Origin of the sequence: Pseudomonas sp. B6(2017) (genome assembly GCF_002112765.1) — a bacterium.
In the GTDB taxonomy this organism is placed as follows: domain Bacteria; phylum Pseudomonadota; class Gammaproteobacteria; order Pseudomonadales; family Pseudomonadaceae; genus Aquipseudomonas; species Aquipseudomonas piscis.
Genome location: NZ_NEIQ01000010.1, coordinates 109,956 through 299,208, shown reverse-complemented (window position 1 = coordinate 299,208; position 189,253 = coordinate 109,956). Strand labels below are relative to the sequence as shown.

General features: G+C 60.3%; 176 protein-coding genes and 5 pseudogenes (1 of these 181 running past the window's edge). 70 read left to right on the top strand and 111 right to left on the bottom strand.

The genetic code is table 11. The features are described 5' to 3' along the window. The 3 genes from CAG11_RS19235 to CAG11_RS19225 form a co-directional block, all read right to left on the bottom strand. On the bottom strand, positions 1–384 hold a 384-nt coding region (locus tag CAG11_RS19235), incomplete at its 3' end, for a biotin/lipoyl-binding protein (protein WP_143494640.1). 219 nt (positions 385–603) lie between these two features. Next, entirely contained in the window at positions 604–1,242 is a 639-nt protein-coding gene (locus CAG11_RS19230) for a paraquat-inducible protein A (RefSeq protein WP_085597458.1), read from the bottom strand. 25 nt (positions 1,243–1,267) lie between these two features. After that, positions 1,268–1,873: a TetR/AcrR family transcriptional regulator gene (locus CAG11_RS19225; RefSeq protein ID WP_085597457.1), complete on the bottom strand. Its 606-nt coding sequence runs from the start codon at positions 1,871–1,873 to the stop codon at positions 1,268–1,270. A gap of 151 nt (positions 1,874–2,024) precedes the next feature. Here CAG11_RS19225 and CAG11_RS19220 point away from each other — a divergent pair. From CAG11_RS19220 to CAG11_RS19205, 4 genes and pseudogenes are all read left to right on the top strand, one after another. Beyond that, a pseudogene (locus CAG11_RS19220) lies at positions 2,025–2,348 on the top strand (TolC family protein); the annotation flags it as partial. Between the two features lie 57 nt (positions 2,349–2,405). Then, the gene (locus CAG11_RS19215) at positions 2,406–3,026 is read left to right on the top strand and encodes a paraquat-inducible protein A (protein WP_085597456.1); all 621 of its coding nucleotides are present in this window, start codon (positions 2,406–2,408) and stop codon (positions 3,024–3,026) included. Beyond that, positions 3,019–5,331 (top strand): PqiB family protein, encoded by a 2,313-nt coding sequence (locus tag CAG11_RS19210; RefSeq protein WP_085597455.1) that lies wholly within the window; start codon positions 3,019–3,021, stop codon positions 5,329–5,331. Before CAG11_RS19215 ends, CAG11_RS19210 begins: the two co-directional genes overlap by 8 nt. 40 nt (positions 5,332–5,371) lie before the next feature. After that, the gene (locus tag CAG11_RS19205) at positions 5,372–5,893 is read left to right on the top strand and encodes a transcriptional regulator (RefSeq protein WP_085597454.1); all 522 of its coding nucleotides are present in this window, start codon (positions 5,372–5,374) and stop codon (positions 5,891–5,893) included. A 677-nt stretch (positions 5,894–6,570) separates the two neighbouring features. Here the strand turns inward: CAG11_RS19205 and CAG11_RS19200 are convergent. The 26 genes from CAG11_RS19200 to CAG11_RS19090 all read right to left on the bottom strand — a co-directional run bounded on the left by CAG11_RS19200 (position 6,571) and on the right by CAG11_RS19090 (position 29,408). Next, entirely contained in the window at positions 6,571–8,814 is a 2,244-nt protein-coding gene (locus CAG11_RS19200) for an SNF2-related protein (RefSeq protein WP_085597453.1), read from the bottom strand. 91 nt (positions 8,815–8,905) lie between these two features. Then, the gene (locus CAG11_RS19195) at positions 8,906–10,345 is read right to left on the bottom strand and encodes a DUF6094 domain-containing protein (protein WP_085597452.1); all 1,440 of its coding nucleotides are present in this window, start codon (positions 10,343–10,345) and stop codon (positions 8,906–8,908) included. 23 nt (positions 10,346–10,368) lie between these two features. Then, a complete protein-coding gene (locus tag CAG11_RS19190; RefSeq protein ID WP_085597451.1) occupies positions 10,369–10,971 on the bottom strand; it encodes a hypothetical protein in 603 nt (200 codons plus the stop codon). Between the two features lie 70 nt (positions 10,972–11,041). After that, on the bottom strand, positions 11,042–11,296 hold the full coding sequence (locus CAG11_RS19185; RefSeq protein WP_085597450.1) for a hypothetical protein: 255 nt from the start codon (positions 11,294–11,296) through the stop codon (positions 11,042–11,044). 66 nt (positions 11,297–11,362) lie between these two features. Further along, the gene (locus CAG11_RS19180) at positions 11,363–11,650 is read right to left on the bottom strand and encodes a hypothetical protein (protein ID WP_085597449.1); all 288 of its coding nucleotides are present in this window, start codon (positions 11,648–11,650) and stop codon (positions 11,363–11,365) included. Then, a complete protein-coding gene (locus CAG11_RS19175) occupies positions 11,647–12,252 on the bottom strand; it encodes a DUF3275 family protein (protein WP_085597448.1) in 606 nt (201 codons plus the stop codon). The genes CAG11_RS19180 and CAG11_RS19175 overlap by 4 nt, the downstream gene beginning before the upstream one ends. Positions 12,253–12,319: 67 nt before the next feature. Continuing rightward, positions 12,320–13,033, bottom strand: coding sequence for a hypothetical protein (locus CAG11_RS19170; protein ID WP_085597447.1), 714 nt, complete (start codon positions 13,031–13,033; stop codon positions 12,320–12,322). Positions 13,034–13,109: 76 nt separating this feature from the next. Then, the gene (locus tag CAG11_RS19165; protein WP_085597446.1) at positions 13,110–13,418 is read right to left on the bottom strand and encodes a hypothetical protein; all 309 of its coding nucleotides are present in this window, start codon (positions 13,416–13,418) and stop codon (positions 13,110–13,112) included. Between the two features lie 255 nt (positions 13,419–13,673). Then, on the bottom strand, positions 13,674–13,967 hold the full coding sequence (locus CAG11_RS33255) for a hypothetical protein (RefSeq protein ID WP_143494638.1): 294 nt from the start codon (positions 13,965–13,967) through the stop codon (positions 13,674–13,676). A gap of 127 nt (positions 13,968–14,094) precedes the next feature. Continuing rightward, positions 14,095–14,439, bottom strand: a complete 345-nt coding sequence (locus tag CAG11_RS19160; protein ID WP_085597445.1) for a hypothetical protein — start codon at positions 14,437–14,439, stop codon at positions 14,095–14,097. Positions 14,440–14,552: 113 nt separating this feature from the next. Continuing rightward, positions 14,553–14,771, bottom strand: a complete 219-nt coding sequence (locus tag CAG11_RS19155; protein WP_085597444.1) for a hypothetical protein — start codon at positions 14,769–14,771, stop codon at positions 14,553–14,555. Positions 14,772–14,827: 56 nt separating this feature from the next. Beyond that, on the bottom strand, positions 14,828–14,977 hold the full coding sequence (locus CAG11_RS33635; protein WP_158091432.1) for a hypothetical protein: 150 nt from the start codon (positions 14,975–14,977) through the stop codon (positions 14,828–14,830). A gap of 64 nt (positions 14,978–15,041) precedes the next feature. Next, on the bottom strand, positions 15,042–15,518 hold the full coding sequence (locus tag CAG11_RS19150) for an STY4534 family ICE replication protein (protein WP_085597443.1): 477 nt from the start codon (positions 15,516–15,518) through the stop codon (positions 15,042–15,044). Positions 15,519–15,983: 465 nt separating this feature from the next. Further along, positions 15,984–16,160 carry a hypothetical protein gene (locus CAG11_RS33820; RefSeq protein ID WP_177409145.1) on the bottom strand — a complete coding sequence of 59 codons (177 nt, stop codon included), beginning with the start codon at positions 16,158–16,160 and terminating at the stop codon, positions 15,984–15,986. Between the two features lie 66 nt (positions 16,161–16,226). After that, positions 16,227–16,571 carry a hypothetical protein gene (locus CAG11_RS33815; protein ID WP_177409144.1) on the bottom strand — a complete coding sequence of 115 codons (345 nt, stop codon included), beginning with the start codon at positions 16,569–16,571 and terminating at the stop codon, positions 16,227–16,229. A 904-nt stretch (positions 16,572–17,475) separates the two neighbouring features. Then, positions 17,476–17,916 carry a type IV pilus biogenesis protein PilM gene (pilM, locus tag CAG11_RS19140; RefSeq protein WP_085597442.1) on the bottom strand — a complete coding sequence of 147 codons (441 nt, stop codon included), beginning with the start codon at positions 17,914–17,916 and terminating at the stop codon, positions 17,476–17,478. Positions 17,917–18,335: 419 nt separating this feature from the next. Beyond that, the gene (locus CAG11_RS19135) at positions 18,336–18,752 is read right to left on the bottom strand and encodes a hypothetical protein (RefSeq protein WP_085597441.1); all 417 of its coding nucleotides are present in this window, start codon (positions 18,750–18,752) and stop codon (positions 18,336–18,338) included. 440 nt (positions 18,753–19,192) lie between these two features. Then, positions 19,193–20,383 carry a shufflon system plasmid conjugative transfer pilus tip adhesin PilV gene (pilV, locus tag CAG11_RS19130; RefSeq protein WP_256578628.1) on the bottom strand — a complete coding sequence of 397 codons (1,191 nt, stop codon included), beginning with the start codon at positions 20,381–20,383 and terminating at the stop codon, positions 19,193–19,195. Continuing rightward, positions 20,373–21,314 (bottom strand): ATPase, T2SS/T4P/T4SS family, encoded by a 942-nt coding sequence (locus tag CAG11_RS19125; protein WP_085597440.1) that lies wholly within the window; start codon positions 21,312–21,314, stop codon positions 20,373–20,375. Before CAG11_RS19125 ends, pilV begins: the two co-directional genes overlap by 11 nt. A gap of 20 nt (positions 21,315–21,334) precedes the next feature. Next, positions 21,335–21,850, bottom strand: a complete 516-nt coding sequence (locus CAG11_RS19120) for a type 4 pilus major pilin (RefSeq protein ID WP_085597439.1) — start codon at positions 21,848–21,850, stop codon at positions 21,335–21,337. 21 nt (positions 21,851–21,871) lie between these two features. After that, the gene (locus tag CAG11_RS19115; RefSeq protein WP_085597438.1) at positions 21,872–23,038 is read right to left on the bottom strand and encodes a type II secretion system F family protein; all 1,167 of its coding nucleotides are present in this window, start codon (positions 23,036–23,038) and stop codon (positions 21,872–21,874) included. Then, on the bottom strand, positions 23,031–24,563 hold the full coding sequence (locus CAG11_RS19110; protein ID WP_085597437.1) for a GspE/PulE family protein: 1,533 nt from the start codon (positions 24,561–24,563) through the stop codon (positions 23,031–23,033). Before CAG11_RS19110 ends, CAG11_RS19115 begins: the two co-directional genes overlap by 8 nt. Continuing rightward, positions 24,560–25,090, bottom strand: a complete 531-nt coding sequence (gene pilP, locus CAG11_RS34540) for a type IV pilus biogenesis protein PilP (protein WP_158091431.1) — start codon at positions 25,088–25,090, stop codon at positions 24,560–24,562. The genes CAG11_RS19110 and pilP overlap by 4 nt, the downstream gene beginning before the upstream one ends. Beyond that, on the bottom strand, positions 25,080–26,414 hold the full coding sequence (pilO2, locus tag CAG11_RS19100; protein WP_085597435.1) for a type 4b pilus protein PilO2: 1,335 nt from the start codon (positions 26,412–26,414) through the stop codon (positions 25,080–25,082). Before pilO2 ends, pilP begins: the two co-directional genes overlap by 11 nt. A gap of 10 nt (positions 26,415–26,424) precedes the next feature. Further along, the gene (locus CAG11_RS19095) at positions 26,425–28,266 is read right to left on the bottom strand and encodes a PilN family type IVB pilus formation outer membrane protein (RefSeq protein WP_085597434.1); all 1,842 of its coding nucleotides are present in this window, start codon (positions 28,264–28,266) and stop codon (positions 26,425–26,427) included. Next, on the bottom strand, positions 28,263–29,408 hold the full coding sequence (locus CAG11_RS19090) for a TcpQ domain-containing protein (RefSeq protein WP_085597433.1): 1,146 nt from the start codon (positions 29,406–29,408) through the stop codon (positions 28,263–28,265). The genes CAG11_RS19095 and CAG11_RS19090 overlap by 4 nt, the downstream gene beginning before the upstream one ends. A 194-nt stretch (positions 29,409–29,602) precedes the next feature. On the opposite strand from CAG11_RS19090, the gene CAG11_RS33245 reads away from it, so the two are divergent. The 4 genes from CAG11_RS33245 (at position 29,603) to CAG11_RS19085 (ending at position 33,476) form a co-directional block, all read left to right on the top strand. Beyond that, on the top strand, positions 29,603–30,187 hold the full coding sequence (locus tag CAG11_RS33245) for a hypothetical protein (RefSeq protein ID WP_143494636.1): 585 nt from the start codon (positions 29,603–29,605) through the stop codon (positions 30,185–30,187). Positions 30,188–30,190: 3 nt separating this feature from the next. After that, the gene (locus CAG11_RS33240; protein ID WP_143494634.1) at positions 30,191–30,391 is read left to right on the top strand and encodes a hypothetical protein; all 201 of its coding nucleotides are present in this window, start codon (positions 30,191–30,193) and stop codon (positions 30,389–30,391) included. Positions 30,392–30,957: 566 nt separating this feature from the next. Then, positions 30,958–31,362, top strand: a complete 405-nt coding sequence (locus CAG11_RS33235; RefSeq protein WP_143494632.1) for a hypothetical protein — start codon at positions 30,958–30,960, stop codon at positions 31,360–31,362. 239 nt (positions 31,363–31,601) lie between these two features. Further along, positions 31,602–33,476, top strand: a complete 1,875-nt coding sequence (locus CAG11_RS19085) for an ATP-binding protein (RefSeq protein WP_085597432.1) — start codon at positions 31,602–31,604, stop codon at positions 33,474–33,476. A 19-nt stretch (positions 33,477–33,495) separates the two neighbouring features. Here the strand turns inward: CAG11_RS19085 and CAG11_RS19080 are convergent, their stop codons facing one another. From CAG11_RS19080 to CAG11_RS19035, 11 genes and pseudogenes are all read right to left on the bottom strand, one after another. Beyond that, positions 33,496–34,197 (bottom strand): cyclase family protein, encoded by a 702-nt coding sequence (locus CAG11_RS19080; RefSeq protein ID WP_177409143.1) that lies wholly within the window; start codon positions 34,195–34,197, stop codon positions 33,496–33,498. Positions 34,198–34,586: 389 nt separating this feature from the next. Beyond that, positions 34,587–35,701 (bottom strand): annotated as a pseudogene (locus CAG11_RS19075) (TcpQ domain-containing protein). A gap of 215 nt (positions 35,702–35,916) precedes the next feature. Further along, complete coding sequence (locus CAG11_RS19070; protein ID WP_085597430.1) at positions 35,917–37,137, bottom strand: MFS transporter; 1,221 nt, start codon at positions 37,135–37,137, stop codon at positions 35,917–35,919. A 2-nt stretch (positions 37,138–37,139) separates the two neighbouring features. Next, positions 37,140–38,774: a carbamoyltransferase C-terminal domain-containing protein gene (locus CAG11_RS19065; RefSeq protein WP_218191782.1), complete on the bottom strand. Its 1,635-nt coding sequence runs from the start codon at positions 38,772–38,774 to the stop codon at positions 37,140–37,142. Beyond that, positions 38,734–39,819 carry a SagB/ThcOx family dehydrogenase gene (locus tag CAG11_RS19060; protein ID WP_085597428.1) on the bottom strand — a complete coding sequence of 362 codons (1,086 nt, stop codon included), beginning with the start codon at positions 39,817–39,819 and terminating at the stop codon, positions 38,734–38,736. Before CAG11_RS19060 ends, CAG11_RS19065 begins: the two co-directional genes overlap by 41 nt. An 862-nt stretch (positions 39,820–40,681) precedes the next feature. Next, the gene (locus CAG11_RS19055) at positions 40,682–42,649 is read right to left on the bottom strand and encodes a DEAD/DEAH box helicase (protein ID WP_085597427.1); all 1,968 of its coding nucleotides are present in this window, start codon (positions 42,647–42,649) and stop codon (positions 40,682–40,684) included. Next, positions 42,646–44,526 (bottom strand): PcfJ domain-containing protein, encoded by a 1,881-nt coding sequence (locus CAG11_RS33230; RefSeq protein WP_143494630.1) that lies wholly within the window; start codon positions 44,524–44,526, stop codon positions 42,646–42,648. Before CAG11_RS33230 ends, CAG11_RS19055 begins: the two co-directional genes overlap by 4 nt. Before the next feature lie 89 nt (positions 44,527–44,615). Continuing rightward, positions 44,616–46,532 (bottom strand): DNA topoisomerase, encoded by a 1,917-nt coding sequence (locus tag CAG11_RS19050; protein ID WP_085597426.1) that lies wholly within the window; start codon positions 46,530–46,532, stop codon positions 44,616–44,618. 95 nt (positions 46,533–46,627) lie between these two features. Then, positions 46,628–46,825 carry a CrpP family ICE-associated protein gene (locus CAG11_RS19045; RefSeq protein ID WP_041774418.1) on the bottom strand — a complete coding sequence of 66 codons (198 nt, stop codon included), beginning with the start codon at positions 46,823–46,825 and terminating at the stop codon, positions 46,628–46,630. Positions 46,826–47,450: 625 nt separating this feature from the next. Next, a complete protein-coding gene (locus CAG11_RS19040; protein WP_085597425.1) occupies positions 47,451–48,548 on the bottom strand; it encodes a polyamine ABC transporter substrate-binding protein in 1,098 nt (365 codons plus the stop codon). Positions 48,549–48,587: 39 nt separating this feature from the next. Beyond that, positions 48,588–49,412, bottom strand: coding sequence for a carbon-nitrogen hydrolase family protein (locus CAG11_RS19035; protein WP_085597424.1), 825 nt, complete (start codon positions 49,410–49,412; stop codon positions 48,588–48,590). Positions 49,413–49,545: 133 nt separating this feature from the next. Here CAG11_RS19035 and CAG11_RS19030 point away from each other — a divergent pair, with 133 nt between their 5' ends. Further along, a complete protein-coding gene (locus CAG11_RS19030) occupies positions 49,546–50,349 on the top strand; it encodes a LuxR C-terminal-related transcriptional regulator (RefSeq protein WP_085597423.1) in 804 nt (267 codons plus the stop codon). Between the two features lie 743 nt (positions 50,350–51,092). On the opposite strand, the gene CAG11_RS19020 is transcribed toward CAG11_RS19030, so the two are convergent. From CAG11_RS19020 to CAG11_RS18920, 19 genes are all read right to left on the bottom strand, one after another. Further along, positions 51,093–51,599 (bottom strand): single-stranded DNA-binding protein, encoded by a 507-nt coding sequence (locus tag CAG11_RS19020; RefSeq protein WP_085597421.1) that lies wholly within the window; start codon positions 51,597–51,599, stop codon positions 51,093–51,095. A gap of 14 nt (positions 51,600–51,613) precedes the next feature. Continuing rightward, on the bottom strand, positions 51,614–52,159 hold the full coding sequence (locus CAG11_RS19015; RefSeq protein WP_085597420.1) for a DUF3158 family protein: 546 nt from the start codon (positions 52,157–52,159) through the stop codon (positions 51,614–51,616). Next, on the bottom strand, positions 52,156–52,887 hold the full coding sequence (locus tag CAG11_RS19010) for a PFL_4669 family integrating conjugative element protein (RefSeq protein WP_085597419.1): 732 nt from the start codon (positions 52,885–52,887) through the stop codon (positions 52,156–52,158). The genes CAG11_RS19015 and CAG11_RS19010 overlap by 4 nt, the downstream gene beginning before the upstream one ends. 840 nt (positions 52,888–53,727) lie before the next feature. After that, positions 53,728–55,008: an STY4528 family pathogenicity island replication protein gene (locus CAG11_RS19005; protein ID WP_085597418.1), complete on the bottom strand. Its 1,281-nt coding sequence runs from the start codon at positions 55,006–55,008 to the stop codon at positions 53,728–53,730. Further along, on the bottom strand, positions 55,005–55,631 hold the full coding sequence (locus CAG11_RS19000) for a DUF2857 domain-containing protein (RefSeq protein WP_085597417.1): 627 nt from the start codon (positions 55,629–55,631) through the stop codon (positions 55,005–55,007). The genes CAG11_RS19005 and CAG11_RS19000 overlap by 4 nt, the downstream gene beginning before the upstream one ends. A gap of 43 nt (positions 55,632–55,674) precedes the next feature. Continuing rightward, positions 55,675–57,348, bottom strand: a complete 1,674-nt coding sequence (locus CAG11_RS18995) for a ParB family protein (RefSeq protein ID WP_085597416.1) — start codon at positions 57,346–57,348, stop codon at positions 55,675–55,677. A gap of 1 nt (position 57,349) precedes the next feature. Next, positions 57,350–57,676: an Arc family DNA-binding protein gene (locus CAG11_RS18990; protein ID WP_085597415.1), complete on the bottom strand. Its 327-nt coding sequence runs from the start codon at positions 57,674–57,676 to the stop codon at positions 57,350–57,352. A gap of 25 nt (positions 57,677–57,701) precedes the next feature. Continuing rightward, positions 57,702–58,592, bottom strand: coding sequence for a DNA adenine methylase (locus CAG11_RS18985; protein ID WP_085597414.1), 891 nt, complete (start codon positions 58,590–58,592; stop codon positions 57,702–57,704). Then, a complete protein-coding gene (gene yejK / locus CAG11_RS18980) occupies positions 58,589–59,614 on the bottom strand; it encodes a nucleoid-associated protein YejK (RefSeq protein WP_085597413.1) in 1,026 nt (341 codons plus the stop codon). Before yejK ends, CAG11_RS18985 begins: the two co-directional genes overlap by 4 nt. Continuing rightward, complete coding sequence (locus CAG11_RS34110) at positions 59,614–59,844, bottom strand: hypothetical protein (RefSeq protein WP_085597412.1); 231 nt, start codon at positions 59,842–59,844, stop codon at positions 59,614–59,616. Before CAG11_RS34110 ends, yejK begins: the two co-directional genes overlap by 1 nt. Continuing rightward, a complete protein-coding gene (locus CAG11_RS18970) occupies positions 59,837–60,355 on the bottom strand; it encodes a hypothetical protein (RefSeq protein ID WP_085597411.1) in 519 nt (172 codons plus the stop codon). Before CAG11_RS18970 ends, CAG11_RS34110 begins: the two co-directional genes overlap by 8 nt. 174 nt (positions 60,356–60,529) lie before the next feature. Beyond that, on the bottom strand, positions 60,530–61,879 hold the full coding sequence (gene dnaB / locus CAG11_RS18965; RefSeq protein WP_085597410.1) for a replicative DNA helicase: 1,350 nt from the start codon (positions 61,877–61,879) through the stop codon (positions 60,530–60,532). Beyond that, entirely contained in the window at positions 61,876–62,475 is a 600-nt protein-coding gene (locus CAG11_RS34535) for a hypothetical protein (protein ID WP_085597409.1), read from the bottom strand. Before CAG11_RS34535 ends, dnaB begins: the two co-directional genes overlap by 4 nt. A 62-nt stretch (positions 62,476–62,537) precedes the next feature. Next, positions 62,538–63,227 carry a DUF2786 domain-containing protein gene (locus CAG11_RS18955; RefSeq protein WP_085597408.1) on the bottom strand — a complete coding sequence of 230 codons (690 nt, stop codon included), beginning with the start codon at positions 63,225–63,227 and terminating at the stop codon, positions 62,538–62,540. Next, a complete protein-coding gene (locus tag CAG11_RS18950) occupies positions 63,227–63,508 on the bottom strand; it encodes a hypothetical protein (RefSeq protein WP_085597407.1) in 282 nt (93 codons plus the stop codon). Before CAG11_RS18950 ends, CAG11_RS18955 begins: the two co-directional genes overlap by 1 nt. Before the next feature lie 277 nt (positions 63,509–63,785). After that, positions 63,786–64,160 (bottom strand): hypothetical protein, encoded by a 375-nt coding sequence (locus tag CAG11_RS18940; RefSeq protein WP_085597406.1) that lies wholly within the window; start codon positions 64,158–64,160, stop codon positions 63,786–63,788. Further along, complete coding sequence (locus CAG11_RS18935; protein WP_085597405.1) at positions 64,157–64,903, bottom strand: hypothetical protein; 747 nt, start codon at positions 64,901–64,903, stop codon at positions 64,157–64,159. The genes CAG11_RS18940 and CAG11_RS18935 overlap by 4 nt, the downstream gene beginning before the upstream one ends. Before the next feature lies 1 nt (position 64,904). Next, positions 64,905–65,777 (bottom strand): ParA family protein, encoded by an 873-nt coding sequence (locus CAG11_RS18930; protein WP_085597404.1) that lies wholly within the window; start codon positions 65,775–65,777, stop codon positions 64,905–64,907. A gap of 838 nt (positions 65,778–66,615) precedes the next feature. Beyond that, positions 66,616–66,903, bottom strand: a complete 288-nt coding sequence (locus CAG11_RS18920; protein ID WP_143494628.1) for a hypothetical protein — start codon at positions 66,901–66,903, stop codon at positions 66,616–66,618. Positions 66,904–67,123: 220 nt separating this feature from the next. Here CAG11_RS18920 and CAG11_RS33630 point away from each other — a divergent pair, with 220 nt between their 5' ends. From CAG11_RS33630 to CAG11_RS18885, 8 genes are all read left to right on the top strand, one after another. Beyond that, the gene (locus CAG11_RS33630; protein ID WP_146043254.1) at positions 67,124–67,429 is read left to right on the top strand and encodes a hypothetical protein; all 306 of its coding nucleotides are present in this window, start codon (positions 67,124–67,126) and stop codon (positions 67,427–67,429) included. Beyond that, entirely contained in the window at positions 67,398–68,720 is a 1,323-nt protein-coding gene (locus CAG11_RS18915; RefSeq protein ID WP_085597402.1) for a 3-dehydroquinate synthase II, read from the top strand. The genes CAG11_RS33630 and CAG11_RS18915 overlap by 32 nt, the downstream gene beginning before the upstream one ends. Positions 68,721–68,728: 8 nt before the next feature. Continuing rightward, complete coding sequence (locus tag CAG11_RS18910; RefSeq protein WP_085597401.1) at positions 68,729–69,535, top strand: class I fructose-bisphosphate aldolase; 807 nt, start codon at positions 68,729–68,731, stop codon at positions 69,533–69,535. Positions 69,536–69,686: 151 nt separating this feature from the next. Next, positions 69,687–72,038, top strand: a complete 2,352-nt coding sequence (locus CAG11_RS18905; RefSeq protein WP_256578631.1) for an AMP-binding protein — start codon at positions 69,687–69,689, stop codon at positions 72,036–72,038. An 18-nt stretch (positions 72,039–72,056) separates the two neighbouring features. Next, positions 72,057–72,788, top strand: a complete 732-nt coding sequence (locus tag CAG11_RS18900; protein ID WP_158091429.1) for a class I SAM-dependent methyltransferase — start codon at positions 72,057–72,059, stop codon at positions 72,786–72,788. Then, positions 72,788–74,491: an FAD-dependent monooxygenase gene (locus CAG11_RS18895; RefSeq protein WP_085597398.1), complete on the top strand. Its 1,704-nt coding sequence runs from the start codon at positions 72,788–72,790 to the stop codon at positions 74,489–74,491. The genes CAG11_RS18900 and CAG11_RS18895 overlap by 1 nt, the downstream gene beginning before the upstream one ends. A gap of 44 nt (positions 74,492–74,535) precedes the next feature. Then, a complete protein-coding gene (locus CAG11_RS18890) occupies positions 74,536–76,314 on the top strand; it encodes an FAD-dependent monooxygenase (protein ID WP_085597397.1) in 1,779 nt (592 codons plus the stop codon). Positions 76,315–76,601: 287 nt separating this feature from the next. Further along, positions 76,602–77,348: an SDR family oxidoreductase gene (locus CAG11_RS18885; protein WP_085597396.1), complete on the top strand. Its 747-nt coding sequence runs from the start codon at positions 76,602–76,604 to the stop codon at positions 77,346–77,348. Here CAG11_RS18885 and CAG11_RS18880 read toward each other — a convergent pair. Continuing rightward, positions 77,283–78,248, bottom strand: coding sequence for a LysR family transcriptional regulator (locus tag CAG11_RS18880; RefSeq protein ID WP_085597395.1), 966 nt, complete (start codon positions 78,246–78,248; stop codon positions 77,283–77,285). The two genes, CAG11_RS18885 and CAG11_RS18880, sit on opposite strands and share 66 nt — an antisense overlap. Before the next feature lie 200 nt (positions 78,249–78,448). On the opposite strand from CAG11_RS18880, the gene CAG11_RS18875 reads away from it, so the two are divergent. Together CAG11_RS18875 and CAG11_RS18870 are read left to right on the top strand one after the other, a co-directional pair. After that, complete coding sequence (locus CAG11_RS18875) at positions 78,449–80,011, top strand: MFS transporter (RefSeq protein ID WP_085597394.1); 1,563 nt, start codon at positions 78,449–78,451, stop codon at positions 80,009–80,011. A 109-nt stretch (positions 80,012–80,120) separates the two neighbouring features. Beyond that, positions 80,121–81,242 carry an AraC family transcriptional regulator gene (locus CAG11_RS18870; protein WP_085597393.1) on the top strand — a complete coding sequence of 374 codons (1,122 nt, stop codon included), beginning with the start codon at positions 80,121–80,123 and terminating at the stop codon, positions 81,240–81,242. A 419-nt stretch (positions 81,243–81,661) separates the two neighbouring features. On the opposite strand, the gene CAG11_RS18865 is transcribed toward CAG11_RS18870, so the two are convergent. After that, a complete protein-coding gene (locus tag CAG11_RS18865; protein WP_085597392.1) occupies positions 81,662–82,192 on the bottom strand; it encodes a TonB-dependent receptor domain-containing protein in 531 nt (176 codons plus the stop codon). 17 nt (positions 82,193–82,209) lie between these two features. Continuing rightward, a pseudogene (locus CAG11_RS34100) lies at positions 82,210–82,443 on the bottom strand (sigma factor); the annotation flags it as partial. A 228-nt stretch (positions 82,444–82,671) separates the two neighbouring features. Here CAG11_RS34100 and CAG11_RS18855 point away from each other — a divergent pair. Next, positions 82,672–82,968: a hypothetical protein gene (locus CAG11_RS18855; RefSeq protein ID WP_085597391.1), complete on the top strand. Its 297-nt coding sequence runs from the start codon at positions 82,672–82,674 to the stop codon at positions 82,966–82,968. Positions 82,969–83,064: 96 nt separating this feature from the next. Here the strand turns inward: CAG11_RS18855 and CAG11_RS18850 are convergent, their stop codons facing one another. From CAG11_RS18850 to CAG11_RS18840, 3 genes are all read right to left on the bottom strand, one after another. Continuing rightward, positions 83,065–85,575: a TonB-dependent receptor gene (locus tag CAG11_RS18850; protein ID WP_085597390.1), complete on the bottom strand. Its 2,511-nt coding sequence runs from the start codon at positions 85,573–85,575 to the stop codon at positions 83,065–83,067. A 155-nt stretch (positions 85,576–85,730) separates the two neighbouring features. Then, positions 85,731–86,687, bottom strand: a complete 957-nt coding sequence (locus CAG11_RS18845) for a FecR domain-containing protein (protein WP_085597389.1) — start codon at positions 86,685–86,687, stop codon at positions 85,731–85,733. Next, positions 86,684–87,190 (bottom strand): sigma-70 family RNA polymerase sigma factor, encoded by a 507-nt coding sequence (locus CAG11_RS18840; protein WP_053131522.1) that lies wholly within the window; start codon positions 87,188–87,190, stop codon positions 86,684–86,686. Before CAG11_RS18840 ends, CAG11_RS18845 begins: the two co-directional genes overlap by 4 nt. A 374-nt stretch (positions 87,191–87,564) precedes the next feature. Here CAG11_RS18840 and CAG11_RS18835 point away from each other — a divergent pair, with 374 nt between their 5' ends. Next, a complete protein-coding gene (locus CAG11_RS18835) occupies positions 87,565–88,608 on the top strand; it encodes a hypothetical protein (protein WP_085597388.1) in 1,044 nt (347 codons plus the stop codon). 214 nt (positions 88,609–88,822) lie between these two features. Here CAG11_RS18835 and hpaI read toward each other — a convergent pair whose 3' ends face one another. The 4 genes from hpaI to CAG11_RS18815 are packed head-to-tail and all read right to left on the bottom strand — an operon-like array spanning position 88,823 to position 91,591. Then, entirely contained in the window at positions 88,823–89,587 is a 765-nt protein-coding gene (gene hpaI / locus CAG11_RS18830; RefSeq protein ID WP_085597387.1) for a 4-hydroxy-2-oxoheptanedioate aldolase, read from the bottom strand. A 24-nt stretch (positions 89,588–89,611) separates the two neighbouring features. Then, positions 89,612–90,415: a 2-oxo-hept-4-ene-1,7-dioate hydratase gene (gene hpaH, locus CAG11_RS18825; RefSeq protein WP_085597386.1), complete on the bottom strand. Its 804-nt coding sequence runs from the start codon at positions 90,413–90,415 to the stop codon at positions 89,612–89,614. Beyond that, positions 90,409–91,113, bottom strand: a complete 705-nt coding sequence (locus CAG11_RS18820) for a flavin reductase family protein (RefSeq protein ID WP_022640491.1) — start codon at positions 91,111–91,113, stop codon at positions 90,409–90,411. The genes hpaH and CAG11_RS18820 overlap by 7 nt, the downstream gene beginning before the upstream one ends. A gap of 19 nt (positions 91,114–91,132) precedes the next feature. Then, positions 91,133–91,591: a VOC family protein gene (locus CAG11_RS18815; RefSeq protein WP_022640490.1), complete on the bottom strand. Its 459-nt coding sequence runs from the start codon at positions 91,589–91,591 to the stop codon at positions 91,133–91,135. Positions 91,592–91,738: 147 nt separating this feature from the next. On the opposite strand from CAG11_RS18815, the gene CAG11_RS18810 reads away from it, so the two are divergent. The 3 genes from CAG11_RS18810 (at position 91,739) to CAG11_RS34095 (ending at position 93,956) form a co-directional block, all read left to right on the top strand. Next, positions 91,739–92,317: a MarR family winged helix-turn-helix transcriptional regulator gene (locus CAG11_RS18810; RefSeq protein ID WP_201770009.1), complete on the top strand. Its 579-nt coding sequence runs from the start codon at positions 91,739–91,741 to the stop codon at positions 92,315–92,317. A gap of 111 nt (positions 92,318–92,428) precedes the next feature. Further along, positions 92,429–93,142 carry a DKNYY domain-containing protein gene (locus CAG11_RS18805; RefSeq protein ID WP_085597385.1) on the top strand — a complete coding sequence of 238 codons (714 nt, stop codon included), beginning with the start codon at positions 92,429–92,431 and terminating at the stop codon, positions 93,140–93,142. 52 nt (positions 93,143–93,194) lie between these two features. Next, the gene (locus tag CAG11_RS34095) at positions 93,195–93,956 is read left to right on the top strand and encodes a hypothetical protein (RefSeq protein ID WP_085597384.1); all 762 of its coding nucleotides are present in this window, start codon (positions 93,195–93,197) and stop codon (positions 93,954–93,956) included. Positions 93,957–93,980: 24 nt separating this feature from the next. On the opposite strand, the gene CAG11_RS18795 is transcribed toward CAG11_RS34095, so the two are convergent. Continuing rightward, on the bottom strand, positions 93,981–95,015 hold the full coding sequence (locus CAG11_RS18795; protein ID WP_085597383.1) for a hypothetical protein: 1,035 nt from the start codon (positions 95,013–95,015) through the stop codon (positions 93,981–93,983). A 381-nt stretch (positions 95,016–95,396) separates the two neighbouring features. Between CAG11_RS18795 and proP the strand changes: the two genes are divergently transcribed. Continuing rightward, entirely contained in the window at positions 95,397–96,899 is a 1,503-nt protein-coding gene (proP, locus tag CAG11_RS18790) for a glycine betaine/L-proline transporter ProP (protein ID WP_085597382.1), read from the top strand. A gap of 71 nt (positions 96,900–96,970) precedes the next feature. On the opposite strand, the gene CAG11_RS18785 is transcribed toward proP, so the two are convergent. From CAG11_RS18785 to CAG11_RS18770, 4 genes are read right to left on the bottom strand one after another with little or no spacing between them, the layout of a single operon-like run. Next, positions 96,971–97,687 carry a siderophore-interacting protein gene (locus tag CAG11_RS18785; protein ID WP_085597381.1) on the bottom strand — a complete coding sequence of 239 codons (717 nt, stop codon included), beginning with the start codon at positions 97,685–97,687 and terminating at the stop codon, positions 96,971–96,973. 13 nt (positions 97,688–97,700) lie between these two features. Beyond that, on the bottom strand, positions 97,701–99,227 hold the full coding sequence (locus CAG11_RS18780) for a DHA2 family efflux MFS transporter permease subunit (protein WP_085597380.1): 1,527 nt from the start codon (positions 99,225–99,227) through the stop codon (positions 97,701–97,703). Next, a complete protein-coding gene (locus CAG11_RS18775; RefSeq protein WP_085597379.1) occupies positions 99,224–100,402 on the bottom strand; it encodes an HlyD family efflux transporter periplasmic adaptor subunit in 1,179 nt (392 codons plus the stop codon). The genes CAG11_RS18780 and CAG11_RS18775 overlap by 4 nt, the downstream gene beginning before the upstream one ends. Beyond that, a complete protein-coding gene (locus CAG11_RS18770) occupies positions 100,395–101,861 on the bottom strand; it encodes an efflux transporter outer membrane subunit (protein WP_085597378.1) in 1,467 nt (488 codons plus the stop codon). Before CAG11_RS18770 ends, CAG11_RS18775 begins: the two co-directional genes overlap by 8 nt. A 112-nt stretch (positions 101,862–101,973) precedes the next feature. Here CAG11_RS18770 and CAG11_RS18765 point away from each other — a divergent pair, with 112 nt between their 5' ends. The 5 genes from CAG11_RS18765 to CAG11_RS18745 all read left to right on the top strand — a co-directional run bounded on the left by CAG11_RS18765 (position 101,974) and on the right by CAG11_RS18745 (position 106,488). Beyond that, positions 101,974–102,870, top strand: a complete 897-nt coding sequence (locus CAG11_RS18765; RefSeq protein ID WP_085597377.1) for a LysR family transcriptional regulator — start codon at positions 101,974–101,976, stop codon at positions 102,868–102,870. Between the two features lie 215 nt (positions 102,871–103,085). Then, positions 103,086–103,592 carry a hypothetical protein gene (locus tag CAG11_RS18760; protein WP_143494626.1) on the top strand — a complete coding sequence of 169 codons (507 nt, stop codon included), beginning with the start codon at positions 103,086–103,088 and terminating at the stop codon, positions 103,590–103,592. A gap of 56 nt (positions 103,593–103,648) precedes the next feature. Beyond that, positions 103,649–104,026, top strand: a complete 378-nt coding sequence (locus CAG11_RS18755) for a DUF2750 domain-containing protein (RefSeq protein ID WP_158091427.1) — start codon at positions 103,649–103,651, stop codon at positions 104,024–104,026. Between the two features lie 21 nt (positions 104,027–104,047). Then, on the top strand, positions 104,048–104,557 hold the full coding sequence (locus CAG11_RS18750; protein WP_085597374.1) for a hypothetical protein: 510 nt from the start codon (positions 104,048–104,050) through the stop codon (positions 104,555–104,557). Positions 104,558–105,102: 545 nt separating this feature from the next. After that, on the top strand, positions 105,103–106,488 hold the full coding sequence (locus CAG11_RS18745) for an NAD(P)/FAD-dependent oxidoreductase (RefSeq protein WP_085597373.1): 1,386 nt from the start codon (positions 105,103–105,105) through the stop codon (positions 106,486–106,488). A gap of 179 nt (positions 106,489–106,667) precedes the next feature. Here CAG11_RS18745 and CAG11_RS18740 read toward each other — a convergent pair whose 3' ends face one another. Further along, a complete protein-coding gene (locus CAG11_RS18740; RefSeq protein WP_158091426.1) occupies positions 106,668–107,630 on the bottom strand; it encodes a LysR family transcriptional regulator in 963 nt (320 codons plus the stop codon). Positions 107,631–107,823: 193 nt separating this feature from the next. Between CAG11_RS18740 and CAG11_RS18735 the strand changes: the two genes are divergently transcribed. The 3 genes from CAG11_RS18735 to add are packed head-to-tail and all read left to right on the top strand — an operon-like array spanning position 107,824 to position 111,286. Then, the gene (locus tag CAG11_RS18735) at positions 107,824–108,909 is read left to right on the top strand and encodes a hypothetical protein (RefSeq protein WP_085597371.1); all 1,086 of its coding nucleotides are present in this window, start codon (positions 107,824–107,826) and stop codon (positions 108,907–108,909) included. A gap of 33 nt (positions 108,910–108,942) precedes the next feature. Beyond that, on the top strand, positions 108,943–110,265 hold the full coding sequence (locus tag CAG11_RS18730; protein ID WP_085597370.1) for an MFS transporter: 1,323 nt from the start codon (positions 108,943–108,945) through the stop codon (positions 110,263–110,265). A 4-nt stretch (positions 110,266–110,269) separates the two neighbouring features. Further along, positions 110,270–111,286, top strand: coding sequence for an adenosine deaminase (gene add, locus CAG11_RS18725; RefSeq protein ID WP_085597369.1), 1,017 nt, complete (start codon positions 110,270–110,272; stop codon positions 111,284–111,286). A 62-nt stretch (positions 111,287–111,348) separates the two neighbouring features. On the opposite strand, the gene CAG11_RS18720 is transcribed toward add, so the two are convergent. After that, entirely contained in the window at positions 111,349–112,374 is a 1,026-nt protein-coding gene (locus CAG11_RS18720; protein ID WP_085597368.1) for an AraC family transcriptional regulator, read from the bottom strand. An 80-nt stretch (positions 112,375–112,454) separates the two neighbouring features. On the opposite strand from CAG11_RS18720, the gene CAG11_RS18715 reads away from it, so the two are divergent. Both CAG11_RS18715 and nadA read left to right on the top strand, forming a co-directional pair. Further along, positions 112,455–113,333, top strand: coding sequence for a phytanoyl-CoA dioxygenase family protein (locus CAG11_RS18715; protein WP_085597367.1), 879 nt, complete (start codon positions 112,455–112,457; stop codon positions 113,331–113,333). A 261-nt stretch (positions 113,334–113,594) separates the two neighbouring features. Beyond that, entirely contained in the window at positions 113,595–114,653 is a 1,059-nt protein-coding gene (nadA, locus tag CAG11_RS18710; protein WP_085597366.1) for a quinolinate synthase NadA, read from the top strand. Positions 114,654–114,711: 58 nt separating this feature from the next. Here nadA and CAG11_RS18705 read toward each other — a convergent pair whose 3' ends face one another. The 12 genes from CAG11_RS18705 to arcD (CAG11_RS18650) form a co-directional block, all read right to left on the bottom strand. Next, positions 114,712–115,200: an RDD family protein gene (locus CAG11_RS18705; RefSeq protein ID WP_022640467.1), complete on the bottom strand. Its 489-nt coding sequence runs from the start codon at positions 115,198–115,200 to the stop codon at positions 114,712–114,714. 97 nt (positions 115,201–115,297) lie between these two features. Next, positions 115,298–115,510, bottom strand: coding sequence for a cold-shock protein (locus tag CAG11_RS18700; protein ID WP_007977299.1), 213 nt, complete (start codon positions 115,508–115,510; stop codon positions 115,298–115,300). Positions 115,511–115,901: 391 nt separating this feature from the next. Beyond that, positions 115,902–117,026, bottom strand: coding sequence for a glycine cleavage system aminomethyltransferase GcvT (gcvT, locus tag CAG11_RS18695; protein WP_085597365.1), 1,125 nt, complete (start codon positions 117,024–117,026; stop codon positions 115,902–115,904). A 39-nt stretch (positions 117,027–117,065) separates the two neighbouring features. Beyond that, complete coding sequence (locus CAG11_RS18690; protein WP_022640465.1) at positions 117,066–118,442, bottom strand: L-serine ammonia-lyase; 1,377 nt, start codon at positions 118,440–118,442, stop codon at positions 117,066–117,068. Between the two features lie 107 nt (positions 118,443–118,549). Next, complete coding sequence (gcvP, locus tag CAG11_RS18685) at positions 118,550–121,399, bottom strand: aminomethyl-transferring glycine dehydrogenase (RefSeq protein WP_085597364.1); 2,850 nt, start codon at positions 121,397–121,399, stop codon at positions 118,550–118,552. 10 nt (positions 121,400–121,409) lie between these two features. Further along, the gene (gcvH, locus tag CAG11_RS18680) at positions 121,410–121,793 is read right to left on the bottom strand and encodes a glycine cleavage system protein GcvH (RefSeq protein ID WP_085597363.1); all 384 of its coding nucleotides are present in this window, start codon (positions 121,791–121,793) and stop codon (positions 121,410–121,412) included. A gap of 429 nt (positions 121,794–122,222) precedes the next feature. Next, positions 122,223–123,731: a sigma-54-dependent transcriptional regulator gene (locus tag CAG11_RS18675; protein WP_085597362.1), complete on the bottom strand. Its 1,509-nt coding sequence runs from the start codon at positions 123,729–123,731 to the stop codon at positions 122,223–122,225. A 164-nt stretch (positions 123,732–123,895) separates the two neighbouring features. After that, positions 123,896–124,255, bottom strand: a complete 360-nt coding sequence (locus tag CAG11_RS18670; protein WP_085597361.1) for a DUF5064 family protein — start codon at positions 124,253–124,255, stop codon at positions 123,896–123,898. A gap of 68 nt (positions 124,256–124,323) precedes the next feature. Then, positions 124,324–125,253 (bottom strand): carbamate kinase, encoded by a 930-nt coding sequence (gene arcC / locus CAG11_RS18665; RefSeq protein WP_085597360.1) that lies wholly within the window; start codon positions 125,251–125,253, stop codon positions 124,324–124,326. A gap of 62 nt (positions 125,254–125,315) precedes the next feature. Then, entirely contained in the window at positions 125,316–126,326 is a 1,011-nt protein-coding gene (locus CAG11_RS18660) for an ornithine carbamoyltransferase (RefSeq protein WP_022640460.1), read from the bottom strand. Between the two features lie 77 nt (positions 126,327–126,403). After that, positions 126,404–127,660, bottom strand: coding sequence for an arginine deiminase (gene arcA / locus CAG11_RS18655; RefSeq protein WP_053131448.1), 1,257 nt, complete (start codon positions 127,658–127,660; stop codon positions 126,404–126,406). 49 nt (positions 127,661–127,709) lie between these two features. Further along, entirely contained in the window at positions 127,710–129,137 is a 1,428-nt protein-coding gene (gene arcD, locus CAG11_RS18650; protein ID WP_085597359.1) for an arginine-ornithine antiporter, read from the bottom strand. 452 nt (positions 129,138–129,589) lie between these two features. On the opposite strand from arcD (CAG11_RS18650), the gene arcD (CAG11_RS18645) reads away from it, so the two are divergent. Together arcD (CAG11_RS18645) and CAG11_RS18640 are read left to right on the top strand one after the other, a co-directional pair. After that, positions 129,590–131,017: an arginine-ornithine antiporter gene (arcD, locus tag CAG11_RS18645; RefSeq protein WP_022640457.1), complete on the top strand. Its 1,428-nt coding sequence runs from the start codon at positions 129,590–129,592 to the stop codon at positions 131,015–131,017. Further along, positions 131,014–131,906: pseudogene (locus CAG11_RS18640) on the top strand (DNA-3-methyladenine glycosylase). The gene arcD (CAG11_RS18645) and the pseudogene CAG11_RS18640 overlap by 4 nt, the downstream one beginning before the upstream one ends. A gap of 12 nt (positions 131,907–131,918) precedes the next feature. On the opposite strand, the gene CAG11_RS18635 reads toward CAG11_RS18640, so the two are convergent. The 8 genes from CAG11_RS18635 to gap form a co-directional block, all read right to left on the bottom strand. Next, a complete protein-coding gene (locus CAG11_RS18635) occupies positions 131,919–133,268 on the bottom strand; it encodes a CoA transferase (RefSeq protein ID WP_085597358.1) in 1,350 nt (449 codons plus the stop codon). 109 nt (positions 133,269–133,377) lie between these two features. Beyond that, on the bottom strand, positions 133,378–135,522 hold the full coding sequence (locus tag CAG11_RS18630) for a methyl-accepting chemotaxis protein (RefSeq protein WP_085597357.1): 2,145 nt from the start codon (positions 135,520–135,522) through the stop codon (positions 133,378–133,380). A gap of 185 nt (positions 135,523–135,707) precedes the next feature. Further along, positions 135,708–136,109 carry a YbaN family protein gene (locus CAG11_RS18625; protein WP_085597356.1) on the bottom strand — a complete coding sequence of 134 codons (402 nt, stop codon included), beginning with the start codon at positions 136,107–136,109 and terminating at the stop codon, positions 135,708–135,710. A 112-nt stretch (positions 136,110–136,221) separates the two neighbouring features. Continuing rightward, the gene (locus CAG11_RS18620) at positions 136,222–136,830 is read right to left on the bottom strand and encodes a biliverdin-producing heme oxygenase (RefSeq protein ID WP_085597355.1); all 609 of its coding nucleotides are present in this window, start codon (positions 136,828–136,830) and stop codon (positions 136,222–136,224) included. Between the two features lie 111 nt (positions 136,831–136,941). Continuing rightward, positions 136,942–139,557, bottom strand: a complete 2,616-nt coding sequence (locus tag CAG11_RS18615) for a TonB-dependent receptor (RefSeq protein ID WP_085597354.1) — start codon at positions 139,555–139,557, stop codon at positions 136,942–136,944. Positions 139,558–139,681: 124 nt separating this feature from the next. Next, the gene (locus tag CAG11_RS18610; RefSeq protein WP_085597353.1) at positions 139,682–140,650 is read right to left on the bottom strand and encodes a FecR domain-containing protein; all 969 of its coding nucleotides are present in this window, start codon (positions 140,648–140,650) and stop codon (positions 139,682–139,684) included. A gap of 114 nt (positions 140,651–140,764) precedes the next feature. Beyond that, positions 140,765–141,283 (bottom strand): RNA polymerase sigma factor, encoded by a 519-nt coding sequence (locus tag CAG11_RS18605; protein ID WP_031320365.1) that lies wholly within the window; start codon positions 141,281–141,283, stop codon positions 140,765–140,767. Between the two features lie 137 nt (positions 141,284–141,420). Next, positions 141,421–142,425, bottom strand: coding sequence for a type I glyceraldehyde-3-phosphate dehydrogenase (gene gap / locus CAG11_RS18600; RefSeq protein ID WP_085597352.1), 1,005 nt, complete (start codon positions 142,423–142,425; stop codon positions 141,421–141,423). 223 nt (positions 142,426–142,648) lie between these two features. Between gap and edd the strand changes: the two genes are divergently transcribed. From edd to CAG11_RS18545, 11 genes are all read left to right on the top strand, one after another. Further along, positions 142,649–144,475 (top strand): phosphogluconate dehydratase, encoded by a 1,827-nt coding sequence (gene edd, locus CAG11_RS18595; protein ID WP_022640445.1) that lies wholly within the window; start codon positions 142,649–142,651, stop codon positions 144,473–144,475. Continuing rightward, positions 144,472–145,422, top strand: coding sequence for a glucokinase (locus tag CAG11_RS18590; protein WP_085597351.1), 951 nt, complete (start codon positions 144,472–144,474; stop codon positions 145,420–145,422). Before edd ends, CAG11_RS18590 begins: the two co-directional genes overlap by 4 nt. A gap of 38 nt (positions 145,423–145,460) precedes the next feature. After that, on the top strand, positions 145,461–146,192 hold the full coding sequence (locus CAG11_RS18585) for a response regulator (RefSeq protein ID WP_085597350.1): 732 nt from the start codon (positions 145,461–145,463) through the stop codon (positions 146,190–146,192). A 31-nt stretch (positions 146,193–146,223) separates the two neighbouring features. Further along, a complete protein-coding gene (locus CAG11_RS18580; protein ID WP_103324753.1) occupies positions 146,224–147,651 on the top strand; it encodes an ATP-binding protein in 1,428 nt (475 codons plus the stop codon). Positions 147,652–147,861: 210 nt separating this feature from the next. Next, the gene (locus CAG11_RS18575) at positions 147,862–149,121 is read left to right on the top strand and encodes an AGE family epimerase/isomerase (RefSeq protein ID WP_085597349.1); all 1,260 of its coding nucleotides are present in this window, start codon (positions 147,862–147,864) and stop codon (positions 149,119–149,121) included. Between the two features lie 116 nt (positions 149,122–149,237). Further along, positions 149,238–150,530 (top strand): ABC transporter substrate-binding protein, encoded by a 1,293-nt coding sequence (locus tag CAG11_RS18570; protein WP_085597348.1) that lies wholly within the window; start codon positions 149,238–149,240, stop codon positions 150,528–150,530. A gap of 170 nt (positions 150,531–150,700) precedes the next feature. Continuing rightward, the gene (locus CAG11_RS18565; protein ID WP_022640439.1) at positions 150,701–151,609 is read left to right on the top strand and encodes a carbohydrate ABC transporter permease; all 909 of its coding nucleotides are present in this window, start codon (positions 150,701–150,703) and stop codon (positions 151,607–151,609) included. Continuing rightward, a complete protein-coding gene (locus CAG11_RS18560) occupies positions 151,602–152,447 on the top strand; it encodes a carbohydrate ABC transporter permease (RefSeq protein WP_085597347.1) in 846 nt (281 codons plus the stop codon). Before CAG11_RS18565 ends, CAG11_RS18560 begins: the two co-directional genes overlap by 8 nt. A 3-nt stretch (positions 152,448–152,450) precedes the next feature. Continuing rightward, complete coding sequence (locus CAG11_RS18555) at positions 152,451–153,611, top strand: ABC transporter ATP-binding protein (protein WP_085597346.1); 1,161 nt, start codon at positions 152,451–152,453, stop codon at positions 153,609–153,611. 88 nt (positions 153,612–153,699) lie between these two features. Beyond that, the gene (locus CAG11_RS18550) at positions 153,700–155,049 is read left to right on the top strand and encodes a carbohydrate porin (protein WP_085597345.1); all 1,350 of its coding nucleotides are present in this window, start codon (positions 153,700–153,702) and stop codon (positions 155,047–155,049) included. Between the two features lie 133 nt (positions 155,050–155,182). Further along, positions 155,183–156,037 carry a D-hexose-6-phosphate mutarotase gene (locus CAG11_RS18545; RefSeq protein WP_085597344.1) on the top strand — a complete coding sequence of 285 codons (855 nt, stop codon included), beginning with the start codon at positions 155,183–155,185 and terminating at the stop codon, positions 156,035–156,037. A gap of 38 nt (positions 156,038–156,075) precedes the next feature. On the opposite strand, the gene hexR is transcribed toward CAG11_RS18545, so the two are convergent. After that, positions 156,076–156,936: a DNA-binding transcriptional regulator HexR gene (hexR, locus tag CAG11_RS18540; protein ID WP_172681684.1), complete on the bottom strand. Its 861-nt coding sequence runs from the start codon at positions 156,934–156,936 to the stop codon at positions 156,076–156,078. A 300-nt stretch (positions 156,937–157,236) separates the two neighbouring features. Between hexR and zwf the strand changes: the two genes are divergently transcribed. The 3 genes from zwf to CAG11_RS18525 are packed head-to-tail and all read left to right on the top strand — an operon-like array spanning position 157,237 to position 160,089. After that, complete coding sequence (gene zwf, locus CAG11_RS18535; RefSeq protein ID WP_022640433.1) at positions 157,237–158,706, top strand: glucose-6-phosphate dehydrogenase; 1,470 nt, start codon at positions 157,237–157,239, stop codon at positions 158,704–158,706. After that, positions 158,693–159,406: a 6-phosphogluconolactonase gene (pgl, locus tag CAG11_RS18530; RefSeq protein WP_085597343.1), complete on the top strand. Its 714-nt coding sequence runs from the start codon at positions 158,693–158,695 to the stop codon at positions 159,404–159,406. The genes zwf and pgl overlap by 14 nt, the downstream gene beginning before the upstream one ends. Before the next feature lie 17 nt (positions 159,407–159,423). Then, positions 159,424–160,089, top strand: coding sequence for a bifunctional 4-hydroxy-2-oxoglutarate aldolase/2-dehydro-3-deoxy-phosphogluconate aldolase (locus tag CAG11_RS18525; protein ID WP_022640431.1), 666 nt, complete (start codon positions 159,424–159,426; stop codon positions 160,087–160,089). 153 nt (positions 160,090–160,242) lie between these two features. On the opposite strand, the gene CAG11_RS18520 is transcribed toward CAG11_RS18525, so the two are convergent. After that, a complete protein-coding gene (locus CAG11_RS18520; RefSeq protein WP_085597342.1) occupies positions 160,243–161,433 on the bottom strand; it encodes an aminotransferase class V-fold PLP-dependent enzyme in 1,191 nt (396 codons plus the stop codon). Positions 161,434–161,478: 45 nt separating this feature from the next. Then, positions 161,479–161,715, bottom strand: a complete 237-nt coding sequence (locus CAG11_RS18515) for a DUF3820 family protein (protein ID WP_068579239.1) — start codon at positions 161,713–161,715, stop codon at positions 161,479–161,481. Positions 161,716–161,946: 231 nt separating this feature from the next. Here CAG11_RS18515 and CAG11_RS18510 point away from each other — a divergent pair, with 231 nt between their 5' ends. From CAG11_RS18510 to CAG11_RS18495, 4 genes are all read left to right on the top strand, one after another. Beyond that, the gene (locus CAG11_RS18510; protein ID WP_022640429.1) at positions 161,947–162,414 is read left to right on the top strand and encodes a PA2169 family four-helix-bundle protein; all 468 of its coding nucleotides are present in this window, start codon (positions 161,947–161,949) and stop codon (positions 162,412–162,414) included. A 155-nt stretch (positions 162,415–162,569) separates the two neighbouring features. Next, complete coding sequence (locus CAG11_RS18505; protein ID WP_085597341.1) at positions 162,570–164,558, top strand: FUSC family protein; 1,989 nt, start codon at positions 162,570–162,572, stop codon at positions 164,556–164,558. Beyond that, entirely contained in the window at positions 164,545–164,751 is a 207-nt protein-coding gene (locus CAG11_RS18500) for a DUF1656 domain-containing protein (protein ID WP_022640427.1), read from the top strand. The genes CAG11_RS18505 and CAG11_RS18500 overlap by 14 nt, the downstream gene beginning before the upstream one ends. A 10-nt stretch (positions 164,752–164,761) precedes the next feature. Continuing rightward, complete coding sequence (locus CAG11_RS18495; RefSeq protein WP_085597340.1) at positions 164,762–165,625, top strand: HlyD family secretion protein; 864 nt, start codon at positions 164,762–164,764, stop codon at positions 165,623–165,625. A gap of 24 nt (positions 165,626–165,649) precedes the next feature. Here CAG11_RS18495 and CAG11_RS18490 read toward each other — a convergent pair whose 3' ends face one another. Then, on the bottom strand, positions 165,650–166,120 hold the full coding sequence (locus CAG11_RS18490) for a MaoC family dehydratase (protein ID WP_085597339.1): 471 nt from the start codon (positions 166,118–166,120) through the stop codon (positions 165,650–165,652). 44 nt (positions 166,121–166,164) lie between these two features. Next, complete coding sequence (locus tag CAG11_RS18485) at positions 166,165–167,109, bottom strand: alpha/beta hydrolase (RefSeq protein ID WP_085597338.1); 945 nt, start codon at positions 167,107–167,109, stop codon at positions 166,165–166,167. Between the two features lie 214 nt (positions 167,110–167,323). On the opposite strand from CAG11_RS18485, the gene fadD2 reads away from it, so the two are divergent. Continuing rightward, complete coding sequence (fadD2, locus tag CAG11_RS18480) at positions 167,324–169,012, top strand: long-chain-fatty-acid--CoA ligase FadD2 (RefSeq protein WP_085597337.1); 1,689 nt, start codon at positions 167,324–167,326, stop codon at positions 169,010–169,012. Positions 169,013–169,355: 343 nt separating this feature from the next. Continuing rightward, entirely contained in the window at positions 169,356–171,047 is a 1,692-nt protein-coding gene (gene fadD1, locus CAG11_RS18475) for a long-chain-fatty-acid--CoA ligase FadD1 (protein WP_085597336.1), read from the top strand. Between the two features lie 55 nt (positions 171,048–171,102). Here the strand turns inward: fadD1 and CAG11_RS18470 are convergent, their stop codons facing one another. Continuing rightward, positions 171,103–171,480: a hypothetical protein gene (locus tag CAG11_RS18470; protein ID WP_053137205.1), complete on the bottom strand. Its 378-nt coding sequence runs from the start codon at positions 171,478–171,480 to the stop codon at positions 171,103–171,105. Between the two features lie 211 nt (positions 171,481–171,691). Here CAG11_RS18470 and CAG11_RS18465 point away from each other — a divergent pair, with 211 nt between their 5' ends. The 3 genes from CAG11_RS18465 (at position 171,692) to def (ending at position 173,547) form a co-directional block, all read left to right on the top strand. Further along, the gene (locus CAG11_RS18465) at positions 171,692–171,883 is read left to right on the top strand and encodes a CsbD family protein (RefSeq protein WP_085597335.1); all 192 of its coding nucleotides are present in this window, start codon (positions 171,692–171,694) and stop codon (positions 171,881–171,883) included. 177 nt (positions 171,884–172,060) lie between these two features. Beyond that, on the top strand, positions 172,061–173,005 hold the full coding sequence (locus CAG11_RS18460) for a YihY/virulence factor BrkB family protein (RefSeq protein ID WP_085597334.1): 945 nt from the start codon (positions 172,061–172,063) through the stop codon (positions 173,003–173,005). Between the two features lie 2 nt (positions 173,006–173,007). Next, complete coding sequence (gene def, locus CAG11_RS18455) at positions 173,008–173,547, top strand: peptide deformylase (RefSeq protein ID WP_022640418.1); 540 nt, start codon at positions 173,008–173,010, stop codon at positions 173,545–173,547. A 9-nt stretch (positions 173,548–173,556) separates the two neighbouring features. Here def and CAG11_RS18450 read toward each other — a convergent pair whose 3' ends face one another. Both CAG11_RS18450 and gstA read right to left on the bottom strand, forming a co-directional pair. Next, positions 173,557–173,964 (bottom strand): GNAT family N-acetyltransferase, encoded by a 408-nt coding sequence (locus CAG11_RS18450; RefSeq protein ID WP_085597333.1) that lies wholly within the window; start codon positions 173,962–173,964, stop codon positions 173,557–173,559. Positions 173,965–174,091: 127 nt separating this feature from the next. Next, positions 174,092–174,694 carry a glutathione transferase GstA gene (gene gstA, locus CAG11_RS18445; RefSeq protein ID WP_085597332.1) on the bottom strand — a complete coding sequence of 201 codons (603 nt, stop codon included), beginning with the start codon at positions 174,692–174,694 and terminating at the stop codon, positions 174,092–174,094. A 101-nt stretch (positions 174,695–174,795) separates the two neighbouring features. Here gstA and CAG11_RS18440 point away from each other — a divergent pair, with 101 nt between their 5' ends. The 3 genes and pseudogenes from CAG11_RS18440 (at position 174,796) to CAG11_RS34525 (ending at position 177,511) form a co-directional block, all read left to right on the top strand. Further along, on the top strand, positions 174,796–175,656 hold the full coding sequence (locus tag CAG11_RS18440) for a LysR family transcriptional regulator (protein WP_085597331.1): 861 nt from the start codon (positions 174,796–174,798) through the stop codon (positions 175,654–175,656). A gap of 535 nt (positions 175,657–176,191) precedes the next feature. Further along, a pseudogene (locus CAG11_RS34530) lies at positions 176,192–176,965 on the top strand (PAS domain-containing protein); the annotation flags it as partial. Positions 176,966–176,971: 6 nt separating this feature from the next. After that, on the top strand, positions 176,972–177,511 hold the full coding sequence (locus CAG11_RS34525; RefSeq protein WP_235777309.1) for a methyl-accepting chemotaxis protein: 540 nt from the start codon (positions 176,972–176,974) through the stop codon (positions 177,509–177,511). A 69-nt stretch (positions 177,512–177,580) separates the two neighbouring features. On the opposite strand, the gene CAG11_RS18430 is transcribed toward CAG11_RS34525, so the two are convergent. The 4 genes from CAG11_RS18430 to CAG11_RS18415 form a co-directional block, all read right to left on the bottom strand. Then, positions 177,581–178,096, bottom strand: a complete 516-nt coding sequence (locus tag CAG11_RS18430) for a hypothetical protein (protein WP_085597330.1) — start codon at positions 178,094–178,096, stop codon at positions 177,581–177,583. 180 nt (positions 178,097–178,276) lie between these two features. After that, entirely contained in the window at positions 178,277–179,017 is a 741-nt protein-coding gene (locus CAG11_RS18425) for an NAD(P)-dependent oxidoreductase (protein ID WP_085597329.1), read from the bottom strand. Positions 179,018–179,048: 31 nt separating this feature from the next. Continuing rightward, positions 179,049–179,681, bottom strand: a complete 633-nt coding sequence (locus tag CAG11_RS18420; protein WP_085597328.1) for a glutathione S-transferase family protein — start codon at positions 179,679–179,681, stop codon at positions 179,049–179,051. A gap of 98 nt (positions 179,682–179,779) precedes the next feature. Continuing rightward, positions 179,780–180,211, bottom strand: a complete 432-nt coding sequence (locus CAG11_RS18415; RefSeq protein ID WP_085597327.1) for a PACE efflux transporter — start codon at positions 180,209–180,211, stop codon at positions 179,780–179,782. A gap of 121 nt (positions 180,212–180,332) precedes the next feature. On the opposite strand from CAG11_RS18415, the gene CAG11_RS18410 reads away from it, so the two are divergent. Continuing rightward, on the top strand, positions 180,333–181,250 hold the full coding sequence (locus CAG11_RS18410; protein WP_085597326.1) for a LysR family transcriptional regulator: 918 nt from the start codon (positions 180,333–180,335) through the stop codon (positions 181,248–181,250). 3 nt (positions 181,251–181,253) lie between these two features. Here the strand turns inward: CAG11_RS18410 and CAG11_RS18405 are convergent, their stop codons facing one another. Then, on the bottom strand, positions 181,254–182,183 hold the full coding sequence (locus tag CAG11_RS18405) for a LysR family transcriptional regulator (RefSeq protein WP_085597325.1): 930 nt from the start codon (positions 182,181–182,183) through the stop codon (positions 181,254–181,256). Positions 182,184–182,249: 66 nt separating this feature from the next. Between CAG11_RS18405 and CAG11_RS18400 the strand changes: the two genes are divergently transcribed. Then, positions 182,250–182,870 carry a LysE family transporter gene (locus CAG11_RS18400; protein ID WP_085597324.1) on the top strand — a complete coding sequence of 207 codons (621 nt, stop codon included), beginning with the start codon at positions 182,250–182,252 and terminating at the stop codon, positions 182,868–182,870. A gap of 6 nt (positions 182,871–182,876) precedes the next feature. Here the strand turns inward: CAG11_RS18400 and CAG11_RS18395 are convergent, their stop codons facing one another. After that, entirely contained in the window at positions 182,877–183,908 is a 1,032-nt protein-coding gene (locus CAG11_RS18395) for a LacI family DNA-binding transcriptional regulator (protein WP_085597323.1), read from the bottom strand. A 217-nt stretch (positions 183,909–184,125) separates the two neighbouring features. On the opposite strand from CAG11_RS18395, the gene CAG11_RS18390 reads away from it, so the two are divergent. After that, entirely contained in the window at positions 184,126–184,659 is a 534-nt protein-coding gene (locus CAG11_RS18390) for a gluconokinase (protein ID WP_085597322.1), read from the top strand. 83 nt (positions 184,660–184,742) lie between these two features. Continuing rightward, complete coding sequence (locus tag CAG11_RS18385) at positions 184,743–186,095, top strand: GntP family permease (RefSeq protein WP_053137179.1); 1,353 nt, start codon at positions 184,743–184,745, stop codon at positions 186,093–186,095. Positions 186,096–186,251: 156 nt separating this feature from the next. Here CAG11_RS18385 and alaC read toward each other — a convergent pair whose 3' ends face one another. Then, the gene (alaC, locus tag CAG11_RS18380) at positions 186,252–187,466 is read right to left on the bottom strand and encodes an alanine transaminase (RefSeq protein WP_085597321.1); all 1,215 of its coding nucleotides are present in this window, start codon (positions 187,464–187,466) and stop codon (positions 186,252–186,254) included. 280 nt (positions 187,467–187,746) lie between these two features. Here alaC and CAG11_RS18375 point away from each other — a divergent pair, with 280 nt between their 5' ends. The 3 genes from CAG11_RS18375 to kdpF all read left to right on the top strand — a co-directional run. Further along, complete coding sequence (locus CAG11_RS18375) at positions 187,747–188,409, top strand: LysE family translocator (RefSeq protein WP_085597320.1); 663 nt, start codon at positions 187,747–187,749, stop codon at positions 188,407–188,409. Positions 188,410–188,477: 68 nt separating this feature from the next. After that, a complete protein-coding gene (locus CAG11_RS18370) occupies positions 188,478–188,966 on the top strand; it encodes a GyrI-like domain-containing protein (protein ID WP_085597319.1) in 489 nt (162 codons plus the stop codon). Positions 188,967–189,219: 253 nt separating this feature from the next. Continuing rightward, positions 189,220–189,253, top strand: partial view of a K(+)-transporting ATPase subunit F gene (gene kdpF, locus CAG11_RS18365; RefSeq protein ID WP_022640401.1) — the 5' end (the start) only. 65 nt of this gene lie beyond the right edge of the window; 34 of the gene's 99 nt are visible here — the first part of the coding sequence; its start codon is at positions 189,220–189,222; the stop codon falls past the right edge of the window.

Sequence of the window (189,253 nt, the reverse complement as noted above, 5' to 3'; positions counted from 1 at the left end):
GAGCATGCGCTGGCGATCAAGCCCCGAGCGGGCAAATTCTTCTGCCGCTTCCGCGCTGCGCACTTCGGCCTCGGCCACCCGTACCTCATTCTGCACATCGTTTGGATCGAGGACTGCTAGAACTTGGCCCTTGGCAACATTGGCTCCTACATCTACGCTACGAGTCGCAATGCGACCCGGGATACGAAAAGCGAGATCGGTCTCGATGTGCGCGCGAATCTCCCCTGTTTGCGCAACTTCTTCGCCAATAACAGCAGGCTCTGCGATGACTACTCGAACGGGGCGCGGTGCCTCTTCCGATCGCTTCTCCTCCTGGCAGCCAGTAAGGAATAGGCTGAGGCCAAAAATATAGCCGCATATCCGTAATGCCATAAGCACTTTCATTTTATCTTTCCCTCGATCAAATAGCACACGCAAGTCAATGTGTTCGCCTTTCAGTAGAAAAACTTATTATTACAGAGTTAAAATTTTTAGCGGCGAAGCAAGCAATAAAAATTCTAGGCAATGATCGAAACATTGCGGAGAGTCTTTATAAAATTGAAATGCTCCGCCTGAGTTTCAAATAGCTCATTGCAAACCTAATAGAAAAACTGAGGGATGAGACTACTCATCTGACAGTGCTTCCCAAACTTGGTGCGCTGGCATACTTATTTCCAGCCAAATCTGGGTCAGCAGCAGAGCGACGAAGCAGGCCAAGCCGACGCCCAGGTTCAGCTCGGCGATGTCGATCAGCTTGACGATGGACACCAGGATTCCGAACAGATAGACCTCGAGCATGCCCCATTCGCGCAGATGGTGATAACTGCGGTAGAGCAGCATGCCGGCGCGGCGCGCCACCTTGAACCTCACGCTCAGCAATACCAGCAACTGGCACAGGAGCTTGAGCAGCGGAATTGCCATGCTGCTGAGCAGCACCACCACGGCCACTCCCTGCATGCCGCTGTCGAACAGCCCGAGCACACCACTCCAGACTGTTTCGCTGCGGGTTTGGCCGAGCAGGGTGAGGTGCATGATCGGCAAGAAATTGGCCGGGATGTAGAGCAGCAAGGCAGTTAGCACCAATGCGAAGCGGCGGCGTTGCCATTGGTGGTGATGCACGGCCAGTTCAAAGCCGCAACGCGGGCAGCAGCTTTTTTCGCCGGCTTCCAGCTGCTCACGGCGCATCAAAAGATCGCATTCATGGCAAGCGACCAATGCCTCCAAGGGAAGGGCCGCCAGATTGTTGAGGTTGGTATTAGGCATTTAATAGGGCCTGAGGGAGCCTAGTCTAGGTTTCCATCCGAATATGAGAGCCTGCGCCGTAAAGGAACATCTGCGGCAGGATATGGGCGGTGTTAGCGCTGGCTGCGCGACCACGTTGCTCAGCATCGACCATGCCATACACCAGACTGATGAACATTTCGGTAAGAATCGACGCGGTGATATCAATACGTAGTACGCCTTGCTGCTGGCCACGGAGAAAGAAAGTATCCAAAGCATACAAGTAGGAATACCAAGGCGCGGCGTTAGGGCTTTCATCGAGGAAATCGGGCCGATATTGAACTACTAAAAATGCTAGCAGTTCGCGGTGTGCCAGGTGCTCGTTGATTAAGCGCTCAAGGGCAGAGAGAAATTCATCTTGCTGCAAACGAGCATTGTCGATGATCTTCGTAAGTACCTCCTTAGCACGGCTTTCTAGTTTTTTCAGAAGGTTGTCCCTAGTGCCACAGAAGCGATGCAGAGTGGCTCTGCTCACCCCAACTACCTGTGCCAGTTCGAACATGGAAGCTCTTGGGTGATGAACTATCGCGGTGGTTAGCAGGCGTAACAGGCGCTCCTCCTGTGGGGACAGGGGAGTTGCCCTTTCTTGAGTGAACTTTCCAGATGCTTGCATAGGGCCGATTGGTTTCCGGAAGGATGAAGGGTGGATCTTATTTTGATCATATGAATCAATGTTGACTCAAAGTGGATTGAAAAGTACCATTCCGGCCGTTTTCAATCAAGCCTTAGGTGAGTCATGGGCAATTTTCGTGCAGTAAGAACGGCAGGGGCATTGGCAGGGTGTGGTTCGGCGAGCGAGCAGAACCCTGGCGGCCACCGATACCCTGCGCCGCGAGGAGCAGGCACGCCGGGCCCTGGCCAACACCAGCAACGAATCGCTGAAGCTGGCCAAGGCCCGTTATGAAGGCGGTATCGATAGCCATCTGCGTTACCTGGACGCCCAGCGCAACAACTTCGCCAACGAGACGGCGTTCATCGAAGTCAGCACTCAACGGCAGATCGCCCTGGTAGACCTGTTCCGCTCCCTGGGTGGTGGCTGGAAGGACAATCAGGACCAGCAACTGGCGCAACGCCAGGACCGGCTCTGAATAAGAGGTTGATGCTGCCGAGGTAAATTCAGCGAGCGTCACTTGAGGAAGGTAACGATGCGGGCAATTGATGCAGGTATTTGGGTCTGCGGTGAATGTCATCAACTCAACCCGGCCAGCCAGGAGCAATCACCGCGCTGCAGCCGATGCAGTGCGGTATTACATGCGCGCCGTCCGAACAGTATCAGGCGCACTTGGGCCTTACTGATCACGGCGATGATTTTGTACATCCCCGCCAACCTGCTGCCGATCATGACCGTCAGCATTTTCGGCAAGGGCGCGCCGGCCACCATCATGAGCGGGGTGATCAGCCTGCTGCAGCTGGGGATGATCCCCATCGCCCTGGTGGTGTTCGTGGCCAGCATCGTGGTGCCGACCTTCAAGCTGGTGGGCATCGCGCTGCTGCTTTATTCGGTGCAGCGCCACCAACCGATGTCCGCCCGCCAGCGGATCATCATGTACCGCTTCATCGAATGGGTGGGGCGCTGGTCGATGCTCGACATCTTCGTCATCGCCATCCTGGTGGCGTTGGTGAACTTCGGCAACCTGGCGCGCATCGAGGCCAACCTCGGCGCCGCCGCCTTCGCCAGCGTGGTGGTGCTGACCATGCTGGCCGCTGTGACTTTCGATCCTCGGCTGATCTGGGACAACACTAACTTGGATAATGAAAATGAGTGACTTGCCTGCCCCGAAAAAACGCCAGACCAGTAACTGGTCGGCGATCTGGATCCTGCCATTGCTGGCCCTGGTGATCGGTGCCTGGTTGGCCTGGCGCGCCTACGACGAGGCTGGCCCGATCATCCAGGTGCGCTTCGAGAGCGGCGACGGTATCCAGGCCAAGAAGACCGAAGTGCTGTACAAGGGCATCTCGGTCGGCAAGGTGGTCGACCTGAATGTCAGCGAGGACATCAAGGGGGTGATTGCTTCCATCGAGCTGACCAAGGAGTCCCGGGATTACCTGAACCACGACACGCGTTTCTGGCTGGTCAAGCCGCGGGTCTCCCTGGCCGGGGTGACTGGCCTGGAGACCCTGGTCTCGGGGGTCTACATCGCGGTGGATCCGGCCAAGGGCGACAAGGGTGACCAAGGGGTGAGGGCGTATACCGCCCTGACGGAGCCTCCATCGATGTCCGAGAAGGTGCCAGGCCTGCACATCACCCTCAAGGCCGACCGCCTGGGTTCCCTGGAGCAGGGCAGCCCGGTGTTCTACAAGCAGATCCTGGTGGGCCAGGTGAAAAGCTTCCAGCTCGGCGAGGACCAGCGCACCATCGAGATCAAGGTGCACATCGAGCCGGCCTATGCCGACCTGGTGCGCAAGAAAACGCGTTTTTGGAACGCTAGCGGCATCTCGATCTCCGGCGGTCTGTCTGGCTTCAAGGTGCGCAGCGAGTCGTTGCTGACCCTGGCCGCTGGCGGTATTGCTTTCGCCACTCCAGATAACTATAGCGACAGCCCGCCCACCGACCCGACCAAGCCGTTCCGCCTGTACGAGGACTACGACGCGGCTCAGGTCGGCTTGCGGGTGAAGCTGAAGATGAAGGACCTGAGCGACATTCAGCCCGGGCAGACGCCGGTGATATACAACGGAGTGCAGGTCGGTCTGGTCAAAACCGTCGACATGAACCAGGACTTCAGTGGCGCCACCGCCGAGCTGGCGATGGACCCACGAGTCGAGGCCCTGCTACTGGAAGGTACCGAGTTCTGGACCGTGAAGCCGAGTATCTCCCTGGCCGGGATCACCGGCCTGGATGCCCTGGTCAAGGGCAACTACATCGCCGTGCGCTTCGCCAAGAGCGGGGCGCCCCGGCGCGAGTTCAGCGCACGGGCCAAGGCGCCGCCGATGGATCTGAATGTGCCGGGCATGCACCTGGTGCTGACCAGCGACCGCCGAGGTTCGGTGGAGGTCGGCGCACCGGTGCTCTACCGGCAGATCCGCGTCGGTAGCGTGCAGAGCTACCAACTGTCGGCGGACAACCGCCAGGTGCTGATCGGCGTGCATGTCGAGCCCGAGTATGCGCGCCTGGTGAACAGTTCGACGCGTTTCTGGAACGCCAGTGGCGTGACCCTGAGCGGTGACTTCACCGGGCTCAAGGTCAAGAGCGAGTCGCTGCAGACCTTGATCAATGGCGGTATCTCCTTTGACACCCTGGACCCCAAGGCGTCGTCCTCGGGCAAGGATCGCCGCTTCGCTCTCTATGACAGCGAAGAGGCGGCCATGGCCCGGGGCGTGGAGATCCAGCTGAGCGTCGAAGACGCCGAGGGCCTGCGCGAAGGGACGCCGATTCGTTTCAAGGGGCTGGTGATCGGCAAGGTCGAGGGCATCGACTTGCAGGCCGACCTGTCCGGTGTGCTGCTCAAGGCACGCCTGGGGGCCAACGGCGAGCAGTTCGCCCGCAGCGGTACGCGCTTCTGGGTGGTGCGCCCGGCGCTTGGCCTGCTGCGTACGGAAAACCTCGGCACCCTGGTCAGCGGACCCTACATCGAGGCCCTGGCCAGCAGTCGCCCGGGCGAGCGCCAGATGCGCTTCCAGACCCTGACCGAGGCGCCGAACCTGCTCGGGAGCGGCAACGGCCTGCGGCTGACCCTGAGCGCTCCGGACAAGGGCTCGATCAAGCTCGGCAGCCCGGTGACCTATCGCAAGATGCCGGTGGGCAAGGTCATCGACCTGAACCTGGGCCAGCAGGCGGACCGGGTGCTGATCAGTATTCTCATCGAGCCGCGCTACATGCCGCTGGTGCGTACCGGTAGCCGCTTCTGGAATGCCAGCGGCGTCGGTATCGAGGCCGGTTTGTTCAAGGGCGTTTCGGTACGCACCGAGTCCCTGGAAGCCATGGTCGCCGGCGGTATTGCGTTCGCCACGCCAGACAACGGGCAAATGGGCGAAGCGGCCAAGCCGGGGCAGACCTTCGCCCTGTTCGATGCGGTCGACGAACAGTGGCTGCAATGGGCGCCGAAGATTTCGCTCAGGGAAAGCCTGCAGTGATTGCGCTGTGTTTTTTAGTCAATGCAAAAGGAGTCAACTGATGCCTAAGCATCTAATTTGTGTCGCGTTACTGGCTGTTGGCTGCGCTTTTGCCGCTCAGGCCGAGGAACCACTGCCCTCAGTGGAACAGGTAATGAGCGATCACAAGGAGAAAATCAACAACCAGATCGAGACTATTAATTACAACCGCAAACGTGTGGTGGGAGCCAACATGGAACTCGATAGTCAGCAGGCCGAAACCTTCTGGCCAATCTATGCCCTCTATCGCAATGAAATGGATGGTTTAAATAGAGAGACGTTCCAGTTGTTGTTTGAGTATGGGCGAGCCTATGGCTCCGGAGTGGTCACCAATGAGGATGCCTCTAAGATAATCAAGATGTACAAGGCTCTGCAGATAAAACGGCAAGTGCTCTTGAATCGTTATATTGATGAGGTTTCTGAAAAAATGTCCTCGATGGTTGCTATGCGTTTTCTACAAATTGAAGAGCAACTCGATGCCGTAGAGATACTGGAGACTGGGAAGCGTATTCCTCTGGTTGGAAACTCTCTGAATCGCTTGTAAGCCTCTAGGGCCGTAGGTTAATTTTAGCTTGCGGCCTGCCTTCCTCTTGAAGCCAGTCGTCTTATTATTTTTCCCGAGAAGCATCGTATGTTGTCTGTAGCCCAAACAGATGAGCGTCGATTATCCAATCAATGAAGTGTTGCTGATCAGGGGAAGGCTTTTGAGGCTGCTCATGGTTTCTATGAGCCAAGCATCCTGAGGTGAAATTATGTTTTCGAGTAAGACTGTCAGTACTGTGAAAATCTCAATGTCCTCTGCTGTCGATTTGGCAAAGAAGAGAGGAGTCATCGAGCTAGTTACCCGCCTTAGGGCATTACCAAGTTGTACTTCTCTTAGCTTTACTAGTAGTAAAGATGATTTTGGGGTTTGGGTGTTAAATAGCCATTGGGTAAACAATGAATCTATATTAAAACTTATTTAGAGTTTGTGATAAGATATGATTAGATTGATTTTTTGGCTAGGGTTTTGTTTCTCTGTAATCTTTTGGTGCTGGTACCTGGTAATAAGATTTAATTTGATTTGAGCTGGGTTTTTGCGGGGTTTTAGTGTTAGGTCTTTAGCTTTATAATTTTTTGGTAGCATGAGAAAAGTCTGATTGATAGGTTTAACATAAAGTCGAAATGACGATTTTTAAGTGGTTTGTCGCTTGTTAAAAAGCCACCCGAAAGTGGCTTGTATTATGCAGCAATGAGTTGTCTGGCTAGAGCCATTTCAACCGAGTCTCCATCTTGATTTAAAGAGTCCAATCCTGATTCCGGCACATCCCCTGACGTGCTTTGAGCTACTGCGATCTTCTTGGCCATAAGTCGCAGGCAGGTAATCTGCGAGCTGCCGGCATAGCCCAAAAAAATTACGCGCACTGGATGTTTCTGCCCGATACGCCAGGACCTTCGTGCTGCTTGCTGCAGGGTGTAAACGTTGTACCCCGTCTGCAGAAACACGATGGTTGGAAAGTCAAGCAGGTCCAGCCCTGTCTTGACCAGCTCCGGGTTGGTGATCAGCACATCGATGCCATGGTCGACCTGATCGAGGATCCAGTCTTCACGGCGAGAGGTGTCAACGCTGGCCCGCAGTACCGCCACCTTGAGACCGACCTGCTCGAGGACCTTCTTCAGCCTGGACGTTGTGTCGCGTGTCCCGCTGTATACGGTGTAGGCGAGGACCTTGCGGCCTTTCGCTTTTTCCTCGATGCAAAGGCTTAACAAAGCCTGCTCCTTGGGCATCAGCTGCTCGTCGTTGAAAATCGCCGGCACGAAGGCCAGGGTATCGCGAGTGCGTGGGTGCTTGACCATCTCCGATCGGAAGCAGCAGTCTGGCCAGGCCAGCAGCACATTGGGGACAACGCCCAGAAGGGTGGTGTCTCGCCGTGCAAGGGCTTGTCTAAGCTCCGCTGTCAGCTTGGAGGCCAGGCTCTGGTAGGCGGATGCCTGACCAGGTGCCATTGGTACGTCGATAAAGTCTTCGTTGTAGGTAGGTAGGATGTTCCCGCCGATGTCTTTCAGCTTGAGGAACACGGTGAAGGGCAGTACGAAGCGGTGGATGCCTTTCGGGCCGAAGCCCGGGGCTTTCACTGTTCGAACTGAGAGCTTCTTGCCTTTGGCTGTCTTGTGCGAATCTCCGTCGCGCTCGGTATAGATGTCTTTCAGGACCCCATGATCGCGCATGAACGCCATAGCCGCGGGCGCCATACTGCCACGGGCGTTAGGCCGATAGCCGTCCTCGATCATTCGGCGGGTCAGAATACGGAACAGAAGGTAGAACAGGTCGTCGGCGTAGCCGCCCATGAGCGTCCCGGTCAACAGCACGGTTTTGCGTGCTTTTGCCGCGAGAACACCCATAGCTTGGCCCTGGGCCGAACCGCTGTTCTTGTACTCATGCCCCTCATCGACAACCAGTAGGTCGAAGAACCCATCTGGTAGGTAGCGCTTGATGAACTCTGTTGGTTGATAGCCGCCTTCGCCGAATCCGAATTCGATGTTGGCCATCGCTCGCTCCATGCGCTTGGCCTGGCGATCGTTGAAGATGAAGTTGCCCTTGGTGTCCATTAGGTTGATGAACTCGGAAACGTTGTCCACCAGCATCGAGGCCAGAAAGTCTTCGCCAAAGTCGTTGAGTAGGCGCTCTGCCCGGACTGGGCCGATCGTGGGTATACGGCACATCGATTTCAAAATCGTTGAGCGCCGGTCGCCGCCATTTGCTTTACCCGGGCGCATGAGTGTCCAGAGAGCCGCATTGCAGGCGTTGCAGTTGCGGCGGCGATCACCACGTTCGAACTCGTCCACGGTAACCAGGTTGCCCTCCAGGTCCTCGAGGACCTGGACGCAATCTGGGCAAGCAGCGAGTCGCTGTCCGCCGGCAGCGCGCCTTTTATAGCAGGCGAGCCGCCAGTGAAACCCCATGCGCATCCGCACGCGACCGAGGATGAAGAACTCCTGGCGACCGTCATAGGTTTGCCCCAACTGATCACGCAGCTTGAGCAGCTTGATCAGCGTATCGGGGCCATTCAATACCCACACACGGGCATCTGGGATGGTCTCTAGGATCTCACGGCGCCATTTGTAGACCAGGTGAGGTGGGGAAATGACGAGAGTTCGACGATAGCCTGCTGAGTGCATAACGGCAGCAACAGCGATGGCCATCATCGTTTTCCCGGTACCCATCTCGGCGTTGATGATCGCGGCCTGCTCATTGCGATCGAGTAGTAGTGCTGCAATGGCTTGGACGACATCAGCCTGGGCCGCAAACGGCTTGCGCTTGAGGTTGTCCATTACTGCCTGGCGCAGTTCGTGAGCAATCCCGGTGTAAACAGGAGGGTTGGAGCGGTTCAACGACTCAAGGAGTTCATCACCAAATTCATCGATGAAATCGGTGAGGTTGATGTTCAGGGGGGAAGTAGCCAGTGGCTGAGTTAAAGCGTTCATGTGCATCTCCTGCAGGTGGAAAGCAGGGCATGGACGACCCCTACGGGTATTGGCATACCCTACGGGTTGGTTTGGGAGTTATGGACGGGGTTTAGTAATCGCTGGGGAGCAGCAAAGTTGTGTAACTGCGATCCGCTTCGGTGATGATCCAGAGCTTGGTTTCACCGCCGGCATCGATGTCATAGCTGGAGAACAGCCTGTCACCGTGTATCAGCGCGTTCTTGTTCGAAGCCCGGTCCTCATCGCATTGTTCCCCCCAGTCGCCGGACAGATGACGCCTGAGGAATTGGGTAGGATCGAGGTGTTTAGTTTCAACCAGGTGGCTGAGAGTGGAGGTCATTACGATCCTGCCCGGATTGAAGAGCGGTCCTGCTGCTCGTTCCTCAGGCACAGATGCTTCGTCATTGGTCCCTGCCGAAGAGCTGATGGTCAGCACTCGGCCAAGATTCACTGACGAAGGCGTCATGTCCCACGCTCGGATGATTGGGATAAATCGATCGGTGAGGATCCTGACCTCTGTGACGTTGCCTTTCTCATCCTCGGTGAATTCGGTCTTGCGCACCTTGTCCTTGTAGGTGTCACCCTTCACGACCAAGGTACGCCCAGACTTCGAGCGTACAACGCCTGAGATTGCGCCGGCCGCTAGGGCTAGTGCCAGGTGCCAGCGCGAGAGTTCACGGACTGGCGGCCTGAGTTGTAGGCCGATTTGCCCGAAGTGCAGGTTGAAATCAGGCCAAAGGCCTCGTAGTCGCTGTATCTCGGATGCGAACTGCGTAGGCTCCAAGGTGACACGGTAGAAGTGTTCCAGCTCGTTTGTAGCTGATGGGATCAGGTACGGTTCCCATGGCCATGAGGCCGGTATTAGTTCCGCCTGTTCCTGACCTGCGCCAATTGCCTGCAGTTGAGACTTCACCTGGTTAACGTGAGTTCTGGCCAGGTCCTGCCGGCGCACTCGGATGCCGAAGATCACTACCTGCTTGAATGTGGGGTCCGCAGCGCTGTAAACGCGCAGGCTGGCAAAGTGGTTGCTGAGCCATCCTGATAGTTCGTCGTCAAGCACATAGTGCGGAACGATCAACACCATCACCCCACCGTACTGCAGGAGGGGAAGGCAGCGCTGGTAGAACGCTTTTTCCAGACGCCGCCGGCCGCTGCCCTGGTACTGCGAGGCACCGGAGTGATCCGCGACCAGGTCGCCGTAGGGTGGGTTGAGCCAGAGCAAGCCGAACGACTGCCGGCTGATCAGGGTGTCGAAGAGATCGCTGTGCAGCACTAGATCGAGAAGGCCCCGAGCATGGTCTGCGCGCTCGGCATCGTATTCGACGGCGAATGCGTGGACCTGGTCGCGACCGAGCAGATGAGCTGCTTCAGCCAGCGCAACACCTTCACCGCCACAGGGGTCGAAGATCCTCATTTTTCCGGATTGAGTTTGAACGAGCGCCTGCAGAGAGCGCTCGAGGGTGACTTCGTCGGTTGGATAGTAGCCATTGCGAGCAAAGTTTCGTGCAAGGCGGGGAAACATTAGGGCCATGATGGTTCCTTGAGTGAGAGAGCTCAGGCCTGCGCCTGAGCTTCGGTTGTTAAGTGACCTTGGCGAATGAGGTCGCCAAGTTGCGGCCCGAGGACGTCGAGCTGGAGAGCAAGCCGCCAGGCGCTGACGTTGCCGATCGAGCCAGGTAGAGCCGTCAGCATCTGCTGCTGGGTGAGGACGTCCATCACCGGCTCACGCCAGTGTGGGAGTAGGGGAAGCGGGCATGTCTCCATGACCAGCGGCCACAGCCGAATCAGGGGATCCTGGTCACGCTCCAGGAGCGCAAAGGCAAAGTGATTGGCCTGGTCGGGCGCCGAGGCGCGTCGATCGAAAAGCCAGAGGTGCAACATGCTGCCGAATAAGGTCCCGCGGAACTGCCGCGTTGTGCGCTTTTCAAGCATGTCCTGGTTGGGAAATACGGGAATGCTTCGACCGTCCATGAGGATGTGAAACTGGTCGAGACCATTTTCATCCCGTCCGAGCGTGAGCCTGGCCAGGAACTCCTGCAGTGCGGTGTCGCGGCCCCAGGCCGACATGAAGACTAGATTGCGCTGCTCATCGCAGACGCAAGCATCGACATACAGGTCAGGGCATTCCTCAATCTGATACAGCGGAGTGGAACGCATGTTTGCCTCCAGAGAGGAGGCGCACTCCCAAGGGGCGTGAACGCCCCCTGGGGTGAGTGGTGGTAGAGGTTTACCGGAATGTTCCGGTGCTTGGGTCGAACGCGGTTGCAGTTGTCTGTCGAAGCGGTCCTTGACCCTGATGAAAAATCTGAATCAGGTATTGGCTACGCAGCTCTACAGCAGCTTCGGCCTGTTCTAAGGACAAGCCGAGTTCTTCGATGAAAAAGTCGACCAATTCCTCGTTTGTTGCCGAGTCGTTGTTGGACAACTCTTCTTCAACATTTGAAAGGGCTTGTTCGCTCAGATTGCTGAACAGTGGATTCATTGGGTTGCTCCTGGTTGAAATGAGGAGCCCCCTGAGGTGGCCCCTCAGGGTGTGGTTGAACAGCGATTAAAGGCAGATTCGGTTGAGCTGGATGCTGCGATCGAGCCGCTGCAGTAGCCGAAGTGTTGTTTCTTGAGCAAAAACTGAGTCTTGGTATTCCTGCCTCACAGCCCTCTCAGGAGAAGATCTGTGTACACGCTGGCGAACTGCTTCAATGGCTGGTTCGACCAACGAGCGGTCAAGCAATGAAGCTTTGAAGAGATCAGCAATATCGTCGATCTCGACCTCTCGAAGAGCACAGGTAATGGTCAAAAGGAGACCACTGAACTCGGGGTGGTTGAAGATTGGATTCATGCTGCTTTCCTGTTCCAGGTTTGGGTTTTGAAATCCATGGAGTAACCGAGCTGTTCCATCCGGGAGCATTGGGCTCGTAGACGCTTTCGGTCGACAGTGGTGTCGAGCTTCACTGTTTCTGTCAGAGGCCAAACAGTGCCGAACAACTCCGCATCGGCTGCTGTATCGATTGTTGCCGCTGGAGTTTTGGGCTCCATTCCGAATGGTTCATCCGACGCGAGAGCGCTGTTGGACGTTTTTTGAGTCGCGGGCTCAGAAACCGGTGGGGACGCAAGGGGTGTCGCCGTTTCCTCCTCCAACGGATCGGGAACGTTCGTCGACAGTTGCTCCTCATCTTCTTCGCTGAGTGTCGTTACGTCATCGAGGGTCATCCCTTCGAGTTCGGCCCTGATCTCCACGACCAGCCGTCCACCATGTGAGTAGTACGAAGGGCGGATCTGCTTGATAGCAAAATCGCCCTGGTACTTACCCTCCTGGTATTGATCAAGCAGGGCATCCTTGATGGTGAACTCACCGATTGACGTAGCAAGACGCCCAACGTTGAAGAGGCCAAGCCGGCCGGAGACAGTACGAATGGCCAGTTGGCCTTTGATAGTGATCATAGGGGCTCCCCGAAATGCCAGAGGAGCACCTGCGGGTGCTCCCGCGAGGGTGGTTTGAGAAAAGAACCTAGAAGACCGGCAATCCTTCTAATCGGCAGCCGTTGGGGTCGATGATCAGGACTCGAACATCAGCTTGCCCTGCCAAAGTGAGTACACGAATGAACTCCTCGGGAAAACCTTCTTCTGCCTGTTGGGCCTGCAGTGTTGAAAGACCGAAACCCTCAATTGCATTCAGGTGTTTGTCCGTCCAGGGAGTGCCGATTAGTTTGAAGCCAACAGCATCGCTATCTGGAAGGGCAAAGCACTCGAACATGAGTTGAGTCGTATCTGCGTGTTCTACCAGGTGTTGAAGTTCGTCCCAGTCCTCATCAGGCAAATGGGCAGATGTAACCTCGAAAACGCGACTGTAAAAGCCGGTTTCGAAGGACAACTGGTTGATCAGTACCTGTGCAACTTCAGCAGATCCCAAATCACAGATCTGCTGTGAGGTGCCATTGTTTTCTCCGTGCAATGAGTAAACCACGGTATGGATAAAGCCCTGGTTCGTCAGGGCTTCGGTTTCGGGTGAGGACGGGCCGTTAATGGCAGCAGCATGAGTATCGTTGTACACGCACTCTTTACCGATAAGTTGCCAGTCTTGGAGCGATTCCTGATGGCTGATGAGTGATCGATAACAAGGCTCATAGACCTCGCCAGCTACGTCAGGGGTGATCATCAGTTCACGGGTAAGGAGGAAGTTTTGGTAACCACGGAAGAAGGGGTTTGATCGGGAGTGGGTCATGAGACGTCCTCTAAGGGAGGAGTCGCCCAGAGGGCGGCCCCTCTGGGTGGTGTGAAGTGAAAGTCAAGCTGTTGGTTCAGACTTGCTGGAGCTCGATTGAGATGTATGGCGACTCCCCTGCTGGGAAGTTGACTTGCAGCGAAAGCGGGATCCAGTCGCGTGTGCGTCCAGAACTCCGTTTTACATAAACCCCGAATGAGATCGGAGAGGTGTGCTGGTGCAGCTTTAGCTCTTGCCACGCAGCTTGAACAACGCTTGCTAGGCGCTGGCTCATTTCAGCAACCCGTAATGGGTTTTTTAGGTAAACCGCACGCATCCAAGCGGCGTTGTCCAGTAATACAGGGTAGGTGTGATAGGCGACTTGTGATGCAGAGGAAGGTGACATGCGAGGTCTCCATGGAGCGAGGCCTCGTCCGCGAGGATGAGATCCTCGCAGGTAGGTAAAGTTGAAACACTCCATCGACCAACTGGCAGATGCGATCGCGCTACCGAGTGCTATGCGATCTTTGGTTTGGGTTAACGCAGTGCGCCGGAGCCTTAAACCCTGGCTCCTTTGGAGGCGCTGTCGACGACAGCGAACCAATCCGGAATGGGTGGCGCGACGAGATCGTCGTGCCAGGTGACGCGGTGATGCAGAGGATCAGTCATGGATGGGGCAAGGATCGCCAAGGGAATTTGCGCAAAGAGAGCAGCGAGCTATTTCTGCGCCATAAGTGGCAGACTCCCAGCCTAGTACCCAAGCGTTCTTGAGGTCAGGCACCGACGTTAGTAAAACGGGGGGCAGGTGACTGCCGATCCGGCACGAGCTATGGTCTAGGGCTTCCGCATCAATCAGCGCTTGCCGGAGATCCTCTTCGGATCCGACAATGACAGCTTTTTCGTAATCGGTACGGGCATTCAGCGCAAGAGTAAAAGCCTGAGTGTTTTGATGCATGGTGATTCTCCTGAGAAAGAAGGTCACCAGCCCGAAGGTTGATGATCCCGTCGGGTGATGCAGTGAATGTGAGCTAGCTCTTGAGAATTACACCTAAGAGCTGATGTTGGAACAGTGAGCGTTAGCGTCAGAACGGCATGCCTTCGTAAATATTGCCCATCAAGGCAAGAGCGGCCTTTTTTGCAAGGAGGTGGTGCTGGTTGTCCAGCTTGATACCTTGCTGTGCAGCTACTCGCTTGAACAACTCGTCATGAGGGAACTGATAGGACGCCACTTGCTTATACAATGAGTTGAGCAGGTGAGCCTCGTATATTTCGAAGTACAGGCCACAAGCATGCATTGCCTCTTCTTGAAATTCCTCAATCTGCTCGGCAAATCGCTGCTCGAGGATGTCGAGACGCAGGAAGGAACTCGAGACAAATGGGTTAGTGACGAAAACTTGACCGGCGAAGATCTGAGTGGCTTGAGGCATGGTGATTCTCCTGAGAAAGAGGGTCACCAGCCCGACGGGCGATGAGCCCGTAGAGGGTATTGATAAGTTAAGCGGCCAGCGTATAACCGACCTTGGGAGGTACCGAGGTTGTCCTACCGCGTTGGAAGCACATAGTTCAGACCATCGCGCAAGCAGAGAGCCAGGTCCTCGTAACGGTTGGAGCGTTGCAGAACTTGTCCGCAAGCATTGGTGAGCTGCCAATAGCAGTCGCCCGATTCAAGTTCGTCCACTAAAAGCTCAAGCAGTTGGGTGTCAACTTGCACGCTGTAAGACAGCTCAAAGCCATCTACCTCGTTCTCTTCGATATGCATGGGTTATTACTTGGTTAAGAAAGAATGCTTCGATGATGGAAAATAGAAGCGAGGAGTTAGGCGATAAACGAATGCTCTTGTGCCTCGTTTTTATTGTGAAAGTAATGACCTGCAAGGCCAATCATGGAGAAGCTCATCAGCACCAGGTCTCCGAGAACTACGCTGGCGGCGAATGCGATGAGGTTTAACTTGAGCATTGTGTTCATGGACAATTCCTTTTGTAAGAACAAAGGCGCCTGAGGCGGCGCCTTGATTTGAAGTTGCCGAAAGTTATGCGGCGTTTTGTTGAGCATCTCCAGAGACATCGGAATCAGCAGCGTCTTTAGGTTCGGCTTCGTGGACGGTTTCACTATCGTCTTTGGGTTTGGCTTCGTAAACGGTTTCACCGTCGACTTTGATCCAACCCAAAAAGAGCAACCGGCCTTTGAGGCTTGCACCAGACTGACCCTTTTTTTCACCTTTATCGTAAGTGAACGAGTCTGCCCAGATATCACCGATGCGGAAAGACACAAGGACTTTCTTACCAGCCTCGACCGCTTCTATGCAGCGGCGGACGAGTTTGGTTGCTTCGGTACCAACGACATTGCAGTCGATGTAAGAATACTCGACAGCATCGCTGGCTCCATGAAGAGCGGCGATGGTTGTAGCGATGAAGGGGTTGCCTTTGCGTGGCGTTACTTCGCGGATACGGTTCAGGTAGCCGATGCCTGTGGTGTGCAGGTCAAAGTATTTAGTGTCATTGCTCATGGTGAATCTCCAATTTCGGTTGAAAGCGGAGAAACACTTCGCCCATGGGGGAAAGTATTCCCCGCGAGGGTTAAAGCTCGGGATGATGGGTTTGCTGATGTAGCTTAGTTTGGCTGCTTCCATCAATCATTGCTGACTGATTGATCGCGCTTCCGGAAGCTTGGCGATCTTGGGTTAATCAACACCTGTGAAAGTGGGCAGTCTTTCAGATCATGACTGCTCGGGCTTGGGTTACTGACGACGTCAGCAGCACACGCCTACAAGAATGGAAACGGACTATTCGCTTGTCAAGCCCCCAGAAAGAAAAAGCCCTCCGGGGGGAGGGCTTGGTCTGAGAATTAATGGGCACGAAGTAATTTTTGGCACTTACGTTTTACGTTCGGCCAGTCGGCCCACACAGCCATGCTTACGCAAACAAGCAGCAGGCCAGTCAACATGATGAGGCCAAAAGTTGTCTGGCTCATGTCAGTCCTCCGGAGTGAGGCAAATGCCTGTGATCCAGATTACAACACCTACAACAAGCGCGAAAGCCGTTAGCAGGCGATGATCACTGAGGAAGACACCTACGATGCCAGCGGCGACGGAGGTGGTGCCGATCTTGCGAAGGTCATCTGCAATCACAGCTCTTTTTTTGTTGACCATAGCTTTCCTTAGATCGCCAGGCCTTCACCCTGCCAGGTGAGGTGCCTGGCATGAGGGGGAGTGGATTTACAGCGGTGCTACTGGGGCTATGAGTTCATCCAGGGAGCCAAGGAGCGGCTTTTTAGGATTCGCCGGTTTACGTGGACGACGTTTCGCCGGAGCAGCAGGCTTGGTATTGCTATCAAACCACTGATTTAGGTCCACGCCGCGGCGAGCGAGCGTAGGCACACGACTGAGCTCCTCCCAGTCATTGCGAGTATCAACTGCAGCTGCCACGACGGTAGCTGTGGGTATGGAGTGGACAACTTCAGTTTGTGAGGGACGTTTCAGCGCACTAAGGAACACTCTGGTGAGAGTGCCGAGCGCATAGCCAATACGGAAGTAAGACGACGGTGAAGGCATATCATTCATAGTGCTTCTCCTGCGGTTGAAATGCGGAGAAACACTGACCCTGATGGGAAGTGAATTCCCCGCTGGGTGTGTTTTGAATGGGCTGTAAGAAAAGGCAGAGAAACACTACGCCCGGCAGGGACGTGGTTCCCTGCAGGATTTGCGGAAGGGGCTTCTATCGACTGCGGTCGATTGATCGTACTACCAGAAGCTGAACGACCTTTGGGCATGTTGCTGACGACGTCAGCAGATCACGGCCTAATAATCGGAGTGGGAGCAGGTTGTGTCAAGCGCGGGGAGATATGGAGGGCTGATGGGGAGAAGGGGAAGGCCGGCTGGAGCCGCCGTTGGAGGCAGGTCCAGCCGTGTCTAGAAAAAAGGTTGAAGGAGCCACCTGTGTTGGAATCGTCGATCCCTGGGCATTGATCGCCTCGATTCTCTCCACCTGACCATTTTCGTGGCTTTGGCCAGCAAACGTGGGGCACGCATCCGCGCACAAAAGGAGCCCAGCTTTTCGCCGGCGGGCCACCGGCAGTGAAGAACTACACCCAATTGGGTAGCCTCATCACCCTGAAGCAAGGCAATGAGGCTACCCAAATAGGGGAAAAAAGGATGGGCCACTTTACCAAAGTGGCCCTTCGATTAGATATGCACCGAACCCTTTCAAACTCTATGTGCCTGTGAACTCGATCACGAGTTAGACGGCTGCGCGACTAGGAGAGCAGGGAGACACAGGGAGAGTTACAGGATCCACACGTCCTTCCCGGAGCTAAACGTGCTTAGGTTTGGTGTTGAAGCGAGCCGCAACACCTGGGCGCTACTGATGACCGTCAGTAGCCAGCGGGGTTAAACCAACATTGATGTCATTATGTTGTCGGACTTACGCATATGCAAGCCAGGGGCCACCTGTTTCACACGATTGTAGTCAATTGACCGCCACTACTGCTCCCTCGGGAACTGCTGAGGGAATGGTAATCGAGGTTTGTCCGGACGATGGTGAAATCAGGAGGCCGGCACGGTTCACCCCTACGGCTGTCGACTGGGTGCGTTCAAAAAGTGCTGCAGGAAGCCCAACTGGTGCAGAAACTGCAATGAACGTGTAACTCTGGCCCATGGCCAGATAGGCACTGACACCTGAAAGCTTCACAAACCATGATGGCAGGTTCAGCACCCCATCTTGAGGGACGCCGGAGTATCCGGGGTTATTTTTGGCATACTCGGCTGCAGCGGACCGATAAACGAGCATATTCCGGCTCAAAGAGTCCAAGTCCGCCTGATCTGAAAGCGCTGTTGAGTCATTTTTGTACTGTACAGACAGACTGGTGACCAGCAGAAGCACAGTGAAAACCGCCCAGTAGAACCACACAATTTGATCCTCAGTTAGTTAGCAATCCCAGAAGCGTGTTCGACCCAGGCTTGATTGTTTTTTGAAGACTGAAACCCAGCAGATTTGTGAATTTTTCTTCGCTCAGATTGAGGGCACGACATACCCCACTGCATGGATACTCTTATTGCTCATGATTAACGTGGGCATAGGATTTTTCTTAATTTCGAGTGGGACAGACCAACCGACGGTGTCCCTATCTCAGCGAAAGTGCAGGCTTTAGATATAGATGGCTCCGGCGAAGTAGCAGGAGCGTCAAGGGCCGCGGAAGACCTATCACGTTGCACCAGAGGGCGCAATCTTGGCTGCAGAGCTCCGGATCAATAATCAGATGCCATAGGTGTATTACTGAGAGGAGTGGAGGATCGACTGGTGAGCGTCTGTTCGGACTTGGATATCGCTCACCCGTGATTGACTGTAGCTCTATGTCCCGAATTGCTGGGTAAGATGAGTGCCTTGGGAGCGCTTCGGATTCCAGCGAAGGTGCCCGATTTTTTTTCCGCGGATTGATTTTTGGACCAGATTTTTAGCAAGACACGAAACATATCTGACAGGATGGTTGCTAGTTTAATCGCTATGCTCTCTTCAAGGTTTTTGGCTGTTCCGGTAACGCATCCAAATCGGTGAATGCTTTGCGTCGGGATTTCTAAAGCAGCCAAAGCCCCGTCAATGAAACCGTCCATAAAGCCGTCAAGCCGCTCACATTGCAGACGCAGAGTAAGTGCGTCTGGCGCATTCTGATAGTTCCAGTGCACTTCATAGAACGCACCTTTCTTTCTAATCAGTACTTCTTCCTGATGGTCAAGCGGGCTTTGCATGCGTCCTCCAGCATACCGATGCGTGGTCTTCTGTTTTGCACACGGCAAAAAAGTCGAAAATGTCTTCTAACGGAGTGAAAATCCGCGAAAAACACTGTTGAATTGTTACCAGCGTCTATAACGACCGATTCGAGCATGCGGTCAACCGTCCACTCTGATCAGATACTTAGCAGGGTTAAGCATCACTCGTCCTTGGTTTCTATTGCTCACGGAGTAGTATTGTAGTGGATCTAATTTGTCTCAATCGATACTTTTTGGATTCATTTTTGTGACCGTTCGTCAGGTCACCGCAATCGAATGTGCAGGTGAGCGGCTGCAGGAGCCCGTCAGGGGGCACTGAGCCGCCGTTGCGTTTTATCATGGTCCCTTATGTACAATTCGCCATGACCCAATCCCTCCAATCTTTTTCCGCACCCCTGAGTGGCAAGGTTTGGTCTCAGTTATTGAACCAGTACGCAGTTACGGACGGTTTGCGGTCTGTCGTAAACGATGTTGAGGCAGTAGCTATAGCTTGAATACTGACCCACGCACCCGATAGAGCTCCAAGCACCTCCTCCGAAGTCTATCGAACCGTCATACGGGCATCTATACATAGGCGGTGTGCTGCCTGCTTTCCATATACCGGATTGGCAAGATAGTGTGAGGCCAGCTGAGTTCTTAGCTATGAGCTTGTTGTCGCTGCAGGCATCACCCTCATTAGCAAGTCCCCCGATCGACAGGTATTCGTTCGTTGCGAGCCGGCCGCTCGCTGTAATCGTGCTCAAGGAGGTGACCTTGCCAGCGGCTACTTCACCTCCAGTGGCGAGTCCCTTGTCGTTGAAAATGCGCACATAGTCAGCGTCAGATTGGTAGATACCACCTCCCCATTTTTCGCTGTACCAGCCGGTATCCCCGCGGGTCCTGAACCAACCGCCTGTGTAGGTTTCTCCGGACACGTTGGCCGTTGTAGCATTGAGAGTGCTCGTGTTGTTGATGTCGTTGCCGCCCATGTCGATGTGGGTATTCATCCTGTTGAGCTCAGGCCGGTTGGGTACTGCGTTTCGGTACAAGTAATCGTTGGCCAGGTCACCGTCCATTAAAAATAGCGCGCTGGCTGTATGGCCTGGACCAGGGTTGATGGCGTAGTTGCTCAGTGCGAGCTGCCAGCCACCCCTAACCCCTTGGATGACATTCGGAGAGATCGAGGAGATAAAACCGCCAGGGCCGCCCAGATGCTCAGCTATGCTCCGGATCCCGAGCTCTGGAATTGCCTGGCCACCGATTGATAGTGCGATGACTTCCAGCTGGTTGGGGTTTGGCTTGCGAGCCAGCCCGACAATGGTCTGGCCGAAGCTATTCGAATCAGTGAACCCCGCAGGCAAGTATTTTGTATTGATGAGCATCGGGACGGTGATTTGCACCGGAGCTGTCGCCGTCGCGTTGGCCAGGACGGTGCTGTAGTTGTCTTTGACGTATTTGCTGAGGGCTTCGGCGATGGTCTTCTGCTTATTTGCAGCAATTTCATAATCTTGCGAATCCTGCTGCCTGATGATCAAACCTGTCGCAAGTGTCGTCATCAGCGCTAGCACCACCAGCGCCATCACTGCATCAATGGTCAACATCCCTGCTTGTTTGCGTTTACTACTGGTCATTCCAGAGGCTCCTCGCAGCCTGGCTCGCTATGTCTTGCTCGAGCATCTGCATCTTGTCTGATCGGATCTTTTCTCTAATCCCGTTACTTTCGCTGGAGGCCAAGGAGAGACACTGCAGCTTGAGACGTTTGAATCCACTGCCGTCTTTCAGCAGCGTTTGATGAATGACGGCGATGAGCCCTTGAGCAAGTATCTGGAGTGCGTTCGGCAGCACTGGTTGGGCCAGCACGGCGAGACGCTCTATCCCTTGAATCACAGAGCCTGAATGCCCTGTGCAGATGATGAAGTGCCCGTTGATCGATGCCTGCACAACCTGTGCAGCTGTAGGGGTGTCTCGAACCTCACCGACAAGGATCATCTCGGCCCTGGTGCGAAGAGCCCGGATGAGTGCCTCCTCATAACCACCCTGGCGGCGCGAAACCGGAACCTGCACACACCTGCCTTCTCCATGCACGCCGTGCAACAGAGGCTCTGGAGGATCCTCGATCGTGAGAGCCATACCTCCCCATTTTTCGAGACGTGCTTTGACCAGAGAAGCGGCACTTGAGGTCTTGCCCGATCCCATCTCTCCGCAGATGAAAATGAGCCCCCTAAGCGCTTGGCTTAGGAGCGTGTCGTGGAGCTCATCGGACAGCCCCAGATCATCCAGTGGAAGAATTTTTACGGCTGATTTACTCAACACAAAGAGGGACTTGTTGTTGAGGTCCGATAGCTGGGTAACGCGGAAAACAACACCCTCATGAATCAGCGAAAATTCTGGTTCCTGGGTTGCGGTGTAGTGTTTATGGCAGCGTTCACGTAGCACCTGGATCTCCTCTAGCCACTCTCCTGGAGCAGGTGCCCGAGGAGGGTGGTCAGGAAGTCCCTTCACGTCAGCGAAGCCGTCTCCGAGATAGAGGTCGACGAAGGTGGCTTCAGAGATCGTGCTCATACGGTGGTCCTTCACCTTGATTAGAAGAAGGTCCAGGCAATGGTATTGGTGTCGCTCGAGCAGCTCGTTGAAGCTGTCATCCCGAGGATCTCACCGGTAGTGGCAGAGCCTCCGTTGATTGCCGTCGTGGTCTTCTGGTCTTTTGCGACCTTTGTGGCAAGCACGATGCAAGCGCTCTTCGGCAGGTTGGATTCGGTGATGGTGAAGGTCATGCCATTGCTCACGACGGTCACAGATCCGTTCCACTGGTTGACCAGGGTATTGCCATTCTTGCCCATGGTACCGGTGCCCTCGAGGTTGATGAGGGATGGAACCATATTGGCTCCGGACGTCCCGTAGCCGGCTGAGCCTTTGAGTTTTTTAGTGTTCGCGACCATGGTGCTGATGTTGCTCTGCTCGATCGCTGTGTCTGAGTTGCCGAGCATTGCCCAGGCGATTACGAGAATGAAGCCGAGTGCAACGGCGATCAGCATGAGCCAGAAAACGCCGTCAATCGAAAGAAAACCGCCTTGTTTTTTCGGGGAACGAATAGCCATGTCATTTACCTTTTTGACTGCTTAGAAATTTGCTGAGTCCATTACGCCACGGGCCATCTGGAAGATTCCGACTACGACCAGGATCATCAAAACGCCCATGCACACCGATGAAAATGCGATAAGGAACTTGGAGGTTGCCTCAACCTTTCGAAGGGTCTGCTCAAGCCAGCGGGATGCGAAATGCTCCATGGATTCGGCAAAGCCTTTGCGCACGGCCAGCACTTCCAGGTAATGAATGGCCATAGCGTCAGGAAATTTATGACCAGCAAGTTTCAGCGCTTGACCGAAGTTCTTGCCGGAGCGAACACCGTAGTGAATGGCGTCTAAGCGCTCTCGTAGCCATGGGGGAGCCCCCCGCTTGAGGATGGTCAGAGCGTCCAGCTGGTTGATGCCGCTGCGCAGCATCACTGACATGTTCATCAGAAAGATCGACCCATGAAGGACTTTGTAGATGCTCCATGGCGGTGCTGACTCCAGTTTCAGCCGCGCTTTCTGCAAGATCCTGCTCAACTGAATCTTCCAAGTAGGACTGGTTGGCTTAAGCGCAAGGCCGCAAAAGACAGGCAGTGTCAGGGTCGCGGTGAGAATGACGATCACCACCGAACCCAGGATGAAGAAGCCGTAATGGCTCACCAGATTTGAAAGGTGGTAGAGAAGCGCTGGTACTCCGGTCCAGGCATCTGGGTCTGAGCGTTTCGTCATCGACGGCACCATCCATAGTGCAATCACGTAAAGCAGTGCCCACATCAGACTCCAGGTCAAAGAAGGCATAGCAACCACCGACTGTATGAGTCGGGCAATTCGCTGACGTATCTCGATGATCCGCACACAGTCCCGGAATGCCTGAACCAGCTTGCCGGTCTCCTCACCGGTCTCAATGAGCGAGACTTCCTCGTAAGGCAGTCGGCGCCGGCAGGATTGGGCCAGGGACTTCCCTCCACGAACGGACATCGCGATCTCGGAGCAAACGATTGAAACTGGATGCAGTTCTTTACCGTCATTGCTGAAGGCCTTTTGCACTGTTTCAAGTGCTACCTCGATCGAAATACCGTCCTCGAGTACGCCCATCAGGCTCTCGTAGAACTGAATACGCTCCTTTTTTCCAAACTGGGCAGCGTAGAACCTGGCCACCCAGTCGCGTGTGGCCTCTTTGAGACCAGCGCTTAGATCCTGAAGTTGATCAAGCATGGCTGAGCTCCACCAACTGCCGGTCAAAGTCCAGTGGGCCAATCAGTGTTTCAGCATGTCGCGGATCCACTGTGCCGGCTTTGATCTTTCTAATGGCGTGATCGATCTTGGTGATGCCGCCCATCTCCTTGACCCAGTGCCGGCGAGCAGCACTCGCTCCCTTCTCGGAGAAAATCTTCATGAAAAGCAGGTCTGTCATAAGGATCTCGGCCACTACGGTGCGGCCTGCCACCCCTAGATTTTTGCAATCAGGACACCCTGGGCCGACCAGGTTCACCTGGTCGATGATCTGGAGTTGCTCCAGTCGTTCAAGTAGGCCTTGGCTTACGCTATCGAGATGATTTCGCAGGGGCACGCAGCAGGACTGGCACAGCATAGGGAGAAGCGACTGATTGATGAGCCCCGTTGTCAGCGCTGGATCGGTCACCAGGTAATCTGGTACACCCATGTCGATAAGGCGCTGGAGTGACGCAACGGCGTTGTTGGTATGCAGCGTGCTCCAGACCAGGTGGCCAGTCATTCCGCCACTGTAAGCGGCTTGTGCGGACTCGAGATCACGAATCTCACCGTACATGAGCACGTCTGGATCAAGCCGTACCGAGTTTTTGATCCCTGCTTGCCAGCTTTCACTAGGTCCCAGCGGGGACTGGTTGGCTTTGAGTGGGTACTCGGGAGGATCTTCGATCGTGAGGATGTGGCGCGTGCCCTCGGTTTCTTCGGAGAGGAGATTCAGGTTGATCTGCAGCGACTTCGATTTACCGGATCCGGTAGGGCCGGTGATCAGATTGACGCCGTAGGGGAGGCTGCGCAGGCGTGCATATTGAGCAATCTGTTCAGGAAGAAAACCGAGATCCTCAAGCGATGCCTTCGACTCATCGTCGTAGAGCAGACGCATCACCATCAGCGGTCCATCGACTAACGGCCGGGTCGAAAGGCGAGCACCAAATAAACCGAGGGTTTCTACAAAGCTGCGGGCAACACGAGCATCTTGTGGGATGGTCGGCTGAAAGTGATCTTTGGTGACGTCGCACATGCTGTTGTACAGCGCAGAACACAGCTCCAGCCCCACGCCGCTTTTTTCCTGGGCTGCCTCCCACAGCAAGCCGTGGATACGATAAAAGATCTTGGTGATCTCATATCCGACCACGATGTGGATGTCGCTTGCTCCACGCTTGTGTGCGTCCGCCAAGATCCTTAGTGCATGCGCTTGGCGGACAGTATCGACTTGATCTGAACCGATGGTCTGGCTTGATGCTTGATAGATCGACTTGATATCGGTCATCGAGCAGGGCTTGATCACGTACTCGAACTGCTCATGCTCGAGCTTATCCATGAAGGCCATGACATGCGGGTCGGCCTGGTGCTGCGCTGAAATATGCAGTGTGCCGTCTTCGGTCAGGGCGCAGATCTGTCGATGGTCGGGTTTGAGCTCGAAGCGTTCTCCCTGCGCGGTTAGCACAAGGCCAGAGAACTCGGAGGAGGTCGATATCGAACTCGCCAGTGGTGGGCTTTCTAAGATCGTCATGGACGCTGCTCCCACTGAGGTATGGCCTGGCCAGGTAGTGCTGTCGGGACCGCGGACACACCTGTTGGAGCTTGGTTTGAGAAGCCCAACTGGTAGCGCTTTCCTTTGCGCTCTACGGTTACTCCATCCAGGGAGACTTGGACCACCCGGTACCCACCAGGAATCTCCCTGCCGGCCGTAGTATCGAGCTCAATGCCTCCAGCAAATAGCAACGTTGCCTGCAGCTTCTTGGACGATCCGGAAATGGTCCGAACGACTGGTAGAGCTGGCTCGCCGGGCTCGCGAAGTATTGGCGTTGGCTGCGATGTCAGCCCTTCAAGTCCACCTACTGCAGTAGACGAGGCGGTCACAGCTGCGCCGATATCTCTTTCAGCTTTGGCACGCTCGGCCTGGGCTCTGTACAGAATCGTTTCGCTTTGTACCTTGCCGAGTTCACCCACGTTGATCCCAGAGAGATCGGGTGGAGATGCGGTCGCGTAAGAGCTGGCCAGGGCAAGCAAGCCAAGTAGCCATGAGTCATTTCGCATAGAGATCTCCTTTGACAGACCACATGAGGTGGCCAGCTTTGTATTCGGTCTTGATTTCGCGCAGCCGAAGGCCCTGGCTGGGCGCATCTCCGAGTGCGTCGTATGGAAGAACGCCGCTCACAACATCAAGCTGAAATTGCTTCCACTGCGGAGGTGGTGGAGGAGGGGGAGCAGGCTGCCCTGGAAGCGCCGGTTGTTGAGGCACGACGACAGGCACTTCTTTCAGCTTGGGTTCTTGTGAGAAGCGATGCAGCCAGGTTGAGAGGTCTGCAAGCGCGTCTATGGCGTCGATCAGAGGCTCATCGCCTGCAGCCGGCAGTGAAAGGCTGAACTGAAGGGTGGCTGAGTTACCTTCATCAAAGAACGCGGGGCGATCAGAGAAATATCCTTTGCTCGCATTGATGAGTTCTGCAGCGGTGCTGTTACCCGTCCGTTTGTAAGATGCTAGGACTTGATTCCCATCGCACTGGGCATCAGCGAAGGACCAGCCGGAGATGTTCAACGGCAGTTGGTACAGCACTTCGCTGCAACCCTGGATGAACGTTGTGACGGACGGCAGTGTTGCCCAAGGGTGATCGAGGGCCTGAGCTGGCTGTTGCGTCCCAGTTTCGGCTTGGAGTTTCTCCAGATCTGCCAGACGACGCTTCTCTGCTTCGATCAGTGCTTCTTGAGCGATCCTTTGCTTGTGAGCATTCCACTGCAACCAGCCGATGAAGGCCCCGCCGATCAGTAGGCCGATAATGCTCAGTTGCACTATCTCTGCTTTGGAGAGGCCGAACACCAGTGGCCTGAGGCGATACTCGCGCTTGAGCTTTGAGGGGTGTAGTAACTCCTCGACGTCTAGAGGAGTACCACCCATGCCGAACTCTGTTGGCAGATACCAGGCTTTGAACTCAATGCCACGACTGCGTTGCTGAGAGACTCGCTTGCGAACTTCCGCCTCAGTACCCATGACGTCGCAACCCGGGATGACGCCTCCGTCATGCACCGCGACGACAGCGAAGCGATCATCCTCATCTGACACACGCCAGGCTGCTACCCATGACTCGCCCAACTGGCCTGCCAAGGTTGAGGCCAGCGAGTACATTCCTTTCGTCACACCATCGTTTCGGGAGACGAAACCCGCTTGGATAGTCCGCGTAGATCGTCTAATGGTGACAATGTCGAGCTGGTTTTCCTTGCCGAATTGCCGGGCTTCCTTCATGTAGCCGGTGACACTATCTAGCGGCTGCCAACGGAGCCCGGTCACGAATGTGTAGCCGCCGTGTGACAGCAGCTGTACTCGAGATCGGATTGTCTTCGGCGCAGGGGCTTCTGAACTCATGATCAGGCCCTTACAACGTATGGCAGGCACGCATAGGAGGCCTGCAGAAGGTTGAGGGGACGGTATTGATAGCCTGAGCTGTGACAGGAACCGGTGAAGGCTGGCTTTGGGTACTGGCGCCTAAGTCGTCAGGCAGCACCACAGGTGTTACCAGGACAACGACAGCCGAATGATCGCTACTGCGTGTACGGCTGCCACCCAGACCGAAGAAGCTGGCATCACCAACGCCTGTTTTGTTCGCGTTCTCGGTGTTCTCTTCGAAGCCAGTGAGAACCAGCGTCTGACCTGAGCGCAGTAGGACCTTGGGCGCTGCGTTCTTGGTGTCGAAGTCAGCAGTTTGGACACTGGAACCATTGCTGGTGAACGTCGTGAACGTTGGCTTGCTGCTCATGCTGATGCTGATCATCAGCAACATGTTGTCTCGGTCGATGATCTTCGGCAGCAGCATCATGTTGAAGCCACTGGTGATTGTTGCAGGCGTGAGAGAGGTGCTGGATCCGACCGATGCCGTGGTGGTGGTAGAGCTGGAGGCCACGTAACTTTTTACGTTGCCAATTTGGATAGGCGCCGGCTGTAGATTCAGGGTGGTGATGGAAGGCGAGCGAACGTCCGAGATTCGACCCTGTTCTGAAAGGGCTTGGATTACGGCGCTGGAACCGGCCCAGGGCGAACTGGACGTGTCGAGGATACTGACAGAGCCGGAGATGGCATCGGTACTGATACCGGCGACCTTATTGGCGAGAGAGAGCCCCCACTTTCCTGAGACCGACTTGTAGACGGCTTTCCAGTTGACAGCGGTCTGGTCGCGATCGGTGAAGTTGACTTCGAAGATCTTGACGTTGAACAGCACCTGCCTGGTGATGTTTCGGTTTGTACTCTGCAGGTAGCTTGCGATGCGGTTGAGGACCTCAGGACGGTCACTTACGGTCAGCGTACCAGTCGAGCGCGAGAGGAAAATCCGCCCAGCAGGCTGGGTGCTGAGCATGGCTTTGACGTTATTCTCGATGTCGCTGAGCAGCGATGTTTTGATCTGAACCGTTGTGCTTTGGTTACTGCCGGAGTCTCCCGATGCTCCAGTGCCAGACGAAGTGCCACTGGATCCGTTAGACCCACTCCCTGTCGAGGTGATCAACCCGGACTTGACGACACTTTCGATGACCTGGTCGTCACCAAAGGCCCAGACGTCGAAGGTCCTGGTGTCGAAGTAGGTGATTCGAGCACCCTGCAGCTGGGGATCGTAGTGCCAGGAAAGGCCCAAGCGAGACGTGACCTGGTTCAACAGTGCTGAGACTGGGCCGGAGAACTTGATTCCACTGATCAGGCCAGGTGTACCCGACAGCAATTCGCTCTCCAAGCTTCTTGCGCCGCTAGGAAGGCTGCCTGCCAGCCCGGTTGGCATCAGCGCAGCCAAGTTATCCGGATTGCTCATGTTGACGGCAGGAGGAGCCGCAGCGGCGCTGCTGTTGCCGGGGCGGGAGGACAAGATGGATGGGTTTAGCGCATCGGGTGCGACAACCACCGGCAGACCGGTTTCTCGCGTGATGAACTGAGCGACTTCAGAGAGAGAAACCGTCGATGCCGGTCGATAGGCAATGTCCCTGTCGAGATTCAGAGGGAGACCACGCTTGGTCACCAGTGGTTGGGTCGACACCCAGGGTTTTTCACTGAAAATGACGGTATCTCGAGCGGGCTCGGGCTGTTGGTTTTGGAGGTAGCCGTTGTACTGGCGAGCGGTTGACGCCTCGTTCTCTGCGCGACTCGCGGAGTCGTTCACGCGCTGCACGGCGCAGCTGCTGATCAGGGGTAAGGTCACAAGGACCGCGGCCCAGCGAAACCGGAACAATGGAGTCATTTTTTCTTTCTCTCAGCGATATGTATGAGCCGCTGTGCAGCGCTGCCATCGACTACGAATGAGCGCGGCGCTTTGTCGTAGAGAGGGAACACCTGCTTGATTGCTTCTTCGAACGAGCCTTCAAAGTGCAATGGAGCAGCAATTGGGTAGTCCAGGTCCTCCTGCTCCCACAGCAACGTCCAGTTGGCCTTCTGTGCCCAGGCTTCAACGCTCTGGCGAAGAGTTGATCCGGTACTGGCCGTCCAGATCTCCGACAGAGGCTTTGCAGGCACGGGCGCCGGGTTTGAGATGGGGGACTGTTGAGGCGCAGTGGTAACTGCAGGTACGGCCTTCATCGAAGCCACTGCAGATGAACTGGCGAGTGACGTAACTGGTACAGCACTGGAGTTCGGAGCCACGTTGGGCACCGCTTTATGGATAGAAGGGCCGTCCTTGGCGGGTACCACTGGGGAAAGCGTTTGGGTGGTGGCGGATGATCCCTGCACACTCGTTGGCGTTACTGCTGTGATTGCCGAGGCGGAAGGCACGGCGGTTACAACAACAGAGCTGGCCTTGTCAGCAGATGGGGGCGCCGGGGGCAGTGTGGTCGGCGATTTAGCGGCATAGAGCTGCGCAGATGAGGCGACCGGATCTGGTAGCTGGTATCCCGGGCGCAGCACAAAGCAGACCTGCCGATTCACCTCATCAACTTTAACCTGCCAGGCAGGGCCGGCCAGGACCTGCAGCGTATTGCGCAAGGTCATAGGCCCAAGCTTGTACTGGGCCGCTGGAAGAGGACGGGTGTACAGGATGTTGACGTGAGGCGTGCTCGGTGAGCAGAGCGTGTACCCCGACCGGTCCACGACGTAGAGCATGGCATCTCGAATGCTTGGGCTCATCCCTGAGGGGATAGTCACGTCGATGATCTGGGCCATGAGGTCCCGTTGGCTGGAACCAGGTTCGGTGCTGACCAGGGTGTAGCGGCCGTACCGAACAACGGGTTCTTTCGCAGGAACAGCACCATTGGGATACAGATCCGGAGACAGCCACTCAGGATTGCGACTGCTATCGAACGCGGATGTTGGCTTGGGTGATTCAGCCTTTTGGCTCGCACAGCCTGCGATGAGTGCGACAAGCGAGAGAGTGGTCAACTGCCTGATCATTTAGGCCCCCTTTAATGATGGGGGCCACGATGACAGGCAGTCAGAAACCGCGCAGCCGGAAATGAATACTGGGCTGCTGAGCGTTTTTATTTGTGTTCATCCAGTCATGAAAAATTTGCGAGCACGCCAAGAACAGCTATAAATGTTTGTTGGGATAATATGGATTATGACTTTTCGTTATAGGGAGATTGTAAGTGGGGAGGAAGATTTGTTTTGCACTCGTATTCCTACTTTCCGGTTTGGCTCACTTGCCTACTTGGGCGACCACTAATGCTGAAGCATACAGCGACTGTCTAGGTTATCAAAAACAGTTCGTGATATTGTTTGGCTCCGGTCAGCAGTGTGTACTTGGTGTAAATCCATACAGCACAGTTGGCGCATATTCCTTTGGATACTATACACCTTGGTATGGCACGTTTTATTCAAGAACGATTGATCAATACGCGGGAGTTGTCCCTGACGATCTGACAAAGACCGGTGGAGAAAGCTCTATTTGCGGAGTTGAGAATGTCTTCGTTATAGACCCTATTAATCCCTTAAATGGCAATGAGTACTTTGTTGATTCTGACTATGAGGGTGGACGGGGACTGAGCTTTAAGCGCTATTACAACAGTATGGTCGGATCGTGGACGTATAGTTACTCAAGAAATCTTTTTATAAATAGTATGAGCATAAAATTAACCTTGGATGAAGGGGAAGGTATTGACTTTAAATTAGTAGGTGGCGCGTGGGTTGGCTCAAGGGAAGGCGGCAGTTTGACTGCGATTAATGGTGGGTGAGTTATGATTGTGTACATACTGCAGCATATTTCCGAATATGGAGATAGAGAGGATGTTAAGATAATTGGTATTTATAGTACTGCTGAGTTGGCCAATGAAGCCGCGTTAGATATTTCACTGGCACCAGGGTTTAAGGAGTTCCCCCAAGGTTTTAGTGTGGATCCCTATGAACTAGACAGAACTTTTTGGAAGGAAGGGTTCTGAGGTGGGTCACAAGCATGTGTAGATAAGTGTTCAATCAAGGAGGGTCGATTTAGTTTTAGTCCCAAAGCGTAGGGTGTAGAAATTTATGGAGCAGAAAGGAATAATGCTTTCTCGAAAGTTTTTGGGTGCTGGAATATGCTTTGGCATGGTCCAATTGGGCTTGGCTTATGCTGATGGGGCGGCAGATTTTGAATTTATAGATTATCAATGCACTGGTGATGATTCAGGTTAGCCTAACTTTACATCTGAGTGGGCGGCGGACATGCAAGGGGTAAGATTGAGCACTATTATGAATTGCACTTTTTCGGCTCAGGTGCCGGAGTATCAGATCGGAAATAAAGAAGTAGTATTTAAATAAAGGGCTATCGCCATGGAGAAAGGAGTTTTTGCCGCCTGCGAATGTTCCCATCGAATACTTTTCAAGTTGAAGGTTGATAAAGGATTTTCTGTACGAGTATTCTAAGATGGATCAGAGTTGCCTGAAAGCAGGTAGGGATGAATTAGACGTCGAGTAAGGAGAGGTCTAGTATTCTTGGCGAGACCTAGAGACGCTAAGTGAGGGAGTTATGTTTAATCGACGGGTTTGGTTAGGTTTTGCTCTCGCACCTTTGCTGCCCTCAGTATTGTTCTTGATCGCATTTCATTTGTCCGATCTAAGGCAGGCGGCTTTTCTTCTGGGATTTTCACTATTGTTTAGCTACTTACCAAGCCTGCTATTTGGGATTCCGCTTGTGGTTTTTCTGAAAAGCAGAAAAGTGTTAAGCATTGTCAGCGTGGTTTTATGCGGATCACTGCTGGGTGCTATTACTTTATATATGTTTGGATTTGTTTCTTCTATGCTGCTAAGTTCACCCAAGGGAATTGCTCCTGAGTTGAGGGAAGTTTTTTCTGGAGGCGTGCTTGGTGCTTTAGTTTCCACATTATTCAGCTTGATAGCCGGTTTTCCACTGTTTAACTCAAAGGCTCGATGAACAATTTTTAATTTTAAATATTTCGTTTTCCTTCGAATGCAAATGTTGGCTTTGGTGATTCAGCCTTTTGGCTCGCACAGCCTACGATGAGCGCGACAAGCGAGAGAGTGGTCAACTGCATGATCATCTACTGTCTATAGAGGAACCATATACTCGGTCAGGTGAATTATAACTCATCGAGGCTTGAAAATATTCAAAAGCAAACTATGATCAAGATGACGGTATGGAGGCTGTCATGAATGTTCAAAATCAGACGGAAGACATGGGCTTTTCTCTTGGTTTATATCGTAGGTGTTAGTGGCTATATTTACTACCTCTATGCCGAGACTAAAGGAATTCTCACGGCTAATCTTAATGATAAGCTGCAGCATGCTGCTTTGGGAGGGGCGGCCATCCTCGGCGACCGTTACCATGATAACTTGGTAGACAAACAGTCCAAATCGGAGGCTGAAGACTGGAACACTATTCAGCGACTTTCTCAGTTCAACGAGTCAATGGGTACTACCTTTGTCTACAGTGTAATAAAACGGTCAGGGAAAGCCTATCTGGTCAGCTCAAGCGCATTAGAAAAGGAAATTCAAGAGCAGAATTTTGTACGCTTTTTTGATCCCTATCCTGATGCTAGTCAGGCTCTGCTAGATAGTTTTGATCGTACGGAGCCGACTTGGATTGATTACACGGATCATTGGGGGGATTTTCGTGCGGTTTTCATCCCAATGAAGTCTCAAGACGGCACGATTTATGTAGCTGGCGCAGAGATATTGTTGTCCAACTACTACCAGCAACTTAAACAGGATTCCTTGCACCATATCATACTTGCCATTTTGGTATTTCTCGCCTTTAGTCTTTTGTTTGTGATTGACTTATTCCGTATGCGGACTCATCTCCAGCAACTGCAAGTAAATGAACAGGTTTTGAGCCAGGCAAAAAATGCCGCCGAGGATGCTGATCGCTCAAAAACTAGATTTTTAGCCACTATGAGTCATGAGATTCGCACGCCTATGTACGGAGTTATTGGTGCGACTGAATTACTAGCCGCTTCTTCTTTAAGTGTCGAGCAAAGTGGTCTGGTGAACACGATTCATACTAGTGGGCGAGTCTTGCTGTCTCTTATCGATAATATTCTCGATCTGGCAAAAATCGAAGCGGGAAAACTTGAGTTGAGGCCTAGTGTATTTGAAGTAAGAAAGTTGGTGTCCTCCAGCCTTGAAATGATCAGGCAAAATGTTCAGGACAAGCCAATCATTATTGAGGCTCAGGTATCACCGAATGTGCCAACTTTGGTAAAAATCGATATCGACTGCCTTCGTCAGATACTGATCAATTTAATGGGGAATGCAGTAAAATTTACCGAAAGTGGAACAGTTTCGCTCCAGGTCAAGACCAGCAGTTCTCCCTCTCGATCTCAACTGGACTTCTCCATATCCGATACCGGAATAGGTATCCCTAGGGAGCGGCAAGACAACCTATTTATGCCCTTCGCCCAACTCAAAGGATCGACGAATCAACGCTTTACCGGTAGCGGTCTCGGCCTTTCAATTTGCAAGAATTTAGTCGAGGCGCAAGGAGGGACTTTATCCTTTACTAGTGAACCTGGGGTTGGATCAACATTTTCCTTCTCTCTCCCCATAGAGCCTTTTTCAGCTTCGGAAATCCCCTCCGAAAATGATCATAAGCTAGTGGTGAGCTTCGACTCGTCTTTTTCTAGAAATTATTGTCTCAATATCTTATTGGTGGAAAATCACCCGATTAACCAAAAAGTTGCCTTGGAAATGCTGCAGGCGCTTGGGTATGCACCTACGCTTGCGTCAGATGGTCTGGAGGCAGTCAATCAGTGTATGACATGGACTCCAGACATTATATTCATGGATATAAATATGCCTGTTATGGATGGGCTAGAAGCCATCCGCAGAATTCGTAACCTACCATTGGGCGATACTTGCTACATTGTTGCGTTTACTGCAAGCGCGTTTTCTAGCGAAATAAAGCGCTTTAAGGCCGCCGGTGCCAATGATATTTTAACCAAACCGGCAAACTTCCAAAGCCTGACCCGAGTACTTCAGCATGCAGCCAACTACCAGCAATTGCGGGCCAGTGCTTCGGTAGCGGGTTGAGCTTCAGGTTGAAATGCCCTCAGGGCAAAAACGCCATTACGGAAACAGGAGAACCTGACCCCTCTTTAAGTCTAAGAACACCAATGACCAGAGTTGAACCCTTTGCAGGTAGCTGATCGAGATTGGTTAAGCACTCTAGGACGATACCATTTCCCGCCAAAATTTGGCGGTTGGTGGCGTAAACTGTATCTTGGCCAGGATCCACACCATGTGTATCTATGCCGACACCAGCTATCTTGCGCTCTTCGAGTAGAAATTTGGTCGTGGCAGCGCCCACACCCGGAAAGTGTGGGCCTTTCGCGTCTTCATTGATAAAACGCTTGGGATCATTCCACAGGGCTTGCCATCCTGTATAAAATAAAACCAAAGAGTTTTGGGGAATATGGCCATTGGCCTGTTCCCATTTCTCTATATCTTGAAGGTCAATCACATAGTCCGGGTTATCTTTAGTCTTGGCTCGTATATCAATCACGACCGCCGGGCGTACCAACGACTCTGGTTTATAGGCGTCTATTCCAATGGCGTTAGGATAAAAACTATTGGGAGCATTCATGTGGGTCGCGCTGTGCTCGCCAATACTGAAGCGGCGCAGGTAATAACCGTCTTTTTCTTGTAAGGCTATTACGTCAAACTCAACTTGAGGGTCGTTAGGCCAGAGCGGGATAGTGGGACTAATAATATGGCTTAGATCAATTATTTTTTGAAACTGAATACTCTGCATTCCGTTGGTATCCTTACTATCTTCAAGATTTATTCCGATAGCTATCGCTGATAAAGTGGTCAGTATAGCAATGGATATCCCTTTGAAATATAACTTGTGCTTCCTTGATGTCATGATTGTAATTGACTTCCCTTTAACTTAAGAGGTGACTCGTTTTTTACGCCTGCTTGCAACGTTAGGGAGGACCTTTGAGGGGCTCGATCATAACGGATAGAACACCTAGCCTGCAGCTTTGGTTCTCGGCGATTCATTAAAACTGTGGCTATGATCGTATTATCCGGTTATTGCAACTGATGTGAGATTGCTTCGTGGGGCTGGCAGGTCAGGGCTGCTGCTGATCAGGGGTAAGGTCACAAATACCGCGGCCCAGCGAAACCGGAACAATGGAGTCATTTTTTCTTTCTCTCAGCGATACGTATGAGCCGCTGTGCAGCGCTGCCATCGACTACGAATGAGCGCGGCGCTTTGTCGTAGAGGGGGAACACCTGCTTGATTGTTTCTTCGAACGAGCCTTCAAAGCGCAATGGAGCAGCAATTGGGTAGTCCAGGTCCTCTGGGTCCCACAGCAACGTTCAGTTGGCCTTCTGTGCCCAGGCCTCAACGCTCTGGCGAAGAGTTGATCCGGTACTGGCCGTCCAGATCTCCGGCAGAGGCTTCGCAGACACGGGCGCCGGGTTCATGGGGGCCGGGTTTGGGATGGGGGGGTGTTGAGGCGCAGTGGTAACTGTAGGGACAGCCTTCATCGAAGCCACTGCAGAGGCACTGGCAAGTGACGTAACTGGTGCAGCACTCGAGCTCGGAGCCGCGCTGGGCACCGCTTTAGGGATAGTAGGGCCGTCCTTGGCAGGTACCACTGGGGAAAGCGTTTGGGTGGTGGCGGATGATCCCTGCACACTCGTTGGCGTTACTGCTGTGATTGCCGAGGCGGAAGGCACGGCGGTTACAACAACAGAGCTGGCCTTGTCAGCAGATGGGGGCGCCGGGGGCAGTGTGGTCGGCGATTTAGCGGCATAGAGCTGCGCAGATGAGGCGACCGGATCTGGTAGCTGGTATCCCGGGCGCAGCACAAAGCAGACCTGCCGATTCACCTCATCAACTTTAACCTGCCAGGCAGGGCCGGCCAGGACCTGCAGCGTATTGCGCAAGGTCATAGGCCCAAGCTTGTACTGGGCCGCTGGAAGAGGACGGGTGTACAGGATGTTGACGTGAGGCGTGCTCGGTGAGCAGAGCGTGTACCCCGACCGGTCCACGACGTAGAGCATGGCATCTCGAATGCTTGGGCTCATCCCTGAGGGGATAGTCACGTCGATGATCTGGGCCATGAGGTCCCGTTGGCTGGAACAGCACCATTGGGATACAGGTCCGGAGATAGCCACTCAGGATTGCGACTGCTATCGAACGCGGATGTCGGCTTGGGTGATTCAGCCTTTTGGCTCGCACAGCCTGCGATGAGTGCGACAAGCGAGAGAGTGGTCACTGCCTGATCATTTAGGCCCCCTTTAATGATGGGGGCCACGATGACAGTCGAAAAACTATGGCGCAGTAGAAAATGATTTGTGGAGAGGGCTGTGTTTTTTGGAGCCAGGTCGATTGGCTTCGGAAACAGTCGTCAAAGGATAATTGGTGACTCAGGGATATCAACTCGTGAGTCAAGTAAATGCGCCCGCGGATGTCCAGGGCTGCATCCAGTATGTCCGAGATTAAAAGCACAATGTTTAACTAAGTTGTTTGAGACTCTGTGTTGTCAAGGCGCTTTGCGAAGTATTGAAAGTAGATTGCTATTGTTGTCGCAAATAGCATTAATGCGGATGCTAAGATAAAAGGAGAGGCTCGGCTGAATGCTGAAATAAGCAGGCTGCCTAGAGTTGGCCCTAATACAATGCAGAGCATCTGAAGGCTTCTGAATGATGCTGATACTCTTCCTAGTTTAGCGGCGGGGCAAAGATTTTGGAGTATTACATTGGACGATATCATCAATAATTCGTAACCGAATCCATTTACAAACCAAAAAAACATTAGGCAAGCAGGATGAATAATAGGGGCGAAATATAGGGTAATACACGCCGCTAAAATAGCTACGCTAAAAAGGGCTAAGCCAAGAGTTCGAAGCTTAATCTCATTAAGTTTTATAAATTTTGTCTTAACCCCGATGGCCGCGAATACGGCTCCAGCTGCTGTCGAAGATACTACCAAGGAAAACACTACAGCTGGGAACTGAAGAGATGTTATGAGTGATGCAAGGTGAGGGTCATAGCAAGCTAGAGCAAGTGAAGTTAATAACGAGTAGAAAAAACCTATTTTTAACTGGAAGTCCAAAGATCGAAATATTTTAGCTCCATCTGAAAGGTCAATAAGAACACCTTTAATAGTGAGTTTGTTGCTTGATGGGGCAGGTTCTAATCTGGACCAGATGTATTTTAGAAAAGGTATGGTCATGAGCAGCAGTGCGGCTGAAATCAAAAAAATGGATTGCGTGGGAAGCCAAAGAGTGAGGATCCCAGCTAAAAGTGGGGTGGAGATTTTAGTGATCTGGTCTAGTAGGCTTGAGTAACTAAAGAAATCCGTTCTAGAATCTGCTTGGATCAATTGTTTTATTGATATTGAAATTGTTGGGAAGTATAGAATGTTAGAAAGGCCTTTAAGTATGGCCATTATTAAAAACCATTCGAAACTAGGTGCCAGAAAAAAGCCTAATGTAGTGACGAAGCGTAGCGAAATCCCTGTAAGTAAACTGGTTTTAATATGTATTCGATCAAGAATTACACCGGCTATAGGTCCTAAAAATAGTGAGGCTGAACCTAATGAAAAAGCGAGAGTTGCTATTTCATATGGCTGGGAATTCCATAAATAAATTGGGACCAAGAAAATAAGAAAGAAATCAATCCAGAGAGAAAGAGATGACAGGGCATTTATGGTTAGGAGCGCTCTCATATTGTTCATATCTATGCTTCTATCTTCAGGTAAATATCGTTCTCGAAAACAAATCCATCTAGATTATTTTGTACTGCAAAGGCTCTCAGGTCTGAAAGGCTATTTATAAAACCATAGCCGTTGAAATTAAGTGAGGTGTTACACAGTACGGCTATGCCTGTCTGTTCTTTAAAGGATTTTAATAGCTCATACATCATTGGGTTTTGATGATGTGATACAGATTGAGGTCTGGCTGAGCTGTCTGCATGAGTAACAGCTGGAATTGCAGGGGAGATTACTTTCCTAAATTCAAGCATGTAAGGAGAAGGGAATGCTGGGCTGAAATATTCTTCCATATCATCTTCACAGCAGACAGGGGCAATGGGTCTGAATTTCTCTCTCAGCTTTATTGCATTAAGTCTATCTAAGTTATCCCTAGGGTATGGAGCTGCAATAAGTGATCGGTTGCCAAGAGCTCGAGGACCTAATTCGTAGCGTCCTTGAATCCAACCAAATATTGACCCTTTGCTGAGTAGAGAGGCTAAGCGCGAAGCGTTATAAGTCTCCCGAGTGAACCCTTCAACTTCTATAGTGTCCCGTAAAGGCTCTTCTCCTGAATAGGGAGACCAATGTATTTTTGCATTTCCACTAAAGAAGAATTGGGCGTCGATGGCAGTACCTATCGCCGAGCCGCTGTCATTAGTGCAGGGAGGGATAAAGACGTCTGAAAATAATTTACTCTCTATCCATTTTGTGTTCCAGTCACAATTAAGACCGCACCCGCCAGAGATAAGCAAAGGAGCGCTGCTCCTTACGTTTCCTCTTACGAAGGAAAAGAATACCTCATAAAGTGCATTTGAAAAGTGTGCGGCGAGAGTTGCAAAGCGTGGGTTGTTGACTCCGAGGTTATAGTACGGGCTATCTTTGAATTTATCTTTGTTAATGCAAGAAAAATCTAATGACCCATCCAGGAGCGTATTTATTATCTGTTGGCCTTCAGGGTCGATAGGCCCCTTGGAGCTGTATGCAGTTAAAGCCATCAGTTTCCCGGCGTCGCTCAAGCGTATTTGGCCCGCTCCAAGATTAAACAGTGGATCGGCAATCGCATAAAGAAATGCAAATCTATTTCCTGGGTGGTCTAAGATATTGCCAAGTTTGGTGATTTTGATATTTTCGTCGATATAATAAAATGAGCCAAAATGACCCTCCCATAGTAGAGCGTAACACGGTTGCCCCTGGGGAAATGGGGACATACCATATGCACATAAAAGGTGTGAGCGTTCATGGGAAGATGAGAAAAAATTGATTTCTTTACCCAGCGATTTTTGGGTTGTTATTTGTTGATTATCAAGACCAGAGTATCCTGCTCCGATTGGGCTCCCATCAGGGCTAGCTCCTTTACTCCAGCCACTCATGGCGATCACGTCTGGAGTTTCATTGCAAAGTTCTAATGCTTTAATAAAAGTACTAGGGGAGGCCCAGCCATATCGGTATCCATTATCTTTTTCAGCCTCTAAAGCAAACTCCAATTTTCCATTGTTAATTAAAGCTATGCTCCCATCATGGCCTTCCTTCATGCTAAGGATTTTCAATCCAGAATTGTTGTAAGTTTCTTTTGGAGTTAGCTCAGCTGTTTTCATCGAGTAACCTTCTAACAGTTCGATCATAACCACTGCCACTACCGTGCCCGGCACCCACAACAAATATTGCTTGTTCCTTCGGTTCTGTTAATTTAAGTAGATTGTTGATTTCTTTATCATGGAAATAACCTGTCAACCATGTTTGCAGACCTAAGGCTGTTGCGAGTAGCTGAAAAGTTTGAGATAGATGTCCTATGTCCATGAGCATAGGACGATAAGCCCTAGAGTGAGGATACTTCCACCACATTACATCGAATTTTGCAACGAAAAATATGGCGAAGGCTAAATCATCGCACCAGTGCTGGTTGCATAAAAGCGTGGATAACGGATCATTAGGTAGAGGGGATACCTCTTCTAAATAGTGTTCGTCATTTACATAGTGGTAAATGCCTGGAGTGATATCTTTAACTTTTCTTACCCATACATAACCTTCAGTAGCTTGAAGTCCCCCAGCAGAAGGTGACGTACGTCTATAACCAAAACGTTGCACTCCTACAGGTGAATCGTATTCGCCTCGATCCACTGCTCCGAGGGTGCCTCCAAGGATGGTTGAAAGTGATTCAAGGGAAATGTTTTCATCATAAAAATCTCTACAGGTTTGCCTTTTAACTAGTGTGTGCCATAGGCTCGCATTGATTAGTTCTTGATAATTTGGAGTTGGTAATAAACTTTTTGTTCCTCTTTTTTTTATTAGCACTTCCGGAGAAGAGGCATGGATTGATTGGCAAAAATCTAAATAGCTTTTAGCGTATTCTATATGTTGAGAAGGTTCATAGGGGGATGGTGCGTTCGGGTGTGATGTACCAATGTGATAGATCCTTGCCAGAAAATCCCAACCCCACTCCTCCTCATTAGACGGGCTATTGGTTAATATTCCTGCCTCAGTTATCGCTTGATCTACGTTATCTTGTTTGATCTCCGAGCCTTCAGCAAATTCAGACAGTCTCGTAAATTCTTCTGTAGATATTTCAAATTGACGATGGTTTCTAAAATCCCAAAGATATGGTTTGCCTTGTTTGAAGAATATAAATATATCGCTCGAAAGCCATTTTTTTATTTCATTGGTTTCCATAATAAAGGCTTACCAGTAAAGTAATATTATAGAGGCGCCTAGCAATTTCTGCTAAGCGCCTGCTCAAGGTTTGTCAATGGGATTTCACAGCCTGCCGGCTAATGAGCTTCGAGTTGATTTCAGAGGGAGGGGAGAACTGAAACTGCGGAACCCTAACTTTTACTACGGAGAACGATGGGTTGGTATATGCGCTGTTGGATTGGTTCAACAAAGTTGGCTCAATCTTCACTTCTTTCATTTTCTTTTCCTCAGTTGAATTAACAATTGTCGCTTCCAAACGACGCTAACGAGCGTAGACCATGATTTCAGCAGGGCAAGAGAATAAAATTTTTTCGCTATACTAATTTGTTATATCTGCTGAAGCGTGATAGTGGTAGCGTAATGATATCGTTAAGCCTCTACGGGCCTTATGAAAGTGTTTCACTATCCACACTTTGCCCATATAGAAATCATGAGAAATCATGGTGTTACATCGCTTGCTACAATTTCCGCTTGCTCGCATATCACCTAAATCACTGGTCGCAAGCTTCCGAAATTTAGTGGTTAAATCAAATCGGGTATCTATTTAGGCCTAGGTGAAAATACCCGCCAGGCAAAGATGGCTCATGGCCATCCTAAGCAAATAATCATTAAGCAGTGGGGGACAACGACGTTGCCTCTCTAAATACAACGCTAGTGAGGAAGAAATATTAGTCGCAATGCGTTACCAAAGGATGAGAGTGCCTTGCTAAAGTTCATGGCCATAGTTTGCAAGACGCTTATTTTGATTTGATGATCGCTGACAATTTAGCGCTTTCTTAACGTAATAATGGCCCAAAGAAAATATCTATTGGATCCTCACGCAGCTGTACCAGCAGGAGCCCTACGCTGTAATAGTCGCCGCGAGCACTGTTTTAGCCATTGCCTCCTGCTGGCCCTCGGGCTCGATCAGCTCAAGGCTGACCTGGCGTTTGGCTAACAGCAGTTCCCACAACTGTTGGTCAATGCTGGCCTCTATCAGCGGTATTTTGACAATGACCATGCGCAGCTGACCATTGCGATAGGCCCGGTCTTCGGCCTGATCTTGTTGACCAGGAGTCCATGGCAGTCCCAGGAAGAACACATAGTTTGCTGCGGTGAGGTTGTTTCCAGTGCCGGCGGCCGATGTGGTGCAGATGAACACACGGCACTCTGGATCCTGTTGGAACCGGTCGATCGCCTTCTGACGTTTCGCGGGTGAGTCGCTACCCACCAGGGTGATGTGGCCGATCCCTGCTTCTTCGCAGAGTGCTTTCAACGTGGCTACGGTTGGCTTGAATTCGCAGAACAGGATGACCTTGTCGTCTGGGTCTAGCTCGCTGAGCAGATCCATCGCGATGCGGATCTTCAACTGCTCGAGATAGAAGCGCAGCGCTCCAAGCCGAGCGAAAATCGGTTTGTCTTCAAGGCGAATGACATCATATTGGCGTCGCTCCTCATCGCTCATTGCAATCGCCAGGAGTTGTCGTTGCTTACCTTTCAGACCAGGTAAAACATCCTTGCGCCGGCGAAGCATCCAGTCCCCGAGTTGGGCTCGCAAATTCTGGCGAAATTCTGGGCTGCCGGAGAATTGCTCACAGAAATCCTTGAGTGGTAACTGGCCGATCGGGTGCCCAGAAAGCCGCAACAAGGTGTGCAGTTCGGTTTCTCTGTTAAGGATAGGAGTGCCGGTCAACAAGTAGCGGTTGGGGATCTTTGCTGCAATGTCGAAACCGTGACGTGTCCATAACGCGCTCGGTTCTTTCAGGCGGTGGGCCTCATCGATCACCATCACGGCATAGCGCTCAGCGACGGTCACGTAGTCTCCCAGGCGCTCGTAGTTGATGATCATCCACTGCGCCTCAGGGGCGAACTTCTGCTGCGCGACCGTAGCAGCGGGGTATACGGCGTGGATTTCGCGCTCCCAGTTGATGAGCAATGACGAAAGGGTGACGACTAAGATGGGTAGGCCTTCGGCCCTGATGTGGGCAGCAATCACCGCTTGGCGCGTTTTACCCAATCCCATGTCGTCCGCCAGGAGCGCGCTTGTGCGCTGTAGCAGATGAGCAATGCCGGCAGGTTGATGGTCGAGTAAGGAATACCCCTCCAGGGCCTTGGAAATCGCCTGCGCAGAGTATTCGGTGCGCTCGATAGGCGACACGGCTGCCAGGTAGATCTCATTTGAGACCTCTTCGGTGGTGGTAGCCTCCGTAGCCTCTTGTGGAGGGCCTCCTAGGCTGATCCTAGGCATACCCTCTGCCGGTGCTACGGAACCATCGTCCAGAAGCTCCTGAACAATATCCAGGAGCTCGATTTGTTCTTCCGCGAGCCCTAGCTCCAAGATGAGGTTGCTTCGAACCAGCTCAGCGGAAGCATCGATGCGCCAGGACGTGGATTTTCCGAGAAACACCCCGCGCATTCGCCTGGCCACGGCCACGACGCCGGGATGGTAGTCACCTGACAGCAGGACTCCCCTTCCAGCCAGCGGCGCAATTCGCAGTTGCATGCCCCAGATGAACGCATCGCGCTGAGGAGATGCTTGAGCCTGTTCCAGTTTCTCTTGAAAGCTCTGCCAGGACTCTGTGAACCGGTCTTGGCCCAGCTCGATGAGTTCGTGGAACACCAGGTCGAGCTCGCTGTTGAGTTTGTTCTTGGGGATCCTCCAATGTCGGTTGAGCGGATGTTCGCCACGGCGGATGAAGAATCCACCACGACGGAGTAGCACCTTGTTTGCCCCTTCGATGAAAGGCATCTGGATCCCGAAGTCATAGCCGTCAAACACGGCTTTCTCAATGAGTACGGGCTGTCTGTTCATCATGCGAGGGCGGCTCATGCGCGGCCCACCAAGTGACGGTCAACCCAATTTGCGACCTCTTCCTCCAGCAACTCTTGTCTCGATGAGCGTGTATATCGAGCCATTCCTCGGGTCAGGTTCGGCCAGCTCAGATTGGAAGTGATTGCTCCTGAGTTCAGTTGAGTGAGAAACCAGTCAAAAGCTGTTTTCGCGGGAGTACCAGTTGAGACTGGTGCATTACGGTGGGCTCGTAATTGTGCGCAGAGAACCCTGGGGTTTTTCGATGAGGATGTAGTCTTTTTATCAATGCGTAGTTCTGCTGTAGCAAGGGAGTTGCTGTTGTGGCGTAGAGAAATTATTCGGCAGTCTCCCCTGTATGTGGAGTAGTCGTAACTTCCCACGCAATGACGCATCCTGAGTTCTTCTTCAAATAAATCATTTGGACAGAGAAGTTCAACGATTTCAATTCCGTTGGGGCAGGTGATAGGACCGCTCAACAATAATGGTGGCCATTCAAAAAGTTCATCGGCTTCTTCCAGGGCTCCCAGTGCGTTATCAATCTGGGCGCGGATTCTGGGTAAGTCTTGGTGAAACAATTCAACCTTATTTGCAATCTCTGCATAATTGCTTCTAAGGAAGAAGTCGCTGACTTTTTTTCTCGCATCCAGTTTCTTGTGTTCGAGATTTCTATAAATCTCGGTGTAGTCCTTGATACCTGCAATTACATAGGGCCAAGTGGAGTCATTCCAGGAAGTCGGGCATCCTTTGAACAGTAGATTTAGATTTAACTTCTGCTGACTTACATGAAAGAGGATTTCATAAGGCAGTTGTTGGATAAGATCCAGGAACACTTTCCAGTCTGAACGGTTCCGGGGCCGTCTATTACCGGCAGTCGCGCCGAGTAATAGGTGATGCCATCCAGCATTGCGGCCCTCACGCTGCAACTGCGAAAGAGCACCGCCTATGTGTCCAGGGCGACAGGTGCCGAGAAAGCGGATTGATGATTTGGGGGCCTTGAATAGCCAGGACAGAACATCAGAAATTGAGATCCCCTGGTCTGCGGCTGCGCCGATGAGGTTGGCTTCTGCACCTGGAGTGATTGTGCCGTGAGCAGGGGTCAACTCTTGTACTGTGGGCCAAGGTGGGGCTTCGTACTTGAGTTCTACTTGAGTTGGCCACAGGGGTAAATCGTCGCTGGAGTAGCTCAGGATGACTATCAGTGGAATCAAGACTGGTTGAGCTTTGAGCGCTTGGAGACGTCTGGTCTGATCGCCAGCGGCCAGCCAGTTATAGACCCTGGGATCAGGGCATCGAGCAGATCGAAGCGCAAACAAAATCGCAGGGTCAAGATGTGAGCAGAAGGCTTTGATAGAGCCTCCAATCTGCTTCATATAGAAGTTCGTGCGCGGCCGGGTGTAACGTCTGTGCGGCCCCCTCACTTCATCGCTCTGCAGCGTAACGCCTGCAAAAGTTTCACCAAGGTCCTCCTGGACAAGCTGCTGCCCCAAATGTCGAGCGCTCCTGCAGAACGAGGTCAAAACAGCACCAGCGCTTATCCTCCTCAAATTTTCAAGCCGCCCTGCCAAGCCCAGGGCTGCTCGGCTCGAGGGCGTACTCAGCGGGATCCGACTCTGCTTGGTAATGATTGCTGCCTTTATGGACCTACCGTCGAACCATTGCAGCATGCTACCGAGTCGACAGATCACCAGCGTTTGCCCCTGGTGCACAACCGATGTCGTCCAGCAGCGAGTTGAACTTGTAGAGCGCAGGTAGTCGCGCAAAAACTGGCGGCGTCGTGCTGCCGGGATGCAAAAGTGCTCGGCCCAGGTACTGGCTACCGCGACCTGCTTGGCCGAGTAGCACTTTAAGGTTGGGTCGGCTTCGAAAGGGTGGGTGGTGTCTTGCGGTGCTTCCATGGGCTCGCTCCTCGAGGAGCGAGCAGGTTCGCAGTCCGTATTGGACCCAAACAGCGGAAATGGATAACGGAAGGCCTGGGCATTCCTGGCTAGAGCCCTCTGGCCTTAGTCAGGTCGGGCTTTCCTTTGATCGATGGGTAGCTGACCTTGCATCCCGTATCCCGGTACCCGGAACACGCCCAGAAGTCATACCCGCCTTCACCTCGTTTCTGTCGCCTGACCAGGTGCTTGCCGCATTTGCCGCACAGGTACTGATGTTCCGGCTCTGTCGTTGTTGAGGCGCTCGAGCGTGCTGATTGCATACGGAGTGAAGGAGCGTCTTTGAGCGATGACAGTTCCCTCTGCAGGTGTTCGTAAAACTTGGAAACCACCGCGTTGTAGGTACTCTGGCCGTCAGCAATCTTGTCCAAAGCCCGTTCCATGCTGCTGGTGAACTGGGTCTGCACGAAGCTAAACCGGCCTTCGAGTTGGGCAATGGTCTGCTCGCCGAGCGGACCTGGTACAAGCTTTCGCTTCTCCTCAATCACTTGGGATCTGCTGGTGATGTTCTTGATGATCGAGGCGAAAGTTCCCGGCCGCCCAATGCCCTGACGCTCAAGCTCCTTGACCAGGCTGGCTTTCGTGTAGCGCGGCGGTGCCTTGGTTTTCAGGTTCAGCACTTCGCCATTCAGCACAGGCAAGATCTGCTTTGGCTCCAGCTTTGGGATCTCGTTGTTGGCTGCTTCAGCGCCTTCTTCATCCGTGTCGTCTCCCGCCAGAAGCTGCATCCATCCGCGGTAAGCAACAGTCCTACAAGATCCACTGAAACGCAGAGGGCGTTGACCTGGGCCTATCGCCAAGAGCTTCACAATCCTGGCGTCATAGATGGCATCAGCGAGCTGACTTGCCAGAGCCCGGATCCGGATGAGCTTGTACAGCTGACGCTGCTCATCATCTTCCCCTGCAACCTCGTCCGCCCAGGTCGTTGGGGCGATCGCGGGGTGACCCAGTTGGGCTCCCTCCGCTGCCCTGAACTCCCTTCGCTTCTCAACCGCTGGTATACCAAGAGCTTGTGCAACAGCGCGGATGTCACCCATGACATCATCACCGACATTCGGGTTATCTGTTCTGTGGTAGGTGATCACGCCCTGTTCATACAGCCTCTGAGCGATCTGCATGGTCTTGTCAGGGTCCCACTTCAACGCAACGCTCGCCGCTTGTTGAAGGGTTGAGGATATGTAGGGAGGGTAGGGGGCTCGGCGTTCCTTGGAATCTTCGCAGGACTCCACAATGACGTTCCTGACCCCGGCGACCTGTGCAGCCAGGGTGCCATCCTGCACATACGGGTGTTCCTTGGAGGCGAAGTCTGGAACGGTCACCCAGTCAGCCATCCAGGAGCTACTAGTCATTTGGTTCTGGAACTGCAGGCGAACGCCAAAGTGATGAACGACCTTGAAGTTGCGGATCTCGCGCTCTCTCAACACCACTAGGTAAACGGCAACCGACTGCACCCTGCCTGCTGTTGTGGGCAGTCCAAGCACCCTCCGTAGCTCACCAGTCACCAGATAGCCAACGAGCCTATCGAGGACTCGCCGGCACTCCTGGGAAGCCACCAGCTGGGCGTCAATCTTGCGCGGATTGGCCAGCGCCTCCTTCACCCGCGATTGGGTGACCTCGTTGAAGGCAATGCGCTTGTAGTCGCGGATCCGCAGTGTCTGCTGGATGTGCCAAGCGATACTTTCACCTTCCCGATCGGGGTCAGTTGCGATGTAGATTTCTGTTGCCCGGGCAAGAGCTGCGCGCATCGTCTTGATCCTGCCGGAACTCTTGTCCCTGATCGTGTACACGGGGCGCAGGTCCCTGAGCACCCCGGCAGTAATCATCGTGTCGTCGTGTCCCTTCTCGGGAAGATCCCGTATGTGGCCGCCACTGGCGACCACCTCCCAATGCTCGCCCGGCCGTAGTTTTTTGAGCATCGGGGCCAGCTTTTTCAGCTTGCCCGGCGCTTCGATGATCATGAGCTTCATGTACGTCCACGTAGTCGTATTCAGGACGCACTGTTGCCTGCGGGTAAACGGCCCACAACGTGAAAAGGGTTCTTGAGGAGGGCTTAATTTGTGGATCAGCTAAACGCAAATGTCAGCTGCTGGGCGCGCTTATACCCTTTCAACCAGGAGCTGAGCATGGCGGGGTGCTTGTAGGGGCAGGCATGTACAGGGAACCCTTTCTGCGCGGCTGCTGCTCCAGCGGCTTCGACAGTGGGGTGGGGATTGTTGAACTTACGCCTGTCAATTTTGACTCGGGCAGGCTGGTCAGTCATCACAGCTTCCTCTCGGTCGTGACTGGCGATCTACGAATAGAATGATCTTGCCAGCAGTAGGTTCGCGATGTGGCGCGATTTTTTGATTCAAGCGCTCCACATGCACACAAGCTAGACGTAGAAGGCCGAAGTTGCTAGCGAGAAAGAGTCCTTGAATAGGAGGGGATTTAACCGCGCTCTTGGGCAGCGCTGCTCGCAGCGTCCCTTTGGGTTGGGTAATTGCATTCCACCTGACCATCCGTTTGCATCTAATTTATTCAGCCCACTGAGTGTCCCCTAGCAGAAGTCGAGCGCAACGGCACCGTTAATACGGGTAGGTGCGGCTGTTCCTGTGACCGCTGACGGTCCGCATTGAGTCGGGTGTTGCCGTACTCGACACATAGCTGTCCTTCGCGAAGGGCAGTAGGCGCCCCATAGTTGCCCTTCACGAAGGACAGTTATCGGCCACAAGCAGACAAACGAAGGCGAGGGTTATCGACCACCTGCTGCTTGCTTCTAATAGATTCAGGCGCAGATGGTGAACTACGAAGGCTAGTACAAAAGCCTCAGCATTGCCGAGGCTTTCATCAGACCTACCGAGCAGATGAGCAAGCTCACTCAGACCTCAAGATGTTGTTTTGTCCCATCAAGTGTCGTTCTTGATCCTGCTCCAAGTGCGGGTTCGTACACGCTCCAGCTTCAATGGCAGAGTTTCCAGGGGAAACAGGTTGTCCATGACTGACTGCGGTGGATACAACATTGGGTCGTTGCGCAAATGCTCATCAACTAGCGCAGTGGCAGCCTGATTTCCGTTTGGGTAGCCGACGTAGTTGGAGTTCTTGGCGATGATCTCAGGGCGCAGCATGTAGTCGAGAAATTTGTAGGCAGGCTGCGGATTGGGGGCGTCCTTGAGGACCACCAGGGTGTTGATCCACAGGGGCGCGCCCTCGCGCGGGATGCTGTAGGCCAGGTTGACGCCGTTGTGGGCGTTCTCGGCGTTGAGCTTGGCGCTGTAGACCGATCCACCCCAGCCCACCACGACGCAGATATCACCATTGGCAAGGTCGGTGCCGAACTTCGCAGAGTTGAAATAGCGAATGTAGGGACGGATCTCGTGCAGCAGCGCCTCAGCCCGCTGGTAGTCGTCTGGGTTCTTGCTGTTGCTGGGCAGCCCCAGGTAATGCAGGGCGATGGGGATGATCTCGACCGGCGCATCGAGCATGGCAACGCCGCACTGGCTGAGCTTGGCGATGTTGTCCTTCTTAAAGATCAGATCCCAGGAGTCGACCGGCGCGTTGTTGCCGAGCAGTTCGCGGACCTTGTCGATGTTGTAGCCGATGCCTGTGGTGCCCCACATGTAGGGAATCGCGTAGCGGTTACCGGGATCGTTGACCTCTAGTTTGCGCATCATGTTCGGGGCCAGGTGGGACCAGTTGGCGAGCTGCGAGCGATCCAGCTCCTGCAGCAGCCCGGCTTTAGCAAAGTTGGGCAGCAGATCGTCCGACACCACCACCACGTCATAGCCGCTGCGCCCGGCCATGAGCTTGCTTTCCATCACTTCGGCGTCATCGAACACATCGAGGATGGGGGCGATGCCGGTTTCCTGCTTGAACTCTCTAGGCGTTTCCGGGGCAATGAAGTCGGACCAGTTATACAGATGCACGCTGGGCGTATCTGCTTGCGCGTGACCCAGGCCGGAGAGCAAACCGACCAGGCTGAGGGTGAGCAAAGGTTTGCAATGCATGGTGATTCCTTGACGTGTTCTTATTCGAGGACCTGAGGATCAGGCGCGTGAGGGAATCAGCAGCTCGCGACGGCCGTCGGCATGGCGACAGTGTTCGCCGGGTAGGGTGAAGCGTCGGTCGACCTGGTAGTCGTAAAGCTGGCGAGCGCTGGCGATGCGCGTCATGTCCAGACGCAGGCTATGCCTACACTCTTCCTGGCCCGCCTCGAACAGCAGGTGGCCAAAGGGATCTACCACGGTGCTACCGCCAGCAAAGGTCAGCTCGTCGATACCTGGGCCTACCCGGTTCACCATGGCGGCGAATACCTGGTTTTCCTGTGCGCGCGCGGCCACCGCAGTGCGGTGTACGTAGCCATAGGGCTGCATGTTGCCGTCCGTGATCAGAAGTAGCTCGGCGCCCAGTTCGGCGAGGGCGCGAGCGCTCTCTGGGAACTCGCAGTCGTAGCAGATCAGTAGGCCGATACGCACGCCGCGCCACTCCACCGTGGTGTAGCGATCGCCGGCCTTCACCAGTTCGCCTTCACCGACCCACAGGTGGGTCTTGCGGTAGCTCAGGGCGATGCCGTCCGGGGTGATGAGTACGCTAGTGTTGTAGTAATGGCCTTGGTCGTTCTCGGTCAAGCCGACCACCACGGCGATATCGCGCTCGCGTACCATCTGCTGAAGCGTGCTCAGGCTCGGACCATGCAGTGGCTCGGCCAGGCTGGCGATGTTGTGCGGACTGGGGAAACCGGTGATCAGCGACTCAGGAAAAATCAGAATGTCGGTGTCGTCCTGGCAGGAGGCAATGGCTTCCAGCGTACGCTGCAGGTTGTAGGCAGTATCACCATCGCGGCCGGCCATTTGTACGAGCTCGAGTTTCATGAGCAAACCTTGTTGTTATGCGATTAGGCGTGGGCTCCGGAAACACCAAGACTTTCCGGAGGGGAGATGTAAGTATGTGTTTTCATTTTGAATTTCATATAACCCGGATTAGCTAACCCAGGGAGTATTAGACATGGGGCTGACCCTGCAGGATCTGGCGTGGCACCGCGCTGTCGGTCAGCTGATCGAGCGCCTTGATCACCCAGGCTTCTGGCTGGCATTGAGTCGCCTGCTGCAGGACTACGTACCCGCCGACAGCTGGGTCGTCCTGCTGTTCAGCCAGGGTCGCCCCCGGGTATTTGCCGAGAGCCCATATAAGGGGGAGAGCAGCGATCCGCTGTACTGCGACTACCTCAAGGGCCTGTATCTGCTCGACCCATTCTACATCGCCTGTCGCGAGCACCCCGGCAGCGGCCTGGTACGTCTGGCCGAAGTAGCTCCCGAGTGTTTCGAGCAAACCGACTACTACCGTCTGTACTTCACCCACAACGTGGTCGCCGACGAGGTGCAATTCAATGTTCAGTTGAATGCGGACAGCACCCTGTGCCTGTCTCTGGGCAGCAAGCTCCGCTTCACCCCCGAGCAGATCGCCCTGTTGGAATTGATCCGCCCTTGGCTAATCGCCTTGATGCGCCAGCGCATGGCCTTCGAACCAGAGCCTGCCGAGCCCGTAGCCGAGCAGATGGCGCAGGAGGCTGGAATGGAGATGTTCATGCAGCGCTTAGGCGCAGCGCTGACGTTGCGCGAAGTGGATGTGGTTCGCTTGATGCTGGCCGGCTGCTCAAACAAGGAAGTCGCGCGCAAGCTGGATATCTCTACCGAGACGGTGAAGGTTCACCGACGGCATCTCTACGCCAAACTCAACATCAAGTCGCAGCCTGAACTGTTCGCGCTGTTCATAAAGGCTCAGGGTTCGCTCAGCGCAACATCAACCTGAACCCTACCTGACCGTGCCTGCTAGGCCCATAAGTTTAGTTTGTCAGCGTACAGTGCCCGCTACTTTCGGCCGATAGAGACCTCCGGTCACAGGCTGCTACTGGGCGAAACCGGCCTGTCATGAGCGGCTGTTAGTGGCCGATTTCTGTTAGTCAGTGCACACCCATTGTGTAGGTCAAATTCGATGCACACGAACGACTGCTGAAGCCGAATGCACATTGGGGGGGCAAGTCTATGCAGTTAAGCATTTGATTACGCCTCATCCGTTCTTGTCGAAGTGGCTTCACGAAGTGCGCGGCGGATTTTTCCAAGGGGGCAGTGCCAGCACCGGAGCGCTCAGGAGTTCCTGTCTTGGTGGAGTGTTGCGGCCCGCAACACTCAATCCGAGCTGTCCTGCACAGGGATCTGACGCAGCTTGTCTACGAACTCTAGGGCTGTGAGTTTCCCGTCAATACGATCCTCAAGGATGTCCGTCAACAAGGCCTGCTGGTCCTTTGACAGCTTGCGATAGAGCTCCAGTAGGTCTGGTTCGCTGGGGTTTCGTTTATGAGACATGGGACCAATGTTCTGTCGAGAGATAACGGTGAAAAGCTCCCGCCACATCGGCTGCACGAAGAACGCCCCCAATGTCCCTATTGGAGGCGCAAGTGTGAAACAGGCAGGTTTATCGGTGAAGGATAATCACGGATTGACGTCCTTGTCACCAGAGGCTGCACGAATGGCGCGCCAAAATTAACGAGGGGGTCACACAGGAATATCGTCATCAAACCCATTGCCGTATTGGCTCAGGTCGTCAGTGTGTTGTACTTGTTGTTGGGCTGGGTTCTGCTGGCGTTCCGGCCTGCTGTTTTGCTGGGCGTTTTGCCGTTGGCCGGTATTGTTCGATTGCGTCATGGTCACCTGGTTAACCCGGTGAGGCAGGATGGCCACACGGTTCGCTTCGACCTTAAGCGCCCAAACATCGTCCCCAGTTTCTTTGTCCTTCCAGGTATCCATGATGGCTCGGCCAGTGACGACGACTCGCATGCCTTTGCTGAACAATTGAGCAAACCGCTCAGCATCGGGATGCCACCATTCAACGTTCGCCCAAAAGCCACCACGGTCCTTGAAGCCACCGGATCCGTCGGGAATCGAGTTGTCGAACATCACATTCAACCGCAGCAGTTGCCGCGGCTCGTTGTTGCCGTTGGGGAAGGATTTGTGTTCCGGCGGATTGCCGATGTTGCCTTCCCAGACTACGGGAGTACCCATGGTTGAATCTCCGATCAGTTGTGTTGGGTTTGGTTGGTGAGCTGCTGCAGTCGAGCCTGATATTCGGCCTCGGCCTGGCCCATCTTTGTTGCGCACTCGGCGGCCTGCTTGCCGATGAAGTGGACAAGGCTGATTTGCATATTCAATGTGATTCGGTGTTGCTCCAGGGCAAGCAGGTCCTGCAGCAAGTTGGCTGGTGTCTTGGGGTGTTGAACCATTGCCGCCCATACACCGAACCCCATGCGCCGGTCTTGAACGCTTTGCCAGCGCAGGAAAGTTGTGCCAGCCGATGTGTTCTGCTCGATGAGTCGAACGGGTAGAAGGTCGAATGGATGTTCGCGGACCTGGGCCAGCACCTCATGAACTAGAGCGCGCAAACCTGCCTCCAATGCTGTGCATTGCTCGGCTAACTGGTCCAGCTCCCCCTTACCTTTAAAGGGCTTTAAAAGGCCTTTTAGTGAGGCACCTTGTTGCAGCCCCTGATAGGCACCCTGTTGCAGAGGTTTGAAGGCACCCTGTTGCAGGTTTCCCAAGGCGCGGCCACCGATGCTTTGGGTCATTCCTCACCTTCATCAAAAGGCTCAGCTTCGAGTCGTTCGGACAAGGTCGGTTGGCCACGTCGGATCTCGGGCGCGAAGGACGAGCGGCGAGTCCCTTCAAGGATGTCTTGAGGGATCTCGCCGGCCCGTTGGTACATCTGCCGGGCCTGCTCTGCCCGGGCGTTATTGGCTGCGAAGTCATCGCGGCTTGCACCTGAGAAACGATATTGCTGGGCCAGTCCAAACAGGCTGCGCAGGATATGAGCCCCGTCATCGATCCAGACTTCCCCATCCCGTCTACCAATAAGGCCGACATGCTTGGCCAGCAGAATGCGGCGCACGATCTCGTCGTATTTGGTCAGCAGGTAGACCGACTTGAAGCCCAGGGGGTTGGAGATGAAGAGGGGCAGTTTCATGGGATGAGTCGACAGGTTGGTGCCGATGTCGATCATGGCCGGTAGCTGGGCCATGACATCATCGAGGCGCTTATCGATCTCTGTCAGGGCTGCATCAGACTCGGCGATCTTGTCTTCAATCCGGATGATCCACCAGTCCGAAAATGGGTCGTCCTGACTGGCACCGCGGTCCATCTGATTGACTCTGGAGCAGAAGCCGGCGAGCCCAAGGATGCTGTTCTTGGATTCGCTTTGCTGGCGTCCCAGCCAGATCCTTGCAGCGTGGTGCGTGTGAAGGGTCAGTTGAACCTGGCTCCGAAGGGAGCCGATGTTGAGCTGAAAGTTGTCAGCCATGGGCATGGATTCCTTAACATTGAATAAGGTGGGGATGCCAGCCCATGCTGCTTTTGTAGGGATGCGCGTGCAGTAGTAAATGGATAGCCGAGGTGTTTTAGTTTTGGGGCTATGCGTGTGAGTGTGTCGCGCCCCTTAACACCGGAGCGCTCAGCAGATTCCGGTCTTGGTGGAGTGTTGTGGCCCACAACACTTGGGCGGCCCCCGGTGGCTGTCCTTGGCAGTGTTGCCACTGGCAACACCGAAGCGCTCAGCTGATTCCGGTCTTGGTGAAGTGTTGCGGCCCGCAACACTTGGACGGCCCCCGGTGGCTGTCCTGGAGTGTTGCCACTGGCAACACCGAAGCGCTCAGCCGATTCCGGTCTTGGTGAAGTGTTGCGGCCCGCAACACTTGGACGGCCCTCGATGGCTGTCCTGGAGTGTTGCCACTGGCAACACCGGAGCGCTCAGCCGATTCCGGTCCTGGAGGAGTGGTGTGGGCCACACCACCTGGTCGGCGCCGGTGGCTGGTCTGGAGTGTTGCCACTGGCAACACCGGAGCGCTCAGCAGATTCCGGTCTTGGTGGAGTGTTGTGGCCCACAACACTTGGACGGCCCTCGATGGCTGTCCTGGAGTGTTGCCACTGGCAACACCGATTCCGGTCTTGGTGAAGTGTTGCGGCCCGCAACACTTGGACGGCCCCCGGTGGCTGTCCTGGAGTGTTGCCACTGGCAACACCGGAGCGCTCAGCCCATTCCGGTCCTTGAGAAGTGTTGTGGCCCACAACAATTGCTCTCGGCTCCGTTGAGCGACCTGATCAGTGATATCACATTAGTGAATCGCTTATCGAAGCTATGCCCTCACCCACGACGCCTACTACCGCGGATGTTCAGCAGTTGCTGTAAACCACTTAGCGCCAGTTGGGCGGCCTGAGTCGCCTCAGGGGTTGGAGGTTTGTTGGCAAGTTGAACGCTCGGTGTAACCTCCGCCGGCAGGGCAGTGGTGGGAGGGGCTGCTGGAGCTACGATTGGTTGCCATTCAGAGTTGAAGTCCCCACGTTTTGCTTTGTCAGCAAGGGTCTTGAGGTAGGCCAAGGGCTTGCTCAGTCCGCCCAATCTGTGGGACCACTGGTTGATTACTGCATCGCGCAATGGCTCAGGTACTGACTGCATGATCACTTGAACTTTCCCTCGAGTGTCAGGTGGCAGCGATTCGAGAGCGATGAGCCAATTCGCGCCGATGGAGTCTTGGTCTTGTACAAAGCTTTTAGATACAGACTTGTTTGTATTTGTATACGTACTATATGAGTTCGGATTCCGAACTGAGTCCGAACTCGGCTGTTTTCCACTGAGTTCGGATTCCCAACTGAGGGGGAGAGCGGTCTGTTTCTCTGCGTTTTCACTGAGTTCGGAATCCGAACTCAGGCCAGACTCGGCAATATCTGCCTGAGTTCGGATTCCGAACTCAGGTGCAGGAATCGCTTCAAGCTGACTTTTTACTGCCCAAGGTTGCGCGTTTAGCCGATCGGTTATCGTCTCGATGCGAGAGGGAAGGCGGCGGCCTACATCAACATCATCGGTGAACTCTCGCCAGGTCATCGCAGCGACTTCTTTGATCGCCTTGTTCTGATGCTCTTTAGACTGCATGAGCAAGGTCATGTAGTCCTTATCGAACTCCAAGGCTTCGGCTGGCGTGACAGGCTCGTCATGCAGAAGATAAACGTTACCCTGCACCTGACCGCTGATCTCGTTGCGTACCTTGCGGCCAAGGCTCAACCACCTAGTAAGCCGAAGAACAGTCAGTGCCTTCGCAACGGTTTCACGTGAGGCATGTTTACCAGGTGTCATTCCAAGATATGGACGAAGCTGGTCATATGTTGGAAAGGCAGTTATGCCGTCTTCATTGATGAGCAAGCGAAACACTTGCCAGCAATTCCGCTCCAACGGAGTTAAACGGTCATCGAGGAGGAGTTTGCGCGGTACGGTTTCGTGCGGGTTACCACTAAAAATAATGCCCGCGTAGGTAGACGGTGATGCAGTGTTGAGAGCGACATCTTCAGCTTTCTTTTTCAGCAGGTGTGCCTCGAGGTGACCCGAGGCAGAATCGAGTAGCGTAGAAATGGGGAACCGAGCAAGCTTCATTGCGTATGTTCGCCTTGCTCAAGTCGCCTCGCTTGCCGATCTCGATGGTTGTTCTCGGGGTAGATGCGGTTTTCAATCCAGTGGGTAATGAAGGACCAGATCTGGGCCAGTGTTAACCCGTCAGCGATTAACTCTTCCGCTACCAGCATTGCAATATCGAGCATGGCCAGGCTGTCCTCTAGAGAAACCTGGTTTTGCTTCATCAAGTTAGTCCAGCGATACCAGATCTGATGTTCCTGATCCTCCGAGACGGCCGGCCATCGGCCATGTGGGGCTTTGACGCCGATCACTGCTCTCTGCAACGCAATTTCCTGCGGCGAGAGCCCAAAGAAGTTTTTGAGTAACTTGGTAGTCGCACCCAAACGAATTGCTCGCTCAATAACACGCGCTTCTTCTTCAGTCCGAGCTGCATTCGACAGCAGCTTCTGAATCATTGAACTGTTGATGCTGACGTTTACCCAGGTGACCGGCGTATTGCGAAGTAGGCTCAACACTGTCGGGTGCTGGATTTGGCCCAGCACCTCAGGTTCTAACCCCATTTCCCTACAACGTTGCAACTGGCCGTTGCGCACCAGGTCGAGAAGCTGAGACAGAACAGCCTCATTGATCGTTGACTTGGTCATGGACCCCCTCCTATTCATCCCATCCGGATTGTCCGGCCCTGGCCTACGCGGACTGCTTGATCTCAATGTCGATCAATCGGCGTGCAAGTCGGATGATTCTGAAAAGCTTCACTAGAGCGCCGTCGCTAATGCGACCTTGATCGTTAGGCTCAAGATCTTTTGTTGCCGGTTGACCGATGAGCAGTTGGCCCAGACCAGCTGCAAACTCAAAGTCTTCCAACGAGCTCAAGTCCGCATCAGGACTCTCCCTGATCATTTGCAATGCGATTGCAACAGTCCCACTTAACGATTGGAGGAGGGTCATGGTGTGCACAGCCGTGGCAGTGACTTCAGACTCCTCAGTTGGCTGTCTGTAGGAATATCCAATGCCGGCTGGAATTTCGGTAATTTGCCCTGGGGCATTCACCGACTCTTGAATCTCCAACGCGAGTTGTGCGATGTGTTTTCTGAGCTGTTCCGACGAATCAATCTCGCGTTCGATGTACCAGAGGTCACTGATCGGATTGAGCCCGCCCGCTTGCACTGGAATCGATTGAAGGCAGTTGGAGTTGAAGTCGGGCAACTGCTCACCTTCGATTGCGGCCAGCTTTTTTTTCATCTCGATAACTCGAGCCGTCTGGGTAACGGGCGAGGCGATATGTCCATCTATACGAGCCTGCATCTCCTCGGGTGAAGGAGACGGTTCGTTTGGACCAGAACTCGACTGACTGGTATTTGGGCGAGAGGGTTGATTGTTTCCTGGAGCCGTGGAACCTTGAGGTGGGGGTGCTGGTTTCTCGCTCGGCGCCGACTGCAGGAGGCCTGCAGTTGGCAGGGGGTCATTTGTTGGTAATTGGACAACTGGGGTGGATCGACGTAGCTGATCCTGCTGCTGAGTGATTTCTAGGAGTATGTCTTCGTATCCCAGCGGAAGGGACTTCTTCATGGTTCCGATCAATTCGTCTTGGAAGCGCTGATAGAGAAACTCATCGGCCTCCCCCTCGAACTGAGCGAGTACATCCTGGAAAAGCATCTCGAATTCGACACCTGAGCCTGTGTAGTGCTTATCCCAGCAAGCGGATGAAGTTCTCCTTAGAGAAAGAATCTTCTCGATTTGCGGTTTACCCAAACCGTTGTAAAGCAGCCCTGGTACTGCGGGGAGTAAATACTGGACGGTATCCAGCATCCTGCTGACATGTGAGGCGGAAATTGGATAGCCATCTTTTGCCAGCCGGCGTGACAACTCTCGAACCCCGATAGGCTCCCCTGATTCTGATTCGTACAAAGCTTTAGCCCTGCCGATCCCTACTGCACGTTCGATGAATTTGAGCTCGCCCTTGAGGTCCTCGGCCAAATGGCCCGTGAGCATGATGATCTCACCTCGAGTCTGGTCCCAAGGCCTGAACAGCAGATTGATCCGGTAATACTGCTCATCACCGGTTTCCAGGTAGAGCTCTTTCAGAATTGAGATGCGCGTATTACCGCCGTTGCGGATCCGATATTTCTCCTCACCTGGTCGACGAGTTACGGGTGGAGGTGTGTCCAGCCCCCGGTTACGGATCGACTCCTTGATCTCGTCATACTTTGGGTTACGGGTCGTCCTTGGGTTGTCCTCCCAAGGCAGTACCTCATCGATGGTAGCCACGATTGGAGTATCGGCTAAGGGATCACTGAGGACCGTTGTAGCAGCAGAAGGGGAGAAACCCGGGGCTAATAGCCGTGCTTTAAGATCAGTCACGTTACACCCCCGCGCTCGAGTTCATAGCAGGGAATGCCGCACTCGGAGTACCGCACTTGAACAGCTCCAAAATCTCCTGGACGTCCTCAGTTGAAGGGCCGGCGGCTTGTAGCAACCGATCAATGATCCTGTATGCGCGCTCAAGATCTGCCTTGAGTGGGTTGGCTGCGTCAACCTGGCCGATCAGGAGTGATTGTTCCAACCGGTTAATAATTTCGCTGTTCATGGAGCGGGTGTTGTCCCGTGCGACCTGGGCAATACGATCACGCATACCATCAGGAAGTCGGACGACGAATTTGTCTGCAGTGCGGGAAGTAGTCTGGTCCATAAATTTTCTCCTGCTGATCCTGTGCTTAACGTTGGGCTGCTGAAGCTTTGTGTGAAAAAGCCTGAGATGAATCAGGTCGATGAAAGAAGTCGTGCTGTGACAGCCCTTCGAATGCAGCGGTGTTAAGCCAGAGGCATTCAACCCGGTCTCTTGCGCCGTCAGCATGGGTATGGCGGCTAACGCGGTACCAGGTGCCGTAGAGCTCGTCGTAGAGATGGCTGGGGTAACCGGATAGAACGACCATGCCCTGCAGCTCTTTTAGGTGGAGTGCAAGCTCTGAGTGCTGTTGGTCGCTTAGCTCATGTCGATAGGATTTGCCCGTATCGTTATGGCGAACTTTATTGCTGCGCGTGGAGTGCACATAGGGTGGATCCACGTAGTACAAAGTGTTCGGGCGATCGTGATTCCCCAGGAGCGAAATCGCATCACGGTGTTCGAGCACTACTCCCTGCAGGCGATCGATAATGGCTGTTAGGGTGGCTGGATAGTGACGCCAGTCGTGCGCCGGCGAAGTACCCGAACGGCTCGAGGTCGACCTGAAGCCAGTGCGTTCACCGCTAGCTGCTGAACTGGCAAAACCCTGGAAGGAACGCAGCACCATGCGCCTAGCACGTTCTAAGGCATCAGTTGAATCGTCATAGCTGGCTACGAACTCTTCCCGTGCGAATGGCGTCAGCTCGAGGAGAGTACGCAACTCATGGCCACGGTCTCGTACCACACGAAATAGGTTGACCAACTCGCCGTCGAGGTCGTTATAGATCTCTGCAGGGCTGCGGGCCTTTCGTAGCAGAACGGACGCGGCGCCGCCGTATGGTTCAACGTAGGTGTGATGGGGCGGTAGGTGTTGGATAATCCAAGTGGCCAGTTTCCACTTACCGCCGTGGTAACGGAGTATTGGTCTTTGAACAGTTTTCACATGGATTCCCCCTGTTCCGACCTTGCCCTACGTAATTGATCGAGTAACAAGGTAGGGAGTGAGCGGATCATCAGGGTGTTGTGTTCCTCGTCGTATTCAACCTTGGATCCCAGCAGGTGAGCTTCGAAAGTGATGGACAGGCCCTCGGCGCGGCCGGTGAAGCGGCGGAACTGGTTGAGGGTGCGTTTGTCTGCCGGGAATTCCGTCGACAGGCCGTAGTCTTTGTTGCGGATATGGTCGTAGAACGCCTTCGGCCGGTCTTCGTCGATCAACTCCGACAGTTCTTCTAGGCCTACCGGTTCGCCGAGCTTGGCCTGGCTGCTGGCGTAGTCCACCAGGGTCTTGGTCTTCTCTCGCGCCGAGTCCTCGGGCAGGTCTTCGCTTTCAACGAAGTCGCTGAAGGCCTTGAGCAGGGTGCGTGTCTCGCCTGGACCATCAACGCCTTCCTGGCAACCGATGAAGTCGCGGAAGTATTCCGTGGACTTTCTGCCGTTCTTGCCCTTGATGAACGATATGTACTGCTTGGACTGCTTGTTGTTCTGCCACTCGGAGACGTTGATCCGCGCCGCCAGGTGCAGTTGGCCCAGATCCAGGTAACGGGAGGGCGTCACGTCCAGCTGGTCGGTCACCGCCACGCCTTCGCTGTGGTGCAGTAGGGCGATGGCCAGGTAGTCGGTCATGCCCTGTTGGTAGTGGGCGAACAGCACGTGACCGCCCACCGACAGGTTGGACTCCTCCATCAGTTTCTGCAGGTGGTCCACAGCCTTGTGACTGAAAGCTGTGAAGTCCAACTCTCCGTTGAAGAACTCCTTCAGCCAGCCGCTGAGGGGAAAGGCACCGGACTCTGGATGGAAAAGGCCCCAGGCCTTGCCCTGCTTGGCGTTATAGCTTTCGTTGAGGTCGGCGAGCATGTTCTCGATGGCCGCAGACTCTGCCAGCTCCGAGTCGCGGGCGTGCAGAACCGCTGGGGTGCCGTCAGGCTGCTTGTCGATGTGATGGATAATGAGGTGACGAATTGGCATCAGCTGATTTCCTTCGAAAGTGGAGTGGTGCGGTCCGCACGGCGCAGGCGTGCTCGAGCATTTCGCTCTGATCTGTGATCGCCCGGTGTCGCGGACGTGTAGATGTCAGAGCAACCTATCTTTTTGAATCTGAGGTGCCCCCCTGCCGAGCGGGAGACGGCCCAGCCATTGCTGATCGCAAACTCGACGAGATGGCGTAAGCGTTCGTGTACCTTCGGGGGCCTACTCATGAAGTTCTGTCCTGAGTTGGTTCCCTGCTTGTATGGCAATAATTTCTGGATCGTGGCCTGGGTACTTCGAGCCGAGATCCATGAGGAAGAACCTCGCGGCCTCTCTATCGCCAGGTATGCGAAACGCAACTGTGCGGTATTGAGTGATGGCGTCATCATCCAGTCGCGGAAGAACCGTGACCTTCATCGAGCACTCGAACAGGTGCCGCGGTACCCACACCGACCAGAAGTAATTCGACAGAAGCGGGCCTGGGCACAGAAGGGCAACCTCCAGTGTTCCGGATGAAGTTGGGGTCAGACGCACATAGCCAAGGTTCTCCATCTCTGCGAAGTTGTCGCACATGGCTCCAGGAACGATCGTGCTGTGGTCACGTACCAGCCTGGTTATCGCTTGTGAAAGCAGATCCAGCTCCACTGCATTCACACCTGCTCTATGAGCGTGTACTAGTGCCGACTGATTGAACTCAGCGTCGGCATGGATCTTAGGAAAATAGGTGGTGCTACTTCTCATCTAACACCTCCTGCAGTGGCTCGACGTCGTAGCTATTGCACAGTGGGCAGATCCACACCTCGGTCTCATCACAAAATTTGTGTGGCTCTGGAAGCCAGTGCTGAACTTGCTTGAGGGAGTGATGTGTGTTGCATGATCGGCACCAGTGAGTGACTGCGCTTATGCTTTGCGAGGTCATGCGCAGCCTCCTTGCCAACTGGCAGGGGCCAGATTTTCGAAGCGAGTCTGCTGTGGGATGAAAGCCGCCCGTGCAAAACCGACCGGGCCCTGACGTTGTTTACCGATGATGATTTCGGCGATGCCTTTATGCTCGGACTCCGGGTGGTAATACTCATCTCGGTAAACGAACATGATCACGTCAGCGTCTTGTTCAATAGCACCGCTTTCGCGCAAATCAGCGTTGACTGGGCGTTTATTTGGACGTCCCTCAACACTCCGGTTGAGTTGAGAGAGGGCAATAACTGGGCAGCCCATTTCTTTGCCAAGCGCTTTCAGTGAACGAGAAATCACACTGATTTCGTTGTTCCTGTTTTCCTCACCTACCGCGCTCATGAGCTGCAGGTAGTCGATGAGGATCAGCTTTGGCTTGCCGAAGCGCCGGCTTGCCCTCCTGGCCTTTGCCCGCAGCGCAGCTGGGGTCAGTGAGCTGCCGTCATCAATTACCAGCCTATCCCCGAAGCCATTAAGCTGACGGACTGCATTTGTTAGCTTCGGCCAATCCTCATCCTCAAGCTTCCCCTTTAAGAGCTTGGTCAGATCTACGTGGCCGATGCTGGAGATCAAACGAAATAGCAGGGCCTGGGCCGGCATTTCGATGCTGTAGACCTGGACCGATTCATTGTCTGAGCATTGACGTAAAGCCGCGTGGACGAACTTTAACGCTAGAGCCGTTTTTCCCATCGACGGCCTGCCGGCGAGAATGATGAGGTCGGTCGGCTGAAAACCTGAGGTCATCTCGTCAAGATCGTCGATTCCGGACGACACTCCGGTCACAGTCACATTCCCGTTGAAATGCTCGTCAATCTTGTTGATCACCTCTCCGAGGGCTTGGTTGACGTCGACGAAGTCGGAGCGTGTTCTGTTCTGAGCGAGTGCAAAGAGTTGCTGCTCGATCGATTCCTGGACGTCAGTAGCTACTGCCGTGCTTTCAGCGGCGTCGCGAGAGCATTGGTAGCCGAGGGACATGAGGCTGCGCAGGTGAGACCTGTTCCGAACGATTTCTGCGTAGCGTTCGATGTTGGCCACAGATGGAGTATTTCTTGCCAGATCTCCAAGGTAGGCCAGGCCACCAACTTCCTCTGGTTGAGACATCGACTCGGATACCGTCACGATATCGAAGGGATGATCCTTATCGGCTAGTGAGGCGATGGCCTGGAAAATCAACCGATGCTCACGTTTGAAGAAGTCTTCAGGCACAAGCAGGTCGGCAATGAGATCCCATGTATTGTTGTCGAGCATCAGACCGCCCAGGACACCCTGTTCAGCTTCAGTCGAATGAGGCGGCGTAAAGTCGAGAGGGTTCACGGAGTGACCTCCCGGCGTGCCCAGAAGCAGTAGGGGCCGCCTTCTTCAATGTCATGAATAGCCAGGCAGAACCAGCCCTCGCCGGCAGGCATAGAGGGCTCCCAGTAACTGCAGTCGGGACTATCAGAACTGAAATAGCGATCGGCAATTTCTTCAGGCGCGTCTGTTTCAAGACTGACTGAACAGACTTCTAGGCCTTGCTCCTGCAGCCAGAGTTTGGATTTGTCAGGATCTTCGTCAAAGTTTGGAAGGTCGGGATGGGCGAACATCCCCTCTTCATCCCGCTGAACAGGGTAGGGCTGGATCAACTGCATCCGATCGAGTCGCTCGATCTCCGCAAGGATTAGAGCCCCCGCTTTCACCAGATCGCGGCGACGGTCATCGCTGGGTTTGAATGTCTTTTTGTCCCATGGCCAGGCACTGCTGCTGCATCCAGGCTTTCCTGCCAAGACTGCGTACACCGCAGCGGCTTCTGCCAGCTCGTTTCGCACATACACGTCATCACGATGGATGGAGTAGCCTTCCTCTGTCACCTGGCGGTGACGCTCTGCGATCACGCTGTGTGCTGCCTTGTTCATACGAAGACCTTCGGGCATGGTGCGTCCTCTCAGTGCATGGGAGGTTGGGAGCAGAGCTGGATGGGCTGTTGTGGTGTGAGTCATCGTCCACCCCCAATCGACATCCGTTCTTTGTGGCTGAGGCCTCGGCCCAAATTTGCTTGCTTCCCCTGGTGCCAACCTGCCTGCTGGGACCGAATGTCATGTCCCTTGGCCTCTGGCCGGTCCAGGTCCATGTATTCAAGAGTTGGGTGATGTAGGCTGATGTAAGCCTTGATTTCATCGCGGGGTTCCGCGTCAGCCCCTGCGAACTGGGCGACTTTGTAGCTGATAGCGCTCAACCAACCATCGACGAAGAGTTCCCCTCGGCGGCGTTTGGTTTTGAGCTGGCAGCGCTTCTGCAGAGCGACATGTGCCTTGCGTTGCATCACCAGTTGGTGGTGCAAGGCAGAGTACGCATAGGCCGCTAACTCAGGGCCTATGCCGATGCCCATGAACTTGATCGACCAGCCCGCCAGGCCAGAATGGAACGCTAAGTGCTCACAATCGAAGGCACGGGCACAGGTCGCCGCAAGACGGTGCAGCCAGTCTTTAGGTGGGCGAGCGGTGCGAGTGGGGACACAAACCTCCTCAACTGCATGTGCAGCCACCTCAAGGGACTCGAGGTTGTACTGTTTCATGAGGTGGCGGGCCTGCCGAAGTGCTGTTTCTGCTTCGTTCGGACTGGCGCCACAGTCGTTTGCCAGCGCGAGTAGCTTGCTGACCTTGTCGAGAACTTTCTGCTTATCCATCACGCGACCTCCGTTGATGACAGGGGAGGTAAGCTGTCGATAGCGAACCTTTCGCCTTCTCGCGTTGCGCGATAAACGACTTCATCCTGAGGGCAGAAGGCGGGGGGTTTACCAACGATCATGAGCCCCACACTGACAAGCTCATCGAGCTGCCGGGCGTCGTCGCCATCTGGGCCGGTAAGGAAGTGGTTGCGGCATACCGATCGTTTGTCACAGTCGTTCGGAGACAAACCGAGCGTGTGCCACAAGAGCTTGAGCTGGGCATCGGTAACGTGCGTCATGGCTTCAGCTCCTGGGGCAATGGAGCTTGGCCAGTTCTAGCTGACAATGCGGCTGCTTTTGCATACCAACGGGCCGCAGCCAAGACAGTCACGCACACCAGGGTAAGGACGCTCAGCGCAGCAAGAAGGTATGCGCAGAAGATGGCGCCCTGCAGCGCTAAGCCTGCGTAAGGCTCCTTGTAGATCGCAGCGAGGCAATAGGCCAACGCAAACGCTGCTGAACAGTTCATGGCGTACAGGCACAGAAAGCCCGCACAGTGAAACAGGCGTCTTGGGCTCATGAGCGATCCTCCATAACCTTGTGGAGAGGGTCGGCGCCGAGGAATACCTCTTCTGGCACGTCGTCCCATTCTTGGCGTATTGCCTCGAAGTCGCCGGAGTTCCAGCAGCGAAGAAAATCCAGAGGGGATTCACATGGATTGGCCAGGGCGTAGGCTACAGCAGCATTGGGCTGGTAAAGCTCCAGCTCGATCACTCCGTCGTCGCTGATCTTCAGGTTGTCGCTGTCTACCGGATACTTCTGTCCATCCAGGCTCAGCATGAGTTGCTGGTTCGTGAGGGCTTCATTTCGGCGAATGATGGTGCCCAGCCGGGCACGTAGCATCTGGAGGGTGACAGGCCGGATGCTTTTACTTGCATAGGAGCGGCTCATACTTCACCCCATGCATTCAGGGTCAAAGCGCTCTTCCAATGCAGAAGCGTTGTTTCTTCCGCAGCGGTGAGGGGAGCCCGGGCCAGGCAGTCAGCTACCTTCTGTTTCAGTGCGTTCAGACGCTCTTCAACGTCTGAGCCATCGTCATAGGCAATATCACTGGCTAGGGCTTGAATGAGCTCGGAGCGTGCTGAGACGATGTGGCTTTTCAGGTATCCCAGGGGAGTTGTCCAACTTCCTGCTTTATGGGCGTCATCCAGGCACTTCATCCATTCCTGGTTGTACTTAATCGGATCGTAGAAGCCGATATGGACCCCTGCCCGGTTGAATACCAGCGCGTCTTTCAGCACTTCTAATTGCTGCTCAACTGTTTCATGAAGCAGTGGGAACTCAGCAGCGATCAACTGTTTCGCCTGTGCATTACGCGCATCTTGGCGGCGTTTTGTGGCTTTTTCGTCTCGAACTCGCTTCTCCTTGGCGTGCTCAATGTGGTTGTTCACTGACTCGATGAGCGTGGCGGCATCAAGTAGTAGTTGGCGTTGCTCATAGCTGAGCTGCTCGCTAATCCGCCCCGACAGGCCGGAACCCATGGAGCCTCCGGAACCGAGCTTGCGTACTTCGCGTGCGGTACTGGTGAGTCTTGTTTGGACGCTGCGCAGCTCAGTTGAGCTATAACGGCTATTCAGGTTCTGCAGGAACTCAGGTGTGATCCCTGTTGGCTGGGTTATGGGGGATTTAGTCACTTCAGTTCCCCCCTTTGACGATCTGGGCTACACGCTCCTCAGTCATTGCAGCGAAGCGTTCATGCCATTCCGGAAAGGCCTCAGTGGCCAATTGTCGGAGGATGCTCAGCGCCGAGGGCGCAAGGCGATTCGATGGCTGCCGGTACTCCAAACGGTGTGCCGGGATGCCTTTGGATGCGGCGGTTTTGAAAACAACAGCGTGGGGTATGGTGGTGTGGAGCACGGAAACATCAGGGGTGCCGTCAAACACTTCCCTGACTGTTTCGTGTATTTGGCGGGCATCAACGGTTTGATCCAACCCATTGATGATTATGTTGATATGAGGAATGGTCAGGCCGAGGCGCGCATAACTTCGCAGGCCTTCCATCATGTGGATGGTGCCGCGGTTGAACTCGCGTGCCGCCAGCATGTTAGGAGGGAGGGGGGATAAAATTATGTCAGAAGCCAGAACGACCATCTCAAGCATGGCCGAGCGGGCGCCCTGAGTATCGAAGATAATCAGGTCGTACTGGGACTCGAACTCCGGCATCAGATTAGCCAGGCGAAGCCGGCCATCAGGTGCCTGTAGCAGGAGGTTGTTGAGCTGATTGTTGACGTCGTTCGAGACTATGACATCGAGGTTGGGGATGTTGGTTCGGGAAATAACCCGGGCCGGATCGGTTTCATTGAAGGCCAGGAGCTCATAAATTCCGCCCGGAGCTTCGTGAATCAGGGGGAAATAGGATGACGCTGAGGGTTGGACGGGATCCAGATCGATCAGCAGGGTGCGCAAACCTGCATCTGCAGTGAACGCACCGAGGTTGGTCGAGCCAGTTGTTTTGCCAGTTCCACCTTTGGTGGAGATTTTTCCTGCTTTTTTCGCCTTCTTTTTCATCGTGATGCCTCTAATGTGAATGTCATTAGAGGCTGCTGGGCTCGCAAACTAGTCCTAGGGTGCCGTGAAAACCCCTTCCTAGAGCAGTTCAGTCCAATTGTCTTTTAACCAATTGGTCGTAGGTTCGAATCCTACACGACCCACCATATTCAAGGTCGGATGCAATACCAGGAACCAGGCGATACAAGCCGTTCCACTAGTAGCGCAGACGTCTGGAACGCGTAAATCCACGTTCCTGGATTATGTACATACGAAAAGCCCACTGCCGGAAACGGTCAGTGGGCTTTTTCGTTCTAGCAGTCAAAAAATCAGCTTGCCCTTGGCACGAACTGCTCCAATTCGACGCTCGTATCTGGAAGCCTCGTGCAAACATCGACTTGCCGATGTCTGGCGCCGATCGGGCGTGCACAGTTCACCTTGCCGATACCGACATTCCTGGAGTCGAACGAAGCCGGGCGTTTAGTTTGTTGTCAATTCCCCATGAAAGAGCCGCTTCGGTCTGGTATGAGCCCCATCAGGGCTGCTGGCTCAAACGAATCTTCTATCGAGTGGCAGGGTGGTATTCCTCGATCCGCCCAGAGCGTCCCAGGTCCGTCCCAACTCAGCTCATGAGAAAGCCCTGTGCATGGCCTGGATATCTTTCCAGCGGGTACGGTTCAGTCCGTCTCTGCCTGGGCAATGCTGCAGCAGCTCGGAGGCTGTCGGGGACTACTGAGCGAGTGAGTCTTCAACTGTTGCCGCATGAGATCCAAGAAGCAGCGCTGGGGCCATCGGATAAGTCAGGCAATGGTGTCTTTCAATATCCAGGTCAACGGCAACACGCATATAGCTTTGGAAGTCACTGATGAATTCTGAAATGAGTGCGGCTGCCTTGAGCCTCATCGACGAACAGCGCAGCGATCAAGGTGGCCAGCTTGATGCTGTGCTTCCCGGTGGCCTGTGACCTGGAGACCGTGATTTTTCCCCCTTCCATCACCTGCTGCAGCCGGCACTGCAGCACGACCTTACCGCTGTCGAGGTGCAGAGCGACCAGGGCTGGCCGTGCATGATTGCCGCGGGAGCATGGCGGATATTTGGACAAAGCCCCGTATTCACCTCCTCCCGCATGCATGACGGCACGACTCATCCTTCCGGTCGGACTCTACGGCCGTCCGCGCCATTCCCCGACCGGCTGTGCTCGTCTCCATATTCAATGCTTCGCATGGCCAATTATTTGCCGATGATTTTTTTCGCGGGACAAAACGTCAATCAATTGGGACGAAACGCTTAACAGTCGGATTGTTGCGGGCTCTACGATAACCAAGCCGTCGTGACCGCCAAAAATAATCCGGCAAAGGAGCGCTCATATGGAGCAATCACGACGGATCAGATGGGAAGTCAAATTATTCGAGACGATGTGCCTGCCTGAGCAGGGGTTTGTTTTTTCCTGCCAGAAGCAAAGCTATGTATGTCACCCGAATGAGCCCGTCAGCGCATTTGACGAATGCCTGCCGGTAATTGTCAGCATGCTGCGAAAGCTGGGCGCGGCAACGCCGCCCGAGGTTTTTCACGTCGTACTGCACGCGGCGACCGGTTCGCCTGGTCGGCGCAGCTTCATACATCCACCTGGAGAGAACCCGCATGAGCAACGTGAGTGTTGTAGCGAAGGCTAAGGAAGCGCTGTCGATCAAGGAAGCGCCGGTGGCGGCAGAGCAGTTTGAAACACCGGAGACGGTATCGAAACGGACCTCGGTGAAGCTCACCAATCTGGGGAGCGCTGGGCAGTCGAAGCGTTCGGGGCTGGACAGTCAACTGGTGTGGTACGACACGGTGCAGCTGGCGAAGCCGCAGCCGGACGACAGCATGTTCGTGCGGGTGATCAACTCGCTGTACAGCGGGGTGGTGGTGTACCTGGACAACGTGGCGAACCTGCTACCAGCGATCCCCGAGCGGATGCAGGTAGTGCTGAAGCTGCGCGACGCCGCGGATCTGAAGGCGTTCCGCGACAGCCCGCAGTGTGCGGACTTCAAGGCGGACGACAAGCACTGCCGGAGCATTGCGTACCACGAGGCGGGTGCGCTGCGACAACTGGGCGCGGAAGGCTTCACGACCTGCTACACGAGCTATGTGGATGATCGCGAGAGCCTGCTGAGCGCGATCAACGAGGGGTTGGCGTTCAACTATCTGTGGATCCTGTTCCGTGACCCGACCAACATTCCGCTGGAACTGGTGATCGCGTCATTGCAATCGACCGGAACGATCCTGATGAAGGAGATCAAGGATCCGGCCAACGTGGACGACGCGATTGTCTCGTACGGGGTGATGGAGTACGGAGCGGAAGGGGTGATCTTCTCGCCACGCGACCACGCGGTGATGACGTGCTTCCTGGGACAATTGTCAGACGCGGAGCACGGCAACCTAGCGATCCAGGTGGGGACGGTAGTGGAAAGCCGGCCGGTGGGGATGGGCTACCGCGCATGCATCGATACCTCGACATTGTTCGAACCGGACGAGGGGATGCTGGTGGGGAGCACGTCGCAGGGTGGGTTGCTGTGCTGCCCAGAGGTGTTCTTCCTGCCATACATGGAGCTGCGGCCGTTCCGAGTGAATGCGGGAGCGGTGCATTCATATGTGTTCAACACGGACAACCGGACCGACTACATGAGCGAACTGAAGGCGGGTTCGCCGGTAATGCTGGTGAACTCGAAAGGGCGGGTGAGGCGTGCATCGGTGGGGCGGATGAAGATCGAGCAGCGTCCACTGCGGCTGATTGAGGTGGAGTTCGCGGGTCGGGAGCGGGTGAACATCCTGATGCAGGACGACTGGCATGTGCGGGTGTTCTCGGATGGGGCGAAGCCGCTGAACATCTCGGAGCTCAAACCTGGAGACAAGGTACTGGGCTATGTGACGGAGCCGGGTCGTCACGTGGGGATCAAGATCAACGAGACGATCATCGAGAAGTAGGAGGGAACATGGGCTACGTCGGCAGGAAACTGAGAGAGCGTCGGATTCTGTTCCCGGATTCGCAGCGCGGGCTGATCGTACCCGTTGATCATGGCCTGACGCTGGGCCCGATCGCGGGGCTGGATGCCATGGACGCGTTCAAGGGGTGGATCGGCAGTCCGCACATCAGCGCGGTACTGGGGCACAAGGGCTTGATCGAGCGGCTGATTGTGCACGAGCGGCTGCACCCCGCGACTGGGGTGATCGTGCACCTGAATGGAATGGCAAGCCTGTCACCGGACGCGGATACCAAGGTGATGGTGTCGGATATCGAGACGGCGCTGAGGCTGGGGGCGGACGCGGTGTCGGTGCAGGTGAACTTCACAGAAGAGAACTTCGCGCACAACTTCACGATGCTGGGCGCGGTGACGGACGCGGCGCACGAGGCTGGCCTGCCATTGCTGACGATGCTGTACGACAAGGTCAAGGCGGCGACGGCAGCGGAGCGGTTGGGGCGGCTGAACCATTTGGTGCGGGTGGTAACGGAACTGGGTTCGGACGCGGTGAAGCTGGCGTATCCGGAATCGCTGCATGAAATCGGGGAACTGGTGCGGCGGCATGGCGGCGATATTCGGATGTTCTTCGCGGGTGGGGAAAAGACGAGCGAAGAAGGGCTGGTGGCAATGACGCGGGCGGTGGTGCAGCAAGGAGCGAGCGGGCTGTGTATCGGCCGCAACGTGTTTCAGCATGCGCGGCCGCAGGCGTTGCTGAGGCTGCTTGCCGGCTGTGTGAAGGGAGAGGAAACCGAGCGGGTGCTGGAGCTCGACGCAGTGTGAGTGCCGCATGCGGGCGAAGGTGAATCCGATATGAGTCTGATCTCCGCGCCCGGGACGGGCGCGGTTCTTGAGGGCGGAACCGATGAATACAACGAATCACCAGGGAACAGGCTGGCCAGCTCCGGTCGCACATGAGCTCTCGCCGTTGTGGGTGGACATGTTTCCGGCGGGATTGCTGGAGGATCTGAGCGCGAACCCGTTCCTGGCGGCTTGCCGGGCGGGCACGGTGAGCGAAGCGCAACTGCGCGGCTTCCTGATTCAGCACCATCATTATTCGCAGTACTTCACACGTTACCTGTGCTCGCTGATGGGGAGCCTGACGGACCTGGGCGAATTCAAGGCGCTGTCGCACAACCTGGCGGAAGAGCTGTCGGGCAATGACACGGACCAGGTCTCGCATGCGGAGCTGTACCGCGAGGCGATGGACGAGCTGGGCGCTGTGCCGCGCAGCCTGCCGGTGCTATCGAGCACGAGGGCGCTGATCGACGCGATGTTCCGCTACTGTCGCGGCGCGGATCCGCTGGATGGGCTGGCAGCCCTGTGCCTTGGCGCGGAGGCGATCGTGCCGATCGTCTACGGGCCGATCCTCGATGCGTTGCGGCATCGGCACGCGTCGACGCGAGCGTTGCGGTTCTTCCAGATCCATGTGGAAGAAGACGAGCAGCACGCAATCGTGATGCGCGAGATCATCGATCGGATGATCTGCGAACGACCCTATCTGCGCGCTCGGGTGGTGGCGGTCGGCGAGGAGATGGTGCGGCTGCGGATGGCAATGCTGAGCGAGCTGCTGGCCTACGGTACTGACGGCGGCGCGCGCCTTCCTGAAGCGGCGCTAGCCGCATTGCGGGCGGATGCGTCGCTGGGCAGTGGCAACTTCCTCGACTTGTGCCTGGGGCTGAGCCCAGTGAAGGGTGTCGAGTTCCTGTACCTCGACAAGCCTCTGAGCTATGCGGACGGTACCCGGCTCCACGCGCTGAGCCTGGAGACGCTGCAGCAGTACCGGCGTTCGCTTGCGGACTGGTATTTGCGCCAAGGCGTGGGCCGCGACGACGTTGTGGCGGTCTGCGTGGAAGATGGCATCGCGCCGTTCCTGCACTACCTGGCGCTGACGAGCCTAGGCGCGGCGATCGCGTTGATCAATCCGGCGATGCCCGCCGATGTGGGCCTGGCCTACATGCGCGAGAACGGCTTCGGCAAGCTGGTGGTAGACGCGCAGACGCAGGCGTCGAGCGGCTTCGTGCAGCAGTGGCGGGAGCTGAACGCGGCGGCCCTCGTCGATGTATCGCTGGTGCGCCTCGAGCCGGTGGTCGAACTGCCCGCATGGTGGCCGGTCGCGCCGGAAGATTCGACGCTGGTGATGCTGAGCCATACGTCGGGGACAACCGGTGTGCCGAAGGCAGTGCGCTTCGAGCACCGGCAGTTCTTCATGGGCAAGCGGGCGCGCATCGGCCGCTTCGCGGAAGGTCCGGACGAGCGCCTGTTGACGGCACTTCCGCAGTCACATTCGGCGGCGATCAGCCATCTGGAGACGGCGGTGCTGCACGGGCTCCCGACCTTCGTGATGGGCACGCAGGACGGCGAGATGGTGCGCGCGGCGATCAAGGCATTTGCGCCGACCACGGTGGTGGCGTTTCCGAAAAGCTACATGCAGTTAGTGGAGGGCGGCGTGGCGGAGCGCGAATTCGCCACGGTGCGGCGCTGGTTCAGCATGGGCGACGCTGCCCACCAGAGCCACACGCGCCGCCTGCTGGTGGGAGCGCCGGCGTCGCGCTTCATCGATGCGTTTGGCAGCTCCGAACTGGGCATGGCGCTGTTTCGTAGCGAATCGACGCTGGGCGCGCTGGCACCGCAGCGTGCGATCGGCCGGCCGGTGGACATCGCGGTGGCGAAGATCCTGCACTCGGAAACGGGCGACGAGATGCCGCCAGGCCAGACAGGGTTGCTGGCGGTGCGCTCGCCCACGATCACCTCGGGCTACTGGCAGCAACCGCAGCGCACCCAGGGCGCGTGGCGCGACGGCTACTTCCTGACTGGCGACGTCGCGTACTGCGAGGGCGGCGTGTTCTATCAGATCGACCGCGAAGTCGATGTGGTGACGTCGCCGTTCGGTGTGCTGTACACGCTGCAGCTGGAGGAGGTCGCGCAGCAGGTGGATGGCGTGTGCGACGTGGCTGTAGTCGGCGTGGAAGGCGCCGCGCTGGGGGATCCAGCGCTGCTCGCGCTGGTGCTGCCGGAGCGCCGCGTGACGGATCCCGCCGCGCTGGCTTCGGGTGTACGGGACGCGTTGCGCGACGCGATCGGCGCGCAGCTGCCGGAGGAGGTGGTCGCGGTGGCCGTGGTGCGCAGCCTGTCGTTCCTGCCGGTGGGCGCGACTGGGAAAGTGCTGAAGCGGCTGCTGCGCCACTCGGCGGGGGCCTTGCTGCAGCAGGCGGCGGACGGCGGGGCGGCGAGCCGCGACGTACTGCATGTGACGCGTCGGGCGAAAGCCAGCGTGGGGGTCTGAATGGAGAGGTCAAGGCAGATGGCTGATCAGGGCTATGAATCCGACGCCGTCGCGTCGGTACGGCGGCGGCTGGCCGCCGCTGAGGCGGAGCGGTTGACGCAGTACGAATGCGACGGGCGCATCTTCGAGGTCCACGACGGCGTGTTTCCGCCAACGCATTTCCAGTCGACGCGAATCTTCACGCGGCACCTGCCGTATCCGCACGGCGGCGCGTTCCTGGAGATCGGTTGCGGTACAGGCGTGACGGCGGTGACGGCTGCGTTGTCGGGCTGCGCGCGGGTGGTGGCGTCGGACATCAGCGAGGCGGCTGTGCGCAACGCACGGGCGAACGTGGAGCGCCACGGCGTGACGGAGCAAGTATCGACGCGCCACGGCGACCTGTTTGACGTACTGGACGACGGTGAGCGGTTCGACATGATTTTCTGGAATTCGAACTTCGTGTTCGTGCCGGAAGACTACGCGTTCGAGCAGCCGATCCTGCGCGCGTTTTGCGACGCGGGCTACGTCGCCCATCGCCGCTTCCTGCGGGAAGCGCCGTCGTACCTGAGTCCGTCGGGCCAGTTGCTGATCGGCTTCAGCAGCCAGGGCGACGAGTCCGCGCTCAAGGCGCTGCTGACGGAGCACGGCTATGCATCGACGGTGGTTGCGTCGGCGTATGGCGAGGGTCCGGGCGCGCACCGTTACGATATTTTGCGGCTGTGGCCCGGTGGCGCGCCGTCCGGTCGCGACGTGGGAGGGGGCGGCGCGTGATGGCGGATGCATTCGACGCGCCGTCGCAAGACCGACAGCGCCCCGTGGCGATCGTCGGCGGTGGTCCGGTAGGGCTGATGCTGGCGCTGTTCCTTGATCGTCACGGGGTGGCGAGCGTGGTGTTCAACCTGGAAAAGGACAGCCGCTGGCATCCGAAGGGGAGTACCCACAACACGCGGACCATGGAGCACTATCGGCGGCTGGGTGTATCGGAGGCAGTGCGTGGGCTGGGGTTGCCAGTGGATCATCCGCGCGACATCGCCTACTTCACACGGCTTGCGGGCTGGGAGCTGGCGCGGTTCGGCATGGGCACGGAGCGCGAGCGGTCGCGCGCGGCTCACGAAGGCGGTGAACTTGATCAGCAGCCCGAGCCACTGCTGCGTGTCAACCAGATGTATGTGGAGCGCTTCCTGCTCGCGCATGCGGGTACGCGCTCGAACATCACGCTGCGTTATGGCTGGCGGGTAAGCGGCTTCGAGCAGGATACGACGGGCGTGACGCTGTTGGCGGAACCGGCCGACGGAGGCACTGGCGAGCTCTGGCGCGTCGCCTACCTGGCGGGCTGCGACGGCGGCGCGAGCTTCGTGCGCCGTACGCTGGGGATCGCCTACGAGGGGCCTGGCGGCGCGCACGATGGTTTCCTGGGCGGGCGCATGTTCTCGAGTTACGTGCGGATCCCGGCGTTGCACGGCGAACTGCTTGGGGACCGCAAGGCCTGGATGTACAACGTGATGGCACCGGGCGCGCGGATGCTGCTGGTGAGCCTGGACGGTGGCGACGAGTTTCTGCTGATGTCGAAGCCGGCGGTCGGGGAGGCGGAGCCGAACGATGCGACGGTGATCCGGCGGATCCAGGAAGGCGTGGGCTGCGCGGTGGACGTGGAGGTGCTCGCACATGCGCCGTGGCAGGGTGGCGTGGCACTGGTGGCGGAGCGCTTCTCGACAGGGCGGGTGTATCTGGCCGGCGACGCGATTCACCTGTTCTCGCCTACAGGTGGGCTCGGGATGAACACCGGCATCGACGGCGCGGCGAATCTTGCGTGGAAGCTCGCGGCGGCGGTGCAGGGCTGGGCGGGAGATAGCCTGCTGGCGTCGTACGAGGCGGAGCGCCGACCGATAGCACAGCGTAACACCGCAGCAGCGCGCTTCCTGACGCAACGGGTCGGCGAACTGCGGGTGCCGGCGCAAGTAGAGGCCGACGACGCGGCTGGCGAGGCGGCGCGGCGTGAGCTCGGCGAACAGCTTACGGGGTTTCGTCGCCAGTTCGAGGCGCCTGGTGTGGAACTGGGCGCGCGCTATGACGGTTCGCCGATCGTGTGGCCGGATGGCGTTCCGCCTGAGGATGACCTGCTGGCCTACCGGCCGAGCAGTGTGCCGGGCGGCCGACTGCCGCATGTGTGGGTGACGGGGGCGGACGGCGTGCGGCGTTCGATGTTCGACCTGCTTGGTACGGGTTTCACGTTGCTGCGGGTCCGCGCGTGCGACGCGACCGGCGGGAGGGACGACGACGCCACGCGGCTGGCCGATGCAGCGCGTGCGCGGGGGATCCCTTTGGCGATCGTCGATGTGGAATCGGATGCAGCGCGCGCGTTGTACGCGCGGCGCTTGGTTCTGGTACGACCCGACCAGCACATTGCGTGGCGCGGCGATACGGCGCCGCGCCACGCGGGCGCGGTGCTCGATCGTGCGGTGGGCCGGATCTGACGGCCGCGCAGGGTGGATGGGTTTTCTTGGCACAGGAGAACACGATGATTGAAACAGAAGTGTTGATTGTGGGGAGCGGCCCGTCTGGGGCTGCGGCGGCGCTGTTCCTGAGCAGCTACGGTATCGAGGTGATGGTGGTGACCAAGCACCGCTGGCTCGCCAACACCCCGCGTGCGCATATCACAGGCCAGCGGACGATGGAGATCCTGAACGAGTTCGGCGTCGGCGAATCGCTGATGGCGAACTCCGTGCTCAACGACATCATGGGCAACACCGTCTTTTGCGAGACGCTCGCGGGCAACGAGATCGCCCGCCTCAAGTCCTGGGGCGCGCACCCCGAGCGGATCAGCGACTACCGGATCGCGAGCCCTTTCCTGCTGTGCGATATTCCGCAGACCTACCTTGAGCCGATCGTGCTTGGCAAGGCCCTGCAGAACGGCGCACACGCGAAGTTCTCGACCGAGTACGTCCGTGCGGTGCAGGACGCGGACGGCGTGACCGTGACTGTGCGCGACCGTCTCGACAATCGCGAATACGCGATTCGCGCGAAATACGTGATCGGCGCCGATGGTGCACGTAGCCAGGTCGCGGCCGACGCGGCGCTGCCGATGATCGGCGAGGAGAACCAGGCTGGTTGCATCAACATCTTCTTCGATGCGGACCTCGCGCCGCTGGTGCAGCACCGGCCGAGCGCGATTTTCCTGATCTTCAGCCGCGCGGCGATGGCGGGCGGCATAGGCGTCGGCGCGTTGCGGATGGTGCGGCCGTGGCACGAGTGGCTTGGCGTATGGAACTACGACATCGATCGCCCGCCGCCGAAGCTGAGCGCCGACGATGCGACCGACATCCTCAAGCAGATGATTGGCGATTACGACACCGAGATCCGCGTGCGCTCGATTTCGACCTGGACGGTCAATAGCCGCTACGCGACGCGCTATTCGAACGGCCGGATGTTTTGCGTCGGCGACGCGGTGCATCGTCATCCGCCTAACAACGGGTTGGGCTCGAACACCTCGATCCAGGATTCGTACAACCTGGCGTGGAAACTGGCCTACGTAATCAAGGGGCAGGCCGGCTCCGGGTTACTCGACACCTATAGCGACGAGCGTGCGCCGGTTGGGCGCGGGATCGTCGAGCGCGCGATGAAGAGCATCGACGAGAGCCGCACTCTGAGTGCGGCGCTCGGCCTGGACCGCGCGGGCGGGCTTGACGACGACTACCTCATGCTGGGCGGCGAGGCCGGGCAGCGCCGGCGCGAGCATTTTTATCGTGCGCTGCGGGCGAAGAACTACGAATTCAACGGACATGGCACGGAACTCAATCACCTGTACCGGTCCGCGGCGATCGCGCCGGATCCGCAGGAACCTCCGCCAGCCGAGGACCCGGACCTGTTCTATCGCTTCCATTCGTCGTTTGTCGCCGGTGCGCGCGTGCCACACGTGTGGCTGTCGTCGCGTGGCACGCAGGTGTCGTCGCTCGAGCTAGTCGGGCACGGCGCATTTACCGTGCTGACCGGCATCGCCGGTCGCGCGTGGGCACAGGCCGCGGCGCGCTGCGCGGTGCAACTCGGCCTGCCGCTGCGGGCCCAGGTGATCGGCCCGGGCGAGGCGGTCGAGGACCTGTACGGCGACCTGCATGCCCGCTGCGGTTTCGACGAGGCGTCGTGTGTGCTGGTCCGTCCAGACGGCCACATCGCATGGATCGGCGCTGCGTCAGGCGACGAGGCGGCCTGCGTGGCGCGCTTGCGCGAGGTGCTGCTGCCGCTGCTTGGCCTGTCGCGCCCGGTCGCGCACGTCGCGCAGCCGGCCCCGACGGTACAGTGAGAGGCTCCATTTGCTTCATGGGGACTCGATGATGGCCCAGACGACCGACTCCTCGAAGGATTTCGTGGTGGTACCGGACAAGTTGGCGGTGGCTACGTCGAACGGTTCGTCCATCGCGAAGTGCTGGCCTCGGTGACCACCGAGTTCAGACACACGCGCCGCCATGCGGTGGGCGTGGACGATCTGCCGGCCCGGCCAATTGGCGCGGCTGCACCGGCACAGCTATGAAACCCTGATCTACGTGGTGCGCGGCGTCGCCCCGTTGTCGATCAATTAAAGGAGGATGCATGGAAAGGCTCAAAGGAAAGTATGCACTGGTCACGGGCGGCACGACGGGGATCGGGTTGGAGACCGCCCGGCAGTTTCTCGAGGAGGGCGCGATCGTCGCGATCACCGGCCAGAACCCCGAGACCCTCGCGGCGGCGCAAAGCCGCTTCGGACGGAACGTGTGGGTGATCCGCAGCGATGCGGGCTCGGTCGCTGCGCAACACGCGCTCGCTCAGGAGTTGCGCGAGCGCTGGCCGCGCGTCGACGCGCTGTTCGTGAATGCGGGCATCGTCACCAGTCACGGACTCGACTTGGAGAGCGAGGAAAGCTATGACCGGCTGATGGCGATCAACGTGAAAGGGCCGCTGTTCCTGATCCAGGCTCTGGCGCCGTTGCTGGCGGAGCCGTCGTCGATCATCCTGTGTGGGTCGGTCAGCGGCCATCTCGGGCGTAGTGGCGTGAGCGCGGCCTATGCGACCAGCAAGGGGGCGCTGCTGTCGATGGGGCGCGCGCTGGCGGGTGAGTTCACCGGCCGGCGCATCCGCGTCAATAGCATCAGCCCGGGCCCGATCCGCACGCCCGCGTTCGACAAGCTCGGGATAGACAACACCGAGCGCGTGTTTGAGGAGGTCAAGGCGATGATTCCGGCCGGCCGGGTCGGGCTGCCGGAGGACGTGGCGCGTGCGGCCGTCTATCTGGCCTCAGACGAGTCGAGCTTCCTGCTCGGCGCTGAAATCGTCATTGACGGCGGCATGGTCTACGTGTGAACGCGTAGCGTCGGGCCTGGTGAACAGGTTCGCATGCAGGAACTCGACGAAGACCCGTAGCTTCGGCGATGGATGCTTGCCGGATGGCCACAGTACGTGGAACGCGCCGGAATTCTGTGTGTATTTGTCGAGCACGATCTGCAATTCGCGCGCGCTTAACGCGTCGCGCACCGCGAAATCCGGCAGGCACGCGATGCCGTGGCCGGCTTTCGCGACATGCAGCAGGGTCTCGATATTGTTGCAGGTCATCCGCGCTGGAAGTTGCAGGCTTTCGTCGAGCGAGTCCGCGCAGAGCGGCCACTTCTCGAGCTTGCCAGTGGTGGGGAAACGGTGCTGGAGGCAGTCGTGCTCACGCAGGTCGGCAGGCCGCTCCGGCACGCCCTTGCGTGCAAAGTAGTCGGGTGACCCGACCAGCAGCAGGCGGTAGACGCCGAGCCGGCGTGACATCAGTCGCGAATCGTTGAGCGTGCCGGTGCGTACCGCTGCGTCGAAACCCTCGTCGATCAGGTCGACGAGTCGATCGGTAAAATCGATGTCGAGTTCGATCTCGGGATAGCGCTGCATGAATGCGGCGATCACGGGCAGCATCAGGTCGCGCACCAGCGGCAGGCTGACACGGAACTTGCCGCGCGGCGCGTCGAGTGTATGCGACAGCTCCGATTCCGCCGCGGTGGCTTCCGCGAGGATGTGCTGGCAGCGCTTCAGGTAGAGCGCGCCTTCGGCGGTCAGATTCATACTGCGGGTACTGCGATGCAAGAGCCTGACGCCGAGGCGTTTTTCCAGGCGCGCAATGCTTTTGCCGACCGCGGACGCGGACAACCCGAGCTGCTGTCCGGCGCCGACGTAGCTACGCGTCTCGGCGACCAGAACGAAGACTGTGATACCGCTCAACCTATCCATGGCTATTTCAGTGCGGAATATATTTCCCGTGACAAAGGAATTGTATGTGATTTTTCTCTCACGTTGAATCTCGTACGCTTGGATCAAACCGGGTGAATCGGTTTATAGGCAATCCGTGCATTCGCATGCGCGACTGCGCAGGGCGTGTCAGCCCGCGCTACAACCCTCATTCCTCTTTCCTACCGAGCCACTGACATTCTATGAGCCAATCCGAGCATCATCCGAAGCGGGGCCACACGAACCTTCTGTTGCTGACCGCCTGCATGACTGCGGTGCTGATTCCGCTCAGCATCGCGGGACCTGTCGTGACCGTGCCGTCGATCAGCCGTGTGTTGGGAGGCTCCGCGGTCGAACTGAACTGGGTTTCTAACGCGTACCTGCTGACTTATGGCAGTGCGACGATGGCGGCGGGCAGTCTCGCCGATGTATATGGGCGTAAGCTGCTGTGGCTGCTTGGCATGCTGGTTTATGTACTGGTGACGGCCGCAATCCCGCTGGCGCCGACCGTGCTGGTGCTCGATGTGCTGCGACTGGTGCAGGGGCTCGGCGCTGCCGCCGCGTTCGCGGGCGCGATGGCAGCGCTCGCACAAGAGTTCCACGGCCGCGACCGTACCAAGATGTTCAGCATGATCGGCACGACCTTCGGGCTCGGTGCCGCATTCGGCCCGCTGGTGGCGGGCTTCCTGGTCGATACGCTTGGTTGGCGCTGGGTGTTCTGGCTGCCCGCGCTACTCGGCGTGCTGGTGGTGCTGTTCGTGCAGATCAGTGCACGCGAGTCGCGCGACCCGAACGCGGCCGGGCTCGACTGGCCCGGCGCGATCAGCTTCACGACCACGCTCGGGCTGTTCACCTATGCGATCTTGCTGGTGCCGGAAAACGGCTGGGGCAGCCGTGTCGTAATCGGCTCGCTGCTGGCGTCGGCGGTGCTGCTCGCGATCTTTATCGCGATCGAAACCCACGTGCGTCGGCCAATGCTCGAACTGTCGCTGTTTCGCAGTGCGCGCTTCATCGGCGTGCAGGTGCTCGCGGCCGCGCCGGCCTATACCTATGTGGTGCTGATCCTGCTGCTACCGATGCGCCTGATGGGCATCGACGGGCAGAGCGCGTTCGAGGCCGGATGCTTCATGATCGCGCTGTCCGCACCATTGCTGGTGCTGCCGTTCGTCGCAGCGTATCTCGCGCGCTGGCTCACGGCCGGGGTGATTTCCGGCATTGGCCTATTGATCGCGGCGGTTGGGCTCGCGTGGCTCGGCGTCGCGATGGCGTCCGGTACGCTCGCGAACTCGGTTGCACCGCTGATCGTGATCGGGGTGGGCATTGGCCTGCCATGGGGGTTGATGGACGGGATGGCGGTCAGCGTCGTGGAGAAGGAGCGGGCCGGCATGGCGACCGGCATCTTCAACGCGGTGCGCCTCACGGCGGATGGGGTGGCGATCGCGGTGGTCGGTGCAATCCTGTCGGCGCGAATCCTCGGTGACCTGAGCCGCGCGGGGATCGCGGGTGCTGAGCCCACCGTGCTGAAGGAGGCGGCGAACCGGCTCGCGATCTCGGATGTAACGCACGCCGTATCGCTGCTGCCGGGCGCGGCGCGTGAGCTGCTGCTGCAGGTATATAACGCGGCCTTCGAGTTCCAGTTCTATCTGCTGGCAGGGGCGGCCGTGATCACGGCGCTCGTGGTGTTCGCTGCACTAGGATCAGTACGGACGCACGAGGAATCCGAGATGCCGTTGCCGGACTCTTCGTTGAGCAAAGACGTCGGCTGAGCGTTGCCCAGGCGTCGAGGGCGCCTGAATAGGCGACGGGGCGACCATCTGCCTTGCACGTTCGGACAAGTATTTTTAGTGTCAACCTACAAGAATAACGAGACACATCATGGAAGAAGTGCAAGAGATGCGTACGGAGGCGTGGGGCACGCCGTGCATGCCCGTGCTGGCGCTCGAGACCGGCCGGCGCAGCCTCGCTGAGCCCCCAGCCTGGATAGGGGGCAAGCGCGACGGCTACCAGTTTTCCACGCGAGACTATCCGAGCGAGCAGCGGGTCGAATCGTGGGTTGGGCACAATCGGCTGCTCGAACTGACGATGCACGGCGTGCAGGCGGGCTGTTTCGCGTTCGATCAGGTCGATGTACCGTTCGGGTCGATGGTGCTCGGCTTCCGGCGTTTCGAGAGCACCACGGCGGCCGCGCCATTGAGCTATCGCTTCGAACGGACCGTGGCGTTGATCCGGCAGGACGGTTTCGATTTCTTCTACCTGCTGCTGAATCCCGTCGGCACGTTGCGCTATGAAATCGACGGGCGCGGTTTCGAGCAGCCGTGCGCGTGCCTGGCGCTGCTGGACATGTCGAAGCCATTCAGCGCCACGGTGCCGGAGGGTGAATCGGTGATCCTCATCGTTCCGCGCAGCATGATTCCGGTATCGGCGAGCTTGCTGCACGGCCAACTACTGAATTGCCACGCGAGCCTACTGCTCATCAGCCAGTTGCAACTGGCCGTGCGCTACCTGTCGGTGCTGCGCGCGGAGCAGATCGCGCACGTCGCGCAGGGCACGCTGAGCCTGCTGCACGCCGTGTTCCAGGATGCCGACACGATCGAGCAGTCTGCACAGGGCGTCGATCACCTGAAGCACGAGCGCGCGCGGCAATACATCGAGACGCACCTGGACTCGCCCGACCTGAACGTCGAGCAGATCTGCCGCGAGGTCGGGCTGTCGCGATCGGCGCTGTACCGGCTGTTCACGCCGATGGATGGTGTCGCCACCTATATTCGCCGGCGCCGGCTCATCAAGATTCGTACGCACCTGCTCGCGCATCAGGTGTCGCACCGGACCATTTCCGAACTGGCGTATCGATATGGGTTCAACAGCCCGACGCAATTCTGTCGCGCCTACAAGCAGTATTTCGGCTATACGCCACGGGAAAGTCGCCTGATGGCGGCGGTAGGGCGTGCCGATCCGTCGCGGGGCTATAGCGCGTGGTTGCGCGCTAGCGGCCTGTGACGAGCTGCTCGACGGTGAGTTGGAGGTCGAGGAGTGCACGCCGATGTTCGTGCGCGATGGCGCAGTCGCTGGAGGTGGGCGAGCGTGTCGAGCTGGCCAAGGTCGGACTGTTCGCGGACGATCACTGCTGAAGCGCGTAGGCGAGGAAACCTACCGGCTGTGCGGCGAAGACCTCGATGGTGTCGTGACGCTCAGCACAGGTTGTGTGCGGCGATCAAGCACTGCCGACACAATACAGGCCCTCGCACCGTCTGGTGCGGTGTTTGGTCGAAGTATCGACCCAAATTGACATGTGGCTGCACCTGACAAGTCACGTGTCTCGACTCCCTGGGTATTGCGCCTGCTGCCCCATTGTCCTCCTTCTGCGACCTTCCTCCAGCCGGCCTGGCCGCCGGTGATGTCGGATATTGCCCACCAGCTCAGAAGCTGTATTTCATACTTGCCATCAGGTTGCGTGGTTCGCCATGGAACGTGGAGGTGTAGCTGCCCATGCCACTGAAGTACTTGCGGCCGGTCAGGTTGTTCAGGTTGAACGTACCGCGCAGCTTGTCAGTGAAATCATATGCGGCCATCAGCCCAAGCCGCGTGTAGGGCTTTTGCTCGAAGTGGGCATCGATGGCATTGGCACCAAAGCCCAGGCTGGTGTCGTAGTAGATCTTGCTCTGCCAGGAGATGTTGCCACCCACGGTCATGCGGTTGAATGCGCCCGGCAGTCGGTAGGTGGTGACCACGCGCAGTATCTGCTCGGGCTGAGTGGTGCCGACCTTGTTGCCGTCCTGGTCTTCGGAGTGGCGGTAGGTATAGCCGCCATGCATGTTCCAGTCGGGCATCAACTCGCCGGAAACCTCGACTTCGAAGCCGCGGGTGGAGACGCCAAGGCATCGAGGCAAGCTCGGTGAAGTTCGGTATGCCGCCAAAACGAGCAGAGTACGCGGCTGGCGATCAAGCATAGAAACGCCCTGGGCTCCTCAATGCTCGCCAGTTGGGTGGGTTTCAAGGTTCTCAGGAAGGTGTCTTGAGTCAGGTCTTCGGCATTGGCATGGCAGCCCAATCGGCGCCATAGCCAGCCTTGCAACCAGCGATGGTTTTCACTGTAGAGGCGGTCAAAGTGTCGAGTGTGCTGGAGGCTTGAATCGGGCAGTGCTGATAGCCCCAGCCAGACGACATTTTCCCAATCCCGCCTAGGCGATAGACCCGACATCCTGCGCTCCGCCGACGTCATGCAGACCAGGCGGTGGCATGGCCAGTGCCCAAAGCCTGCTAGGCAATGGAGACGTCTGTGCGAGCGGCAAGATAAACCCGTGGCGAGGCTGTAGAGTGGCCCCCTCTATCGGTTTGGGGGCACAGCATGGCTGTCTTGTACCGCGATGCGGCTTGTTGAGGCCCCTCTGTACCGCAAACATCTTTTCCACTGGCGGAATACTCATCAATGACTGATCAGTTGATCTCGACCTTCATCGAGAAGTGGCTGGACTTTGACCTGCAACTGCGTGAAAAACGCGGCCTCGATTGTGGTTCGCTCGAGGTGCTGATGGACTTGCTGGAGCAGATCGAGATCGGGCTGGAGGGGCAGGGCAGCAATCCCAAGAACCTGGCGGGGATCTTCCTCGATATGTGGGGCTCCATGACGAGCAGCGCCGATATGTACGATCAGGATATGCAAAGCAAGATCTATCAGGCGGCCGATCATCTGGCCGATTGTGCCAGGGGCATCTGTACGGGGTGATCTGCGTTGGGGGTTGTCGGCGCGCTGCGCCGCTCTTTCATGGGGCTCGCGACCGGTGGCTCTCACACGCTGGCGTGGTAACCACCGGCTGCAGGATCAGAACTCGTACTGGGTGGTAAGCAGGAAGTTGCGAGGATTGCCGTACGAAGCGCTGCGGAAGTTCTCATCCAGCGCGCTGTAGTACTTCTTGTCGAACAGGTTGTCGACAGTGGCGGTGGCCGACAGTTTCGGGGTGAACTGGTAGCGGGCCATGACGCTGGCGACGGCATAGTCATCCTGCTTGACCTTGACCGGGCTGTTGAGCTGCCAGTTGTCCGCAGTGAAGTGCATGCCGCTCTGCCAATTGACTCCGCCGCCGATGGTCAGCTTGTCCAGTGGGCCTGGCAGCTGGTAGGTGCTCCACAGCTTGAACATGTCGGTGGGGATGGTGGTCTTGGCCCGCTCGCCATTCTTGTCCTTGACCTGCGAGTAGGTGTAGCTGGCCAGCAGGTTCCAGCCTGGGCTCAGTTCACCGCTGATCTCCATGTCGATGCCCTTGGTCTTGGTCTTTTCCGCCTTGTAGGCCGTCACGGTGCCGCCGCTGCCTTCGATCGTGCCGTCGCCGACCGCGTCGTTGTCCAACTCGATCTCGAACAAGGCGATGGCGGTATTCAGGCGTGCGCCGAAATATTCGCTTTTCAGGCCGATCTCGTAATTGTCGCCCTCGCGTGGGTCCAGCAGCTTGCCTTGCCGGGTGCGGTAGGGCTGGGGCTTGAAGATGCTGGTGTAACTGGCATACACCGAGTGCACGTCGTTCAGGTCATAGACCACGCCGGCATAGGGCGTCACTTCACCGGAGACCTTGACCGAATCGTCGGTATTCCACTTCACCATGTCGTAGGTGTTGTAGTGCAGCATCGCGCCGTACTTGTAGTCGCTGACACGAGCGCCGAGGATCACCGAGAGGTCGTCGGTGGGCTTCAGGCGGGTGGCCAGGTAGGCCCCGGTCTGTCGCTGGTCGATGTTGTCGTCTTCGCGGGTGAAGTTGTACGACGCGCTCGGGGCGTGGTTGTCCCAGCTCCAGACGTTCACCGGCTTGCTACTGACGCCGTTGTCGCTCTTGCCGTTGGCCAGCAGGTTGCCGAAACCGTTGCGGCGGTTTTCGTAGGTCTGGTAGTTGAAGCCCATCACCAACTCATGCTCGCGGCCAAGCAGCTCGAACGGGCCGCTCAGGGCTATGTCCACGCCGCGCTGCTGCTGGGTGTTGTCGCCCTTGGTGGCGGTGTAGTTCAGGCCGCTGCCGGTTGCAGGATTGAGGAAGCCGGTGGTGGTGCCGACGATGATCGAGTCGTAGTCACGTGTGCCGTACAGGTAGTTGGCTGCCACCTTGAGGGTCCAGTCATTGGCAAGCTTCTGCTCGAGCGAGGCGAAGGTGTTGACCGACTCCTGGCGGTTGCTGCTGTCGCGGCTGGCGCCGTTGTATGAGCGCGGCATGTTGTACTGGAAACCATGGCGACTGATGCTGCCGACCACGGGCAGGCCGGTGGTGGAAAAACCGCGTTGGTCATTGTTGAGGTACTCGACGCCCAGGGTGAACAGGGTGTCGGGGGACAGGTCCATCTCGGTCACGCCGTAGAGGATGGTCTTTTCCTGCTGCAGGTGGTCGGTGAAGCTGTTGCCTTGCTGGTAGGCAGCCACGGCGCGGCCGCGAACGGCGCCGTTGTCGGTCAGCGGGCCGGATACATCGACCTCGGTACGATATAGATCCCAGGAGCCGAGCCCGGCGCTGACATGGCCCTGGAAGGTGCTGGTGGGCTTCTTGCGTACCATGTTCACGGTACCGGAGGGATCGCCAGCGCCGGACATCAGGCCGGTGGCGCCCCGGACTACCTCGATCCGGTCGTAGATGGCCATGTCCGACAGCGCATGGGGCATTGCCTGGCTGAAGGCGAAGGAGGTGGTCGGCACGCCGTCGTACTGGAAATTGTCGATGGGCAGGCCACGAGAGTACACATACAGGCGGTCGCTGCCGGGGCTCTGCACATTGAGGCCCGGGGTCTGCTCGAGCACCTGGCCGATACTGCGCAGGTTCTGGTCTTGCATGCGCTGCTTGGTCATCACGCTGACCGACTGCGGCGTCTCGCGCAGGCTCAGGTCGAGCTTGGTCGCGGTGTTGGTCTGGCCGGTGGTGTACGAGCCGGTGCCTTCGGTCGTCGCGCCGAGGCCGGCACCGGTCACCGTCGTTGTCTTTAGCTGCAGCGCTCCTGCGTTGTCCGGCGCCACTTCCACGGCATAGTTGCCCCCGCTGTTAGTCGCCCGCAGACCCGTGCCGGCTAGCAGGTGGGACAGGCCCTCTGCCACCGGATAGCTGCCATCGAGGCCTGGGCTGCGCTTGCCGGCGGTGAGCTGGGCATCGACGGAAAGCAGGATGCCGTTCTCGCTCGCGAAGCGGTTCAGGGCTTGATCCAGGTTGCCCGCGGGAATGGCGTAGCTGCGGGTTTGCTCGCTGGCGCAGGCCGGCGTCTTGGGTATGGCAAACAGCAGGCCACCGCTGAGCAAACCGGCGAACAGTACGCGCTGAACCGCAAGGCTCAGCCGGGAACGGGGAGTGAGGGGCAGATGCGGCATTCTGGATAATCCTCTTGAGAATGCTTCTTAGTTGAGTTCAAGAGGTATCCCGGGCCAGTTGGCAAAACCGACAAGCTGCAGCGGTTTTTTTTAACCTGTGGCACAGAAAGGGCGGGTGACTCACCGGATAACGCGCGTTAAGCGTGCAGCACCCTCTAAGCAGGGCCGACGACCACCCAATAGCGTGTCAAGCTGCGGACCTTCACTGGCAGCGACTGCTGCAATGCAGCCAGCACGCGGTCGGTGTCTGCCAGGGGGAAGACCCCGGTGAGCGGCAGGCTGGCGACGGCCGGCTCGCAGCGCAGCATGCCGGGACGATGGCGAGCCAGTTCAGCGATGAACCGTCCCAGCGGCATGCGCTCGGCGATCAGCCGGTTATCGTGCCAGGCGATGGCGTTGCGGTTCGCCGGGGTCATATCGCCCAGTCGGCTGGCGTCGAACCAGCGGCTCTGTCCAGCTTGCAGGCGTGTGGCGGGTGCTTGGCGGGGACGCAATTCCAGTTCGCCTTCGAATAGCTCGACCTGGCAACCGCCATCATGCTGGTACACGGAAAAGCGTGTGCCCAGTGCCTGGATTTCCCCGGCGACGGTTTCCACGATCAATGGGCGCTTGGCCGGATCATGGCCGCTGTCGAGCAGCAGTTCACCAGCCAGCAGTCGAATGCGCCGTTCGCTGGCGCTGAACAGGATGTCCACGGCGCTGCCGCTGTTCAGGCTCAGGCTACTGCCATCGGACAGGGTGCGCTGCAGGCGCTCGCCCGTGCCGCTTCGCAGGTCTGCCATGGCCTCGCGCCAGGGGAGTTGCGACTGGACGAGATAGCCACTGCCTCCGGCCAGCAGCAAGGCGCCGACGAGCTTGAGCGCATGTCGGCGGCGCGCATCGGGCAACTCACTCAGAACAACTCGAGCGGTGTCTGCTGGTACGCTGCAAAGGGTGCTCTGCAGATGTTCCAGGCGTAGCCAGGCGCGCTCATGTTCGGGGTCGGCGGCACGCCATGCAGCCAGGCGCCGCAGCTGTTCGTCATCCAGTCCGCCGTTCCATTGCAGCATGAGCCAGTGGCTTGCCTGCTCGACGATGGCGGGGAGGATAGGCGCTTCGCTGGCGGTTTTCATTCGGCGTACAGCACTTGGTAGCAGGCGGTGATGGCCCGCAGCATGTATTTCTGCACCGAGCTGACGCTGACCCCCAGACGCTCGGCGATCTGGGCATAGGTCAGCCCTTCGAACTGCGACAGCAGGAAGGCCTTGCGCACCTTGGTCGGCATGCTGTCGAGCATGGCGTCGATCTGCATCAGAGTTTCGATCACGATCGCGCGGGTTTCCAGCGAGGGGCTTTCCGGTTCGGCCATGGCGGCCAGGCTTTCCAGATAAGCCTGTTTGATGCGTTGGCGACGCCACTGATCGATGACCAGGTTGCGGGCGATCTGCGCCAGGTATCGACGGCCCTCGCCCTGCTCCGGCAGGCGTCGCTGCACCAGCAGGCGCAGGAAGGTGTCCTGAGCAATATCGGCTGCCCGCTCGCGATCGCCGAGGCGGCGGCGCAGCCAATCCTGCAGCCAGTTGTGGTGGTTGCGGTAAAGACTATCGAGCGGTTGCAACAGGGAGTCCGTGGGCACTTTCCTCTTCCCATGAATGAGGTGCAGATAAGAATGAGTCGCGATTGTAGGAGGGCGTTCGGTTTTTGGAAACAGGCGCAATAGACATCAGTTGAACATCACGCAAGAAAAAACTGGATGTGAGCCCGATCCAATGAAGGCGGCCGGAATCCTCTGCGGGCGGCGCTGGACTTGAAGCGGTCCGCTGAATGCCCACTGGGCAACAGGTTCGAGTTGCCGTCCAGGGGCAGGGGACGGCTTTGCGCGAGGAGCGAGGGGGGGCGCTCGCACCTGCAAGTCATCCGGCGCACTCTGGCAAATATTGCGCTGCGCCCCCCAAGCCAGTGATCATGGCCGTTCGAGGTTCCATACCAACGCCTATCAAGGATCGATACATGAAACTGTCCTGTCCGCGTTTTACCCTGCCCGCTGCACTGCTTCTCTCTCTTTCCCTTTCCGGCTGCGTGTCCGACCTCGGTTCGGGCGCCTACGGCAGCATGGACGATCCGCGCTACGCGCAGTTGCTGGACCAGGTGGACGCGGCGCTGAAGGCGAACATGGCGGTGGTGCTGGTGGCCGACGTGATGCCGCACAAGTCGCTGAGCGATGCGCTGACCATGACCCAGTGGACGCCGACAGCGATCTGGGAATACGAGAAGGACCCGAAGATCACCTTCGGCCGCAAGTTCCAGACCAACGCGCTGCAGAGAAAGCCTGGCGAGACCTACCTGTTCAAGGCCTTCGAGGTGCATATCCTGCCCCCCGGCAAATACCTGCTGACCGGTGGCGACGACTACCAGATCCACGGCTTGCTCGACCAGATCGGCGCCCGTAGCGGCCCGCCCGGTTCGGGTCGTGGCGCCAATGGCACCGCCTACCTGTCCCCCGAACTCTATCGCGAGTACTACCGGGAAGAGGTCTGGAAGGACGCCACCTATGGCAGCGAGATCAAGACCGAGAAGGTCTGTACCACCGTGCACGTGGCGTCTGGCGCCTGCGTGGCCTGGGGCGAGCAGCAATATACCCAGACGACGCAGGGCTCTGGGGCCGGGTATTACCAACAGACCGATTCCCGCGATGTGCCGTCGATCAAGGTCCAGGCGCGCCTGCCGGTCGACAAGGCGCTGGCCAGCTTCACCCTCCAGGGCGGGCAATTGCTGCTGGCCCCGCGCATGCACCTCAAGACCCCTGGCTACAAGTACCAGCAGTCCAAGTGCCGGGCGATCGATCCGAAGAAGATCGAGTGTCCGCTGGACAACCTGACCGTCTACACCTGGCCGGCGCCCATGAGCTTTACGCAGAATCTCATCGAGCAACGGGTCCTGAGCGACAAGCACCGGCAACTGCTGTCCAGGCTCCAGCCCATGCAGATCACGCCGCTGGGCAAGCAAGGCATGGAAGACCCGATCTGGGGCGTACCGTTGTCGTTGTCCAAATAGCGGCGTCGAGCCCAGGCCCTCCAAGGCCGCCGCAAGACGACCTTGAAGGGCTTGCCAGCGCAGTGCAAAGGCCGGGTTTTTTTCATCTGCCCCGGCCCTGGCAGCAGGTCCTTTCGCTTCCCTTCGCCAGGTTGTGTCTCGAGTACCGCGGCAATCTCCACCCGCAGCAATCATCGGGGCATCGACCCGCAGGCCGGGTATCCCGGCCCCGGGGTCAAGGCACCTGGCCAAATGCTTCCCTGAGTGCCTTGGCGCCACTCACCAGCAACCCCACATCGGAGCCCACGGCGACAAACACGGCACCCAGCTGCAGGTAGCGCCGGGCCATGGCCGCGTCGCTGGTGAGAATCCCGGGGGCCTTGCCGGCCGCGCGGATTTCCCGGATGGCCCCTGCGATGGCCTCCTGCACCTCGGGATGTGCCGGGTTGCCCAGGTGACCGAGGGAGGCGGCCAGGTCGGCAGGCCCGATGAACACGCCATCGACCCCCGGGACCCCGGCAATCTCCGCCAAGGCCTGGATGCCGGCCCGGCTTTCCACTTGCACCAGGGTGCAGATCTGTTCATCGGCCGTCGCCAGGTAGCCAGGGATCTGCTGCCATCGCGAGGCGCGGGCCAATGCCGCTCCCACGCCGCGGATGCCATGGGGAGGGTAGCGGGTGGCGGCAACGATACTGGCCGCCTGCTCGGCGCTTTCCACCATGGGAACCAGTAACGTCTGGGCCCCCAGGTCGAGCAAGTGCTTGATCTCCACGGCATCGTCGCTGGCCGCCCGGACCACCGCATGGGTAGGGGACGCCGCCAGGCACTGCAACTGGGCCAGGGTCGATTGCAGCGTATTGGGAGCATGTTCGTTGTCGATCACCAACCAGTCATAACCGATGCCCCCGAGCATTTCCGCGGTGTACCCGTTGGCCAGGCCGAGCCACAGGCCGATCAGGGGAGCCCCCGTCACCAGGGCCTGCTTGAATTCGTTATGCATGACTATCTCCTGCACATGCAGTGCTCAGATAAAACGGCAGCCCACGCTGCCCAATGGACCGAAGTCGGCGTGGAATGTATCGCCGGCCTCCGCCCGCACCGGGCGAGTGAAGGAGCCGGACAGCACGATGTGTCCTTTTTCCAGGGCGGTGTCGAATACCGCCAGGCGCCGGGAGAGCCAGGCAACGCCGTTGGCCGGATGGTTCAGCACGCCAGCCGCCAGGCCGGTTTCCTCGATCACGCCGTTGCGCAGGAGCATGGCGCCGATCCAGCGCAGGTCCAGGTCGTCGACGCGCACCGGGCGCCCGCCGAGGATGATCCCGGCATTGGCGGCGTTGTCGGAAATGGTATCGACCACCTTGCGCGGCCGCTGGGTGTCGCGGTCGAGCTGTTCCGAACGTGCATCGATGATCTCCAGCGCCGGCACGACATAGCGCGTCGCATCCAGCACATCCAGCATCATCACCTCCGGCCCCGCCAGGCGACGATCGAGGATGAAGGCCAGTTCGACCTCGACCCGGGGCAATATCAGGCGCTCGCGGGCAATCTCGCCGCCATCGGGCCAGAGCATGTCGTCGAGCAGCACGCCGTAGTCGGGCTCGTCGATCTGCGAGGCCATCTGCATCGCCCTGGAGGTCAGGCCGATCTTGTGCCCGATGATCCTCCGGCCACGGCCCAGTTTCGTCTCGACCCAGGCACGCTGGATGGCGTAGGCATCGGCGATGGTCATGTCCGGATGGCTCAGGGAAAGCTGGCGAATCTGTTCGCGCGAGCGTTCGGCGGCATCCAGGCGATTGGCGCATTCCTGTATTTCATGGGCATTCAGCATCGTTCTTTTGCGCCTGTTTGCGAGGTGGATGGTTCCCGCCAGGCCAGCAGTTCCTGCTCCCGGCCCTGGGCCTTCAAGGACTGCCAGGCCTGTGGCGTCGGTGTCGGCATCTGGAAATCCGCAGACACTTCGCAGTACCAGCCGGGGCTGTGCAGCCGGCCGATCAAGGCCATGGACGTCGGGTCGATGAACATGCGGGTCACGTCGATGATCGCTTCCTCGCACAGGTGCGTACCGACGATGTCGGCGAGGATGAAGGTACGCACGCCGTCGATGTCGATCAGTTGGCGAACCCGGCACTCCATCGAGCAAGGGCTCGAGGCGATGCGTGGAATGCTCACTTGCTGGCCGGGCAGCATCTGCAGGCCGGCCTCGAGGGCCTCGTTGACCTGGGCATCGAAATCGATGGAGGTGACGGTCATGCGCCCGGCCATCGGGGCCGAGACCAGGTTAACCACGAACTCCCCACGCTCGATGATATTGCGCGCGGTGTCCTTGGGTTCTCCCGAGCGCGAGCCGATGCACAGGCACAGCAGCGGTGGGTCTCCCGACATCACGTTGAAAAAGGAAAATGGTGCGACATTGACCGCCCCCGATCCATCGCAGGAACTGACCCAGGCGATGGGGCGGGGGATCACGGTGGAGTGCACCAGGTTGCTGCGCTGCTCCGGGCTCAGCGCCTTCATATCAAAATACATGGCTATGTCCTGAACGGTTTCAGCGATTGGCGGTGGGGGTCTTGTCCTGGTTGGCCGAGTCGACGCCAGGGCGCCGCTCGCTGGCCTGGTGCAACTCGATGAGGTTGCCGGCCGGATCGCGCAGGAACAGCTGTTTCAAGGAGGGCGAGGCCACATTGTCGAGGGTGAAGTACTCGATACCCCGCTCCACGAGCACCTTCTCGGCTGCCAGCACATCCTCCACCGCAAGCGCGAAGTGGTTGGAGACCGGGTCCTGGTCAGGGCGCTTGGCGTATTGCGAAACGCCATCGCACCCGAGGATGTGCAACTGGGTGCCATTGGGCAGGTTGAACCACGAGCCGTAGATACCCGGGATCTTCCAGCGGGCCGGGTCCTGGGGCAGTGAAAGGACATCGCGATAGAAGTCCAGCATGGCATCGGCCTGGGCGTTGTTCACGCCGAAGCCTACGTGGTGAAGCTCAACAACTTTCACGGACATTGCGTTTTCCTTGTTGGTTTGCACGCGCTGGCCCCGGGAAGGGGCGTGATAGCAATATCGAAATATAGTACGAGTGACGTACTATACGAATAAAATACTATTTCCCCTTGGTATGATTGGCAACCTCCTCATTGACCCATGTCGCCCATGTCCCGCTCAAAACCACCTGCATCCAAGCCTGTCGCCAGTCCCGAGCAAGGCTCCGGAACATCTTTCGCCGCATCCGCCGCGACCCGTCCCCACCTCGCCCTGATGCGCGATACCGCCGAAGGCGCGACCGATCGATCCCGTGCCGGATTGGGCCTGCTGATGCTTTGGCTGTGCGATGACATCGAGCAACGCGCCAATGCCAGCCTGGCGCCGTTCGGGCTATCGGAAAGCAAGTTCGACCTGCTGATGTTCTTCGGCCTGGCCGAGCGGGGCCTGATAGAAAGCCAGGCGGTCACGCCGTCCTACATCGCGGATTACTTTGGCGTGACCCGTTCGACGGTGACTGGCCTGCTGGATTGGCTGGAGAAGCGCGACCTGCTCAGGCGCCGCCTGAGTACCGAGGACCGGCGCAGCTTCGCCCTGGAGTTGACCGAGCAGGGGCGCGAGTTGCTGGAGCGGTCCTTGCCGGTGTTCTGGGGGATGTGCGAATCCCTGACCAGCAGCCTGGACCAGGACGAATGCGCGCTGCTGCAAAAGGTTCTTGGCAAGCTCTGGGTGCAGTTGAAAGCGGATTGAGATCAGTCGCCCGCAGGGCTGCAAGGCCATCCGCTGTCGCCTGCGCCTGTCTAGCGCCCCCAAGGCCAGATGGCGTAGCCTCGCCCTCATTTCGCACCAGGGATCGCTTCGATGATATGGAAAAAGCTGGCCGCACTCCCCGAGCATAAGTTCGTCGGTGCCTACGGGATCCAATACTGGGCCATTCGCGAGGGCAAGGTCTGGCATCAAGGGCGCAAGCTGGCGGCCGCTGATCCGCAGACATTCGAGTTCTGCGAAGAGCAGTATTTCCTGGGCCGGGATGCTTCCTGCATTTACCACGCCTGGAGCCGCTTGCCGAAAATAGACCGCGACAGCTTTCGCCGAGTCGGCCTGTATTGGCTGGACCGGCAGCATGTCTACTTCGAATATGAAACCTCGTTCAAGGCCCTGCGGGACGTCGATCCCGGCAGCTTTCGCCATGTGGGCGGCAGTTACGGCGCCGACGACCACAGCGCCTGGTACTACGGCCGGAAGATGAGCGGCAACCCACGCTGCATGGCCTTGCGGGTCATTGCCGAGAACGACCTGTATGCCTGTGATGGCGAGGCCGTCTACTACGATGGCAAGCCGCTCAAGGGCGTGCTCGCCGCACAATGGCGAATCCTCACCGAGGAGTTTTCGGGTGATGGCAAGAACCTCTATTTCGCCGAGAGAAAACTGGCGCGGGCCGACTTTGCGACCTGGCGGCATGTTCATGGCGCCTGGTCGAAAGACCAGCACCGGGTCTTCCACATGAATCTTGTGATCAAGGACTTGGCGCCCGAGGGCTTCGATGAAACCCAGGCCAGGCAATTGTCCAGATGATGGCGCCTGCACTCCAGGCCCTGCGCCCATACCAGCCAGGATGATCCGCCGTATGTCCAGCACCGACCAGGACCACCTCCCTGACCCCATGCCGGGCGAGGTCGCAGAGTTCATTGCCGCGGCCATCGTCACCGGCGACCTCGAGTTGCCGGATAGCTATCCGACGCTAGGCGAGTGGGCGCGCTTCCAGATCGGCTATCGCTCCCATGGCCTGACCGGCGAAAGCCTTGTCGCCTCTACCTGCGGCGCCTGGCAGCCGGGCTGGTACGTGATCGCCAGGAACTACTTCGACGATCCGTTCTTCATCGATATCCATGAGCAGGCCGCGGGCTTTCCCGTGTACTTTGCCCGGCATGGAGCGGGTCATTGGGAGGCGACGATGATCGCCCCCAGCCTGCAGGGTTTCGCCCAGTTGCTGTCGGCATTGCACGAACTGGCCCCGGCAAGTCCGCAAGCCCTGCGCTTGATCGAGAATGAAGCCGACCTGGCCCTTGAGCTGTGGCGCGAAGTCCATCGGCAACGCAGCGAGTGCGACCAGCCGGCAGAGCCGGACGCCGAGCAGCAAGTGCTGGACCAGAGCCTCTACCAATGCGGCCAATTGCTCATCACCGGCATCGGTCCGCAGAAGATCAAGGTGGTGAAGATTTTCCGCGCCGCGCTCGATGTGCCCCTGGCACAGGCCCTGGCATTGGCGCAGCTGGACGAAATCCTGGTCGGCAGTGGCTTGCGCATATGCCTGCTGGCGCTGCAAGAGCAACTGCAGGCAGCAGGGGCAACGGTGGAGTTCCGGCCCGATGGCGAGCCGGTTCCCTAGGCCGGGTGCGGTGCGGCGACGGGTCTACTTGCCTGGTTTCTTAAGGCTGACTGGCAGGCCCCACACCAGGTCCTCCATGCCTTTCTCACCCAGTACCTGGGTCTTCATCGGCTGGATGCGCGCCAGTACCTGGCGGCCTGTCTCGGAGAGTTTCGGTTGCTCGTGATCGATGAACTTCTGCGTAAATTCCATGGGGGCGGGGCGCATGTAGACCTGGATGTCCCGCAGGGCGCACTTGATGTTCTGCGTGTCCACGGCCTTGCAGGTTTTCGGGTCGTAGTGCACGCCCGGAGTCTTCAGGTGGAAGCGGTCGCTGAGCAGGATCTGGCCCGGCTTGATGGTGAAGGCCAGCGGGGCATAGGCGTCGGGTATCTGCGCTTGCAGCTTGATGGACTGGACGTCCTGGATCTTCGTGCCTTCGGTCCAGCCGCCCTGGGAGACCTGCTCGCGCTGGGTGTAGTTCTGTTGTGACCAGCTCACGCATTGGCCGGACGCCATGTGCACGGCACTGCAGACGTTCTGGGAGTAGGTCCTGTCGGCATAGGAGGCATCACGCCAATAGTCTTCCTTGACGAACCGGCGATACAGCACGGCGGACAGGTTCACCGCGCCCAAGGGCGTGGCCCCCGGCTGGCCCTTGGGCGCCTTGATGTCGGCCAGGGTGCTGTCGATCTTGTAGTCGATCCCGCCGGACAACAAGTAAGTCCCCGGCGGGATGATGTTGACCTCGAGGAAGTCCCACAGATAGACCGCCTCCTTGATCTTCTCCAGGTCGTTGTTGGCGAAGGCCTGCATGTAGGCGATGCCGGGCATGTCCTTGTTCTTGAAGATGACCCGGTGCGAATAGCTGGAAAGATCGGTCACGCTCTTGTTGGGCATCAGCGCCGGCACCAGCACCACGGACATGCCTTCGCGGGTGGCCTGGTCGAGCATGTCCAGCAGCTGGTTGGTGGGGTTCTGTTGCGGCGGGCTGGCAGGGCCGCCAATCGAGGCACAGGCTGCCAACAAGCTGGCGGGGGCCAGGATCGCCAAGGAACGCAGGCTTTTTAGAATTTTCATTGGATGTCCTTATCGGCACTAGGCCATGTCTGGGTACTGGGGTTGCGGCGACCGAAGTTAGTGGATGGGCAGCACCGTGAGTTCCAACCTGCCGTCGACTGGATCACTGTCGAACAGCCTGATCGGCGTTTTCAATAGCACTAAAGCCCTAGGGATGGAAAGCGCAAGGCGCCCTTGTCGTCCGGCCTGCCAGCAGGCACCACGGGACAAACAAATCGCCAATTGCCATGGACAGTGAATTTTTTCGGATTCCTGGCTATCTGATGGCATGGAGCCCCGGCCGGTAGAACACTGGTCATCTCGCTGTCAGCTCGTACCTGCCACCATTCGGGCCCGGGGCAAAGGTATGCATGAGCACAGTCCAGCCATAGGGAAACTGCTATGAAGTCGCGCAAGAAAAGGGTCAAGCCGATCGGCTTGAAGGACATCACCATCGTCGACGACGCCAAGATGCGCAAGGCGATCACCGCCGCCGCGCTGGGCAATGCCATGGAGTGGTTCGACTTTGGTGTCTATGGTTTCGTCGCCTATGCGCTGGGCAAGGTGTTCTTCCCCAATGCCAGCCCCAGCGTGCAGATGATCGCCGCCCTGGCGACCTTCTCCGTGCCATTCCTGATCCGGCCCCTGGGCGGGTTGTTCTTCGGGGTCCTGGGCGACCGCTACGGACGGCAGAAGGTCCTGGCGGCGACCATCGTGATCATGTCCCTGAGCACCTTCGCCATCGGCCTGATCCCGTCCTATGCCTCGATCGGCATTTGGGCGCCGATCCTGTTGTTGCTGGCCAAGATGGCCCAGGGCTTTTCCGTGGGCGGGGAGTACACCGGCGCCTCGATCTTCGTCGCCGAATACGCCCCGGACCGCAAGCGCGGGTTCCTCGGCAGCTGGCTGGACTTCGGCTCGATCGCCGGCTTCGTCCTTGGCGCGGGCCTGGTGGTGCTGATCTCCACCATCCTGGGTGAAGAGAAGTTCCTCGAATGGGGCTGGCGCCTGCCGTTCTTCCTGGCCTTGCCACTGGGCCTCATCGGCCTCTACCTGCGCCATGCCCTGGAGGAGACCCCGGCCTTCCAGCAGCATGTCGAGAAGCTCGAGCAAGGTGACCGCGAAGGCCTGGCCTCGGGCCCGGCGGTGTCGTTCAAGGAAGTGGCGACCCAGCATTGGCGCAGCCTGGTGACCTGTGTCGGCGTGGTGGTGGCGACCAACGTCACCTACTACATGCTGCTGACCTACATGCCCAGCTACCTGTCGCACAACCTGCACTACAGCGAAGACCACGGGGTATTGATCATCATCGCGATCATGGTCGGCATGCTGTTCGTGCAACCGCTGATCGGCTTCATGAGCGACAAGATCGGACGCCGGCCCTTCATCATCTTCGGCAGCGTCGGCCTGTTCGTGCTGGCCATCCCGGCCTTCATGCTGATCAACAGCGGGGTGCTGGGGGTGATCTTCGCCGGCCTGCTGATCCTGGCCGTTTTGCTCAACTTCTTCATCGGCGTGATGGCCTCCACGTTGCCGGCGATGTTCCCCACGCGTATCCGCTACAGCGCCCTGGCCAGTGCGTTCAACATCTCGGTGCTGATCGCCGGCCTGACCCCGACGATCGCCGCCTGGCTGGTGGAAACCACCCAGAACCTGTACATGCCCGCCTACTACCTGATGGTGATTGCGGTGATCGGCTTGATCACCGGTATTTCCATGCGCGAGACGGCCAACAAGCCATTGCGTGGCGCGGCTCCGGCGGCGGCCGATATCGAGGAGGCCCGGGAGTTGCTGCAAGAGCACCACGACAACATCGAGCAGAAGATCGAAGACATCGATGCGCAGATCGCCGAGCTCGAGGCCAAGCGCAAGAACCTGGTGCAGCAGCACCCGCGGATCGACTAGGACCTGGGGCCCGGCTCGGCGCCGGGCCCACGGCTGGACGTCGTGCCCCAGGGAAGAAGCAGGAGGGCGCTTCAGTCGCGGTCGCGGTGGTCGGCGACGCCGCGCATCCAGTAGCCCTTGCTGCGTACCAGGCGGCGCTGGATCGAGCAGGCGTCGGTGAGGTAGTCGCGGACTTCGTTGATCGCCTGGGCTTCGGCGGCGATCCAGAACTGCCCGACCCCCGAAGGCAGCTGGAGCTTGTCGATGCCTTCGAGCAGCAGGTTGGTGGTGTGCGGATGCTCGTCGCGGAACATCCATTCGTAGTTGACCGTGGCCAGGGTGTCCATGGCCTGCAGCTCGGTCATGCTCGCAGCTTCCAGCACCACCACCGCGCGGTCGCCGGGGGCCAGGCTCTCGAGGATGCTCATCACCGCCGGGGTGCCGGTTTCATCGGCGGCCAGCAGCAACCATTCGGCCTCTTCCTGGGGCTGGAAACCACCACGCAATGCCGAGCAGCCGATCCAGTCGCCGACCCGGGCCTGTTCCGCCCAGCGTCCGGCCGGGCCATGGCCATGGCGGACGAAATCGATATCGACGCTGGACGCTTGCCGATCATGCCGGCGGATGCTGTAGGCACGGCTGGCGGGGTTGCCGCCATTGGGCAGGAACAGCTTCAGCCATTGGGCCGGCTGGCACTCCAGGTCGCCGCCGAACAGCTCGCCCCTGAAGGTGACGCGCCGTACCAGGGGGGTGAGGTCATGGATGGCGGTGACTTCGATGTCGTACTTCATTTTTTTACGCAGGAACATGAATACTCCGGATCTACTTGGCTTTCGCCTTGGGTGAATGAGCCAGCCAGACGATGCCGAGCACGGCGAAGAACAGCCATGCGCTGGCCAGCGAGAAGTCGTTGAGCGCCAACATGTGGGCCTGCCGATCGATGGCCCGGCCCAGCCATTCCAGGGCGCCCTCGGGTGACAGGCCGAGGCTGTCGAGGTTGGCCCGGGCCTGGCCGCTCCAGTGATCGAAAGGGCTCATGCGTTCGGCCAGGTCGACCTGGTGGCCGCGGGCCCGGTGGTCCCAGAACGCCGGGCCGAGGGACACGGCGAAGCTGGCGCCGGTCATGCGCAGGGCGTTCTGCAAGCCAAGGGCCGCGGGGATCTTTTCCGATGGCAGGCGCGACAGCGAAATGGCCACCAGCGGGGTGAACAGGAAGGCCGTGCCGGCGCCCATCAGCACCGAGTTCCAACCGATGAACTGGATGTCCAGGCCGGTCTCGAAGCCCATGCGCCACAACGAGGCGCCGATCCAGCAGATGAAGGCCATGCTCGCCAGCATCCGCGCATCCAGGTGCTGCATCAGCCGCCCGATGAAGGGCGCCAGCACCACCCCGGCGATCCCCAGCGGCGCGGTGGCGATCCCGGCCCAGGTCGCGGTGTAGCCCATCTCCGTCTGCAGCCACAGCGGCACCAGCACCAGCGAGGCGAAGTACAGGGAAAAGCCCAGGGTCACGCACAGGGTGCCGATGGCGTAGTTGCGCTCCTTGAACAGGCGCAGGTCGAGTATCGGATGCTGCTCGGTCAGTTCCCAGCTGATCAATGACGCAAAACCCAGCACCGCCACCACCGCGAGTACGCGGATCGGCGTGGAGGCGAACCAGTCCAGGTCCTGGCCCTTGTCGAGGAGGATCTGCAGCGAACCGACCGCGACCATCAGCAGCAGCAAGCCGACCACATCCACCGGCAGCTTGCGGGTCGGGTTGTCCCGGCCATGCAGGACCTGGCCGAGGGTCAGCAGGATGAACGCCCCGACCGGCACGTTGATGTAGAAGATCCACGGCCAACTGATGTTGTCGGTCAGGTAGCCACCCAGGATCGGGCCGCACACCGGCCCGAGGAAGGTGGTCATCGACCACACCACCAGCGCCGAGGTGCGTCGTTCAGGCGGGAAGATCGCCACCAGCAGGGCCTGGGACAACGGGGCCAGGGGGCCGCACACCGCTCCCTGGAAGATCCGGAACAGCAGCAGCGAACCAAGGTTCGGCGCCAGGGCGCAGCACACCGAGGCCAGCACGAACAGGGCGACCGCGGTCATGAACAGCCTGACCTGGCCGAAGCGCTGCACCAGCCAGCCGGTCAAGGGCAGGCCGATGGCCAGGGAAATGCTGAACGAAGTCAGCACCCAGGTGCCCTGGTCGGGGGCCACGCCGAGGTTGCCGGAGATGGTCGGCACCGCGACGTTGGCGATGGTGGTGTCGAGCACCATCATGAAGTTGGCCATGCCGATCGCCAGCGCGCCCAGGAACAGCGTGCCGCCGCTCAGTGGTTCGATGGGACGCTTGGCGATCATCGTTCGTTCCTCGACAGGCTGAGTTTCGACGCTTGCAGGTTCTGCGCGATGATCTGCTCGACCAGCGCCTGGCTACCCTGCTCGAGGTTGTCGTAGACCCCGGTGCTGTCTTGCACCTTGGCTTGCGCGGACTGTTCCCCGGGTTCACCGAGGATCGCCTTGACGGTCATCGACAGGCCGATGCGCAGTGGGTGGCGCAGCACTTCCTCGCGGTCCAGGGCGATACGCACCGGCACCCGTTGCACCACCTTGATCCAGTTGCCGGTGGCGTTCTGCGCCGGGATGGTGGCGAAGGCGGCGCCGCTGCCGGCCTCGATGCCCTGGATGCGCCCGTGGTACGTCACTTTTTGGCCATACAGGTCGGCGAACAGTTCCACCGCCTGGCCGACCTTGATCTGCCCCAGCTGCGACTCCTTGAAGTTGGCTTCCACCCAGACCTTGTCCAATGGCACCAGCCCCATCAGCACGGTGCCAGGCTCGATGTGCTGGCCCACTTGCACGGCACGCTTGGTGATCAGGCCATCGGCTGGCGCGGGAACCTTGGTCCGGGCCAGGGCCAGGTAGGCCTCGCGTACCCGTTCGGCCGCCGCGCCAACCTGCGGATGATTTTCCACCGTGGTCCCCTGAATCCGTGCCTGCAGGGCCGCCAGCCTGGCCTCGGCGGCGCGCACTCCGGACTGGGCCACCTGCGCCGCTTCCTCGGCGTGGTGCAGGTCTTCGCCGGAGACCCCGCCCTGGGCGATCACCGCGCGTCGCCGCTGCAGGTCCTGGCTGGCGCGGCTGGCCTCGGCCTGGCGCAACTTGACCTGGGCCGCCAGGTCGTTTTCCTCGGCATACAGGCTGTTGACCGCACGCACGGTCAGGGCCAGTTGATGGGTCGCGGCATCCAGGCCCAGGCGGGCGTCGACCGGGTCGATCTCCACCAGGGCGTCGCCGGCCTTCACCGTGTCGGTGTTCTGGATGTGCACTGCAGTAGCGGTACCGCGGGCCTGGGCCGAGACCAGGATCACGTCGCCGCGCACGTAGGCGTTGTCGGTGCTTTCGTAGAGGCGGCCGTAGAGCAGCCACCAGGCACCGGCCACGAGGATCAGGGCCAGGGCCACCAGGGTGATGATCAGGAAGTTCAGGCCACGGCGCGACTTGGCCGGGGTCGGGGTTGGGGAGGCGTCAGTCATGGGAAGTCTCTGCAAGTCGGGTGACGTTCTTGTCGGTTTCGGTCCGGCCGCCCAAGGCACGCAACAGGCCGGCGTGGTTCTGTTGCGCTGCGGTCTTGAGCTGGACCAGTTGCATGCGGGCATCGAGCACCCGGGCCTGGGCGTCGAGCACATGCAGGAAGTCGGTGAGGCTCTGGCGGTAGCGCAGGTATTCCAGGTCATAGGCCCGTTCGGCTTCGTCCAGGCCCTGCACGGTCTTCACCCGCTGGCCCTCCAGGGCCTGCAGTTGCGAGAGATAGCGGGCGACGTCGGCCAGGGCATCCACCAGCACCTGGTTGTAGTTCGCCACGGCCTCGGCATAGCCGGCCTGTTGGGCCTGGTACTGGCCGCGCAGGCGGCCGGCATCGAAGATCGGCAGGGTCAGCGCCGGGCCGACGCCGTAGGTGCGGCTGTCGTGGCGGAACAAGTCCTGGAAGCTGAAACTCTGGAATCCGGCGAAGGCCAGCAGGTCGATGTTCGGGTAGAACGCCGCGCGTGCCGCGCCAATGCGCTGGGCCTGGGCTTCGACGCGCCAGCGCTGGGCGATGACGTCCGGGCGGTTGCCCACCAGGTCGGCTGGCAGCTGCCCGGGCAATACCACGCTGCGTCGCAGGTCCGTGCCGCGAGGCCGCCATTGTTCGCCCCAGCCCGGTCCCTTGCCGGCCAGGGCCGCCAGGCGCAGTTGATACACGCGGGCAGCACCCTGCAGCCGGGCCTGCTCGGCCTCGAGCAAAGGGATGGGGCCGCGGGCACGGACCACGTCGACCTGGGTGCCCAATCCGGACTGCAAGCGTTGTTCGCTGATGCGGTAGATGCTGCGCCGCTGCTCCAGGGCCTGGTCGACCACGGCCTGCTGCTCCAGCACGCCGGCCAGGGCGAACCAGGTTTCCACCAGGCTGCCGCTCAGGGCCAGGCGCGCCACCGCGCGGTCGGCCTCGGCGGCCCGCAGGCTACCCACCGCCGCTTCGTTCAACGCGCGGTTCAGGCCCCAGAGGTCGAGGTTGTAGCGACCTTGCAGCAATGCCTGGCCGTCGCTATGCCAGGTGCCGGATTCGCTGGCGCTGGTCTTGTAGTGCTCGGAATCCTGGCTGCGCAGGATCTGGGTCATGGCCGACAGGCCGGGCCGGGTATTGGCCTGGGCGACGTTGGCCTCGGCCTCGGCCCGGCTGATGCGCGCACTGGCGAGAGCCAGGCTGGGCGAATGGTCCAGGGCCGCGTCGAGCAGGCGATCCAGGTCCGGGTCCTGGAAGGTTCGCCACCACAGGTCGTGGTCGCTGGCCGGTCTCCGGGTGGTGGCCAGGGTGAGGTCCTGGCCGGCCGCGAGGGCGTCGGCGGACAGCAGCTTGGGCGGTTCGGGCGTGTGCCCGGGGCTGATGCAGGCCGGCAGCGTCAGTAGCAGGCCCAGCAGGGTTGCAGACTGGAGCAAACGATAAGGAGCCATCACAACGTCCTTGAACGATTAGGTTGTGACGGGATGCTAGAGAGGCTCAGGTGTATTGAAAATTGCAAATAACGGAGTTTAGATTTGCACCAAATGCAAACGAGACGCCACGATGAACTTCCCCGACCTCAACCTGCTCTTGACCTTCGACGCGATGCTGCGCGAAGGCAGCGTCACCGGCGCCGCCGAACGCATGAACCTGAGCATCCCGGCCATGAGCCGGCGCTTGGCCAACCTGCGCGAGACCATGGGCGATCCGCTGTTCGTCCTGGCGGGGCGGCGCCTGGTGCCCACGCCGCTGGCCCTGGAGCTGGCGCCTCAGGTCCATGACCTGCTGGAAGACGCGCGCAATGTCCTGGGCAACAAGCAGCAGCTCAACCTGGGCACCATCAAGCGGGTGTTCACCCTGCGCGCCGAGGACGGTTTCACCGGTGCCTGGGCCTTGCGCCTGAGCCAGCGGGTCGCCGAGCAGGCGCCCCATGTCACCCTGCGCTTCATGTCCCAGGGCAACGAGGATGTCGCTGCCCTGCGCGATGGCTTGAGCGATCTGGACATCGGCATCGCCGGGCCGCTGGGCCCCGAGGTGTACAAGCAGCGCTTGTACATCGACAGCTTCGTCGGGGTGGTCAACAACCAGCATCCGCTGGCTCGCCTGGCCCATGTCAGTGCCCAGGACCTGGTGTCCTATCCGCACCTGTCGGTCTCGCGTCGGGGGCGAACCCGCGGGCCGCTGGACCTGGAGCTGGAGAAGATCGGCCTGCAACGCAAGGTACCGCTGGTGGTGCCCGGCTTCCAGGCGGCCATGCAGTTGGCCAGCACCTCGGAGCTGGTGGCGGTGATTCCCCGGCGTTTCGTCGAATGGTCCTTGCCGCTGCTGCCGCTGAGCATCTTCACCCTGCCGGTGGTAACCCCCAGCGGCGAGTTCTCCCAGGCCTGGCACCCACGGGTGAACAACGACCAGGTGCATCGCTGGTTGCGCCAGCAAGTGCAGGAGTGTTCCAGCAGTTGAACGGGGCGCGGCTTGCCGCTGGTTGGTCCTGGCGCTTAGGCAGAGGGCCGATATGGCCTCCGTGCAAGTCGCCAAGAGATTCCGTCAGGGTTTCGGGAAGGGCGCTGGGTTGTCTACCATGGCGCGCCCCTGCCGCTGATCGCGGGGCGCCTGGAATTGGAAGCTTGAGCGGGAGAGTGGCTGCAATGATGTTCGACCATGGAAGGCTGCAGGGCATGCCCAGGGCGCAAGCCGGGTTGTTCTGCCTGCTGGCTGCAAAGCGGCTGGTGCCGGTCTACCGGGCTTTTTCCGAGAAGTACCGTTCGGGCACGGACGTCAATGCCGAGGTGCTGGAGCTGCTGTTCCAGCAGGTCGGTCGCTGGCACGGCTTGCCGTTGCAGGCGCTGCACCAGCGGTTGTACGAGGCGATCCCGGATACCCGGGACTTCAGCGACGAGTTGGCCGACCAGGCCCAGTGCGCGGTGATCGGTACTTGCTACTGCATCGAGTACCTGCTTTCGGGCGAACCTGACAAGGCTCGCTGGGCCGTCGGCAAGGTGCTCGAGGCCATCGATGTGCTGGATGAACCGCTGGAGCAGGAAATCGCCCATGAGCTTGCCTGGTGTTCGAGCCTGCTGGAGCTTCTGGAGTGCGGCGAGCAGGACGATCCGCGCTCGATCGCGCGACTGCGTTGGGACAACCAGCAGCACTGTGTGCCAGTGGTGGCCAGCAATGGCCAATGACCTGCCAGCCCGGATATCGGCGATGCCCCTTCGACAGTTCGCGGCAGGTGCCTGGAATGCATGAGCGCAAATTGCGCAATCTCCTGGCCCTGGGGCCCGAGGAGCGGCTCGACTATTTCGTGCGCAAGCTGGTGGATTTCGAGCAGGCATGGGGACTCTACGACAGCGGATGGGCCACCTCGGCTTGCGATGCTGGCGAGGCCGTGCCCTTCTGGCCCGAGGCCGCGCTGGCCGAGTCCTGCGCCACCGGCGCCTGGGCTGGTTTTAGCGCGCGGCCTATCGCCCTCGACGAGTTTCGTGGCAGATGGTTGCCGGGGTTGCAGGCGGACAACCGCGCCTGCCAGGTATTCCCCGTGCCGACGCATCCAGGAGTACTCATCAGCCCCGATGACCTGGCAGGCTTGATCCACGACGAGCTGGATCAGTATCAGTAAGCCCGGGAGCGAAGAGATTTTATGCAAGCACAAGAGCGCATCCAGCTGTACGTCGTCTTGAAGTCCCTTGATCGACTGGCAAGCCTCCAATTGCCGCAGCCGCTGGCGGTTCCCGGGTTCTGCCGGGACTTTCTCGACCAGGCCTGGATCTGCCTGGGTGGAGGGGCGTCGCCGGACTGCGAAGGCCTGGAAGCGGAGCTAGATGCCGTGGTGGTGGACGAGCAGGATGCCAGTGGCGCCCAGGTGCTGGGCAACCTGTACCTGTATGCCTTCTCGGACCTGTTGCTGTACTTCGAGGAGGGGCAGGAGGCGAGCCTGGAGTGTGCCCAGGCATCGATCATCGACCTGCATGATTATCTGGCCGCCCAGGCATTCCTCGAGCAGGCGGGGATCGACCATGGCATCGCCCTGAGCCCGGCCCAGGAGCGGCAGATCGCGGCAGACCCGGTCTACGCCCGGGAGCGACAGTTGCAGGAGTCCGATCGGGTCCACGCGGCACAGTACAGCGATTGGGCGACCGTGGTCCGTTGAGCCTGGTACTCGCTGTCCACCCGCGTCGATGAACGAGGATATGGGCTGGCCTGTTCGCGCATCCTGTGAATATGAACGAGCTTGTTCTTACTTATATTTACAGATATCACTTTTCCTGATTGTTAATGTAGCGGGCTCAATAGCCCGCGGCTTTCATTGCAATTCCGACATGTTCGAACAAGTGCTGCGGCGATATGCCGGGGTTTATCGATTTTTTACCAAGATTTAACTTCGATGAGGTTCTTATGAGCCCCGATGCAAGTTGCTGGTTGAAGGCCGACGCCAATGAAATAGCGCTTATGGTTGGTCTGGTACGTGCAGTCATACTGCTTTTTGATATCAAGTAGATATTGAGTTAACCAGATGGGGAAGTTCAGGCTGGGTTCTGCTGTGCTTCCGGTCGGGTAGTTGCAAGTTGCCGGCTATTGTTTGAAGCCTCGATAAGTCTGCTGCGTGGAGCATGGGACCTCGAGGCCCAATGAATACAAGTTTCTGCATGGTACAAGGCTGGACCATTCGGATTGTTCAATCCTGGAGTTTGGACCATGCCTGATTTTTCTCGTAGAACCCTGATCAAGTTGAGCCTGCTTGCGGCATCGCCATTGGTGGCTCCAGTCATTGCCAGGGGCGCGCCAGCTCCCGCTGCCAAGAGCGTCCTGGTGATCGGTGCCGGTATTTCCGGGCTGGCCGCCGCCAGGATGCTGCATGCGGCCGGTCATCGTGTGACGGTGATCGAGGGCCGTGACCGGGTCGGTGGGCGGATATGGACCAATCGCAGTTGGCGGGATACTCCGGTGGACCTGGGGGCCTCCTGGATCCATGGCGTCGATGGCAACCCGGTCGCCAACCTGGCCCGGCAGTTGGGGATCCAGACCGTGGTGTATGACGTGGAAAGACCTGCGTCGAACCTGGTCTACGACGCCGATGGACGCAAGCTGGGCAGCAAGGAGCTGGAGTGGCTCACGCAACTTCAGGACCAGGCGAACAAGCTCCTCGGGCGCAAAGTGCAAGGCGCCGCGCCGGAGCGCAATGCACGGGATGAAATGCTGCAGGTACTCGCCGGGTTGGCCGGTACGCAGGCCGAGAAGGCCACGGTCATGGAGCTGTTCAGTCGCGAACTGGAGGACGGGCTCGCCGCCGACCCGCAGGACATCGCTGCCTGGGGGTTGCAGGAAGGCAGTGGCTTCGATGGCCATGAAGTGATCTTTCCCAAGGGCTACGGACAACTGGTGGACCGGTTGGCCGAAGGCCTGGAGATTCGCTTCAACCATCGGGTCACCGGCATCCGGCATGACCCATCGGGCGTGCGCGTGGTTACCAGCCATGGCGAGCTGGCGGGGGATATCGCGATCGTCACCTTGCCCCTGGGAGTACTCAAGGAAGGCGGAGTCACGTTCTCGCCGGCACTGCCTGTGGCCAAGCGCGGTGCCATCGAGCGCCTGGGCATGGGGGTCTACAACAAGGCGGTGTTCCTGTTCCCGGAGGTGTTCTGGGGCCAGGCCGCGATCATCAGCCAGTTGAATACCGACAAGGGCCTGTGGGCCAACTGGTACCCCTTGAACCACTACGCCAAGAAACCCGTGCTCTGCGCCCTGCATGGCGGCACCCCGGCCCGGTTGCTCGAAGGCATGTCGAACCAGGAGATCCAGGACGACGCCATGGCCCACCTGCGCCAGATGTTCGGTTCCTCGATCCCGCTGCCGAGCGATATGCACATCACTCGCTGGCATGCGGATCCCTTTGCCCGCGGCAGTTATTCCTTTCCCCAGGTCGGGGCGCGGCCGTCCGACCGCCAGGATCTTGCGGCCCCGGTCGGCAATACCTTGCTGTTCGCCGGGGAGGCTACCCATCCGGACTACAGCGCGACGGTCCATGGCGCGCTGCTATCGGGCTGGCGCGAGGCGCGTCGGGTGCTGGGCGAGCCGGTCTGAACCTGCCGGCGGCTCAGGGCAGTTCGCCGATTCGTTCGCGCAAGACCCGGGCCAGCTGTCCTGCCTGGGCCTGCTTGTCGGACCAGTCGTCCATCAGTTGCCCCAGGGGCCGAGTACTTGCTTGAGGAGCGCCAGCGCAGCTTGTAGCTGCGGATCGTTGGTCAAGCAGTGGTGCATGTTCAGTGCGCTCCTGAAGTATCCGCGGCAGGTTCCTCGGCGGCCTGGCAAGCCTGGGCCTTGAGAAAGGCCAGGCAGGTGGCGACCGCGGGGGTGCGTGGCCCGTGGCTGGTTTCGAACAGCACGATGTCACGTTGGATCCGCGGCTTGACGATGGGCAGCCAGGTCAGCTCGTTGCACAGCAGGCCTTCTGCGGTCAGGCGAGGCACGATGCCGACACAGAATCCGGCGCGGATCAGGCTGTACAGGGTTTCGGTGAAGGAGACCCGGTACGCCGCCTTGACGATGACTTCCTGGGCCTTGGGCGAACCCAGCGCCAGGTCGGCGACGCTGCCCAGCAGGAAGTGCGCCACCGGCCGGTTATCGAGCTGGGCCCAGCTCGCGCTACGGGCGGCACATAGCGGATCGTCCTGGCGCACCACCACCACCAGTTCGTCGACCAGCAAGCGGTGCATGGGCAATGCGGCCGTCGCATCGCCGGCACCGATGCCGAAGTCCACCTTGGCGCTGCGCACATCATTGATCAGCGCCCGGGTGGGCAGGTCGATGAAGTCGAAACGCAGGTCGGCATGTTGTCGTTGCAGCTCCTGGAGCTTGGGCAGGATTCGGTGGGCCACCGACGGAACCAGGCCGATGCGGATGGTCTGCTGGCGTTCCTGGCTGATGTGGACCATGTCGGCCACGGCATTGCCCGCGGTGTTCAGCAGGTGCTCGGCGATGGGCAGGATCGCCGCGCCGATCTCCGAGAGGGTGACCTGGTGGCCTTTGCGAATGAACAACTGGGCGCCGATCAGGCGTTCGGTCTCCTTGATCGAGGTGCTCAGGGCGGAGGCGGTCAGGGCCAGTTCCTCGGCGGCCAGGCGAAAGTGCAGGACCCGGCTGAGGGTGGCGAAGTAGTGCAGGTGGCGCAACGACAGGGCAGCGAGCAGGCGCTTGGAGACGCCACTGGTTTCCTTGGAATTCATGGGGGGTATTCCTGGCGCGAAGGACTGTCGGAGAGTCTGCCAGCTCATTAATGAAAATCTAATGAACATGCAGAATTAACAACTTTTTCCATTGATTTGCCGGCATATACTCGAAACACCAAGCCGTGGCCACTGGCCCGCCAGAGCCTGCTGGATGACAGAACAACAATAATGATCAGAGGGGCGCTCGACCATGATTCAAGATCCTGTGCTGGGTGATTTCCTGCGGCGTATTCCCAAGACCGACTTGCATATCCACCTGCTGGGCGCCATTCGCCCGGACACTCTCGCTGCCCTGGGGCGCAAGCATGGCCTGTCTTTGCCCGCCGGGGATGCCCGGCAGATCTACCAGTACCGGGACTTTCCGGGCTTTTTGAAGCTCCTGCGCCTGGCCGGGCAGTGCCTGGTGGACCGGGAGGATTTTGCCCGGGTGGCCTACGAACTGTTGGAAGACGCCCAGCGCAAGGGCAATTGCCGGCACCTGGAGCTGTCGTTCAACCCCACGGTGTTCCTCGATAACCAGGTGCGTTATCCCGTGGTGGTGGATGGCCTGGTCGATGGCATGCACGCCGCCCGGCGCGATTTCGCCATTTCCAGCTTGCTGGTTCCCTGTATCGACCGCGAACGTCCGGCAGGGGTGGCCCGGGCCATGGTCGAGCAAGTGCTGGAGCATCGACGTGACGAAGTGGCCGGCATCGGCATGGACTTCGCCGAGGGCAAGGGCCCGCCGCAACGGTTCATCGAGGCCTACCAGCTGGCTGCGCGCCATGGCCTGCGGCGCACTGCCCATGTCTGCGAGGACAACCAGCCCCTGGCGCTGGCACCGCCCACTCACCTGCGGACCTGCATCGAGGCCCTGGCCTGCGATCGTGTCGACCATGGCTACAACCTGCTGGCCGACCCGGAAGCGGTAATCGCGGCGCGGGAGCAGGGCATCGCCTTCAATGTCACCGTGTGCACCGCCAAGAAAAGCAACCTGGGCAACCGCATGGACGCGATCAAGCTGATGCACGATGCCGGCCTGCGCCTGAACATCGGCACCGACGATCCCTACCTGCACCACACCGACCTCGAGCATTCCTGGACCAAGCTGTTCAGCCACTGCGGCTGGGGCATCCACCAGGCTCGCCAACTGGCCCTGGCCGGGGTCGATGCCTGTTGGCTGGACGCTGGCGCCAAGAGGACGTTGCACCAGGAGTTCTCCCTGGAAATCGACCGGCTCACCGTCCAGGTCTGGCCACGGATCAAGCCGTCCTACATCGGTGAGCGGGCCGCCTAGTCCAGGCTGTCGCGACGCTTGGGAGTCATCGTGATGAGCCATGCCAAGACCCGGCACCTGCGCCGCTCGCAGTGGACGGCGGTGGTGCTGCTGATGCTGATGGGCATCGTCAATTATTTCGACAGGAGCACGGTGGCGATCGCCAACCATTTGTTGAGCGCCGACCTGTCGCTGTCCGCCACGCAGATGGGCTGGATCTTCTCGGCCTTCTCCTGGGCCTATGCCTTTGCGCAGTTGCCCAGCGGTGCCCTGGTGGATCGCAAGGGCGCGCGGCTGGTGCTCGGTTGGGCCCTGGCGGCATGGTCGGCCGCCCAGGCGGTCTGTGGCCTGGCCACCTCGATGTTGCAGTTGCTGGTGGCGCGGGTCTGCCTGGGCGTTGGCGAGTCACCGCAATACACCGGCGGGGTCAAGGTGATCAGCGACTGGTTCCCGGTGAGCGAGCGCGGCCTGCCCACCGGCGCGTTCCTGGCTTCCACCACCCTGGGCTCGATGATCGCGCCGCCGCTCTTGACCGGCCTGATGCTGGCTTTCGGCTGGCGTGGGATGTTCGTCATCATGGGCCTGGTGGGTGGCCTGCTGGCGCTGGTGTGGCTGGTGTTGTACCGCGATCGCCAGCCAACGCAGTGCACCTGCGCAGACCTGGACTGTTTCCAGGTCGCCAGCACGGCCGATACCCCAGCGTCCCAGGCCAGCTTCGCCGACTGGAAGGGGCTGTTCCGGCACCGCACCACCTGGGGCATCGCCCTGGGTTTCATCGGCGTCACGTACATGGTGCTGCTGACCTTGGCGTGGCTGCCCGGTTACCTGGCCGGCGAACGCCAGCTGAGCGTGGCGGGCACCGGCTGGGCACTGACCGTTCCTTATCTGTTCGCGACCCTGGGCATGTTCAGCAGCGGGTGGCTGGCCGATCGACTGATCGCCGCCGGGGCCAGGCCGATCGCCAGCAGGAAGTTGCCGTTGATCGTCGGGCTACTGGGCGGCGCCTTGTTCAGCGTGCCCTCGGTGTTCGTGGATAGCATCGTCGCCTGCATCGCCTGCCTCTCGCTGGCGATGTTCTTCGTCAACCTGGCCGGAGGCTCTGCCTGGGGGCTGGTGAGCGTGGCCGCACCGCGCCAGCTCGTGGCCTCGCTGGGCAGCATCCAGAACCTCGTCGGCTTTTTCGGCGGCTCCTTCGCCCCCGTGGTGAGCGGCTGGATCATCGACCGTACTCATTCCATTGCCCTGGCTTTCGTCTTGGCGGCCTGCGTGGCCTGTGTGGCGGCCCTGGCCTACTACACCCTGGTCCACCAGCCGATCGGTGGCGAGGGCGAACCCGCAAGTGCGGGATCCGACGTGACAATAAAAACAGGAGGCTGACCCGATGCTACCGACCACCATTACCCACGACTTCGTCAAAGGCTTGCCGAAGGCTGAATTGCACCTGCACCTGGAAGGGACGCTGGAGCCCGAGTTGAAGCTGGCCCTGGCGCAGCGCAACCGGATCGATATCGGCCAGGGCACCATCGAGGAGATCAAGCGCAGCTACAGGTTCGATTCGCTGTCGTCGTTCCTGCAGGTGTACTACCCGGCGATGAACGTCCTGCAGCAGGAGGAGGACTTCTACCAACTGGCCATGGCCTACCTGCACAAGGCCCGGGAACACAATGTCCGCTATGTCGAGCTGTTCTTCGATCCCCAGGCCCACACCAGCCGTGGCATTGCTTTCGCGACCGTGATCGACGGCTATCACCGGGCCGTCCGCGAGAGCCCCGCCCTTGGCGTGGAAAGCGCCCTGGTCATGTGCTTTTTGCGGGACATGTCCGCGCAATCGGCCGCCGATACCCTGGAACAGGCCCTGCCGTACCGCGAGCAGATCCTGGGCATCGGCCTGGATTCCGACGAGAACGGCAACCCGCCGGGGAAATTCAAGGAGGTCTTCGAAAAGGCCAGGCAGGCGGGTTTCCACCTGACCATGCATTGCGACATCGACCAGCACAATTCCATCGGCAACATTCGCCAGGCCTTGCTGGATATCCAGGTCGATCGCCTGGATCACGGCACCAACATCGTCGAGGACCAGGAACTGGTGGCGTATGTGCGGGACAAGGGCATCGGCCTGACCTGCTGCCCGGTGTCCAATGGTTTCGTCGGCGACATGAAGGGCAATGAGATCCTGCAATTGCTGCGGGCCGGGGTGAAGGTCACGGTCAATTCCGATGATCCGGCGTACTTCCAGAGCTATGTGTCCGACGACATGTTCGCCCTGGCGCAGAGCTACTCGATGACCCCCGCCGAGATGGTGCAACTGGCGCGCAATTCCTTCGAGGTCAGCTGGTTGCCGGCCGACAGGAAAGCTGCGTACCTGCGGCAAATCACCGATTACGTGGACGCTTGGTAGGGGGGAGGGTGGCCAGGCGCCGATCATCCGAGGCGCCGGGACTGCGTTCCCGGGCCTGGTGATCAGTCGTCGTCAGCCGCTGTGCGCTTGCCGCCGCGGTAGGCGCCGGGTGGCAGGCCGGTCCATTGCTTGAAGGCACGCTGGAAAGCGCTGGGTTCGGAATAGCCGAGCAACTGCGCCAGGTCCGCGACGCTCATCGAACCGCGCACCAGCAGGCTGCAAGCGAGGTCGCGCCGCAGGTCATCGCGGATGCCAAGGAAGCTGGTGCCCAGTTCCGCCAGCTTGCGCGCCAGGGTTTGCCGCGACATGCCCAGGGCCTCGGCGGCCTGGGGTTCGGAGAGGCCGGCAAAGGGGTCGGCGACACTGAGCAAGCCGCGCAGATGAGCTTCGAAACTGGCCGCCTGGCCGGGGGAGAGCAGGGTTTGCAGCAAGTGACGGGCAAAACGCGCGGCCTCCTCGGGGCGCCGCAGGAGTGGCGCTCGCAGGCTCGCCGCGGGCAGCTCCAGCAGGGCCTGCGTGCCGCACAGGGGTTGGCGCCCGAACAGGAAGCGGGTTTGGGCGGCGAAGCCGACGAGGGCCTCGGGCAGGACCACCTGGCGCAGCGCCAGGGTCTGGCCCGCCAGCCAGCTGCCGGTGTGCCAGAGGGCGAGCAACAGCATGTGCGGCCACAAGGCGGAATCGGCCTGGATTGCGGTCCGTGGAGTCAGTACCAGGCGGGCGCTCTTGTGGTCCTTTTCCAGGTGCCAGGGCAGCGAGTCGTCGAACAGCCGATAGAAGCGCGCCGCTTCGTCGAAGGCATCGGCCAGGGTCGGCAGGTGCACCAGTAGCCGCAACAATTGCGCGAAGCTGCCCGGGGGCACCGGGCGGGCGAAGAAACCGAAGGCCTCGTCATGGCCGCTACCCACGGCCAGGCGACTCAAGGCCCGGTAGTGCCGTGGGGCGATGCGTTGCCCGTCACGCAGCACTTGCGCCGACAAGCCGCTGCGCTGCAACAGCGCAGCCAGGGCCGGTGGCTCGAGGCGTAGCTGGGCCAGCATTTCGCGGGCGAAGCGCGCGGGGATGGTCGGGGCAACGATCCAGTCGGTCATGTCAGTTGAGGCAAAGCGTCATTGGCGATGGCTCCTCTAGTCTTGCACATTGATGCGACCTACCACCCGGGAGTGCAGCGATGACTGACAAGACCTTGCCCGAGCAGCATGACTTCATGAGCAGCGGCTATGCCAGAACCTATCCCTCGACCGCCGGCACCCAGGAGCCCGTGCCGGCGCAGCGCCTGGACTCGCTCCTGGAGGATCTGCTGCGTGATGGTTTCGTGGTGCTCGAACGGTTGTTCGATGAGCAGCAGGTTACCCGCATGCGCGAAGAACTGCTGGCGCAGTTGTCGCCCCATACCGGCCGCAATGCCTTCGAAGGCTTGCGGACCCAGCGCCTGTATGCGGTGATCGCCAAGACCCTGGCCTGCAACCCGCTGGTGGAGCATCCCCTGGTGCTGGGCTTGCTGGATCGAATCCTGGCGCCCAATTACCTGCTTTCCCAGTTGCAGGCCATCAATATCCTGCCGGGGGAGGTCGCCCAGAGCCTGCACTACGACGATGCCTTCTATCCCATGGCTCGCCCGCGTCCGCCCTATGGCGCGGCGACGGTGATGGCCATCGACGATTTCACCGAGCAGAACGGCGCGACCCTGGTGATTCCCGGCAGCCACCTGTGGGACGCGCGCCTGCCCACTGCGGCCGAGCGTGCAGCGGCGCGGCCAGTGGTGATGCCCAGGGGATCGCTGGTGTTGTTCCTCGGTACTCTCTGGCATGGCGGTGGGGCCAATCGCAGCACGGCACCGCGCCTGGCCTTGACCGCGCAGTACTGCGAACCCTGGGCGCGCCAGCAAGAGAACTTCAGCCTGTCCATTCCCCGCCATACCGTGCGCCAGTGCAGCGAGCATATCCAGCGCCTGCTGGGGTATTCGATCCATGCGCCGTTCATGGGCATGGTCAACGGCATGCACCCCAAGCGGGTCCTGGAAGAGTCTTCCGAGCAAGGCATCGACTGAGGTTCGAGCATGCCCTGCCAGCCAGGGCCCGGAGCGCTCGCGCATCGGGCCTGCTGGAGGGCTTGGCCGTCAGTCGGCTCGGGTGGTGAAGGGCAGGCACCGGGCAGAATAAGCTTTTGAATACCCGGGATATTCTGTAGCCTTGCGCGGCTCCAACGTTGTCCGTGCCTGATGCATCCACTCTCCCGGCGGGGCCCTGAGCGGTCCGGAGCCGGTGGTATACTCGACTTTCGCGCCCAAGCGCCTGCAGGTCTTGCGAACATGACGCAAATTTCCGAACGCCTTCTGGTTCAAGCCCACCTCGACGCCAAGCAACCCGTACCGTTGAGTGCCGAGCAAGAAGCCCATTTCCGTACCGCCATCGCGGCTGAGCTCAAGGCCCAGGACGCGGTGCTGGTTGCCCACTTCTATTGCGATCCGGTGATCCAGGCCCTGGCCGAAGAGACCGGTGGCTGTGTTTCCGACTCCCTGGAAATGGCCCGCTTCGGCAATGCCCATCCGGCCAAGACCGTGGTGGTGGCCGGAGTGCGTTTCATGGGCGAGACGGCGAAGATCCTCAACCCCGAAAAACGCGTGCTCATGCCGACCCTGGACGCCACCTGCTCCCTGGACCTGGGGTGCCCGGTGGATGAGTTCTCGGCATTCTGCGACCAGCATCCCGAGCGCACCGTGGTGGTCTATGCCAACACCTCCGCGGCGGTGAAGGCCCGGGCCGACTGGGTGGTGACTTCCAGCTGTGCCCTGGAGATCGTCGAGAGCCTGATGGACAACGGCGAGAAGATCATCTGGGGGCCCGACAAGCACCTGGGCACCTACATCCAGCGCCAGACCGGTGCCGACATGCTGTTGTGGGACGGTGCCTGCATCGTCCACGAAGAGTTCAAGTCCAAGCAGTTGGAAGACATGCGGGCGCTGTATCCGGATGCGGCGATCCTGGTGCATCCGGAGTCGCCCAGCTCAGTGATCGAACTGGCCGATGCGGTGGGTTCCACCAGCCAGCTGATCGCTGCGGCGCAGCGCCTGCCGAACAAGACCTTCATCGTCGCCACCGACCGCGGCATCTTCTACAAGATGCAGCAGCTGTGCCCGGACAAGGTGTTCATCGAGGCCCCTACTGCCGGCAATGGCGCGGCCTGCCGCAGTTGCGCCCACTGCCCGTGGATGGCCATGAACACCCTGGAGCGCACCCTGCATTGCCTGCAGCAGGGCAGCAACGAGATCCATGTGGACCCGGCGCTGATCCCCAACGCTATCCGCCCGCTCAAGCGCATGCTGGATTTCACCCAGGCCGCGCGGATGAAGCTGGCTGGCAACGCCTGAAGCTTGTCCCGGCAAAAAAACGCCCCGATCTGTCGGGGCGTTTTTCATTGGGGGCGAATCATTTCTTCCGCTTGGGGATGCGCACCAACTGGGTGTTGGAATAGATGTCGTGCCAGCTGCGTTTCTGCTTGTCCAGCAGCACCCAGAAAAAGCCCAGGCCGGCACACAGCCAGGAAGCGATGGACACCATGAAGCGCAGCAGCGCCTGCCACAGGCTGATACGGCTGCCGTCGGCGTTCTGCACCCGAATGCCCCAGACCTGCATGCCCAGGGTCTGCCCGGAGTGGGTCCAGAACTTGGCGAAGAAACCGAACAGCACGAACAGCAGGACCGTGGAGTACAGCGGGTCGCCATCCAGGGCCCCGGACTCGGTCAGGGCGCGCATCTTGGCTTCGCCAATGATCTGCATCTGGATCAGCTTGTAGATGCCGCCCGTGACGATCAGCAGGGCGACACATAGCAGGAAGTCATAGAACATCGCTGCCAGGCGACGGCCCAGGCCGGCGGCGGGGAATTCGCCCTGGGGGCTTAGCAGGTGTTTGGGCATGACAGGCTCTCATCTGGAAAAAAGAAGCCATTTTACGGATTTGCGCGCACAAAAAAGCCCCTGATGTCAGCATCAGGGGCTTTTTCGTTGCAGACGATTAAGCTTCTGCTTGTACTTCGTCAGCCTGCATGCCTTTCTGGCCTTGCACAGCGATGAAGGTCACTTTCTGGCCTTCTTTCAGGCTCTTGAAGCCGTTACCTTGAATGGCGCGGAAGTGTACGAACAGATCCGGACCGCTCTCTGGAGTGATAAAACCAAAACCTTTCTCGTCGTTAAACCACTTGACGGTACCGCTCTGACGTTGGGACATTTCTTATTTCCTTTGACGCTAAAAAATTAATGACAGTCTCTTCCCTGGGGAAGAGTACTGGGCTGGGTTGCAGGAAAGTAAGAGACGTCGAACGGGTGTAGCAAACTTGTTAGCTACTGCCCAGGTCACGATTCCAAGCGACCCATGCAAACACAGTGGGGAGACTCTACGCCAACTACGGGAGAAAAAACAAGCCCCGCGAAGCCCCGGTTTTACACAGCTTGCCGAGGTTTGGCGGAACTAGCGTGCACGGCTTATTCGATAGAGTTGTTCAATTGTTTTCGAGCGTTATAAGTGCCTTTCAGTATCGAAAATATGCACTGTTTTATGGCGGTTGCGTTACAGATTAGTGCACTTCTAACGCAACCGCGTTACTTATAGAAACAGTCGTTTAGCCGCGATAGTAGCGTTGGGGCACGAATGGCATTTTGCTTACAAGCATTGGCACCTTTTTCCCACGAACTATTGCGCAAACCTGCGTGTCGAGCGCCGTGTACCGGATATCCAGGTAACCCATGGCCAGCGGGCCGCCCAGGGTCGGGCCGAAACCGCCGCTGCAGACGCTACCGATGATATTGCCGTCGGCATCGACGATTTCCGCACCTTCGCGAACCGGCGTGCGTTCCTGGGGCAGCAGGCCGACACGCTTGCGCGCCACGCCCTCCTGCTGCTGGGCGAAGATCACTGCGGCGCCGGGGAAGCCACCCGCCCGCGGACCATCGGCCCGACGGGCCTTGGAGATGGCCCAGAGCAGGCTGGCCTGGATCGGCGTGGTCTGTTCGTTCATGTCATGGCCATAGAGGCACAGGCCGGCTTCCAGGCGCAGCGAGTCGCGGGCGCCGAGGCCGATCGGGGCCACTTCCGGTTCGGCCAGCAGGGCGCGGGCGATCTTCTCGGCCTGGGCCGTGGGGATCGAGATTTCGAAGCCGTCTTCGCCGGTGTAGCCTGAACGGCTGACGAAGCAGTCGACGCCCAGCAGCGTCACCGGCTTGAACTGCATGAAGGTCATCTGCGCCACTTGCGGCGCCAGGCGCGCCAGCACGCTGACTGCCGCCGGGCCTTGCAGGGCCAGCAGGGCACGCTCCTCGAACAGCGGCTGGATCTCGCACTGCTCGCCAATGTGCCGGCGCAGGTGGGCCAGGTCCTGGTCCTTGCAGGCGGCGTTGACCACCAGGAACAGTTGCTCGTCGCCCAGGTTGGCCACCATCAGGTCGTCGAGAATGCCGCCTTGTTCATTGGTGAACATGGCGTAGCGCTGCATGCCCACCGGCAGGTCGATGATGTCCACCGGCACCAGGGTCTCCAGGGCCTTGGCGGCGTTGGCGCCGCGCAGCAGGATCTGGCCCATGTGGGATACATCGAACAGCCCGGCCTGCTCGCGGCTGTGCTGGTGCTCCTTCATCACGCCCAATGGGTACTGCACCGGCATGTCGTAGCCGGCGAACGGCACCATGCGCGCGCCGAGTTCCAGGTGCAGGCTGTGCAATGGGGTTTTCAACAGTGTTTCGGTGGACATGGCGACTCCTGAAAAATGGACCGATACCAAGCGTGGGTATCAGCACTCGATGATGTTCACGGCCAGACCGCCACGGGCGGTCTCCTTGTATTTGCTTTTCATGTCGGCGCCGGTCTGGCGCATGGTGCGGATGACCTTGTCCAGGGACACGAAATGCTGCCCGTCTCCGCGCAAGGCCATGCGCACCGCGTTGATGGCTTTCACCGAACCCATGGCGTTGCGCTCGATGCAGGGCACCTGCACCAGCCCGCCGATGGGATCGCAGGTCAGCCCGAGGTTGTGTTCCATGCCGATTTCCGCGGCGTTCTCCACTTGCTGCACGCTGCCGCCCAGGACTTCGCACAGGGCACCGGCGGCCATCGAGCAAGCCACGCCCACTTCACCCTGGCAGCCGACTTCGGCGCCGGAGATCGAGGCGTTTTCCTTGTACAGGATGCCGATGGCGGCGGCAGTCAGGAGAAAACGCACCACCCCGTCCTCGTTGGCCCCGGGAATGAAGCGCATGTAGTAGTGCAGGACCGCGGGGATGATGCCGGCCGCGCCGTTGGTGGGGGCGGTGACCACCCGACCGCCATTGGCGTTTTCCTCGTTGACCGCCAGGGCGTAGAGGTTGACCCAATCCAGTACCGACAGCGCATCGCGCAGCGCGGCTTCCGGGTGTTTGCACAACTGCCGGTACAGGGCCGGGGCCCGGCGCTTGACCTTGAGCCCGCCCGGCAATATCCCTTCATGCCGGCAGCCGGCATCCACGCAATCCTGCATCACCTGCCAGATCTTCAGCAGGCCCTCGCGGGTCTGGGCTTCCGGGCGCCAGGCGCTTTCGTTGCCCAGCATCACCTGGCTGATGGACAGGCCGTAGGTGCTGCAATGCTGCATCAGTTCCCGGGCGGTCTTGAACGGAAAGGTCAGTGGCGTGGCGTCCTCGACGATGCGGTCGGCGCCGGCGGCGTCTTCATCGACGACGAAACCACCGCCCACGGAGTAGTACTCGCGGCTGCGGATCTGCAATCCGGCGCTATCGAAGGCACGGAAGATCATGCCGTTGGGGTGATAGGGCAGGGGCTTGCGGATCAGCGCCAGGTGTTCTTTCTCGTTGAACGCGATGCGCTGTTCGCCGAGCAGGTTGATGCTTGCGCTGCTGCGTATCGCTTGCAGGCGAGCACCGATGCTTTCGGTATCCACGGTGTCCGGGTGTTCGCCTTCCAGGCCCAGCAGCACGGCCTTGTCGCTGCCGTGGCCCTTGCCGGTGGCGCCCAGCGAGCCATACAGCTCGACCTTGACGCTGGCGGTGGCGGCTAGCAGCTGTTCACGGCGCAAGCCCTCGACGAAGCGCGCGGCTGCGCGCATCGGGCCGACGGTGTGGGAGCTGGAGGGGCCGATGCCAATCTTGAACAGGTCGAACACGCTCAGGGACATGTTGGTTCTCCGGTTTCTTGTTATAGCGGCAGCTGTAAGCCGCAAGCTGCAAGTCAGAAGTCGGGCAACTCTTGCTTGCAGCTTGAGGCTATTAGCTTGTGGCTGCCTTAAGCGTAGTTTTCGATCGACGGGCAGGCGCACACCAGGTTGCGGTCGCCGAACACGTTGTCGACCCGGCCCACCGGTGGCCAGTACTTGCCTTCGACCAGCGACGCCACCGGGTACACCGCCTGCTCGCGGCTGTACGGGTGCGTCCACTCGCCAACCAGTTCCGCCGCAGTGTGCGGAGCGTTCTTGAGCGGGTTGTCGTCCTTGTCCAGGGTGCCGTTCTCCACGGCGCGGATCTCTTCGCGGATGCGGATCATGGCGTCGCAGAAACGATCCAGTTCTTCCTTGGACTCGCTTTCGGTCGGCTCGATCATCAGCGTGCCGGCCACCGGGAACGACATGGTCGGGGCGTGGAAGCCGAAGTCGATCAGGCGCTTGGCCACGTCGTCGACGCTGATGCCGCTGCTGTCCTTGAGTGGACGCAGGTCGAGGATGCACTCGTGGGCCACCAGGCCGTTGCTACCGGTATAGAGCACGGGATAGTGCTCTTCCAGGCGCCGGGCGATGTAGTTGGCGTTGAGGATTGCCAATTGCGAGGCACGCTTGAGCCCGGCACCGCCCATCATGCGGATGTACATCCAGGTGATCGGCAGGATGCTGGCGCTGCCGAACGGTGCGGCGCTGACGGCTCCCTGCTTGTTGTCCAGCACCGCGTGGCCCGGCATGAACGGCGCCAGGTGCGACTTGACGCCGATCGGGCCGACACCAGGGCCGCCACCGCCATGGGGAATGCAGAAAGTCTTGTGCAGGTTCAGGTGGGACACGTCGCCGCCGAACTTGCCCGGGGCGCAGAGGCCGACCATGGCGTTCATGTTGGCGCCGTCGATGTACACCTGGCCGCCGTTGTCATGAATGATGCCGCAGATCTCGCGAATGCCTTCCTCGAACACGCCGTGGGTCGATGGGTAGGTGATCATCAGCGCGGCCAGGTGCTCACGGTGCTCGATGGCCTTGGCTCGCAGGTCCTCGATATCCACGTTGCCCCGGGCGTCGCAGGCAGTGACCACCACGCGCATGCCGGCCATGTTGGCGGTAGCCGGGTTGGTGCCGTGGGCCGAGGATGGAATCAGGCAGATATCGCGACGGCCTTCACCACGGCTCTGGTGATAGGCACGGATCGCCAGCAGGCCGGCGTACTCGCCCTGGGAGCCGGCGTTGGGCTGCAGCGACACGGCGTCATAGCCCGTGGCGGCGCAGAGCATCGCCTCCAGTTCGTCGGTCAGTTGCTGGTAGCCGGCGCTTTGCTCGGTCGGGGCGAAGGGGTGCAACGCGCCGAACTCGGCCCAGGTGATCGGGATCATCTCGCTGGCGGCGTTGAGCTTCATGGTGCACGAGCCCAGCGGGATCATGGTGCGATCCAGGGCCAGGTCCTTGTCCGCCAGCTTGCGCAGGTAGCGCATCAGCTCGGTTTCCGAATGGTAGCGGTTGAACACCGGATGGCTGAGGATCGCCGACTGGCGTACCAGCGCCGCTGGAATGCGGCTGGAGACGGCCTGGGCCACACTGGCGAAGTCCGGTACCGGCTTGCCTTCGGCCAGCAGCTGCCACAGGGTTTCGACGTCGGCCTGGGAGCAGGTCTCGTCCAGGGACAGGCCCAGGCGCTCGGCGTCGATCACCCGGAGGTTGATGCGCTGCGCACGCGCTTGTTCATGCAATGCGCCAGTGCGGGCGCCGGTGTGCAGGCTCAGGGTATCGAAGAAGTCCTGCTGTTCCGGGGTCAGGCCGAGTTGCACCAGGCCCTGGGCCAGGATCGCGGTCAGCTGGTGGATGCGCTGGGCGATCTGCACCAGGCCCTTGGGGCCGTGGTACACGGCATACATGCTGGCGATGTTGGCCAGCAGGACCTGGGCGGTGCAGATGTTGCTGGTGGCCTTCTCGCGACGGATGTGCTGCTCGCGGGTCTGCATGGCCAGGCGCAGCGCCGGCTTGCCGAAACGGTCCACCGAGACGCCGACCAAGCGGCCGGGCATGTCGCGCTTGAACGCATCGCGGGTGGAGAAATAGGCCGCGTGCGGACCACCGAAGCCCAGTGGCACGCCAAAGCGCTGGGCGCTGCCGATGGCTACGTCGGCGCCGAATTCGCCCGGCGGGGTCAACAGGGTCAGGGCCAGCAGGTCGGCGGCCACGGCCACCAGGGCATTGGCCCCATGGAAACGTTCGGCCAGCTCACGGTAGTCGAACAGGTCGCCGTTGCTGGCCGGGTATTGCAGCAGGGCGCCGAAGAACGGGCTGACATCGGTCAGCTGGCGTTCGTCGCCCACCACCACTTCGATGCCCAGGGGTTCGGCGCGGGTGCGCAGTACGTCCAGGGTCTGCGGGTGGCAATGCACGGAGGCGAAGAAGGCATGGCTGCCCTTGTTCTTGCTCAGGCGCTTGCAGAAGGTCATGGCCTCTGCGGCGGCGGTGCCTTCGTCGAGCAAGGATGCGTTGGCGATCGGCAGGCCGGTCAGGTCGCTGATCAGGGTCTGGAAGTTCAGCAGGGCTTCCAGGCGGCCTTGGGAGATCTCTGGCTGGTATGGGGTATAGGCGGTGTACCAGGCCGGGTTTTCCAGCAGGTTGCGCAGGATCGGCGAAGGCGTATGGCAGCTGTAGTAGCCCTGGCCGATGTAGGTCTTGAACAGCTGGTTGTTGGCGGCGATGGCCTTGATCGAAGCCAGGGCCTGGGCTTCGCTCTGGCCGGCGCCGAGTTCCAGCACGCTGGTGCCCTTGATGCTCTCGGGGATCACGCTGGCGCTCAGGGCTTCCAGGGAGTCGAAGCCCAGGCGGTTGAGCATGGCTTGCTCGTCGTCCTGGCGCGGACCGATATGGCGGCTGATGAATTCGTTGGCGGTGGTGAGGTTGACGGTCATCACGGATTCCTCAGGCTTGGGCGTTGGCTTTGATCAGGCGGTCGTAGGCGTCCTGGTCGAGCAGTTGGCCCACAGCGCCGGCATCGGCAGGAATGAAGCGGAAGAACCAGCCTTCGCCCAGCGGGTCTTCGTTGACCAGCTCCGGGCTGTCTTCCAGGGCCGGGTTGATGGCGACCACTTCGCCGTCCAGGGGCATGTATACGCCGCTGGCAGCTTTCACCGATTCCACGGTGGCGGCTTCGGCGCCCTTGTCGTAGCCCTGCAATTCGGGCAGTTGCACGAACACCACATCGCCCAGGGCGTTCTGCGCGAAAGCCGTGATGCCAACGGTGACGCTGCCATCGGCTTCAGCACGCAGCCATTCGTGATCTTCGGTAAAACGCAACTCGCTCATGGAAACTCCTCAGGGGCCAGATTTCGTCTGGTGGACGCGATTGAATGCTCGTGTGGGGCCGAGCCGAATGGCGATATCCATAGCAAGAACATGGCCAATTCTTATTTATTCTTTATAAATCAATGGCTTGAGTTATTTGGCCGAGCAAGTGACTTGATCGACTGTAGCGAAATCGCTACAGCCTGGAGTTCGGAAAAAAGGCTAAGGGGATCAAAGCCTTGGAGAACAGGGGGTTGGTGCGGCTGTAGCGAAATCATTCCGCTGTAGCGCTTTCAGTACAGATGGAGGTCGCTTTTCGCCCGTTTTTGGTAGGAGCGAATTTCGCTGGCGATGACCCCGCAGGTGCTACGCAGGCTCCAGGCGCTGCGGTGTGGTTGGGATTTGTCGCCAGCGAGCCTGGCTCTTGCAGAAGCAGCGCCGCAGCCTGCTTCAGGCCTTGCCGGGGATGCCGTACTTGCGCAGGCGATGGGCAATGGCGGTGTGGGAGGTCTGCAGGCGGTTGGCCAACTGCCGGGTCGAGGGGTAGTGGACATAGAGGCTTTCCAGCAGCTCTTTCTCGAAACCTTCCACGGCCTGCTCCAGGCTTTCGACCTCGGCATCGTTCTGGCGCGCCACCGAGGTCCCGGCGATGTCCAGGTCGCCGATGTCCACCAGATTGCCGTCGCAGATCGCCGCCGCGCGAAAGATCACGTTCTGCAACTGGCGCACGTTGCCCGGCCAGCGGTTGCCCAGCAGCGCCGGGTAGGTGCCCGGGGTCAGCCGGCATACCGGCCGCTGGATCTGGGTGCAGGCCTGCTGCATGAAATAGCGGGCCAGCAACAGGATGTCCTGGCCGCGTTCGCGCAATGGCGGTACTTCGATGTTCAGCACATTGAGGCGGTAGAACAGGTCTTCGCGGAAGCTGCCCTCGGCGACCATTTTCTCCAGGTCGCGGTGGGTGGCGCTGAGGATGCGCACATCGACCTTGATCTCGCGGTCGCCACCGACCCGGCGAAAGCTGCCGTCATTGAGAAAGCGCAGCAGCTTGGCTTGCAGGTAGGGCGACATCTCGCCGATTTCATCGAGGAATACCGTGCCCTGGTTGGCCAGCTCCATCAGCCCTGGCTTGCCCCCGCGCTGGGCCCCGGTGAAGGCGCCGGGGGCATAACCGAACAGTTCGCTCTCGGCGAGGTTTTCCGGCAGCGCCGCGCAGTTCAGGGCCAGGAACGGTGCGCCATGGCGAGCGCTGATGGCGTGGCAGGCGCGGGCCACCAGTTCCTTGCCGGTGCCGGTTTCCCCCTGGATCAGCAACGGCGCATCCAGGGCCGCGACCCGTTGCGCCCGGGCCTTGAGGGTGCGGATCGCCGGCGACTCGCCGAGCAGGGCATCGAAGCCCTCGGCATGATCGTGGTGCAGGGCCGACAACTGCTCGCCGATGCGATTGGGCTGGTACAGGGTCAGCAGTGCGCCGGCGTCGGTGATGGGCATGGCGTCGAGCAACAGGGTCTGGCCATTGACCGTGACTTCCCGCAGCGGCAGGCGAAAGCCCTGTTCCAGCAGCGTAGCCAGCAGGCCGGGGTCGGCGAACAGCTCGGCCACGCTTTCCCCCGCAGGCTCACGGCCATACAGGGCCACCAGCGCCGGGTTGGCCAGCAGCACCTTGCCGGCGCTGTCCAGGGCCAGCACCGGGTCGGTCATGGCGGCCAGCAGGGCATCGAGCTGCAGGTGGCGGCGTTGTCCGGGGAGGATGTCGACCACCGTCACGGCCTGTACACCTCGTACGTTGAACAGCGCGTCGCGCAGCTCATCCAGGACTTGCGGGCTCAGGGTCGGGGCGTCGATGTAGACGTTGGGCGGCACCATTTCCACCGCATCCAGGTTGAGGTTGCGCCCGCCGAGCAGGGCCAGCACTTCCTGGGTGATGCCGACGCGGTCGATGAAACTGACGTGGATACGCATGGGGTGACGGAAGGTTCTGGGGCACTGGAGGGCTGCCAGTATGCCTTGGGCGCGGGGCTTAGTCGAAGTCGCCGTGGCCGGCGTCGGCGCCGAGCAAGGTCCGGGGCAGGTGCGCAAGACCGCCGGGCGTGACTGGCGCCGGCAGGCTCGCAGCTGCCCGGGGCTTATTCCAGGTGTTCGGGGTTCATCGGGTCGCCGGACTTGATGTCCAGTTGCTTGCGCACATCTTCGAACATCTCGTCGTAGTACTTGTGCAGGGACGAGATATTGGCGCTCTTGGGCATCCCGTGTTGCTGGGCGATACGCGCGGCATGGCGGGCGAAATCGAAGGCCTGGTCCTTGGCCAGGAAGAACTGTTCCTTGAGGGGCTTGTCCTCGATGGTGCCGTGCAGGGTGAATTGCATGCCCCGGCCCTCCTTGGGGTCATGGGCCACTTCATAGTCGATGCACAGGTTGTAGCTGTAGTCGTCCTTGTTCAGCGCATGGCGCTCGATATGCAGGTGACCGGGCTCAAACATGGCCATAGGCGTTGTCCTCCTGGGCGTTGAAGAGGGGCAGGCGATGGGCCTGCCCGTGTTCCGGCAGCGGGCGTCTACAGGTAGCTGATGCCGGGTTTCTCCGTGCTGATGCGCGTGCCGGCCTGGCCCTGGACGATGGCTTCAATGTCCGAGAGTGAACCGATCACCGCGACTTTTCCAGTCTGCCGGGCGAATTCGCAGGCCGCCTGGACCTTGGGCCCCATGGAGCCGGCGGCAAAGCCCAGCTTCTCGATTTCGTCCGGATGGGCCTGGGCGATGGCCTTCTGGGTCGGCTTGCCGAAGTCGATGAACGCCGCATTGACGTCGGTGGCGATCACCAGCAGGTCGGCTTCCAGTTGCCGGGCCAGCAGCGCCGAGCACAGGTCCTTGTCGATCACCGCCTCGATGCCCTGGAGCTTGCCGTCCTCGCCATACATGGTCGGGATGCCGCCACCACCGGCGCAGATCACGATGCTGCTTTTCTCCAGCAGCCACTTGATCGGACGGATCTCGAAGATGCGCTTGGGTGTCGGGCTCGCCACCACGCGGCGGAACTTGTCGCCGTCCGCAGCGATGGCCCAGCCTTTTTCCTTGGCCAGGCGCTCGGCTTCTTCCTTGTCGTAGACCGGGCCGATGGGCTTGGTCGGGTTCTTGAACGCCGGGTCCCTGGCGTCCACTTCCACTTGGGTCAGCAAGGTGGCGAAGGGCACCTCGAAGTCCAGCAAGTTGCCCAGTTCCTGTTCGATGATGTAGCCGATCATGCCCTCGGTCTCGGCGCCGAGCACGTCCAGCGGGTAGGGCGAGACCTGGGTGTAGGCCGCCGCCTGCAGCGACAGCAGTCCCACTTGCGGACCATTGCCGTGGGCGATCACCAGCTGGTTGCCGGGATGGATCTTGGCGATCTGTTCGGTGGCGATGCGGATGTTGGCGCGCTGGTTGTCCGCGGTCATGGGTTCACCACGGCGCAGCAGGGCGTTACCGCCCAATGCAACGACGATACGCATAATGCAGTCCTTCTAGAGTCCGGTGCCGGCGCTACCTGGGCAGCGCCGGTGCCGAAGGGGAATTACAGATCGGCCAGGGTCGAGACCAGGATCGCCTTGATGGTGTGCATGCGGTTCTCCGCCTGCTCGAAGGCGATGCAGGCCGGGGACTCGAACACGTCATCGGTGACTTCGATGCCGTTGGCCAGGTGCGGATACTGCTCGGCGATCTGCTTGCCGACCTTGGTATCGCTGTTGTGGAAGGCCGGCAGGCAGTGCATGAACTTGGTCCGTGGGTTGCCGGTGGCCTTCATCAGCTGGGTGTTGACCTGGTAGGGCAGCAGTTGCTCGATGCGCTCGGCCCAGGCTTCCACCGGCTCGCCCATGGAGACCCAGACGTCGGTGTGGATGAAGTCCACGCCCTTGACCGCGGCTTTCGGGTCTTCGGTGAGGGTGATGCGCGCACCGCTTTCCTCAGCGTATTTCTTGCAGCGCTCGACCAGGTCGTCATGGGGCCACAGGGCCTTGGGCGCGCAGATGCGCACGTCCATGCCGAGCTTGGCGCCCACCAGCAGCAGCGAGTTGCCCATGTTGTTGCGAGCATCGCCCAGGTAGGCGTAGCTGATCTCGTGGATCGGCTTGTCGGCGTGCTCACGCATGGTCAGCACGTCGGCGATCATTTGGGTCGGGTGGTATTCGTCGGTCAGGCCGTTGAACACCGGCACCCCGGCGAACTTCGCCAGTTCCTCGACGATCTCCTGCTTGAAGCCGCGATACTCGATGGCGTCGTACATGCGCCCCAGCACCCGGGCGGTGTCCTTCATGCTTTCCTTGTGGCCGATCTGCGAGGAGTTGGGGTCGATGTAGGTGACGTTGGCCCCTTGGTCATAGGCCGCTACCTCGAAGGCGCAGCGGGTACGGGTGGAGGTCTTTTCGAAGATCAGGGCGATGTTGTTGCCCTTCAGGTGCTGTTGCTCGGTGCCGGTGTACTTGGCGCGCTTGAGATCGCGGGACAGGTCCAGCAGGTAGCGCAGCTCGCGTGGGGTGTGGTGTTCCAGGCTCAGCAGGTTGCGGTTGTGGATATTGAAGGCCATGGTGATTTTCCTCGAATTCGGTGATCGGCCCGACCGGCGCCGGGCAGGCGCGGTCGGACAGCGGGTCTTCTAAAGGCTCAGTAGTCGATCGGGTCACGCACGATCGGGCAGGTCATGCAGTGGCCGCCGCCACGGCCGCGACCCAGTTCGCCGGCGCTGATGGTGATGACTTCCACACCGGCCTTGCGCAGCAGGGTGTTGGTGTAGGTATTGCGGTCGTAGCCGATGACCACGCCGGGCTCCACGGCCACCACGTTGTTGCCGTCGTCCCATTGCTCGCGTTCGGCGGCGAAGCTGTTGCCGCCGGTCTCCACGACCCGCAGGGCCTTGAGGTTGAGGGCGGCGGCCACGGTGTCGAGGAAGTTGGTCTTCTCGCGCTGGATATCGATGCCGTGGGGCTTGCTCTCGTCAGGGCGCAGGGTGAAAGGAACGATCTGATTGACCACTTCGGGGAAGATGGTGACCAGGTCGCGGTCGCAGAAACTGAACACGGTGTCCAAGTGCATCGCCGCGCGGGACTTCGGCAGGCCGGCAACGATCACTCGCTCCACGGCCTTGTTCTTGAACAGGTTGCGCGCCAGTTGGCCAATGGCCTGGTGGGACGAGCGTTCGCCCATGCCGATCAGGACCACGCCGTTGCCAATGGGCATGACGTCACCGCCTTCCAGGGTGGAGGCGCCATGCTCCTGGTCGGGGTCGCCGTACCAGATCTGGAAGTCGGCGTTGGTGAACTCGGGGTGGAACTTGTAGATGGCGGTGGTCAGCAGGGTTTCCTGGCGTCGCGCCGGCCAGTACATGGGGTTGAGGGTCACGCCGCCATAGATCCAGCAGGTGGTATCGCGGGTGAACTGGGTGTTGGGCAGCGGTGGCAGGATGAAGCTGGCATGGCCGAGGAAGTCGCGGAACATCTCGATGGTCCTGCCGCCGAAGCTGCTGGGCAGGTCATCGGCCGAGACCCCGCCGATGAGATATTCGGCGATCTTGCGCGGCTCCAGGCTACGCAACCACGAGCCGACTTCCTCCACCAGCCCCAGGCCAACGGTGTTGGCGGTGATCTTGCGCTCCAGGATCCAGTCCAGGGCTTCGGGGATGGCGACGATGTCGGTCAGCAGGTTGTGCATCTCCAGCACATCGATATCCCGCTCGCGCATCTTGGTGACGAAGTCGAAGTGATCGCGCTTGGCTTGGGCCACCCACAGCACGTCGTCGAACAGCAGTTCATCGCAGTTGTTCGGAGTCAGCCGCTGATGGGCCAGGCCTGGGGAGCAAACCATGACTTTGCGCAGTTTGCCGGCTTCGGAATGGACGCCGTACTTAACTTTTTCCGTGGTCATTACTGTGATCCTCCAGAGACAAAACAATCAGGGGGTAATGCAGGTGCAGCTACAGGGTCAGGAAGCCGTCGTAGAGGCCGTAGGCCGCCGCTGCGGCGCCCAGGAGCACGGCCGCGAAGATCAGCTTCTCGACACGGGTGAAAACCGGTTTGTGCAATTCCATCTTGGCCTTGGCGAAGAGCACCGCGCCGGGGGCGTAGAGCAGGGCCGAGAGCAGCAGGTACTTGACCCCGCCGGCGTACAGCAGCCACACCGCGTAGAGCAGGGCGATGGCGCCGATCACCAGGTCCTTCTTGCGCTCGGCCAGGGCTTGTTCGTAGCTTTCGCCACGCACTGCCAGGAGCACCGCGTAAGCCGCCGACCAGAAGTACGGCACCAGGATCATCGAGGTGGCGAGGTAGATCAGCGACAGGTAGGTGCCCTTGGAAAACAGGGTGATGACCAGGAAGACCTGCACCATGACGTTGGTCAGCCACAGGGCGTTGGCCGGTACGTGGTTGGCGTTCTCGCGGCGCAGGAACTCCGGCATGGTGTGGTCCTTGGCGGCGGCGAACATGATCTCGGCGCACAGCAGGACCCACGACAGCAGCGCTCCCACCAGCGAGATGATCAGGCCGATGCTGATCAGCAGCGCGCCCCAGTGGCCCACCACGTGTTCCAGGACCGCGGCCATGGATGGGTTCTGCAGCTTGGCCAGTTCCGGCTGGGTCATGATCCCCAGGGACAGCACGTTCACCAGCACCAGGAACAGCAGCACGGTGATGAAGCCAATGACGGTGGCCTTGCCCACGTCGGAGCGTTTTTCCGCCCGGGAAGAGAAGATGCTCGCGCCCTCGATGCCGATGAACACCCAGACGGTGACCAGCATCATGTTGCGTACCTGGTTCATCACGCTGCCCAGGTCCGGGTTCTTCACGCCCCAGATGTCAGCGGTGAAGATGTCCAGCTTGAAGGCGAAGAGCGCGATCAGTACGAACAGCAGCAGCGGCACTACCTTGGCCACCGTGGTCACCAGGTTGATGAAAGCCGCTTCCTTGATCCCGCGCAGCACCAGAAAGTGCACCGCCCAGAGCAGGACCGAGGCACCGATCACCGCAGCAGGAGTGTTCCCCTCCCCAAATATCGGGAAGAAGTAACCCAGGGTGCTGAACAGCAGGACGAAGTAGCCGACGTTGCCCAGCCAGGCGCTGATCCAGTAGCCCCAAGCTGAGGAGAAGCCCATGTAGTCGCCGAATCCGGCCTTGGCGTAGGCATATACACCGCCATCCAGGTCAGGTTTGCGATTGGCCAGGGTTTGAAAGACGAATGCCAATGTCAACATGCCGACTGCAGTAATTGCCCAACCAATAAGAACTGCCCCGACATCGGCGCTGGCTGCCATGTTCTGCGGCAGGGAAAAGATCCCCCCGCCAATCATGGAACCCACTACCAAGGCGACTAATGCGCCCAGTTTTAGTTTTCCGGGAGATTCAGACATCGCATGACTCCAATGCAGGAGAAGAGAGACTTCAGATTAAGTCTGTCGCCAATCCAAACTGCTGACTTGGATCAGTCAATTGCTGCATTTCGTTGTGAATGAATGACTTAAGACTTATAGCGAGAGGTAGAATGCAGTCCTGCAAGGCCCATCCCATAAGGCTTTGATCTCCTTTCAAGAGGTGGCTTCCATTATCGATGTCGATTGACGCTAGACCCTTTCAAAGAATATGCAAATCATGCCACTTGCTAATTAAGGCGAGAGTGATGATGGCACTTGGCACATACTCTTAACAAAATACTCGGTTATTCAGTGTGTTCTGGCGGGTAGTCGCGGAGTGCCCGAATAAAGGATGATTAATTGACTGTTACTATCAGAATCAAATTCCTAGAAAGTTATTTAATTGCGTCTAATTTTATCGCCAGGGCGACTCGCTGATATAAGGAGTAGGGATGTCACAACCGGCACAGAAGCTTCAATTGGGTGCGCTGATCGCGTTGGTGGTGGGCTCGATGATTGGCGGCGGGATCTTTTCCCTGCCGCAGAACATGGCGGCCCGGGCCGACGCCGGGGCGGTACTGATCGGCTGGGCGATTACCGCGGTGGGCATGCTGACCCTGGCCTTCGTGTTCCAGACCCTGGCCAATCGCAAGCCTGAACTGGATTCCGGGGTCTACGCCTACGCCAAGGCTGGCTTCGGCGACTACATGGGTTTTTCTTCGGCCTGGGGCTACTGGATCAGCGCCTGGCTGGGCAACGTCGGTTACTTCGTCCTGCTGTTCAGCACCCTGGGCTACTTCTTCCCGGTGTTCGGCCAGGGCAACACCCCGGTGGCCATCGGCTGTGCCTCGCTGTTGCTGTGGGCCGTGCATTTTTTGGTACTGCGCGGGATCAAGGAGGCCACGTTCATCAACCAGCTGACCACGGTGGCCAAGATCGTGCCCTTGGTGATGTTCATCGTGATCGCCGCAGTGGCCTTCAAGGCGGAGATCTTCACCCGCGACATCTGGGGGCGCGCCAACCCGAATTTCGGCGGAGTGCTGGACCAGGTGCGCAACATGATGCTGGTCACGGTATTCGTGTTCATCGGCATCGAGGGAGCCAGCGTGTATTCGGCGCGGGCGCAGAAGCGCGCGGATGTCGGGCGGGCCACGGTGATAGGTTTCCTCGGCGTGCTGGCGCTGTTGGTGCTGGTCAACGTGCTGTCGCTGGGGATCATGAGCCAGCCGGAGCTGGCCAGTTTGCAGAATCCGTCCCTGGCGGCGGTGCTGGAGCATATCGTCGGGCCCTGGGGCGCCTTGCTGATCAGCGTCGGCCTGGCGGTATCGCTGCTGGGGGCCTTGCTGTCCTGGGCCCTGTTGTGTGCGGAGATCCTCCACGCCACCGCGAGCGACCGGACCATGCCGGCCTTCTTGCGCAAGGAAAACGCCAACCATGTACCGGTCAACGCCCTGTGGCTGACCAACGTGATGATCCAGGTATTCCTGCTGATCACCCTGGTGTCCGCCGGCACCTACACCAAGCTGATCTACCTGGCGTCGTCGATGATCCTGGTGCCCTATCTGTGGTCGGCGGCCTATGCGGTGCTGCTCAGTGGCCGTGGCGAAACCTACGAGCAAGCCTCGGGGGAACGCCTCAAGGATCTGTGCATCGCCGTGGTCGCCCTGAGCTATGCCATCTGGTTGTTGTATGCCGGCGGGGTCAAGTACCTGCTGCTCTCGGCGCTGCTCTACGCTCCGGGAGTGATCCTGTTCGCCAAGGCCAAGCATGAGCAGGGCGAGCCGTTGTTCACCCTGCCGGAGAAGCTGATCTTCAGTGCCGTGATCGTCGGTGCGCTGCTGGCGGCCTACGGCCTCTACAGTGGTTTGCTGGCGCTATGAACCCGCAGCAGCGGCTCTTGCTGCCCTACCAGGGGCCCTATGACTGGCAGGCCATGCTGGGGTTCTTCGCGGTGCGCGCCATCGGCGGCCTGGAGGTGGTGCAGGACGGTGTCTACGCTCGCAGCTTCGAGCTCGATGGGAGACAGGGCACCCTGAGCCTGCGCCCCGGGCCTGGCGAGCAGTTGGATTTGCGCTTGAACCTGGGGGCGCGGCACCGTCCCCGTCGCTGATCGGCCAGGTGGTGATGCGCGTGCGCCGGCAGTTCGACCTGGGTGCCGACGTACTGCGCATCCACCAGGAGCTGGCCGCCGACCCGCTGTTGCAACCCTTGCTGCTGGCCCATCGCGGGTTGCGTGTACCGGGCGCCTGGGATGGCTTCGAACTGGCGATCCGCGCGGTACTGGGCCAGCAGATCACGGTAGCGGGTGCGATCCGCCTCGCCACTCGGCTGGTGGCGGTGCATGGCCAGCCACTGGCACTCCCCGATCCCGGTTGGCCGGGCCTGACCCAGGTGTTCGCCACGCCCGCCGCCCTGGCGGTGGCGGACCTGGCTGCCCTGGGCATGCCCGCCAGCCGTGGCCGGACCTTGTCCACCGTGGCCCGGGCATTGCTGGCGGATCCGGGCTTGCTCGACCCCAAGGCCAGTTTGCAGCAGGGGCTCGATGGCCTGCTGCGGCTGGTAGGAATCGGTGACTGGACGGCGCATTACATCGCCTTGCGGCACATGCGTGAGATGGACGCTTTCCCGGCGGCCGATGTGGGCCTGCTCAATGCCATGGCCACCCTCCAGGGCCAGCGGCCCAGTGCCCGGCAACTGCTGGCCCGGGCCGAGGCCTGGCGGCCCTGGCGCGGTTATGTGGCGCAGCAGCTGTGGACATTGGGTAGCTGAGGAGCCAGGCGCCTACCACCAGCGGGCGCGATGGGCACCCAGGGGGCCGGCCGGGCAATCCCACTGGATCGGCGTGCCGCTGATCTGCAGGGGCACGCGCAAGCGATGGGCCGGACCCCAGGCGGTCTGCTCCAGCACCAGTCCCTGGTCGTCCTGATCTTCCCCGCGCAACCCGCTGGTGGCTGGCCCCTGGCCTGAATGCTCGACCAGCAACTGCGCGGTACGCGCCAGGGACAGGCGCGCCTGGCCACCGTGGCGCCAGGACGGATCCAGGGCCCGCAGGGCACTGGCGGCCATCAGGTAGCCGGTGGCGTGGTCCAGGGCCTGGACCGGCAATGGCGTGGGGCGTTGCGCAGCCTTCCAGGCCATGCCCGCCTCGGCGATCCCGCTGCTCATCTGCACCAGGCTGTCGAACCCCCGGCGGTTGCGCCACGGACCGCTCCAGCCGTAGGCGTTGAGGCTCACCTCGATCAGGCCCGGGGCCAGGCGCTGGCGCTGCTCGCTGTCATAGCCCAGGCCGTCCAGGGCGTCGCCGCGGTAGCCATGCAGCAGCAGGTCGGCCTGGGCCAGCAAGCCTTCGAAGGTGGCGCGGTCTTGGCGATCGTGCAGGTCCAGGCGGGCGCAGCGCTTGCCCAGGGTCATTTCCGGTTCGACGGCCGGTTCGTTCCACCAGGGCGGATCGATGCGCAGCACGTCGGCGCCGAGCCCGGCCAGCAGGCGGCTGGCCACGGGACCGGCCAGGACCCGGGTCAGGTCCAGGACCTTGAGCCCGGCCAGTGGCCGTTCGCTGCAACCGCTCCAGGCCTTGCCCCGGGGTTCGCCACCGGGCAGCCAGTGCACCAGGGGCTCGCCGGCCACTGTCTGGCCCTGGGGGTGGGCCTGCCATTGGGCCCAACTGCGCATCTGCGCCGCGCAGCCACCTTGCTCGACCATGGCCTGCTCCAGTTCCAGGGCGTTCCAGCCGGCCACCCGGGTGGCCATGGTCGCGCGGTCGCTGGCGGCGCCCAGGACGTGTTCGGCCACGGCTCGATGATGGGGAGCATTGGTATGCAGGCGAATCCAGCCGTCGCGGGTGGCATAGTCGCCGGCGATCGGGTCCCAGAGCGCCGGCGGGTTCCAACCCTGGGGACGCAGCGAGCTGGCGAACCAGAACGAGGCCAGGCGCCGATCGACGCTGACAACGGGCCGACGGCCAGTGTGGCTGTGCAGCAGTTCGGCCAGCGCTTGCCCGGCGGCGCCGATGCTGGCGCTGGCCAGGTCACTCACGGCGAAGGCCGAGGGCAGGGCGCCCTCGCCTTGTTCGTTGAGATTGGACGGCGGCAGGTCCAGGGCGGCTTGAATGGATGCCAGTAGCGGGGACATGGACGGCTCCTTGAGACAAGAGGAGGGCATTGCACCCTGAAATCCCCTGGCCTGTCGAGGCGCAGGCGCGGGTCTTGTGACGCGGGTTGCCGCGTCACAAGGGCCTGGCTCAGACGCGGAACTGGTCCATCAGCTGCATCTGCTGGGTGGCCAGGGCATTGAGCTGGCTGCTGACCTGGGCCGACTCGCTGGCCTGTTCGGTGAGGGTCTCGGTGACGCTGCGGATCGCCGAGACATTGCGGTTGACCTCTTCGGCCACCGCGCTCTGTTCTTCGGCGGCACTGGCGATCTGCAAATTCATGTCGCTGATCACCGTCACCGCGTCGCTGATCTTGCCCAGGGCCTGGACCGCTTGCTGGATCTGCCCGGCATTGCTCTGCGCCTGGCTCTGGCTGGCATGCATGGTGGTCACTACGTCGCGGGTGCCGCTCTGGATGCGTTCGATCACCACGCGAATCTCTTCCACCGAGTCCTGGGTGCGCTTGGCCAGGTTGCGTACTTCATCGGCCACCACCGCGAAACCACGGCCGCTTTCACCGGCGCGGGCAGCCTCGATGGCGGCGTTGAGGGCCAGCAGGTTGGTCTGCTCGGCGATGCTGCGGATCACCTCCAGCACCGAACCGATCTGCTCGCTGCTCACCGCCAGGGCCTCGACTTCGCCCACCGCCTTGCTCACCTCGTCGGCCAGCAGGCTGATGTCCTGGGTGCTGCGTTCGATGATGGTCATGCCTTCCCTGGCCGACTGGTCGGCGCCGCGGGCGGCCTGGGCGGCATTGGCCGCACTGCTGGCGACCTCGTGGGCGGTGGCGCTCATTTCGTTGGAGGCAGTGGCCACCTGGTCGATTTCGCGGAACTGGACCTGCATGCCTTCGCTGGTCTGGCGGGCGATTTCCGAAGACTGGTCGGCGGTGCCGCGGGCTTCGATGATGCTTTGCTTGATCTGGGCGATGGTCGGTTGCAGCTTGTCGAGGAAGCGGTTGAACCAGCCCACCAGCTCACCCAGCTCGTCCTTCTTGCTGTAGTCCAGGCGCTGGGTCAGGTCGCCATCGCCGCTGGCGATGGCCTTGAGCATCTGCGCCACGCCGTTGATCGGCTTGGTCACGCCCGACGCGCTGAGCCAGATCAGGGCCAGGCCCAGCAGGCCGGCGCCGATGGCGACCAGCACGGTCTTGAGCGTGCCGCTGGTCTGGGCTTCGTCCAGCAGTGTCTGCAGCTTCACCGAGTCGGCCAGCAGCACCTGCCGGGGCAGGTCGATGGTCACGCCCCAGGGCTTGGCATCGGCGATCGGGCTGAAAGGGTAGACCGAGCGGATCAGCTCGCCTTGCTGCAGGGTCTTGGCCTGGTTGCCGGTCACCGCCGCGAGCAGGTCCTTGCCCTCTGTGCCCAGGGTATCGTTGATGTTCTTGCCCACCTGGCCGGCATCGGCGCCGACCGCCGCCAGCAAGCCGCTGCCGGCGACGATCATCATGTGCCCGGCGCCATCGAACAGGAATCGCTGGGCTTCGCCGGCGGCAGCCTGGAGCGAGTCCAGGGCGATGTCGATGCCCATCACCCCGATTACCTTGCCGTCTGCCAGCAACGGCAGGGAGATGGTGGTCATCAGTACCTGCTTCTTGTCCTCGCCGATGGTGTCGGCATAAGGATCGAGCAGGCAGGTGCGGCGGTTGTCCCGGGGGCAGGTGTACCAGATGTTGTAGGGCGTGCCGCTGAGGTTGAGGGTGGTCCTGGTCAGGTCACCCTCGGTCATCACGGTATTGAGCCCCTGGCCGCCGGAGCGGCTCCAATAGGTGGCGAAGCGCCCGCGCTCGTTGGACGAGCGAGCCGCATCATTGGTGAACTCGTTGTCCTTGCCATCCAGGGCGTTGGGTTCGTAGGCCAGCCAGATACCGAGCACCTTGGCGTTGCGCTCGAAGGCGGTCTTGAGGCTGTGGTTGAGTTCCTCGCGCAGGGCCGAGGCTTCCAGCCCGCGCTTGCTGGCCATCTGGCGCAGGTCGCGGACCTGGTCCGCCAGGGCGTTGAGCGCCAGTTGGCTCTCGCCGAAGGTCTTCTGGATGCGCACCGCCTGGTCGGCCGCCTTGGCCTGCAGCAGGTCTTCGACTCCGGCGGTCAGCATGCGGGTGCTGGAGGTGTTGACCAGCTGGTTGTTCTGCCGGCTCTGGTACAGGTTCATGCTGACGATCAGGGCCACGACCCCCAGCAGGCACAATCCGGACAGCAGCACGATCTTCAGGCGAATGGAGAGAGAGTCGAACATGGGGCGATCTCGCGAAAGGACAGATGGAAAGCACGGAGTCGGATGACTCCGCTCGCCAAGTCCATTTCAGCGCCATGCCCGGAACATCGGCTAGGGCGATCTTTGCGTGAGGCGCCGCCGACGAACGGTCATGCCCTTGACATAAATGCCCCAAGGCACAGGGCATAGCAGCCAGATAAGGGGCTTCAGGAGGCCTGCGCCAGGCTCTCGGGACGTGACCAGATCCACAGGTTGCCCAGGGTCATCCCGGCGATGGCGGCATACAGGGTCCAGTGGTGGTTGAGCAGGCCCAGCATCAGGCCGGCGCACAGCAGCATGCTGATGGTGGCGCTGACCTTGGCCTTGCGGCTGACGATCCGGCCATTGCGCCAGTTGCTCAGGATCGGCCCGAACAGGCGATGGTTCTCCATCCAGGCGCTCAGGCGCGGCGAGCTCTTGGTGGCGGCCCAGGCGGCCAGCAGGATGAACTCGGTGGTCGGCAGGCCCGGTACCACGATGGCGATCAGGCCGATGGCCAGGCTGACATAGGCCAGCGCGCCGAACAGCAGGCGGGAGATTTTCGAAGCGGGGGGGCGAATGGGGGTCATGGCGTCGATGCTGAGGTAACGCGTGGTACGGCTGATCCGCGAGACGGGCCGCGGCAGAGGATACCGCTGTGGGCCAGGACACTCCACCGTGCCCTGGCCACAGTCGCGGGGATCAGGCCGGTTGTGCCGCGCTGGAGTAAGCCTGTTCCAGCAACACGGTGAAGCGATTGAAGGCATCCAGGGCGCCTTTTTCCGCCGCTGCTTCTTCCTCGGCGCTGAACTCCAGGCCGTCGAGGATGCGAGTGAAGGTCTTCCAGCCTTCGGCACGGCCACCGGCCGGTTCGCCCAGGTGGCGGGCACCGAAGGTTTCGCTCAGGCCCAGGCCCACGGCGCGCTTGATCAGGAACGCGGCACCAAGCTTGGAGCCCTCGGAAACGAAGATCCAGCCCAGGGCCTCGGCCTTGCTCGGGTTGCGCACGGCACCGGCAACCGGCGCCGGTACTTCGGTGTCCAGGTCGGCGAGGTCGGCCTTGGCCGCTTCGGCGCGGCAACGCTCGGCCAGGTCAGGGACGATCGCGATCAGCTCGGGATCGTTGTACAGCTCCACCAGTTCCGACTGGAACAGGTACTGGGCCACCACGAAACGGGCGAAGGCGCCCTGGGTTTCGAAGGGCGCGTGGGCCTTGACCAGGGCATCGAGCTTGGAATGCGGCTCGTGGGTGATCTGGTTCAGGCGTTGGGAACGCAGGTGGTGAGGTTGGGCGCAAGCCTGGGCGGTCATACCGATGTCCTTGAGAATGAGAGGCAGTTATAACTAGACGAACAAGAAGACGCGACACAGTAAAAAATCCTCACTGCCCTTGATGAAAAAGAGCAGTGAGGAGCAGCTGGGTCAGATATCCCAGACCAGGTTCACCGAGAAGTTACGGCCCGGCATGGTCAGGCGGTCGAGGTTGGCCGGGGCCGTGGCGCCAGCTTCACCCGCACCGTCGTAGCCGCGCACGTCGTCCCAGTTCCAGTATTTCTTGTCGGTCAGGTTGTACAGGCCGGCATTGACGGTCAGGTCGTCGGTGACCTTGTAGAAGCCGGTGAGGTCGAGGATGCCGAAGCCGGGCGTCTTGAACTGGCTACTGGCGCCATCCGGAGCCTTGAAAGTGGTGCTGTCGACCCGGTCCTTGCGCTTGACCAGGGTCCAGCTCAGCAACGCGCCGTAGTCGTCCTGGTCGTAGCCCAGGCCGAACACGCCCTTGAGCGGGTTGACACTGTTGATCGGCTCGCCATTGTCATTGTTGCGCCCGTGGGCATAGGCCACCGAACCGATGCTGTACAGGCCCTGGGGTGCACCGAGGGCATCCAGGTTCAAGCGGCCCTTGGCCTCCGCGCCCTTGATGGTGGCGCGCTTGATGTTATTGCTCTGGATGACCGCCGTCTGTTGCGCGCCTGGGTTGATCGCATCTTCGTTGATGAAGTCGCGGTACTGGTTGTAGAACACCGATACATCGAAGGAGCCGGCAGCGAAGTTGCCACGCAAGCCGGTCTCGATGCCCTTGCTGGTTTCCGGCTTGAGGTTGGAGTTGGGCTCGACCACATAACCGTCCGCGAGGTTTTCAAAGCGCCCGTAGAGCGCCTTGGCCGACGGCGTGCGGAAGCCCTCGGCATACTGGCCATAGGCTGTGTAGTGCTCGTCGAAGGCGTAGGTCAGGCCGAATTTTGGCGAGACCCGGTGCCAGGTCTTTTCCTCGACATTGACCTGGGTCGTACCTTTGGGATTGACGGCATTGAGGAACTCCTGGGTCATGTGTGGCTTGAGCTGGATGTGGTCGTAGCGCAGGCCCGGGGTGAAGGTCCAGGCATTCCAGCTGATCTGGTCCTGGGCGAACAGCGCGTAGCTGTTGATGGTTGGGTCAGGGAAGTCACTGGACTTGTTCAGCACGTCGGCAGTGCTGATGGCTCCAACGCTCGGGCAACCGCGACCGACGCTCAGGCAGACACCGTTGCCAGTACGCGAACCGGTGACTTTCTGGCGTTTGAGCGTGGTGCCGTAGGTCAGTTGGTGATCGGTTTCAGCGATAGCGAACGCCTTGTCCAACTGAGCATCGAACACCCATTGTTGTTCCTCGTATTTGGTTTCACGGGTGCGCAGGACCTTACGAGTAATGGGGTAGTAGAACTCCTCTGTGCCCTGGGTGGTCTTGGCGACCTGATGGTTCAGGCTCCACTTGATGTTGTCCGCCAGGAGGCTGTCCAGGGCGAAGTTGTGCTCCAGGCCGAACCGCTCGCGGGTGAGGGTGTCGTTGCCCTTGCGCCATTGATACATGCCTCCGGGCAGGATATTGCCGGGAATCGCAGGTTTGCCTTTGTCGAAGGGGCCGCCATAGGAGCTTTTCTGATCGGTATCACGATCGTCCTTGTATCTTTCGTAGGTCAGGCCCAGGCGTGCATTGTCTGCATAGTTCCAGCCGAGCTTGGCCAGCACATTGGTGGTGCGGGTGTCTTCCGGGTTGGCGGCGGTGCGCGCCAGGCCCGTGCCGTTGTTGCCGCCATAGGATTCGGTTTCGTGGCCGTCACGCTGGCTCAGGTGCAGCAGCCCGTCGAACTCGTTTACACGGCCGGCAAAGGTCCCGGATTTCAACCAGCTGTCATTGGCCGAGCTGTAGCCGGTCTTCAAGCGGGCACCGAAGTCCTGGCCGGGCTTGATGATGTCGTCGGGGTCCAGGGTGTAGTAGCTGACCGCGCCGCCGATGGCGTTGCTGCCGTACAGCACCGAGGCCGGGCCGCGGAGGATTTCCACGCGCTTGACGATTTCCGGGTCGACGTAGTTGCGGTTGGTCTTGGCGTAGGGGCCGCTGAAGAACTGGTTCGGGACTTCGACGCCGTCGACCTGGGTCAGGATCCGATTGCTGTCGATGCCGCGGATGTTGTAGCCGCTGATGCCGGCGCGCTGACCGGCACCGCCCACCGAAACCCCGGGTTCGTAGCGCACCAGGTCCTTGATGTTGGTGACGTTCTGGCGGTCGAGTTCTTCCCGGGTGTGCACGCTCACTGTGCTCGGTACCGAGTTGATGTCCTGTTCCTGGCGAGTGGCGCTGATGGTCACCTGTTGCAGGTTCACCGCATTGGGATTGCTGCGTTTCTCCAGGACGATGTTGTTGTTGCCCAACTTGCGATAGCTCAGGTTGGTGCCGGCCAGCAGCCGGTCCAGGGCTTTCTCCGGCGTCAGCGCACCGCGTACTCCCGGAGAAACCACGTCCTTGCCCAATTCGGCCGGCAGGCCTACCTGCCAGCCAGTGACGCTGGTGAAGGCGTTGAGGGCCGATACCAGGGGTTGTTGGGCAATGGCGAAGGTGTAGTTGCCCATGCGCTGGCTGGCGGGCGCCGCACGCTGGTCGGCCAGCGCCGGTGCGGCCTGGGCACCGGCCAGCAGGATGGCCGCGGTGAGCAGAGACAGGGTGCAGTGATGCAGGCGGGAGTGAGGAACTGAGGATCGGCTGTTGAGGCGAGAAGACATCGAAAGCGCTCCGGGTCGCACGAATCTTTTATAGGTGTGCAGATTTACATTCAAAAATGCGAATCAATTGCATTGGCTATAACGAGACGTACGACCTGTGGCTATCGCGTAAAAATAATTGTTCTCAATTGAGAATCACCAGCGCCGGCAGCTCCGACATTCGTGCCGAGGTGATGTGGGCCAGGGAGCGAACCACGTCCAGGGGCTGGTCCAGGCGGTAGTTGCCGGTCACCGCGACACTGGCCAACTGTTCGTTGGTGTTGACGATCCAGCCTGGATAGTAACGGCGCAACTCGGCCAGGACCTGGCTCAGCGGGCAGTTTTCGAACACCAGGCGACCTTCGACCCAGGCCAGCTCCTTGCCGGCGTCGAGCTTGGCCGGTTGGTCGAAACCCTGGGGGCCGACCCTTACGCTTTCGCCGGCGCTCAGGCGCAGGCTCTGGTCGGCTTGGGTGGCGCGCAGATCGACATCCCCGCGCTGGACCTGGACCTGGGCGATGCCATCCAGGTAGCGCACGGCGAAGGTGGTATCGCGCACGCTGGCGCGTACCGGGCCGGCCTCCAGTTCCAGGGGCAGCCCGCGATTGCCCGGGATCTCGAAGAACGCTTCGCCCTGGTACAACCGCGCGGTGCGCCGGTGCTCGTCGACATCGCTGGAGAACGCCGAGTTGGTGTTGAGCAGCACCCGGGAGCCGTCCTCGAGTTGCAGGCGCTGGCGTTCGCCCACCAGGGTCAGGTGGTCTGCCTGCAGGCGCAGGGGCAGGTTGCTGAAGCTGAACAATCCAAGGACCAGCACGGCGGCGGTGGCCAGCGGTTTCCAATGTGGGCGCAGGCGGGCCAGGGGCGAGGCCTTCGCGGGAGCGGCCAGGGCCAGGGCGGACTGTGCCACTTGCGGACCATCCCAGATGGCCTGGGCCTTGGTGAAGGCCTGGGCGTTGAGCGGTGACGCCGCCAGCCACTGGTGGAAGCGACTTATCTGTTCCTGGGTCGGGTGTTCCAGTTCGATCAGCCAGTCCAGGGCCTGGTCCATGGCCTGGATATTCGGATTCTGGCCGGCAGGGGTGGGGGGCTCGGCGCTGTGAAAGTCCGTCACGGGTGTTCCTCGGCCACGTCTGTGCGCAGCTGTTTTTTCAAGAGAGAGCGAAAGCCGGGCAAGGGTAGCAAAAGCCCCGGGGCCGACGCAGTCATTCTGCCTGGTCGTCGAGGCTCATTGGCCTTCGAGGCGTTCGGCGACACCGATGCAGATGGCCATGATCAGTTTCAGTTCCTTTTGTACCGTGCTCGGGGAGACCCCCAGTTCGTCGGCGATCTCCTGGTAGCTCTGGCCGTGCAGGCGGCTGAGGATGAAGATCCGTTGTTGGCGGGTGCTGAGCTGGCCCAGGCTGAGGTTCAGGCGTTCCAGCAGTTGTTCGGCATGGGCAGCATCCTCGGCGCTGCTGGTGGGCGCCGCGACGCTCTCCAGTACCTGCTGCGGTACGTCCTCGAGCAGGGTCCGGTCCTGGATGCGCCGGGCCCGCAGGTGGTCGAGCGCCAGGTTGCGGGCGGTCTGGAACACGAAGGGTTCCAGGTGGGTGATGGTTCGCTCGGCAAGCGCCCGGGTCACGCGCAGGTAGGTCTCTTGCAGCAAGTCTTCGGCGGTGCTGTGGTTGTTGACCATCCGCTCCAGCGTACGCAGCAGAGAAGTTCGTTGAGTGAGGAATACGTGGTTGAAGTGCGTCTGACTCACAGCAAGGCCTGATCCATTTTTTAGCGGATGATAATGATTGTCATATACATCCGTGGTCAAGCCTTGTGTGGGCCATCCCGCCAGGCAGTTGACAATCTCCTGGCGGGAGCCTCTGCCGTCGGCCGATGGTCAGCCGATCATTCGGCGTTGCACAGGGCCAGGCAGTTATCCAGCATGCGGTTGGAGAACCCCCACTCGTTGTCGTACCAGGCCAGGACCTTGAGCAGGCGACCGCCGCTGACCTTGGTGTGGTTGGCGTCGAAGATCGACGACAGCGGGTTGTGGTTGAAGTCGCTGGAAACCAGCGGCAGGGTGTTGTAGCCGAGGATCTTCGAATGCTGGCTGGCGCTCTTGAGCAGCGCGTTGACTTCCTCGGCGCTGGTGTCGCGCTTGAGGGTCACGGTCAGGTCCACCAGGGAGACGTTGATCACCGGCACCCGCACCGCCATGCCAGTCAGCTTGCCGGCCAGCTCCGGCAGCACCAGGCCTACGGCTTCGGCTGCGCCGGTCTTGCTCGGGATCATGTTCTGGGTGCCGGAGCGAGCGCGGTAGGGGTCGGTGTGATAGACGTCGGTGAGGTTCTGGTCGTTGGTGTAGGCGTGGATGGTGGTCATCAGGCCGTTCTCGATCCCCACCTCGCGATGCAGCACCTGGGCCACCGGGGCCAGGCAGTTGGTGGTGCAGGAGGCGTTGGAGATGATCTGGTGCGACTGGCGCAGGATGTCATGGTTGACCCCGTAGACCACGGTGGCATCGGCGCCCTTGGCCGGAGCCGAGATGATCACTTTGCGTGCGCCGGCAGTAAGATGGGCAGCGGCCTTGGCCCGGTCGGTGAACAGCCCGGTGCATTCGAACACCACGTCGATCTTCTCTGCGGCCCAGGGCAGCTCGGCCGGGTTGCGGATGGCGCTGACCGCGATACGGTCGCCATTGACGGTCAGGCTCTCCTGGTCATGCTGGATATCGGCGTCGAACAGGCCGTGGACAGTGTCGTGCTTGAGCAGGTGGGCATTGATAGCGCTGTCTCCGAGATCGTTGATGGCGACGACCTGCAGATCCTGGCGATAGCCTTGGGTATAGAGTGCGCGCAGGACGTTGCGGCCGATGCGGCCAAAACCATTGATTGCGATTCGAAGAGTCATGGGTAAGCGCCTGTCGTAGGATTTGTTGTTGGAATTACAAGATTATTCGCATAGAAATAGAAAACAAGCCTTTTTAGTGGCAGTATTTTGTCTTATCTACAACGAGTGACCTGAATCAACTGGTCCGAATGGTCAGGAATTTCCTCCTCTGCCCCCCAGCGGCGGGACTTTGGACCAGCATAGACAAACAGGTCGCCACATCCGTTAGCCTGGAGTTCTACACATGCATCCCCGCGTTCTTGAGGTCACCGAACGGCTCATCGCCCGTAGTCGCGCCACTCGCCAGGCCTATCTCGCCCTGATTCGCGGTGCAGCCAGCGACGGTCCGCAGCGCGGCAAGCTGCAATGCGCGAACTTCGCCCATGGGGTGGCCGGTTGTGGCGCCGAAGACAAGCACAGCCTGCGGATGATGAACGCGGCCAACGTGGCGATTGTTTCGTCATATAACGACATGTTGTCGGCGCACCAGCCCTACGAGCATTTCCCCGAGTTGATCAAGAAGGCCCTGCGCGAGATCGGTTCGGTGGGCCAGTTCGCCGGTGGTACCCCGGCCATGTGCGATGGCGTGACCCAGGGCGAGGCGGGGATGGAGCTGAGCCTGCCGAGCCGCGAGGTCATTGCGTTGTCCACGGCGGTAGCGCTGTCGCACAACATGTTCGATGCCGCCCTGATGCTCGGTATCTGCGACAAGATCGTCCCTGGCCTGATGATGGGAGCCCTGCGCTTCGGCCACCTGCCGATGATTTTCGTCCCCGGTGGCCCCATGGTCTCGGGGATCTCCAACAAGCAGAAGGCCGATGTGCGCCAGCGCTATGCCGAAGGCAAGGCCAGTCGCGAAGAACTGCTGGAATCGGAGATGAAGTCCTACCACAGCCCGGGCACCTGCACCTTCTATGGCACCGCCAACACCAACCAGTTGCTGATGGAGGTCATGGGCCTGCATTTGCCCGGCGCGTCCTTCGTCAACCCCAACACGCCGTTGCGCGACGCCCTGACCCATGAGGCGGCGCAACAGGTCACCCGCCTGACCCGCCAGAGCGGCGCCTTCACGCCCATTGGTGAAATCGTCGACGAGCGTTGCCTGGTCAACTCCATCGTCGCCCTGCACGCCACCGGCGGCTCCACCAACCACACTCTGCACATGCCGGCCATCGCCCAGGCTGCGGGCATCCAGCTGACCTGGCAGGACATGGCCGACCTGTCCGAGGTTGTGCCGACCCTGTCCCACGTCTATCCCAACGGCAAGGCCGACATCAACCACTTCCAGGCCGCCGGCGGCATGTCGTTCCTGATTCGCGAACTGCTGGAGGCCGGGCTGCTCCACGAAGACGTCAACACCGTGGCTGGCCCCGGCCTGAGCCGCTATACCCAGGAGCCATTCCTGGACAACGGCAAGCTGGTATGGCGCGACGGCCCGATCGAGAGCCTCGACGAAAGCATCCTGCGTCCGGTGGCCCGGGCCTTCTCGCCGGAAGGCGGACTGCGGGTCATGGAAGGCAACCTGGGGCGCGGAGTGATGAAGGTCTCCGCCGTGGCTCCCGAGCACCAGGTCGTCGAGGCTCCGGCCATGGTGTTCCAGGACCAGCAGGACCTGGCCGACGCCTTCAAGGCCGGCCAGTTGGAGAAAGACTTCGTGGCGGTGATGCGTTTCCAGGGCCCGCGCTCCAATGGCATGCCCGAGCTGCACAAGATGACTCCATTCCTTGGTGTGCTGCAGGACCGTGGCTTCAAGGTGGCGCTGGTCACCGACGGGCGCATGTCCGGCGCCTCGGGCAAGATCCCGGCGGCCATCCACGTCAGCCCCGAAGCCCAGGTCGGCGGGGCGCTGGCCCGGGTGCGGGACGGCGACATCATTCGTGTGGATGGCGTCAAGGGCACCCTGGAGCTTAAGGTGGACGCCGAACAGTTCGCCGCCCGCGAGCCGGCCAAGGGCCTCTTGGGCAACAACGTCGGCACCGGCCGCGAACTCTTCGCCTTCATGCGCATGGCCTTCAGCTCGGCAGAGCAGGGCGCCAGCGCCTTCACTTCTGCCCTGGAGACACTGAATTGAAACTGGCCCTGGTCGGTGATATCGGCGGCACCAACGCCCGGTTCGCGTTGTGGAAAGACCAACAGCTGGACGCGATCCAGGTCCATGCCACGGCGGACTACAGCTGTCCGGAAGATGCCATCAAGGCCTACCTGAAAGAACAGGGCCTGGCCCTGGGCGCGGTGGGTTCGGTGTGCCTGTCGGTGGCCGGGCCGGTCAGCGGCGACGAGTTCCGCTTCACCAACAATCACTGGCACCTCAGCCGCCAGGCGTTCTGCCAGGCGCTGCAGGTCGAGCGCTTGCTGCTGGTCAACGATTTCTCGGCCATGGCCCTGGGCATGACCCGGCTGCAACCGGATGAATTCCGCGTGGTCTGCGAGGGCGTTGCCGAGCCGTTGCGTCCGGCGGTGGTGATCGGCCCGGGCACCGGCCTGGGCGTGGGCACCCTGCTGAACTTCGGCGATGGCCGCTACATGGCCCTGCCAGGGGAGGGTGGGCATGTCGACCTGCCCTTGAGCAGCCCCCGGGAAACCCAGCTCTGGCAACACATCCACGACGAAATCGGCCATGTCAGCGCCGAGACCGCCCTCAGCGGCGGCGGCCTGCCCCGGGTCTACCGGGCCATCTGCGCAGTGGACGGCCACGAGCCGCGCCTGGATACCCCCGAGGCGATTACTGCCGCGGGGTTGGCCGGCGACCCTATCGCCCGCGAGGTACTGGAACAGTTCAGTTGCTGGCTGGGCCGGGTGGCGGGCAATAACGTGCTGACCACCGGTGGCCGGGGCGGGGTGTACATCGTCGGTGGGGTGATCCCGCGTTTTGCCGATTTTTTCATCCAGAGCGGCTTCGCCAAGAGCTTTGCCGACAAGGGCTGCATGAGCGACTACTTCAAGGGCATCCCGGTGTGGCTGGTGACCGCGCCCTATTCCGGACTGACCGGCGCCGGGGTGGCCCTGGAACAGGCATAATCGCCCTCCATTCATGACAACAACAAAGGACGGCATGGGTGAGTTCAGTCAGTAGGTCGATCTTGTTGGTCGACGACGATCAGGAAATCCGCGAGCTGCTGGAGACTTATCTCAGCCGTTGCGGTTTCCAGGTGCGCAGCACCGCCGATGGCGCGGGTTTTCGCCAGGCCCTGAACGAGGCGCCCAGCGACCTGGTGATCCTCGACGTGATGCTGCCCGACGAAGACGGTTTCAGCCTGTGTCGCTGGATTCGCCAGCACCCCAAGCGCGGCCAGGTGCCGATCATCATGCTCACCGCCAGCTCCGATGAAGCCGACCGGGTCATCGGCCTGGAGCTGGGGGCCGATGACTACCTGGGCAAGCCGTTCAGCCCTCGTGAGTTGCAGGCACGGATCAAGGCCTTGTTGCGCCGCGCGCAATTCGCCCAGGAACGGGCTGGCGGCGAAGTACTGTGCTTCGACGAGTGGCGCCTGGACGTGATCAGCCACCGCCTGTTCCACAATGACGGCGAGGAAGTGATCCTCTCCGGCGCCGACTTCGCCCTGCTCAAGCTGTTTCTCGATCATCCCCAGGAAATCCTCGACCGCGACACCATCGGCAATGCCACCCGTGGCCGCGACCTGATGCCCCTGGATCGCATCGTCGACATGGCGGTCAGCCGTTTGCGCCAACGCCTGCGGGACACGGAAAAACCGCCGCGGCTGATTCGCACGGTGCGCGGCAGCGGCTACCAGCTGGCGGCCAATGTGGTCGCTGACTGTGCTCGCTGAAACCCTCAAGGGCTGCCTGCAGCGGATGCCCATGCCGCGTTCGCTGTTGGGCCGGATGCTGTTGCTGACCCTGCTGGTGGTGCTGCTGGCCCAGGCCCTGTCCAGCGTGATCTGGGTCTCGCAGTTGCGCGCCACCCAGCTCGAGGGCCTGGTGACCAGCGCCCGCAGCCTGGCCCATTCGATGACCGCCAGCGTCAGTTACCTGCGTTCGCTACCGGTGGCCTATCGGCCGCTGGTGCTCGATCAGTTGCGCAGCATGGGCGGCACGCGTTTTGTCGTGACCCTCAACGACAAGCCGCTGGACATGCAGGTGTTGCCGGCCACGCCGCGCAAGGAGGCGGTATTGCAGGCGGTGGAGCAGGTGCTGCGCCAGTCCCTGGGCAACGATGCGGATATCTCCGTGACCTTCGTACGGCCCGACGATTTGCGGATCTTCAATGGAGGCTTGAAGCTCGACGAGCTGCCACGGTCCTGGGCCCACTACGCCCTGACCCTGGAGCCGGTGAACCCGCCAGTGCTGGTGACCCAGATCCAGATGGCCCCGGGCGAGTGGCTGTATATCGCTTCATTGCTGCCCGAGCCCTACACCAGCCTCGAGGAGCAGGGCCTGCCGGCGCAGCAGGTGTGGTTCATCCTGCTGACCAGCTGCTTCCTGTTGTTGTTCATCGGCCTCTTGGTGCACTGGCAGAGCCGGCCCCTCAAGCGCCTGGCCCGGGCCGCCCGCGAGCTGTCCCTGGGCGCCGATGTGCAGCCGGTGGCGCCGGGCGGCGGCAGCGAGGTGGTGGAGGTGGCGAGGGCCTTCAACAGCATGCGCGAGCGCATCAGCCGCTACCTGACCGAGCGTAGCCAGCTGTTCAGCGCCATCTCCCATGACTTGCGCACTCCCATCACCCGCCTGCGGTTGCGGGTGGAGCTGCTGGAAGACGAACAACTGCAAGCCAAGTTCGGCCGCGACCTCGATGAGCTGGAGCTGCTGGTCAAGGGCGCACTGCAATGCGTCAAGGACACCGACATCCACGAGAACATCGAGCCGGTGGACTTGAACCAGGTGCTCGATTGCCTGGTGGAACCTTACCTGGCGCCCGCCGGCAATGGCCGGGTGACCCAGCAGGGACGGGCCCTGGCCAGCTACCCGGGCAAGCCCCTGGCGCTCAAGCGCTGCATGGGCAATCTGATCGACAATGCCCTGAAATATGGGCAGAACGCCCACCTGCATATCGAGGATGACGCCGGCGCCTTCATCCTGCACGTGGACGACGAGGGCCCCGGCGTGCCCCAGCAGCGGCTGGAGCAGGTCTTCGAGCCGCACTTTCGCCTGGCCGGCCAGCAACAGGGCTACGGCCTGGGGCTGGGCATCGCGCGCAACATCGCCCATAGCCATGGCGGGGAAGTCAGCTTGCAGAACCTGCGCGAAGGTGGCCTGCGGGTGACCTTGTACCTGCCGCGTTTCGCGGACTGAACAACTCTTCTTCTCCTGTAGCAGCGAGGCTTGCCGGGCAAGCGTCATGCCTGGCAGGGCGCGTTATCGCGCATCGCGAGCAAGCTGCGCTCCTACCGGCGCCCGCTGGTTTGTCACGACCTGGTGACATTTGCCGTGTCCTTCGTTACCTGGGGCGAACCTTGGCTTGATTAGACTCAAGCCTTCGACAAGAACAACAACAGGTCGTCCATGGAACCTCTTTCCCTGCCGTTCAGCAGTTGGCTGAACGCTCCCGCACACCACAGCTGGCTGGCCGCCGAGGGCCTGCGGCTGCTGGATTTCGCCAAGGCTTCGCGGCTTGCCGAGGGCTTCGGCAACCTGGATGCCCGGGGCTGCCTGCCTGCTGGCGCCCGGGCCGAAACCATGAATACCGCGCGCATGACCCACAGCTTCGCCATGGCCCATATCCAGGGGCTGCCTGGCTTTGCCGAGCTGGTGGACCACGGCGTCGCGGCGCTCTTAGGTCCACTGCGCGATGCCGAGCATGGCGGCTGGTTCGCGGTGGCCGGGCAGGCCGACGGCAATGGCGGCAAGGCTGCCTACTTGCATGCCTTCGTCGCCCTGGCCGCCAGTTCCGCGGTGGTGGCCCGGCGCCCGGGGGCCGAGGCCTTGCTGGAGCAGGCGGTCGGCGTGATCGAGGAGCATTTCTGGAGCGAGCAGGAGGGCGCGGTGATCGAGTCCTTCAGCCGCGACTGGAGCGAACAGGAGGCCTATCGCGGGGCCAACAGCAACATGCACGCCACCGAGGCCTTTCTCGCCCTGGCCGATGTCACCCAGGACCCGCGCTGGCTCAGCCGCGCCCTGCGCATCGCCGAGCGCTTGATCCACGGCCATGCCGCGGCCAACGACTTCATGGTGGTCGAGCACTTCGACCTGGATTGGCAGCCCTTGCGCGATTACAACCGGGACTGTCCCGCCGATGGTTTTCGCCCCTTCGGCACCACGCCGGGCCACGGATTCGAGTGGGCGCGGCTGTTGCTGCACTTGGAGGCCGCGCGGGGCCAGGCCGGAATGCTGACCCCTGGCTGGCTGGTGCTGGATGCCCAGCGCCTGTTCGACAGCAACTGCCGTCACGGCTGGAACGTGGATGGCGCCCCGGGCATCGTCTACACCCTGGACTGGGACAACCGCCCGGTGGTGCGCCAGCGCCTGCACTGGACCCACGCCGAAGCCAGCGCCGCCGCCAGTGCCCTGCTCAGGCGCACCGCAGAGGAGCGCTACGAGACCTGGTATCGGGTTTTCTGGGAGTTCTGCCAGGCGCATTTCATCGACCGCGAGTTCGGCAGCTGGCACCACGAGCTGGGTCTGGATAACCGCCCTGCGGCAGAAATCTGGGGCGGCAAGCCGGACCTTTATCACGCCTGGCAGGCCGTGCTGATTCCACGCCTGCCGCTGGCGCCGAGCATGGCTTCGGCCCTGGCCCGAGTGCCTGCCACGGGCTCTGTGTAACCATGCGGTGACATTTCCCCATCGCTTCGTTACCCGGGCGCTGGACTAGGCTGTTTAGACTCGTTTGCAGCGCAAGCACCAGACTTGCATGCATAACAACAAGAAAGGTACTTCAGATGAATGCGATTTCTCGCCTCGCCACTGTCATTTCCCTTGCCTCCCTGTTCCCCCTGAGTGCCCTGGCCGCCGATTCCAAAGGTTCCGTGGAAGTGGTCCATTGGTGGACGTCCGGTGGTGAAAAGGCTGCGGTCGATGTGCTCAAGGCCCAGGTGGAGAAAGACGGTTTCACCTGGAAGGACGGCGCCGTGGCCGGCGGTGGCGGTTCCACCGCGATGACCGTGCTCAAGAGCCGCGCCGTGGCCGGCAACCCGCCCGGTGTGGCGCAGATCAAGGGCCCGGACATCCAGGAATGGGGCAGCACCGGCCTGCTCAGCACCGATACCCTCAAGGACGTGGCCAAGAGCGAGAATTGGGACGGCCTGCTTTCACCCAAGGTGGCCAATACCGTCAAGTACGAAGGTGACTACGTGGCCGTGCCGGTGAACATCCACCGGGTCAACTGGCTGTGGATCAACCCCGAGGTGTTCAAGAAGGCCGGGATCGCCAAGGCGCCCACCACCCTCGAAGAATTCTATGCCGCCGGCGACAAGCTCAAGGCCGCCGGCTTCATCGCCCTGGCCCACGGTGGCCAGCCCTGGCAGGACAGCACCGTATTCGAAGACGTGGTGCTCTCGGTGATGGGCGCCGAAGGCTACAAGAAGGCCCTGGTGGACCTGGACCAGAAGACCCTGGCAGGCCCGGAGATGACCAAGACCTTCGCCGAGCTGAAGAAGCTCTCCGGCTACATGGACCCCAACCGTGCCGGGCGTGACTGGAACATCGCCGCCGCCGACGTGATCAACGGCAAGGCCGGGATGCAGATGATGGGCGACTGGGCCAAGAGCGAATGGACCGCGGCCAAGAAGGTCGCCGGCAAGGATTACCAGTGCGTGCCGTTCCCGGGCACCGACAAGGCCTTCACCTACAACATCGATTCCCTGGCCGTGTTCAAGCTCAAGGCCGACCGCAAGGGCGACATCGCCGCCCAGCAGGACCTGGCCAAGGTCGCCCTGGGCAAGGACTTCCAGAAAGTCTTCAGCATCAACAAGGGCTCGATCCCGGTGCGCACCGACATGCTCAACGCCATGGACGCCGAAGGTTTCGACTCCTGCGCCCAGGCCGCCGCCAAGGACTTCCTGGCGGACGAGAAGACCGGCGGGCTGCAGCCGAGCATGGCGCACAACATGGCCACGTCCCTGGCGGTGCAGGGGGCGATCTTCGATGTGGTGACCAACTTCATGAACGACAAGGATGCGGACCCGGCCAAGGCCAGTGCGCAACTGGCGTCGGCGGTCAAGGCCGCGCAGTGAGGTCCGGGCCGCAGGCGTACCTGTGGCCATTCCCGAAACGCTCTCCCTGGCAGGAGCGAGGCTTGCCCGCGAAGGCGGTGCATCGGTGGGCATCGACTTGAGTGTCGGTGCCCATTCGCGGGCGAGCCTCGTTCCTGCGGATACTCACTCCTTCACACTGGATTATCTCGATGAGCTCTGTGGCGGTTTTCAGCAAAGCCTCGCCGTTGGATGCCTTGCAGCGCTGGTTGCCCAAGCTGGTGCTGGCGCCGAGCATGGTGATCGTGCTGGTGGGCTTTTATGGCTACATCATCTGGACCTTCATTCTGTCCTTCACCAACTCCAGCTTCATGCCGAGCTACAAGTGGGTCGGCTTGCAGCAGTACCTGCGGCTGATGGACAACGACCGCTGGTGGGTGGCGAGCAAGAACCTGGCGCTGTTCGGCGGCTTGTTCATTGGCATCAGCCTGGTGCTGGGGGTATTCCTGGCGGTGTTGCTGGACCAGCGCATCCGCCGCGAGGGCTTTATCCGCACCGTCTACCTGTACCCCATGGCGCTGTCGATGATCGTCACCGGTACCGCCTGGAAATGGCTGCTCAATCCCGGCCTGGGCTTGGACAAGATGCTGCGCGACTGGGGCTGGGAAGGCTTTCGCCTGGACTGGCTGGTGGACCAGGATCGCGTGGTCTACTGCCTGGTGATCGCCGCCGTATGGCAGGCCTCGGGTTTCGTCATGGCAATGTTCCTGGCCGGCCTGCGGGGTGTCGACCAGTCGATCATCCGTGCGGCGCAGGTGGACGGCGCCAGCCTGCCGACCATCTACCTGAAGATCGTCCTGCCGAGCCTGCGCCCGGTGTTCTTCAGTGCCTTCATGATCCTGGCCCATATCGCGATCAAGAGCTTCGACCTGGTGGCGGCGATGACCGCCGGCGGCCCTGGCTACTCGTCCGACCTGCCGGCGATGTTCATGTACTCCTTCACCTTCAGCCGTGGCCAGATGGGCATCGGTTCGGCCAGCGCCATGCTGATGCTGGGCGCGGTGCTGACCATCCTGGTGCCGTACCTGTATTCCGAACTGCGAGGCAAGCGCCATGACTGATTCGCTCGCCAGGCCGCGCCTGAATTTCAACCGGATCGCCATCTACGCCACGCTGCTGCTGGCGGCGGCGGTGTACCTGGTGCCGCTGGTGGTGATGCTGCTCACCAGCTTCAAGACCCCCGAGGATATCCGCACCGGCAACCTTTTGAGCTGGCCCCAGGTGGTCGATGGCATCGGCTGGATCAAGGCCTGGGACACCGTGGGTGGCTATTTCTGGAACTCGGTGAAGATCACCGTGCCGGCGGTACTGATCTCCACCCTGATCGGCGCGCTGAACGGCTATGTGCTGTCGATGTGGCGCTTTCGCGGTTCGCAGCTGTTCTTCGGCCTGTTGCTGTTCGGCTGCTTCCTGCCGTTCCAGACCGTGCTGCTGCCGGCCTCGTTCACCCTTGGCCGGTTCGGTCTGGCCAACACCACCACCGGCCTGGTGCTGGTGCACGTGGTCTACGGCCTGGCCTTCACCACGTTGTTCTTTCGCAACTACTACGTCAGCGTGCCGGATGCCCTGGTCAAGGCCGCGCGCCTGGATGGCGCGGGGTTCTTCACCATCTTCGGCAAGATCCTGCTGCCGATGTCGGTGCCGATCATCATGGTCTGCCTGATCTGGCAGTTCACCCAGATCTGGAACGACTTCCTGTTCGGCGTGGTGTTCGCCAGTGGCGACGCGCAACCGATCACCGTGGCCCTGAACAACCTGGTCAACACCAGTACCGGGGCCAAGGAATACAACGTTGACATGGCGGCGGCGATGATCGCGGGGCTGCCGACACTGCTGGTGTACATCTTCGCCGGCAAGTATTTCCTGCGCGGGCTGACGTCCGGCGCGGTCAAGGGGTAAGGCATGGCAACTCTCGAATTACGCAACGTCAACAAGACCTACGGTGCCGGCCTGCCGGACACCTTGAAGAACATCGAGCTGAAGATCGACGACGGCGAGTTCCTGATCCTCGTCGGCCCCTCGGGGTGCGGCAAGTCGACCCTGATGAACTGCATCGCTGGCCTGGAGACCATCAGCGGCGGGGCGATCCTGGTGGATGATGCCGACATCAGCGGTATGAGCCCCAAGGACCGGGACATCGCCATGGTGTTCCAGTCCTACGCGCTGTACCCGACCATGAGCGTGCGCGACAACATCGCCTTCGGCCTGAAGATCCGCAAGATGCCTGCCGCCGAGATCGATACCGAGGTGGCGCGAGTGGCCAAGCTGCTGCAGATCGAGCACCTGCTGGCGCGCAAGCCGGGCCAGCTCTCTGGTGGCCAGCAGCAGCGCGTGGCCATGGGCCGGGCCCTGGCGCGGCGGCCGAAGATCTATCTGTTCGACGAGCCGCTGTCCAACCTCGACGCCAAGCTGCGGGTCGAGATGCGTACCGAAATGAAACTGATGCACCAGCGCCTGAAGACCACCACGGTGTATGTCACCCACGACCAGATCGAGGCCATGACTTTGGGGGACAAGGTGGCGGTGATGAAGGACGGGATCATCCAGCAATTCGGGACGCCGCAGCAGATCTACAACGATCCGGCCAACCTGTTCGTGGCAAGCTTCATCGGCTCGCCGCCGATGAACTTCATTCCCCTGCGCCTGCAGCGCCAGGAGGGGCGGTTGCTGGCCTTGCTGGACAGTGGCCAGGCCCGTTGCGAGCTGCCGTTGGGACCGCGTGACGCCGGGCTCGAGGAGCGCGAGGTGATCCTCGGCATCCGTCCGGAGCAGATCGCCCTGGCGCCCGCCGAGGCCAACGGCCTGCCGAGCATCCGGGCCGAAGTCGAGGTGGTGGAGCCCACCGGGCCCGATACCCTGGTATTCGTCACCCTCAATGGCACCAAGGTCTGCTGCCGCCTGGCCCCGGACCAGGCGCCCGCGGCCGGGCAGAACCTGACCCTGCAGTTCGACCCGGCCCGGGTCCTGCTGTTCGATGCCCAGAGCGGCGAGCGCCTGGGCGCGGCCGGCCCTGCCATGGCCCAAGGCCACGGCGGCAATGTGGCGCAATTCAAGGGGCGATGAATTCGGGGCGGACGGCCTGTCATCCGTCGCAAGGACTGTAAACCGCGTTGGATAAACCGTTAATAACAATAAAGACGAGGATGTAGGGATGAAAAAGCAACACGGCAATACCCGCCTGCTCTGCCAGCTTTCGGCGGTGGCGGCGCTGGTCCTGTCCGGTCAGGCCATGGCCGACGAAGCGTTCGGCGCCAACTCCAAGTGGATGACCGGCGATTGGGGCGGTACGCGCACCAAGCTGCTGGAGCAGGGGATCGACATCAAGGCCGACTACGTCGCGGAGATGGGCGCCAACCTGCATGGCGGCTACAACGACGACAAGACCGGGCGCTACAGCGACCAGTTCGGCCTGGGCGTGGCGTTCGACCTGCAAAAACTGCTGGGCTGGGACAACACCCAGGCCAAGATCCAGCTGACCAATCGTAATGGCCAGAACATCTCCAACGATCGCGTCGGCGATCCCCGGGCCGGCACCTTGAGTTCTTCCCAGGAGGTCTACGGTCGCGGGCACATGGTGCGCCTGACCCAATTGTGGATCCAGCACCAGTTCCTGGACGGCAAGCTGGACGTCAAGGCCGGTTACTTCGGCGAGGGCGAGGACTTCAACACCTTCCCCTGCGAGTTCCAGAACCTGGCCTTCTGTGGTTCCCAGGTGGGCAACTGGGCGACCAACATCTGGTACAACTGGCCGGTCAGCCAGGCGGCGCTGCGCATCAAGTACCACATCACCCCCGAGTTCTATGCGCAGATCGGCGCCTACAACCAGAACCCTTCGCAGACCGAGCACGGCAATGGCTTCAAGCTCAGCGGCAGCGGCACCAAGGGCACGGTATTGCCGGTAGAGCTGGTGTGGTCGCCCAAGGTCAACAACCTGCCGGGCGAGTACCGTGTGGGTTACTACAAGAGCACGGCCAAGGCCAATGACGTGCGCGAGGACGCCAATGGCCAGGATGCCGCCACCACCGGCAGCGCCTATCGCGTGCACAACAGCAAGCACGGCTACTGGTTCGTCGCCCAGCAGCAACTTACCAGCCATAACGGCGACGCCTCGCGTGGCCTGAATATCGCCGCCAACGCCACCTTCCATGACAAGGACACCAACATCATCGATAACTACCAGTCGCTGATGTTCGTCTACAAGGGGCCGTTCGATGCCCGGCCAAAGGATGACGTGGGCATCGGTTTCGCCCGCATTCATGTCAACGACGACGTGAAGAAGAACGCCCAGCTGGCCAACGCCGCCATCGGCGTGAGCGACTACGACAACCCGCTGTACTCGCCGCTGCGCGAGACCGAGTACAACTACGAGATCAACTACGGTTTCCATGTGACCGACTGGCTGACCGTGCGCCCCAACCTGCAGTACATCACCCATCCGGGCGGTGTGGACCAGGTCGACAACGCCCTGGTGGCCGGCCTGAAAATTCAGTCGGTGTTCTGACGCTGTTGCGATAAGCTCCTTTCTCTGTGCGCATATTGCGGATGGCCTTGGCTATCCGCTTTTTTTTGCCAGGCGCTCTCGCGATGGCCGCCAGCTGTACGACTACCCCCCATGATTTTCAGGACCGCGGCACATGCATGAGCATCCCCTGCAACGTTTTTTCAAGACCCTGCGCGAGCGCCCGGTGTTTGCCTGGGAGCGCTACCAGATGCGCGATGTGCTGGTGATCGATCATCCACTGTGCCAGGCCGTGTTCAGTCGCCAGGGCGCACAGCTCCTGCACTTCCAGCCCGCCGGGCAGAAACCCTGGCTCTGGTGCGCGGCGAAGTGGCCGCAGGTGGGGGCGATCCGTGGTGGGGTGCCGGTGTGCTGGCCCTGGTATGGTCGGCACCCGAGCGAGAATGCCTGGCCTTCCCATGGTTGGGCGCGCTTGCTGGACTGGAAGCTGCTGGGCAGCGACAGCGATGCAGAGGGTGTGCGCCTGCATTGGCAATTGCAGCTGTGCGACTGGAAGGTCGAGCTGCATGCGCACCTGGGTCGGGGCATGGATCTGCGCTTGAGCACCGAGCACCAGGACAGCGAACCCTGCCAGTTGAGCCAGGCTTTGCACGCCTACTGGCGTATTGGCGATGTCGGTGAGGTAGCGCTGTCCGGGCTCGATGGCGCCGAGGGCTACGATCATTTGAATCGCCAGGCCTGCCGGCAACAGGGCGAGTTGCGGGTCGACGGTGGCTGCCAGCGGGTGTTCCAGCACGAGGGCGAGTTGCAGATCGAGGACCGTGCCTGGCAGCGCGCGCTGCGCATCGATACCGGCGAGGATGCCGACACCGTGGTCTGGCATCCCGGTACCCGGCCACTGCTGGGGGTGAGTTGGAGCGAGGTGTCGCGTTTCGTCTGTGTCGAAGCGGCCGCCGGTGGCACCGACAGCCTGCGCCTGGCGCCGGGGGAACGGGCCCACCTGAGCCTGCAGGCGCGCGCGGCGGGGTAGGGCAAAGAGGCTCCCGCAGGTCGCGGGAGCCTGTGGCTTCAGTCGAGCTCGTCGCCTGCCGGGTAGCGGCTGGCGTTGAGGCTTTCCTTGATCTTGCGCAGGTGCGGCTGGAAGTCCACGCCACGGCGCAGGGTCATGCCGGTGGCCAGGACATCGAGCACCGTGAGCTGGATGATCCGCGAGGTCATGGGCATGTAGATATCGGTGTCTTCCGGCAGTGGCAGGTGCACGCTCAGGCTGCATGCCTTGGCCAGCGGCGAGCCGGCGGCGGTGATGCCCAGCACCGAGGCGCCGTTCTCCCGAGCCTGGCGCGCGACCTCCACCAATTCGCGGGTGCGGCCGGTGTAGGAGATGATCACGAACAGGTCGCCGGTGTGCGCCACCGAGGCGAGCATGCGCTGCATCAGTACGTCGGGGTGGGCCGACACCGCCAGGTTGAAGCGGAAGAACTTGTGCTGGGCGTCCATGGCCACCGGAGCCGAGGCGCCGAGGCCGAAGAAGTGGATCTGCCGGGCCTGGATCATCATGTCCACGGCGCGGCTGACCTGCTGCGGGTCGATCTGCTGGCAGGCGCTGTCCAGCGAGGCGATGGCGCTGGCGAAGATCTTCTGGGTGTAGGCTGCCGGGTCATCGTCGGCTTCCACCGCACGGCTGACGTACGCAGCGCCGCTGGCCAGGCTCTGGGCCAGTTGCAGCTTGAGTTCCGGGTAGCCGCTGACGCCGAACGAACGGCAGAAGCGGTTGACCGTCGGTTCGCTGACCGATGCGGCCTGGGCCAGGGCGGCGATGCTGAAGCGGGTGGCCTGCTGCGGGTTGAGCAGGATGACTTCGGCGACTTTGCGTTCCGCCTTGTTCAATTCTTCAAGGCGGTTCTGGATCTGCTCCAGTAGATTTCGCACTCGGTCCATTCAGGTTTCCTAGATCGGCTAGACAGGTGAAACGGGGAAGCCGGGAGGCGGTCAATCCGGGAAGGGCGTTGGCGATCGTGATGCCGCCGGGGTCCCGGGATTACGCTGCGTGCCGGGCTCGCCGCGCCTGCAATGCGAAGTTGAAAGGTGGCCTATCGTACTGGTGGCCCGGAGTGAGGACCACCTGGAATCGATATTTTGTGAAGATGTTGTGTTTATTACTACATTTTCCCTTGAGTGATACCTTGAAAAAAGGTATTTGTAGCTTAACTTGATAAAAGAACAAACATCATGCCTTCGATAACGGTTGAACCCTGCACCTTTGCCTTGTTCGGCGCGCTGGGCGATCTGGCGCTGCGTAAGCTGTTTCCTGCCTTGTACCAGCTCGATGCCGCCGGCCTCTTGCATGAGGACACACGGATCCTGGCCCTGGCCCGCGAGCCGGGCAGCGAGCAGGAACACCTGGCCAATATCGAGGCTGAGTTGCACAAGTACGTCGGCGCCCATGACATCGACGCCGCCGTGTTGAAGGGGTTCCTGGCCCGCCTGAGCTACCTGCATGTGGATTTCCTCAAGGCCGAGGACTATGTGGCCCTGGCCGAGCGGGTTGGCAGCGAGCAGCGCCTGATCGCCTATTTCGCCACGCCGGCGGCGGTGTACGGGGCAATCTGCGAGAACCTGTCGCGGGTCGGACTCAACCAGCAGACCCGGGTGGTCCTGGAAAAACCCATCGGCTCGGACCTGGATTCCTCGCGCAAGGTCAACGATGCCGTGGCGCAGTTCTTCCCGGAGAACCGCATCTACCGGATCGACCACTACCTGGGCAAGGAAACGGTACAGAACCTGATTGCCCTGCGTTTCGCCAACAGCCTGTTCGAAACCCAGTGGAACCAGAACTACATCTCCCACGTGGAAATCACCGTGGCCGAGAAGGTCGGCATCGAAGGCCGCTGGGGCTATTTCGACAAGGCCGGCCAGCTGCGGGACATGATCCAGAACCACCTGCTGCAATTGCTCTGCCTGATCGCCATGGACCCGCCGGCCGACCTCTCGGCCGACAGCATCCGCGATGAGAAGGTCAAGGTGCTCAAGGCCCTGGCGCCCATCAGTCCCGAAGGCCTGACCACCCAGGTGGTGCGTGGCCAGTACATCGCCGGCCACAGCGAGGGCCAATCGGTACCTGGCTACCTGGAGGAAGAAAACTCCAACACCCAGAGCGATACCGAGACCTTCGTCGCGCTGCGTGTCGATATTCGCAACTGGCGTTGGGCCGGGGTGCCGTTCTACCTGCGCACCGGCAAGCGCATGCCGCAGAAACTGTCGCAGATCGTCATCCACTTCAAGGAACCCTCGCACTACATCTTCGCCCCCGAGCAGCGCCTGCAGATCAGCAACAAGCTGATCATCCGCCTGCAACCGGACGAAGGCATCTCGTTGCGGGTGATGACCAAGGAGCAGGGCCTGGACAAGGGCATGCAATTGCGCAGCGGCCCGTTGCAGCTGAATTTTTCCGATACCTATCGCAGCGCGCGGATTCCCGACGCCTACGAGCGGTTGTTGCTGGAAGTGATGCGCGGCAACCAGAACCTGTTTGTGCGCAAAGATGAAATCGAAGCCGCGTGGAAGTGGTGCGACCAGTTGATCGCCGGCTGGAAGAAGTCCGGCGATGCGCCCAAGCCCTATGCGGCCGGGTCCTGGGGGCCGATGAGTTCCATTGCACTGATCACGCGGGATGGGAGGTCATGGTATGGCGATATCTGATTTGCAATTGCCGGCGGGCGTGCGCGCCCACGAATTTCGCAGCTCGACCCTGCTGGCCGCGGGCCTGGCCCTGAAGGTCGCCGAACAACTGCGCGAGGCCATTGCCGCGCGGGGCCAGGCGAGCCTGGTGGTCTCCGGTGGCCGCAGCCCTGTGGCGTTCTTCCAGGCCCTGGTCAAGCAGGAGCTGGATTGGTCCAAGGTGCTGATCAGCCTGGCCGACGAGCGCTGGGTTCCGGTGGAGCATGCCGATAGCAATGCCGGCCTGCTCAAGCAGCACTTGCTGGTGGGGCCGGTGGCCAAGGCGCGTTTCCTTGGTCTCTATAGCGCCGCGGCCAGCCTGGAAGAAGCCGCCCAGCAAGCCGACGAGGCCCTGGCGCAGTTGCCCGGGATCGACGTGCTGGTGCTGGGCATGGGCGATGACGGGCATACGGCCTCGCTGTTCCCCGGCAGCCCGAACCTGGCCGAGGCGCTCGAGCCCGCTGGCAGCCGGCGGTGCTGGCCGATGCTGGCGCCCACCGTGCCCCGTCAGCGCCTGAGCATGAGCCGGGCCCTGCTGGCGTCGGCCCGTAGCTGCCTGCTGTCGATTTCCGGTCAGTCCAAGCTGACCACCCTGGGTGCCGCACTGGCTGGCGACGTGGTCGCCGACATGCCGATTCGCGCCTTCCTGCAAACCCCGTTAGAGATTTACTGGTGCCCATGAGCCAAGGATCAGCCGCGATGACAAACCTCCCTCCGACCGTTTCCATGGCGGACAAAGTAGCCCTGCTCGACAGTCTCTGCGCCAAGGCGCGGATCCTGCCGGTGATCACCATCGCCCGTGAGCAGGACGTGCTGCCCCTGGCCGACGCCCTGGCCGCGGGTGGCCTGACGGCCCTGGAGGTCACCCTGCGTTCGCAGTTCGGCCTCAAGGCCATCCAGATCCTGCGTGAGCAGCGGCCGGAACTGGTGACTGGTGCCGGCACCGTGCTCGACCCGCAGATGCTGGCGGCGGCGGAGGCAGCGGGTTCGCAGTTCATCGTCACCCCGGGCATCACCCGCGAGCTGCTGCAAGCCAGCGTCGCCAGCCCGATCCCGCTGTTGCCGGGAATCAGCAACGCCTCCGGGATCATGGAGGGTTATGCCCTGGGTTATCGCCGCTTCAAGCTGTTCCCGGCTGAGGTCAGCGGCGGCGTGGCGGCGATCAAGGCCCTGGGGGGGCCGTTCGGCGAGGTCAAGTTCTGCCCTACTGGCGGTGTCGGCCCGGCCAATATCAAGAGCTACATGGCGTTGAAGAACGTGATGTGCGTGGGCGGTAGCTGGATGCTCGATCCGCAGTGGATCAAGGACGGCGACTGGGCCCGTATCCAGGAGTGCACGGCACAGGCCCTGGCCTTGCTGGACTGAAGCTCCAATCCTGTTCGTTGGTGTGTTCTACGGCTTTATGGTGCGCTTGGTCGGCGCACCTTTTTTTTGCCCGGAAAAAGTGCCGGCCTGACCCCCCGCAAGCGCTGGCGCAAAGGGCTGGTGGCGGCCCCGCGGCAGCGGCTCCGGAAGGCCTCAACTGGTGGCCAGCTCCTCAAGGGCGACGACCAGGCGCTGGATATGCTCCAGCGGCGTCACCAGGCCCGGGGTGATGCGGATACAGGGGCCGAAGCCTGCGCCCTTGCGGATCACCGTGAACAGGTCGTAGTCGCGCAGCAGCCGGTCCACCAGGGCTTGCTGGTCCTGGTGGCCAGTGAAGCGCAGGGCGCTAATGGCGCAGCACAGGCGCGGGTCCGCTGGCGTCATCACCTCGATGCCCGGCAACTGGCGCACGGCTTCGGTCCAGGTTTCGCGCAGGTAGTTCAGGCGCGCGCCCTTGGCTGCCGCACCGCCCATGGCCCGGTGTTCCTCGAACACCAGCGGCAAGGTCATCAAGGCCGGAATGTTGGGTGTGCTGTAGGGCGTGCGGGCGCGGATGTCGTCCACTGGAAAGTGGAATTCGTCCATGTCGGGGTCGATGGCGTCCAGGCGCTCGGGATCGATGTAGAGAAAGCCCAGGCTCAATGGCGCACCGATCCACTTGTGCAGGTTGAAACCGGCGAAGGCGATGCCCAGTTGCTGCAGGTCGAAATCGATCTGGCCCAGGGCATGGGCGCCGTCGAGGATGATATCGACCTGGTATTCCTTGGCCAGGGCAGCGATGGCCTGGACCGGCATCACCAGGCCGCTGCGGTGGGTGACGTGGGTCAGGGGTATCAACTTGAGGCGCGGATAACGTTCGAATGCATCCTTGTAGGTCGCTACAAGACTGTCAAAACTGGCAGGGTGCTGATGCTGGATTTCTATCACCTCCACGCCACGGTGGCGAGCCAGCCAGCGGATGGCGCTTTTCACCGTGTCGTACTCCAGGTCGCTGAGCAGCACCTGGTCCCCGGGTTGCAGGCGATTGTAGTTGCGGATCAGTGATTGCAAGGCGTCGGAGGCACAGCGGGTCAGGGCCACGGCGTTATCCGGGACTTCCAGCAAGCGCGCCAGCTGGTGGCGGATCTGCAGGGCTTCGACCTGCTCGAAGCGCTGGCGCACATGCACCGAATTGCTGCTGTTGACCCAGAGGATATTGCGTTGGTAGTCCTCGGCCACCTTGCGGGTCATGCGCCCGAAATAGCCGTTCTCGAGGTTGATCGGTCCGGACTCGAGGTCGAATTGCCGGGCAATGCCCCGCCAATGCTCTTCGTCGCGGGCCAGCGTGGTGACAGTCCTTGGCATGCTGGGCTCTTTATCGGTGATTGAGGTTCAGGGAAGGGGCAGCGATCAATGGCGGGGCTTGGGCTTGCCGTGCTTGGCACGTAGCGGATCGAGCAGATCGGAAAGGCCGTTGTGGTCGATTTCCTGCATCAGTGCCAGCAGGCCGCCGAGTTCGCCCTTGGGAAAGCCTTCGCGGGCGAACCAGTTGAGATAAGGGCCGGGCAGGTCGGCGAGGATGCGTCCCTTGTACTTGCCGAAGGGCATTTCCCGGGTGACCAGCAGTTCAAGTGTTTCAGGGTTCATGGCGGCCACCGTGGTGTGCTACGAGAGTCTTGGAAAATACAGGCATTCTGCATGCAGGCCAAATGACAGATCATGCAAATAACGCGAATACAGATTTTGCTATTTAATTTAACTTATTGAATTTAAAGAAAAATATTTTATTTGAAAGTCTGGCATGGGCGCTGCAACGGTAAACGGCAGGAAGGTCGGCCATGGTCGATCCCATTCTCGTAACCTGCAAGGAACCTGAAAATGACTGACTTGAACAAAGAAGCGATTTCGGTACTCAACAGCCTGATCGAGACCAGCAAGGATGGCCAGGAGGGCTTCAAGACCTGTGCCGAGGACATCAAGCATCCGGAGCTCAAGGCCCTGTTCATCAAGCGTTCCACCGACTGCGCCGCCGCTGCGGCCGAGTTGCAGTCCGTGGTGCGTTCCATGGGTGGCGATCCGGAGACCTCCACCAGCGTCAGCGGCGACTTGCACCGGCGTTGGGTCGATCTCAAGTCCATGGTGACCGGCAAGGACGAGGAAGCCGTGCTCAACGAGGCCGAGCGGGGTGAAGACCATGCCCTGAAAGCCTACAAGGAAGCCCTGGAGAAAATCTCCAAGCACAACCTGGTGGGCATTCGTGATGTGGTGGAGCGTCAGTACCACGGTGCACAACGCAACCATGACCAGGTCAAGGCCCTGCGGAACCAGGCTCGCGCCCGTTCTTAAGGTTAAAACCTGTCAAAAACGCCAGCCAGTCTGGCGTTTTTTTGTGCCTTGGATTTAGCGCTGGACGGGTTTTAGTTAGCTTGCTAATAATTGGCTCGCGCCCGTCCTGGGCGTTCCCGGCTATGTTTAATTCGTACCTCCAAGAGTCCTTGTCCGTGCCCATTACCTTGCAGGCCCTGCTTGCCCCAAGCCTCCCCGCGCTGCAGTTCGCGATCAAGACCCTGCTGGGTGGCGGGCTGGCGCTGTGGCTGGCGCTGCGCTGGGGCCTGGAGCAGCCCTCCTGGGCCCTGATGACCGCGTTCATCGTCGCCCAGCCGCTGTCGGGCATGGTCTTGCAGAAGGGCCTGGCGCGGCTGTTGGGAACCTTGGTCGGCACCATCATGTCGGTGCTGTTCATGGGCCTGTTCGCCCAGACTCCCTGGTTGTTCCTGCTGGCCCTGGCGCTGTGGCTGGGGCTGTGCACCGCCAGTTCCACCTTGTTGCGCAGCGCCTGGTCCTATTCCTTCGTGCTGGCCGGCTACACCGTGGCAATCATCGCCTTGCCGGCCATCAACCATCCGTTGAGCATCTTCGACCAGGCGGTGGCGCGCTGTACGGAAATCTCCCTGGGGATCATCTGTGCCACCGCCAGCAGCGCCCTGATCTGGCCGCTGCGGGTCGAGCGCCAGTTGGCGGAGCAGGCCCGTGCCGCCTGGCAGAGTGGGATGCAGGCCGCCCGCTCGACCCTGGCCGGTGATGCCCTGGCACGCAAGGGCTTGCTGGAGATCCTGGGGCGTATCGTCGCCGTGGATTCCCAGCGCGAGCACGCCTGGTTCGAAGGGCCTTCGGGGCGCCTGCGGGCCCGGGCCATCAGCGGCCTGAGCCAGAAGCTGTTGAAGCTGTTGCGTATCTCGCGTTCGGTACGGCGCCAGTGGAAGCAGCTGGATGCCGATGAGTCCCGGCAGTTGCAGCCGTGGATGGATCAGTTGCAGCAGGCCCTGGCCACGGCGGACAAGGCCGATTTGCAGGCGCTGCGTCCGCGCCTGCTGGATGCCTCCCATGATCCACACCTGAGCCCGGCCCAGGGTTTTTGCCTGGCGCGTTTCGCCCTGTTGCTCGACACCGCCCTGGCCGCGAACCAGGCTCTGGATGCGGTGCAGCAGGGGCGGGGAACGGTGGAGCAACCGGCGAAGCTGACGCCCCACCGGGACCTGTCGTTGGCCCTGGTCTTCGGCGCTCGCAGTGCCCTGGCCTTCCTCACGGTGGCGAGTTTCTGGCTAGCCACCGCCTGGCCTGCAGCCTCCGGGGCAATGCTGCTGACCTGTGTGGTTTGCGGCTTGTTCGCCAGTCGCGAGAACGGCGCGCAGATCGGCATGAGCTTCATGCGCGGAATCTTCCTGGCGGTACCTGCGGCCTTTTTCGTCGGGCAGATCCTGTTGCCCCAGTGGAGTGGTTTCCCGATGTTGGCCATGGCCATGGGCGTGCCGCTGTTCTTTGGCGCCCTGGGCATGGCCAAGCCGCAGATCGGCGCCACCGCCACTTCGTTCTGCCTGCATTTCATCGTGCTGATCTCGCCGATGAACCGCATGACCTTCGACGTGGCCAGCTTCATCAATAACGCCCAGGCCATGGTGCTGGGGGTGGGGGCGGCAGTGCTGGCCTTTCATCTGTTGATCTTGCGAAATCCCGCCTGGCATGGCCGGCGCCTGCTGGCGGCGACCCTGGCTGACCTGGGGCGCCTGACCCGGCGCAACCTGCGGGGGGCCGAAAGCTGGTTTGGCGGGCGCATGGCCGACCGCCTGTTGCAGTTGGCCCGGCACTACCCGGAGTTGCCCGAGCCGGCCCGCAGTCGCTGGGACGATGGCCTGCTGGGCCTGGATATCGGCGATGAACTGATGCACTTGCGCCTGAGCCTGGCGGTGGCCCAAGTGCCGGCGAGCGTCGCCCAGCACAGGTATTTCGAAGACCTGCAGCGAACCCTGGAGCAAGGTCCGGCAGGCAGCCGCCAGGACGCCCTGGTGGAGCCCAGCGCCGCCTTGCTCGCAGCCCTGGAGCAGCAGCCACCCAGCGATGCACTGAAGCTGGCCAAGGGCGCGGTGCTGCAATTGCAAAACAGCTGGCGCAGTTGGTGCCGGCAGCAGGAGGAAAATCATGGGGCTGCGTGAGTGGTCGCTGGGCGGGGTGCTGCTCAGTCCGTTCCTGACCTACGTGGTGCTGGCGCTGGCGCTCACCGGTGCGCTGCGCCTGTTACTGCGGGTCTGCGGGCTGGGGCGCTGGATCTGGCACGAAGCGTTGTTCGATTGTGCGTTGTATGTCTGTGTGCTGGCGGCGGTGACGTTCGCCCTCGGACCTTTATAAGGAGTTGTCCATGCGTACACCGGTACGTGTCCTGTTTACCCTGTGCCTGGTGGCGTTGGCGGCCTTCGCCGGTTACCACCTGTGGCAGTACTACATGCTCACCCCCTGGACCCGCGACGCGCGAATCCGCGCCGACGTGGTGATCGTCGCCCCCGATGTTTCCGGCTGGGTGCGCGAGCTCAAGGTGGCGGACAACCAGCAGGTCAAGGCCGGCGAGCTGTTGTTGAGCATCGATCGCGATCGTTTCGAGGCGGCCCTGGAAAAGGCCCAGGCCGTGGTACAGACCCGCCAGCAGCAGCTCAGCCTGCGCGAGCACGAGGCCAGTCGGCGTGCGGCCCTGGGACCCCAGGCCATCAGTGCCGAGCTGCGGGAAAATGCCCAGATCAACGCCGGGATTGCCCGCGGCGAACTGCGCCAGGCCCAGGCCGAGGCCAAGGTCGCTGAACTGAACCTGGCCCGCAGCCAGGTTCGCGCGCCACGGGATGGGCACATCACCAACCTGCGCCTGGCCGAAGGCAACTACGTCAACGCCGGGCAGTCGGTGATGGCCTTGGTGGATGACTCGACCTTTTATGTCCAGGCCTATTTCGAGGAAACCAAGCTGCCGCGGATCAAGGTCGGGGATCCGGTCAAGGTCTGGTTGATGAGTGCAGGCGATGCCTTGCAGGGCCATGTACAGAGCATCAGCCGGGGCATCACCGACCGCAATGCCACGCCCGATGGGCAGTTGCTGGCCGAGGTGGAGCCGACCTTCAACTGGGTGCGCCTGGCCCAGCGGATTCCGGTGCGGATCCAGCTTGACAAGGTGCCGCAAGGCATCAACCTGAGCGCCGGCATGACCGCCAGCGTCCAGGTCGAAGAGGGGGGCAAGTAGCGGGGCCGGCGTATCGGCCCGGGATCAGCCGATGGAAATGGCTGGCAGGGTAGTCAGGGTCACGGTCTGCTGCCTGCGTGGTGCAGCGATTTCGGCTTCGCCGTCGACCACCAACTCATCGTTCTGGTTGAACACCCGGGTGGCGATGCGCACGCGGAACTTGGGCAGTTTTTCCAGGATCTCCAGGCGCACTGTCAGGGTGTCGCCGATCTTCACCGGTTTTTGGAAAGTCATCTGCTGGCCGATGTAGATGGTCCCCGGGCCGGGCAGCTCGCAGGCCACTGCCGCACTGATCAACGCGCCACTGAACATGCCGTGGGCGATACGCTCCTTGAATGTGGTGGCAGCGGCGAACTCGGGGTCCAGGTGCACCGGGTTGTGGTCGCCGGACATGGCGGCGAACAGCTGGATATCACGCTCCTCGACGGTCTTGCTGTACTGGGCGGTCTGGCCGACTTCCAGGGCGTCGTATGGGGTGTTGGTAACCTGGGTCATGTTGTGCAAATCCTCTGGCAGATAAATGAGCGTACTGGCCCGTCTTACTCCGATCGCGGCGGCCTGCGGTGTTGCAGTGCCTGTTCCAGCCAGGCCAGTACGTCCTGGGTCACTTGGTCACGATTGCTCTCGTTGAACAGTTCATGGCGCGCCTGCGGGTAGATATTCAGTTGCAGGCACTGGCTGCCGGCCTCGCGCAAGGCGCCGGCCAGATCCTTGAGACGCTTGCCATCGCTCACCGGATCACATTCGCCGCCCATGACCAGCAGCGGCAGGCCCGGATCGATCTGTGCCAGGTTGGGGATCTTGCTGATCTGCTGCAGTCCGCCGAGCAGGTCGATCCACAGCTGGTTGGTGCAGCGATAGCCGCATAGAGGGTCGCTGACGTACTTGTCGACTTCCGCCGGGTCCCGGCTGAGCCAGTCGAAGGCCGTGCGGCTGGGCTTGAAGGCTTTGTTGAACGAGCCGAAGGACAGCCATTCGATCAGGGCGCTGCGGCCCTGGCGGCCCTGGCGCCAGCGCTCGAAACGGGCGATGAGGCTGGCGGCGCGGTACAGGGCCACCGGCTGGAAATTCGAACCGCTGAGGATCGCCCCATGCAGGCTGGCGCTGTGGTGCTGCAGGTAGGCCTGGGCGATGTAGCTGCCCATGCTGTGCCCCAGCAACACGATGGGCGTGCCGGGGTACTGCTGGCCGATATGCTGGTTGAGGCTGGCCAGGTCGCCCACCACCTTGCTCCAGCCGCCGTGATCCGCGTAGTGGCCAAGCACTCCATGCTCGGCGGTACGCCCATGGCCACGCTGGTCCGGGGCGCAGACACCATAACCCGCGTCGCACAGGGCCTGGGCCAGGCGGGCATAGCGACCACTGTGCTCGGCCATGCCATGGGACAGCAGGACAATCGCCTTGGGCGGGCTGGCGGGCATCCACTGGTTGACGAACAGCCGGTGGTGGTCACTCGTGGTCAACCAGAACATGTCGTGGGTCATGGCGATTCCTTTGCTCGAAGACGCTGCACTATATAGCCCATCGTTGCCGGCGCGTCCGATTCGGGCGCCTGTTGGAAGCAAGATTCACACAATTAATGACACACTTGCCCATATTTGCCTGAATCGCCATAGCTGCTAACGTCCGAAGAGCCCCGCCCTGGCAGCGTTGCAGAGGCGGCCAGGATCGTTCAGGCAAAATAAGAGGACAAGAATAATGCAACCTGATTTCTGGAATGATAAGCGCCCCGCCGGCGTCCCCAACGACATCGACCAGGGGGCCTACAAGTCGGTGATCGAGGTGTTTGAGCGTTCCTGCAAGAAATTTGCCGACCGCCCGGCCTTCAGCAACATGGGGGTGACCCTGACCTACGCCGAGCTGGAGCGCTATAGCGCGGCGTTCGCCGCCTACCTGCAGAGCCAGACCGACCTGGCCCCCGGGGATCGCATCGCGGTGCAGATGCCCAACGTCCTGCAATACCCGATCGCCGTGTTCGGTGCCCTGCGCGCCGGCCTGGTGGTGGTCAATACCAACCCGCTGTACACCGCGCGCGAGATGCGCCATCAGTTCAAGGACTCCGGGGCCCGGGCCCTGGTGTACCTGAACATGTTCGGGCAGAAGGTCCAGGAAGTGCTGGGCGACACCGATCTGCAGTACTTGATCGAGGCCCGCATGGGCGACCTGATGCCCACCGCCAAGGGCTGGCTGGTCAACATGGTGGTGGACAAGGTCAAGAAGATGGTGCCGGCCTACCACCTGCCCCAGGCCATCTCCTTCAAGAGCGCCCTGCGCCTGGGGCGTGGCCAGGGCATCAAGCCGCTGGCCATAGGGCTCGACGATATCGCCGTGCTGCAATACACCGGCGGCACCACAGGCCTGGCCAAGGGCGCGATGCTGACCCACGGCAACCTGGTGGCCAACATGCAGCAAGCCCGTGCCTGTCTTGGCCAGCACGGCCCCGATGGCAACACCCAGTGGCGTGAGGGCCAGGAGGTGATGGTGGCGCCGCTGCCGCTGTACCACATCTATGCCTTCACCGCGAACTGCATGTGCATGATGGTCACCGGCAACCACAACGTGCTGATCACCAACCCGCGGGATATCGGTGGCTTCATCAAGGAGTTGAAGAACTGGCGGTTCTCGGCATTCCTGGGCCTCAACACGCTGTTCGTGGCGCTGATGGACCACCCGGAATTCAAGAACCTGGATTTCTCCAACCTCAAACTGACCAACTCCGGCGGCACGGCGCTGGTCAAGGCCACGGCCGAGCGCTGGCAGACACTCACCGGTTGCCGCATCACCGAAGGCTATGGCTTGACCGAGACGTCGCCGGTGGCCTGCACCAACCCTTATGGCGACAGTTCACGGCTGGGCACCGTCGGCCTGCCGGTACCGGGCACCCTGGTCAAGGTCATCGATGACCAGGGCGTCGAGTTGCCGCTGGGCGAGCGTGGCGAGTTGTGCATCAAGGGACCGCAGATCATGAAGGGCTACTGGCAGAAGCCCGAGGCCACGGCCGAGGTGCTGGATGCCGAGGGCTGGTTCCGCTCCGGGGATATCGCGGTGATCGATCCGGACGGTTTCGTGCGTATCGTCGACCGCAAGAAGGACATGATCATCGTCTCGGGTTTCAACGTGTACCCGAACGAAATCGAAGATGTGGTCATGGCCCACCCGAAGGTGGCCAACTGCGCGGTGATCGGAGTGCCGGACGAACGCTCCGGCGAGGCCGTGAAGCTATTCGTCGTGCCCCGGGAAACAGGGGTCAGCCTCGAAGAGCTCAAGGCCTACTGCAAGGAGAATTTCACCGGCTACAAGGTGCCCAAGCACATCGTCCTGCGCGAGTCGCTGCCGATGACCCCGGTGGGCAAGATCCTGCGCCGCGAGCTGCGTGATACCGCCTGAAACCCGTCCGTTCGTCCTTGGGCGGGCAAGCCGGTTGGTGCAACGGCTTGCCCGCGCGGCTTTTGGTCGGGCGCAAAGCCGCGGGCCAGAGCGGAATCGGCGATTGTAGAATTTTTACTCTAAAAATGACCATTAATTAGTCTTGAGTCATATTTGTGACTAATCAGGCCTTCTTTGGCCCTAGGCGGCCTTTTCCAAAGCTGCTACTCTCGGCGCGCTTTGTGACTTCTCGGCCTAGTAAAAAGCCAGACTCACCACAAAAAAGACACCAATAAAAACACACACCCAATAAAAATCGCATCGAATGCGGTGATGAATTCGCGTTGCTGAGGAGTGGGCTTCCATGATCGAAGACTTTTGGAAGGATAAGTACCCAGCTGGGATTGCTGCCGATATCAATCCAGACGAGTATCCGAATATTCAGGCGGTATTGAAGCAGTCCTGCCAACGTTTCGCTGACAAACCGGCCTTTAGCAACCTCGGCAAGACAATCACCTACGGTGAGCTGTACGAGCTGTCCGGGGCTTTTGCCGCGTACCTGCAACAGCATACCGATTTGCAGCCTGGCGATCGAATCGCCTTGCAACTGCCCAACCTGCTGCAGTACCCGATCGCGGTATTCGGTGCGATCCGCGCCGGCCTGGTGGTGGTCAACACCAACCCGCTGTACACCGCGCGGGAAATGGAACACCAGTTCAACGACTCCGGGGCCAAGGCCCTGGTCTGCCTGGCCAACATGGCCCACCTGGCAGAGAGCGTGGTGCCCAAGACCGGGGTCAAGCACGTGATCATCACCGAGGTGGCCGACCTGCTGCCGCCGCTCAAGCGCCTGGTGATCAACAGCGTCGTCAAGTACGTGAAGAAGATGGTGCCGGCCTACCACCTGCCACAGGCCATCAAGTTCAATGACGTGCTGCGCAAGGGGCAGGGCCAGCCGGTTCGCGAGGCCAACCCGGCCAGTTCCGACGTAGCGGTACTGCAGTACACCGGTGGTACCACCGGCGTGGCCAAGGGCGCGATGCTGACCCACCGCAACCTGGTGGCCAACATGCTGCAATGCAAGGCCCTGATGGGCTCGAACCTCAACGAAGGTTGCGAAATCCTCATCACGCCGCTGCCGCTGTACCACATCTATGCGTTCACCTTCCATTGCATGGCCATCATGCTGATGGGCAACCACAACATCCTGATCACCAACCCGCGCGACCTGCCGGCGATGGTCAAGGAACTGTCGAAGTGGAAGTTCAGCGGCTTCGTCGGCCTCAACACCCTGTTCGTCGCCCTGTGCAACAGCGAGGCGTTCCGCAAGCTGGACTTCTCCGCGCTGAAGGTCACCCTGTCCGGCGGCATGGCCCTGCAATTGGCCGCGGCCGAGCGCTGGAAGTCGGTGACCAACTGCCCGATCTGCGAAGGCTACGGGATGACCGAAACCAGCCCGGTGGCCACGGTCAACCCGATCCAGAACATCCAGATCGGCACCATCGGCATCCCGGTGCCGTCGACCCTGTGCCGCGTGGTCAACGATGCTGGCGAGGAACTGCCCCTGGGTGAAGTCGGCGAGCTGTGCGTGAAGGGCCCGCAAGTGATGAAGGGCTACTGGCAGCGCCAGGACGCCACCGACGAAGTCCTCAACAGCGAAGGCTGGCTGAAGACCGGTGACATCGCCCTGATCCAGCCCGACGGCTACATCCGTATCGTCGATCGCAAGAAGGACATGATCCTGGTCTCGGGTTTCAACGTGTATCCCAACGAACTGGAAGATGTGCTGGTCTCGTTGCCGGGCGTCCTGCAGTGTGCGGCGATCGGCGTGCCGGACGAGAAGTCCGGCGAGACCATCAAGATCTTCATCGTCGCCAAGCCGGGGGTAACCCTGACCAAGGAGCAGGTGATGACCCACATGCGCGCCAACGTCACCGGCTACAAGGTGCCCAAGGCCGTGGAGTTCCGCGATGCCCTGCCGACCACCAACGTCGGCAAGATCCTGCGCCGCGAGCTGCGTGACGAAGAACTGAAGAAGCTCGGCGTGAAGAAGTAAGCCGTAGCGCCCATGAAACAGCCCCGCCAGTGCGGGGCTTTTTCATGCCGGCCAATTACTGCTGGAATTGGGCGAAACCCACGCCGGTGCCGGCTGGGCGTACATCCTTGAGGAAGGAGTCCTTGTCGGCGCTCAGCTCCAGGCTCAGGGCCGCCTTGCGCTTGCCTTCGTTGCGCACTTCCAGGCCTTCGCGTTTCTTGCGCAGGAAGCTGGTCGGCACCTTCAGGTGGATCAACTGGTCGGTGCTCGGGGTGTACAGCAGCAGGTGCAGCCATTCTTGCTGGCCCACCGCCAGGCGGGCGAGCAGGATGTCGAACCACCAGATATTGCGGTTGCGGTTGAGTTCCGCGAACTGGCAATTGTCGACGTCCAGCACCGCGCGGCCCAGTTCCTGGTTTCTACGGGCGATGGCCTGCTTTTTATCGAATTTCATAAGCTTCCTACGCAAATGGGATCTTCAGGGCTTGGCCTGAACGGCCGCGCATTCTCCAGGGTTGCCCGGCAAACATAAAGCGCAACTGCGGATCGGTAATCGAAGGCTGGAGCAAAATAATTGAAACTCTGCGCAACGGCCGCAGGTCAATCCAGGGTAGCAACGCATTTCCCTTTTTGTTCGAACCACCTTCGTCTCACGGAGAAATACCATGGGTAGCACAGCGGATAAGGCAAAAGGTCTGGTCAACGAAGCCGTCGGCAACGTCAAGCAAGGCGTTGGCAAGGCGACTGACAACACTAAGTTGCAGGCCGAGGGCAAGATCCAGGAAAAGAAAGGCGAAGCCCAGCAGGCCCTTGGCAAGGCCAAGGACGCGGTGAAGAAGACAGTCGACAAGGCCTGACACGGCATGCTCGAGAGCAGTCCCGGCGGCCATCCTCGGATGGCCGTTTTCATGTCCGCGATAGCCGTGATCCGGCATCCACCGTGGTTGTGGTTCGCCAACTAGGCTAATTTGTTGTAGAAAAACGCCCCCTGAGTCGCCAGCGACTTCAATCTTTTTGCGGCGAAAGGAGACGCTATGATTTTTCCGGACCTCAAAGGCCTGCCCTTGCACCGGGTGCTGATCCGCACGGTCAACGAGTTCATCGCGGACGAGATGTCCACCTATGCCTCGGCCCTGGCCTACCAGATGCTGTTCTCGCTGTTTCCCTTCATCCTCTTCCTCATCGCCCTGATCGGTTTCCTGCACCTGCCGGACTTCTTTTCCTGGCTGCGCTTGCAGGCCGAGCTGGTGCTGCCCCGCGAAGCCCTGGAGCAGGTGAACCCGGTGATCGACCAATTGCAGCAGTCCAAGGGCGGCCTGTTGTCGGTGGGTATCGTCATCGCCCTGTGGACCGCCTCGGCGGGTGTGCGGCTGATGATGAGCGCGATGAATGCCGCCTACGACGTGGTGGAGGGGCGGCCGATCTGGAAGCGCTTCCCGCTGTCGATCTTCTACACCGTCGGTATCGCCGGCATGCTCCTGGCGGCTGCGGCGCTGATGGTCCTGGGGCCGCAGGTGATGGCCTGGCTGGCAGGGCAGGTGGGCCTGGAGGATTTCATCGTCACCTTGTGGACCATCCTGCGCTGGCCGGTGATCGTGCTGCTGATGATGGTGGCGGTGGCCTTGATGTACTACGTGATGCCCGATGTGAAGCAGAAATTCCGCTTCATCACCCCAGGTTCGGTGCTGGCGGTGGTGGTGTGGATCATCGCGTCCCTGGGGTTCGCCTACTATGTGAAAACCTTCGCTAACTACAACGCGATGTATGGCAGTATCGGCGCGATCATCGTCCTGCTCCTGTACTTCTACATATCTTCGGCGGTGTTGTTGCTGGGAGCGGAAATGAATGCGGTGATCGAACACATGTCGGCCGAAGGCAAGGACCCTGGTGCAAAGGACTTTGACGAGCCCGGCGGCAAACAACACATTTCGGGACTGGGCCGCGATCACTCGCTCCAGCCGAGCACTGACGAAGCCTGAACATGATCCGTGAAATCCTCAAGATGGGCGATGAGCGCCTGCTGCGCATCGCTCCCCCGGTACCGCCCGAGATGTTCGACAGCCCGCAACTCTGGGAGCTGATCGACGATATGTTCCAGACCATGGAAAGCGTCGGTGGCGTGGGTTTGGCGGCGCCGCAGATCGGCGTCGACCTGCAGCTGGTGATCTTCGGTTTCGAGCACAGCGAGCGCTACCCGGACGCCGAGGCGGTGCCGCAGACCATCCTCATCAACCCTTTGATCACCCCCCTGAACCCGGAACTGGAAGAGGGCTGGGAGGGCTGTCTCTCGGTACCTGGCATGCGTGGCGTGGTCCAGCGGCATCGGCATATCCGCTACGAAGGCTTCGATCCCAAGGGCGAGCCCATCGTCCGCGTGGCCTCGGGTTTCCATGCCCGGGTGGTGCAGCATGAATGCGACCACTTGATCGGCCGCCTGTACCCATCGCGTATCAGCGATTTTCGCAAGTTCGGGTTCACCGAGGTGCTGTTTCCCGACCTCGATCCCCAGGCCGACGACTGACTGCGGGGTTCAACCCCGGGCCATGGCCAGCAGCGGTTTGCTGCGCTGATAGCGCAGCAGCCGTTCGGCCAGGGGTTGCGGCAGTGGGAGAGCGGCGACAAATCCCAGGCGTTGGTACCAGGGGACAAGGTCCGGGTGGCAGAACAGCCAGACCGGGCCTTCGAGCGAACCTAGCGCGCCTTCCAGCAAACGCCCGGCCAAACCCTGGCCGCGTTGGGGCGGGGCAACGAACAACCCCGTCAACCAATGTCCCTGGGCCACCGGGCTCAGGCTCATTCCCGCCAGAATCTCGCCATCGCGCAACACCCACAGCTGGCCATCGGCCGAAGCGCGCATGGATGATCGATGCTGGCGATAGAACTTGTTCAGCAAGGGCCGCGAGGCCTCGGCAAGCTGGCTGATGCGGTAGCTGGGCATAGGCACGGCGGGTGGTGGAGGAGCGCGGATTATAAGGAAATCCCGGGCCGATCACAGGTGCGTGCACCAGTGTGATCGACCCGGGAGGCGGCACCGGTTCGGTACCGCTCAAGGGTCAGCGGTCGGCTCAGGCCAGTTCGATTTCCAGCGCCGCGCGCACGGCTGGGCGCTGTTCGACGCGGGCCTGGAATTTCACCAGGGCCGGCCACGCGGCCAGGTCGATATCGAACAGTGCAGTCCAGCGCAGCACGGTGAACAGGTAGGCATCGGCGACTCCGAACTGGGCGCCTTGCAGGTAATCCTGGCGTTCCAGTTGCTTGTCCACGAAGGCCAGGCGCTTGGCCAATTTCTGACGGAATATTTCCCGGGCCTTGTCCCCGAAATCGGGGTTGAACAGCCAGTTGAGGATGCCGTGGACTTCAGTGGTGATGAAGTTCAGGGTCTCTTGCAGGCGGACCCGCTGCCAGGTGCCATTGGCTGCGGCAAGGCCGGCCTCGGGCTTGAGGTCGGCCAGGTATTGCAGGACTGCGGGGCCCTCGGTCAGCAGCTCGCCGTTGTCCAGCTGCAGCGCCACCACGTAGCCCTTGGGGTTGATGCTGTAGAAGTCCTGGCCGTCCGCGGTGCGTTTGGTGTGGACGTCGACGCGGACCAGTTCGAACGGCAATTGCAGTTCCCGCAGGATGATGTGGGAGGCCAGGGAGCAGGCTTGGGGAGCGTAGTAGAGTTTCATGGGCAATTCCCTTTGAGGTGAAGGTGGAGCCAGTGTGGAGGACACCGGCAACATGGGTAAAATTACTCTTTCAGAAATACTCCATAAGGATAGCTACTGTCATGATGAACTTGATGCACTGGCGGTTGTTGGTGGCCATTGCCGAGTACGGCACCATCACCCGCGCCGCCGGGCAAGTGGGCATGACGCAATCCGGCGCCAGCCAGGCCCTGGCGCAGATGGAGGACATGCTTGGCGTGCGCTTGTTCGTCCGCGACCACCGGCGGGTCCTGCCCACGGCGATCGGCCTGCAAGTGCTGGAGCAGGCGCGAGCGATGCTCGGCTCCCTGGCGCAGATTCGCCAGTTGGTGGACACCGCCCGCGGCATCCCCCGGGGCAGCCTGCGGCTGGCGGGGTTTCCGGTGGTGATGGCGACCTTCATGCCGCCGTTGCTGCAGCGCTTCAACCAGCTCTACCCGGGGATCGAGGTGGTGCAACTACAGGTCAGCGACGACGAAGTGGATGCCTTGCTCGACGCGCAGTTGGTGGACCTGGGCGTGGTGCTGAACCCGGAGCCCGAACGTCGCTCGTGGTTGCTGGGGCGCGACTCCTGGGTTGCAGTGCTGCCCGAGGATCATGGCTGGCGCGGGTCCAGCATCGACCTGGCGAGCCTTGTGGCCCAGCCCTTCGTCCTGGCCACGGGCGGCTGCTCGGTGAATGCTCGCAGCCTGGCCGCCAGGGCGGGCCTGGCCTTGGCGGATGTACGGGTCGAGGTACGCGAGTGGAACAGCGCCTTCAGCCTGGTGCGCGAACGGCTGGGAGTGACCCTGGTGCCCCGCAGCACCTTGCCCGAACAGCGCCAGGGACTGCGGATACTGCCCTTGGCCACTGCCCTGGAGCGTGAGTTCGCCCTGGTGCCGGCCACCGGCAGCGAGCCCAATGCGTTGGTGCGAGCCTTCCTCGACATTCTCGACGAGCGTTGACGGGCAGCCTCTTCAAGAGCTGTAAGCAGGCAATGTTCGTGTCTTGTTTGTTACATGATCGCTAATCAACTGCAATGCCGGGAAAGTTGCGCGAACAGCCTGACTAGTGGACTTGCATAGAGTCGACGGCTGTCTATGCTCAAGCGTGAAAATTCGTATCCGTCGGCCTTCGAATATCTGCTTCGCGATGTTCATGTCCATGTAGACGATGTTTGTTCGACTCTTTCCAGAACGCTGCGCCGGAGTTGCCAGTCACCGCAAGAGTGCTAGGCCAGAGGTGTCGCCGGCTCAGGAGCGTTCGCTCGGAGGGAGCCTGATGCCCTGTTAGGTCCGACCCGGCAATGGGTCATCGAGAAAAGGATGGCTTGATAAGAGTGTTGCAACATGGACTCTCCGATTAAACATCATTTATCACCTGACACTTCCTTGCGCATATGCAGGGAGCGCTTGCCATGTTTTATGAACGTTGTGGTGGATCAGTTGAAAGACTAGGAACTTCCGTCAATCAAAAGACAGCGTTGAAGGTGATACGTCCATGTTTAACCTACATCACAAGGCTGACCTGCTGGAAATCGAGCGTTTCAACTGCGCCTTGAGCGAAGCCAACGGCAAGTTGGCGGCCATCAGTCGTTCAATGGCGATGATCGAGTTTTCCCCCGACGGAGTCATCCTCGACGCCAACGAGAACTTCTGTCAGGTCATGGGCTATTCCGTCGAGGAAATACGCGGCAAGCATCACCGGATTTTCTGCGAAGAAGAGTTCTACCGCAGCGAGGACTACAACAAGCTGTGGCGCGACCTGGCCCGGGGCGAACCGATCAGCGACACCTTCGTGCGGCTGAACAAGAAGGGCGAGGAGATCTGGCTCGAAGCCAGCTACATGCCGGTGTTCGACGCCAATCGCCAGGTCAGGAGCGTGATCAAGGTCGCCTCGGACATTTCCGACCGGATCCACCTGGAGCACGAGAACCAGAGCCTGCTCAACGCCATCGGTCGCTCCATGGCGATCATCGAGTTCAGCCCGGACGGCCGGATCATCACGGCCAACGACAACTTCCTCAAGACCATGCAGTACTCCCTCGCCGAGATCGTCGGCCAGCACCACAGCATGTTCTGCCACCGGGCCGAATCCGAGTCCGCCGAGTACAAGCAGTTCTGGGCATCCCTGAACCGTGGCGAGTACCACTCCCATCGCTTCGAACGGGAGAACAAGTACGGCCAGACGGTGTTCCTCGAGGCCTCCTACAACCCGCTGTTCGATGCCAAGGGCCGGCTGTACAAGGTGGTCAAGTTCGCCAGCGACATCACCCAGCAGATGACCACCTTGCAGTCCGCCGCAGAATCGGCCCATAGCACTTCCGTACAGAACGACGCCTGCGCGCAGAAAGGTTCGGAGGTGGTGCAGCAGACGGTGGGGATCATCCAGCAGATCTCCCGCGATCTGAACGAAGCGGCGCTCAGTATCGATGCGGTGAGCAAGCAGTCGGAGATCATCGGCACCATCGTCCAGACCATCCGTGGGATCGCCGACCAGACCAACCTGCTGGCGCTCAATGCCGCCATCGAGGCTGCCCGGGCCGGAGAGCATGGGCGAGGTTTCGCGGTGGTGGCGGACGAGGTGCGCAGCCTGGCGGCCCGTACCAGCCAGGCGACGGTGGAGATCGTCGAGGTGGTGCGCAAGAACCACGACCTGTCCAAGAGCGCGGTCACCAGCATGCAATCGAGCCTGAGCCGCACCGGGCTGGGCGTCGAGCTGGCGAACGAGGCGGGGGAAGTGATCCTGGAGATCCAGCAGGGCTCGCGGCATGTGGTGGATGCCATCAGCCAGTTCAATACATCCCTGCAATTGCAGTAGCCGGCCAGGTACGAAAAAGGGTTCCCGGTGGGAACCCTTGTTCATTATCCGACCTTGCGTTGCCAGTCTTTACAGCGACGCGAGGAACTTCTCTTCCAGCGGCTTCACGTTGTCCTTGGACTGCTGCTGTTCTTCCTTGGCCAGTTTCACCTTGTCTTGCATGCGCTGGGTGATTTCCTGGTTGATCGCCATCTGGCGCTCCGGCGGCAGGTTCTTCAGGTCTTCCTCGGTCAGCCCCAGCTCCTTGAGGATGTTGTCGCGCAGGCGCTGCTCGGGGCTTTTGCTCATGTAGTCCTTGAAGTCGGACAGGGCATCGCTCTGGGTCGCGCTGTTGGCCTGTGGCGTATTGGCGGCCGGTGGCGTGGCTTGTTGCAGCAGGACGCGGGTCTTGGCGAAGGCGGCGTTGACGTTGTCGTCGACGTTGTTGACCTGCTGCTGGTTGGACTGGGTTGCCGGGACGGTCACCGATTGTTGCGCTTGTTGCAGCATGCCGCTGTACAACGCACTGGCGGCGGCCGTGGTCGGGTCCATGTCGGTGCGCGCGGTAGGCTGCACTGAAACGGATGTCTGGGCGTTAACGAACATGATCGAGAACCTGTGTAAGGGAACCAGGCCAAAAATTTAGCAAATTCCATGCCCACGATCAGGTCCTTGTAAATCAAGGGGTTGTGGCCGGCGGCAGGCCCGAGAAGGCAGAAAGCGGACAGTTCTTGCCGCTTCCTGGCAATAACCGGCTTGGCCGGCTTGCCAGGGCCGGGGACCGGCTCAATAGGTGATGGCGATGCCGAAGTCTTGCTGGAAGGCATCATCCACCGGTTCATAACCCAGGACACGCTGTGTTTCGCTCAGGTCCAGGCGCTTGAAGCGGTTGTTGGAAATGCCATGGCCGATGAAGTGCCGGATTCCTGGCGTTTGGACCGCGCGCTGCAGCAGTTGTACGGCATCCCGTGGGCTGAGCCAGGCGCTGAGGTCGCGGGTGGTGGTCAGTTCATGCTGGTCGGGGAACTCAAAGGCACCGATGCGCAAGGCGATGCACGACAGTCCCTTGCCGGCATAGAACCCGCACAGCGCCTCGCCGTAGCACTTGCTCACGCCGTACAGGTTGGCCGGCATCACGGGCATGTTCGTGTCGATCTGCCGATCCACGGGGTAGCCTTCGATGGTCTGGGCACTGCTGGCGAACACCAGGCGCTGGCAGCCGGCGTTCGCTGCCGCCTCGAACAGGTAGGTGGTGGCGAGGATGTTGTTGGGGAGCAACTCGTCGAAGCCGGCCTGGGCATGGGGAATCCCGGCCAGATGCACGATGACGTCGATGCCGGCCAGCAATTGCTCGATGGCCTGCGGGTCGTTCAGGTCCAGGCGCACGAAGCGGTGGGGAGCGGGAACCTCGAAGGTCGGTTCCAGCCGATCGGTGAGGGTGAAGCGATAGCGCTCCAGGCTGCCCTGGAAAAATACCTTGCCTATCCGGCCGCAGGCGCCCGTCAGCAGTACGTTGAGTCTGTCCATGTCGTACTTCCAGTGATTGAGTGAGGCAGGGTCAAGGCGTGCCGTTGCGCCCGTGCAACAGGAAACCCGGGCGCTGGCTCAGGCGTTCGTAGTAGGCCGCCACGGCGGGGAAGTCCGGGTGCTCCATGGGAGTCATTCGCCAGCGATTGACCGACAGCCCGAGGACGATATCCGCCAGGCTGAAATCATCGCCGGCGGCATAGGCCTGGGTGCGGGCCAGTTGCTGTTCGAGGATCTGCATCTTGGCATTCCAGGCCAGCAGGCTGGCCCCCAGGCGCCGGCTGTCCTGGCAATCGGGGTGTTGGCGCACCAGGCCCATGAATGCATAGCTCCAGGACGGGTTGAGCTCCGTAGCCTGCCAGTCCATCCATTGCTCCACCAGGGCCCTGGCCCGCGGAGCGATCGGCAGCAAGCCGCTGCCCGGATGCAGGTTGGCCAGGTAGCGGCAGATGCTGTTGGACTCCCACAGGACGCCGGCGTCGTCGATCAGCACCGGGACCTGGGCATTGGGATTGAGGGCAAGGAATTCAGGGGTGTGGGTGGAGCGAAAGCCGCTGCCCCAGTCTTCCTGTTGATAGGGCAAGCCAAGTTCCTCGCAGGTCCACAAGACTTTCCTGACGTTGATGGACGAGGCTTTACCGAGAATTCTGCAGGGGGTTCCCATGACGCTTCCTTGTTCTTGGTTCTGGCAGGTCCTGGGAATCTAACAGCGTCGCGCCGGCGCCGCGACGGGCAATTTACCCGGCGCAACGCTGGCGGTTTTCAGGCCGGGTCGGGCAGCGCCGAGGCGGGCAGGCCGAAGACCCGGTCGAACAACCAGTTGAAGGCGAAGGTGTAGCACGGGATGAACAGGATCAGCGCCAGGTCCAGCAGGAAGGCCTGTACCAGGCTGATGTCCATCCACCAGGCGATCAGCGGGATCAGGAACACGATCAGCGTCAGCTGGAAGCCCACGGCATGGGCGATGCGCCGCTTGACGGTCCGGGTCCGCGAGGCCTGGCGGCTTTCCCAACGCTCGAACAGGCTGGTGTAGATGAAGTTCCAGGTCACGGCGATGCTGGTGATGATCACGGCCAGCGGGCCGGTACTGGTGGGCGAGGTGCCGGACAGCAGGGCCAGGCCCAGGGCCGAGAAGGTCATGCCGAATACTTCGAACAGCGAGACATAGACCAGTTTGCGTTTCACGCCTTGCATGGGAGTTCCTTGGTGAAAAGGGGGGAAGCCAGCCTGGAGCTGGTGAAGTGCGCAGAAGATAGCTTCAATTGAAGTGACAGAAAAAGTCGGAAGCTTTCAGTATTTCTGATAGGTTGGAGCGATGAATTTTTCCAGCGACAGCATCCAGTTGTTTCTTGCCGTGCTCGAGCGCGGCTCCTTTTCCGCCGCCGCCCGGTTCCTGGGCAAGGTGCCCTCGACAGTCAGCATGGGGATCGCCAACCTCGAGGCCGAACTGGGTTATGCCTTGTTCGATCGCAGCCATCGCGAGCCGGTGCCGACGCCGCTGGCCTTGGCCCTGGCGCCCCATGCGCGCTTGATCGCCGATCAGCTGCGACAGTTGCAGGTACATGCCGTCGAGCTGTCCCTGGGCCTGGAAAGCAAGCTGGCGGTGGCGGTGGTGGACGATATCGACAAGCAGCGAGTGCTGGCGGCGATCAAGCTGATTGCCGAGCGTTACCCGTTGCTGGAGGTGGAAGTGCTCAGTGCGCCGCAGGACGATGTGCTGCAGTTGCTGCACAGCGGGCGGGTCAGTGTCGCGGTGGCATTCGCCGGCTTGAGCGTCAACGCCCTGGAATACTTCCAGTACGTGGGCAGCGAGCGCATGACGGCCTGTATTGCCGCCCGGCATCCGCTGTTCCAGGCCAGCGACGGCAGCCTGTACCTGGAGGACCTGATCCAGGTACGCCAGGTGGTGGTGGCCAGCCGCGACTTGCCCATCAGCGATACCCGGCCCCTGGTGGGCGAATCCCGCTGGCGCACCGACAGCCTGGCCATGGCCTTGCACATGGTGGAAGCGGGGATCGGCTGGGGCAACTTCCCGCTGTCGGTGTTGCGCCCGCTATTCGCGGCCGGGCGTCTGCAGCGCCTGCGTTTCAAGAACATCGACAACGGCCTGACCTTGCCGGTGCATGCGGTGTGGCTCAAGAGCCAAGCGTTGCAGAAAGGCGCCCTGGCCCTGGTGCAACTGCTCAGCGGCCAGGACCCGGCGCTCGATAGCCCGCCTGTGCCGGTGGCGTAATGCTCAGTCCCGAGCCTGTTCCCGCAGCCAGTGCAACAGCAACCCTGCCGGCGAGTCGGCATCGATGGGGCCGGGCGACAGCAGGTAGTAGGCGCTGCCGTCGGCGATGAAGTCGAAGGGGGCGCACAAGAGCCCACTGGCCAGGTCATCGCGTACCAGTTGCCAGGGCGCGATGGCCAGCCCCAGTCCCGCCACCGCCGCTTGCAGGCTGAAGTAGAAATGCTCGAACCCTTGTTCCTGTGGTGCGGGGCTATCAGCTAGCTGCTGCAATTGCAGCCACTGCTGCCAGGCCGTCGGCCGGGTGGCGCTGTGCAGGCGCGGGGCGTGTCCGGCCAGTCGCGGTCGATCTTCTGTCTGTGGCGCCCAGTCTGCCTGGTGCTGCGGGCGGCACACCGGGCCGATGCGTTCATCGAACAACCAGTGGGCCTGGGTTTCGCTGTTCCAGGTGAAGTCGTTGCGGCGGATCGCCAGGTCGATCCCGGCATTGAAGGAGAAGGGGCCGCCACCGGCCAGCAGTTGGATCGACACCTGCGGATGTGCCGCCTGGAATTGCGGCAGCCGGGGGATCAACCAACGCATCAGCAGGGTGGGTTCGCAGGACAACACCAAGGGGCCCGGGGCCTGGGCGCTGCGCAGGCGAACGGCAGTATGCTCGACCAGGTCCAGGGCCTGGCTCACGCTATGCAGCAGCTCGCTGCCGGCGGCGGTGAGGAATACCCGGTGGCTGCGACGCTCGAACAGTGGCGTGCCCAAGTCTTCTTCCAGGGCTCGTACGGCGCGGCTGATGGCGCCGTGGGTCAGGTGCAGGGCGGCACCGGCACGGGTGAAGCTCTCCAGGCGCGCCGCGGCCTCGAAGCAGCGCAGGGCTCCCAGTGGCGGCAGGCGGCGACGTAATGACTGTGAGTTTTTATCACCGTAAGTGTCAGTTTTCATCGTTGGCTGTTTCCGTGGCGGTCCCCATACAGTAGCGCCTGATTCTATAACCAAGGCGTATGTAACGTGACTGAACTGTTAGTCGTACTCACCATTACCATTCTTGCTGTACTCAGCCCCGGAGCCGATTTCGCCCTGGTCACCCGCAACAGCCTGATGCTTTCGCGGCGCCACGGCGTGCTCACCGCCCTGGGCATCGGGCTGGGGGTCATGCTGCATATCGGCTACAGCTTGCTGGGGGTAGGGGTGCTGCTGCAGCAGTCGCTGCTGTGGTTCACGGTGCTGAAGAGCGCCGGGGCGATGTACCTCATCTACCTGGGCTACAAGCTGCTGCGCAGCCCGGCGTCGGCTGGGCAGGAGACGCTGGCGCAGGGCCAGGCGATGTCCGGCTGGGCGGCCCTGCGCAGTGGCCTGCTGACCAATGCGCTGAATCCGAAGACCATGATCTTCGTCCTCAGCCTGTTCATGCAGGTGATCGAGCCGGGAACCCGCTTGCCGGTGCAACTGGGCTACGGCGCGATCATCGTCCTGGCCCATGTGCTGTGGTTCGTGGCGGTGGCGCTGTTCTTCTCGGCGCCGGCCATCGCTGGCCGGCTGCTGGCCTACAAGCGCCGGATCGATCAGCTGTTCGGCGTGGTGCTGGTGGGCTTCGGCCTGTTGCTCGGTGCCCTGGGCCTGCGGCCCTGAGGCGCCTCAGGTGCTTTCGCGGACCCTTAGCTCGAAGCCCATGTCCACCATCGGTTCGGCCACGCTGTTACCGGCCAAGAGGGTCAGCATCTGCTCGGCGGCGCGCCGGCCTATGGCTTCCCGTGGGGTGCTGATGCTGCTCAGGCGCGGCACCATGTATTCCGAGGACGGCAGGTCGTTGAAGCCCAGCACCGCCACCTGCTCGGGAACCTTGATACCGCAGCGCATGGCTTCCAGCAGGGCGCCCTGGGCCAGGTCGTCGTTGCCGAAGAAGATCGCGTCCACCTGGGGCTGGCTCTGCATCAGTTGCAGGAACAACTCGCCGCCCAGGCCCACGGAGGAGGGGCGTGGGGTCAGCAGTTCCAGGTCCGGGTTGTACAACCCGGCAGCCTGCAGGGCCCGGCGGAAGCCTTCGCCGCGCAGCAGGGTGCGCTGATCCAGTTGCGCGCCGATGTAGGCCAGGTGCCGGCGCCCGCGGGAGATCAGGTGCTGGGCGGCGGTCTCCCCGGCGCTGAGCTGGGAGAAGCCCACGCAGTTGATCCCGGATGCGCTGTCCAGGTCCATCATGTAGACGCAGGGAATGTTGTTCGCCTCGATCATCCGCCGGGCGCTTTCAGTGCGGTCGAAGCCGGTCAGCAGTAAACCCCGGGGCTGGTAGGTCATGTAGTTGCGCAGCAGGTTCTCTTCTTCGTCCCGGGAATAGTGGTAGTTGCCGATCAGCACTTCGAAGCCCTTGGGCCGCAGGACCTGGTGGATGGCTTCCAGGGTTTCGATGAACAGCAGGTTCGACAGCGACGGCACCAGTACCACCACCGACTGGCTCTGGGCCGAGGCCAGGGCGCGGGCGGCGGAGTTGACCACGTAGTTCAGCTCCAGCGCCGCCTTCTGCACCTTCTCCACCAGTTCGGTGGCCACGCTGCTGACGCCGCGCAGCGCCCTGGAGGCGGTGATCGGGCTGACGCCAGCCAGGCGTGCGACTTCGTTGAGGGTTGGGCGGCCCGTGGTACGGGAATTTTTATCGTTCTTCTGGGTGGTCATCAGACGGCTTGCCAAACAAAATTCAAGTCACTAAGGTAGCGCTGTCCTAAAACAGCTGCAATGCGTGAGCGAGGTGTGCCTGACTCCTCGCTCTTTGGTTTTGGCGGACTATATACGCGGCAACCCACAAAAATGACAAGAAGGCGTCGGCAGACACTGTTTTTGTACTAGAACTAGAACTAGCGAAGGTAGCGCTGTCTGCGCGCTGAGGTCTTATATGAGTCAACCTATTACCGCCCTGGTCATCATGGGCGTTGCCGGCTGTGGCAAATCCAGCGTCAGCCAGGCCCTGTGCCAGCGCAGCGGTGCCACGGCCATTGAAGGCGATACGTTCCACCCTGCCGCGAACATCGCCAAGATGAGTGCCGGAATCCCCCTCGACGACGACGACCGCGCCGGCTGGCTCGACAGCCTGTGCGAGGAGTTGCGCCGTGCCCTGGCCGCCGGCCAGCAGCCGGTACTGACCTGCTCGGCCCTCAAGCGCCAGTATCGCGAGCGCCTGCGCGCCGCGACCCCCGGCCTGGGCTTTGTCTTCCTCGAACTGAGCCCGCAAGTCGCCGCCGACCGCGTAGCGCACCGGCCAGGGCATTTCATGCCATCGACCCTGATCGACAGCCAGTTCGCCACCCTCGAATCCCCGGTGGGGGAGCCGCTCACCCTGGCCCTGGATGCCAGCAACCTGAGCGTCCTGCGCCTGGCCGAACTGGCCCACCAATGGTGGCTGGCAAACGGCCTCGAAACTTCACGCTAGGTGTCGCCTCGAAAAAGGTAGCGCTATCCACTCGGCCCTTGTTTTTAACGCTTTAATAAAAACAACAAACCGGAGGCAAACTCATGTTTGGCATGTCCCAAGAGACCTATCTGCTGGTTGATGCAGTGGTCACCATCATCGGGCTGATCGTCTTGATCACCCGCTTCAAACTGCACCCCTTCATCGCCCTGATCATCGCGGCCGGCTTCCTGGGCCTGACCTCGGGCATGCCGGTGGACAAGATCATCAAGGCGTTCCAGGACGGCTTCGGTGGCGTGCTCGGTTTCGTCGGCATCATCCTGGCGCTGGGCACCATGCTCGGCAAGATGATGGCCGAGTCCGGCGGCGCCGATCAGATCGCCCAGACCCTGATCCGTTCGTTCGGCAAGGAGCGGGTGCAGTGGGCGATGATGTTCGCCGCCTTCCTGGTGGGCATCCCGCTGTTCTTCGAGATCGGCTTCGTGCTGCTGATCCCGCTGGTGTTCATCGTCGCCCGGCGTACCGGGGTCTCGCTGATCAAGATCGGTATCCCGCTGCTGGCCGGCCTGTCCGCGGTCCACGGCCTGGTGCCGCCGCACCCGGGGCCGCTGCTGGCCATCGGCGTGTTCGGCGCCGATATCGGCAAGACCATCCTCTACGGCCTGATCGTGGCGCTGCCCACGGCGATCATCGCCGGTCCGATCTACGGCACCTTCATTGCCAAGTACATTCCCGGCAACCCATCCCAGGAGCTGGTGGACCAGCTGGCCCGCGAACCCCAGAGCAGCGAGCTGCCGAGCTTCAGCGTGACCCTGGTGACCGTGCTGCTGCCGGTGTTCCTGATGCTGCTCAAGACCTTCGCCGACGTGGCCCTGGCCGACGGGCATTTCTTCCGCATCTGGATGGACATGATCGGCCACCCGATCACCGCCTTGCTCCTGGCGCTGCTGCTGTCGCTGTACACCTTCGGCTACAAGCAGAACATCGACTCCAAGCGCATGCTCAAGCTCCTGGACGCCAGCCTGGCACCGACCGCGGCGATCATCCTGATCATCGGTGCCGGTGGCGGTTTCAAGCAGATGCTGGTGACCAGTGGCGTGGGTGACGTGATCGGCCACATGGCGGTCAACGCGCAGATCTCGCCGATCCTGCTGGCCTGGCTGGTAGCGGCGGTGATCCGCATCGCCACTGGTTCTGCCACCGTGGCCACCATCACGGGCGCCGGGATCGTGGTCCCGGTGGTGGGGATGATCCCCGGGGTCAACCGCGAGCTGCTGGTGCTGGCCACCGGCGCCGGGTCGCTGATCCTGTCCCACGTCAATGATGCCGGCTTCTGGCTGGTCAAGCAGTACTTCAACATGACCGTGGCCGAGACCTTCAAGACCTGGACGGCCATGGAGACCATCCTGTCGGTGGTGGGCCTGATCTTCATCTTGTTGCTGTCGCTGGTGGTCTGACCTCCTGCGCTATGCCGCCCACAAAAAAACCGCAGCGATGCGGTTTTTTTGTGCCTGTTCGATTGTAGGAGCGGCCGGTCGACGCTCGATTGCCCGCGATGGCTGGCTCAGCGTTATCGTCCAGCGCCGGCAAGCCTGGTTCCTACAGAGGCCGCATCACGCGCCTTTGTGCACCAGGCCGTCGGCGCGGAACATGCCGCGGATGCCTCGTACGGCCTGGCGGATACGGTCCTGGTTCTCGATCAGGGCAAAGCGCACGTGATCGTCACCGTATTCGCCGAACCCTACGCCCGGCGAGACGCAGACCTTGGCCTCGGCCAGCAGCTTCTTGGCGAACTCCAGCGAGCCCAGGTGGGCATAGGCTTCCGGGATCTTGGCCCAGACGTACATCGAGGCCTTGGGGTTCTCCACCATCCAGCCCAGCTCATGCAGGCCCTTGACCAGCACATTGCGCCGCTGCCGGTACTGCTCGGCGATATCGCGCACGCACTGTTGGTCGCCTTCCAGGGCCGCGATGGCAGCCACCTGCAGCGGGGTGAAGGTGCCGTAGTCGTGGTAGCTCTTGATCCGCGCCAGGGCGCTGACCAGCTCCGGGTTGCCGACCATGAAGCCGATGCGCCAGCCGGCCATGTTGTAGCTCTTGGACAGGGTGAAGAACTCCACCGCGATGTCCTTGGCCCCGGGTACCTGCATGATCGACGGGGCCTTCCAGCCGTCGTAGACGATGTCGGCGTAGGCCAGGTCGTGGATCACCAGCACGTCGTACTGCTTGGCCAGGGCGATCACCCGTTCGAAGAAGTCCAGCTCCACGCATTGCGAGGTGGGGTTGGACGGGAAGCCGAGGATCATCATCTTCGGCTTGGGGATCGAGCCGCGGATGGCCTGTTCCAGTTCGGCGAAGAAATCCACGCCGGGCACCAGCGGCACCGAGCGCACCTGGGCGCCGGCGATCACCGCACCGTAGATATGGATCGGATAGCTGGGGTTGGGCACCAGCACCGTGTCGCCGTGGTCCAGGGTGGCGAGCATCAGGTGCGCCAGGCCTTCCTTGGAGCCGATGGTGACGATGGCTTCGCTTTCCGGGTCGATGTCGACCTGGTAGCGCTCCTGGTACCAGCGGGAAATCGCCCGGCGCAGCCGTGGAATGCCCCTGGAGGTGGAATAGCCATGGGTGTCTTCGCGCTGGGCGACCTGCACCAGCTTCTCGACGATATGCGGCGGAGTCGCGCCGTCGGGGTTACCCATGCTCAAGTCGATGATGTCTTCGCCGCGCCGACGCGCAGCCATCTTCAGCTCGGCAGTGATATTGAAAACGTAGGGGGGGAGTCGATCGATACGCGCAAAGCGGCGCGGCGAAACTTGTTCGGCCATGGTTGCCTCGAGAAGACGTAAGCGCCCGGAACCGTCCGAGCGACGTTGGCCACTGCGGTGGCCTGCGGGGCAGACGATAAGGGCGCTGGCGGCGGCTTGTCCAGAGGCGTGAAAAATTATTTTCCCGGGCTGGCGGGCATTTGCGGGGGCGCAGGCTTTGCCGCTATAACGTGCACGCTTCTTGCTGGCCCTGGCCGGGAAAGGGGCGGGCCAGGCAGGTCTTCCCGAGCACGAGCTCCCCCGACGAGCCTTCGAACAACAGCAGTACATGGGATGGATGATGGAATTCACCAGCGGCTTCTTGCTCAGCCTTTCGTTGTGCCTGGATATCGGCGTGGCCAATATCGCGATGATCACCCTGGCCATGCAGCGTGGTTACTTCCAGGGCTTTTGCCTGGGCCTGGGCACCTGTGTCGGTGACCTGGTCTATGCGCTGCTGGCCCTGGCCGGGATGACCGTTTTGCTGCAGTACGAGACGGTGCGCTGGGTGCTGTGGCTTGGCGGTTCGGTGCTGCTGGTGTACTTCGCGGCGAAGATGATCTACGCCGCGATCCATCACGACGCGCTGCTCGACACCCGTGGCGAGGTGGACCGGGGCTCGCCGCGCAAGGAGTTCCTGCGGGGGATCTTCCTGGCCATGTCCTCGCCCAGCGCGATCCTCTGGTTCGCCGCCGTGGGAGGCACCCTGATCGCCCGCTCCGGGGGCGGCGGCACGGCTGATTCCGCGCTGTTCCTGGCCGGTTTCTTCTGCGCCGGGCTGGCCTGGACAATGGGCCTGTGCCTGGCGGCGACCCAGGGCGGCAAGCTACTGGGCGACAAGCTGTTGCGCTATTGCTACCTGGCATCTGCGGCGATCTTCTGCTATTTCGCGGTTTACGTGATCGTATCCGGTTACCAGGAGTTCATCGTCGGTGCCCGGCCGCTCTACCTTCCGGCGCTCTGATCCAGGCCTTGGCCACAGGCTTCTATACTTGCCTGCGAACCCTTTTTTAAGTGGCAGGAGTGGCATTCATGGATGAGCAAAACCAGGGCAGTGGCCCGCAACCACGCTTCGAAAGATGGCATTTCCTGCTGGTCGCCGGTTTCAGCCAGCACTTCACCCCTGCCGACATCCAGGTGATCGGCCAGCTGTGGCAGCGTTTCATTCCCCATATCGGCAAGGTGCCGGGGCAGGTGGATGACGTCACCTACGGCGTGTGCTGCAACCCCGATGGGCAGGGCGGCTTCGAGTACATCGCCGGGGTCGAGATCAGCAAGCTCGACGACTTGCCCGACCACTATCGCTGGGTCGAGCTGCAGCCCCAGCAGTACGCGGTGTTCGAGCACCACGGTTCATTGCAGCAGTTGCCCTGCACCTTCGACTACATCTGGCAGACCTGGCTCCCGCAATCGGGCCAGCAGGCCGCCGATGCCCCCTGCTTCGAGCGCTACAGCGCCGATTTCAATCCCAATACCGGGCATGGCAGCCTGGAAATCTGGCTGCCCCTGAAGACGGCCTGAACCTCTCGGGGCGCGTCGGCGCCCCTGCTTCGCCTGCACAGGGCGGCAATCTTTATGCGGTCTTGATACCGCCCCCCGCAATCAGTGCCCGACCTTGATACGCCCTCGCCTAACCTGCGTGGCGCAGAGAAGGGCGGTCGACCACCTGTTCCCGCCTCCCTGCCGGCGCCCATTGCCGGGCACCGCCAACGGTAGCGCCGCGAGCCGCTGATGAGGCCTGGCGCTGCCCCAAACGCCATCGAGGGGAACCGTCTTGCTGACACTGCCATTGATCTACGGCGCCAGCG

What these genes read in the sequence shown, in the direction of transcription:
- CAG11_RS19230 (WP_085597458.1), bottom strand. Translation starts at nt 1,242, where the DNA reads ATGCCTAATACCAACCTCAACAATCTGGCGGCCCTTCCCTTGGAGGCA.
- CAG11_RS19225 (WP_085597457.1), bottom strand. Translation starts at nt 1,873, where the DNA reads ATGCAAGCATCTGGAAAGTTCACTCAAGAAAGGGCAACTCCCCTGTCC.
- CAG11_RS19215 (WP_085597456.1), top strand. Translation starts at nt 2,406, where the DNA reads ATGCGGGCAATTGATGCAGGTATTTGGGTCTGCGGTGAATGTCATCAA.
- CAG11_RS19210 (WP_085597455.1), top strand. Translation starts at nt 3,019, where the DNA reads ATGAGTGACTTGCCTGCCCCGAAAAAACGCCAGACCAGTAACTGGTCG.
- CAG11_RS19205 (WP_085597454.1), top strand. Translation starts at nt 5,372, where the DNA reads ATGCCTAAGCATCTAATTTGTGTCGCGTTACTGGCTGTTGGCTGCGCT.
- CAG11_RS19200 (WP_085597453.1), bottom strand. Translation starts at nt 8,814, where the DNA reads ATGAACGCTTTAACTCAGCCACTGGCTACTTCCCCCCTGAACATCAAC.
- CAG11_RS19195 (WP_085597452.1), bottom strand. Translation starts at nt 10,345, where the DNA reads ATGGCCCTAATGTTTCCCCGCCTTGCACGAAACTTTGCTCGCAATGGC.
- CAG11_RS19190 (WP_085597451.1), bottom strand. Translation starts at nt 10,971, where the DNA reads ATGCGTTCCACTCCGCTGTATCAGATTGAGGAATGCCCTGACCTGTAT.
- CAG11_RS19185 (WP_085597450.1), bottom strand. Translation starts at nt 11,296, where the DNA reads ATGAATCCACTGTTCAGCAATCTGAGCGAACAAGCCCTTTCAAATGTT.
- CAG11_RS19180 (WP_085597449.1), bottom strand. Translation starts at nt 11,650, where the DNA reads ATGAATCCAATCTTCAACCACCCCGAGTTCAGTGGTCTCCTTTTGACC.
- CAG11_RS19175 (WP_085597448.1), bottom strand. Translation starts at nt 12,252, where the DNA reads ATGATCACTATCAAAGGCCAACTGGCCATTCGTACTGTCTCCGGCCGG.
- CAG11_RS19170 (WP_085597447.1), bottom strand. Translation starts at nt 13,033, where the DNA reads ATGACCCACTCCCGATCAAACCCCTTCTTCCGTGGTTACCAAAACTTC.
- CAG11_RS19165 (WP_085597446.1), bottom strand. Translation starts at nt 13,418, where the DNA reads ATGTCACCTTCCTCTGCATCACAAGTCGCCTATCACACCTACCCTGTA.
- CAG11_RS33255 (WP_143494638.1), bottom strand. Translation starts at nt 13,967, where the DNA reads ATGCATCAAAACACTCAGGCTTTTACTCTTGCGCTGAATGCCCGTACC.
- CAG11_RS19160 (WP_085597445.1), bottom strand. Translation starts at nt 14,439, where the DNA reads ATGCCTCAAGCCACTCAGATCTTCGCCGGTCAAGTTTTCGTCACTAAC.
- CAG11_RS19155 (WP_085597444.1), bottom strand. Translation starts at nt 14,771, where the DNA reads ATGCATATCGAAGAGAACGAGGTAGATGGCTTTGAGCTGTCTTACAGC.
- CAG11_RS33635 (WP_158091432.1), bottom strand. Translation starts at nt 14,977, where the DNA reads ATGAACACAATGCTCAAGTTAAACCTCATCGCATTCGCCGCCAGCGTA.
- CAG11_RS19150 (WP_085597443.1), bottom strand. Translation starts at nt 15,518, where the DNA reads ATGAGCAATGACACTAAATACTTTGACCTGCACACCACAGGCATCGGC.
- CAG11_RS33820 (WP_177409145.1), bottom strand. Translation starts at nt 16,160, where the DNA reads ATGGTCAACAAAAAAAGAGCTGTGATTGCAGATGACCTTCGCAAGATC.
- CAG11_RS33815 (WP_177409144.1), bottom strand. Translation starts at nt 16,571, where the DNA reads ATGAATGATATGCCTTCACCGTCGTCTTACTTCCGTATTGGCTATGCG.
- CAG11_RS19135 (WP_085597441.1), bottom strand. Translation starts at nt 18,752, where the DNA reads ATGCAAAGCCCGCTTGACCATCAGGAAGAAGTACTGATTAGAAAGAAA.
- pilV (WP_256578628.1), bottom strand. Translation starts at nt 20,383, where the DNA reads ATGACCAGTAGTAAACGCAAACAAGCAGGGATGTTGACCATTGATGCA.
- CAG11_RS19125 (WP_085597440.1), bottom strand. Translation starts at nt 21,314, where the DNA reads ATGAGCACGATCTCTGAAGCCACCTTCGTCGACCTCTATCTCGGAGAC.
- CAG11_RS19120 (WP_085597439.1), bottom strand. Translation starts at nt 21,850, where the DNA reads ATGGCTATTCGTTCCCCGAAAAAACAAGGCGGTTTTCTTTCGATTGAC.
- CAG11_RS19115 (WP_085597438.1), bottom strand. Translation starts at nt 23,038, where the DNA reads ATGCTTGATCAACTTCAGGATCTAAGCGCTGGTCTCAAAGAGGCCACA.
- CAG11_RS19110 (WP_085597437.1), bottom strand. Translation starts at nt 24,563, where the DNA reads ATGACGATCTTAGAAAGCCCACCACTGGCGAGTTCGATATCGACCTCC.
- pilP (WP_158091431.1), bottom strand. Translation starts at nt 25,090, where the DNA reads ATGCGAAATGACTCATGGCTACTTGGCTTGCTTGCCCTGGCCAGCTCT.
- pilO2 (WP_085597435.1), bottom strand. Translation starts at nt 26,414, where the DNA reads ATGAGTTCAGAAGCCCCTGCGCCGAAGACAATCCGATCTCGAGTACAG.
- CAG11_RS19095 (WP_085597434.1), bottom strand. Translation starts at nt 28,266, where the DNA reads ATGACTCCATTGTTCCGGTTTCGCTGGGCCGCGGTCCTTGTGACCTTA.
- CAG11_RS19090 (WP_085597433.1), bottom strand. Translation starts at nt 29,408, where the DNA reads ATGATCAGGCAGTTGACCACTCTCTCGCTTGTCGCACTCATCGCAGGC.
- CAG11_RS33240 (WP_143494634.1), top strand. Translation starts at nt 30,191, where the DNA reads ATGATTGTGTACATACTGCAGCATATTTCCGAATATGGAGATAGAGAG.
- CAG11_RS33235 (WP_143494632.1), top strand. Translation starts at nt 30,958, where the DNA reads ATGTTTAATCGACGGGTTTGGTTAGGTTTTGCTCTCGCACCTTTGCTG.
- CAG11_RS19085 (WP_085597432.1), top strand. Translation starts at nt 31,602, where the DNA reads ATGTTCAAAATCAGACGGAAGACATGGGCTTTTCTCTTGGTTTATATC.
- CAG11_RS19080 (WP_177409143.1), bottom strand. Translation starts at nt 34,197, where the DNA reads ATGCAGAGTATTCAGTTTCAAAAAATAATTGATCTAAGCCATATTATT.
- CAG11_RS19070 (WP_085597430.1), bottom strand. Translation starts at nt 37,137, where the DNA reads ATGAACAATATGAGAGCGCTCCTAACCATAAATGCCCTGTCATCTCTT.
- CAG11_RS19065 (WP_218191782.1), bottom strand. Translation starts at nt 38,774, where the DNA reads ATGATCGAACTGTTAGAAGGTTACTCGATGAAAACAGCTGAGCTAACT.
- CAG11_RS19060 (WP_085597428.1), bottom strand. Translation starts at nt 39,819, where the DNA reads ATGGAAACCAATGAAATAAAAAAATGGCTTTCGAGCGATATATTTATA.
- CAG11_RS19055 (WP_085597427.1), bottom strand. Translation starts at nt 42,649, where the DNA reads ATGAGCCGCCCTCGCATGATGAACAGACAGCCCGTACTCATTGAGAAA.
- CAG11_RS33230 (WP_143494630.1), bottom strand. Translation starts at nt 44,526, where the DNA reads ATGGAAGCACCGCAAGACACCACCCACCCTTTCGAAGCCGACCCAACC.
- CAG11_RS19050 (WP_085597426.1), bottom strand. Translation starts at nt 46,532, where the DNA reads ATGAAGCTCATGATCATCGAAGCGCCGGGCAAGCTGAAAAAGCTGGCC.
- CAG11_RS19045 (WP_041774418.1), bottom strand. Translation starts at nt 46,825, where the DNA reads ATGACTGACCAGCCTGCCCGAGTCAAAATTGACAGGCGTAAGTTCAAC.
- CAG11_RS19040 (WP_085597425.1), bottom strand. Translation starts at nt 48,548, where the DNA reads ATGCATTGCAAACCTTTGCTCACCCTCAGCCTGGTCGGTTTGCTCTCC.
- CAG11_RS19035 (WP_085597424.1), bottom strand. Translation starts at nt 49,412, where the DNA reads ATGAAACTCGAGCTCGTACAAATGGCCGGCCGCGATGGTGATACTGCC.
- CAG11_RS19030 (WP_085597423.1), top strand. Translation starts at nt 49,546, where the DNA reads ATGGGGCTGACCCTGCAGGATCTGGCGTGGCACCGCGCTGTCGGTCAG.
- CAG11_RS19020 (WP_085597421.1), bottom strand. Translation starts at nt 51,599, where the DNA reads ATGGGTACTCCCGTAGTCTGGGAAGGCAACATCGGCAATCCGCCGGAA.
- CAG11_RS19015 (WP_085597420.1), bottom strand. Translation starts at nt 52,159, where the DNA reads ATGACCCAAAGCATCGGTGGCCGCGCCTTGGGAAACCTGCAACAGGGT.
- CAG11_RS19010 (WP_085597419.1), bottom strand. Translation starts at nt 52,887, where the DNA reads ATGGCTGACAACTTTCAGCTCAACATCGGCTCCCTTCGGAGCCAGGTT.
- CAG11_RS19005 (WP_085597418.1), bottom strand. Translation starts at nt 55,008, where the DNA reads ATGAAGCTTGCTCGGTTCCCCATTTCTACGCTACTCGATTCTGCCTCG.
- CAG11_RS19000 (WP_085597417.1), bottom strand. Translation starts at nt 55,631, where the DNA reads ATGACCAAGTCAACGATCAATGAGGCTGTTCTGTCTCAGCTTCTCGAC.
- CAG11_RS18990 (WP_085597415.1), bottom strand. Translation starts at nt 57,676, where the DNA reads ATGGACCAGACTACTTCCCGCACTGCAGACAAATTCGTCGTCCGACTT.
- yejK (WP_085597413.1), bottom strand. Translation starts at nt 59,614, where the DNA reads ATGCCAATTCGTCACCTCATTATCCATCACATCGACAAGCAGCCTGAC.
- CAG11_RS34110 (WP_085597412.1), bottom strand. Translation starts at nt 59,844, where the DNA reads ATGAGTAGGCCCCCGAAGGTACACGAACGCTTACGCCATCTCGTCGAG.
- CAG11_RS18970 (WP_085597411.1), bottom strand. Translation starts at nt 60,355, where the DNA reads ATGAGAAGTAGCACCACCTATTTTCCTAAGATCCATGCCGACGCTGAG.
- CAG11_RS34535 (WP_085597409.1), bottom strand. Translation starts at nt 62,475, where the DNA reads ATGCCCGAAGGTCTTCGTATGAACAAGGCAGCACACAGCGTGATCGCA.
- CAG11_RS18955 (WP_085597408.1), bottom strand. Translation starts at nt 63,227, where the DNA reads ATGGATAAGCAGAAAGTTCTCGACAAGGTCAGCAAGCTACTCGCGCTG.
- CAG11_RS18950 (WP_085597407.1), bottom strand. Translation starts at nt 63,508, where the DNA reads ATGACGCACGTTACCGATGCCCAGCTCAAGCTCTTGTGGCACACGCTC.
- CAG11_RS18940 (WP_085597406.1), bottom strand. Translation starts at nt 64,160, where the DNA reads ATGAGCCGCTCCTATGCAAGTAAAAGCATCCGGCCTGTCACCCTCCAG.
- CAG11_RS18930 (WP_085597404.1), bottom strand. Translation starts at nt 65,777, where the DNA reads ATGAAAAAGAAGGCGAAAAAAGCAGGAAAAATCTCCACCAAAGGTGGA.
- CAG11_RS18920 (WP_143494628.1), bottom strand. Translation starts at nt 66,903, where the DNA reads ATGAGTCGTGCCGTCATGCATGCGGGAGGAGGTGAATACGGGGCTTTG.
- CAG11_RS33630 (WP_146043254.1), top strand. Translation starts at nt 67,124, where the DNA reads ATGGAGCAATCACGACGGATCAGATGGGAAGTCAAATTATTCGAGACG.
- CAG11_RS18915 (WP_085597402.1), top strand. Translation starts at nt 67,398, where the DNA reads ATGAGCAACGTGAGTGTTGTAGCGAAGGCTAAGGAAGCGCTGTCGATC.
- CAG11_RS18910 (WP_085597401.1), top strand. Translation starts at nt 68,729, where the DNA reads ATGGGCTACGTCGGCAGGAAACTGAGAGAGCGTCGGATTCTGTTCCCG.
- CAG11_RS18900 (WP_158091429.1), top strand. Translation starts at nt 72,057, where the DNA reads ATGGCTGATCAGGGCTATGAATCCGACGCCGTCGCGTCGGTACGGCGG.
- CAG11_RS18895 (WP_085597398.1), top strand. Translation starts at nt 72,788, where the DNA reads ATGGCGGATGCATTCGACGCGCCGTCGCAAGACCGACAGCGCCCCGTG.
- CAG11_RS18890 (WP_085597397.1), top strand. Translation starts at nt 74,536, where the DNA reads ATGATTGAAACAGAAGTGTTGATTGTGGGGAGCGGCCCGTCTGGGGCT.
- CAG11_RS18885 (WP_085597396.1), top strand. Translation starts at nt 76,602, where the DNA reads ATGGAAAGGCTCAAAGGAAAGTATGCACTGGTCACGGGCGGCACGACG.
- CAG11_RS18880 (WP_085597395.1), bottom strand. Translation starts at nt 78,248, where the DNA reads ATGGATAGGTTGAGCGGTATCACAGTCTTCGTTCTGGTCGCCGAGACG.
- CAG11_RS18875 (WP_085597394.1), top strand. Translation starts at nt 78,449, where the DNA reads ATGAGCCAATCCGAGCATCATCCGAAGCGGGGCCACACGAACCTTCTG.
- CAG11_RS18870 (WP_085597393.1), top strand. Translation starts at nt 80,121, where the DNA reads ATGGAAGAAGTGCAAGAGATGCGTACGGAGGCGTGGGGCACGCCGTGC.
- CAG11_RS18865 (WP_085597392.1), bottom strand. Translation starts at nt 82,192, where the DNA reads ATGCTTGATCGCCAGCCGCGTACTCTGCTCGTTTTGGCGGCATACCGA.
- CAG11_RS18855 (WP_085597391.1), top strand. Translation starts at nt 82,672, where the DNA reads ATGACTGATCAGTTGATCTCGACCTTCATCGAGAAGTGGCTGGACTTT.
- CAG11_RS18850 (WP_085597390.1), bottom strand. Translation starts at nt 85,575, where the DNA reads ATGCCGCATCTGCCCCTCACTCCCCGTTCCCGGCTGAGCCTTGCGGTT.
- CAG11_RS18845 (WP_085597389.1), bottom strand. Translation starts at nt 86,687, where the DNA reads ATGAAAACCGCCAGCGAAGCGCCTATCCTCCCCGCCATCGTCGAGCAG.
- CAG11_RS18835 (WP_085597388.1), top strand. Translation starts at nt 87,565, where the DNA reads ATGAAACTGTCCTGTCCGCGTTTTACCCTGCCCGCTGCACTGCTTCTC.
- hpaI (WP_085597387.1), bottom strand. Translation starts at nt 89,587, where the DNA reads ATGCATAACGAATTCAAGCAGGCCCTGGTGACGGGGGCTCCCCTGATC.
- hpaH (WP_085597386.1), bottom strand. Translation starts at nt 90,415, where the DNA reads ATGCTGAATGCCCATGAAATACAGGAATGCGCCAATCGCCTGGATGCC.
- CAG11_RS18820 (WP_022640491.1), bottom strand. Translation starts at nt 91,113, where the DNA reads ATGTATTTTGATATGAAGGCGCTGAGCCCGGAGCAGCGCAGCAACCTG.
- CAG11_RS18815 (WP_022640490.1), bottom strand. Translation starts at nt 91,591, where the DNA reads ATGTCCGTGAAAGTTGTTGAGCTTCACCACGTAGGCTTCGGCGTGAAC.
- CAG11_RS18810 (WP_201770009.1), top strand. Translation starts at nt 91,739, where the DNA reads ATGTCCCGCTCAAAACCACCTGCATCCAAGCCTGTCGCCAGTCCCGAG.
- CAG11_RS18805 (WP_085597385.1), top strand. Translation starts at nt 92,429, where the DNA reads ATGATATGGAAAAAGCTGGCCGCACTCCCCGAGCATAAGTTCGTCGGT.
- CAG11_RS34095 (WP_085597384.1), top strand. Translation starts at nt 93,195, where the DNA reads ATGTCCAGCACCGACCAGGACCACCTCCCTGACCCCATGCCGGGCGAG.
- CAG11_RS18795 (WP_085597383.1), bottom strand. Translation starts at nt 95,015, where the DNA reads ATGAAAATTCTAAAAAGCCTGCGTTCCTTGGCGATCCTGGCCCCCGCC.
- proP (WP_085597382.1), top strand. Translation starts at nt 95,397, where the DNA reads ATGAAGTCGCGCAAGAAAAGGGTCAAGCCGATCGGCTTGAAGGACATC.
- CAG11_RS18785 (WP_085597381.1), bottom strand. Translation starts at nt 97,687, where the DNA reads ATGTTCCTGCGTAAAAAAATGAAGTACGACATCGAAGTCACCGCCATC.
- CAG11_RS18780 (WP_085597380.1), bottom strand. Translation starts at nt 99,227, where the DNA reads ATGATCGCCAAGCGTCCCATCGAACCACTGAGCGGCGGCACGCTGTTC.
- CAG11_RS18775 (WP_085597379.1), bottom strand. Translation starts at nt 100,402, where the DNA reads ATGACTGACGCCTCCCCAACCCCGACCCCGGCCAAGTCGCGCCGTGGC.
- CAG11_RS18770 (WP_085597378.1), bottom strand. Translation starts at nt 101,861, where the DNA reads ATGGCTCCTTATCGTTTGCTCCAGTCTGCAACCCTGCTGGGCCTGCTA.
- CAG11_RS18765 (WP_085597377.1), top strand. Translation starts at nt 101,974, where the DNA reads ATGAACTTCCCCGACCTCAACCTGCTCTTGACCTTCGACGCGATGCTG.
- CAG11_RS18760 (WP_143494626.1), top strand. Translation starts at nt 103,086, where the DNA reads ATGCCCAGGGCGCAAGCCGGGTTGTTCTGCCTGCTGGCTGCAAAGCGG.
- CAG11_RS18755 (WP_158091427.1), top strand. Translation starts at nt 103,649, where the DNA reads ATGCATGAGCGCAAATTGCGCAATCTCCTGGCCCTGGGGCCCGAGGAG.
- CAG11_RS18750 (WP_085597374.1), top strand. Translation starts at nt 104,048, where the DNA reads ATGCAAGCACAAGAGCGCATCCAGCTGTACGTCGTCTTGAAGTCCCTT.
- CAG11_RS18745 (WP_085597373.1), top strand. Translation starts at nt 105,103, where the DNA reads ATGCCTGATTTTTCTCGTAGAACCCTGATCAAGTTGAGCCTGCTTGCG.
- CAG11_RS18740 (WP_158091426.1), bottom strand. Translation starts at nt 107,630, where the DNA reads ATGAATTCCAAGGAAACCAGTGGCGTCTCCAAGCGCCTGCTCGCTGCC.
- CAG11_RS18735 (WP_085597371.1), top strand. Translation starts at nt 107,824, where the DNA reads ATGATTCAAGATCCTGTGCTGGGTGATTTCCTGCGGCGTATTCCCAAG.
- CAG11_RS18730 (WP_085597370.1), top strand. Translation starts at nt 108,943, where the DNA reads ATGAGCCATGCCAAGACCCGGCACCTGCGCCGCTCGCAGTGGACGGCG.
- add (WP_085597369.1), top strand. Translation starts at nt 110,270, where the DNA reads ATGCTACCGACCACCATTACCCACGACTTCGTCAAAGGCTTGCCGAAG.
- CAG11_RS18720 (WP_085597368.1), bottom strand. Translation starts at nt 112,374, where the DNA reads ATGACCGACTGGATCGTTGCCCCGACCATCCCCGCGCGCTTCGCCCGC.
- CAG11_RS18715 (WP_085597367.1), top strand. Translation starts at nt 112,455, where the DNA reads ATGACTGACAAGACCTTGCCCGAGCAGCATGACTTCATGAGCAGCGGC.
- nadA (WP_085597366.1), top strand. Translation starts at nt 113,595, where the DNA reads ATGACGCAAATTTCCGAACGCCTTCTGGTTCAAGCCCACCTCGACGCC.
- CAG11_RS18705 (WP_022640467.1), bottom strand. Translation starts at nt 115,200, where the DNA reads ATGCCCAAACACCTGCTAAGCCCCCAGGGCGAATTCCCCGCCGCCGGC.
- CAG11_RS18700 (WP_007977299.1), bottom strand. Translation starts at nt 115,510, where the DNA reads ATGTCCCAACGTCAGAGCGGTACCGTCAAGTGGTTTAACGACGAGAAA.
- gcvT (WP_085597365.1), bottom strand. Translation starts at nt 117,026, where the DNA reads ATGTCCACCGAAACACTGTTGAAAACCCCATTGCACAGCCTGCACCTG.
- CAG11_RS18690 (WP_022640465.1), bottom strand. Translation starts at nt 118,442, where the DNA reads ATGTCCCTGAGCGTGTTCGACCTGTTCAAGATTGGCATCGGCCCCTCC.
- gcvP (WP_085597364.1), bottom strand. Translation starts at nt 121,399, where the DNA reads ATGACCGTCAACCTCACCACCGCCAACGAATTCATCAGCCGCCATATC.
- gcvH (WP_085597363.1), bottom strand. Translation starts at nt 121,793, where the DNA reads ATGAGCGAGTTGCGTTTTACCGAAGATCACGAATGGCTGCGTGCTGAA.
- CAG11_RS18675 (WP_085597362.1), bottom strand. Translation starts at nt 123,731, where the DNA reads ATGCGTATCCACGTCAGTTTCATCGACCGCGTCGGCATCACCCAGGAA.
- CAG11_RS18670 (WP_085597361.1), bottom strand. Translation starts at nt 124,255, where the DNA reads ATGGCCATGTTTGAGCCCGGTCACCTGCATATCGAGCGCCATGCGCTG.
- arcC (WP_085597360.1), bottom strand. Translation starts at nt 125,253, where the DNA reads ATGCGTATCGTCGTTGCATTGGGCGGTAACGCCCTGCTGCGCCGTGGT.
- CAG11_RS18660 (WP_022640460.1), bottom strand. Translation starts at nt 126,326, where the DNA reads ATGGCCTTCAATATCCACAACCGCAACCTGCTGAGCCTGGAACACCAC.
- arcA (WP_053131448.1), bottom strand. Translation starts at nt 127,660, where the DNA reads ATGACCACGGAAAAAGTTAAGTACGGCGTCCATTCCGAAGCCGGCAAA.
- arcD (WP_085597359.1), bottom strand. Translation starts at nt 129,137, where the DNA reads ATGTCTGAATCTCCCGGAAAACTAAAACTGGGCGCATTAGTCGCCTTG.
- arcD (WP_022640457.1), top strand. Translation starts at nt 129,590, where the DNA reads ATGTCACAACCGGCACAGAAGCTTCAATTGGGTGCGCTGATCGCGTTG.
- CAG11_RS18635 (WP_085597358.1), bottom strand. Translation starts at nt 133,268, where the DNA reads ATGTCCCCGCTACTGGCATCCATTCAAGCCGCCCTGGACCTGCCGCCG.
- CAG11_RS18630 (WP_085597357.1), bottom strand. Translation starts at nt 135,522, where the DNA reads ATGTTCGACTCTCTCTCCATTCGCCTGAAGATCGTGCTGCTGTCCGGA.
- CAG11_RS18625 (WP_085597356.1), bottom strand. Translation starts at nt 136,109, where the DNA reads ATGACCCCCATTCGCCCCCCCGCTTCGAAAATCTCCCGCCTGCTGTTC.
- CAG11_RS18620 (WP_085597355.1), bottom strand. Translation starts at nt 136,830, where the DNA reads ATGACCGCCCAGGCTTGCGCCCAACCTCACCACCTGCGTTCCCAACGC.
- CAG11_RS18615 (WP_085597354.1), bottom strand. Translation starts at nt 139,557, where the DNA reads ATGTCTTCTCGCCTCAACAGCCGATCCTCAGTTCCTCACTCCCGCCTG.
- gap (WP_085597352.1), bottom strand. Translation starts at nt 142,425, where the DNA reads ATGACTCTTCGAATCGCAATCAATGGTTTTGGCCGCATCGGCCGCAAC.
- edd (WP_022640445.1), top strand. Translation starts at nt 142,649, where the DNA reads ATGCATCCCCGCGTTCTTGAGGTCACCGAACGGCTCATCGCCCGTAGT.
- CAG11_RS18580 (WP_103324753.1), top strand. Translation starts at nt 146,224, where the DNA reads ATGCCGCGTTCGCTGTTGGGCCGGATGCTGTTGCTGACCCTGCTGGTG.
- CAG11_RS18575 (WP_085597349.1), top strand. Translation starts at nt 147,862, where the DNA reads ATGGAACCTCTTTCCCTGCCGTTCAGCAGTTGGCTGAACGCTCCCGCA.
- CAG11_RS18570 (WP_085597348.1), top strand. Translation starts at nt 149,238, where the DNA reads ATGAATGCGATTTCTCGCCTCGCCACTGTCATTTCCCTTGCCTCCCTG.
- CAG11_RS18565 (WP_022640439.1), top strand. Translation starts at nt 150,701, where the DNA reads ATGAGCTCTGTGGCGGTTTTCAGCAAAGCCTCGCCGTTGGATGCCTTG.
- CAG11_RS18560 (WP_085597347.1), top strand. Translation starts at nt 151,602, where the DNA reads ATGACTGATTCGCTCGCCAGGCCGCGCCTGAATTTCAACCGGATCGCC.
- CAG11_RS18555 (WP_085597346.1), top strand. Translation starts at nt 152,451, where the DNA reads ATGGCAACTCTCGAATTACGCAACGTCAACAAGACCTACGGTGCCGGC.
- CAG11_RS18550 (WP_085597345.1), top strand. Translation starts at nt 153,700, where the DNA reads ATGAAAAAGCAACACGGCAATACCCGCCTGCTCTGCCAGCTTTCGGCG.
- CAG11_RS18545 (WP_085597344.1), top strand. Translation starts at nt 155,183, where the DNA reads ATGCATGAGCATCCCCTGCAACGTTTTTTCAAGACCCTGCGCGAGCGC.
- zwf (WP_022640433.1), top strand. Translation starts at nt 157,237, where the DNA reads ATGCCTTCGATAACGGTTGAACCCTGCACCTTTGCCTTGTTCGGCGCG.
- pgl (WP_085597343.1), top strand. Translation starts at nt 158,693, where the DNA reads ATGGCGATATCTGATTTGCAATTGCCGGCGGGCGTGCGCGCCCACGAA.
- CAG11_RS18525 (WP_022640431.1), top strand. Translation starts at nt 159,424, where the DNA reads ATGACAAACCTCCCTCCGACCGTTTCCATGGCGGACAAAGTAGCCCTG.
- CAG11_RS18520 (WP_085597342.1), bottom strand. Translation starts at nt 161,433, where the DNA reads ATGCCAAGGACTGTCACCACGCTGGCCCGCGACGAAGAGCATTGGCGG.
- CAG11_RS18515 (WP_068579239.1), bottom strand. Translation starts at nt 161,715, where the DNA reads ATGAACCCTGAAACACTTGAACTGCTGGTCACCCGGGAAATGCCCTTC.
- CAG11_RS18510 (WP_022640429.1), top strand. Translation starts at nt 161,947, where the DNA reads ATGACTGACTTGAACAAAGAAGCGATTTCGGTACTCAACAGCCTGATC.
- CAG11_RS18500 (WP_022640427.1), top strand. Translation starts at nt 164,545, where the DNA reads ATGGGGCTGCGTGAGTGGTCGCTGGGCGGGGTGCTGCTCAGTCCGTTC.
- CAG11_RS18495 (WP_085597340.1), top strand. Translation starts at nt 164,762, where the DNA reads ATGCGTACACCGGTACGTGTCCTGTTTACCCTGTGCCTGGTGGCGTTG.
- CAG11_RS18490 (WP_085597339.1), bottom strand. Translation starts at nt 166,120, where the DNA reads ATGACCCAGGTTACCAACACCCCATACGACGCCCTGGAAGTCGGCCAG.
- CAG11_RS18485 (WP_085597338.1), bottom strand. Translation starts at nt 167,109, where the DNA reads ATGACCCACGACATGTTCTGGTTGACCACGAGTGACCACCACCGGCTG.
- fadD2 (WP_085597337.1), top strand. Translation starts at nt 167,324, where the DNA reads ATGCAACCTGATTTCTGGAATGATAAGCGCCCCGCCGGCGTCCCCAAC.
- fadD1 (WP_085597336.1), top strand. Translation starts at nt 169,356, where the DNA reads ATGATCGAAGACTTTTGGAAGGATAAGTACCCAGCTGGGATTGCTGCC.
- CAG11_RS18470 (WP_053137205.1), bottom strand. Translation starts at nt 171,480, where the DNA reads ATGAAATTCGATAAAAAGCAGGCCATCGCCCGTAGAAACCAGGAACTG.
- CAG11_RS18465 (WP_085597335.1), top strand. Translation starts at nt 171,692, where the DNA reads ATGGGTAGCACAGCGGATAAGGCAAAAGGTCTGGTCAACGAAGCCGTC.
- CAG11_RS18460 (WP_085597334.1), top strand. Translation starts at nt 172,061, where the DNA reads ATGATTTTTCCGGACCTCAAAGGCCTGCCCTTGCACCGGGTGCTGATC.
- def (WP_022640418.1), top strand. Translation starts at nt 173,008, where the DNA reads ATGATCCGTGAAATCCTCAAGATGGGCGATGAGCGCCTGCTGCGCATC.
- CAG11_RS18450 (WP_085597333.1), bottom strand. Translation starts at nt 173,964, where the DNA reads ATGCCCAGCTACCGCATCAGCCAGCTTGCCGAGGCCTCGCGGCCCTTG.
- gstA (WP_085597332.1), bottom strand. Translation starts at nt 174,694, where the DNA reads ATGAAACTCTACTACGCTCCCCAAGCCTGCTCCCTGGCCTCCCACATC.
- CAG11_RS18440 (WP_085597331.1), top strand. Translation starts at nt 174,796, where the DNA reads ATGATGAACTTGATGCACTGGCGGTTGTTGGTGGCCATTGCCGAGTAC.
- CAG11_RS34525 (WP_235777309.1), top strand. Translation starts at nt 176,972, where the DNA reads ATGACCACCTTGCAGTCCGCCGCAGAATCGGCCCATAGCACTTCCGTA.
- CAG11_RS18430 (WP_085597330.1), bottom strand. Translation starts at nt 178,096, where the DNA reads ATGTTCGTTAACGCCCAGACATCCGTTTCAGTGCAGCCTACCGCGCGC.
- CAG11_RS18425 (WP_085597329.1), bottom strand. Translation starts at nt 179,017, where the DNA reads ATGGACAGACTCAACGTACTGCTGACGGGCGCCTGCGGCCGGATAGGC.
- CAG11_RS18420 (WP_085597328.1), bottom strand. Translation starts at nt 179,681, where the DNA reads ATGGGAACCCCCTGCAGAATTCTCGGTAAAGCCTCGTCCATCAACGTC.
- CAG11_RS18415 (WP_085597327.1), bottom strand. Translation starts at nt 180,211, where the DNA reads ATGCAAGGCGTGAAACGCAAACTGGTCTATGTCTCGCTGTTCGAAGTA.
- CAG11_RS18410 (WP_085597326.1), top strand. Translation starts at nt 180,333, where the DNA reads ATGAATTTTTCCAGCGACAGCATCCAGTTGTTTCTTGCCGTGCTCGAG.
- CAG11_RS18405 (WP_085597325.1), bottom strand. Translation starts at nt 182,183, where the DNA reads ATGAAAACTGACACTTACGGTGATAAAAACTCACAGTCATTACGTCGC.
- CAG11_RS18395 (WP_085597323.1), bottom strand. Translation starts at nt 183,908, where the DNA reads ATGACCACCCAGAAGAACGATAAAAATTCCCGTACCACGGGCCGCCCA.
- CAG11_RS18390 (WP_085597322.1), top strand. Translation starts at nt 184,126, where the DNA reads ATGAGTCAACCTATTACCGCCCTGGTCATCATGGGCGTTGCCGGCTGT.
- CAG11_RS18385 (WP_053137179.1), top strand. Translation starts at nt 184,743, where the DNA reads ATGTTTGGCATGTCCCAAGAGACCTATCTGCTGGTTGATGCAGTGGTC.
- alaC (WP_085597321.1), bottom strand. Translation starts at nt 187,466, where the DNA reads ATGGCCGAACAAGTTTCGCCGCGCCGCTTTGCGCGTATCGATCGACTC.
- CAG11_RS18375 (WP_085597320.1), top strand. Translation starts at nt 187,747, where the DNA reads ATGGAATTCACCAGCGGCTTCTTGCTCAGCCTTTCGTTGTGCCTGGAT.
- CAG11_RS18370 (WP_085597319.1), top strand. Translation starts at nt 188,478, where the DNA reads ATGGATGAGCAAAACCAGGGCAGTGGCCCGCAACCACGCTTCGAAAGA.